Here is a 230,686-nt window from a genome sequence, read left to right as displayed (position 1 = left end):
GCGGCGGCGCTTACGCACACGGTCCCAACGACACCGCGATCGGCGGCAACGCGCAGGTGCACGCCGACGGCAGCACCGCGCTGGGTGCGAATACGTCGATCTCGGCGAATGCGACCAATGCGGTGGCCGTGGGCGAAGGCGCTTCGGTGTCCGCGGCCTCGGGAACGGCGATCGGGCAGGGCGCATCGGTGACCGCGGAGAACGCGGTCGCACTGGGCCAGGGCGCGGTGGCCGATCGTGCGAACACGGTGTCGGTGGGCAGCGCAGGCAATACGCGCCAGATCACCAACGTCGCCGCCGGTACGGCATCCACCGATGCGGCCAACGTCGCGCAGGTGCAGGCCAGTGTCGCCGAGTCGCGCACCTACACCGACACCACGGCGACGAAGACGCTGTCGTCGGCGAACGCCTATACGGACCAGCGCTTCGCGGCGTGGAACGAGGATTTCAGCGCCTATCGCGGCGATGTCGAACGTCGCTTCAGCGATGTCGACCGCCGCATGGACAAGCAGGGCGCGATGAGCGCGGCGATGCTCAACATGGCCACGAACGCGGCCGGCACGCAGAGCCCACGCGGGCGCGTGGCAGTGGGTGCCGGCTTCCAGAGCGGCGAGCGCGCGCTGTCGCTGGGCTACGCACGCAAGGTCGGCGAGCGCGCGTCGATCAGCCTCGGCGGCGCTTTCAGCGGTGACGAGAGTTCGGCCGGCATCGGCTTCGGCATCGACCTGTGATTCCGCGCCGGCGCATCGATGCGCCGGCGTTCCCCGCATTCCGATCTTCCACCTCCACGGTCCGCGCCAGTGCGCGGGCCGCTCCCTGACCGCATCGAGGACATCAACATGAAGAAGACCACCATCAGCCTCGCGCTGACCGCCGCGCTCGTCAGCGCCCTGGGCATGCAGTTCGCCGACGCCGCGTCCACGCGCGCCAAGATCGTCCAGCGCATCGGCGCGCCCGCACCGGCCGATGCACCCTCGGATCGCCTCGTCATCCGCTACGCCGCCACGCGCATCGCGTCCGGTGACGCGACCGGCAAGCTGCAGATCGCGACCTCCGCGATCCGCCGCGCCGGCGTCGAGCGTCCGGTCGTCTCTGGACGCGCCGCGAAGGCGCTGCCCGCGCTGCAGGTCGCGCACCTGCGCACGACCGCCGTCGGCTTCGACGTGCTGCGCCTGTCGCGCAGCCTGTCGGCGCGCGATCTCGACGCGCTGGTGACCGAGCTAGCCGCCGATCCCGCGGTCGCCTCCGTGCACGTCGAGCGCCGCGTGCAGGCGACCGGCGTCGCCAAGGCACCGGTGACTCCGCAGTTCACCCCCAACGATGAATTCTTCGGCAGCCACCAGTGGCATCTGAGCGGGTCGGCCGGTGCGATCAACGTCACCAATGCCTGGGACAGCTCGACCGGCGCGGGCGTGGTCGTGGCCGTGCTCGACACCGGCATCCTGCCCGACCATCCGGACTTCGCCGACAACCTGCTGCCGGGCTACGACTTCATCACCGACCGCTTCGTCTCGCGCCGCGACAGTGATGCGCGCGTGGCCGGTGCACTCGATCTGGGCGACTGGAATCCGGTCGCCGGCGAGTGCTACGCGGGCTCGCCGCAGATTCCGAGTTCGTGGCATGGCACCCACGTCGCGGGCACGGTCGCAGAGGCCACGCACAACGGCATCGGCGGCGCGGGTGTCGCGTTCGACGCGCAGGTGTTGCCGGTGCGCGTGCTCGGCCGCTGCGGCGGTTATCCGTCCGATATCGCCGACGCGATCGTCTGGGCCTCGGGTGGTGAAGTGGACGGCGTGCCGCGCAACGAGACGCCTGCCGAAGTCATCAACCTGAGCCTCGGCGGCCTGGGCGCGTGCGATGCGCAGACCCAGTTGGCGATCGACGGCGCGGTCTCGCGCGGCAGCACGGTCGTCGTCGCAGCCGGCAACGCCAACGACAATGCGCAGAACTATTCGCCGGCCAACTGCGACAACGTGGTGACCGTCGGCGCGAACCGTATCAATGGTGGTCGCGCGTTCTATTCGAACTTCGGGCCGCGCGTGGATGTGTCCGGTCCCGGCGGCGGTGGCGACTTCGATCCCGGCAACGGCGGCTGGAACGGCTATGTGCTGCAGGCCGGATACGACGGCCTGACGACCCCGACTTCCGGCGAATACCTGTACGTGGGACTGGCCGGAACCTCGATGGCGTCGCCGCACGTCGCCGGCACCGTGGCACTGGTACAGAGCGCACTCGCTGGACAGGACCGCGATCCGCTGACGCCGGCGCAGATCGAGGCACTGCTCAAGGACACCGCGCGTCCGTTCAACGTTGCACCGCCGGCGAGCACGCCGATCGGCGTCGGCATCGTCGACGCGACGCGCGCGCTGGCCAAGGCGCTTGAAGTGCCCTGCGACCCGGACACCGAAACCTGCGTGGTCGGTACCGAGCTGATCAACGGTGTGAACGTCACCAGCCTCTCGTCGAACGGCCAGGGCGCGCTGTACCGCTTCGAGGCACAGGCCGGTCGCGTGCTGAGCTTCATGACGCTCGGCGGCAGTGGCGATGTGACCCTCCATGCGCGCCATGGCGAAGTGCCGACGTCGGCGGCTTACGAGTTCCGTTCCGCGCGTGCGGGCAACATCGAGACCATCCGCATCACCGCACCCAAGGCCGGCACGTACTACCTGCAGCTGAGTGGCAGCTACAGCGGCTTGACGCTGGTCGCGCGACAGTAATCAGCGTCCGCGGCGTCCGTCGCCTGCCTGCGGCCGTCGGACCGGACACCCAGGCGCCAGCGTTCCGTACGTGGGACGCTGGCGTCCCGGTGCCGGCATCGCCAGCATGGATGGCGTCACGTATCGTCGCCTGTTGATGTCGCGGACAACCCTCGAATGAATGCTCTGGCCTGGTGGTTCCGGATTCCGTTCTGGCAGCGGGTGCTGGGCGCGTTCGTGCTCGGTGCGCTGGTCGGCTGGCTGATGGGGCCGGCGGCCGGCACGTGGCTGCAGCCGCTCGGCACGCTGTACGTGAATCTGATCCGCATGATCGCGGTGCCGCTGGTGTTCTTCGCGGTGATCAACGCGGTTGCCGCGTTGCACGGACAGCAGTCGATCGCCGCGCTCGGTGGGCGCACCTTCGGCTGGTTCGCCGCCACTGCGGTGCTCGCGGTCGGCGTGGGCTTCGCGGTTGCCTACACCTTCAATCCGGGTCTGAGCATCGAGGCGGGTTCGCTGACCGCGGCCGCGGATTACACGGTGCGCGAAGTGCCGACGCCGGTCGAGGTGCTGCTCAACGTGGTGCCGACCAATCCGTTCGCGGCGTTGTCGGAAGGCAAGATCCTGCAGGTGATCTTCTTCGCCGGTCTGCTCGGTTTCGCGCTGGTGAAGCTGGGCGAGCGAGTCGCGGCATTGCGCGCGCTGGTCGGCCAGGCGTCCGACGCGATGATCCAGGTCACGCGTTTCGTTCTGGAGCTCACGCCGATCGGCACCTTCGGCCTGATCGCTGCGCTCGTCGGCACCTACGGCTTCGAACGGCTGCTGCCGCTGGGCAGCTTCGTCATCGCGCTGTACGTCGCCTGCGCGGTGCATATCGTCGTCGTCTACGGCGGCCTGCTGCTCACGCACGGCCTCAATCCGCTGAAGTTCTTCCGCGGCGCGGCGCCGGGTATGCAGGTCGCATTCGTCAGCTCGTCGAGCCTGGCGTCGATGCCGGTCGCGATCCGCGCGGTCACCCACAACCTCGGCGTCAACCGCGACTACGCCGCGTTCGCGGTGCCGCTGGGCGCGACGATCAAGATGGACGGCTGCGGCGCGATCTATCCGACGCTCGCGTCGGTGTTCATCGCGCAGTACTTCGGCATCGAACTGAGCTTCGCCCAGTACGCGGCGATCCTGCTGGCCTCGGTGCTCGGCAGCTTCGGTACCGCGGGCGTGCCCGGCACGGCGGTGGTCATGGCAACGGTGGTGCTGTCGGCGGCCGGGTTGCCGCTGGAAGGCCTGGGCCTGCTGCTGGCGATCGACCGCATCCTCGACATGATGCGCACCATGACCAACGTCACCGGGCAGATGCTGGTGCCGGTGCTGGTCGCACGCGAGACCGGGCTGCTGGACCGCGAGATCTACGAGTCGGCCCGCAGCAATGTCGGACTCGACGATCCGGAAGCGGAAGTCGACGCACGGAAGTAACACCGCGCGCACACACGCCAGCGTGCTCCGGCAGCGCTGCGGTCGACGCGGCCGGACCCGCCCGACCGCCTGCACCCACGAGCACGGCCTCGCGACTTATAGTCGGGGTTCGTGCCCCGGGGAGCGGGGCGGACAGGGAACCGACCATGAAACGACTCGCAGGACTGGGTGGCACATGCGTGCTGCTCGCGATGCTGGCCGCGCCCGCGGCCGCGCGACAGGCCGACTGGCGTCTGCCGATCGAAACCAAACGCCTCGACAACGGCCTGACCGTCGTCGTGTCCGAAGACCGCAGCTCGCCGACCGTCGGCGTCAGCGTGGTCTATCACGTGGGCATGCGCCTCGAACCCGAGAACCGCACCGGATTCGCGCACCTGTTCGAACACCTGATGTTTCAGGGCACGCCGGTCGCGCCCAAGGGTACGTTCGATCGCGTGATCCAGGGCGGCGGTGGCCGGCTCAACGGCTCCACCCGTCCCGACTACACCAACTACATCGAGACCGCACCGGTCTCCGCGCTCGCGCCGATCCTGTGGCTCGAAGCGGACCGCATGAAGACGCTGGACTTCTCGCCCGAGAACCTCAAGAACCAGCAGGACGTGGTCAAGGAAGAGATCCGCGTCAACGTACAGAACCAGCCCTACGGCCTGTTCTTCGTGTTCGACATCAACCGTCTGGCGTTCTCCAAGTGGGCCAACGCGCACGACGGCTACGGCAGCTTCAAGGATCTCGAGGGCGCGACGCTCGCCGATGTCGAGTCGTTCCACCGCGATTACTACGGCCCGAACAATGCGGTCATCGGCATTGCCGGTGACATCTCGGCCGAAGAGGCCTTCGCACTGGTCGAGGAATACTTCGGCGACATCCCGTCGCGTGCGACGCCGGCACGTCCGGACGTGTCCGAACCGTTGAACACCGAAGGCAGGCGCGAAGCACAAGGCGATGCGCTGGCACAGGTGCCGGCGCTCGCGGTGGGCTGGAAGATGCCTGCGCGCGGCCACGCCGATCACGCCCCGATGGCGGTGCTGTCGCAGCTGCTGGCCGGCGGTGACGCTTCGCGTCTCTACCAGGGACTGGTCAAGGGTCGCGAGCAGCTGCTCAATATCGACGGCGGCCTCGGTTGGCCGCTGGGTCACGCCTGGGACTACGACGGTCCGACGCTGCTGACGCTGTTCGCGCTGTACAAGCCCAATGTCGAGCCGGACGCGGTGCTGGGCGCGGTCAACGAGGAAGTCGCGCGCATCGTGGCCGAGGGCGTGCCGGCCGAGACGCTGGCCGCCGCCAAGACCAAGCTGCTCGCCGATTACGTCAACGGTCTCGAGCCCTTCATCTCGCGCGCCGACGAGCTCGCCAAGGCGCAGCTGCTGTGGGGCGATGCGGAGACGCTCAACAAGGTGCCCGAGTGGGTGCAGACGGTGACCGTCGCCGACGTGCAGCGCGTGGCGAAGACCTATCTGACCGATGCCAACCGCACCGTCATCGACCGCGTGCCCGCCGCGATGGCGCCTGCACGCGGCATCGCCCCGCCGGCTGCGCCGGCGCCCGCTGCCGCCCCGGCGCAGGACTGAGGAGATCGACATGGACAAGCACCACATTCCGACCCGCGGCCTGCGTCCGCTTGCATTGGCGCTCGGCGCCTGCCTGTTCGCCAGCGCGACCTACGCGCAGCAGCCGGCCGCAGCCGGCGCACCGCCCGCCACCGCGCCGCCGACCGAATTGCCCGCGGGTCTGCCCGATTACGGCGCAGACAAGCCGCTGCCCGAACTCGGCCTCGTCGAACACACGCTCGACAACGGGCTGACCGTCTGGGTGCTGCCGCGCCAGGGCGGCCTGCCGCGTGTCGACTATGTGCTGGCCGTACGCGGCGGTCTCGCCAGCGATCCGGCGCAGCTGCCGGGCATGTCGAACCTGCTCGCCGGCCTGCTGCGCGAAGGCACGGCCACACGCAGCTCGGTGCAGATCGCCGAGGAACTCGACCGCCTCGGCGGCTCGATCGGCGCGACCGCGAGCAACGACGGCCTGTTCGTCAGCGCGTCGGGCCTGTCGTCGTCGGCGCAGCCGTTGGCGAAGCTGTTCGCCGACGTGGTGCGCAACCCGGCGTTCCCGGCCAACGAAGTGCAGCTGGCGAAGACCAATGCACTGCAGGGCCTCAAGGCCATGCAGGCGCAGCCGAGCTACCAGGCCAACCGTGCGATGGGGCGCGTGCTGTTCGGCGAACATCCCTACGGCAACACACTGCCCACCGAAGCCGCGATCAACGGCACCGACATCGCCGGCCTGCAGGCCGCGCATGCCGGCCGCTTCCGACCCGACCACGCACTGCTGGTGATCGCAGGACCGGTGACGCCGGACGCGGCCAAGGCGCTGGCCGAGTCGATGTTCGGCAACTGGCAGGGCAGCGGCGATCCGATCGCCGATGTCGCCGCGCCGGCGTATCCGACGGGTCCCCAGTTCGTGCTCGTGCCGCGCCAGAACAGCGTGCAGTCGGCGGTACGCATCGGCCGTCCGGCCTTCGATGCGGACGACGACCGCGCGATTCCCGCAGCGCTGGCCAACACGATTCTCGGCGGCGGCTTCGACAGCCGGCTGATGCGCAACCTGCGCGAGGACAAGGGCTATACCTATGGCGCCGGCAGCAGCTTCGGTCTGCGCGCGGAGGGCGGATCGTTTCAGGCCCAGGCCGATGTGCGCAACGAAGTGACCGGAGCCGCGATCGGCGAATTCCTCAAGGAGTTCGAGCAGATGCGCGCGCAGACGGTCCCGGCCGACGAACTGCAGCGCGCCAAGCGCTTCACCGCCGGTACTTACCTGTTCCAGAACCAGCTGCAGTACGCGGTCGCGTCCGCGCTCGCCGGCAACTGGCTGCTCGGACGGCCGGCCAACTACCTCAGCACGTACGTCGACAAGGTCAACAACGTGACCGCGGCGCAGGTGCAGTCGGTCGCGCGCGAGTTCTTCGACCCGAAGCAGCAGAGCATCGTCGTGGTCGGCGACGCGGCCGTGGCGGAACAGTTGAAGACCTACGGCGAGTTCAAGCAGGACTGAGCAGGCACGTTCGTGCGGCAGATCTTCGCAGCAGGGCTCTCTGGACGCGAGCGCGTCCAGAGAGTCGCATCAGCGTCACCGTGCTGAAGGCACCTTGTCAGCAGACGCTGTCCTCCGGTGAACTGCCCCGCGTTTGAGGGTGAATGCCACCTCGCGCAGATTCGAGACATCCTGCAGCGGATCAGCTTTCAGGAAGACGAGATTTGCGAGTTTTCCGGGCTCCACCGTGCCCTGGGTATCGGAAGCGTTCATGGCGGCAGCAGCTACCGAGGTGGCTGCAAGCAGTACATCCATCGGCGCCATGCCCACGGGCCCCGCAAGAATTTCCAACTCGTCGTGCAGCGAGGGCCAAGGAGCTTCCGGTGGATTATCGCCATCAGTGCCGCTGGCGATACGGACACCCTGCAGGTAGGCGGCCCGGGTGAGTTGATAGGTCAACATCGCGCTGCAGCGCGGCGGTCGACCCTCCGCACGAGCGGCGTACGCCGCTTCGTGACGGGCGTACACCAGGTTTGTGGCGTCCAGAATGATGCCCTGCGCCGCCATCCGGGCGAACAGTTCGATCATGGCCGGTGGGATGCCGTCCTGGAACTGACGGGCATCCACCGGCATCGGATCCTGATAGCTGACGGGTGTGGATGACGACACCTGATACGCAAGCGGGCAGCTGTGCGAAATCACATCGACGCCGGCCAGAATGTTGTCTACCGGGAGCGCGGGAAACACCGCGGCATGTGCCCATACCGGTATGCCCTGCCGATGGGCTTCGGCTGTAATGCGCACAATCGCCTCCGCTTCAAGATTCGCGTACAGCTTGATGCCGCTCGCCGACGTACCACGTGCGATTGCCACCGCCGCTGCGATATCCGTCTCTGCATCAATCGCCTGCATCCATGGCGTGTGCCCGGGCACATGACCACGCGTGACGGCAATCGTTCTCGGGTCGTCGAAGAAGCTGGGGCCGGCCATCAGGGCAGCGAAATGGATATCAGGCGCGGGAATTTCGCCGGTCAGTGCCTGGCGCGCGAGCTCGGCGACTGATCGCACATCGTCCGCCATGCTGCGCACGCCTGTGATCCCGGACTGGACCTGGCGGCGCAACAGCGTGCGGCTCCGATCCGCGTCAGGCGGCGTGGCAAGATGCACGTGGGTATCGATGAGGCCGGGAATTGCATAGAGCCCATCCGCAGACACGCGAGTCGCATCGAGCTCAGTCGCGTCGCTGTCGGGCATGACCGACTCGATCACTCCGTCCGACACCAGAATGCTCATGGCGGGCCTTGGCACTGCACCGGTCCCGTCGATCAATGTCGCACCGTGATACAGCGTGCGCTCCGAAGCCGCGAGCGGAAGTGCAACGGACGCAGCCAGACAGGTAATGAGAACTGGAATACGCAAGGGATACTTCTCCATCGGGCACGTGCCCGTTCGCTGTTTCTGGGACGCGGCGCCGATCCCCAGCCGATCTACTGTGTGGGCTGGGCTTGCTCAGCCAGTTTCGCATCGAAGGACCGCTCGGCAACGTCCGCATACGCCGCGCACGTCAGCGCCTTCGCGCCCGCCGTATCGCCGGCCGCGTAATTCCAGTTGCTCGCACCGGGATGCGGCGTCAGCAGCAGATCGCAGGGCAGGCCGCGGACCACCTCGAACGAGCGCTGGTAGTCCTCGATCAGGCGCGGGTAGCGAGGATTTCCCTGCAGCCGGTATCCCGGCGCACTGAGGCTGTCGACATACGCGATACGCACCCGACGGCCATCGCGGGTATCGGTCCAGGTCCACGCGACGCTGCCGGGCGTGTGACCGGGTGTGAAATGCACGGTGAAGTCGGTGCCACCCTGTGACACGACTTCGTGATCCATGACGATTCGGTCGGTCTGCACCGGCGGATACGTGATTTCGTCGCCGAAGTGCAGGTCGTCGCTACCGCCACGCGCGAACAACGCAGCCGATTCGGCATTGGCGACGAGGTGCGCACCAGTGCGGCGCTTGAGCGCGGCGAACGGACCGGCGTGGTCGGCATGCGCGTGGCTCGACAGCAGCAGGCGCAGATCTGCCGGCGCGATCTTCAGCCGTTCCATGTTCGCCAGCAGCGCATCCGCAGCCTGCGGCATGCCGCCATCGATCAGCACGGCGCCCGCGTCCGTCATCACCAGAAGTGCGGTCAGCCCTTCGGTACCGATCTGCCAGGTGCGGTCGGCGATGCGGACAGGCGCGATCGGCTGCCGCCATGACGCATCGACCGTGTAGGCCTCGAGTTGCGGCAGCGGCGGCTCCGCGGCGCTGGCGGACAGCGCCGCCGACAGCAGACAGGTGACGAGCGAACAGGCGGGCAGGGACGGGCGCATCGGACTTCCAGCGACAGGCGGACGCACAGTCTGCCGCCTGCGCAGCGTCCTGTAACCGCTCAGGCAGCTGCGTTCGCGTCGCGCGCGCCCGGCCGGTTGAGCCAAGCGGCGAATGCGGCGGCGGTGAAGAACATCAGCAGGCTGTAGACCGCGGCCGGCGCCGACATCGTCGCGTTGCCGAGCACACTGAGGGCGATGAAGATCGCCAGCGTGCCGTTGTGGATGCCGATCTCCATCGCGATCGCAATCGCCTGTCGCCGCGGCAGTTTCAACGCCCGCGGCGCCGCGTAGCCGGCGCCCATGCTGACCAGATTGAACAGCAGGCAGGCGATGCCAACCGCGGCGAAGTAGGCCAGCAGCGTGTCCCAGGTGCCGGCAACGGCCGCAATGATCAGCAGAACAAGCACGATCACCGACAGCAACCGGATCGGCTTTTCCATGCGCGAGGCGAATCCGCTGGCGAACGCGCGCACCAGCATGCCGATGCTGACCGGCAGCAGGATGATCAGCGCGACCTCGACGATCTTGCGCGTCGGCGGCGGCACGTACTGGCCGGCGCCGAGGAAGAATTCCAGCGACAGATTGAGGATGACCGGCAGCGTGACCAGGCACAGCACGCTGTTGACCGCGGTCAGAGTGATGTTGAGCGCGACGTCGCCACGCGCGATGTGGCTGTAGATATTGGCGGTCGCGCCGCCCGGCGATGCGGCCAGCAGCATCAGGCCGACGGCGAGTTCGGGCGGCAGCCGGAACAGCAGCGCGAGCCCGAGCGCTGCCCACGGCAACACGCCGATCTGCAGTGCGAGCCCGATCAGCACCGCGCGCGGATAGAGTGCGACGCGGCGGAAATCGTCGAGCGTCAGGCCGAGGCCGAGGCCGAACATGATCACGCCGAGCGCAAGCGGCAACAGCAGTGTGGTCAGCAGTGATGCCTGCATGGAACGTCCTTCGTCTTAAGCGGGCGCGTCGGCGCGATCACGCCGCAGTGCAAGCCGGCCACCGCACCAGGCGAGCGGGATCGGCCCGATCACGCCGAGCAGGGTCATCCACAGCGGATGCGGCAGCATCCAGGCATTGCCGATCACGCCCAGCACGATCAGCACACCGACCGCGATCGCAGCACTCATGCGGCGCACGCGTGCCAGCCGCGCCGCGCCCCAGCCCCCGCAGACCGCGGCGAGCAGCCAGCCGCACAGCACCCAGACGAGCTTGCCGGTCGGTGCATTGGCGACGATCTGCGCGAGGTCGGCCTCGTTGGCGAGTTGCCCGGCGGGCATCGGAAACATCCACGAACCGAAGAACTCCAGCCCGAGCATCACCATCATGGCGACGACCATGCCGAGCATCACCGAGAACATCGTGCGGATCATGGCGCCTCCCCAGCGCGAACCGGCGTGCAGCATCGCGCGGTGGGTGGAGGAGGGCAAGCGGCGGTGCGGCAGGGGCGCACCTTGCGCGTCGCGGCGTTCGGAGTGACCGATCACTGTTGGCAAGTCGAAGTCGCTGGATCCCAACGTGCGCCGGGATGACGACATCCACTACTCCGTCATCCCGGCGGAAGCCGGGATCCAGCGACTTGTGCGCATAAGCAGAGCGAAGTCCGGCTGTTCCAAACGATGGAGAGGCGAACGGCAATCCAATCGGCGCCTTCAGCGTGGAAGGCCTCTACGCGCGATCCACTGTCGCCCCAGCGAACGCTGGGGCCCATTTTGATCTGAGGCATTACCGCGAAAATGGATCCCAGCGTTCGCTGGGATGACGGGCTTCGAAGTATTGCGAGGTCTCTCAGCGATCGCTCCGGTCCGCCCGCCGAAAATCCAGCTCTACGACTCCACGTCAGCAGGCGCCGCCGTCACCGGCTGCGCATCCACACGCCCCTTCCGCTCCGCGATCCACGCGTCGATCTTCGCCTCCAAGAGCGGCAACGGCAGCGCACCATCCTTCAGCACTTCGGCGTGGAATTCCCGGATGTCGAACGCCTCGCCGAGCGCGGCCTCGCTGCGCTTGCGCAATTCCTGGATCTTGAGTTCGCCGATCTTGTACGCCAGCGCCTGGCCGGGCCATGCGATGTAGCGCTCGGCTTCGGCGACCGCGTCCGGTTCGCTGACCGAAGAGTTCTCGAACATGTAGTCGAGCACCTGCTGACGCGTCCAGCCCTTGCTATGCAGGCCGGTGTCGACGACCAGACGCACTGCGCGCCACAGCTCGCCCTGCAGACGGCCGAAGTAGTCGTAGGGATCGCTGTAGAGGCCGAGTTCCTTGCCCAGGCTCTCAGCGTAAAGGCCCCAGCCTTCGATGTACGCGGTCTCGCCGCCGAAGCGGCGGAAGGCGGGCAGGTCGGTGAGTTCCTGCTGCAGCGCGAGCTGGAAATGGTGGCCGGGAATCGCCTCGTGCAGGAACAGGTCCTCGGCATCCCAGCGCTTGCGTGTCGGCAGGTCGAAAGTGTTGACGTAGAAGATGCCCGGGCGGCTGCCGTCCTCGCTGGGGCTCATGTATTCGCCACCCGCGGCCGACGCGGCGCGGAAGGCCTCGATGGGGCGGATCTCGAAGGCGGCCTTGGGCGTCAGCGAGAACAGCTCGGGCACCTTCGCTTCGATCTTCTGCTCGATCGCGCGGTAATGCGCGAGCAGCTGTTCCTCGGAGCGGAACTGGAAGCGGCGATCGGTCTGCATGAAGCGGAAGAAATCCTGCAGCGATCCCTCGAACTTCGTCTCCGCCATCACCCCGCGGATTTGCTCGTGGATGCGCGCGACTTCATCGAGGCCGATCTGGTGGATCGCCTCGGGTGTCAGGTCGGACGTGGTCTGCTGCCTGGCCGAAAACGTATACCAGGCCATGCCGTCGGGCAGCGCATCGAGGCCGACGCTGTCGCGCGTATGCGGCATGTAGTCGTTGGCGATGAAGTCGCGCTGGCGCTGGATCGCGGGATTGAGCTGGTCAGTGATCAGCGTGCGGAACGCAGCGGTCAGGCGCTCGCGATCGGCCTCGGACATGCCGTCCGGGAATTTCGTGACCGGACCCCAGAACGGGCTCTTCTCCACGTCGTCGACGAGGATCGTGTCGAACTGCGGCAGCACCTTCTCCATCACCACGCGCGGCTGCACGACATTGGCGTCGATACCGGCGCGCATGTTCGCGATCTCGGTATCGAGCAGCACGGGGATGCGCGCGGCGCGGCGCAGCCAGGCGTCGTAGTCTTCAACGGTCGCGAACGGCTGCGCGTTCGTGCCCGAGCCAAGCAGCACCGAGTAACTGACGATGCTGCCCATCTGGTTGACCGGCATCATCCAGTCGGGAAACCGCTCACCGTCGAGCGTATTGCGGCGCTCGTCGACGAAGATGCGATAGCTCAGCAGATCCTGCCCCTGCAGGCCTTCGCTGCCGACCGCCTCGATGGTCTTGAGCCAGCGCTCGTTGAAACTGCGCACCTGCTCGCGATACTCGGCGCTGCCGAAATCCGGCAGCTGATCGTTGTAGCGCGCATCGCCCTGGAAGGTCGCCTGCACCGGGTTGAGCTTGAGCACCTCTTCCCAGTACTCGGCATACAGCGTGGTCAGTCGCGCAGCGCGCGCTGCGGCATCTTCGACCGGCGCCTCGGCGACAGCAGTGGCCGCCGTCTGCGCGGGCGCATCCCGATTGCAGCCGGCGAGTCCGCCGCCGGCGGCGATGGCGATGGCAATGGCGAGAACGAGCGGCTGTTGCATGTCGGGCTCCAAAGGCGATTCGGGTCGATGCTGTCGAACGCGATGCACGGCCGGCAAGGGCCGGAGGTCACGGACTCAGGGCAGGGGCGGTGTGTCCGCGGTCGCAGCAGGCGGCGTTTTGGGCGGATCGAATGGAATCGTGTCCGGCGCGACCGCGCCACCGGAAATGATGAAGCTCATCGCCTGATCGACGGTCCAGTCGGTCGGCGTGATCTTCTCCAGTGGCACGATTTCCAGGTAACCGGACGTCGGATTCGGCGTAGTCGGTACGTAGACGGCAGCGAGTTCGCGGCCGGTACCCTGCTCGCGGATGACGCGGGTGACGAAGCCGACCGATTTCATTTCCGCGTGCGGAAAGTCGATCAGCACGACGCGCTGGGTGCCGTCGGGTTTGGTCTGCAGGATGTCGAGCAGCTTGCGCGCGCTGGAATAGATCACGTTCGCCAGCGGAATGCGGCGCACCAGCGCATCGACCCAGGACAGCATGCGCTGGCCGATGACGCGGCGCGCGAGCCAGCCCACGCCGAGGATCAGCGCGATGGTGGCGAGCATCGCGATCGTGGCCTGCACCGAGACCGCATTGATCCAGCCCATCGAATTCGGAAAGCCGGCGGCGATCCGGTGTGCCAGTGGCGCGACCCACGGCGTGCTGATGTTGGACAGCAGCACGAAGACGAACTTGACGACGATCCAGGTCAGCCAGATCGGCAGCAGGGTCAGCAGGCCGGTGAGGAACAGACGCTGCAGGCGTCCGCCCAGGGTGTGGGCACTCATTGGAATCCGCGGGTGGGGTAGGGGACGCAACATGATGCGCCCCGTGACTGAACCGCGGAAGCGTGGCGCGCGGCCGCAGTCGATCGACCGCTTGAATCAGGGCAGATGCGCGAGCCGGAAGCCGACGTCGTCGTAACCGCGACGCGGATCCAGTGCGCGGCTGGTGAGCTCGTCACGCTGGCTGCGGCCGGCGGCGATGCGGTCCTTGCACGCGGCCGCGCAGTCGCTGCGCCATTCGGCCGGACCGACCGCGCGCGTGGCGACGCTGGCGCCCTGCGCGGTGGACGCGACGACGATGCTGCGGCCCTCGCGCTCGCTGCGCCAGCGGGCGTAATCCACTGCGTCGTGCCACGACACGCAGACCACCGGATCGGACGCCGACTGTTCGAAGCCGGGGTCTTCCCAGTTTTTCGGCGAAAGCGCACGCAGCATCGAACCGCGCGCGCGGCACGCGGCGGACTTGTGGCCGGTCGCCGACACGAAGGCGGCGTAATCCGCGCGGCTGACGGGCGCGTTGGAAATCGCGTACACGCCATCGCTGCTGCGGATCACGCGGGCACCGCCGGCGACGCTGGCGGCCAACGCGGCGACATCGGGAATGGTCATGGCCTGGCGACGCAGGCGGGATGTCGCGGCGGCGTCGAGGCCCACCGCTTCGGCCGAGGCCAGACTTGCGACCGCTTCGCTGCGATCCACATCGGTGACTGCCTGGCCGAGGCGCGCTTCGAGCGCGTCGTCGACGCGGGTGCGCAGGCGGCGCATTGCATCGCTGTCGGCTTGTCCGGTCGAGGACGCATGCTGGCGCGCGGCGGCGAGGATCGCGCTCGCATCGTCGTGGTCGCCCTTGGCGATCAACGCGGTGGCGCGCGCGCCGGCCGCATCGAATGCGCGGCCCGAAAGCGGCGCGAACCGCAGGTGCTCGCGATCGGCCTGCCAGGCGCGGGTCAGTGATTCGAAGGCGTTCGCGCCTGCGGGTGCTGCGAGCTGGCCGTTGCGCAACTGGCGCTCGGCATCGCCGAGGTGCCGATCTGACGTCGAGACCGGCGCTGCCTTCGGCGCCGCGGACTCGTCCGCTGCGACCGCGGCAGCCGGTATGCGTGCGTCGTCGTGGGCGAGGCCCTCGGCATCGACGGGCGCGGCTGCGTTGCCGGCGGCGACTGCAAGGCCGGGCGCTGGCGAATCGATGTCCGGTACGCCGGATGGCCGCAGCAGAAAACCAATCCCGGCCGCGACCACCAGCACCGCTGGAATCCACAACATCGGTGACACATGCCGCGCGCCGTCCCCGATGCGGCGTGCGCCCTCGCCGATGCGCCGGAACGCCCCGGTGACGACCGGCTCGCGCTTCCCATCGCGCTGCGGCACCTGTGCCAGCGCCTGCAGCATCTGGTTGGCATCGGCGAAGCGGCGGCCGGGCGATTTGGCCAGAGCGCGGTCGATGAAGCGCTGCCAATGACGCAGCGGCGGCGACAGCCGCGGAATCGGATTCTGGGTATGCGCGATCGCCATCGACAGCGCGTCTTCGCCCTGGTACGGCAGGCTGCCGTTGAGCATCTCCCAGGCCAGCACGCCGACGCTGTAGAGATCGGCCCGGAAGTCGACCTGCTGGCCGCGCGCCTGCTCGGGCGCCATGTAAGCGGTGCTGCCGACGGCCAGCCCGACCATCGTGACGCGCGTGCCGTAGCCGCGGCGCAGGGCGATGCCGAAATCCGCCAGCAGCGGCCGGTCGGCTTCGTCGAACAGTACGTTCTCGGCCTTGACGTCGCGATGGATCACACCCCGCGCATGCGCGTACGCCAGTGCCGACAACAGGGCGCGTAGCACTTCGCGCACGCGTGCGTGGTCGCCGGTGAGATTGCGGCTACCCAGATGGCCGTGCGGCAGATACGGCATCGCGTACCACGGCAGTCCGGCCTCGGTACGACCGACCTCGTGGATGCCGACGATGTTGGGATGCTCGAGCCGGGCGATCGTGCGCGCTTCGTTCTCGAAGCGGCGCCGGCTCACTTCATCTGCCAGCGCCTCGGGCAGCATGACCTTGATCGCGACGTCGCGGCCCAGCGACAGCTGCGTGCCGAGATAGACCGTCGCCATGCCGCCGTGCCCGACGATGCGCACGAGGCGATAACCGGCGATGTCCGGAAAGACCGTCGAATCGGGCCCGGCTGGCGTGTACGGCATGGTTCCCCCTGTGCGTCGCACAGCATACCGAGGGCGCGCCGGAAAACGGTGTGATGCGTTGCCGGGTCCGACACGTGCGTGGGTCCCGCAGTGCGAGGCGCGTGGATTCAGGCTGCGCGTGCGTGCCCGGCCGCGACCATCGCCATCGCCACCGACTCGGCGGCCTTGATGCCGTCCACGCCTGCGGACAGGATGCCGCCGGCGTAACCCGCACCTTCGCCGGCCGGAAACAAGCCGCGCGTGTTCAAGCTCTGGCCGTCGGCGTGACGGGTGATACGCAGCGGCGATGACGTGCGCGTCTCCACGCCGGTCAGCAGCGCGTCATGCATCGCGAAGCCGCGCAGCTGGCGATCGAAGGCTGGCAGCGCCTCGCGGATCGCGGTGATCGCGTATTCGGGCAGTGCACCCGACAAGTCACCCAGACGCACGCCAGGCGTATACGACGGCACCACGCTGCCGAACGCACTCGACGCGCGCCCGGCGAGCAGATCGCCGACCAGCTGTCCCGGTGCTTCGTATTCGCCGCCGCCGAGCGCGAACGCGTTCGACTCCCAGTGCCGCTGCAGCGCGATGCCGGCCAGCGGTCCGCCTTCGGGCGCGTAGGGCAGGTAATCCTCGGGGGTGATGCCGACGACGATCGCCGCATTCGCGTTGCGTTCGTTGCGCGAGTACTGGCTCATGCCGTTCGTCACCACACGGCCCGGCTCGCTTGCAGCGGCGACCACAGTGCCGCCCGGGCACATGCAGAAGCTGTAGACCGAGCGGCCGTTGCGCGCGTGGTGTACCAGCTTGTAGTCGGCGGCGCCGAGCAGCGGATGACCGGTCTGCGGTCCGAAGCGCGCGGCGTCGACCAGCGATTGCGGGTGCTCAATGCGGAAACCGATCGAGAAGGGCTTCGCTTCGAGAAACACGCCGCGCGTGTGCAGCATCGCGAAGGTGTCGCGCGCGCTGTGACCCAGCGCCATCACCACGTGATCGCTGCGAATCGCCTCGCCGTCGGCCAGTGTCACCCCGCGCACATGGCGCACGCCATCGGCATCGGATTCGACCAGTAGATCGTCGACGCGACTGGAGAACCGGATCTCGCCGCCCAGCGATTCGATGGTCGCGCGCATGTGTTCGACCATCGACACCAGCCGGAACGTGCCGATGTGTGGCTTGCTGACGTAGAGGATCTCGTCTGGCGCACCGGCGGCGACGAACTCGGTCAGCACTTTGCGGCCGTGGTGACGCTTGTCGGAGATCTGGCTGTAGAGCTTTCCGTCGGAGAACGTGCCGGCGCCGCCTTCACCGAACTGCACGTTGGATTCGGGATTCAGCACCTTCTTGCGCCACAGCCCGAAGGTGTCGACGGTGCGTTCGCGCACGGCCTTGCCGCGCTCGAGCACGATCGGCCGAAAGCCCATCTGCGCGAGTACGAGCGCTGCAAACAGGCCGCAGGGGCCGGTGCCGATCACCAGCGGGCGCAGCGGCATCGCATCGCTGGCATGGGCGACGAAGCGGTACGAGGTATCCGGCGACGCGCCGACCTTGCCGTTGCCACTGGCCACCGCGCCATCGCCCTGTTCGCCTGCCGCCGCGTCTTCGGGATCGAGTTCCAGACGCTGCAGGATGTCGGCCTCGCGCGGCGTCTCCACGTCGACCGAATAGATCAGCACGATCGCCCCGCGCCGGCGCGCGTCGTAGCTGCGCTTGGCGACGGTAAAGCTAGTGAGTTCGTCGGCATGGATGCCCAGGCGCTCGATGATCGCCGCAGGCAGCGCGGCATCGTCGTGGTCGAGGGGCAGTTTGAGGTCGGTGAGTCGGAGCATCGGGGATTCGGGGCGTTGGAGGCGTGCGTGGGTCCGCTGGCGTGCAGGCGATCGGGTGCGTCGTGCATCCCGCACAGGGTCTGGCGCGGCGCACAGGATACCTCCCGCGCCTCCGGGCACGACGCTGGCGTGCCAGAAGGGCCGTCGCAGACAGGCCTGCTGCGATGGCAGACTGCCGGTCCGCAGGACGCGGATCGGGAGAAAGGGTATGCGCTGGTTGAAACGGTTGGGCTTGGGGTTACTGGTCGTGGTGCTCGTGCTGGCGGCGCTGTGGACGTGGTCTCGGTTGAATGGACCGACGCCGGAACAGCGCGCGGCGCTGGCGGTGCTCGAAGCACCCAATGCGTTCGAAGGGCGCAACGCCTTCGATGCGGTCTGGCTACTGCGCTACGACGTGCCGGAAGCGGAGATCGCTTCGGTAGCGGATGCCGACATGGCGGCACTTTCCTCGGCGCCGGCGTTGCGGTCGTTGGAACCTCAAAGCATTGCGAATATGCGCTATGCCGACCTGCAACCCGACAGGAGCACTCCGCTCACGCATTGTCAGATCGCGGGTGAGCCGTGTCTGGCGCTTGTGCGTAGCGACACTGACGGCTACGCAGCGCTGGTGGAGGCCAACCGCAAGTTGATCGCGCGGGTGGAAGCGCTCGCGCAATACGACCATCTTGCATCGCGCTTGCCTGTCCGCGTGGATGGGCCGATTCCGCCCTTTTCACTGTTGGCGTGGCCGCTGACCGCACATGCTGTGGCATTCACCCAAGGGGATCGACTGGCAGCGGTCGATGCGACCTGCAGGGCTTTGTCCACGACGCGACGGCTCGGCGCGAACAGCGATCTCCTGATTTCCCGCGTGCACTTCACCCGGCTCGTGACCGAAGGCTACGGACGCTTGCTCGCCGACATGCTTGTAGAACTGCCTGCGGACATTGCGCTGCCCGACAGCTGCGCGGCTGCGGTGTCCGCACCAACAGAAATCGAAGCAAGCGTCTGCCCGGCATTGCGCGGAGAGTTCGCCTTGGGACAGCGTGTGGCGCAGCAGATGGCGTCTGACGAAGTCGGCGAGTGGTTGGTGTTCGACCAGCACGGCTATGCAGCAATGGCCGCGGACCGCGTCGGTCAGGGATGCACGGATGCCGCGGCTGAGGCGCTGCGTCTCGACCGGCGTTTCGTGTCGGAAGACGCGCGTCCGTTCTTCAGCCGTTTCGAATGCATCGCCAACAGCGCGGGCTGCATTCTGAGCGATATCGCTGGGCCGGCGTACGACGGTTACGTTCGTGCGGGCCAAGACCATTATGCCCGTCTGCAGCTGGTCGGAACGCTCGCCTGGTTGCGCGCGCAGCCTGCAGAGGGTGCACTTTCCGAACGGCTCGCGCGTCGACCGGATGGGCTGCGAAGCGCCGCTCGCGACATCACCGTCTCCGCGGACGGTCGCGCATTGCAGATCGCCCAGTACGACACCCGTCAACAGGAGAACTGGTCGCTGCCGTTGCCGGCCTATCTTGTCGAATCGACCGCGGCCGCGGACTGACCGCTGCGCCGCTTGCGCCGCACGTAGACCTGTTTGCGCACTCGGGCGACCAGTTCGCCCGAGGCATCAACCACGTCGGTGGTGAACCAGTGCAGATGCTTGCTGCCGTCGGCGGTGACGGCGCGGATCGCCTCGACCGTCGCGTCGTCGAGATCGAAGGCCGCGGATACGGTGCCGCGGCCCGGGCGGATGAACTCGATCTCGCCGGCCTTGTCCCAGACCACATGGTCTTTACCGAGCGCGCGCAGCGTCATGATCATCCAGAACGGATCGGTCATCGCGAACAGGCTGCCGCCGAAGTGCGTGCCGACGTAGTTGCGGTTGAACCAGCGCTGGCGCAGTTCGACGCGCGCATGCCGGAAGCCGTCGTCGATCCGGGTCACGCGGATGCCCGAGAACAGGAACGGCGGCCACAGGTTCATCAGCAGGCGGAAGCGGCGTGGCGTCATGGTCGGGCGATCGGCGAGGGGACGCCGATCTTGCCATACGCCGCTGTACGGAAGAGCCCGAAGGCGCTGGATCAGAACAGCAGCGACGCCATCTTGCGGCGGTAACGGCCGACAAGTTCGGCGTCCTCGATGATACGGAACGCATCGATCAGCGCCTTGCGCGGCAGGCCGTCGTCGAAATCGCGGTCGCGGCGCAGCAGTTCGATGAACTGTTCGAGGCCGGCTTCAGTGTTGCCGGCCACGATGTGCTGCACGCCGAGCAGGTGGCGCGCGCGCAGATCACCTTCGTCGGCCGCGATCGCCGCCTGGAGCGCATCGGTCGACGGCGCGCCGGCCAGCACGGTGGCGAAGCCCAGACGCGCGCGCGCTTTCACTGCGCGGTCGTCGGTGGAGAGGTTTGCCGGCAGGCCGTCGAGCAGTGTTTCGGCTTCCTGCGTCGCGCCGGTCTGGAGCAGGGCGAGCGCGAGGTCGAGCTTGAGTTCGGACTTGTCCGGTTCGGCGACGACCGCGTCGCGCAGGCGTGCGATTTCGGCGACCGGGTCCAGCGGCGCGGCTTCGGTCGCCTCGACAGCGTCGCCCTCGGCCGGCTCGATGCCGTGCTTCTTCAGGAATTCGCGGATCTCGCCTTCGGGCAGTGCGCCCGGGAAGCCGTCGACCGGCTGGCCGCCGATCAGCAGGAACACCGTCGGCACCGAGCGGATCTGGAACGCGGCCGCGATCTGCTGTTCCTTGTCGACATCGACCTTGGCCAGCACGAACGCGCCGTTGTACTCGCCCGCCAGCTTTTCCAGCACCGGACCCAGCGACTTGCAGGGGCCGCACCATTCGGCCCAGAAATCGATCAGGACCGGGGTCTGCAACGACGCCTGCAACACCTCGGTCTCGAAGGTCGCGGTGGTCGCGTCGAAGACGTGGGGCAGGGCGGCGGGAGCGGGGGCGTTGCCGTCGAGAAGCATGCGGGAGTCCATTGAAGAGGGAATGCGCCGAGCGCGATCCCGAAGGATGGCGACGGATCCGCAGGATACAACTATGTCAAAAATAGTTGACATTGCTGCCGGTGAATGTAAGTTTCGTTTTACTTCTGGTCTGGTTGAGAAGACATCATGGACACGCGGCACGCGCTCCCCTCTGCTGGCAGCGAACCCCGGCAAAGCCGTTGGACGTCGATCTGGATGTCGATCGGTCCTGCGATGTTTTTCGTGGGATTCGGAATGCTCTTTGTGTCCAAGGATCCCGGAGTCCGCATCTGGACACTTGGACCGGTTCTGCTGCTGCTTGTCTGCATCGCGTGGCTGGCCTCGCGCAGCGTCAAATCGTCCACAGACGGTGCGGGTCCGTCGCCGGGAGAAATGGACGCGTGGAGCGCGGCGCAACTTTATCTGGTCACGGTGATCTTCCTGCAGATGATCGCGTTCGGGCGATTCGGCGCCGGGTGGTTGTCCTACCTGCTGCTCTTCCTGTACGGAGGCATCGTTCTGATCATGCCGGTGTTTCGCAACCGTAAGCTTGCGCAGCGCGCCGCTGATCTGGGCTTGGCCGAAGATGAAAGGGATACAGCGATGCAGGCCGCAGCCTGCCGCTGGTCCAAACGTGCGATGGAATCACTGATCGTGCTGGGCGCGGCGGCTTACGCCTTTCAGGTGGAAGGCATCGGTAGTCCGCTGGATGTGCGGGCCACGGTGGCCGCGATCTTCTCGTTCCTGTTCATTGCCAACGCAATCGGCCAATGGCGCGCGGCGATGCTGTATTGGCGCGACCGTCGATGAGCCGCGTCCCATGACCGGCACGCCCATCGCCAACGAGATCCGCCGTCTGCGCTTCGAGCACGGCGAGATGACCCAGCAGGCGCTGGCCGATGCCTGCCAGGTCACGCGGCAGACGATCATCGCGTTGGAAGCGGGACGCTATGCGCCTTCGTTGGAACTTGCGTTCCGCATCGCGCGGACGTTCGGCACTGGTGTCGAAGGCGTGTTCCGGTGGGCGGCGTGAGCGGCGTGCGGTTGCGGCCGCTCGTCGCCGGCGCGCATGCCTGCACCTTGCTGACGCTGCTGGCGTTCGCAGTGCTGACCGGTGTGCCCGCGGGTGCGCCGCTGGCCTGGTCGGGCGCGCGCGGGATGCCGCTGGCGTGGCTGTTCAATGTGTTTGCGTGGATCGCGCCGGGTCTCGTCGTTGCGTTCGCGGCATTGCGACTGCGAGCAACGCTGCCGGACGCGGGGCTCGCCGCCGGCATCGCACTGCGCCTGTTGCTGCTGGCCGCGTTGGCATTCACGGCGCAGGGCGTCTGGACGCTGGACCCGAACGAACTCGATGCCGGCGCCAGCCGCTGGCATGCCACGGCGTGGATGGTCTGGAACTTGGCGTTCGGTGCGGGTGCGCTGATGGCCGGCATCGCGCTGCGGACGGTGCGCTGGCCGTCGCTGGTGATCTGTGCGCTGGTGGCGCTGTGCCTGCTGCTGCCGTCGCTGTTCGGCGATCAGCTCGGCGCGCGCGTGGTGCTGGTGTGCTGGTGGAGCTGGACGCTGCTGCTGGCGTGGCAGCTGCCGCGCCCGCACTGAGGCGGGCGCTGACAGAAAACGTCAGTCGATGACGGGCGGCGCGACGTCCGGGCTGCGATGCACGCGGCCCGCCGTCATGACGAAGTCGACGCCCAACACCGCATTGATGTCGGCGACCGGATCGCCCGGCATCGCGATGATGTCGGCGCGCTTGCCGGGTTCGATGACGCCCTGGTCGTCGACGCCGAGCACGGTCGCTGCATGCAGCGTGGCCGACTGCAGCGCGTACGCCGCCGGAATGCCGGCCTCGACCATGTAGAGGAATTCGCGCGCGTTGTCGCCATGCGGACCGACGCCCTGGTCGGTCCCGAAGGCGATCGGCACGCCGGCGCGATACGCGCGCGCCGCGGTGTCCTGGATCTGCGCACCGATCGTCGCCGCCTTCGGCCGTACGACTTCCGGGAAATAGCCGGGCTCCTTCGCCTTGTCGGCGACGAAACGGCCGGCGTAGATCGTCGGCACGTACCAGGTGCCGCGCTGCTTCATCAGCCGCATGACCTCCTCACTCATGTGCGTGCCGTGCTCGATGCTGGTCACCCCGGCGAGCACCGCGCGCTTCATGCCCTCGGTGCCATGCGCATGCGCGGCGACGCGGTAGCCATAGTCCTTCGCGGTGTCGACGATGGCCTGCACTTCGTCGACGGTGAACTGCGGCGCGTCTCCGCTGCGCGCATAGCTCAGAACGCCGCCGGTCGCGGTGATCTTGATGACGTCGCTACCTTCCTTGTAGCGCTGGCGCACGGCCTGGCGCGCGTCGTCGATCGAATTGATGACGCCCTCGGTCGGGCCGGGCGGGCCGATCAGATGGGAGAGCATCGAGTTGTAGCCGTTGCTCGGGTCCGCATGGCCGCCGGTGGTCGCGATCGACTTGCCGGCGGCGAAGATGCGCGGTCCCGGCACCAGGCCCTGGTTGATCGCGTCGCGCAGATGCGGACTGACTTCACCGCCGAGATCGCGCACGGTGGTGAAACCGGCCGACAGGGTTTTCTCGGCGTAGCCGACGGCGCGGAACGCGTAGTCAACCGGATCGAGGCGGAAGCCTTCCGAATAGCTCGCCGGGCTCGACTGCGAGCCCAGGTGCACGTGCAGATCGGTCCAGCCGGGCGAGCAGGTGCGGTCGCCGAGCACGATCGATTCCACGCCGTCCTGCAGTTTCGCGCGGCCTGGAATCACTTCGCGGATCGTGCCGTTCTCGATCAGGATCGTGTGCTCGCCGAGCACGCGGCCGCTGCGCGCATCGAACAGGCGCTCGCAATGCACGGCGGTCTGCGTCGCGGCGCTCGCGGCGGCGGGCAACAGCAATGCGGTCGCGAGCAGGCCCAGCGACGGCAGGACGAACGGGCGGGCGAGGGGACGACGGGCCATGCGGAACTCCGGAGCGGTGGCGGTCCCGGATTGAAGCACGCGGACGCGCCGCGCGGGCGGACTCAATCGTCGTAGGAGACGTGCAGCACGCGGTTGCGGCCTTCGGCCTTGGCGCGATACAGCGTGGCATCGGCCAGCTGCAGCAGCACCTCGGGCGTCAGCCCGTCGCCGGGGAAGGTCGAGATGCCGATCGACATCGTCACGGGACCGAGCTGCTGGCCCAGATGCTGCACGGTCGCGATCTCGACCGCGCGGCGGATCTGTTCGGCACGCACGAGGGCGCCGGCCGCGTCGAGCTCGGGCAGCACCACGGTGAATTCCTCACCACCGTAACGGCACGCGATGTCTTCGGCGCGCACACCGGCCTGGATCTGGCGGCCGACCTGTCCCAGCAGCGCATCGCCGGCGGCGTGGCCATGGGTGTCGTTGAAGCGCTTGAAGTGGTCGACGTCGAGCATCAGCACCGACAGCGGCAGATTGCGGCGCTCGCAACGCTGCAGTTCGCGGGCGAGGCTTTCTTCGAGATAGCGGCGATTGAACAGCCCTGTCAGCGGATCGCGCAGCGATTGCGTGCGCAGCGTTTCGCGCAATTGCAGGTTGGCAATCGCCAGGCCCAGTTGCTCGGCGAGCTGACCGATGAGCTCGTCGACCGCCGAGCCGTGGTCCATCGCATCGGTGGCCGCACTGACGTGGAGCAGGCCGATCGACGTGCCCTGCGCACTGAGCGGCAGACACAGCGATGTGATGCCCGGCGCCGGCGTGCCGGTATCCAGATGCGCGCAGCTCAGCTGGCGCGCTTCTTCGCCGGAAACCATGTGCGCCTGCCCGCGACGCAGCGCCCAGCAGTCGGCTGGCATCAGCGAATCGGGGCTGCTGATCAGGTGATCGCCGAAACTGGCGACGCTGTCGTGGAAATTCTGCGAGGCGCGGATCAGATAGAACCGGCCGCTGGCGTCTGGCACCAGACGGCGGATGGTGTCGATCGACAGCTGCACGATCTCGTCCAGCGTCTGGCAGCTCTGCAGCAGGCCGGAATAGCGGGCGAGCTCATGCCGCTGCTTCGACAGTTCGCCGACCTGCGCCATGCTCAGCGCCATCTCGTGCGCCGCGCCGCGCGCTTCGAGTTCGAGTCGGCGCGCACGCTTGTTCTCGCGCGTCACGCTGACCATCAGCGAGATCATCAGTCCGCCCGACAGCAGCATGCCCAGCACGACGATGGCGCTCAGCAAGGTTGCGGACCGGTCGCTGCGTGCCTTGCGCTGGTCGAGCAGGCGCAGTTCTTCGCGCCGCATTTCCGAAGCCGCGGTGTCGAATTCGTTCCATTGCCGCAAGGTCAATGTCGAATTCGTCGCCTGGCGGGCGGCTTCGGCGCCCTGCAGCTCCTGCAGATCGAACAGCCGGCGCAGTTCGACCAGATGCGCCTGCGCTGCCTCGCGCATCCGCTTCACCCGTGCATGCTGGGCGGGGTTGTCGCGGATCGCGGACGCCAGCGCCTCGTGGGCGGTGTCCACCTGGTGGGTCGCGATCAGGTACTGGCTGCGGAATTCGGGATGGCCGGTCAGCCGGTAGGCGCGGGCGTTGGCCTCGGTACTGCGGATCGCGCGCTCGGCGACTTCGATCCGGTTGATCACCTCGTAGGTGTGCCCGATCCACTCGTTGCTCGTGCGCAGGCTCGACACCCCCCAGACGCTGGCGATCCCGACGCCCAACAGCAGCAGCAGCGCCAACGCGAACGCGGGCAGGCGGTAGGACGACAACCGGGAGGACGATGCAGGCAAGGCGGGGAACCTGACGGCGTTGGCGCGATTCTATCCGCAGTGACGTGCATCACGTCCGCGGCGCGGCGGCGGGCGCAGTCCGAATGGCGGCGGCATCGGCGCTGCGGTAGGCTTCCCGGCCGTTTCCGCAGCAAGCAGCGTCCCGTGTCCAGCGAACCCGTCGTCGTCGATCCCAACGCCTATCAGCCCACTCCGGTGGAATCCGATGCCCAGACCTTCTGGACGTCGACCCGCGCGTTCGAGGTCACGGAACGGGCCGACAAGCCCAAGTACTACTGCCTGTCGATGCTGCCGTATCCGTCCGGCGCGCTGCACATGGGTCATGTGCGCAACTACACGCTGAGCGACGTCATCAGCCGCTACCAGCGGATGATCGGCAAGAACGTGCTGCAGCCGATGGGATGGGATGCATTCGGCCTGCCGGCCGAGAACGCCGCGATCAAGAACGCGACCGCGCCCGCCAAGTGGACCTACGCCAACATCGCGCACATGCGCAGCCAGCTGCAGTCGCTGGGCTACGCGATCGACTGGAGCCGCGAGTTCGCGACCTGCGCGCCGGACTACTACGTCCACGAGCAGCGCATGTTCGTGCGGCTGATGAAGAAGGGCCTGGCGTACCGCCGCAACTCGGTCGTCAACTGGGATCCGGTCGACCAGACCGTGCTCGCCAACGAGCAGGTCATCGACGGCCGCGGCTGGCGCTCGGGCGCGCTGGTGGAGAAACGCGAGATTCCGCAGTGGTTCCTCAAGATCACCGCCTACGCGCAGGAACTGCTCGACGGGCTGGACACGCTGGGTGGCTGGCCGGACTCGGTCAAGACCATGCAGCGCAACTGGATCGGTCGCAGCGAAGGCCTGGAGTTCGCGTTCGACGTGGCTGGCAGCGACGAGAAGCTCGCCGTCTACACCACGCGCCCCGACACGCTGATGGGCGTGACCTTCGTGTCCGTCGCCGCCGAGCATCCGCTGGCCATGCGCGCGGCCGAAAGCAATCCGGACCTCGCCGAGTTCATCGCCGACCTGCGCCAGGGCGGCGTGTCCGAGGCCGAGCTGGAGACACAGGTCAAGCGCGGCATGGACACGGGCCTGCGTGCGATCCACCCGCTCACCGGCGAAGAGATCCCGGTCTGGGTCGCCAACTTCGTGCTGATGGGCTACGGCACCGGCGCGGTCATGGCCGTGCCCGGCCACGACCAGCGCGACTGGGAATTTGCCAAGGCCTATGGCCTGCCGATCCGGATGGTCGTCGTGCCGACCGACGTGCGCGATGCGCTCGAGGAAATCGGCCGCGACCGCGCCACGCACACCGATCCGATGCAGTCCGCGCTCGGCGGCGGCGCGTCGCTGGACGTCTACGACACCGGCGCGGCCGTGCAGGTCGTCGAGTCATTCGAGCGCCGGATCGCCGAAGAGGGGGCGTATACCGATCGCGGCTGGCTGGTGAATTCCGGCGCGCTCGACGGTCTCGATTTCCAGCAGGCGCTCGATGCACTGGCGTCGCGCTTCGAGGCGGAAAGCCGTGGCGCGCGCAAGGTCAACTTCCGTCTGCGCGACTGGGGCGTCAGCCGCCAGCGCTACTGGGGTTGCCCGATTCCGGTGATCTACTGCGACGCTTGCGGCGCAGTGCCGGTGCCCGAAGACCAGCTGCCCGTGCTGCTGCCCGTGGACGTCGAAAACGCCTTCGCCAATCCGGGCGTCGTGCAGTCGCCGATCAAGTCCAACCCCGAGTGGCGCAAGACGACGTGTCCGACCTGCTTTGGTCCGGCCGAACGCGAGACCGACACGTTCGACACCTTCATGGAGTCGAGCTGGTACACCGCGCGCTACACCTCGCCCGGCGCGGCCGACATGGTCGACGCGCGCGCCGACTACTGGACGCCGGTCGACCAGTACATCGGCGGCATCGAGCATGCGATCCTGCATCTGCTGTATTTCCGCTTCTATCACCGCCTGATGCGTGACGAAGGCCTGGTGCGCAGCGACGAGCCGGTGATCAACCTGCTGACCCAGGGCATGGTCATTGCCGATACGTTCTATCGGGACCTCGACAACGGCGGCAAGGACTGGATCAATCCGGCCGATGTCGAGATCGTCCGCGACGACAAGGGCCGGATCACCGGCGCGACCTCGAAGCTCGATGGCCAGCCGGTCTCGATCGGCGGCACCGAGAAGATGTCCAAGTCGAAGAACAACGGCGTGGATCCGCAGTCGATGATCGGCAAGTACGGCGCTGACACCGTGCGCCTGTTCTCGATGTTCGCGGCCCCGCCCGAGCAGTCGCTGGAGTGGAACGAGGCCGGCGTCGAAGGCATGTCGCGCTTCCTGCGTCGCCTGTGGAACCAGGTGCAGAAGCACGTGCAGGGCGGGGAGGCCGGTGTGTTCGATGTCGCTGCCGCCACGTCCGCCCAGAAGACCCTGCGTCGCCAGCTGCACGAGGCGATCCAGAAAGTCGGCGACGACTACGGCCGCCGCCACAGTTTCAACACCGCGATCGCCGCGGTGATGGAACTGCTGAACCACGTCGGCAAGTTCGACGAGGCGGATGCGAACGCGCGCGCGCTGCGTCAGGAGACCTTCGAAACCATCGTGCTGCTGCTCAATCCGATCACCCCGCACATCGCGCACACGCTGTGGCAGGTGCTGGGCCACGCCGAGACGCTGCTCGAAGACCAGACCTTCCCGCAGGCCGATCCCGCCGCGCTGGAACGCGATGCGCTGACGCTCGCGGTGCAGGTCAACGGCAAGCTGCGCGGCACGATCGAAGTCGCGGTCGATCTGCCCAAGGATGCGATCGAGGCGATGGCGCTGGCCGAGCCCAATGTCGTCAAGTTCCTGGACGGGCTCACGGTGCGCAAGGTCATCGTCGTGCCGGGCAAGATCGTCAACATCGTCGCCGGCTGAACCCGGCGTCGCTGCGCTTCGCGCGCGGCGCTTGCCGGCCCTGTCCCCCTCGTCCAGACTCCGCCCATGCGCATCCTCCGACCGGTTTTCCTGCCTCTGGCCCTCGTCGCCCTCGTGCTGACGCTGTCGGCCTGCGGCTTCCATCTGCGCAATGCGCTGACGCTGCCGCCGAATCTCGGCCCGGTCGACATCGTGTCCAGCGATCCCTACAGCCGTCTGGCCCGCTCGGTCGAGCGCGCGCTGGCCGCGGCCGGTGCGGAGATCGCCGAGCCCCGCGCCACCGATGTCGCGACGCTCAACATCCAGTCCGAACGCTGGGCGGCGCTGCCGGCCAGTCTCGACGCGCAGGGCCGCGCGCAGGAATACACGCTGCGCTACGCGGTGGTGTTCTCGATGCGCGATGCCGACGGCCGCGACATCGTGCCGCAGCAGGCGATCGAACTCGCCCGCGACTACCTCGCGCCGCCGACCGATTCGATCGGTGCCGATTCCGAGCGCGAGCTGCTGTCGCGCGAACTCGAGCGCGAGATGACCGCCTCGATCATCCGTCGCATCGACGCGGTGTTCCGCAATCCCCAGGAACGCATCCGCGAGTGAGCCCGTCCGTGCACGGTCTGCGCCCGTTGTGGAGCTGACGCCCGAACGCCTGCCCGCGCAGCTCGCGCGCGAGCCGCTGCGTCCGGCCTATCTGATCGCCGGCCCCGAACCGCTGCGCGTGCTCGAAGCTGCTGATGCGGTGCGCGCCGCCGCGCGCGAGCAGGGCGTCGCCGAGCGCGAAGTGTTCGAACCCGAAGGCCGCGACATCGACTGGAACGCGGTCGAAGCCACGTTCCGCGCGCCGAGCCTGTTCGCATCAAGGCGTCTGGTCGAGATCCGTCTGCCGACGACCAAGCCCGGCAAGGACGGCGCTGCGGTCATCAGCGGCTTCTGCGCCGACCCGCCGTCCGACGTCACCCTGCTGGTCACCGGCGGCGAGTGGAGCCGCCAGCACGGGGGCAAGTGGAGCGAGGCGATCACCGGCATCGGCCATCTCGTCGTCGCCTGGCAGGTCAAGCCGCACGAACTCGAAAGCTGGATCGAGGCGCGCCTGCGCAGCCGCAACGTGCTGGCCGACCGCGCCGCCGTGCAGCAGCTGGCTGAACGCGTCGACGGCAATCTGCTCGCCGCCGCGCAGGAAGTTGACAAGCTCGCACTGCTGGCCGACGGCAGCACGCTCGACGGTCCGCGTATGCAGGCGCTGGTCGCCGATGCCGCGCGCTTCGACGTCTTCCGCCTGCTCGACGCCACGCTCAACGGCCAGCCGGCGCAGGTCGTGCGCATGCTCGCTGGCCTGCGCGCCGAGGGTGCGGCGATTCCGGCGCTGATGGGCATGGTGGTCATGGAACTCGCGCGTGCCGCGCAGCTGGCGCAGGTGCAGGCCCGCGGCGGCAACATGGCCAACGAATTCAAGGCGCAGCGCATCTGGGACGCCCGCCAGGCGGGGTACCGGCGCGCGCTGCAGCGCCATCCCGAAGCGCGCTGGGTGCGTTTCGTCGCCGAGGCCGGGCGTGTCGATCGAATCGCCAAAGGCCGCGGCCGCTGGGGCGTGGATCCCGTCGACGGCTGGCTCGCGCTGGAGCGTCTGCTGGTCGCCGTGGCCGACGCGCGCGCGGGCGCCTTGCTGGCCGCCTGACCGGCTGCGATGGCGCTGCACCTCGTCTACGGCGGCACTTTCGATCCGATCCACAACGGGCATCTGGCGATCGCCTGCGCCGCGCGCGATGCGCTGGCGTGCACAGTCCATCTGATGCCGACAGGCGATCCGCCGCATCGCGCGCCCCCCGGCGCCGACGGCGCGACGCGCGCGACGATGGTCGCGCTGGCGATCGACGGCGTGCCGGGCCTTGTGCTCGATCGCCGCGAACTGGAGCGTCAGGGCCGCAGTTACACCGTCGACACACTCGCCGAGCTGCGCAGCGAAATCGGCCCGTCGACGCCGCTGGCCTGGCTGGTCGGCGCCGACAGCCTGCTCGGTCTGCCAGGCTGGCACCGCTGGCGCGATCTGTTCGGACTCGCGCATCTGGTGATCGCCGAACGGCCGGGCAGTGCGCTCGACGCGGAATTGCCGGCCGAGCTCGCCGCTGCGCTGCAGAATCGCTGGACCCGCGAGGCCGCGGATCTGCAATCGCAGCCTGCAGGACGGGTGCTACGGCTGCACCAGCCGCTGTCCCACGTCTCGGCAACCGCGATCCGCGCCCAGCTCTCGGCAGGCGTCCCAACGGGTGGTCAGCTGCCCCCCGCGGTGGCCGCATTCATCCACGAGAAGGGGTTGTACGGGGCGGCGGCCCGCGCTCCGCTATAATTTCCGCCGCACTTTCCGAGCCAGACCTTTGTCCAATCCCGCACACGTCATCAAGACCCGCCTGCCCGAGCCGCCGCCGTCCCCGGATGCGCTGCTCGAAGTGGCCCGCGCGGCCGTCGCAGAAATCAAGGCCGTCGACGTCATCGACATCGACGTGCGTGGCCGCAGCAGCGTCTGCGATTTCATGGTCATCGCGTCAGGCACGTCCAGCCGCCACGTCAAGTCGATCGCCGACGAAGTCGTCAAGCACGCCAAGAAGCTGGGTTGCCAGCCGCTCGGCGTCGAAGGCGAGCGCGAAGCCGAGTGGGTGCTCGTCGACCTGGGCGACGTCGTCGTCCACGTCATGCTGCCGCGCGTGCGCGAGTTCTATGCGCTCGAGCGTCTGTGGACCGTCGGCGACCAGCCACCGGAAGACGAGCGCGGTCCGCGTCGCGATGCCTGATCGCGGCGTCCCGGCAAATTCGCCGGGGCGCAGTGTGTGATGAGCCGGGCGACATGAAAGCGAAACTGATCGCCGTCGGCGAACGCGCCCCCGCCTGGGTGGCCGAAGGGTTCGCCGAGTACCGCAAGCGGCTGTCGCACTGGCTGCCGCTGGATCTGATCGAAATCGAGCCCGGCCTGCGCGGCAAGGGCCGCGATACCATGCGCGCGATGTCCGATGAAGGCACGCGCGTACTTGCCGCCATACCGCGCGACGCGCTGGTGGTGGCGCTTGATGGCCGCGGCCGTCTGCATTCCTCGGAAGACCTTGCGCATCGTCTCGAACACTGGCGCATGCAGGGGCGCGATCTCGCGTTTCTGATCGGTGGGCCGGAAGGCCACGCCCCGGATGTTCTCGCGCGTGCCGACGAGCGCTGGTCACTCGGCCCGCTGACGCTGCCGCACATGCTGGTGCGCCTGGTGCTGGCCGAGCAGGTGTATCGCGCTGCGGCGATGCTGGCGAATCATCCGTATCACCGGGCCTGAGGCCACGCTGGACCGAGCTGGCTCCAGTCGCAGCCGATCGACTTCCGATGCGACAGCGGCCTGCACGCAATCACGGTGAGGCCTGAAAGGCCGCGTCCGGGCCCTCTGGCCGCGCGACTGCCGGCGCAGCCCGTCACCCCAACCTGCGAGTGACGGGACAGCCTCCGCTTCACCCCCGCGACAGATTGAACGCGATCGGCACCAGCCCGATCGCCTCCACCGGCACGCCGTCACGCATCGCCGGCTGGAAGGTCCACATCCGCTGCACGTGGCGAAGGGCGGCACGATCGAGGTCGCGGTTGCCGCTGCTGTGGTGGATGCGCACGTCCATCGGGCGACCGTCGATGCCGACGTGGACTTCCAGCAACACCACGCCCTCGGCACCCGCCGTCAGCGCCGCACGCGGATAGTCGGGCGCGGGAGCGCTCGCGTACTGCAGGGCGATGCCGGACATCGGCGTGGTGTCGATCACGGTCGGCGCGACGTCGACTGGCGGGCCTTCGAATGCCGGCAGCGCGGGCAGGGTGCCCGAATCGACGACGACTGCGGCATCGGCCGGCGCGATCCGCGGCAGCGTCCGTTGCGGCACGACCGGCGATGGCGTGCTGCGCGGTTGCACCACCTCGACACGTTCGGGCGGCAGTTCGGGTTTCGGCGCGGGCGGGGTGATCCACTCGAACTCCTGCTTGCGCTCCGGCAAAGCGTAGTCGAGCGCATCGCGACTGGCCGGCACCAGCAGGACCATGAACAGCATCGCGTTGAGGGCGAGGGTGCCGCTGAGTCCGACGATGCGCACGGCATCGGGACGCGACGGTTCGTGGACGGGTCCGCGCATGCGGGGACCAATGGGCTGCAGCACCATGCACCACCTCCTGTGTGCGGGCCGGACGGCCCGTGGAAGCGTCAACGTGGCAGCGGTGGCCATGGGGTCGAAGGCCAGCCGCGCCGTCGCATCGTTCGCTTCGAACCTGCGCCGATTGCGGCATCTCGACAAGACCTGCCCGACGAACGGAGGCGTGCGCGGGATTGGCGGTGCGTTTGAGCTGTGATCACAGGTGATGGGTTTTGCGGCGCCCATCCCTCTTTGTGGGTTCACGTCGCGCCACATCGCTTGGCGACGCGGTCATTGCGTAATCCGATCGGCGATCCGCATCCGGACACGACAGGGCCCGCACATGGCGGGCCCTGTCGGTGCAGTCGATTGCGGAGATTCAGTCCTCCGGCATGCTCTCCGGCTCGCGGTCGAGGCCGCCTTCGTCCGGATTGTGCTCGCCGGTATCGGCCGGCTGCTGGGCGTCGCCCTTGTCGGTCGGGTTCTTCTCCGAGTAGCCGGGATTCTGGCCGGGCTTGACCGGCGGTTCGGGGGTGGTCCTGTTCTGGCTCATGTCAGCGTCCCAGTTCGAAAACGACGTCGAGATTGGCGGACAGCGTGGTTTCGCCGGGTGAAACCGACGTGGCCGGCGCGCTGTCGGCCATGGCGCGCATCGCCATCATCGGGCGCGGCGGCTGGAATCCGCCGCCTTCGCTGATGCTGACGATGCGGCGCACGCGCATGCCCAGCGACGCCGCGTAGACCTCGGCGCGGGCCTGCGCCTTCTTCAGCGCGTCGGCGCGTGCCAGATCCTGCACGCCTTCGGCGTCCTCGATCTCGAACGTCGGACCGTTGATCTGGTTGGCGCCGCTGGCGACAAGCGCGTCGAGCACCTGGCCGAGCTTGCCGATGTCGCGGACCTTGAGGTTGACCGTGTTGCTGGCCTGGTAGCCGGTGATCACCGGCGGCTGGTTCTCGGCGTAGCGGTACTGCGGGCTGAGGTTGATGCCCGAGGTCTGCACGTCGCGCTCGGCGATGCCGGCGGTCTTGATCGCGCCCATCAGCTTGGACATCTGCTCGGCGTTGGCGCGCATCGCGGCGTTGGCGTCTGCGGCCTGGGTCACGACGCCGGTCGAAAGCGTGGCGATATCTGGCGCGCGGCTCGCTTCGGCCTGCGCGGAAATCGACAGCAGCGTGCCGTCACTCGGCGCGGCGTGGTGCGTGGCGGGCTGGGCGCTGGCGGTCATCGTCAGGGTTCCGAGGGCGAGGCCGCAGGCGAGCAGCAGGGGGCGGGGGATCAGGTGCATTCGAGGCTCCGTTGAGATGAACAAGGGTCGTCACGCACCGGTGAACGGCCCGTGAGCCGGCCCGGGGTTACGCAGATTCAGCCGGCGGTCGGACACCGCTCGCACGGTATCCTTTCCGGATGCTGCATCTGGCTTCGCAATCCCCCCGCCGCCGCGATCTTCTGGCCCGTCTCGGACTGCCCTTCGGGCGGGTCGATGTCGATGTGCCCGAGGTCCAGGATCCCGGCGAATCCGCTGCCGATTACGTGCTGCGCGTGGCCGCCGACAAGGCGAGCGCCGGGCTGCAGGCGCTCGCCGAATCCGGCGAACCGGGCGACGCCATCGTGCTCGGCGCCGACACCGAAGTCGTGCTCGACGGCGTGGTGTTCGGCAAGCCGCGCGACGACGCCGACGCGATCCGCATGCTGCAGGCGCTGTCGGGCTGCACGCACCAGGTGATCTCGGCCGTCGTGCTGGCCGCTGCCGGCCGGCAGGCCGAGGCGACCGTCGTCACCGAAGTCACCTTCGACGCGCTCGACGCCGACACCATCGCGGCCTACGTCGCCAGCGGCGAGCCGCACGGCAAGGCCGGCGCGTATGCGATCCAGGGCGGCGCGGAACTGTTCGTCGTACGCATGGCCGGCAGCCACTCGGGCGTGATCGGACTGCCGCTGCAACAGACCGCGGCGCTGCTGCGGATCTTCGGACTGCAACCGCAGCCCTTCGCCATCCACGACCACAAGGCGTGACACGGACATGTCCGAAGAGATCCTGATCAACGTGACCCCGCGCGAGACCCGCGTGGCGGTGGTCGAAAACGGCATGCTGCAGGAGCTGCACATCGAACGCGGCTGGCGTCGCGGCGTGGTTGGCAACATCTACAAGGGCAAGGTGCAGCGGGTCATGCCGGGCATGCAGGCGGCCTTCGTCGACATCGGCCTGGAGCGTGCGGCGTTCCTGCACGCCAACGACGTGATGCGGCCGCCGCAGACCGGCAACGATGGCGACGGCGGCGGCGACAGCCTGTTCCCGTCGACCGCGCCGACGTTGCCGGTCACCGAACTGCTGCGCGACGGGCAGGACATCGTGGTGCAGGTGGTCAAGGATCCGATCGGCACCAAGGGTGCGCGCCTGACCATGCAGATCAGCATTCCCTCGCGCTACCTCGTGCTGCTGCCGCAATCGCGCGTGGTCGGTGTGTCGGCGCGGATCGAGGACGACGTCGAACGCACGCGTTTGAAGACGCTGGTCTCCGAACTCGCCGCGGCGACCGGCGGCCACGGTTACATCGTGCGCACGAATGCCGAAGGCCAGAGCGCCGAGGCGCTGGCCGAAGACATCGCCTACCTGCAGCGCGCCTGGGCGCTGATCGCACACACCACCGGCGATTCGCGTGTGGGCGCGCGGGTCTACGAGGATCTGACGCTGCCGATGCGCGCGGTCCGCGACCTGATGCGCCGCGACGTCGACAAGGTCAAGGTCGATTCGCGCGATACCTACGAGAAACTCTGCATCTTCGCCGCGCAGTACCTGCCGGCGCCGGGTCCGGCCGAGCAGGCGCGTCTGGTCGACCGCATCGAGTGCTACACCGGCACACGGCCGATCTTCGATCTGTATGGCGTGGAAGACGAAATCCAGCGCGCGCTGAAGAAGGACGTGCCGCTGAAATCCGGCGGCTATCTGGTGATCGACCAGACCGAGGCGATGACCACGGTCGACGTCAACACCGGCTCGTTCCTGGGCCAGCGCAATCTCGAGGAAACGGTGTTCCGCACCAATCTCGAGGCGGCGCAGGCCGTCGCGCGCCAGCTGCGGCTGCGCAATCTGGGCGGCATCATCGTCATTGACTTCATCGACATGGTGGACGCGGAACACAAGCGCCAGGTGTTGCGCACGCTGGAGAAGTCGCTGTCCAAGGATCACGCCAAGACGACGGTCTACGACTTCTCGCCGCTGGGTCTGGTGGAGATGACGCGCAAGCGCACGGTTGAGAGTCTTGAGCGCCAGCTCGGTGAGGCCTGTACGGCGTGCAACGGCCGCGGCATCGTCAAGACGATCGAGACCGTGACCTACGAAATCTTCCGCGAGATCGTGCGCGCGGTGCGCCAGTTCGAGGCCGATCGCCTGCTGGTGATCGCCTCGCCCAAGGTCGTGTCGACGATCACTGACGAAGAGTCGGCGGCGGTCGTCGAGCTGGAGGAATTTCTCGGCAAGTCGATCCGCTTCCAGTCCGACGATCAGTACCTGCAGGAACAGTTCGACGTTGTGCTGCTCTGAGATCCACCGCAGGCGGACCGCGCATCCCGCGCACGCCGGATGGGCACGCGCGTGACCGCGGCCTGGGCAACGCGCCTGCACCGCGTGCGGCGCAGCGCGTGGTATCTCGTCGCCGCGGTGCTGGTGACGATGGCGCTGGTCGCGGTGGTCGCCGCGCAGGTCGCGCTGCCGTGGCTGGAGCGCAATCCGCAGACGGTGGCGTCGTGGCTCAGCGAGCGCGCCGGGCGTCCGGTCGCGTTCGACACGCTCGATGCGACGTGGACGCGCCGCGGTCCGCTGCTGCGTGTGACCGGCCTGCGCATCGGCGATCCCGCTGCCGCGGTGCCGATTGGCACCGCCGAAATCCAGGTCGCGCAGTATTCGGGTCTGCTGCCCGGTCGCTCGCTGACCGAACTGCGGCTGCACGGCATCGAGCTGACGCTGCAGCGCAATGACGACGGCAGCTGGCAGGTGCGCGGCCTGCCGGGCGCCGCCCACGCCGAAGACGACCCGCTCGACGCGCTGCAGGGTCTGGGCGAGCTGCAGGTCGTCGATGCACGGCTGACGATCGACGCGCCGTCGCTGTCGATCGCACACACGCTGCCGCGCGTGGATCTGCGCATGCAGGTCGATCGCCGCCACGTGCGCGCTGCAGCGCGTGCTTGGGTCGATACCGGCGCGGCGCCGCTGGATCTGCGCCTCGAACTGCTGCGCGCGCAGGGCGACGGCCGCGCCTACGTCGCGATGCCGCGCAACGATCTGCAGCTGTGGTCGCCGTTGCTCGCGCCCAGCGGCGTGGCGATCCGCGAAGGCCATGGCCGCGTGACCGCCTGGATCGATCTGCGCGCGCGCAAGGTCGAGGCGATCACCGGCGACGTGGCACTCGACACGCTGACGCTGCAACGCGCCGGCGATGTGGCGCGCGCTGCCGGCGATGCGCCGACGGTCGTCTTCGAAGGTGCGAACGCGCGTTTGCACTGGACGCATGCGGACGGCGACTGGCGTCTCGATGCGCCGACGCTGCGGGTGACCCAGCAGAGTAGCGAGCAGGTGCTCGACGGTCTGGTGCTCGCCGGCGGACAGCACTGGGCCATGCACGCAGGCCGCGTCGAGGTGGCGCCGCTGATCGCGCTGGCCGCGCTCGGCGATGGCGTGACGCCGTCACTGCGCGCCTGGCTGCAGGCCGCGGCGCCACATGCGGTGCTGTCGGATGTCGACTTCGCTGCGCGCGCGGGCGGGCCGGTACGGGTGTCGGCGCGGATCGAGGATTTCGGATTCTCACCGGTGGCGGATCGCCCGGGTCTGCATGGCCTCGGCGGCACGCTGCTCGGTGACGGGCAGGGCGTGGTGTTCCGCCCCGATCCCGATGCGCGCCTGGTGTTCGATTGGCCGTCCGGTTTCGGCGTGCCGCATCCGTTGCGGCTAGATGGCGAGATCGCCGGCTGGCGCGATGGCGGCGCGTGGCGCGTCCAGACGCCGGGCCTGCGCGTCGAAGGCGAGGGCTACGCCGCCGATGCGCGCGGCGGTCTGTCGTTCGAAGGCGACGGCACGCGCCCCCGGCTCGATCTGGCAGCGGATGTCGACGCCGCGCAGATTCCGGTCGCGAAGAAATTCTGGGTGCGCCACACGATGCCGGTCGCCGCGCGCGAATGGCTGGACATGGCGCTGGTCGCCGGCACCGTGCGCAACGGCCGTGGCATCGTCGCCGGCGATCTCGACGATTGGCCGTTCGGCGTCGAGGACGGCAAGGACCGCCGCGGCGTGTTCTTCGCCGAGGGCGACATCGCCGACGCGACGATCCGCTTCCAGGACGAATGGCCGGCGATGACGAAGCTCGGCGGCCATGTGCGTTTCATCAACGACGGCTTCCGGCTCGAACCCTCGACCGGCGAGCTGGTCGGCGTGCCGCTGCGCGATGTGGTCGCTGGCATCCGCAACTACGGCCAGACGCCGGTCGAAGTCGCCGCGACGGCGCAGGCCGATGCGAAGCAGCTGCTCGCGCTGCTGCGGCAGAGTCCGTTCCAGGCTGCGCATGCGGAAACGCTCGACGCGCTCGATGTCGTGGGGCCTGCGCATGTGGCGGTATCGGTCGCAGCGGGGCATGGCGAACCGATGCGGCTCGACGGCGAAGTGAAGCTCGAAGGCGTCGCGATGCGCGAATCGCGCTTCGACCTCGCGTTCGAACACGTGCGCGGCGCGGTGGCGTTCGACCAGACGGGGTTCCATGCCGACGCGCTGGAGGCGCACCAGGACGGCCAGGCCGGCACGCTCGCGTTGCGCGCCGGCGTTGGGCATGTACGCCAGCGCAGCAACGCGTTCGAAGGCGAACTCGACATGCCGCTCGATGCGAACGCGCTGCTGGCCCGCGCGCCCGATCTCGCGTGGCTGCGCCCGCATGTCGGTGGCCGCGCGCCGTGGCAGGTGCAGGTTGCGGTGCCCAACGCGCCCGCGGGCGAGGGCGTGCCTGCCGCGCAGCTGCTGCTGCGGTCCGATCTCGTCGGCACGACGCTGCGACTGCCGGCGCCGCTCGACAAACCGGCCGGACGCGCGCTGCGCACGACCATCGAAGCGCCGCTGCCGTTCGGCACCGGCGATGTGCTGGTTGGCTTCGGCAATCAGCTGGCGCTGCGTGCGCGCACCAGCGGTGCACGTGCCGGCATCCGTGTTGATATGGGGCGGGCGCGCGTCGAGGCTGCGGCGCCCGCAGCGGGCATCGTCGTCTTCGGCCGCACGCCTGTGGTCGACGTGTTCGACTGGATTGGCCTGAAGGGCGCGGGCGGCGATGGCGATGGTCTGGCGTTGCAGCAGGTCGATGTGACCACAGCCGATTTGCGACTCGCCGGTGGCCGTCTCGGCCAGACCCGCATCACCGCCGCGCGTCGCGATGCCGGCACCGATCTGCGCCTCGACGGCGCCGCGCTGGCCGGCGACGTGCGCATTCCCGATACCGACGGCGCGCCGGTCGCGATCGCGCTGCAACGCCTGCACTGGCCGGCGCCTGCGTCGAAGCCGGACGCCGTGGCGATCGCTGCGCCGAACGCGCCGGTGATCGCGCGGGTGCCGGCGTCGACGCCGGTCGACGACACGCTCGATCCCGCATCGGTGCCGCCGATCCAGCTCGTAATCGACGACCTGCGCTACGGCGCCGTGGTGCTCGGCAGCGTGGATGCGGCCTCGCGCCGCATTCCGGGCGGTCTCGCAGTCGATCGCCTGCAGGTGCGCGCGCCGGACCACCGCATCGACGTGACGGGTCGCTGGACAGGCCGCGGCACGGCCGCGCGCACTGCATTCCAGGCCGACGTGGAAAGCGAGAACTTCGGCCGGCTCGCGTCGGGTCTCGGCTTCGCCGGCAGCATCGTCGGCGGCCAGGGGCGTGTGGATTTCGACGCCGCCTGGCCGGGTGCGCCGAACGCGTTCCAGGTCGCGCGGCTCGAAGGCGCGATGAAGATCGCGCTGCGCGACGGGCAGCTGGTCGAAGTGGAGCCGGGCGCGGGTCGCGTGCTGGGCCTGCTCAGCGTGGCCGAGCTGCCGCGCCGGCTGATGCTCGATTTCCGCGATTTCTTCAGCAAGGGCTTCGGCTTCAATCGCATCGCCGGCGACATCCGCTTCGGCAACGGCACCGCGCGCGGCGACAACCTCGTCATCGACGGGCCGGCGGCGGAAATCCGCATCCGCGGCAGCGCCGATCTCGCTGCGCGCACGCACGACCAGGACATCGAAGTGCTGCCCAAGACCGGCAACCTGCTGCCGGCGGTCGGTGCGCTGACGCTCGGCCCTGTGGGCGCCGCAGTCGGCGCGGTCGCGAACGCGGTGCTGCGCAAGCCGCTGGCCGAGATGGGCGCGCGCAACTATCACGTCAGCGGTCCCTGGCAGGACCCGAAGGTGGACGTGGTCGAACGTCGCGACGCGGCGCAACCGGCGACCCCGCCGTCGACTCGGCCGCAATCGGCGAACTGAGGCGTTTTCGCCGGCGATTGCGGGCCTGCAGGTTCAGTTTCGGCTTGCCATCGACGGCTTTGCCCCCACACTTGGCGGATGTCCGAATCTCCCGTTTCCTCCGGCGGCGCGCTTGCGCTGGCCGAATCCCGCCTGCTGTTGCCCGCCGGTCTCGATACCTCCGGCCTCGACCGCGCGTTCTCCGCCTTGCTTGGTCCCGGCATCGATTTCGGTGACCTGTATTTCCAGCACTCGCGTCGCGAGAGCTGGGCAGTCGAGGACGGCATCGTCAAGAGTGGCTCGCATGCGATCGAGCAGGGCGTCGGCGTGCGCGCGATCAGCGGCGAGAAGACCGGCTTCGCCTATTCCGACGACATCGATGCGGTCGCGCTACTGGGCGCGGCGCAGTCGGCGCGTGCGATCGCTCGCGATGGCCGCGCGCATGCGCCGCTCGCGCTGGCGCGCACCCGCGCCCACGATCTGTATCCCGCGCAGGACCCGATCGACGCGCTCGGCAGCGAGGCGAAGGTCGAAGCGCTGCGCCGCGTCGATCGCATGCTGCGTGCAGCCGATCCGCGCGTGCAGCAGGTGATGGTCAGCCTGTCGGGCGGCGTCGACACGGTACTGGTGGCACGCAGCGATGGTGTGCTCGCCGGCGACGTGCGTCCGCTGGTGCGGCTCAACATCCAGGTGCTGGTGGAACACAACGGCCGCCGCGAATCCGGCTACTCGGGCTACGGCGGCCGTTACTCGTACGAAGAACTGCTGGGTGACGGCAAGCCGGAACGCTTCGCGCGCGAGGCACTGCGCCAGGCGCTGGTGAACCTCGAAGCGATCGATGCGCCGGCCGGCACCATGCCGGTCGTGCTCGGCGCGGGCTGGCCGGGCGTGCTGCTGCATGAAGCGGTCGGCCACGGCCTCGAAGGCGACTTCGCGCGCAAGGGCACCAGCACGTATGCCGGTCGTATCGGCCAGCGTGTGGCGTCGAAGGGCGTGACGATCGTCGACGACGGCACGCTCGCCGGCCGCCGCGGTTCGCTCAACATCGACGACGAAGGCACGCCGACGCACTGCACGACGCTGATCGAGGACGGCGTGCTGACCGGCTACATGCAGGACACGCTCAACGCGCGTCTGATGGGCGTCGCGCCGACCGGCAACGGCCGTCGCGAGTCCTTCGCGCACCTGGTGATGCCGCGCATGACCAACACCTACATGCTGGCGGGTCAGGACGATCCGCAGGACATGATCCGCTCGGTCAAGAAGGGCCTGTACGCGGTGAACTTCGGCGGCGGCCAGGTCGACATCACCAACGGCAAGTACGTGTTTTCGGCGACCGAGGCCTATCTGATCGAGGACGGGAAGATCACCGCGCCGGTCAAGGGCGCGACGCTGATCGGCAACGGTCCGGAGACGATGCAGCGCGTGCGCATGATCGGCCACGACATGGCGCTCGACGAAGGTGTCGGCGTCTGCGGCAAGGACGGCCAGAGTGTCCCGGTCGGCGTGGGCCAGCCGCATCTGCTGATCGACCAGCTGACCGTCGGCGGCACGCAGGCTTGAGAGCCGGCATGCGGGATCGGGATTTCGGGAGTCGGAGCGGCCTGAGGCTGTGCCCTGACAGTGCCGTCAGTCCCGCGCAGGCGGGAATGACGGCAGATCAAACTCAGGGTGCGTCGTCGCCGTCGCCGTCGCCGTTGCCGGGTTCGTCGGCTTCGTCTTCCAGACGCGCTTCCTCGGCCGCAGCGTCTTCGCCCGCCGCCAGCGACGCGGCCGCGAACACGCCGCGCAGCTCGCGGAACAGTTCGCGGAATGCGGCCGGCGGCTTGTTCTTCGCGCGTTCGGCGAGCGCATTGCGCACCAGCTGGCGCAGGCGCTGGCGATCGGCTTCCGGATATGCGTCGAGCAGTTCGGCCAGTGCCGCGTCGCCGTCGTCGAGCAGGCGCGTGCGCCAGGCTTCGGCGCGATGCAGCTGGGCGGTCTCGACGCGTGCGGCGGTGCCGCCTGCATCCATCGCGTCGCGGATCGCTTCCAGCGTCTCGTCGCTCTCGCGGCGCATCTGCTTGGCGAGGAACGCCAGCTGTCGCTTGCGCGCGATGTGCGAGGTGATACGCCGCGCATCGGCGATGTGCGTCAGCAGGCCTTCGGGAATGGGCAGTTTGCCCAGCTGGTTTTCGGACAGTGCAGCCAGGTCGTCGGCCAGCGACAGCACTTCCAGCGCTTCGCGCCGGTTCTGCTTGCGGCTGGGGCCCAGGTACTCGCCCGAATCTTCGTTTATGCCTCTCATTGCAACAGGATAAGTCATTGCCCATGTCCCACGCCTTGATCGACGTTCATTCGGCCGATGATTCGGCCGTCCGCCTCGACGCATTGGCCGCGCTGTCGCAGCGCCTGCTCGACCGTTGCCGGGCCGCCGGCGCCACCCAGGCCGAGGTGTCGTGCTCGGAAGACGCGGGTCTGAGCGTCAATGTGCGCATGGGCGAGGTCGAAACCGTCGAGTCCACGCGCGACCGCGGGATCGGCGTCACCGTCTATTTCGGCAAGCGCAAAGGCACCGCCAGCACGGCCGATCTGCGCGAAGAGAGCCTCGCCGCGACGGTCGACCAGGCCTGCGCGATCGCGCGTTTCACCGAAGACGACGATGCGTCGGGCCTCGCCGATGCCGACCTGATGGCGCGCCCCGGTGCCGATGGCCGCTTTGACGAATACGACGCCTGGCATCCCTGGGCGCTGGACGCGGACGCCGCGGTGGATCTCGCGCTGGCCTGCGAGGCCGCCGGCCGCGATGCCGACCCGCGTATCGCCAATTCTGATGGCGCCTCGGTCAGCACGTCGAAGGGCCTGAGCGTCTACGCCAACAGCCACGGCTTCGTCGGCGCCGAGCGTGGGAGCCACCACAGCATCGGCTGCGCGTTGATTGCGGGCGAGGGCGAGCACATGCAGCGCGAGGGCTGGTACAGCGTGGCGCTTGCCGAGTCCGATCTCGATGCACCGGCTTCGATCGGCCGACGCGCCGCCGAGCGCACGCTCGCGCGGCTGGACCCGCGACCGCTCGCGACCGGCAGCTATCCGGTGCTGTTCCAGGCCGAGGTCGCGCGCTCGCTGATCGGTCATCTGCTGGGCGCGGTGTCCGGAGGCGCGCTGTACCGCCGCGCGAGCTTCCTGCTCGACAGCGTCGGCACGCCGCTGTTTCCCGACTGGTTCAACATCTTCGAGCGCCCGTTCCTCGAGCGCGGGTTCCAGTCATCGGCCTACGACGCCGAAGGCGTGGCCACGCGCGAATCGTCGTTGATCGAAGGCGGGGTACTGCAGCGCTATGTGCTCGGCAGCTACTCGGCGCGCAAGCTGGGCCTGCAGACCACCGGCAATGCCGGCGGCGTGCACAACCTCGAGATTCCCGCCAACGCCGGCGGTCTGCAGGATCTGCTGCGCGGCATGGATCGCGGCCTGCTGGTCACCGGCCTGATGGGGCAGGGTGTCAACGCGGTCACCGGCGACTATTCGCGCGGCGCATCGGGCTTCTGGGTCGAAAGGGGCGAGATCCGCCACGCGGTCGACGGCATCACCATCGCCGGCAATCTGAAACAGATGTTCGCCACCATCGAAGCCGTGGGCAGCGACATCGACCCGCGTTCGCATGTGCGGACGGGCTCGATCCTGCTTGGCCGCATGACCGTTGCCGGCGGCGAGTGACGTTGGCGCACTTGACGGCTGTCCTGCATCCCTGAACAGTGCGCCGCAAGGCTGCGACCTGTAATCCTTTTCATCCAACCCGAGGCGTCCCGCATGAGCGAGTTCGACAAGTACACCACTGCACCGCCTCCCCCCGCCGGCGTTGCGTCCGCGGAAGAACGCCAGTGGGGCCTGTTCGGCCATCTGGCAGCGCTGACCGGTCTGTTCACCGGCGGCATCGGCAACATCGTCGGTCCGCTGGTGATCTGGCTGATCAAGAAGGACACCATGCCCTTCGCTGCCGACCAGGCGCGCGAGGCGCTGAACTTCAACATCACCCTGCTGATTGTCGGCGTCGTGCTGTTGCTGATCACCTTGGTGACCTTCGGCCTGGGCGTGGTGCTGACCATGCCGATCGGCCTGCTGCTCGGTATTGCCTGGCTGGTAATGACCATCGTCGGCGCGATGAAGGCGAACGATGGGGTGGCTTATCGCTATCCCTTTGCGCTGCGTCTGATCAAGTAAGCAATCAAGCCGGCTGCACCGCACAGGCTCCGGCGTCCGCGCCGGGGCCTGTTGCGTTGAGGGGGTGCCGGAAGTCCGGGTGACGTCCGCGTCTGGCGCGGCGTCCAGCGAACGCACAGGCTGCATGCACGATCCACGACCGGAGGTGTCCCATGCAGACCGCATCCTTTCCGCAGACCCTGCCTGCCAGCGACAGCCGCCACTGGGCGGCGGCGATGCAGCGCACTGGTGCTCGCGCTGCTGACGAGCTGGATGTCGGGCATCGCCGGCGCGCTCGTGGCCGGTGTGGTCTACCTGGCCAAGCGCGACGACGACGCCTTCGTCGCCGCGCATGCTCGCGACGCGCTGAACTTCCACCTGAGCATGTGCCTCTACGCCTGCGCGATCTTCGTCGCGGCCATCGGCCTGCTCGGTGCCACCGTGCTGACGCTCGGCATCGGCGCGATCGTGACGCTGCCTGCCGGTCTGATGCTGGTGGCAGCGGCGTGTGGCCTCGGGATGCTGTGGCTGATCAGCAGTATCGTCGCCGCGGTGCGTGCCTTGAACGGCGAGCACTACCAGCATCCGCTGACGATCCGGTTCTTCGGCAGCTGAGTCTGATGAGGCGCGGGCGCGAGCGCGCCCCGGCTTCAGTAATCGCGTTCGATCGCACGGCGGCCGAGCGCGGCCAGCGGAGCGGTGGTCTCGCTGAACGGAACCAGCGCGTCCTGCATGCGCATCGCGAGAGCATCGAGGCGCGCGCGCGAAGCCTCGGCACCGATCAACGCGGGGAACGTCGCCTTGTCCTGCGCGACGTCCTTGCCGGCGGTCTTGCCGAGCGTTGCGCTGTCGCCTTCGATGTCGAGCAGGTCGTCGCGGATCTGGAAGGCCAGGCCCAGCGCATCGGCGAAATCATCCAGGCGCGCGCGCGTGCCTGCATCCACGCCTGCAGCGAGTGCGCCCAGCGCGACTGCGGCCCGCAGCAACGCACCGGTCTTCATCGCATGCAGGCGTTCGAGTGCGTCCACGCCGATCGAGCTACCGTCACCGGTCGCCGCCATATCGAGCGCCTGGCCGCCGCACATGCCGTTCGCGCCGGACGCGCGCGCGAGCGTCGCGACCATTGCCAGACGGATCTCGGCAGCGAGCGGCGCTTCGGCAAGCAACGAGAACGCGAGCGTCTGCAGTGCATCGCCGGCGAGGATCGCGGTCGCTTCATCGAAGGCGACGTGCACGGTCGGTTGGCCGCGACGCAGGGCGTCATCGTCCATCGCCGGGAGATCGTCGTGTACCAGCGAATACGCGTGCACCAGTTCGACCGCCGCGGCCGCAGCATCGGCCGCGCCCGCGGGCGCACCGAATGCGTAGGCGGTGGCGTGCACCAGCAGCGGACGCATGCGCTTGCCGCCCAGCAGCACCGCATGGCCCATCGCGGCATGCAGACGCGGCTCGCCGTCGGCGACGGTGTCGAGTGCCTGCTGCAGCTTGGCGTCGGTGCGTGCGCGCCAGGTCTCGATCAGCGCCGCGGTGTCGCGCGCCGCGTCAGGCATCGGAATCGTCGACCGCGGCGTCGCCGAAGGGCTGCGCGCGTTCGGGCGAGGCGGGATCACTGAGCAGCTTCACGCGCAGCTCGGCGTCTTCGAGGGCCTGCTGGCAGCGGCGGTACAGACCGACGCCGCGCTCGTAGGCGCCCAACGATTCTTCGAGACTCAGCTCGCCACCCTCCATGCGCTCGACCAGCGTTTCGAGCTGGGTCAGGGCGTTTTCGAAGTCGGCGACGGGACTGGTTTCGGCGGCAGCGGGTTTCTTCGGCATCCGGGGATTTTAAGCGATCGGCGCGTCGAGGACCGTGTGCATGTCGCCCGGTGGCGACCAGTACAGCCGGCGGTCGCCGTCTCGCAGCCAGGCGTCGAAGCCGGCGTCGAAGGCGAGATCGCCGGCGGCCAGCACGCGGCCCTCGCCATCGACCAGCACCGGCAGCTGCGCGCGGATCCAGGGCGGCACGCCGAGCGACTGCAGCACGTGCTTGAGCGCGTGCGTGTGGGCGCGGCCGGGCAGGCAGATGCGCTCGCCACCCTCTCTGGCCCGGACGGTCCACATGCGGTCATCCGTCGCGCCGTCCAGCCACAGTCGGCCACCATCGGGCAGCTGAAGTGGCGCGGCGCCATTCCATTGCGCAGTGAAGTCGGCATCCAGCGGCGCCCGGATCGGCGCGGCCTGCAGCAGCCCACGCCAGCGTTGCAGGCGATGGCCGGCCCAGTCGAAGCAGGGCGCGCGATCCGCGCGGCCGGTGTCGAGATCGGCATTGCACCAGTCGATGGCGCGCGCCGGAAGTGGTGGCAATTCAAGTTCCGCGATCCAACGGCGCAGGACGCGTGTGCGTCGCGCGACCGGGAGCGCGCGCAACGCGTCGAGTCGCAACACGGACGGATCACGTGTCCGCGCCGTCGCCAGCGCCATATCGTCGCCGGCAGCGAGCAGGCCGCTTGTTTCGGCCTGCAATGCCGCGACCGTCGACAGTGCGACGTCCGCGTGCGGCCAGCGCGTGCGTAGCAGCGGCATCACGCGATTGCGCAGGAAGTTGCGGTCCGCATCGTCCACCGCATTGCTCGGATCCTCGATCCATTCAAGACCGTGTGCCTGCGCGTAGGCCAACAGTTGCGCACGCGGCAGCGCGAGCAACGGCCGCCACAGCCACCCGCTCGCGAACGGGCGCAGCGGTCGCATCGCTGACAGCCCATCGGGCCCCGACGCACGCAGCGCACGCAGCAGCACGGTTTCGGCCTGGTCGTCGCGATGGTGGGCGAGGGCGAGGACATCGCCCGGCTCCAGTTGCGCGGCGAACGCGGCATGCCGCGCGGCACGTGCAGCCGCTTCTGGACCTTCGCCGCTGTCACGCGCCACGTTGACCCGGACCACGCTGCACGGCACCTCGAGACGTTCGCAGGTCGCCACGCAGTGCCCGGCCCAATCGTCCGCGCCAGCCTGCAGACCGTGGTGCACATGCACCGCATGCAGCCCGCGCGCGCGCAGCGCCGGTGTGTGCGCGAACACGTGCAGCAGCACGCTGGAATCAAGACCGCCGCTGTAGCCGACGACGAGGCGGCCACGTGCATCGGGCGGCAGGTCGGGCAGCGGCATGTCAATCGGCATGCGGCCATGGTAGCGAGACGGGCCTGTGTCGCGCTTTTTCCGGGCAGCCATGGCGATCGCGCACGCACGCGATGCAGCGATCCGGTGGTGCGGTCGTCCCGCAGCACGACGCAGCCTACAGTCGCGGATCGCATCCGCAGGAAGTCCCCGCATGTCCGCCCTGTTCACTCCGTTCCGCCAGCGCGATCTGACGCTGCGCAACCGCATCGCGGTCTCGCCGATGTGCCAGTACGCGTCCGTCGATGGCCTGCCCGACGACTGGCACCGGGTGCATCTGGGCAGCCGCGCGGTCGGCGGTGCGGGACTGGTGATGACCGAAGCCTGCGCGGTGTCGCCCGACGGCCGGATCTCGCCGCAGGACGCCGGCATCTGGAACGATGCGCAGGTGCAGGCCTGGGCGCCGATCGCGCACTTCATCCGCGCGCAGGGCGCGGCGCCGGCGATCCAGCTCGCGCATGCCGGGCGCAAGGCCAGCACGTTCGCGCCGTGGCGCGGGCGCAGCGCGGTGCCGGTCACCGATGGTGGCTGGCAGGTCGTGGCGCCGTCGGCGCTGGCCTACAACGCGGAGTACCCGGCGCCGCGGGCGCTCGACGCTGCCGGCATCGCGCAAGTCGTCGACGATTTCCGCACGAGTGCTTTGCGCGCACTGGACGCGGGCTTCGAGGTCGCCGAACTCCATGCTGCGCACGGCTATCTGCTGCACCAGTTCCTGTCGCCGCTGTCGAACGTGCGCGACGACGCCTGGGGCGGCAGTTTCGACAATCGCGTGCGCGTGGTGCTCGACGTCGTCGATGTGGTACGCGGCGTTTGGCCCGAACGCCTGCCGCTGTGGGTGCGCATCTCGGCGAGCGACTGGGTCGAAGGTGGCTGGGATATCGAGCAGAGCGTCGAACTCGCGCGCCTGCTGAAAGCGCGCGGCGTGGATCTGGTCGACACCTCCAGCGGTGGCCTGTCGCCGCTGCAGTCGATCGAGGCGGTGCCGGACTACCAGGTGCCGTTCGCACGGCGCATTCGCGATGAAGTCGGCATCGCAACCGGCGCGGTCGGACTGATCACGACGCCGGCGCAGGCCGAGCGCATCGTCGCCGAAGGCGATGCCGACATCGTGCTGCTGGCCCGCGAACTGCTGCGCGATCCCTACTTCCCGCGTCGCGCGGCGCGGGAACTGGGCGTCGAGATCGAGACGCCGGACCAGTACCTGCGCGCGTGGTGAGGCGTCAGGCGCGCGATTCGCGCTTGGCGATGTCGACCCACTCGCGCTGCTCGCGGCGGTAGTACGCAGGCGCCAGATCCACGCGGCGCAGCGTGTCGGCATACAGCGCCCTGGCCCTGTCCGTCTGCCCGTGACGTTGCAGCAGGCCCGCGTAGCGGACGCGGGCTTCTTCGCCGGGGTAATCCTGGATCAGCGCTTCGTACTCTTCGACGGCCGCGGTGAAATCGTCGCCGGCCTCGACCGCGCGGGCGTAAAGCAGATGGCCGTCGTGCGAACGGAAGTCCGGGTTCGCGGCGATCAGCGCGTCGAGTGTCTCGCGCGCAGCGGACGGTTCGCCACGATGGAACTGCGCCTGCGCCAGCCCGAGCATCAGCGTCGGGTCCGTCGCGTACAGGCCGCGCAGGGCCTCGCGATACAGGGTCTCGGCGCCGGCATAGTCGCCATCATCAAGCTTGCGCTCGGCGAGCCGGCGGCGGTTGTCGAGCGTGTCGGCGATCTCCAGATCGCGGCTGGCCGCACGCGTATGGCGCGTGGGATCGATCCGGTCGCGCACGCGTCCCAGCGCACGGTTCGCGCCGCGGTTGCTGCGCAGTTCTGGCAACACTTCGGCGAGCAGATACACCAGCACGCCGATGTAGGAGCCGATCAGCAGGATGAAGATCCAGTACAGCGGCCGGCCGGTGCGGACCACGCGCACGCCGCAGCCGATCTGCAGCAGGATCGAGAGCAGCAGGATCGGCCCCATCGTGTCGCTCCCTCAGGCCGCCTCGTACGCCCCGTAGCTGCGCAGGCGCTCATAACGGCGCTGCAGCAGCGTCTCGACCGGCAGCTGTTCGAGCTGGTCGAGCTCGTTCATCAGCACGGCCTTGAGGCGCGTCGCGGTCTGGCGCGGGTTGCGGTGCGCGCCGCCGATCGGCTCGCGTACCACCTTGTCGACCAGGCCCAGCGACTTGAGCCGCTTGGCCGTGAGGCCGAGCTGCTCGGCGGCGTCGCGCGCCTTGCCCGCGTCCTTCCACAGGATCGACGCGCAACCTTCGGGCGAGATCACCGAGTAAGTGCTGTATTCGAGCATCAGCGTGCGGTCGCCGACGCCGATCGCCAGCGCGCCGCCCGAGCCGCCTTCGCCGATCACGGTGCAGATGATCGGCGTCTTGAGTTCGGCCATTTCCAGCAGGTTGCGGGCGATGGCTTCCGACTGGCCGCGTTCTTCCGCGCCGATGCCGGGGTAGGCGCCGGGCGTGTCGATGAAAGTCAGCAGCGGCAGCTTGAAGCGCTCGGCCATCTTCATCAGGCGCAGCGCCTTGCGGTAGCCCTCGGGGCGCGGCATGCCGAAATTACGACGCACCTTGGTCTTGGTGTCGCGGCCCTTCTGGTGGCCGATGATCACCACGCTGCGGCCGTCGATGCGGCCCAGACCACCGACGATCGCGGCATCGTCGGCATAGGCGCGGTCGCCGGCCAGTTCCTCGAACTCGTCGCAGATGCTGCGGATGTAGTCGTTGGTATACGGACGCTGCGGATGGCGGGCGAGCTGCGAGACCTGCCACGGCGTGAGGTCGCGGAAGATGTGCGCGGTGCGCTTGCGCAGCTTGTCGCGCAGCGTGGCGAGTTCGGCGTCGATGTTGACCGCCGGTCCGTCGCTGGCCTGGCGCAGTTCCTGGATCTTCGCTTCGAGATCGGCGATGGGCTGTTCGAAGTCGAGGTAGTTCGGATTCATTCGGGAGAGCCGTCCGTTGGGAGGCGACCGCGGTGCGGACCCGGGCGCGGTGCGCCACACGGGCCCGGCCGGAGCCGGAAAGGGCGACAGTCTAGCGGAGAGCGCCCATTGGGGCCGTACGAGGGCGTCTGGATCGCAGATCGCCGCATGTTGGCGGATGTTGCGGAGCCGGATATGGCGCCGTTCGCGCGCGAAGAACCTGTTCAAGGTCCGTTGCGAGCGCAGCCAGATGGTGTGAGGCGGCGCGCAGGAAGCGCAGCGTACACACGGTACGTGAGCATTCCGAGCACCGCACGCGCGCGAGCCGGCAAGCGCAGCAGGACATTGAGCAGGTTCTCAGTTGGCCCAGGGCTTGGCGATATCGAGCCTTGCGATGCGCACGCCGGCCTGGGCGCGCAGGGTGCCGGGCAGTTCGGCGTCCACGCGCACGGAATGGGTGCCGTTGACGTCCAAGGTGCCGGCGCTGCCGGCCTCCAGCAGCAGGTCCAGACGCAGCGGGGTCTTGCCGGGGCGATGCTGGGCCAGCACCTGTTCCACGCGTGCCAGCGTGCCGGGCACGCGCAGATCCAGGCGCAGCGACAGCCGGCGCGCGTGCTCCGGGCAGACGGTGTGGAAATCCCAGCAACGCTTCACCCGCAGCGCGAAGCCGCCACTGAACTCGTCCTCGCGCAGGCCGCCTTCGACGATCAGGATGCGGTCGCGCGTCAGCAGATGCGCGTACTCGCTGCTGGCATCGGCGAAGAAGCCGCACTCGAGCCGGCCGCGGCCGTCTTCCAGCAGCACGAAGGCCTGCGAGTCACCGCGCTTGCGCATCGCGCCGACCTGGCCCGCGATGATGACCTGGGTTTCCGGGCGCCAGCTGTTGCCGCCGCCCTTCTGGTCGCGCGCCGCCCACAGGCTGTCGAGCTGGCCCAGATCGGTGCCCACCAGTGCCTGTAGTTCGTCGCGGTAGGGATCGAGCGGATGGCCGCTGAGGTAATGGCCCAGCGTGTCGCGTTCGCCGTCGAGCTTCTGCTTGAGCGGCCATTCCTCGCACTCGGGCAGATCGATGTGCAGCGCATCGCTGTCGCCGACGCTGCTGCCGAACATGTCGACGATGCCGGCGCTGCGGTTGCGCGCGAGCTGGTCGGTCGCTTTCAGCGCCTCGGGCAACTGCAGCATCAGCGAGGCGCGGTTCTTGCCGAGCGCGTCGAGCGCACCGGCATTGATCAGCGCTTCGAGCGTGCGCTTGTTGAGACGCGAGGAATCGACGCGGCGGCAGAAATCCAGCAGGTCGGGGAACACGCCCGCATGCACACGTGCCTCGACGATGTTCTCGCAGGCCCCACGGCCGACGCCCTTCACCGCGCCGAGTCCGTAACGGATGGTCTGCGGATCGATCGCCTCGAACATGTAGGCCGACGCGTTGACGTCCGGCGGCAGCACGTCCAAGCCCATCGTCCGCGCTTCGGTCAGGAAGCCGGTCACCTTGTCGGTATTGTCCATGTCCGACGACAGCACCGCGGCCATGAATTCGGCCGGGTAATGCACCTTCAGCCACGCCGTCTGGTAGGCGACCAGCGCATAGGCGGCCGAGTGCGACTTGTTGAAGCCGTACTCGGCAAACTTCTCCATCAGGTCGAAGATCTGCGTGGCCTGGACCGGGTCCACCGCGTTCGCCGCCGCGCCGGCTTCGAACTTGGCGCGCTCCTTGGCCATCTCCTCGGGCTTCTTCTTGCCCATCGCGCGGCGCAGCATGTCCGCGCCGCCCAGCGAATAGCCGGCCAGGACCTGGGCGATCTGCATCACCTGTTCCTGGTAGACGATGACGCCGTAGGTCGGTGACAGCACCGGCTCCAGCGACGGATGCGGGTAGCTCACGTCGGTGCGGCCGTGCTTGCGGTCGACCCATTCCTTGTCCATCCCCGAACCCAGCGGGCCGGGACGGAACAGCGCGGCGAGCGCGATGATGTCCTCGAACGTATCGGGCTGCGCGCGCTTGAGCAGCTCGCGCATGCCGCGCGATTCGAACTGGAACACCGCCACCGTGTCGCCGCGCGCGAACAGCTTGTAGCTTTCGATGTCGTCGAGCGGCAGCGCGGCGATGTCGAGCGGCGCTTCGTCCGCGGTGGCGCGGCGCGCGTTGATCGCCTTCACCGCCCAGTCGATGATCGTCAGCGTACGCAGGCCGAGGAAGTCGAACTTCACCAGGCCGATCGTCTCGACGTCGTCCTTGTCGAACTGGGTGACCGGATTGCGGCCGCGGCCGCCTTCGTCGTGTTCGGCGAACAGCGGGCAGAAATCGCTGAGCGGCGACGGCGCGATCACCACGCCGCCGGCGTGCTTGCCGGCGTTGCGGGTCAGATCCTCGAGCTGCAGGGCGAGATCGAGCAGATCGTGGACGTCGTCCTCGTCGTTGTAGCGCGCGATCAGTTCGTCGGAGCGCCAGGCATCATCGCTGCGCGACTTGTCGGTGCGTCCGAGTGCGTCCTCCAGACCGATGCCCAGCGTCGGCGGCACCAACTTGGAGATGCCGTCGACCATGCCGTAGGGATAGCCGAGCACGCGGCCGGTATCGCGCACCACGGCCTTCGCAGCCATGGTGCCGTAGGTGATGATCTGGCTGACGCGGTCGCGGCCGTATTTCGCGGCGACGTAGTCGATGACCTCGTCGCGGCGGTCCATGCAGAAGTCGATGTCGAAGTCGGGCATCGACACGCGTTCGGGATTGAGGAAGCGCTCGAACAGCAGGTCGTAGGGCAGCGGATCGATGTCGGTGATCTTCAGCGCCCATGCGACCAGCGAGCCGGCGCCGGAACCACGGCCCGGGCCGACGGGGATGTCGTGTTCCTTGGCCCACTTGATGAAGTCCGAGACGATCAGGAAGTAGCCCGGGAACCCCATCTTGCAGATGACGTCGAGTTCGACATCGAGACGTTCGATGTAGCTCTCGCGCGTGTGGCCGGCCGCGACCGGATACTTCTCCAGGCGCTCGACCAGACCGTCGTGCGACTGCGAGCGGATCCAGGTGTCGAGCGTGTGCGCGTCCGGTACCGGATATGCAGGCAGGTAGTAGGTGCCCAGGCGCAGTTCGAGATTGCAGCGCTGCGAGAGCGCCAGCGTGTTGTCGATCGCATCGGGCACATCGGAAAACAGCGCGGCCATCTCGTCGGCCGACTTCAGATATTGCTCGCGCGTGTAGAGCTTCGGACGACGCGGATCGTCGAGCACGCGGCCGGTCGAGATGCACACGCGCGCTTCGTGCGCATCGAAGCCTTCCGCGTCGAGGAAGCGCACGTCGTTGCCGGCGATCACCGGCAGCGAGAGATCGGACGACACCTGCAGCGCGAGCGCGTTGTGCACGGCTTCGTCGTCGAAACCGCAGCGGGTGAGCTGCAGGAACAGGCGATCGTCGAAGACCTCGCGCCACTGCGCGTACCACTGCCTGGCGAGATCGTCGCGGCCACCGGCCAGCAGCTTCGCCGCCGGGCCATGACGACCGGCGATCGCGAACAGGCCAGTGTTCGCCTCGCGCAGCCACTCCGGGCGCACGACGACACCATCGGTGCGATGGCCTTCCATCCACGCGCGCGTGAGCAGGCGCGACAGCGACAGATAGCCGTCGTGGTCGCGGCACAGCAGGGTCAGCGTCGAGGCCGGTTCGTCGCCTTCGGCCAGCGAGATGTCGGCGCCCATCACCGGCTTGATGCCGGCGCTCTCGGCGGCCTTGTAGAACTTCACCAGCGCGAACAGGTTGTTGCGGTCGGTCAGCGCGACCGACGGCTGGTCGAGCGCGGCGCAGCGTTTCACCAGCTCCTTGATCCGGATCGTCGAATCGGAGAGCGAGTATTCGCTGTGGACGTGGAGGTGGGCGAAGCGCGCGGACATTGCAGGGGCGTGGCAACCGGAGGGTCAGGTTAGGGCCGGGGCGGGGGCCGGACAAGGCTTGACAGGAAACGGGTCGCGCTCTGGCGCGGCGGCTGCGTGCCGGCCCACCGGGAACGGTTCAGTCGTGGGCGTCCGGCGCGCGCAGATCAGGCCGGCAACGGCTCGGCGAACAGGTCAGCGGTCGTGGGTTCGGCGATGACATCCGACACGGCTTCGGGCAGCAGACGCGACACCGGCGCAAAGCTGCGGCGGTGATGCACGCAGGGGCCGTGCGCGAGCAGCGCGGCGAGATGCGTCGGCGCGCTGTAGCCCTTGTGCCGGTCGAACCCGTAATCCGGAAACTGCGCATGCAGCTCGACCATCGCGCGATCGCGCGCGACCTTGGCGAGGATCGAGGCCGCCATGATCGACTGCTCGATCGCGTCGCCGCCGACGATCGCGCGTGCGGGGCAGGGCAGGCCGCGCGGCAGGCGGTTGCCGTCGATCAGCACGCGCTCGGCGGCAGGCGCCAATGCCTGCACCGCACGCGCCATGCCGACCATCGTCGCCTGGAAGATGTTGATGCGGTCGATCTCGTCGACATCGACGAACTCGACCCGCCACGCCAGCGCCCGTTCGACGATCTGTGGATACAGCGCCTCGCGGCGTTTCTCGGTCAACTTCTTCGAATCGTCGAGGCCGTCGATCGGGCGCTTCGGATGCAGGATCACCGCCGCGACCACCACCGGTCCTGCCAGCGGACCAAGCCCGGCCTCGTCGACACCTGCGATGCGCAGGCGGCGGGTCATGGTGTCCGCGCCGGTGCGGGCAAGGCGGGCACTGCGAGACGCGCGACCGCATCGGCTGCGGTGGCCGACGCGCCCTGGCGCAGCTGCAGATGCAGATCGCGATAGACCGGCTGCAGCGCATCGGCCGCGGCCGGATCGCGGAACCAGTGCAGCACCGCGGCCGCGAGATTCTCGGGCGTGCAGTCTTCCTGCATGAACTCCGGCGCGATCGTGCGACCGGCGAGCACGTTCGGCAGCGAGAAGCGATCGACCTTCATCAGTTTGAAGAGGCGCACGAGAAACGCGGTACTCGGCGCGATGCGGTAGCCGACCACCATCGGGCGCTTGGCCAGCAGCGCTTCCAGCGTCGCGGTGCCCGAGGCGAGCAGCACGACATCGCTGGCGACCATCGCGGCGCGCGCCTGGCCGTCGAACACGCGCACATCGAGCGTGGAAAAACGGGGATGTGCGAGCAGTGCATCGATCGCGGCGCGGCAGCCGACGTTCGCGGCCGGCACGACGATCTGCAGGCCGGGCAGGGCAACGGCGACACGTGCGGCGGCATCAAGAAACACCTCGCCGAGTCGGCCGATCTCGCCCAGACGCGAGCCAGGCAACACCGCGAGCACGGGCGCGTCCTGCGGCAGCCCGAGCGCATCGCGCGCGGCGGCGCGATCGGGCTCCAGCGCCACCATCTCCGCCAGCGGATGGCCGACGAAGCGCGCATCGACGCCATGCGTCGCATAGATCGGCGGCTCCATCGGAAACAGGCACAGCACGAGATCCGCGCTGCGACCGATCTTCGCCGCACGCCCCTGCCGCCAGGCCCAGATCGAGGGGCTGACGTAATGCACGGTGCGGATGCCGCGGTCCTTGAGCGTGCGCTCCAGTCCGAGATTGAAATCCGGCGCATCGATGCCGATGAAGACATCCGGGCGCCAGTCGAGCAGACGCGCGCGCAGTGTCTTGCGCAGCTTGAGCAGGCGCGGCAGATGACGCAGCACTTCCGACAGCCCCATGACCGCGAGTTCGGACGCGTCGTGCCAGGTCTCCATGCCGGCCGCGCGCATCGCATCGCCGCCGACGCCTGCGAATGTTGCCTGCGGATAGCGCGCGCGCAGCTGTTCGATCAGTCCGGCGCCGAGCAGGTCGCCGGACGCTTCGCCCGCGACGAGCGCAATGCGCAGCGGCGCACCGGACGTGCGGTCGTCAATCAGGGACACGGAAGCGGGCGCGGGACTGGACACGGCGTCATTGTGCGACATCGACGGATCGTCGTGCCGCGGAAACGGTCAACGCAGCAGCGGACGATCGCCTGCCTCGATGAAATCGAGAAACGCGCGCACGTCTTCGCTGCCCTGCGCCATCTCTTCCAGACGCACGCGCGCATCGGCCAGCGAATCGCCCGACACGTACAGGGCGCGGTAGGCGCGCTTGATCGCCGAAGTGCGCGCGCTGTCGAAGCCGCGGCGCTTCAGGCCTTCGGCGTTGATGCCGCGCGGCCGGCCGTAGCCGTCCTGCGCCACCATCACGAACGGCGGCACGTCGCCGTTGACGAACGCGCCCATGCCGATGAACGCATGCGCGCCGATCCGGCAGAACTGGTGGATGCCGACGAAGCCGCTGAGGATCACGTGGTCGCCAACGGTGACGTGGCCCGCCAGCGTGGCGTTGTTCGAGAACACGCAGCGGTTGCCGACCACGCAGTCATGGGCGACGTGCGTGTAGGCAAGGAACCAGTTGTCGTCGCCGACGCGGGTGATGCCGCCACCGTCGCCGGTGCCGCGGTTGATCGTGACGAATTCGCGGATCGTGTTGCGGTCACCAATCACCAGTTCCGCGCGTTCGCCGGCGAACTTCTTGTCCTGCGGCTCGCCGCCGATCGCGGCGTGGCCGTGGATGTGGTTCTCGCGGCCGATACGCGTCGGCCCGTGGATACTGGAGTGCGGGCCGACGATGGTGCCGGCGCCGATCTCGACGTCCGGGCCGATCAGCGTGAACGCACCGATGCGCACGTCGTCGCCCAGCGTCGCGCCGGGATCGACGACCGCGCTGGGATGGACCTGCGCAGCGCCCATGTCAGCGCGGGACCTCGGCGCAGAGGATCTCCGCGCATGCCGCCTGTTCGCCGTCCACACGCGCGATGCCGCTGTACATAGTCATGTTGCGGATCTCGCGCTTGATCGTGACCTCGAGCTCGAGACGATCACCCGGCACCACCATGCGCGAGAACTTCGCGGCGTCGACCTTGACCAGATACGACAGATTGCCTTCGCAATCCTTGCCCTTGGTCAGATGGGTCAGGATGCCGCCGGCCTGCGCCATCGCCTCGACGACGAGCACGCCCGGCATCACCGGCTGACCTGGGAAGTGGCCTTGGAAGAACTCCTCGTTGGCCGAGACGTTCTTGTAGCAGAGCACGCGCTTGCCGTGCTCGAACTCGACGACGCGGTCGACGAGCAGGAACGGATAGCGGTGCGGCAGCAGCTTGTGGATGCCGTCGATGAGGATCGGCAGCGTGATCTGTTCGGTCATGGTTCCCCCTTCCCGAGCGCCGTGACGCGACGCGCGAGCGAATCGAGCTGGCGGATCCGGACGGCATTCTTCCGCCACTCCCGCGTGGGCTGGGCGGGAATGCCGGCGGAATATTCGCCAGGCTCGGTGATGGATGCGGACACCATCGTCATCGCGTGGACGACGACCTTGTCGCAGATTTCGAGATGGCCGGCGACGCCGACCTTGCCTGCCAGCAGGCAGTAACTGCCGATCTTCGTGCTGCCGGCGATGCCGACGCAGCCCGCGATCGCGGTGTGTGCACCGATGCGCACGTTGTGTCCGATCTGGATCAGGTTGTCGAGGCGCACGCCTTCGGCGAGCGTCGTGTCTTCGAGCGCGCCGCGGTCGATCGTCGTATTGGCGCCGATGTCGCAATCGTCGCCGACGACCACACCACCGAGTTGCGGCACATTGATCCAGCGTCCGGCATCCATCGCCAGGCCGAAGCCTTCCGAGCCCAGTACCGCGCCCGGATGGATGGTGACGCGGGCACCCAGACGCACGCGCTTGACCAGGGTCACGCGGGCGATCAGGCGGCTGCCGTCACCGACGACACAGTCCTCGCCGATCACGCAGCCGGCGCCCATGGTCGCGCCCGCGCCGATCACGCTGCGCGCGCCGATGCTGACGTGCGGGCCGATCGAAGCCGACGCATCGACCTGCGCGCTCGCATCCACGACCGCGGAGGGATGGATGCCCACGGGCGCATCGCTGACCGGATCGAACAGCGCGGCGATCTTCGCGTAGGCGACGTAGGGATCCTTCGCGATCAGCGCGGTGCCGGGGTAGCCGTCCGCATCCGCCTCGCGCAGCACCACGATGCCGGCCGTGGTGTCGGCCAGCTGCGGTCGGTAGCGCGGATTGGACAGGAACGCGAGCTGGCCACGGGTTGCAGTGGCGAGCGTCGCGACGCCGGACACCGAGGTCTCCGGCGCGCCGTGGACAACGAGACCGAAGCGCTGCGCGAGCGCTTCGGCGGTATGGCGGGTCTGCGTGTCGGTCATCGGTCGCGCTGGATCAGAACGCGCCGCCGAAGGTGAACTGCAGACGCTCGACTTCGTCACCCTGCTTGATCAGGTCGCCGGCGCCACCGCGCACTTCCTTCTGCTGACGCAGCGGGTACGAGTAGCTGATCGAGATCGGGCCGACCGGCGCGCGCCACATCAGCGCCACACCTGCCGACGCGCGCAGTTCCTTCGCGTCCCAGCTGTCGACGTCCTTGTAGACGTTGCCGAAGTCGACGAAGGCCGAGATGCGTGCGGCAGGCGACTTGATCAGCTGCGGGAAGAACATTTCCACCGAACCGATGGTCTTCACCGCGCCGCCGATCGGCTGCAGGAACGAGCTGTTGAGCGCGGTCTCGCGCGGACCCAGCGTGTTGTCGCGGAAGCCGCGCACCGAGCGAGGGCCACCGGCGTAGAAGTTCTCGTAGAACGGCAAACCGCTGGCGGTGAGCGTGCGGATGTAATCGGGCGAGCCCGGATCACACGGGTCGCTGGGCGCAGCGCCCGGCACCTGCGTGTCGACCACGCCGTCGCCGTTGCTGTCCACGAACGTCGGTGCGGTGAAGCAGACGTTGCGTACGACGTCGTCGCCGTAGCTGTCGCCGTAGCCGAGTTCGGCGCGGGTGTTGAGAATCAGGTGACGGTTGATCGGCCAGTACTTCGAGATTTCGTAGTTGAGCTTGAAGTACTCGGCGGTCGAGCCGGGCAGGGTGCTCTCGAGCGACACGCGCTGCATCATGCCGCGGGTCGGCTGCAGATAGTCGTTGCGGGTGTCGCGCGCCCAGGCCAGCTCGCTGCGCCACGCGTGGAACGTACGCGTACCGAACGCATCGACGTAGTCGACGATCGATTCCGGCGACGAGCCACGGAAGGTGAAGATCTGGTTGCGGTCGACGCCGAGCAGCAGCGAGATCGAGTCGTTCTCCGTCAACGGGATACCGAGGACCGTCTGCGCCGCCGCACTCGTGGACGAGTACTGCGCGGTGTTGAACTCGGAGTTGTCGAACTCGCGCCACCACAGGTTGTAGCCCAGCGACATGCCGCCGTCGGTGAAGTACGGATTCATGAAGGAGAACGAGTAGCGCTGCAGATACACGTTGCGCTGCGCTTCCACCGACACGCGGTTACCGCTGCCGAGGAAGTTGTTCTGCGACAGCTGCACCGACGTGGTCACGCCGGCGAGCTGCGAGTAGCCGAGGCCGAACACGAAGCTGCCCGACGTCGTCTCGGTGACGCTGAACACCACATCGACTTCATCGTTGCTGCCGGGCACCGGCTGGCTTTCGACGTTGACGCTGCCGGACTCGAAGTAACCCAGGCGCTGCAGACGGACCTTGGAGCGGTCGACCGCGGCCTGCGAATACCAGGCGCCTTCGAACTGGCGCATCTCGCGGCGCATCACTTCATCTGACGTGCGGCTGTTGCCCTTGAACTGGACGCGGCGCACCTGGACACGCGGACCCGGCACGACCTGCAGGTTGATCGCGACCGTGCGGTTCTCGCGGTCGACTTCCGGAATCGGATTCACCTGCGCGAACGCGTAGCCGATGTTGCCGAGTGTCGCGATGATCGCGTCCGAGCTCAGCTCCAGCAGTGCGCGCGAGAACACCTGGTCCTTCTGCACGAACACGCGGCTGCGGATTTCCTCTTCGGGCAGCACCAGGTTGCCGGTGATCTGCACGTCCGACACCTTGTAAATCTCGCCTTCGGTGACGCCGGCGGTGATGAACATGTCGGCCTTGTCGGGGCTGATCGAGACCTGGACGCTGTCTTCGCTGAAGTCGATGTAGCCGCGGTCGAGGTAGAAGTTGTGCAGCTTCTCGCGGTCGCCCTCGAGCTTTTCGCGCGAGTACTGGTCGTCACGGCGGTACCAGCTGAGCCAGTTCGACTCGCCCGATTCCCAGTTGTCAGTCAGCGTGTCGAGATCGTAGGTCTCGTTGCCGATGATGTTGATGTGGCGGATCTTCGCCGCCTTGCCTTCCTCGACATTGATCGCGATGTCGACGCGGTTGCGGTCGAGGCGCGAAACGGTCGGGGTGATCTTGACGTTGTACTTGCCGCGGTTGTTGTACTGGCGCACCAGTTCCTGGGTCACGCGGTCGAGGTCGAGGCGGTCGAAGGTCTCGCCTTCGGACAGGCCGATCTCGGTCAGGCCCTTGGTCAGGTCCTCGGTCTTGATGTCCTTGTTGCCGGTCAGCGTCAGGCGGTTGATCGCCGGGCGCTCGCTCACCGTGAACACGAGGATGTCGCCCTGGCGCGCGACTTGGATGTCCTCGAAGAATCCGGTGCGGTACAGCGCGCGCACCGCGTCGCTGATGCGCGTCGAGTTGACGGCGTCGCCACGCTCGACCGGCAGATAGGTGAACACGGTGCCGGCGCCGATGCGCTGCAGACCGTCGACACGGATGTCGCTGACCGTGAAGCTGCTGGCGCTCGAGGGTGCCAACGGGGGCAGGGCAACGGGCGCAGGCGCGGCAACAGGTGCGTTCGCGGCCGTCTGGGCCCAGGCCGGCGCGGCGATCACCGTGGCGAGGGCGAGGGCAAGCAGTCGGCGGTCAGGCATTCGCGTCATCTTTGAATCCGGGTAGGGGAGTGGTTCCGGCGCGGTGTGTGCGGCGGAATCCGGGTCGAGGCAGGTGTCAGCGCACGAGTTGGAGGATGTCGTTGTAGAACGCCAGGCCCATCAGGCTGGCCAGCAGGGCCAGGCCAACGTATTGCCCGGCCACCATCGCGCGCTCGCTGACCGGGCTGCCTTTGACCAACTCGATAAGGTAATACAAGAGGTGTCCCCCATCCAGCAGCGGGATGGGGAGGAGGTTCAGGATCGCCAGGCTGAGCGACAGCAACGCGAGGATCGTCAGATACCACGCAGGCCCTTGACCGGCATAGGTATTGGCCGCACGCGCGATCGTGATCGGGCCTGCAACGGTGTTCTCGATCGCCACCCGGCCGCTGAAGGCGCGACCGATCATGCCGACCAGCTGGCCGGTCAGATGACCGACTTCATGGAACGCTGCCGGCACCGACGCGAGCACGCCGTACTGCTGGATCGCGTCCTTCGCCGGCATCGGCAGGTCGCGGGGCGGCGCGATGCCGAAGGCCCAGTACTCGCCGCGCCCGTCGGGGAGTTCCATGCGCTTGGGGGCCATTTCCAGTGCGAGGCGGTCGCCGCCACGATCGACCTCCACCATCGCCTGGCCGCCGCGATCGCCGAGCGCCTGTACCAGCGGGCCGATGTCCTCGAACACGCGCACCGGGCTGCCGTCGATCGCGGTCAGACGGTCGCCTTCGGCCAGCACGCCCCAGGCCGCGGACTCGGGCTCGACGCGGCCCACGACCGCCGGCAGCAGCAGATGCCGCGGCCACAGGCCGATCGCCGGCGTGATGCGGCGCTGATCGAAATCTTCGGGCAGCTGCGACAGGCGCAGTTCGCGGACCACTGCGCGGTCGCGCTCGTCGGTCACCCGCAGTGCGATGTCCTTTCGATCCAGCGCGGCCGGCAGCAGTGCGAGCTGCACCTCCATCCACGTCGGCGTCTCGCGGTCACCGACCGCATCGATGTGATCGCCCGCGCGCAGCCCCGACGTCTCGGCAATGCCGCTGGACTGGCCGACGACGGGCGCGTAATCGGGACGGCCGATGACGAACATCGCCCACAACAGCACGACGCACAGGATCAGATTGGCGATCGGCCCGGCGGCGACGATGGCGATGCGCTTCCAGACAGATGCGCGGTTGAAGGCTTCGTGCGCTTCGGCTTCCGGCACCGGGCTTTCGCGCTCGTCGAGCATCTTGACGTAGCCGCCCAGCGGGATCATCGCGATCTGGTAGACCGTGCCGTCCTTGCCGCGGCGCGACCACAATGCGCGGCCGAAACCGACCGAGAACCGCAGCACGCGCACACCGCAGCGGCGCGCGACCCAGTAGTGGCCGAACTCGTGGAAGGTGACCAGCACGCCGAGGCTGACAATCAGCCACCACACCGAGCCGAAGAATTCAGACATCACGCTTGCTCAATGGACAGCACCGGTTTCGATCGCCTGCGTGGCAACGTGGCGCGCGCGCGCATCGGCATCGCGCAGCACGGCCAGCGACGCCGCGTGAGCGGCAGGAAGCGTGCCGAGCACGTGCTCGACCAGCGTGGGAATGGCTAGAAAACGCAGGTGCCCCTGAAGAAACGCTGAAACCGCCACTTCGTTCGCCGCGTTCAGCAGCGCAGGCGCCGTGCCGCCGGCAGCCAATGCGCCGCGGGCGAGGGCCAGGCACGGGAATGCGTCGGTATCCGGCGCTTCGAAATCGAGGCGCCCGTGTTGCAGCAGGTCCAGGCCCGTCACGCCGGAGGCGATGCGATCCGGATAGCCCAGGCCGACGGCGAGCGCGGTGCGCATGTCGGGCAATCCCAGCTGGGCGAGCGTGGAACCGTCGATGAACTCGACGAAGGAGTGCACCAGGCTCTGCGGATGCACCAGCACATCGAGCCGCTCGACCGGCATCGCGAACAGGTGATGCGCCTCGATCAGCTCCAGGCCCTTGTTCATCAGCGTGGCCGAGTCGACCGAGATCTTCGGGCCCATCGACCACTTGGGATGCGCGACCGCTTGGGCCGGTGTCACGTCGGCGAGTGATAAGCGACTGCGCCCGCGGAACGGGCCGCCGGATGCGGTCAGGATGATGCGCGCAACGCCGCTGCAATCGCCGTCTGCAGGCAGGCACTGGTGGATCGCGTTGTGTTCGCTGTCGATCGGCACGATGGTCGCGCCCGCGTCGTGCGCGGCCTGCATCATCAGCGCGCCGGCCAGCACCAGCGATTCCTTGTTGGCCAGCAGGACGCGTTTGCCGGCGCGCAGCGCGGCCAGCGTGGAATCGAGTCCTGCGGCGCCGACGATCGCGGCGACGACCGTGTCGCAGGCAGCCGCATCTCTGGCGAGTGCATCGAGTGCGGGCATGCCGGCGTGCGGCGTGGTGTCCAGGCTGGCATCGCGCAGCGCCGACGCCAGTGCGTCGAGCAACGCAGCATCGGCGATCACTGCATGATCCGGTCGGTGCGTGACGCACAGCGCGACCAGTGCGGCCACGTTGCTGCCCGCCGCCAGCACGCTGGCGCGCAGGCGATCGGGATGCCTGGCGATGACATCCAGCGCCGAGGTGCCGATCGAACCGGTGGCACCGAAGACCGCGACCTTGCGGATCATGCGCGGCACATCCGGCCGCGGCACGCGAATACGGATTGCATCGTCAGAAGCCGAGCCAGATCTGGCCGAACGCGAACACCGGCAGTGCTGCCAGCACACTGTCGAGGCGATCGAGCACGCCGCCGTGGCCGGGAATCAGCGTGCCCGAGTCCTTGGCGCCGACGTGCCTCTTGAGCAGGCTTTCGAACAGATCGCCGACCACCGATGCCAGCACGGTCAGCACCGCGACCAGCGCGACCAGCGGCAACTGCGCGACGGTGGCGCCGGCCAGTGGCGCGAATGCCACCGCGACGACCACACCCGCGACGACGCCACCGGCCAGACCTTCGACGGTCTTGTTCGGGCTGATGCGCGGCGCAAGTTTGTGCTTGCCGAACTTGCGGCCGGCGAAGTAGGCGCCGGTGTCGGTGGCCCAGACGATCGCCAGCGCCAGCAGCAGCCAACGGTTGCCATGGCCGCCGTTCTCGCCGGCGTGGATCACGCACAGCGCGGCCCAGGCCGGAATCACCGCCAGCGTGCCGGCAGCGAGCTTGAACACGCGCGCCTTGGTGTCGTGGTCGGAGGCGAAGTCGTAGTGACGCAGCCACAGTGTCGCCAGCAGCCACCAGACGACGCCGATCATCGCCAGGATCTTCAGCAGCACCAGCGAGCCACCGCCGGTCGCCGAGGCCCAGACCACGGCCACCATCAGCAGCAGGTTCAGCGCCAGCAGCGCGGTGCGCGCGAGGGTGTCGTCGATGTCGGTCAGCCGCAGCCATTCCCACAGCGCGGCGAGGAAGATGATCGCCGAGACGGCGGCCATCCACGGCGTATTGAGCAGCAGCACGGCGGCGATGGCGACGGGCGCCATCAGCAGGGCCGCGAGGATGCGGGTCGATGTCATGGGTGGCCCTCCCCGGGCGCGTCCTGTGCGGTGGCGATCTGTTCGCCCGTCAGCCCGAAGCGTCGCTCGCGCGAGGCATAGACCTGTAACGCCTGCTCGAGTTCCTGCGCGCCGAATTCGGGCCACAGGGTCTCGGTGAACCACAGCTCGGTGTAGGCCAGCTGCCACAACAGGAAATTGCTGACGCGCAGATCCCCGCCGGTCCGGATGAAGAGATCCGGTTCCGGCAGGTCGGCCAGCGCGACGCGTGCGCCGAGCGCGGCTTCGTCGATCTGGTCGGGACGCAGCCGGCCGGCCGCGACATCCTCGGCGAGCGAACGCGCCGCCGATGCGATGTCCTGGCGTCCGCCATAACTGGCGGCCACCGCCAATGTGAGGCGCGTGTTGCCGGCGGTCAGCGTTTCCGCCGCCGCCATGCGACCGCGGATGCCGTCGCTGAAGCGGCTGCGCTCGCCGATGAAACGCAGGCGCACGCCGCGGCGATGCAGTTCGCCGACTTCACGGTCGAGCGCGCCGAGGAACAGCTTCATCAGCGCGCCGACTTCCTCGTCGGGGCGGCCCCAGTTTTCGCTGGAGAACGCGAACAGGGTGAGCGCGCCGACGCCGCGTTCGAGGCAGAAATCGATGCAGAGGTTGACGGTGCGCGCGCCGGCACGGTGGCCGATCGCGCGCGGACGCTTGCGACGCGCCGCCCAGCGCCCGTTGCCGTCCATGATGACGGCGATGTGGCGCGGGACGGGCCCGGTCGGAATTGGCGCGTTCATGCGGACTGCGGCCAGGCCGTCAGACCGACATCAGTTCCTGTTCCTTGGCCTTGACGACCTCGTCGACATCCTTGATCGCCGAATCGGTGATCTTCTGGATCTCGTCCTCGCTGCGGCGCTCGTCGTCTTCGGAGATCAGCTTCTCCTTGAGGAGTTCCTTGATCTGCTGGTTGGCATCGCGGCGGATGTTGCGGATGGCGACCTTGCTGTCCTCGCCTTCGCTGTGCACGACCTTCGACAGGTCACGGCGGCGCTCTTCGGTCAGCGCGGGCAGGTTGAGGCGGATCGTCGTGCCGGCGGTGTTCGGGGTCAGGCCGAGGTCGGAGCCGAGAATCGCCTTCTCGATCGCACCGACGATCTGCTTTTCCCACGGCGTGATCATCAGCGAGCGGGCATCGGACACCACCACGCTGGCGACCTGGTTCAGCGGCATGTCCGAACCGTGGTAGTTGACCTTGATGTTGTCGACCAGTGCGGTCGACGCGCGGCCGGTGCGCACCTTGACCAGCGTGTGCTTGAGCGCTTCGACGCTCTTGGCCATGCGGGTCTGGGTGTCTTTCTTGATGTCGTTGAGCATGGGCAGCCCCGGTCCGTGTGCGAATCGGACGATTATAAGCGTCCGGGGCCGACGACGGGGCCGGGTGATGCCGCAGCGCAGCGCGAGGCCGCGCGGAACGGGCTCAGCTGCGGCCCTGCACCAGCGTGCCGATCGGCTCGCCACGCAGGATGCGCAGCAGCACGCCGGCCTGGCTCATGTCGAAGATGCGCAGCGGCAGATCGGAATCGCGCGCGAGCGCGAATGCCGCGGTGTCCATGACTTCGAGGCCCTGGCGCAGCACTTCGTCATAGGTCAGGCGGTCGTAACGCTTGGCATCGGGCACCTTCTTCGGGTCGGCGTCGTACACGCCATCGACCTTGGTCGCCTTGAGCAGCAGATCCGCGCCGATCTCGATGCCACGCAGCGCGGCGCCCGAATCGGTGGTGAAGAACGGGCTGCCGACGCCGGCGGCGAAGATCGCGATGCGGCCCTTTTCCAGATGGCGGATCGCACGACGGCGGATGTAGTCCTCGCAGACGTCGTTGATCTTGATCGCACTCATGACGCGGGCACGCGCGCCGCGCTTCTCCAGCGCATCCTGCATCGCCAGCGCATTGATGACGGTGGCGAGCATGCCCATCTGGTCGCCGGTGACGCGGTCCATGCCGGCCGCAGCCAGGCCAGCGCCGCGGAAGATGTTGCCGCCGCCGATGACCAGACCGACCTCGGCGCCGGCCTTCTGCGCCTCGATCACTTCATCGGCCAGACGACCGATGACCTTGGGATCGATGCCGTAATCCTCGTCGCCCATCAGGGCCTCGCCGGACAACTTGAGCAGGACGCGGCGGTAGGCGAGAGGGGCAGACGACATACGGTGACTCCGGGGGCGAGGACGGTGCGGATTCTAGGGGATCGACGCTGGCCGTGCGCGAACCGGATGTCAGGTTTTCGTTGTGAGCGTGTGCGAATGCCTTCGCTCCACACCGGATCGATCGGCATTTGGAGCCGAAAGCGTGCGAAAGGCGGATGCGCAGTGGCCAATCTGCGGACGCGCGGGCCATGACGACGGTTTGGCTGCAGGTCTGTGCGCGCACGTGTGCGCACGTTTCAAACGGACAACCCGAAAACGCGAGTTCGCACGCACGGCGCCGGCCAGTGCGCGACGCCCGCTGCAGATCAGGCGTCTTCCGACGTGCCGTCCCTGGACGCGTTCGATGCCTTCGACTCCGCCTCGTCATCGGCCCCGGTCGTCGGTGGCGGGACCTCTTCGACGCTGCCATCAGCATGGACGCGACGTTCGAATGACGGGCCGGAGGTCAACGAGGCATCGTTGCCTTCGGCGGAACGGTTGTTGTCGTGCGCGTAATCGTCGCCGCGTGATGCCTTGCGGTCATTGACTGCCACGTGATCGGCCTGCTGCGCCTGATCGGGATTGGTTGCGGACTTGGACGACTTCGACGTCATGGCGGGCATCTCCGGATTGGGTCTACCAACCGTGAGGCACAGCCTGAGCATGCGCTGTGAATCAGGGCGGTACGTGCGCGCAGGGGCCGTCGTCTTCGCGCCAACGGCCGTTCTAGAAGACCTTTCAGATTTTTCTCAAGGACGCATTCAATGCCTTTCGCGGCATCCTTGAAGCTTCAAAAGGGAGTGCGAGCCAGACTGTCGCTGCACGCAGACAGGTCCGAGATGGAGACCGACGCCGACAACAAGCAGCAACGACGATTGCGGTCCGTCCGGGCGATGCGCAATACCGGCATCTGGCTCGGGATCGTGCTCACCGTCGGTCTGTGCGCACTGGTGCTGCTCGATCGACAGGCGCGTCTGGATGCGGCGTCCCGTCAGAGCATGGCGCTTGCCACCGGTGTCGATCGTCTGCTGCATTACGAGCTGCGCAACATCCAGCGCGCGATGCACGGCATCGCGGCCGGACAGGCAGCCGACGCGACACTGCCGGCGCCCGAAGCGGCCGCCCGTCTCGACGCCCGGGTCCATGGCGTCGTGAACCGTCATCAGGAACTCGAGGCCGTCCTGCGTTTCGATGCGAACGGCAATGCCACGCCGCTCGCCGATCCCCGGCTCAGCAAATGGGTCCGGTCCCTGAAGCCGGATGACGTCTCACTGGCCGCAGGCCCGCTACTGCCGTTGTCCAAAGGCTGGTTGCTGCCGCTTGCGGTGCCCACGCGTGATGGCACCTGGATGGTGGCCATGTTCCGTACCGGCGAACTGGAGAACATGGTCAACGCGCTGGATATCGGACGCGAAGGCAGCGCGACGATCTACACCCAGACCGGCGTCGTCGTGGCGCGTTTCGGACATCTGGGCACGCATGTCGGCAAGCGGATCGATCTGCCGGCCGGTGCGCGCGGCGAGGGCGCGCGCCTCAGCGAACACATGGTCAGCCAGCTCGATGGCGTCAAGCGTGCGGTGACCTTCAGCAATACCAGCGATTATCCGTTCGTCGTCAGCGCCGGTATCGGCTTGCACGAAGCCCTCGCGCAGTGGCGGATCTACGCGACTTCGGCGCTGGTGCTGGCGCTGCTCTACTGGGGCGTGTTCGGTCTGGTACTCCGACGCGCGCGGCGTGACGAGAACGCGCGCAAAGGGCTGGCTGCAGAAGTCGCAGAACAGGCTGACTGGCTGCAGCAGGCCCAGCTCGCATCCGGTACCGGCGTCTGGCGCCTCTATCCCACCCAGGGCTATGTGCGCGCCACCGACGAGATGGTCGCGCTCTACGGATTGGCGCGACGCGGTGGTCGGGTACCGGTGAACGATTTCTTCGAGCGTATCCACGAGGACGACCGCACACGCATCCATGGCGAACTGTCGGCATCGCAGATCGACCGGCAACCCTTCGTGCAGGAATACAGGGTGCGACTCGACGACGGCCGCGTGCGCTGGCTCAAGGCCCGTGGCGCGACGGTCTGCGACGAGGGCGAGCCGGTGATGACCGGCACCGTCATCGATGTGACCGAACGCCGCGATTCACAGCAGCGGATGGAGCGCGCCGAACTGCAGTTCCGGCACATCTTCGAGCGCAATCCACTGCCGGCCTGGGTCTACGATCTGGAAGACCTGCATTTTCTTGCGGTCAACGAGGCGGCGGTCGAGACCTACGGCTACAGCCGCGAAGATCTGTTGCACATGGCGATCACCGATCTGCTCGCACCGGAAGACCAGGCCGCCGGTCGTGAAGCGTTGATGCCCGGCGGTGGCGAGGACGCGCAGGACCGGCTGTGGATGCTGATGACCCGCGACGCGCGGCACATCGAGGTACGCGTGCACGCGCGCACGATCGAACTCGACGGGCGGGCGGCGCGCCTCGTGCTGGCCGAGGACGTCAGCGTGCGCATGGGGTACGAACGGGATCTGGCCTGGCGCGCGAACCACGATCCGACCACTGGCATGCTGACCCTCGCTGCGCTCGCCGAGCAGCTCGACTCCCACTGTTCGGCCGATGGCGAAGCCGGGTTCGCCATCGCCTACGTGCAGCTGCGCGACCTCGAGCTGATCGCGCCGACGCTCGGCCGCCGCGCCGGCGAGAACATCCTGTGCGAAGCCGCTGCGCGCATCAGCGACGTCGCCGAGCGTTACGGCGCCTGCGGCTACATGCCGTCCGAGACCTTCGTCGTCGCCGCGCTCGACCCCCGCGAGCTGGGCGCGATGGTCACCGCTTTGCTGGACGTGATCGGCATGCCGGTCGAGGCCGAAGGCGGCACCTTCCCGCTGGAAGCCTGGATCGGACTGGCGAGTGGCCCATGCGAGGACGCCAGCGCAGAAAAGGTGATCGGACATGCGGCGCTGGCGTCACTGCATGCGCGGCGCGAGAACCAGCAGGTCGTGCACTACAGCGCGGCGATGGCCGAACAGGCGTCGAGCCGTCTGGCAATGGTGCGACAGCTGCGCCAGGCGCACGAGCGCGGCGAGTTCGAACTGCATTTCCAGCCGATCCATCGACTGCACGATGGCAGCCTCGCCGCGATCGAAGCCCTGCTGCGCTGGCGCCAGCCCGACGGCAGCTATGTCTCGCCGGCGCAGTTCATTCCGCTGTGCGAGGAATCCGGCCTGATCGTGCCGATCGGCAGCTGGGTGCTGGAGGAATCCGCGCGCATGCACGCGCGTCTGGTTGCTGCCGGGCACGACGAAGTGGCGATCGCGGTGAACGTCTCGGCGGTGCAGTTCGAAGCCGACATGACGCCGGAATCGATCCGGAAGCTGTTCGAACGCCACGCATTGCCGCCGCGCGCGCTGCATCTGGAACTGACCGAGAGCGTGCTGCTGCGGCATCCCGACGATGCGCGATCGCTGATGGGCACGCTGCGCAACGAAGGCCTGTGCCTGTCGATCGACGACTTCGGCACCGGCTTCTCGAGCATGGCGTATCTGCGCGAACTGCCGCTCGACCATCTGAAGATCGATCGCGCCTTCGTGCGTGACGTGACGGAGGATCCGCGCAGCGCCGCGATCTGTCGCGCGCTGATCGCGCTCGGCCATGGCCTGGGGCTCGCGATCATCGCCGAGGGCGTCGAGGAACCCGAACAGCTCGAATGGCTGCGCGCGCATGGTTGCGACCAGGCGCAGGGCTACCACCTCGGCCGTCCGATGCCGATCGATGCGCTGCTGGAAAGCCTGGCCGAAGAGACCAGCGATATCGTCTGACACGACGCGCCCGCGCCTCCGGGACCGGAAGACGGCGGACGTTTCGTCAGTGGATGGACCGCCGGGCGCTCGAGGTCAGACGAATCCGGTATTGGGTCAGAGCCGCGGGCCGATCGCCGCGGCGTCGCCGGGCATGCCGAAATGGAAGCCCTGCAACGAGGTGCAGCCAAGCTCCGTCAGCAACCGCTGCTGCGCTTCGGTCTCGACGCCTTCGGCGATCACGGACAGGTTCAAGGTGCGACCAAGCGCGATGATCGCCGAGACGATCGCGGCGTCCTCGCTGCCAGCGACCAGATCCTTGACGAAGGCGCGGTCGATCTTGAGTTCGCTGGCCGGCAGGCGCTTGAGATACAGCAGGCTGGAATAGCCGGTGCCGAAGTCGTCGATCGAGATCTGCACGCCCAGTGCCGACAGTCGCTGCAGGATCGCCAGACTCGCTTCCGGGTCGTGCATCGCGGTCGATTCGGTGATCTCGAGTACGAGCGACGACGGCGGCATGCCATGGCGCGCGAGCGCTTCCTTGATCTTGCCGAGCAGGCCGGGATGACCCAGCGGCCGATCTCGAGAATCAGGCCGGTCTTCTCGGCCAGCGGAATGAAGGTGGCCGGCATGACCAGGCCGCGCTCGGGATGGTGCCAGCGCAGTAGTGCCTCGACACCGATCAGCGGCCCGTCCGGTGCACGCACCTTCTGCTGATAGTTCAGGGTGAACTGACCCAGTGCGAGCGCCCGTCGCAGATCCTGGATCAGCGCGAGCTCGGCGTGCGCGCCGCGGTTCATCGACGGCTCGAAGAAGCAGTAGGCATTGCGGCCCTGGTCCTTGGCCGAATACATCGCCGCATCGGCGTTCGCCATCAGTTCGCGCGCATTGGTGCCATCGGCGCCGAAGATCGCGATGCCGATGCTGCCGGTTACGTTGAGTTCGCCGGCTTCGATCTGCACCGGCATCGCGACGGTCTGCAGTAGTTTGTCTGCGAGCGTCGCCGCATCGCTGGGATCCTTGATGTCGGCGAGCACGACGAACTCGTCGCCGCCCAGCCGCGCCAGCGTGTCTTCAGCGCGGATTTCCGCGGTGAGATGACGTGCGACCTGCAGCAACAGGCGGTCGCCGATCGGATGGCCATAGGCATCGTTGACCGCCTTGAATCCGTCGAGATCGACGAAAAGCAGCGCGAAGCGGTTGCCGTTGCGCACCGCGCGGCGGATCGCGTGTTCGAGGCGATCCTCCAGCAGCAGACGGTTCGGCAGCTTGGTGAGGTTGTCGTGCAGAGCGAGATAGGTCAGCTCCTGGTTCGCCTTCTTCAGCGAATCGCTGAGCAGGGTGGTGCGCTCCTGCAGGCGGCGGTCGAGGATCGAGGTCGTCAGTGCCATGCCGAGGATCGCGAACGTCGTCGCGCCGACCAGGCTCGCGAGCCACTGCGGCGAGATACCACCGGCGATCGCGGCGCCGCAGATGCTGCCTTCGGGAAAGCCGGCCGCGGCCATGCCGGTGTAGTGCATGCCGACGATCGCTACGCCCATCACCAGCGCCGCCAGGCTGCGCGCGCGCACCACACCGGCGCCTTCGCGGCGCAGCGAGAACGCGATCCACAGCGCCGCGCCGGCGGCGACGATCGCGATCACGATCGACAGCGCGAACCAGCCCGGGTGGTAGTCGATGCCCGGCTGCACGTGCATGGCTTCCATGCCGACGTAATGCATGGCCGCGATGCCGGCGCCGAGAATCAAAGCCGCAACACCGAGCTTGCGCGCGGGCAGGTCGCGTCCGGAGATCACGTGCAGGGCGTAGGCCGAGCTGCAGATCGCGATCAGCAGCGAATACAGCGTCACCGCGAGGTCGTAGCCCTGCGGGATCGGCAGCTCGAACGCGAGCATGCCGAGGAAGTGCATCGACCAGATGCCGAAGCCCATCGCGACCGCGCCGCCGATCAGCCAGCTGCGCGAGGCCCAGCCGTCACTCGCGGCGATCCGGCCGGCCATGTCGAGGGCGACATAGGACGCGAATGCCGCGACCACGTACGAGATGGCGACGAGCAGCGGGTTGTAGGTGCCGACGAGCATGGGACTGGACCGGAGCGGGGGAGGCTGAGCCTCTGTAGCAACCCGCGTGCCAATGTTCAGAAATGGTGAAGCCCGCCGCGACGCGGTGGGGTTCCGTGCCTACGGCGGAGACAACAGACCCGACCGTACGGTCGGGTCAGGTTGTGACGCAATTCGCAGATCGACCGGGGCGTCGCCGGCTGATCCGCATCCTCGGATCAGACGACGTCGGGTTCGCTGAAGGCTTCCGGCTCGTCTTCGGCCGAACCGACCGGGATGCAGCTGCAGAACACGTTCTTGTCGCCGTGCACGTTGTCGACGCGCGCGACCGGCGGCCAGTACTTCGTGTGGCGCAGCGTCGCCAGCGGGAACGCGGCCAGTTCGCGCGGATAGGCGTGGGTCCACTCGCTGGCGGTGACCTGCATCGCGGTGTGCGGCGCGTGCTTGAGCGGATTGTCCTCGCGATCCAGACGGCCGTCCTCGATCGCGTGGATCTCGTCGCGGATCTGGATCATCGCGTCGATGAAGCGGTCGAGTTCGTGCAACGATTCGCTCTCGGTCGGTTCCACCATCAGTGTGCCGGTGACCGGAAAACTCAGCGTCGGCGCGTGGAAACCGAAGTCGATCAGGCGCTTGGCGACGTCCTCAGCGCTGATGCCGGTCGCATCCTTGATCGGGCGCAGATCGAGGATGCATTCGTGCGCGACGAGGTCGTTGCGGCCGGTGTAAAGCGTGGGGTAGTGCGGCGCCAGACGCTTGGCGACGTAGTTGGCATTGAGCAGCGCGACCTGGGTGGCGCGACGCAGACCGTCGGCGCCCATCATCGCGATGTACATCCAGCTGATCGGCAGGATCGAAGCGGAGCCATGCGTCGCCGCCGAGACCATGCCCACCTCGCCGTCGCCGCCAAGCGCGCGCGGCAGATACGGCGCGAGATGCGACTTGACCGCGCACGGGCCGACGCCCGGGCCGCCTCCGCCGTGCGGAATGCAGAAGGTCTTGTGCAGGTTCAGATGGCTGACGTCCGAGCCCCACTTGCCCGGCCTGGCCACGCCGACGAGGGCATTCATGTTGGCGCCGTCGGTATACACCTGGCCGCCATGCTGGTGGACGATGTCGCAGATCGCGACCACATCTTCCTCGAACACGCCGTGCGTGGACGGGTAGGTGATCATGATCGCGGCCAGACGGTCGGAATATTTCTCCGCCTTGGCACGGATGTCGTCGACGTCGACGTTGCCGTCCTTGTCGCAGCGGGTCACGACGACGGTCATGCCGACCATCTGCGCGGACGCCGGATTGGTGCCGTGCGCGGATTCTGGAATCAGGCAGATGTCGCGATGGCCCTGGCCCTGCGCCTGCTGGTAGGCGCGGATCGCCAGCAGGCCGGCGAACTCGCCCTGCGCGCCCGAATTCGGCTGGAAACTCACCGCGTCGTAGCCGGTGATCTCGACCAGCATCGCTTCCAGGCCGTCGATCAGTTCGGTGTAACCCACGGTCTGGTCGGCCGGCGCCAGCGGGTGGATGTTGCCGAACTCGGGCCACGTCACCGGAATCATCTCGGCGGTCGCGTTGAGCTTCATCGTGCACGAGCCCAGCGGGATCATCGTGCGGTCCATCGCCAGATCGCGATCGGCCAGCGTGCGCATGTAGCGCAGCAGCTCGTGTTCGCTGTGGTGCGTGTTGAACACCGGGTGGGTCAGGAACTTCGTGTCGCGCGCGAGCGTTTTCGGCAGCGCGTCGGTGGTCGCGGTGTCGAGTGCTTCGATGTCGATCTCGGCGCCGAAGAGCTTGGCCAGCGCGACGACTTCGTCGCGGGTCGTGGTCTCGTCGAGGCTGATGCCGACCGACGACGCGTCGATCACGCGCAGGTTGAAACCGGCATCGCGCGCCTTGCCATGCAACGCGTCGGCATCGACGCCGGTCACGTGCAGCGTGTCGAAGAACGCATCGCCGACGGGGACGCCGGCCTGGCCCAGCGCGGCGGCCAGGATCGAGGCGAAGCGGTGCGTGCGACGGGCGATGCGGGTCAGGCCGTCGGGGCCGTGGTAGACGGCGTACATCGACGCCATCACCGCCAGCAGCACCTGCGCGGTACAGATGTTCGACGTCGCCTTCTCGCGGCGGATGTGCTGCTCGCGGGTCTGCAGCGTCAGGCGGTAGGCCTGGTTGCCGGCCGCATCGACCGACACGCCGATCAGGCGGCCCGGCATCGAGCGCTTGTAGGCATCGCGGCAGGCCATGAAGCCGGCGTGCGGGCCACCGAAACCGAACGGCACACCGAAGCGCTGCGAGTTGCCGACGACGATGTCGGCGCCCCAGCGGCCCGGCGCCTGGATCAGGGTCAGTGCCAGCAGATCGGTCGCGACCGCGACGATGCCGCCGCGCGCGTGCACGGCATCGGCGACTTCGGCGTGATCGCCGATGCGGCCGAAGGTGTTCGGGTACTGCAGCAGCACGCCGTAGGTGTCGGCGTCCTTGGCGCCCGCAGCGGGGCCGATCAGCAGTTCGATGCCGAGGCCATCGGCGCGCGTGCGCAGCACGTCGAGGGTCTGCGGATGCACATCGTCGGCGACGAAGAACACATTGGACTTCGACTTCGCCGAACGCTTGGCCAGCGTCATCGCTTCGGCGGCAGCGGTCGCCTCGTCGAGCAGCGAGGCGTTCGCGATGTCCATGCCGGTCAGGTCGGTGACCATCGTCTGGAAGTTGATCAACGCTTCCATGCGGCCCTGCGAGATCTCCGCCTGGTAGGGCGTGTAGGCCGTGTACCAGGCCGGGTTCTCGAGGATGTTGCGCAGGATGACGTTCGGCGTGTGCGTGCCGTAGTAGCCCTGGCCGATGACGCTGCGCAGCACGGTGTTCTGCTGGGCGACCTTGCGGATCTTCGCCAGCGCGTCGACTTCGGTCATCGCGTCGGGCAGGGCCAGCGGCGCGCGGGACGCGATCTTGCCCGGCACGATCGCATCGGTCATCGCGTCGAGCGAATCGTGGCCGACCACGCCGAGCATGTGGGCGATCTCGGCGTCGTTCGGGCCGATATGGCGTTCGACGAAGGCCGAGTGGTGTTCGAGGTCGCGCAGGGTCGAAGCGGTCATGGCGGGCATCCGAAAAAAGGCGGGGCTCAGGAATGCCGGCGTCCGCCTGCGTCGATCCGCTCGGGTCGACGCAGGCGCAAGACCACCGGTCTTCCGCGTGCCCCTCTGTCCTTTTGCCTGAGAGTTTGGAAGCGGTGCGCTTCGTGCCCCTTCGGCGCCGGATGCGCCCTTGACGGGCCCCCGGTCTCTCCAGAGTGTTGCCGCTGCAGCGGTACTGGGCCTGAGCGATTCCGGGCGGTTGCGCCTACGGCAGGGACGCTCACGAGGAGCGCCCGCTTCTCCCACTGCATACGCGGCGCAGTATACCGGCCACGTTGCGCGCTCGCGCGTGTCGCGGGGGCGCGGCGGAACGCGCCGTTGCCGGGGCGTCGGCATCGACCGGCCTATGATGTCGCGCTTCCAGGCGGCCGCCGCGCCGCGCCCGGTCCGTGAATGCGGACGTCTGCCGGTGTCCCAATGTCCGAATCCTGTTGCCCTGCCGCCTCCAGCGCGTCGGCGCCTTCCCATGCATTCACTTCACGCGCGCGGCAGGTGTCCGCGTGAGACAGCCACGCATGCCGTCGATCCGCGCGCTGGCCCTGCTGCTGGCGGGCCTGGCGATGTTCGGCCCGTTCTCGATCGACACGATCTTCCCGGCGTTCCCGGCGATGGGCAGCGATCTGGATGCCGATCCGGCGGCGATGCAGCAAACCATCGCGGTGTATCTGATCGCCTACGCGCTGATGAGCATCGTCCACGGGCCGCTGTCGGATGCGATCGGCCGGCGCGCGGTGATCCTCGGCGGGCTGGCGATCTTCGTGGTGGCGTCGGTGGGCTGCGCGCTGTCGACCGATCTGACCACACTCTTATCGTTCCGCGCGCTGCAGGGGCTGTCTGCCGGCGTGGGCCTGATCGTCGGGCGCGCGGTGATCCGTGACGTGCTGCAGGGCGATGACGCCCAGCGCCTGATGAGCCAGGTCATGATGATCTTCAGCATCGCGCCGGCGATCGCGCCGATCATCGGCGGCTGGCTGCTGGGCTGGGGCCGCTGGCCGCTGATCTTCTGGTTCCTGGTCGCGTTCTCGCTGGTGCTGCTGGTCGTGGTCTGGCTGTGGCTGCCGGAAACCCATCCGCGCGAACACCGCATCTCGCTCGCGCCGAAGCGCCTGCTGCGCGACTACATGTCGATCGTCGCGAACAGCCGCTTCCAGCGCATCGCCGCGGCCGGCGCGTTCAATTTCTCGGCGCTGTTCCTGTACATCGCCTCCACGCCGGTGTTCGTGGTCGATGTGCTGGGCCTCAACGAACGCCAGTTCGGCTGGTTCTTCGTGCCGATGATCAGCGGCATGATGATCGGCTCCTGGGTCTCGGGCCGCGCAGCGGGACGCATCACCGGCACGCGTCTGGCGAACATCGGCTTCGCCTGCAGCGGCGTCGCGGTGGCGCTCAACGTCGCCTACAACCTGCTGGTCGACCAGCCCGCGATTCCGTGGGCGGTGATGCCGGCGATGCTCAATTCGTTCGGCATCGCGCTGACATTCCCGATCCTGACGCTCGCGATCCTCGACATGTACCCGCGCCAGCGCGGCTCGGCGTCGTCGCTGCAGGCCTTCACCGGTCTGGTGCTCAACGCCGCGGTCGCCGGCCTGCTGTCGCCGCTGGTCAGCCATAAGCCGCTGCTGCTGGCGGTGACGTCGGCAGCCTTCATGCTGGTCGGCTGGATGTTCTGGCGTTGGGAACTCTCGCGCGGCACGCGACCGCCGGGATGTCCGCGCGATCCCGCATCCCTGGAGCCGACAGACCAGATGTGAGTCTGGTGGTCCGCTGAAACGAAGAAGGGCCGGCAAATGCCGGCCCTTCTTCGAGTCCACGCGATGTGGGATCAGCCCTGCGTCGGCGCCGGTGCAGCCGGCTGCGCGGCCGGTGCAGGTGCGGGGGACTGCGCGGTGGCCGACGCGGTCCAGCCGCAGGTCTTGCCTTCGTTCTGCTGGGTGAGCCACGTCTGCAGCGGTGCGAAGTATTCGAGCACCGGCGCGGCGTCCATCTGCTCGCCGCCGGTCAGTTCCTTCAGCGTCTGCTGCCACGGCTGGCTGTTGCCCTTCTCCAGCATCGCCCAGAACTTCTCGCCGGCCGCCTTGTTGCCGTAGAAGCTGCACTCGTTCAACGGGCCGGTGTGGCCGGACGCATCGCACAGCGCCTTGTAGAACTGGAACTGCAGCACGTGCGACAGGAAGTAACGCGTGTAGGGCGTGTTGCCCGGCACGTGGTACTTGGCACCGGCGTCGAAGAACTCTTCGCCGCGTGCGGTGGCCGGGGCGACGCCCTGGTACTGCGCCTTCAACGACCACCACGCGCTGTTGTAGTTCTCCGGCGTGATCGAGCCGTCGAACACGCCCCAGCGCCAGCGGTCGATCATCAGGCCGAACGGCAGGAACGACACCTTCGCCAGTGCCATGCGCATCTGCGAATTGACCAGCGATTCCTGCGTCTGCTGCTGCTCGCCGACCAGACCGATCGACTGCAGATACTGCGGCGTCATCGACAGCACGATGGTGTCGCCGATCGCCTCGTGGAAACCATCGTGCGCACCGTTCTGGAACAGCGGCGGACGCCCGTTGTAGGCGAGGTAGTAATAGACGTGGCCGAGCTCGTGGTAGATCGTTGTGAAGTCTTCCTCGTTCGGCTTGGTGCACATCTTGGTGCGCACGTCCGGCTGAGCATCAGAACCCTCACCGATCTTGACGCCCATGTCCCAGGCGCTGGCGTGGCAGACCACGTCGCGGTCGCGCGGCTTGATGAACTGCGTCTTCGTCCAGAAGCTCGCGGGCAGCGCGGGCATGCCGAGCGAGGTGTAGAAATCCTGCGCGCGCTCGTTCATCTGCCTGGCGTTGTCGATCTGCGCGGCGTGGGCGATGTCGGCGCGACGATCCGAATCGATCAGCGCGTTCTCCTTGACCATCCGCTCGTTGAGCTGCGCCTGATAGTTCTTCTCCAGCGCACCGGTGATGTCGAGATCGCCGGCGTTGGGGTAGGGCTGCAGCACGTCCCACAGGTTGCCCCAGTCCTGCTGCCACATGTTGCCCATCAGATGTGCGGGCAGCAGGCCGCCGTCGACAGTGCCGCGGCCGGGATAGCGCGCTTCAAGACGCGTACGCGTGTAGCAGTGCAGCTGCTCGTAGAGCGGCTTGACCTGGTTCCACAGGCGATCGGTCTCGGCGGCGAGTTCGGCGGGTGGCATGTCGTAACCCGAGCGCCAGGCCTCGCCTGCATCGGCGAAGCCGAGGTCGCGCGAGCCTTCGTTGACGAGTTCGACGAAGCGCGTGTAGTCGGCGCGCATCGGCTGGGCGATCGTGTGCCAGCCCTGCCAGGCGTCGAGCTGCGCGTCGTAGTCGCGGCTGCTGCGCAGCACGTCTTCGAGCTGACCCAGCTGGCGGCAGCTGCGTGCTTCGCCTTCGCCGGTGCAGTACTGGCCGGTGCCGTAGGTGCGTTCCATCTTCGACGCAATCTTCGTCAGTTCGGCGAGGTGTTCGGGATTGCGCGGCGGCGGCATCGACGCGCCGAGCTTGAGCAGATTGATCGCGCGTGCGGTTTCGGGCGACATCTGCTGGCCTTCGAACGTGCGTGCCTGCTCGATCCAGCTGTTGAGCTGGGCGAGATAGCGCTCGTTGTACTTGGCGGCCAGCAACCCGCTGTCATCGTTGATGTAGGTCGCCGACAGCCACTGCGAGGCGGTCAGCTCGGGCATCAACGTGCGCACTTCTTCGTTGACACGGGCGATGAACTGGTCGGCAGTCTCGCCGGCGGGGGTCGCGGCAGTACCGGCCGGCGTCGCGGCATCGGGGGATTCGGAGCGGTTGCAGCCGGCGAGCGTCAGGCTCGCGGCCACGGCGAGGGCGAGCAGGGCGTGGCGTTGTTTCACGGACAGCTTCCGGTCATCTAGGGAACGGGGAGGCTAGTGCGCCGCCCACGGAGCTGCAAGTGTCGATGTGCCGATGCGACTGCGCGCGCTTGCGCACGCGAGTTCTCCGCCTCGCGCGTCTACAGCGCGACAGCGTCCAGGCGGTCCACCGCGGGCAACAGATCGCGCGCGATCAGCCAGCTGCGCGCGTCTTCGGCATCCTGCTCGAACCAGGCGCGCGCCGAGCCGAGGCGGAAGGTGTAGCCCCAGGTGTCCATGTCCGCCATCAGGCGTTCGCGGCCGACACCGGGCAGGGCATCGGCGAGCACGATCTGCAGATAGCAGGTCGCGTCCTCTTCCTCGACCGAATCGGTCGCATCGGTATGCACTGCGGCGCGGCGCTCGGGCGGGAGCACGATCAGATGGCCGGCTTCGTGCAGCAGCGAATGCACCGGCGTGTCGCCACGCGCGTGCACATCCACGCCGATGATGCCGGCCTCCGGCGCGCCCCAGTAACTGCCCGGAATCGGCGCGCCGTCGGGCACGTGATGCAGGGTCAGCCCGTAACGGGCGAGCAGGGCGGCGGGCGCGTCGAACCCGATGTCGGCCAGACACAGCACGTGTCCGGCCGCGTCGGCCGTCTCGATGTCGCGAGGCGCATCCACCCGTACGACTCAGGCGGTGGCCTGACGCTCTTCGGGCAGCGCGACCGAGATGTCGAGGACGTCGTGGTCGCCGTCCTTGACCAGATCCACCTTCACCGCTTCGACGTCGATGCTGACGTATTTGCGGATCACTTCCAGCAGCTCGCGCTGCAGCAACGGAAGGTAATCGGGGGCACCGCGATTGGTCCGCTCCTGCGCGACGATGATGCGCAACCGGTCCTTCGCGATCGAGGCGGTGTTCTTCTTCGGCTTGAGGAAATCGAACATACCCATGATCAGCCTCCGAACAGCTTGCTGAAGAAGCCCTTCTTGTCGGTGGTCGTGAAGCGCATCGGGCGCTCCTGGCCGAGCAGGCGTGCAACCGCATCGTCGTAGGCCTGACCGGCGTTCGACTCGGCCGACAGGATCACCGGCTCGCCCTTGTTGGACGCATTGAGCACGTCGCCCGACTCCGGGATCACGCCGATCGTCTTCAGGCCCAGCACTTCCTCGACGTCGGTGATCGACAGCATTTCGCCGGTCTCCACGCGCGCCGGGCTGTAGCGGGTCAGCAGCAGGTGCTCCTGCACGCGCTCGCCGTTCTCGGCGCGGCGGGTCTTGGACTGCAGCAGGCCGATGACGCGGTCGGAGTCGCGCACCGACGACACTTCCGGGTTCACGACCACAACGGCGCGATCGGCGAAGTACATCGCCAGGAACGCGCCCTTCTCGATGCCGGCCGGCGAATCACAGACGATGTATTCGAAGCCGTCGTCGGCGAGTTCCTTGAGCACGCGTTCCACGCCTTCGGTGGTCAGCGCGTCCTTGTCGCGAGTCTGCGACGCGGCCAGCACGTACAGATTGTCGAACCGCTTGTCCTTGATCAGCGCCTGCTTGAGCGAGGCTTCGCCCTGCACCACGTTGACCAGGTCGTACACCACGCGGCGCTCGCAGCCCATGATCAGGTCGAGGTTGCGCAGACCCACGTCGAAGTCCACGACCGCCGTGCGCTTGCCCTGACGGGCGAGGCCGATGGCGATGCTCGCGCTGCTGGTGGTCTTGCCGACGCCGCCCTTGCCCGAGGTGACTACGATGATTTCAGCCAAAACACATCTCCTGGTGTGTCGCCGTCACTCGAGTGCGGCGATCTTCAATTCGTCATGCTCCAGCCAGACCTGGACGGCCTTGCCATGGAGTTCGCGGGGAATATCGTCCAACACCTTGTAGTGGCCCGCTACTGCGACCAGCTCGGCGTGGAAACTGCGGCAGAAGATACGCGCAGTCGCGCTGCCCTGTGCGCCTGCCAGTGCACGGCCGCGCAACGGGCCGTAAATATGGATAGAACCGTCGGCAATGACTTCGGCGCCGGCGCCGACCGAGGACAGCACGGTCAGGTCGCGATTCTGGGCGTAGAGCTGCTGGCCCGAACGCACCGAACCCGCCTGCACCAGACCCGGCTCGACCGCTGCGGCGGCAGGGGCGGCCTTCGCGGCCGGCGGCGGCGCGGCCGGCTCCGGCGCCGCGCGCGAGGGCGCAGGCGCGGGTACCGCGTCGGCGTTCTCGTACTGGGCGCGGAACTTGGACAGCACCGGCAGGTCCAGCGATTCGGCGAGTGAGGCATTGGCCGGGCTGCCCCAGGCCAGTGCGACCGGCAGCGCGCCGGCGTCACGCAGCGCGTCGATCAGCGCCTGCGCCGTGGTCGTGTCGGGCAGTTCGGCCAGACCGCCGAAATCCAGGATCACCGCGGCGCGGTCGAAGAGCTTGGGCGCGCGCGTCACTCGGCTGCGCATTTCCTCGGCCAGACGCGCGACGTCGAGCGTGCGCACACGCAGGTTGGCAATGCCGACCTGGCCGATCTTCAGTTCGCCGGCCGGTTCGAAATCGGCGGCGGGGGCGGGGCGGGACGCCATCAGGCTTTCGTCTCCTCGGTGTTGCGGGCAGGCACGCGGGGGCGGCCCAGCCAGGGTTCGTCGGGCAGGGTGCCGCCGTAGGTCTCGCGCACCCAGGCATAGCTGCACAGGTCCTTGACCAGCATCGACGCGCGGATGTCGGTGCCCGGCATCACGTGCTGGCCCACCTCGCGGAACCCGAAGCTGCCGTGGAACAGGCGCACCGGATCGTTGTCGTGTTCGAGGAACACTTCGCAGGTCAGCAGCGGGTGGCGCACCTCGGAATAGCTCTGCACATCGGCGTAGAACGCGCGGCCGACACCGCCGCCGCGACGGCGGCTGGCGACCACGACGCGATCGATATAGAAGAAATCGGGGTAGTGCGATTCGAACCAGCGGAAATTGCTGCTGTCGTGACCGCTGCCGGCGCCGAAGCCGATCAGGAAACCGACCATCGCCCCGTCGCGCTCGGCGACCCGGAAATACTCCGCGGTGTCGTGCAGATGGCGAAGACGGGCCGCATCCAGCGGCAGGATCGAGGGACCGGCGGCATTGTTGAGTTCGAGGATGGAATCCAGCTCGTGCGCATGCACGTCGCGGACGACGATCGACATTCCAGACTCCAGAGACTACCGATGGACGCGCGAAACGACCGGTCTGCGGCGCTCCTGCCGCTGCGCGTCGCACAAGGCCGGATTATTGCATGCCGGGGACCACCGGGCGACCGGCGGCGACACCGGCGGCATGACTTCAGGCCCGTCCGGACGCGCCAACATGCGCCTAACATGCCGGCATGCTCCGTGATCTGAACCACAATCGTCTGCTCCGCATCGCCGGCCTGTTTACCTGGGCGGTGATCGGCCTGCCGTTGCTGATGCTGTCGCTGGCGCCGGTGGAGCAGTTGACCGACGGCGGTGTGCGCGTGGCGCTCGACAGCTGGCCGAGCTGGGCGGCGTGGGCGGTGTTCGGACTGAGCTATGCCTGGCTCACCCGCGGGCTCGGCGAGCGCCGTGTCCGCGCATTCGACCAGCTGCTGGTGCTGCTGCTGGCCGGCAGTGCGATCGCGATCAGTTATTACAGCCAGAGCGGCCTGGGCAGCATCCTGCTGATGATCGTGGCCTGCGTGCTGCCGTGGCTGCTGCCGCTGTGGGTGGGGGTGGCGCTGCTGGTGGCCTGCGAGTTCGTCATCGTGCCGGTCTACGTGCGCGGCTTCGATTTCACCTGGCCCGAGGCGGTGCTGCAGGCAGCGCTGTATGTCGGCTTCACCGGCTTCGCCTTCGTCACCGGCTTCGTCGCCCACCAGCAGGCGCAAGCGCGCGAGAACCAGCGTCGGCTCAACGCCGAGCTGCGCGCGACCCGCGCATTGCTGGCCGAAAGCGTGCGCGTCAACGAACGCACGCGCATCTCGCGCGAACTGCACGATCTGCTCGGCCACCATCTCACCGCGCTGAGCCTCAACCTCGAAATCGCCAGCCATCTCGCCAGCGGCCAGGCGCAGGAACACGTGGGGCAGGCGCAGACGCTGGCCAAGCTGCTGCTCAGCGATGTGCGCGAGGCGGTGAGCCAGTTGCGCGACGACGATGCGATCGACATGCGCGCGACCCTGCTGCCGCTGGCCGAGCACGTGCCCAGCCTGCAGGTCGACATGCAGTTGCCGGTGCAGTTCGTCGTCGACGATCCCGAGCGCGCGCACGTGCTGCTGCGCTGTACGCAGGAAATCATCACCAATGCCGTGCGCCATTCCGGCGCCAGCCTCCTGCGCCTGCGCTACAGCCAGGACCGCGACACGATCCGCGTCGACGCGCGCGACGACGGTCGCGGCGCGGAGGCGGCGCGCATCGGCAACGGCCTGACCGGCATGCGCGAGCGGCTGGCGGCCTACGGCGGCACCTTGCATGTGGAAACCGCGCCCGATCGCGGTTTCGTACTCAAACTGGAACTGCCGCTGGCGGATGCGACCGGGCTGCGCGATGCTGCGCGGCGGGGCGAAGCGCAGTCGCCGGCATGAATCCGCAATGGGAGGCACCATGATCCGAGTCTGCCTGGTCGACGACCAGACCCTGGTGCGCCAGGGCATCCGCTCGTTGCTCGCGCTCGATGGCGGCATCGAAGTGATCGCCGAGGCCTCCGACGGCCGTCAAGCGGTCGAGACGATTCCCGAGTGCAAGCCCGATGTCGTGCTGATGGACATGCGCATGCCGGCGATGTCCGGACTCGAAGCCATCCAGGCCCTGTCGCGCGCGGGCACGCTGCCGCCGACGATCATCCTGACCACCTTCGACGACGACCAGCTGGTGCTGGCCGGACTCAAGGCCGGCGCCAAGGGCTATCTGCTCAAGGATGTGTCGCTGGACCAGCTGGTCGGCGCGATCCGCACCGTCGCCGGTGGCGGTTCGCTGGTGCAGCCGGCGGTGACCCAACGCCTGCTGACGGGCCTGGAGCAGATGCGCAACGAGTTCGTCAGTCTCGACAAGCCGGACCCGCTGACCGATCGCGAGACCGAGATCCTGCGCCTGATGGCCGGCGGCTTCTCCAACAAGGAAATCGCCAATTCGCTGGGCGTGGCCGAAGGCACGATCAAGAATCACGTGTCGAACATCCTGTCCAAGCTCGGCGTGCGCGACCGCACACGCGCCGTGCTCAAGGCGTTCGAACTGCAACTGGTCTGACGGCAGGATGTCCGGCCCGCCGCAGCACGGCGGGCGTTCGCGTGGCCAGCGAGGCAATGCCTCGCAAGCGGGGCCTGCTCACCCTGTCCAAGCTCGGCGTGCGCGACCGCACCCGCGCCGTGCTCAAGGCCTTCGAAATGCAACTGGTCTGACGGCAGGATGTCCGGCCCGCCGCTGCACGGCGGGCGTTCGCGTGGCCCGCGAGGCAGTGCCTCGCAAGCGGGCCCTGCTCACCCTGTCCAAGCTCGGCGTGCGCGACCGTACACGCGCCGTGCTCAAGGCCTTCGAACTGCAACTGGTCTGACGGCAGGATGTCCGGCCCGCCGTTGCACGGCGGGCGTTTGCGTGGCCCGCGAGGCGATGCCTCGCAAGCGGGCCCTGCTCACCCTGTCAAGCTCGGCGTGCGCGACCGCACCCGCGCTGTGCTTTAGGCCTTCGAACTGCAACTGGTCTGAGTGACCCCGCGCGCCCTTGGAAGGGCGCGTGGCAGTGCTGGCACCGAGCCCCGTTCGCAGCGGAACATCCGCGGTCGCCACGCCGCATCACGCGGCCGCTTCACCGGGCGCCGACATCGACTTGCTGAATGTGCCGTCGCCCTGCGTGGTGAGCGGTTCGCGGGCGCGCATCGCGCCGGTCGGGCCGACTCGCGCTTTGATGCTTGATTGGACTCGCCCGGTAACACGCAACTTGATACGATTGCCGGTCTGTGCCGCCTCAGGCCGGATTTGGTCCTGGAGAACTCTGAATGACCCGTCTGCTCGAACTGCTGATTTCATGCGTCATCGTCGCCGTGCTGTTTCTCGTGGTGGCCGTCCTGCTTCCCTCCAGCCGCACCCTGACCGAATCAGCGGAAACCAACCGCCGCCAGACGATCGTGTTCGACACGCTCAACAGCGTGCTCCGCTTCAAGGACTGGTCGCCGGTCACCGCGTATGACCCGAACGCAACGCTGAAGGTCTCCGGTCCCGAAGCCGGCGTCGGTGCCCGCATCGACTACAGCTCGTCCCTCAAGCGCGTCGGCGACGGCAGCTGGGAAATCACCGAATCCGAGCCGGGCGCCCGCGTGGTCTACGCGGTCGAGAACCCGACCCGCGGCAACAACAAGACGACCACCTTCACGTTGAAGCCGACCGGTCGCAACAACCGCAACATCGAAATCACCCAGACCTACAGCGTCGATTACGGCTGGGATCTGCTGGGCCGTTTCGCCGGCCTGTACGTCAGCCGCAACATCGGTGACGGCATCAAGCTGGGCCTGGGTCGTCTGACCAACATGCTGGCCGCGGTGCCGAACGTCGACTACCGCGCCGAAGGCAGCACGCTGGCAAACCTGGCCGCCGCCGACCGTCCGGCCGAGAACCTGCTGGTCGTCGCCGCCGGCGCCGTCGAGCGCAACAACCAGATCATCCAGGACTCGATGAAGGCCAACGTGGAGTGGATCAACCGCACCATGGCCGCGAACAACCTCGAGGCCGCCGGTCCGCTGCGCATCATCACCACCGAGCTGGGTCGCGAGACCTACACGTTCGACATCGCGCTGCCGGTCCGCAAGCGCGGTGCCGGTCCGGCCACGCCTGCTGCACCGGCTGCTGCCGATGGCGAGGGTGAAGAGACCGCTGCCGCCGCGCCGCCGGTTGCCGCACCGACCACCGACGCCGTCGAACTGACCGGTCTGGAACTGCTGGGTCCGGTGAAATCCGTGTTCCTGCCGCGCGCCCGCGTCGCCAAGGCGAACTACAAGGGCTTCATGGCCGAGCTGGACAACGTCCGCAACGCCGTCCGCGCCTGGGCACTGACGCAGGGTTACGAAGTCACCGACCGTCCGTACGAGAACTACGTCAACGGCATCGATACCGCGTTCACCGAGAACGGCGAGTTCGAGGTGTTCTGGACGCTGCGTGATCCGAATGCTGCACCCGCCGCCGCTGCACCGGCGGCAGCGCCGGCTCCGGCTGAAGCCCCGGCGCCGGCCGAGGCGGCCGAGGCACCTGCGGCGGCTCCGGCCGAGTAAGCAGGCGCACTCGCGCAGCTTGTGCATCGCACGCCGCATCCTCCGGGATGCGGCGTGTGTCGTTTCAGGGCCGCTGTTTTCCTGCGCGCGGTCCGCATCGCGCCGCAAACGTGGCAACGGAGCAGGCAATGGGAATCGGATCCGGACGCAATGCGCGGCACATGGGCGGACTGGTCGCGGCCGGCGCGCTGCTGGCGGGTGTGTCCGTCGGACTGTCGGCCTACGCCGCACACGCCGTCGACGGCGATGCGCGCACCGCGCTGCAGACCGCGGCGGTATTCGCCTTCGGCCACGGCATCGCGCTCGTGCTGCTGGGTCGCGCGGTGCGCGGCACGATCGAGCTGGCCTCTCTCGTCGCGTTGCTGATCGGTACGCTGCTGTTCGCCGGCGCGCTGGTGTCGCGGCACCTGTTCGGCGGACCGTCGTTCTTCGCGCCCTGGGGCGGCATGCTGACGATGCTCGGCTGGCTGCTGCAGGCTGTGGCCGCACTGCGGCGCTGATCGCGGCGCAGCAGTCGCTCAGTCGGCGGCGGACCGGTACCGCCAGTGCCAGGGTTCGTAGACGATGCCGTGCGGGTTGTCGCGCGGATAGCTCATCGTGAAACCATGGTCGGCGGCGTGGCGCGTGAGCCACTCGAATGCCGCCGTGCTCTCGAAAGATTCTTCGGCAGACGGCTCACCCGGCGCACTGATATCCAGCGCGCTGCCGGCGTGGTGTTCGCTGTAACCGGGTGCCGCATTGACGGCGAGGATCGCGTCGAGCGACAGGCCGCGCGCGCGTTTGCGATCGAAGATGCCCAGCTGGTAATCGTGGCTGCGATAGCCGGAGACCGCATCCAGCGCGACGCCCTCACGTGCGGCTGCTGCATGCAGCGCGTGCCAGGCGCGCGCTGTGTTCGACTCCAGCCACAAGGGCCGGCGATAGCGGTCGACACCGGCGAACGCCAGCCAGGCAGGCTCGGCGACGAGCTCGAGTCCGGTGCGCGCGGCGTAGTCGTCGGCGTCCAGACCCAATGCTTCGAGCCGGGCCTCGACCTGCGACAGCGGCAGATCGGGCGTCGCCGCGTGCGTCGCATGCGACGTACTCGCATCGATCAGGTCCAGCGCATCATCGATGCCGGCCTCGCGTTGCCAGCGCGGCATCAGCCCGATCACGCCTTCAGGCAGCACCGCTGCGAGATACGCGCCATCACGTTTGCGCCGCAGCACCTGCGTCGCACGCGACAGCACCCGCGCATCACGATTGCTGCGCGCCCGCAGCAGGCGCGCGGGCCAGAGTTCCATGGCGAGTGTGTTGAGCAGGAGGCGGGACGATGGATGGGGATGCATGCGTCCAGCTTAGCGATGCCGGTGCGCGCCGTCAGGAAAGCCGTAGGTGGGTGACTAGAGCACGCCCTGCGGCAGCAGCAGCGGCACAAGTGCATGCAGCACCAGATCGGCGGCGAAATGCGAGAGCACGGCCATTTCGAAACCGCGCTTCCAGTACAGCCAGCCGAACACGACGCCACCGATGCCGTTGAGCAACAGCGTGCGCACGACGACGCCCGCGTCGAGGCCCCAGACCATCGATGCCGCCGGCAGATGGCCGAGTCCGAACAGCAGCGCGGCGATCAGGATCGCGGCCCATGCGACGCGCGGCGACAGCGTGCCGTCGAAGCCGGCGCGCCTGCGCAGCAACCATGTTGCGGCCCACGCGATCAGCGTCATCAGGAACAGGCGCAGCTGCAGTTCTTCGACGATGCCGCCATAGAACGATCCCATCAGACCGTACAGCGCACTGCGCGCGCCTGCGATGTCGGTCATCCGGATCTCCGTCGTCGGCAACAGCAGCGGATCGAACACGCGCGACAGCACGAGGATCGCGATCGCGACCGCAACGCCCAGGCCGATCGTCTGCCACGGCTTGCGATCGCGGATCCGCGCGTCGCCATGCCGGCTGACCCAGTGCTGCAGCAATGGCGCGCCGAGTCCGACGCGGTGCCCCATGCGCAGACCGCTCCACGCGAGCAGCGCGCACAGGATGAACATCGACATCGCCTGGATCGCGATCAGCGCCGGCAGCGCGATCGCGCCGCCGCCGGTCATGCGCGCAGGATCCATCTGCAGCAGGTAGGGAATGACCGCGAGCGTGGCGACTGCAGCGGCAGCGGCGAGCAGGACCGCGATGCGCAGGTCCTGCCGCGGACGCGGCGTGGCGAGGGCTGCGCTCATGCGCGTCGCTTGAGAAACAGCAGGGTAGGGCCGACCGGTGCGGCGTACACGGCGTTGACCAGTTCCCAGCCCTGCAGTCCCAGCGACTGCAGGCGCGCCTCGATGTCCGTCGGCTTGATCCCGCCCAGCAGGCTCACCTTGATTTCCTCGACCTTGTACTGCCAGCGCTCACTCATGACCTGTGTCCTTCGAAACTTCGGATTCGGATGCCGGCGCGATACGGCCCGCGCGTCGCAGCGCATCGCGCAGCAGGAATTCGATCTGCGCGTTCGCACTGCGCAGATCGTCGTCGGCCCAGCGCTGCACGGCCGCGAGGATCGCGGCATTGATGCGCAGTGGATAGGCCTTCTTGTCGCTCACCCGCGACCGCCTCGCACGCGGCGCTTGGCGCTGGCGACGGTGAAGATGCACGCGGCCGCGAGGCCGTTGACTGCGAGAAACATCACCACGATCAACGCGAGCAGGCGCCGTTCCTGATCGCCCCACAGCGCGAGGCCGAGCGCCGTGGCCAGCATCGCCAGTCCGATCATGCGCAGCAGCCGTGCGAGTTTGTTGTCCAGGACGGCCTTGTCGCGCACCGTCATGCCGCCGCTGCCGTTCGACAGCGGGAGGCGGCCCTGCACCAGCCAGCGCGCGGACACGAAGGCTGGCACCGCCATCAGCGCGAACACGATCGCGGCGAGGTGATGCGGCGCCATCAGTACAGCGAGCCCGTGTTGATGATCGGCTGGGTGCCGCGATCGCCGCACAACACGACCAGCAGGTTGCTGACCATCGCCGCCTTGCGCTCTTCGTCCAGCGTGACGACGCCGCTCTTCTGCAACTCCATCAGCGCCATTTCGACCATGCCGACCGCGCCAGCGACGATGCGCGTACGCGCGGCGATGACTGCGTTCGCCTGCTGGCGCTGCAGCATCGCGTGGGCGATTTCCGGTGCGTAGGCGAGATGGCTGATGCGCGCGTCGAGCACGTCGACGCCAGCCGCGGTCAAGCGCTCGTCGAGGTGTTCCTTGAGGCGATCGGAAATCTCGGTGGGATGGCTGCGCAGCGAGATCTGGTCGTCCTCGTGCTGGTCGTAGGGATAGCTCGTCGCCATCGCGCGCAGCGCCGCTTCGGACTGGATGTGCACGAAGCTCTCGTAATCGTCGACGTTGAACACGGCCTCGGCCGAATCGACGACGCGCCAGACGATGACCGCGGCGATTTCGATCGGGCTGCCTTCGAGTTCGTTGACCTTGAGCCGGCCGCTCTCGAAGTTGCGCACGCGCAGCGAGACTTTCTTCTTGGTGAAGAACGGGTTGTTCCAGCGCAGGCCGGCGTCCTTGACCGTGCCGACGTACTTGCCGAACAGGCTCAGCACAGCCGCCTGGTTTGGCTCGATCATGTAGTGGCCGATCAGGGTGAACGCGGTCGCCAGGGCGACGACGATCGCGACGACCGGCAGCACCCCGCCGGTGCCCGTCAGCGTCCACGCGCACAGGGCGAGGACCACCAGCTGGACCAGCAGGACCGGGATGCCGGGCAGGGAGCGGATCGGGTTCTCTTGCATCGCGGCGTCCTCGAATGGGTTTCGAGTTTGATATCTAATTGATATCTTCGTGTCAATACTCACGCAGCTGCATGGGCCATCCCGGCACCATCGCCCGACGCCATTCCCCTGGAGCCCTGATGTCCCGACCCCGCCACTTCTCGATGCTCCGCGACTTCCAGCTGGCCGACTGGTTCACGCTGGGAAACGCCTTCTGCGGTACCGGCGCGGTGTTCGCGGCGATGCGCTATCTGCAGGACGGGAGCGTGCGCGATCTGCTGGTCGGCATGGCGCTGATCCCGTTGGCTTTCATCTTCGATGCGCTCGATGGCCGCATCGCGCGCTGGCGCAAGGTCGCGTCCACGCTGGGCCGGGAGCTCGATTCGCTGGCCGACGTTATCTCCTTCGGTGTGGCGCCGGCCGCGCTGGCCTACGCCTGCGGCATGCAGGGCGGCTGGGATGTGCTCGTGCTCGCCGGCTTCGTCTGCTGCGGCGTCAGCCGCCTCGCGCGCTACAACGTGACCGCCGAGACCCTGTCGCAGGGCAGTGACAAGGTGAAGTTCTTCGAGGGCACGCCGATTCCGTCGAGCCTGCTGCTGGTGGTTCTGCTCGCGGTCGCCGCCTGGCAGGGCAGCATCGGCGAGGCGCTGTGGCTGGGCGAAGTGCGTCTCGGACCGTGGCTGCTGCATCCGCTGGTGCTGGTGTTCGCCGCGTCCGGCGCGATGATGGTGAGCAAGACGCTGCGCATTCCCAAGTTCTGACCCGTCGGCGCCGCGCGGCGTTGCTATGATCGAACGCGGTTCGCAGGAGTCGACGATGTTCAACATGGGACAGGGACCGGACGCGCAGGTCGCGGATCTGGAGCGCCTCGCGCGCCGCTACTGGGATGCGTGGCGCGACGCCTTGCAGCGCACGATGCCGGGCAATGACTGGAATCCGATGGGTGCCGCGCCAGCGGGCGCAGGTGCGCCGCCGTGGGGCGATCCGTCGCAGTGGTTCAAGGGCGCCGCACAGCCGTCCGATGCCGGCACCGATGCACTGCGTCACCTGCAGTCGATGGCGGGGCCTTGGCTCGAACAGGTGCAGCGCGTCGCTGCGGGATTCGTGGGCCGCGAGGCATCGCCCGAGGCGATCACCGCCGCCTGGCGCGAAGCGATGGGCGGCAATCCGGTCGGCAAGATGTTCGGCAGTCTGCAAGGGCCGGGCATCGAAGGTTGGGATACGTGGCTGCAGCGGCTCAAGCCCTGGCTCGACGCGGCAGGCGCAAGCCAGGTGATGGGCGGCGGTGGACGCGATGCGTTCTCGCTGCCGACATTCGGCCTGACGCGCGAACACCAGGAACGCTGGCAGCAGCTCGGCCGTGCGTTCGCCGACCACCAGCGCAGCCAGCAGGATTACCAGACGCTGTTGACGCAGGCCTCGACGGCCGCGTTCGGTATCTTCGAACGCAAGCTCGCTGCGCGTGATCCGGCGACGCCGATCGAAACGCCGCGCGCGCTGTTCGATCTGTGGATCGACGCCGCTGAAGAGGCGTATGCCGACGTTGCGCTGTCGCCGGCGTTCCGCAAGGCCTATGCCGACATGGTCGGCGGCCAGATGCGTCTGCGTCAGGCTGTGCAGCGCGAAGTCGAACAGGCCTGCCGCGTGCTCGACCTGCCGACGCGCACCGAGCTCGATGGCGCGCATCGCAAGATCGCCGATCTCGAACGCGCGCTGCGCCGCGTGCGGGATCGCCTCGATGCTGTCGATGGCGCGGGTGCGCATGCAACCGCCACCTCGACCGCATCGCCGCGTCGTCCCGCTGGGGCGACGCGTGTCGTGACGTCGACGCCCGATCCGGGTTCGTCCAAGCCACGTGTTGCGGCAGAGGACGCAGCGCCGGCGCAACCGGCTGCGAAGCGGGCTGTCACGAAACGGGCGCCTGCGAAGAAGTCTGCGGTGAAGAAGGTTGCGGTCAAGAAGACCGCAGTTAAAAAAGTCGCCGCGAAGAAGGCCACGGCCAAGCGCGCCGTCACGAAAGCACCTGCGAAGAAAGTCGCGCCGGCGAAGAAGGCTGTCGCAAAGAAAACACCTGCGAAGACGGCCGTCTCGAAGCCCGCGCCGGCAGCGAAGTCGCGTTCGGCAGCCAACACCCGCGGTCGCAGTCCTGCCGCGGCCACGAAAAAATCCGCGCGCAGCACGCGATCCGCCCGTCGCACGACGCCGGCACCTGCCACGCCGGCGCGCGCGTCGCGCAAGACGGCGCGGTCGCCGACACGCGTCGCCAGCCTGCCCAACCTCGGCTTCATCTCGCCGATTCCAATCGCGCCCGAGCCGTTGCAGGGCAAGGGCGGCAAGCCGCGTAAAGGGAAGCGCTGACCATGGCCGGACCACTGCACATCACGCCCGATCGCATCGCCGACGAAGCCGCACGCGTCCAGCAGAAGCTGGGCGCTGGTCTGCGCACGCTGCGCGAGGTCGGCGACTTTGATTACGGCGCGACGACCAAGCAGGAAGTCTGGCGCGACGGCAAGGTCGTGCTGTACCGCTTCATCGGCGAGAAGGCGCCGACCGCGCGCGTGCCGCTGCTGATCGCCTACGCGCTGGTCAACCGGCCGTATATGGTCGATCTGCAGCACAACCGTTCGATCGTGAAGGGTCTGCTGGAGCGCGGCGAGGATGTCTACATCCTCGACTGGGGCTACCCGGACCGCTCCGATCGCTTCCTGATGCTCGAGGACTACATCGAACGGTTCCTCGGTGGCGCTGTGGATCATCTGCGTCGCAGCGCCGGACTCGATGCCATCAACCTGCTGGGCATCTGCCAGGGCGGCACCTTCGCGCTGAGCTACGCCGCGCTGCATCCCGAGCGTGTGCGCAATCTGATCACGATGGTCACGCCGGTGGATTTCCACACCGACGACAACATGCTCGCGCACTGGACGCGCGATCTCGATGTCGATCTGTTCGTCGACACGCTCGGCAACGTGCCGGCCGACATGATGAACGCGTGCTACCTCACGCTGAAGCCGTGGCGCCTGCTGGTGCAGAAGTACGTGGGTGTGGTCGACATCCTCGACGATGCGCCGGCGCTGGAAGATTTCCTGCGCATGGAAAAGTGGATCTTCGATTCGCCCGACCAGGCCGGCGAGACCTTCCGCCAGTACATCAAGCAGTTCTACCAGGGCAACGGATTCGTCAACGGCGGCATCGTCATCGGCGATCGCGAAGTGCATCTGGGGCTGGTCGAGATGCCGGTGCTCAATATCTTCGCCGAGCAGGACCATCTGGTGCCGCCGGACGCGTCGCGTGCGCTGCACGGGCTCGTCGGCACGCAGGACTATTCGGAACTGTCGTTCCGTGGCGGGCATATCGGCATCTACGTGTCGGGCCGCGCGCAGACGCAGGTGCCGTCGGCGATCCACGACTGGCTGGCGCAGCGCGCATGACGCGCCTGCGTTCCGGGTGTGCGCGCTGATGGCGACGTCGCCCACCTTGAGCCGCACGCGCGAGGATCGCGTGCTCGCCGGCGTCGTCGGCGGCATCGCCCGGCGATTCGACTGGAACCCGACCGTGGTACGCGCGCTGTTCGTCATCATCTCGGTGGTGTCGGCCGCATTCCCCGGTCTGTTCGTCTACCTGCTGCTGTGGATGCTGATGCCGGAAGGCGAGGGCTGAGCGTGCATCCGGCCGTGCGCGTCGCGGCACTGGTGCTCGGCGCGACGTGGACGGTGCCCAACACGCTGATCGGACTGGTCGGCGGTATTGCGGGGCTGCCGTTCGGTGCGCACTGCCGCTGGCGTCGCGACGACCTCGCACTGGTGTTCGACCGCTGGCCCTGGGGGCCGGGCGGGGCGATCACGTTCGGCAACGTGATCCTGCACACCGGCGATTCGCTGGACGTGCGCTGCACGACCTACGCGCACCGCGCCGCGTGGTGCGAAGACGCGCCGATCCAGCTGGCCGACCACGAACGCGCACACGTGTACCAGTACATGGTGCTCGGGCCATTGTTCCTGCCGATGTATCTGCTGTTCGGCGGGGTCAGCGTACGCAACCGATTCGAGCGTGCCGCCGATCGCTATGCCCTGACCGGGCGTGGCTGGTGGCCGTGGCCACGTCCCTGAGTCTGCCGATGGACGATTGCCGGTTTTGACGGCTCGCTAACGGTTCCGGCACTAGCTTCCAGGCGTCGAAGCAGATCCGGAAGGCGCAAGGCCAACCGCAGACGCTCCGGCACTGGAAGGCCCGGCCGGCCGGCAAAATCCGGCAGACTGGGCCTTTCGCATATCCGGCGTTCCGAGATGCCGGTGTGTCCACGAGGTCACTGGAGCCGTCGATGCGCTACGACCGTGATGCCGTATCCCCCTGGGCCTTCTTCCTGCCGATCGCGCTCGCCGTGCTGGTCGGCAGCCTCGTCGCCGATGCGATCGGCGGCATGCTGCGCGACCGCTTCGACGACGCACCGCCAGCGGTTGTCGAACAGGCGCCCGCGCCGGCCGACACGACACCCATCGAGACCGCTACACCGGTCGAACCGGCGCCTGCCGCGTATGCGCCCGTCGCGCAGCCAGAGCCGGTGATCGAAGCGCCGAATCCAGACGCCGCACAGCTCGCGCAACCCGACAGTGCGGGCGCGCCGCTGCCAGCTGCGACGCCGGCGAATGATGGTGCACGACGACTGTCGGGACCGATGACTGCACGTCAGGCCGGCGAGAGCGAGAGCTGCATCAACAACACCGTCGCCACGCGCAATCCGAACGGCTGGGAACAGGCGCTGGAAAACGATGCGCCGGTGCGATGTGAGGCGACCTCGAACTGAGTGATCGGTGCCACCGCGGTCGATGACATCCTGATCCGCGCGAATGGACGCAGGCGCTAGCGCGTTCGCGATGCCAACCGCTGCCGCGACGTTTCGATCGCCTCGCCATCCGGATTGAAACGCCGCTCGCAGAGCACTATGCCCTCCCGGTCCACCAGCACCACGCTGCTGCACCGCGTCCCGTACTGCGGATCTTCGATAAAAGCAGGCGACAGCCGCCGCTCAAGCGCGAGCCCGACACCGGTCTCCGGCAAGCTTGCATCCGGTGCCGTGCGCGTATCGCGCAGCCCGGCGAACAGGGGTTCTAACGATGCATCGTCGATCGGCGCAAGCGGCGAAGCGGGTGCAGTCGTCGCCAGCCAGTCCGCCAGCGTCCGCGTCGCCGCGGTGCTCTTCGGCCACGGCGCATCGAAGGCGCCGTTCGACATCGCATGCAGGCCCGGCGCGACCGGCGCGGCATCGAAGCGCGGATGGTTGCTGGCGAACCACAGCGCGTCGCCATCCCAGACCAGCAGATTGAAGCGACCGTAGTCCTGCGCCGTCTCCGAGAGGCTCCGTGCGAAGTCGGCCGCCGATGCGTCGCCCTGCACGAAATCGCGCACCAGCCAGCCACGCGACAGCGCAGCCGCTTCGGGCGCGACGCCGGCGCGCACATTGGTCACCGCGGCGAGCCGGCGTCGCGACGAGGCCAGCAGCCAGCTGCCGCCCTGCACGAGATCGCGGCCGCCGTAGACTTCCGGATGCTGCGGATCGAACGCAGCGGCTGCGGTCGGGCGCGCATGGAATTCGTCGCGGTTGGCGATCAACGCGAGCGGCAGGTCGGGACGGGTGTTCCAGGCGATGGCGATCAGGCACATGCCGGCATGCTAGCCGAGCGAACCGGTGCGCGATGCGAGGATCGACGCGGAAAAAGGAGCTCGCGACAGGCCCTGAAACGGCAACGGCCCGCATGCGCGGGCCATCGACTGGTACCGGAGGCGGGACTCGAACCCGCACGCTTTTAAGGGCGGCGGATTTTGAGTCCGCTGCGTCTACCATTCCGCCACTCCGGCACGGACGCGGGAGTATAGCGGAAGCGCGGCGCGGCCTGAATCCCGGCGTCTTTGCGTTCTTCAAACATGTGGGCCGGCATCATGCGCGTGCCGGCGCAGGGCCGGGAGCCCGGGAGGGGACATGCACGATCGAATGAAGCCGCAAGGGATGGCGGCCTGGATGCTTGCACGACCGCGTCTGTCGGCTGCGCGTGCGCGCCGTATGCGGATCCTGTTCGCGGTCCTGCTGCCGTTGACGGCCGCGGCCTGCGCGAGCCAGCCGGCCCAGCGCGTCGTCGACGCCGAGCCGGTCGCCGAGCGCGAGATCGCACTGCCTGCGGGCACCCACACCGTGCCCTCGCAGCCGAACGGCCAGGTGCGTCTCGCCGAAGGCGTGTTCCGCGTGCACCTGAGCAATATCCGCTGCGTGCGCGCGCCGTGTCCGAACGGCTACATGGTCTCGAACGTCGAAGGCCGGCCGGCTGCCTTGCGTCCCGATGTGCCGCAGCCGGTGTCGCGCATGCCCGAACAGGTGCGCTTCGATGCGGCGTCGGGTGGCGCCGTCGAGGACGGTCTGGTGGAGAAAGCGCATGTCGGCGACGGCATCGTCGTCGACGGCCGTGCCTGGTTGATCGAAGGTGGCCGCACGCTGCGGGTCGAGGTCAAGCAGCTGCTGTCCGAGTGACCGCGGCGCTGGCTCAGCCGGCGCCGCCTTCGTCCTCGATCTTCGACGCGGCGATCCACGCATCGACTGCGCGCGACACCACATCCAGCGGCAGCGCGCCGTTCTCCAGCAGCACACCGTGAAACGCGCGCAGGTCGAACCGCTTCTTCAGTGACTGGCGCGCATGGCCGCGCAGCGCGAGCAGAGTGTGCAGGCCGACCGTGTGTGCGCACGCGCGACCCGGGCGCACCAGTTGACGCTGCGCCTCGCTGCGCGCCTGCGCTTCGCTCATGCCGGCAACGTCGCGCAGATAGGTCTGCGCCTGCGCGAGCGTCCAGCGTTCGGAATGCAGGCCGGTATCGACGACCAGTCGCGCAGCGTGCACCAGTTCTGCGCGCAGGCGGCCCAGATCACCCTGCGGATCGTCGTCGTAGACACCCATCTCGACCGCGAGACGTTCGGCATACATCGCCCAGCCTTCGGTGAACGCGGTCGGCGCCAGACTGCGCCGCAGCCGCGGCAACGCGACCTGCGCCTGGGCGAGGCCGACTTGCAGATGATGGCCGGGCAGTCCGTTGTGATAGACCAGCGTCGGCAGTCCGCCTTCGGGCAGGGCGCGCACCTGCGCGACATCGAGCACCAGGGCGCCGGGTCGGACATCGCCGCCGGGCGGCACGTAATAGACCGCGGCATTGCCGGTCGCATCGGGCGGCGCCAGCTGGACTTCGAGCGGCTGTGTCGGCAGCGCGTTGAAGTAGCCGGGCAGTGCGTCCTCGATCGCATCCAGGCGTGTCTGGACCGATGCACGCAAGGCCTCGCGATCCGCGTCGGACACGCTCGCAACAACGGTTTCGGTCGCAGTGTCGACGCTGTCTGAAGCGGGGGTCGTCTCGACCTCGGCCAGCGGCAGGCGGTCGCGCACGATCGCCGCCATCTCGCCGCGGATGCGGCTGACTTCGTCATGGCCAAGCGCATGCAACTGGGCCGCGTCGATGCCGACGCCGGTGTTCCAGCGCAACGCGGCCGCGTAGTAGTCGTCGCCGTCGGGCAGGGCCCAGACGCCGTTGTCGGCATTCTGCGTGGCGATGGCGGCTTCAATGCGCGCGAGCAGGCGCGCGTAGGCCGGCAGCGTCGCGTCCTCGATCGCCGTGCGCGCATCGCGCAGCAACTCTTCGCGCAGTGCGGCATCGATGCCCTGTGCGCCATCGAGCTTGCGTGCGAAGGCCTGCACGAACGGGCTGCTGTCGACGCCGACGCGCACCAGATCGCGGATCTGCAGGGCGGCGCCTTCGAGTGCGATACGTGGCGGCACCACGCCGTGACTCGCCTGCAGGTCGAGGTTGTCGCCCACCTGGTCGAGCTTGGTCGCCACCGCGTGCAGTCGCGCGACGTAATTGCGTGCTTCGGCCGCGCCAGTCACCGGCTGTGCGCTTTCGAAGAACCCCGGCAGCGACATCGGAATGCTCGACAGCTGGTCGACGGCGTAGAGATTCGTGCCCAGTGGCAACCACGCGGGTGACCAGTCGAAGCCGAGCAGATCGGCCTGGCTGCGGTAGAACCAGCGCGCCATTTCCAGCGTGCGCTGCTGCTGCGGCGCGAACGCGTCGTCGTCGATGTCGTCGAGCGCGGCCAGATTGGCGGCCAGCGTGTCGCGCAACTCGGCGCGGTGCACCAGCGATGCGTCGGTCAGACGGCCAGCGGCAACGCGCGAATCCGGACTGTCGATGCCGAGCACGGTCATCGCTTCGGGATCGTTGGCGAGAAATGCATCGAATTGCGCGTCGACCAGCGCATCGACGGCGCGGCCATCGGCATCGGGCACGGTGGAGGACTGGCCGCAGGCGGCAAGCAACATCGCCAAGGAGGCGGTCAGCAGCGATCGGGTCATCGGCCTCGACAGAGAGCGGCGGGGGGAGCCGGCTCACTGTAGCGGCTGGGGTCGTGGGATGCGCCCCCCTGTTCACGTTCGAGCGGAAGCGTCGCGCGCGGCTCAGTCGACGGTGTCGACGACCAGCGAGGCGTCGTAGCGCAGATACCAGTCGTCCGCCTCGGGGCGGAAGCGCGCGCAATGCACGATCGGCGCCTGGTAGACGTGCAGCGACACGGCGACGGAATCCGGGCTCGCGTTGCGGATCGTGTGGTATTCGTGCGGCGGAATCAGACTGCCGGCGCTGCCGACGCCGGCCTGCATGCCCGAGGCCGCGCGGAAGCGGAACCGCTCGCCCTCGGATTCGAGCAATTCGTACTGGGCGATTTCCAGCGTGCCGCGCCAGATGCCTTCGACGCACCACAGGCCGTCGTGATCGTGGATCGGCGTGCCCTGGCCGGGCGCCCAGGTCATCGCGACCACGCTGTAACCATGCGCGAGGCTGCGATACAGCTCGCGGCGGGCGTAGTGGCCGTCGACCGGGAGTTGCGTGCAGGCCGGCAGTTCGACCGCGGGATCGCGGATCAGCGCGCACATGGCACCGCGCAGCGCGCTGGTGACGGCGTGGTGGTCACCGGCTGCGATGGCCGTATCGATCGCCGCGATCAACCGGTCGCGGCCCTGGAAGGCGATGTCGGGTGACTCGGCGGCGGTGGACTCGAAACGCATCGCCGCAGTCTAGCCCGCGGCCGGCGCGGTTGCAGGCGGCAGCGCAGCAAGAAAGTCCGCAACCGCCGGCCCGAAACGCGCGATGTCGACGAGAAACGCGTCATGCCCCTGCGGTGATTCCAGCGGCAGGAACGTCGCGTCGATGCCGCCGGCGCGCAGGCCGTCGGCGATCTGCTGCTGCTGCTGCAGCGGGAACAGGATGTCGGTGTGTACGCCGATCGCGAGCGCGCGTTCGACACGCAGTTTCGCCAGGCCGTCGTCGGTGCTGCCGCCACAGCTTTCGCCGATGTCGAACCAATCCATCGAGCGGCTGAGGTAGAGATAGCAGTTGGGATCGAAGCGGCGCACGAAACGGCGGGCGTGACCTTCGAGATAACTCTCGACTTCGAACTCGAGGCCGAACGGCTCCTCGTCCTCGCGGCGATCGGATTCGAGTCGCACGCGGCCGAAGCGGCCATCCCACTCCAGTGCGGAGCGATACGTGATCACGCCGAGCTTGCGCGCCATGCGCATGCCGCTCTCGGGGTACGCGGTATCGGTGTAGGCGCCGTTCTGCCACATCGGATCCAGACGGATCGCCTCGCGCTGCAGCGAGCGGATCGCGATCGAGAACGGCAATGCGCGCGCGGCGCCGCAGATGTTGATGTGCGTACGCGCGAGTCCCGGGAAGCGCGCGAGCAACGCGAGCGCGGTCATGCCGCCCATCGAATTGCCGATCACGCAGGCCAGGCGTTCGATGCCGAGCGCAGCGACGACATGCGCGGCGGCGTCGGCGCCGTCTTCGACCGACAGTTCCGGAAACGCGAGCCGGTACGGTGCGCCGGTGTCGGGATTGTTCGACGCGGGGCCGGTGGAGCCCTTGCAGCTGCCGAGCGAGTTCACGCAGATCACGAACCAGCGGTCGGTATCGATCGGCTTGCCGGGGCCGAGCATCGGCTCCCACCAGCCGGGTGTGTCGTCGTTGGCGTGGCTGGCAGCGTGCGCGTCGGGCGACAGGCCGGTGACGATCAGGATCGCGTTGCCGCGTTCGGCGTCGAGCGTGCCCCAGGTCTCGTAGGCCATGCGGGCGCCACGGAGCGCGCGGCCGCGCTTCATCGGGAACGGCGAGGGCAGGTCGATGAAGCGGCTGCCCGGCGGGATGAATTCGGTCATCGCGCCAGTGTAGCGACTCGGTGCGTGGCGACGGTCAGGGCGTCGCGGCGGCGGGTAAGACGAGTTCGACCGGATCGCGCGCCGGCAGCGTCACCCGCACCGGTGCGGATTCGAGGTCGCCGTCGCTGCGCGATGCGTCGCCACTGCGCGAGATGCGCGCGATGATCTCGACCGAATCGAGCGCCGACAGCGGCTGGGTCGGCATGGGGCTGTCGCCGTCGCCCAGCACGATGTCGAGCGGCAGCGCCGAGACCGGATGGCGCTGCACCGCGACCGGCATCGGCGGACCGCCGGGCCGGCGGGCGATGACGAAGACCGTCGCGTCGCCGGGCAGCGTGGCGCCGGCAGGATCGAGTCGTACGCGGACGCGTAACGCATGCGTGCCGGGCGTGGGGACTGCAGTAGTCGCCGATGCGTCGTCCGCGGGCATGCCGGCGGCAGTGCGCGCGACGGCGATCTGGGTGCGCAGTGCGTCGCCGGCGGCGCCATCGAGCAGCGGCAGCAAAGGCGTCCACGTCGCGACCGCGCCGGCATCGTCGCCCGCCTGACGCTGGGCGATGCCCAGATACCAGCGTGCGTGCTGATGGTCGGGATTGCGCGCGAGGACATTGCGCAACGTCTGCACCGCAGCTGCATCGAAGCGCCGGTCCGGCGCTGCGCGCGCGCTGGCCTGCGCAGCTTCGACCTGCACCGCGTCGTCCTCGGGCAGCAGCTTCGCCGCGCGCGCGATCGCGTCGCGCGCGTCGGCGTGCCGCTCCAGTCCCGCATAAGCGCGGCCCAGCAGCAGCCAGCCTTCGGGCTGTCGCGGATCGCGCTGCAGATCGGTTTCCAGACGCGCGATCGCGTCGTCCAGCGAATCGGGCGCGGCGAGTTCTTCGGGATCGAGCGCCTGCGGCGTGCCGACCAGCATGTACATGCCGGCCACGAGCACTGGCACCAGCAGCGTGACCGCGATCGCGACCCGCGACGCACCACGACGCAGCCCCCAGGTCAGGACGACGACGGTCGCCAGCGTCAGCACGATCGCGAGCACGACGAACAGCAGCATCACCAGGTCTCCGTGTCGTCGGGCGGCAGCGGCGCGGCTTGCTTGCGCGAGGCGACGACGCGCCAGATCACCACGCCGCCGGCGCCGAGCAGCAGCAGCGGGCCGAACCACAGCAGCCACGTCGACGGGCCGACCTGCGGGCTATACAGCACGAACTCGCCATAGCGCGCGACCAGATGCGCCTTGATCGCCGGGTCGTCCAGTCCTTCGCGCATCAGCGTCAGCACTTCGCGGCGCAGGTCATGGGCGATCTGCGCATTGGAATCGGCCAGCGACTGGTTCTGGCACATCACGCAGCGCAGCTCGGCGACGAGGCTGTGGAAACGGCGTTCTTCGGCGGTGTCCTCGAAGCGCAGCGGCGCGGCGTCGACGGCGACCTGCGCGCGCGCGGCCTGCGGCCACGTCAGGCACAACAGCAATGCGAGCAACGCGGTGCGGATCACGGCGCCTCCAGCCGTTCGACGAGGGGCATCAATTGCTCACGGATCGTCGCATCGGTCATCGGGCCGACGTGCTTCCACAGGATCGTGCCGCCGCCATCGACGAGGAAGGTTTCCGGCGCGCCGTAGATGCCCCATTCGATCGCAGCCTTGCCGTCGTAGTCGGCGAGCACAAGGTCGTAGGGATTGCCGAACTGCGCGAGCCAGCGCGTCGCGTCTTCGGGCTCGTCCTTCCAGTTGAAGCCGATCACGCGTACGCGGCCGGTCTTGGCGAACGCATTGACCACCGCGTGCTCCTCGCGGCAACCCGGGCACCAGCTGCCCCAGACGTTGAGCAGATACGGCGTGCCGCGCAGATCGGTCTGCGTGACCAGACGTTCCGGTGCGCCGAGCACCGGCAGCTGGAACGCCGGCGCCGGTTTGCCGATCAACGGCGAGGGCAGGGCGTCGCGATCCGGACTGCGGCTCAGCCACACGCCTGCAGCCAGCAGCGCGAGGATCACGCCGAACACGGCCAGCGGCAGCCAGCGGGCGCGCGAGGCACTCATGCGGCCTTCTCGCGACGCGGCCGGCGGAAGCGGCGATCGGCCGCGGTGACGAAACCGCCCAGCGCCATCAGGAACGCGCCCGCCCAGACCCAGCGCACGAAAGGTTTGATGTGTACGCGCAGCGCCCAGGCGCCGCCGCCCAGCGGTTCACCGAGCGCGACGTAGACATCGCGCGTCACGCCGGGACGGATCGCGGTTTCGGTCATCACCTGGCCGCCGCTGGCGTAGGTGCGCTTTTCGGGATGCAGCGTGGTCACCAGCCGGTCGTCGCGCAGCATGCGTACCGTGCCGCGATCGGATTCGTAATTCGGACCGACGTGATGGGCGACGCTGTCGAGCACGAAGGCATCGCGTCCGATCTCCAGTGACTGGCCCGGCAGCAACGCCACTTCGCGCTGCACGTTGAGGCCCTCGACCAGCAGCGCGCCGATCAGGAACACCGAAATCCCCAGATGGCCGAGCACCATGCCGGTCATCTCCGCGCCCATGCGACCGCCGGGCGCGCGCAGGCGGGTCCATACGAATCGCGCCGTGCCGCCGGCCACCCACACCGCGCCTGCCACACCCATCGCAACCTTCCAAGGGCCCTGCGGCGCGGTGAAGAACGCGAGCGTCGCCGCGATCAGCGCGAGGGCCGCCCACGGCAGCAGCATGCGCAGCGGCTTGGACATGTCCTCGTTCTGCCATCGCGTCAGCGGACCGAACGGCAACAGCAGCACCAGCGGCGTCATCAGCAGCAGGAACAACAGCCCGAAGTAGGGCGGTCCGACCGAAATCTTGCCGAGATTCAATGCATCGGCCAGCAGCGGATACAGCGTGCCCAGCAGCACCATCGCGCAGGCCGCGACCAGCAGCAGATTGTTCGCGAGCAGCAGCGTTTCGCGCGAGGTCGCCGCGAACGGTTTGCCATCGCGGCCGTCCGGCGCGCGTAACGCGTAGAGCAGCAGCGAGCCACCGACGACGAGGCCGAGGAACACGAGAATGAAGAGCCCGCGCGTCGGATCGGCGGCGAAACTGTGCACGCTGGTCAGCACGCCGGAGCGTACGAGGAATGCGCCGAGCAGCGACAGCGAGAACGTCGCGATCGCCAGCAGCAGCGTCCAGCCGTGGAAACTGCCGCGCTTCTCGGTGACCGCTTGCGAGTGGATCAGCGCCGCGCCGGCCAGCCACGGCATGAAGCTCGCATTCTCGACCGGATCCCAGAACCACCAGCCGCCCCAGCCGAGTTCGTAATACGCCCACCACGAACCGAGCGCAATGCCGATCGTCAGGAACGCCCACGACACATTGGTCCACGGCCGCGTCCAGCGCAGCCAGTGCGCGTCGACCTTGCCGTCGAGCAGCGCGGCGATCGCGAACGCGAACGGCACCATGAAACCCGAGTAGCCGATGTAGAGCATCGGCGGGTGCACGATCATGCCCGGATCCTGCAGCAGCGGATTCAGATCGCGCCCTTCGAGCGGCATCGGCAGGATGCGTTCGAACGGGTTGCTGGTGAAGATCAGGAACGCGAGAAAGCCCAGGCAGACCGCGCCCATGATCGCGAGCACGCGCGCCAGCACCACGTCCGGCAACGAGCGCGAGAACCACGCCACCGCCGCGTTCCAGCATGCGAGCACGAACACCCACAGCAACAGCGAGCCTTCGTGTCCACCCCAGACCGCGGTGAAGCGATAGACCATCGGCAGCAGCGAGTTCGAATTCTCGGCGACGTAGCGCACCGAGAAATCCTGTTGCACGAACGCGGCCGTCAGCGCCGCCCACGCGAGAAACGTCAGCGCCCATTGCGCGTACGCGGCCGGACGCGCGGTCGCCATCCACGGCGCAAGACCGCGCTGCGCACCGAGCAGCGGCAGCACCGTCTGCAGCGTCGCGGCGACCAGCGCCAGCAACAACGCGATCTGGCCGAGCTCAGGCAGCATCGACAACTCCGGTATGTGCGCCACGCACCACTTCGATCACTGCGCGGCGTCCGCGTCGGCCGGCGTCACGATGCCGTGCTTGTCGTGCGCGAGGCCCATCTTGTCGGCAACTTCTTTCGGCACGTAGGTCTCGTCGTGGCGCGCGAGCACCTGCTCGGCGACGAAGGTGTCGCCGTCCATGCGTCCGGTCGCGATCACCGCCTGGTGTTCGCGGAAGAGATCGGGCAGCAGCCCGGTGTAACGCACCGGCAGTTCGGCATCGCCATCGGTGACCCGGAAGCGCGCTTCCATCGAGCCCTCGGCACGCGAGAACGAACCGCCGGCGACCATGCCGCCGAGCCGGAACCGCGCTTCGCCCGACGACACCGCGGCGCCGGCGATCCCGCCCAGCACTTCGTGCGGCGTATACAGATAGGAGACGTTGCGTTGCAGGGCGAACGCGATCAGCGTCATCGACAGCGCGCTGGCCGCGACGATCGCGACGACGAACAGCAGACGGCGGCGGCGGACCGGATTCATCGGGTCAGCTCCGCGGTGTCATCTGCGGCCACAATCGTCGCCGCAGCGCGGCGCGATGCCAGCAGACGCACCGCGCGCAGCAGCTGCGCAGTGCGGATACGCGGCGCGACGAAATCCCAGGCCAGCACGGCGGCGAACACCGCGTAGGCGGCGACGACGTACTCGATATAGGTCATGCGCGATCTCCGGTCGGCGCGGCCAGCGCCCGCACCCAGTCCTTGCCGACTTCGCGGCGCAGGTTGTCGGCGCGTGCGCGCGCCAGCAGCGAGCCGACGAACCAGAACTTGGTGCCGACCACCATCCACAGCAGCGGCCACAGCATGCTGCCGTCGATGCTCGACTCGCCGAACACGCGGATCGTCTGGCCCTGGTGCAGCGAATCCCACCACACCACCGAATAGCGGATCACCGGCAGCAGCACGACGCCGACGATCGCCAGCAGACCGGCCGCGCGCGCGGCGGTGCGGCGGTCTTCGATCGCGTGGTAGAGACCGATCACGCCCAGATACAGGAACAGCAGGATCAGCTCGGTGGTCAGGCGCGGATCCCAGTCCCACCAGGTGCCCCACATCGGCCGACCCCAGATCGAACCCGTCGCGAGCGTGATCACCGTGAACGCGGCGCCGATCGGCGCGCAGGCCATCGCCAGGATCTCGCAGAGCTTGATCCGCCAGACGAGTGCGATCGCGGCGTAGATCGCCATTGCCGCGAACACGGCCAGGCTCATCCACGCGCTCGGCACATGGATGTAGAGGATGCGGAAGCTGTCGCCCTGCTGGTAATCGGCGGGCACCACGTACAGCGCGCCGTACAGGCCGACCGCCATCGTCAACAGGCCGAGGCCGAAGCCCCACGGCGCCCAGCGCCGCGCGAAGCGGTCGAAGGTGGGGGGCGAACCGAGTTGATGGAACCAGAGGAGGACAGAGTTCATTTAGGCGTGCGGGTCGCTGGCTTGCGGTCTCGGAGCGCGCATGGCGGGCATGCGGTCGCGGGCGTGGCGCGGCGTTGCGGAACGGATTGCACGTCGGCGACGGGACCCTCCAGACCCGTCGCGGGGCCAGTCAATTGAGTGCGATGCGGATGGCGGTCGCCGCAGCGACCGGTGCCAGCACGAGCGCGGCGGCAAGGCCCGCGGCGAGCAGCAACAGCCCGCCGGATGGATCATGCCCCTGCGCCGCGATCGCGACGCTGCCGGCACCGAACACCAGCACCGGAACGTACAGGGGCAGGGCAAGCAGTGCCAGCAGGATACCGGAACGGCGCATGCCGATGGTCAGCGCGGCGACCACCGCGCCGAGCAGGCTCAGCAGCGGCGTGCCGAGTGCGAGACCGGCCAGCAGAACAGGCAGCTGGTCGCGCGGCAGGCCCAGCAGTTCGGCCAGCAATGGCGTTGCGACCAGCAGCGGCAGGGTCGTCGTCGCCCAGTGCACCGCGGTGCGTACCAGCACCAGCCAGGCCAGCGGCACGGGGCTGAGCATCCATTGTTCGAGCGAGCCGTCTTCTGCATCGCCGCGGAACAGCGTGTCGAGCGCGAGCAGGCCGGCCAGCACCGCCGCGACCCACAGCACGCCGGGCGCCACGGCGCGCAGCGTCCCGGGTTCGTTGCCCAGCGCCAGCGCGAACAGCACGACGACCAGTAATGCGAACAGCGCCGGCTGCAGGGCATCGCCGCGGCGCCGCCACAGCAGGCGCAGGTCGCGGGCGATCAGCGCTCTTGCGCTGCCGGGCAGGGTCGGATGTGCACTCATGCGACTGCGTCCAGCACCAGTTCTCGGGTACGCACCGGCGGCGCGGCATAGGCGCCGTGCGTGGTTACCAGCGCCGCGCCGCCGTCTTCGAGCTGGGCGCGGACCATGCGGTTGACCAGTTCGATGCCCTGCAGATCGAGATTGGCGTAGGGCTCGTCGAGCAGCCACAGCGGCGCCGGCGACATCCACAGCCGCGCCAGCGAGAGTCGTTTCTTCTGCCCGGCCGACATCTGCCGCACCAGCAGATGCGCATGCGAGGCCAGTCCGACCAGAGCGAGCGCGCGTTCGGCTGTCTGGCTCGCGCGGCAGCCCTGCAGGCGCGCGAGGAACTCGAGGTTTTCGATCGCGTCGAGATCGGCCTTCAGGCCCGGCAGATGGCCCAGATACGCCATCGTGCCGGCGCGCATCGCGCGAGCGACCGGCGCGCCGTCGACTTCGACCGTACCGCCGTCGGCTTCCAGCAGACCGGCCAGCACGCGCAACAGCGTGGTCTTGCCCGCACCGTTGCCGCCCTGCACCAGCAGAGCCTCGCCGGCAGCGACGTCGAAATCGAGCGGTCCGAACACCGGGCGCGCGTCGCGCAGGAAGCACAGACCGCGGGCGGCGAGCAGCGGCGGGACGGAAGCGGACTCGGACATGCGGCGGCGATGGGCCCACGGGCGCGACCCGGTCGGTCGCGCGGCCATCGTATCCGCAGCGACGCGGTTTGCGTCAGCGCAGCCAGTCGACGTGCTGGTCGCCTTCGAGTCCGCTGGGACGCTTGGCGTACATGCGCAGGCGCACCGGCGTCTCGCGCGGCCACCACAGCGTGCCCAGCTGGCCGTAGCGTCGTGCCAGCGCATCGAACGCGTCGACGTCCATGCCGAACACGATCCAGCTCGGCTCGCGCCAGCTGCGGTCGGCGGCGCTGGCGAAGGCGGGCATGTGCGGCAGCCCGAGCGCGGTGAGCTCGGCCTCCAGCGCCTTGTCGGAGCGCCGGTTCTCGGTCGGCGGACGCAGTTCCGACATCGGATTCCACGCCGAGATGCAGCCGTAGCCGGCGGCGTCGGGATAACGCAGATCCAGGCCCGGCGTGGGCAACCCGATGACGATGTCGTGCCAGTCGTCGCGGTGCTGCCAGCGGTAGCGGGCATCCAGATAGGCGTGCAGCAGCGCGACCAGGCGGGTGTCGTCGATGGGATGCTGGTTGTTCATGGCGGCGGTTTATCCCCGTGGTCCGCGTCCGTACACTCGTGGCCCCTCAGATCCCCAACGGCATGCAGGCGATGATCCGGACCAAGCTTCCCAAGGTCGGCACCACGATCTTCACCGTGATGTCCCAGCTGGCGGCCGAACACGGCGCCGTCAACCTCGGGCAGGGCTTTCCCGATTTCGACGTGCCGCAACGCCTGGTCGACGCACTCGCCACGGCGATGCGCGCCGGCCACAACCAGTATGCGCCGATGACGGGGATCCCGGCGCTGCGGCAGGCCATCGCGGAGAAGACCGAACGCGTCTACGGGCATCTGCCCGACGCCGATGCGGAGATCACTGTCACCAGCGGCGCCACCGAAGCCCTCTTCAACGCGATCCACGCAGTGGTGCGCGCAGGCGAGGAGGTCATCGTCCTCGACCCCGCCTACGACAGCTACGAGCCGGCGATCGAACTGGCCGGCGCGGTGGCCGTGCACGTGCCGCTGGATCCCGCGACGTTCGCGCCCGACTGGCAGCGCGTGCGCGACGCGGTCACATCGAAGACGCGGATGCTGATCGTCAACAGCCCGCACAACCCGTCCGGCGCGATGTTCGGCGCGGGGGACATGCAGGCGATCGCCGAGCTGCTGCGCGACACCGGCATCTATCTGCTGTCGGACGAGGTCTACGAGCACATCGTGTTCGACGGCGCGCGCCACGAATCTGCGCTGCGCTGGCCGGAACTGCGCGAACGCAGCTTCGTCGTGTCGAGCTTCGGCAAGACCTACCACTGCACCGGCTGGAAGCTCGGCTACTGCATCGCGCCGCCCGCGCTGAGCGCGGAGTTCCGCAAGGTTCACCAGTACAACGTGTTCTGCACCTTCGCGCCGGCGCAGCATGCGTTCGCGGAGATGCTGCGCGAAGAACCGGAACACTACGAGCAGCTCGGCGCCTTCTACCAGGCCAAGCGCGACGCGTTCGCTGCGCAGCTCGCCAGCACGCGGCTGCGATGCCTGCCGGTGCCGGGCGGTTATTTCCAGCTGGTCGACTATTCGGCGGTCAGCGATCTCGACGACGCCGAATTCTGTCGCTGGCTGACGATCGAGAAGGGCGTTGCAGCGATTCCGCTGTCGCCGTTCTATGCGGCGCCGCCTGCCGGTCAGCGCCTGGCGCGGCTGTGTTTCGCCAAGAACGACGCGACGCTGGACGCGGCGATCCAGCGCCTGCGCAAGCTCTGAGCGCGCGCTGCGACGATCGGTCGCGGCGGACCTTCAGCGATGCGTCGCTAGACTTGGGTTCTGCGCATTCCGCGCCGTGCCTTCGACCGACTGCCGACCGTGCTTCTTCGTCTCGCCGCCATCGCCGTCTCCACGATGCTGCTCGCAAGCTGCAGCGCGCCGCCGGCCGGGCCGTACACGGGCACCGATCTGAGGGGCGTGTCCTACGGCCGCAGCCTCGATCTCGAGGACACGCAGGGCCAGCCGCGTGGTCTCGGCGATTTCCGCGGGCGCTACGTGCTGCTGTCGTTCGGCTACACGCATTGCCCCGAAGTCTGTCCGACCAGCCTGCTGAAGGCCTCGCAGATCCGCCGCGCGCTTGGCGCTGACGGTGAGCGCCTGCAGATCGTGTTCGTCACCGTCGATCCAAAGCGCGACACCGGCGAGATCCTCGCGCAGTACGTCGGCGCATTCGGTGGTGACATCGTCGCGCTGCGCGGCGACGACATGCAGACGCGACTCGCTGCGCAGTCGTTCCGCGTGACCTATCGCGAAGTGCCGACGAGTTCGTCGTACGCGATGGATCACACGATGGTGAACTACCTCATCGGTCCCGACGGCCGTTTGCGCCTTGCATTCCAGTACGACCAGCCCGTCGATGCGATGGTCGACGACATCCGTTTGATGATGACGCCTGCGCAGGCAGCGGGCTGACCACGCAGTCAGCATTTCCCGACTTGCGATTCATCTCACGCGCAGCGTAGCCTCGGACGCCGGGGTGGGACGGGAATGGAGAGACAGGGATGACGATTCGCGTGTTCATGGTCGACGACCATGCACTCGTCCGCACAGGGCTGCGCATGATCCTGTCGAGCGAGGCGGATATCGAAGTGGTCGGCGAAGCCGAAAGCGGAGAGGAAGCCTTGCCGCTGATCCGCAGACTCAAGCCGGACATCGTGCTGTGCGACCTGCATCTGCCGGGCGTCAGCGGGCTGGAAGTGACCGAGCGTGTGGTGCGCGGACAGCCGGAAACGCGGGTGATCGTGGTGTCGATCCTCGAAGACGGGCCGATGCCGCGTCGGATGATCGAAGCCGGTGCGTCCGGTTATGTCGGCAAGGGTGGCGATGCCGCGGAACTCGTGCGCGCGGTGCGTGATGTCGCGCGTGGACGACGCTATCTCGCCAGCAACATCGCGCAGAATCTCGCGCTGTCGGGCATCGGCGGCAACGAAACGCCGTTCGACGCGTTGTCGCCGCGCGAGATGGAAGTGGCGATGCTGCTCCTGCAGGGCCTGCGCCAGGAAGACATCGCGCGACGTCTGAGCCTCAGTGCCAAGACGGTCAACACGCACAAATCGCGGCTGTTCGAGAAGCTGCAGATCCAGGATTCGATCGCGCTCGCGCGTCTGGCAAGCCAGTACGGCGTCGCGCCGGTGGAGCTCGCGATCTGACGCAGGTTTTATGTCGCCGCGATGCCTGCATTGCGCAGGCATGCGTCCGCAGCGATGGAACGATGACCCAAGAAAAAACCCCGGCCGAAGCCGGGGTTTTTCGTTGTCACAAGAGCCGGAATGACTCAAGCGTCGTTCGGACGTGACCGCAGGCGCGGATCGGTACGGTAGTCCGACTCGGGCTCATCGTCGCTGTCTGCGTCGTCGGATTCGACCGACGCTGCATCCGCGACCGCGGGCTCGACCGGCGTCGTGACCTCTTCATCCGTCAGCGCCGCATCGCCCGGCGCAACGCCGGTCGTCTCGGGCTCGAAGGACGGCGACTCGACAGGCTGCGTTGCAGCCGGTGCAGGCGCGTCGAACAGGCCCTGGGCCACCGGTGCACGCGGCGCGGCCGGCGTCTCGTCGAACGGTGCCGGTGCGCTGGCCGTGTCGATCGACGGCGTGGCGTCGATCTGCGGTGCGGCAGCAACCGGTGCTTCGTCGCTGACGTTCGGCTCGGCCTGCGGCGCAGGATCAAAGCTGCGCGCCGGCTCCACCGGCGCCACGGAACGGGCCGCATTCGCGACGTCGTCTGCGGCGATCTTGGCAGGCGCGGTGTCCTGCGCCGGCGTCACGTCTGCGACGACCGGCGACTCGACCACCGGCGGCAGCACGGGTGCATCGGCCACAGGTGCTGCGCGTTCGACCGGGGTCTGCGGCGCCTCGGCTTCGACCGGAGCAGGCGTCGCGGTCCAGGTGTCGACCGGCTGCGCAGGCGCAGGCGTTTCGACTGCCGGCTCGCTCGGCTGCACCACGGCGCTCGCGGCGACCGCAGCCGCCGCGACGGCCGGACGCGTGTCCTGCTGCGCAGGAGCGCGCGGTTCGCTCGTCGCCTGCGCCGCAGGTGCGGGCAGATCGTCGAAGTCGAACTCGGGCTGGCCATGACCGGTGGCCACGGCGGTGTCGTCGTCGCCTGCGTCATCGCTGTCCAGCGAGGTCTCGTCGCCAGCCGTGCCGTCACCGGCCTTGCCACGACGACGACGACGGCCACCACGACGACCGCGACGTCGACGGCCGTTGCTGCCGTCATCGTCACCGGACTCGCTGTTGCCATCGGCATCGGACGCGCTCGTATCGTCGCTGTCGTCCGCATCCGTATCGGTGTGCACTGGTGCGGTTTCAGGGCGCGGCGTTGCGTGCGTGGCGACGGCAGCAGGTGCGCTGTCGATCGCCGTTGCCGGCGCGGTCTGCTCGATGTCGGGCTGGGTTGCGCGGGGCGCGTCGATCGATGCGGCTGCAACCGGCGCGGCGACGGCGATCGCCGCCTGGGCCTCGGTCACGTCGCCTTCGGTCTTCTGGCGCGGGCCGCGCTGCTTCTGGCGCTGGCGACGTTCCTGCTGACGCTCCTTGCGGGCGCCGGCATCGGCAACGGCCGCGGGCTCGCGACGCGCTTCACGCTGTGTGTCGTCGCGGGCCTGCTGCGCGGGCGCCGCCTGCTTGGCTTCGTTCGCGACAGGCGACGGGTTCGATCCGCCCTGTCCCTGACGTCCACCGCGACGGTCGCGGCGCTGGCCGTTGCGGCCACGATCGTTGCGATCGCCGCGGTTCTCGCCGCGCGGACCGCCATCGGCACGCGGCGCGCGCTCGGTCTGCGCGGGTGCGGCGGGCTTGGCCGGGGCAGGGGGTGCGAACAGCGTCTTGAGCCAGCCCATGACGCCGCCGGTGGCGACCCGTTCGACCGGTGCGGGTGCGGGCTGCGGCACGGGCGCCGGTGCGGGCGCAACGGCTTCCGGCTTCGGCTCGCGAACCGGCGCGGGCTGCGTCGGACGCACATTGGTGACGGCCGGCGGCGGCACGTTGAGGTTGTTCTTGCTCAGCGCGATCGTCGCGACGCGACGCGGCGTGCCGCGCTGGTAGCTCGGACGCGCGGTTTCCTCACCGAGTTCGTTCTCGCGGATGCGCGAGACCTCGTAGTGCGGCGTGTGCAACTGCTCGTCGGCGACGATGATGATCGGCGCGGCGTGGCGCTTTTCGATTTCCTCAAGCGCGCTGCGCTTCTCGTTGAGCAGGTAGTTCGCAATCTCGACCGGGGCCTGCACCAGCACCTGTCCGGTGTTGTCCTTCATCGCGTGCTCTTCGGCGACGCGGATGATCGACAGCGACAGCGATTCGATGCTGCGCATGCGGCCATGGCCTTCGCAGCGCGGGCAGACGATCTGGCTCGACTCGCCCAGCGACGCGCGCAGGCGCTGACGGCTCATCTCCAGCAGACCGAACTTCGAGATCTTGTTCTGCTGCACGCGGGCGCGGTCGTACTTGAGCGCGTTCTGCAGCTTGTTCTCGACGTCGCGCTGGTGCTTGTTCGACGACATGTCGATGAAGTCGATGACCACCAGGCCGCCGAGATCGCGCAGGCGCAGCTGGCGGGCCACTTCCTCGGCTGCTTCCAGGTTGGTGTTGAACGCGGTCTCTTCGATGTCGCCGCCCTTGGTGGCGCGGGCGGAGTTCACGTCGATCGCAGTCAGGGCTTCGGTCTGGTCGATGACCAGCGCGCCGCCGGACGGCAGACGCACGGTGCGCTCGTAGGCGCTCTCGATCTGCGACTCGATCTGATAGCGGTTGAACAGCGGCACATCGTCGGTGTAATGCTTGAGCTTGCGCAGGTTGTGCGGCATCACCTGCTCGACGAATTCCTTCGCCTCGGCGTACATCTCCGGCGTATCGACGAGGATTTCGGCGATATCGGCGCGCATGTAGTCGCGCAGCGCACGGGTGATCAGACGCGATTCCTGGTAGATCAGGAACGGCGAGGGCTTGCTCAGCGCGGCTTCGGCGATCGCGCGCCAGATGCTCAGCAGGTAGTCGAGATCCCACTGCAGCTCTTCGGCGTCACGGCCGACACCGGCGGTGCGGATGATCACGCCCATCTCGTCGGGGATGTCGAGCGCGTCCATCGCCTTCTTCAGCTCGGCGCGGTCTTCGCCTTCGATCCGGCGCGACACGCCACCGGCGGTCGGCGAATTGGGCATCAGCACCATGTAGCGGCCGGCCAGCGAGATGAACGTGGTCAGGGCAGCGCCCTTGTTGCCGCGCTCTTCCTTGTCGACCTGGACCACGACTTCCTGGCCTTCGCGCAGGAGTTCCTTGATGACGCCCTTGTTCGGGTCGGCACCGGCCTGGAAGTAATCGCGGGAGACTTCCTTCAGCGGCAGGAAGCCGTGGCGGGCGGCGCCGTACTCGACGAACGCGGCTTCGAGCGACGGCTCGATGCGGGTGATACGACCCTTGTAGATGTTGGACTTCTTCTGTTCCCTGGACGGCTGTTCGATGTCGATGTCGTACAGGGACTGACCATCAACGATGGCGACGCGCAGTTCTTCTGCCTGCGTCGCGTTGATCAGCATGCGCTTCATGGTTGCGTTTCCTTGCGCGCTCTCACGCGCGGAACGCCGGGGCGTTTCGCCTGGATGAAGCCTGAAGCCGCCGCGCACGCGCAGCGACGAACCGGATTGTCCAGCGCTACGACACCACGGCGGGCCGCGGGAGCGCTCTGTTTGTGTCTGGGTAGTGCAGGCCGCGGACCGCTTGCGACCGGTGTTTGGCGGTCGCGAACGTCACGCGGGACGTGTTCAGCGCCGATGCCAGGCATCGGGCGATGGTCGGTACTGCCGTACAGCCGCTAACATGGCCGCCCCTGGGGCGGTGGCCGCGCACTGTCCGGAAGCCTTTGAAAGGCAGGCTTTTGGCCCGTGTTCTTTCAAAGAAATCAGCACCTTAGATCGCGGCCCGAGTGTACCAGATAAACAGGCGACGATGACTGACAACGGTTCCGGCTCCGCCGGCGGCGGTGGCGTTCGACTGGTCCGGGTTCCGGACGATCGTGACGGCCAACGCCTCGACAATTTCCTGCTCGGCCAGCTCAAGGGCGCGCCGAGATCGATCATCTACAAGATCGTGCGCAGTGGGCAGGTCCGCGTGAATGGGGGCCGCGCCAAGCCCGAGCGCAAGCTCGACGCTGGCGACGAGGTGCGCATTCCGCCCGTCCGGCTGGAGGCGCCGGGCGAGGCCGGCACGCCCTCGAAGGGCTTGCTGGCAGCGATGGACGCCAGCATCGTGTTCGAGGACGCCCGGCTGCTGGCGATCAGCAAGCCCAGCGGCATCGCCAGCCATGGCGGCAGCGGCATCAGTTTCGGGGTCATCGAGACTCTGCGCGCGCTGCGGCCAACCCAGTCGCTCGAGCTGGTCCACCGGCTCGACCGCGACACCTCCGGCCTGATGGTGCTGGCCAAGAAGCGCTCGGCCCTGACCCAGCTGCAGGCGTTGCTGCGCGAGGACCACGGCGCCGGCATCCGCAAGCGCTACCTCACGCTGCTGGCCGGCCGCATGCCCGACGGCACGATGAGCGTCGATGCGCCGCTGCACGTCGGCCTGCGCCAGGGCGGCGAGCGCCACGTGCAGGTGAACCCGGCCGGCAAGGAATCGCTGAGCCACTTCGGTGCGCTCGAGCGGCGCGGTGGGCAGTCTTACTGCGAGGTGCGGATCGAAACCGGCCGCACCCACCAGATCCGCGTCCACGCCCAACACATCGGCCATCCGGTCGCTGGCGACGACAAGTACGGCGATGTCGAGGTCAACAAGCGCATGCGCGACCAGATCGGCCTGCGCCGTCTGTTCCTGCACGCTGCGTCGCTGGAATTCACCCTCGACGACGGCGAGGCCTACCTCCTCAACGCACCGCTGGCCGACGATCTGCGCGAGGCACTCGACCGGCTGCGGTGAGCCGGGCGGTCCGGGTCTTCGAGAGCCAGGACGCGTCGCGACTGCAGTGCGTCCTGGTCCGGCACTGCTCAGGCGATCAGCTGGTCGGCCCGGGCCGCGCAGATGAAGTCGTTCTCGCTCAAGCCGCCGACATCGTGGGTCGAGTAGCGGACTTCGACGCGGTCGTAGTGCACGCCGAGATCGGGATGGTGGTCCTCGCGGTGGGCGATGAAGGCCAGCGCGTTCACGAAGGCCATCGTGCGGTAGTAGTCGTCGAAGCGGAACGTGCGGGTCAGCGCCTGACCGTCTTCGGCCAGCGTCCAACTGGCCACCTGTGGCAGCAGTTCGCTGACGCGGGCTTCGGGCAGACGATGCGCGTCGCCGCGGCGCGGAACGCAGTGGGCATCGCTGAGTGGAATGAGGTCGGACATCGTGGAATCTCCTGTCGAGGGCCGTTCATGCGGCAGACGGCGACCGGCGTGTGCACGGGCGCGGGGCCGCTAGAATACGCGGCATGATCAACATCTCCGAAACCGCGCAGACGCATTTCCGCAAGCTGATCGAGCGCGAGACGCTGCCGGGTCTGGGCGTGCGGCTGTCGGCCGTGCATGCGGGCACCCCGCGTGCGGACGTGCGCCTGGAGTTCGCCGGCAGCGATGACCTGCAGGGCGACGAGTGGGCGATCGATTGCGACGGCTTCACGCTGTGGCTCGATGCGCCGAGCGTGCCCTACCTCGATGGCGCCGAGATCGATTACGAAAGCCGCGCCACCGGCGGTCAGTTGCAGATCCGCGCGCCGAAGATCAAGGGCGAGGCACCGCCGGAAGCCGCCTCGCTGGTCGAGCGCGTGCGCTGGGTGGTCGAGCAGGAGGTCAATCCGCAGCTCGCCCAGCACCGCGGCCACGTCAGCGTGCAGGAAGTGACGGCCGAAGGCGTCGTCGTGCTGCGCTTCGGCGGCGGCTGCCACGGCTGCGGCCTCGTCGACGTCACGCTGAAGCAGGGCATCGAAAAGACGCTGATGGAAAAGGCGCCGGGTGTGACGGCGGTTCGCGACGCGACCGATCACGACACCGGCGACGCGCCGTACATGCCGCGCGACGCGGCCTGATTCTTCCGCAACCGGCGGCCGCCACCGGATGTTCACTGCTGCCGACCTGATCGACGTGCTGCGCCGCCGCCGGCGCCGTTCGATCCGGCAGGAAGATGCGCCCGAAGGATTTCCCGCAGGCTGGACCCGCTGGTTCGACACGATGCGTGCGCGGGTCGGCGCGGTGACCGGCGCCACCGCCGACGCGATCGTCGCAGTGCTGGTCGCGCGGCCCGCACCGCCGCGGCGCAAAGGTCACGTGCCGAAGAACGCGCTGGCCGCCTGGATCAGCCTGCTGCATCCGCGCTGGGAGCCGGAGCCCCGTGAGCATCGCGGACCGAAGCGCGCGTCGATGGCGCTCGCGCTGCTGGCGCAGCTGCTCTGGGTCAGCGGTCTGTTGCTGCTCACCCAGGCCCATTTCGCATCGCCGGCGCCTGACGCGCAGGGCGAAGAACACGTGGTGCAGGCCGTCTTCATCGGTGACGGCACGCCTGAGGATGCGGGTGCCGGCGAGCCAGGCGAGCCGGTTCCGGTCATGGTGGTGCCGCCGCCGCCCGCGCCGACGGCGACGCCCGCACCATCGGACACGCAGCCGGCGCCGACCGCGCCGCAGGACACATCGACCGCGCAGGACGCCGTGGTCGCAACCGAGCCCGTCGAGCCGACCGAACAGGTGCTGCAGGTCACGCAGACGCCGGTGCCGGATATCGACTTCACCCTGCCGCCGCCGCGTCCCGGCGCCGCGCCCGAGGTCGTCGTGCGCGATCGCCAGGTGCCCGAGGCGCAGCTGCAGGCTGTCGAGATCCCCGCATTGCGCACGCCCGCGCCGCTGGCCGAAGTCACCGCGCAGCAGCGCGAGGTCGAGGTCGAAGTCCGCGATCGCAGCGTGCCGCAGCCGACCGAGACCTTGCGCCTGCCGACGCGCGAGGCGCCATCGGTCGTGGTCGATGCGCCCGAGGTGCCGACGCGACAGGTCGCTGACGTCGTCGCACGCGAACGCGCGGTACCGATGCGCGAAGCGCCCGCGCCCACGCCGGCACCCGAGTCGCCAGCACCCACCGCGCCTGTTGCCGCTACACCATCGCCGCGCCCACCGACGCCTGCGCCACCGGGAACGCGCACGCCTGCGTCGAATCCGACAGCGGGCGCCGGTACGCGCACGGGCATGCCGCCGGGCGCCGCCCCGTCGACACGCGCTGCCGACGACTGGGGCGACGGCGCCACCGCGCGCGAAGGCGGCCAGCCTGGCAGTCCATCCGGCCTGCTCGGCGCCGACGGTCGCCCACGTCTCGCGGGTGACGGGCGCGTCGGCGGCGGCCTGCCGCCTGGCACCGTCACCGAGGATTTCGCCCGCATCGACCGCGAAGGCACCTGGCTCAAGCGCCCGCCGACCGACTACGAGCCGACGAGCTTCGACCGCTTCTGGACGCCCAGCGAAACCCTGCTGCAGGAATGGGTACGCCGGAGCGTCAAGACCGTGCTGATCCCGATTCCCGGCACCAGCAAGACCGTGCAGTGCAACGTCGCGCTGCTGATGTTCGGCGGCGCCTGCGGCATCACCGATCCGAACATGCAGGACGTGGAGACCGACGGTCGGCCGCCGCCGGATGTGCCGTGGAAGCCGGAGCTGCAGGAAGATCAGGACAGCCTGGGCGGCTGATCGAGGTGCGCTCAGCGCCTGAGCGCCATCGCTTCTTCTCGTTGTTCTGATGCCGTCACTCCCGCGCAGGCGGGAGTCCATGACGTTGCTCGCTTTCGCTTCTGCTTTAGCTGCGGCTTTGGCTTTAGCTTTGGCTTTGCTTTCAGCTTTTGATTTCACTCGAGCCGTAAAGCGAGCCGAGCATCGCAGGGCGGCGGGGTCGAAGAGCAGCCCATGTCTGAGCGAAGCGAGTTTGGGCTGCGTGCCCCGTCGACCGAGAAGCGCAGGGAACCGGCACGGTGCAGCCGTGTCGGATCGCGTCCGGCGAAGGGACCTTTTGGTTCCTTTTGGGTCCATCCAAAAGGGACTCGCACGCGCAGCGGGCGAAAGCTCTGTACTTGCTTGCTTGCGCTTCGTCGCTCGGCGCTTTGCGACCTTGATGTTCGAAGCAGAAGAATCAATCGCAGAAGCGAAGATCAAAGACAGAGCTTCCGCGCTGTCGCGCGGCTTACTTTTGTCTTAGCAAAAGTAAGCAAAACCGTCTTCGCCGGACGCGAGCCGACGCGATGAAACCGCATCGGTCCCCTGTGCTCCTCGTCTGACGCGGCACGCAGCCCAAACTCGCTGCGCTCAGACATGGGCTGCTCTTCGGCCACGCCAGACTCCGGTGCTCGGCTCGCTTTACGGCTCGATTCAAGTCAAAGGCTGAAAGCCAAAGCCAAAGCCAAAGCCAAAGCCAAAGCCAAAGCCAAAGCCAAAGCCAAAGCCAAAGCCAAAGCCAGAGCCAGAGCTGAGCCAGAGCACGAAGACACAGGCACGCCTCGGAACCAGGCTGAGACCTGGTCAGATCAAATCAAGGAACGCCCCGTCGGGGCGCGACTGACGCATGCCCGCCGAAACGGACACACGACATCAAACGGCGCGAAGACGGCGCCGCCGAAGCGGACTCAGCGGTCGTGCGCCCCGCGCAGATCGCGCAGCTGGCTCGGCTGGGCCGCAAAGTACGCGGCGAGATCGGCGATCTGCTGATCGCTCAAGCCGGTGGCCTGCTGCGACATCAGCGCGTGTTCGCGATCGCCATCGCGGTAGGCCTGCAGCGAGTGGGCAAGGTAGTCGCGGAACTGGCCGCCGATCTTCGGGTAGGTCGGATCGATCGGTGCGTTGCCGCCGGCGCCGTGGCAGTCGATGCAGGTCTGGCCGGTGGCCGCGCTCTTGACGTTGGCGGCCTGTTCGCCGGCGTCGGCGGTGCCCGACGGCAGGCCGGCGGACGAGCTGCGTGCCGGCTGCGCTTCGGGATCGTGGGACTGGCCACCGCATGCGGCCAGCAGGCTGGCGAGCAGGAGGACGGGCAGGGCGCGGGCCGGACGGATCATGGCGCCGCTCACTTGGTCAGCTCCGAAAGGAAGGCGGCGATGTCGGCGATGTCCTGGTCGGTGAAGCTCTGCGCCTGCGCCTGCATCGTCGGGTGACGACGGGTGCCGCGCTTGTATTCGTGCAGGGCGTTGACCAGGTACTCGGGCGACTGGCCGCCGATCTTCGGCACGTGATAGTGCGGATAGACGTTGCGGTAGCCGTCGACGCCGTGGCAGCCCTGGCAGGTATAGGTGAGCTGGCGACCGGTCTCGGCATTGCCGACCAGCGGCACATTGGCCGCCGGCGCTGCGGCCGCGGGTGCGGTCGGGGCGGCGGTTGCAGCGGCGTCCTGCGCGGATGCGCTCAAGACGGGCGAAGCAAGAACGAAGCAGGCGGCGAGCATCAGCAGTCGCGTCATCGGGTTATCCGCAATCCTGAATGGCTGAAAGTGCTGTCTGGGAAGCGATGCGATTGCGACCGGCAGGCGTTTTCTGCATGAACCGGTGCACAACCGGGCCAGTATAGCCACGGCCGCGTCGCAAACCCAATGCGCTGCAACATCGGCGCCGCCTTCGGACCGGAGGTCACCATGACCTATGGCGCATTCGGTGTCATGCACTGGTGATATACCTTGCTACAACACCGTAGGGGTCACATTGAATCCACATGTCCACACCGCATGCCTTCGCGTCCACGGGACGCGTCCTGACTGGCGTCATTCTCCTGTCCGCCGCCCTTGGCCTTTCCGCGTGCAAGGGAGGTGGCGATGCCCAGGCCAAGCCTGCCGACACCGCCGCGGCGCCAGTCCCGGTGGAGACGGAGATGGTCGCGCGCCGCAGTGTGGCTGCCAGCTACGTGGGCACGGCCTCGCTGGAAGTGCCGCGCGGCGCCGACGTGGTCGCCAAGACCTCGGGCATCGCGCTCGAAGTGCTGGTGGAAGAGGGCGACACGGTGCGCGCCGGCCAGCCTCTGGTCCGGCTCGATCCCGACCGTGCACGTCTGGCCGTGCTGCAGAGCCGCGCCACGATGGGCAAGCTGGAGAACAGCTACCGCCGCGCGCAGCAGCTGGTGGGCCAGCAGATGATCAGCGCCAACGATCTGGACCAGATCAAGTTCGACCTCGACACCGCGCGCGCGCAGCACGAGATGGCGCAGCTCGAACTGTCCTACACCGCGGTGACCGCGCCGATCTCGGGTGTGATCTCGCAGCGAATGATCCGCACCGGCAACTTCGTGCAGATCAACACGCCGATCTTCAGCATCGTCGACAACGCACGCATCGAAGCCACGCTCAACGTGCCCGAGCGCGAACTGCGCGTGCTCAAGCGCGGCCAGCCGGTACGTCTGCAGGTCGATGCGCTGCCGGGCGAAAGCTTCGAAGGCGTCGTCGAGCGCGTCGCGCCGATCGTCGAATCGCGCAGCGGCACCTTCCGCGTGGTCACCGCATTCGCCGGCAACGAGATGCTGCGCGCCGGCATGTTCGGCCGCATCCACATCGATTACGACCAGCGCGCCGATGCACTGGTGATTCCGCGCAGCGCGCTGCTCGACGAAGGCGACGAAACCGCGGTCTACACCGTGCGCGACGGCAAGGCGGTACGTGTGCCGGTGGAACTGGGTTACATCGACGGCAACCTGATCGAAGTCCGCAGCGGTCTCGAAGATGGCGACCCGGTGGTCACGGCCGGCAAGGTCGCGCTGCGCGAAGGCAGCACGGTGCAGGTGATCGGTGAAGCACCGGTCGCTGCAGCGCCTGCCGCCGTCGACGCCAAGAGCGACGCGAAGTAATGGCTGGCGCGCCGCACGACGGCCCCGCCGGCGACGGCCCGGCCGCGGATCCGCACGCCGCGCCGCCGGGACGTTTCGATCTCGTCGAGTTCTCCACACGTCGCCGGGTGACGGTGTGGATGGTCGCGATCAGCATGATGCTGTTCGGTCTGATCGCGCTGACCAACCTCAAGGTCAACCTGCTGCCCGACCTCAGCTATCCGACGCTGACCGTGCGCACCGAGTACACCGGCGCGGCGCCGTCGGAGATCGAAACGCTGGTCAGCGAACCGGTCGAAGAAGCCGTCGGCGTGGTCAAGGGCGTGCGCAAGCTGCGTTCGATCTCGCGCACCGGCCAGAGCGACGTGGTGCTGGAGTTCGCCTGGGGCACCGACATGGACCAGGCGAGTCTGGAGGTGCGCGACAAGCTCGAAACCCTGCAGTTGCCGCTGGAAGTCACGCCGCCGGTGCTGCTGCGCTTCAATCCCTCGACCGAGCCGATCCTGCGCCTCGCGCTGACCGCCGGCGAAAAAGGCGATGCGGTCGACGAACTCACGCGCATGCGTCGCTACGCCGACGATGACCTGAAGAAGAAGATCGAGCCCGTCGTCGGTGTGGCCGCAGTCAAGGTCGGCGGTGGTTTCGAAGACGAAGTGCAGGTCGAGCTCGACCTGCAGCAGATGGCGCGCATCGGTCTGCCGATCGAGAACGTGATCCAGCGCCTGCAGCAGGAGAACATCAACCTGTCCGGCGGCCGGCTCGACCAGGGCACGCAGCGGTATCTGGTGCGCACGGTCAACCAGTTCTCGAGTGTCGAGCAGATCGGCGAGATGCTGGTCGCCACGCAATCGGGCGGCGACAACAGCGCCGCGAACGCCGCGCAGCAGATGGCGGCGATCGCCGCGGCCAGCGGCTCGCAGGCAGTGCTCGCGGCAGCGGCGTCGGTGCAGAGCGCGTCGGGCGCAGGCAGCACGACGATCGCCGGCGGACGCGCGATCCGTCTGCGCGACATCGCCACCGTGCGCCAGGGCTTCAAGGAACGCGAAAGCATCATCCGGCTCGGCGGCGCCGAAGCGGTGGAGCTTGCGATCTACAAGGAAGGCGACGCGAACACGGTGTCGACCGCCGATGCGGTGCAGGCGCGGCTGGATGTCATCCGCAAGGAACTGCCGCCGGACATGACGCTGACCGTTGTCGACGACCAGTCGAAGTTCGTGCGCGCCGCGATCCACGATGTGCGCACCGACGCGCTGATCGGCGGCACTCTGGCCGTGCTGATCATCTTCCTGTTCCTGCGCAGCGGCTGGAGCACGCTGGTGGTGAGCCTGTCGCTGCCGATCTCGATCATCACGACGTTCTTCTTCATGGATCAGCTGGGCCTGAGCCTCAATGTCATGTCGCTCGGCGGTCTGGCACTGGCGACGGGACTGGTCATCGACGATTCCATCGTCGTGCTCGAGAGCATCGCCAAGGCGCGCGAGCGCGGGCTGGGTGTTCTGGAGGCCGCGATCACCGGTACGCGCGAAGTCGGCATGGCGGTCGTCGCGTCGACGCTGACGATCATCGCGGTGTTTCTGCCGCTGGTGTTCGTCGAAGGTATCGCCGGTCAGCTGTTCCGCGACCAGGCGTTGACGATCGCGATCGCGGTCGGCGTGTCGCTGCTGGTCGCGTTGACGCTGATTCCGATGATGGCGTCGCTCAAGGGCCGTCCGCCGATGGCATTCCCGGAGGAAGCGCCGCATCCGCAGTGGCATCCGGACAGCCGTTGGCAGAAGCCGCTCGCGGCGACCGGGCGCGGCATCGGCGCCGGGTTCCGCGGTGTGCTGTTCGGCATCGCCTGGGCGGTGGTGCGCGTGTGGCGCTTCATGTCGGGCGGCACCGGCCGGTTCATGGGCCGCGCCAGCGATCTGGCGATGGCGCCCTACAACCGCGCCGAGCGCAGCTATCTGAAGATGCTGCCGGCCGCGCTGTCGCGTCCGTGGCTGGTGCTGGGCGCTTCGACTGCGGTGTTCCTGGTCAGCCTGCTGGCGGTGCCGCTGCTCGGCACCGACCTGATTCCGCAGCTGGCGCAGGACCGCTTCGAGATGACCGCCAAGCTGCCGCCGGGCACGCCGCTGCGCGAAACCGACCGCATCATGCGCGAGGTGCAGCAGGCGCACACCGGCGAGGACGGCGTCGAACTGCTGTTCGGCGTCAGCGGCAGCGGTACGCGACTCGATGCCAATCCGACCGAGAGCGGCGAGAACATCGGCAAGTTGAGCATCGTGATGAGCGGTGGCGGCAGTCGCGAGTTCGAAGCGCAGCAGACCGAGCGCCTGCGCGAGACGATGCAGAAGTACCCGGGCGTCGCGGTCGATTTCGCACGCCCGCAGATCTTCAGCTTCTCCACGCCGCTGGAGATCGAGCTACGCGGGCAGGATCTCGAGGGTCTGGCCAAGGCCGGCCAGCGCATGTCGGAACTGCTGCGCGCCAATCCGCACTACGCCGACGTCAAGAGCACGGTGGAGCAGGGCTTTCCGGAGATCCAGATCGTGTTCGATCAGGAACGCGCCGGCGCTTTCGGCCTGACCACGCGTCAGATCGCCGATGCGGTGGTGCGCGCGGTGCGCGGCGAGGTGGCCACGCGCTACAACTTCCGTGATCGCAAGATCGACGTGCTGGTGCGTGCGCAGGAGAACGAACGCGATTCGGTCGACCGCATCCGCAATCTGATCGTCAATCCGGGCAGCGCGTCGCCGGTGCGTCTCGATTCGGTGGCCGATGTGATCGCGACGGTCGGGCCGAGCGAAATCCACCGCGCCTACCAGGTCCGCGTGGCGGTCATCTCGGCGAATCTGCGCGGCATCGATCTGGGCGCGGCGGTGAGCGAAGTACGGCAGATGGTGGCCGAGAATCCGCTCGGTCCCGAGGTCGGCATGCATATCGGTGGTCAGGGCGAAGAGCTCGCCGAATCGATGCGCTCGCTGCTGATGGCGTTCGCGCTGGCGATCTTCCTGGTCTATCTGGTGATGGCCTCGCAGTTCGAATCGCTGCTGCATCCGTTCGTCATCCTGTTCACCATCCCGCTGGCGATGGTCGGCGCGATCGGCGGCCTGCTGCTGACGGGCAATACGATCTCGGTGGTCGCCTTCATCGGGCTGATCCTGATGGTCGGTCTGGTGGTGAAGAACGCGATCATCCTGATCGACAAGGTCAACCAGTTGCGCGAGGCCGGCGTGGCCAAACGCGAGGCGCTGGTCGACGGTGCACGCTCGCGTCTGCGGCCGATCATCATGACCACGCTGTCGACACTGTTCGGTTTCCTGCCGCTGGCACTGGCCTTTGGTGACGGCGCCGAAGTGCGCTCGCCGATGGCGATCGTGGTGATGGGCGGTCTGGCGGTGTCGACCATACTGACCCTGCTGGTGATCCCGGTGGTCTACGACCTGCTGGATCGCAAGTCCGACGCGTACTACGCCGAACGCGGCCGTCGCGCACGTCTGGGCGCCGCCGCCGATCGTCCCGACGCGGAGGCCAGCGCGACATGAGCATCGCCGAGCTGAGCCTGCGGCGCCCGGTCACCACCATCATGTGTTTCATCTCGATGGTGGTGATCGGCCTGATCGCGTCGGTGCGCCTGCCGCTGGAAGCGCTGCCGGACATCTCCGCGCCGTTCCTGGTCGTGCAGCTGCCGTATACCGGCTCGACGCCGTCCGAGGCGGAGCAGAATCTGCTGCGCCCGGCTGAAGAGACGCTGGCCACGATGAGCGGCATCAAGCGCCTGCGTGGTCAGGCGACGTCGGACGGCGCATTCGTGGTGCTCGAGTTCAGCGACTGGGACCGCAACATCGCGATCAGCGCGTCGGAAGCCCGCGAGCGCATCGATGCGATCCGCAGCGATCTGCCCGATGATTTCCGCCGATATACGGTAGAGAAGTTCTCCACGAGCGATCAGCCGGTGCTTCGGATGCGCCTGGCGGCGAACGTCGATCTGTCCGGCAGCTACGAGCTCATCGACCGCCAGCTCAAGCGCAGGCTCGAACGTGTGCCCGGTGTGGCGCGCGTGGAGATCAACGGCGCGGCGCCGAACGAAGTCGAGATCGCGGTCGACCCTGACCGTCTGACCGCGCACGACATCGAACTCAATGCATTGGCGACGCGGTTGCGCGCGTTGAACTTCTCGGTCTCCGCCGGGCAGATCCTCGACGGCGGCCAGCGCCTGCGCGTGCAGCCGCTCGGCGAGATCCAGGATCTGCAACAGCTGCGCGACCTCGTCATCAACCAGCAGGGCCTGCGTCTGTCGGATGTCGCCGACGTGCGCATGAAGCCGCAGCGCATGGATTACGGCCGCCGTCTGGACGGCCGTGCCGCGGTGGGTCTGGAGATCTACAAAGAACGCGACGCGAATCTCGTCGAGGTGTCACGCAACGTGCTGGCCGAAGTTGACGCAGCGCGCGGTGAGCCGGGGCTCGAAGGCATCGACGTCAAGGTCATCCAGAACATGGGCGACGAGGTCACGTCCTCGCTGATGGAGCTGGTCGAAGCTGGCGCGATCGGTCTGCTGTTGTCGATCATCGTGCTGTACTTCTTCCTGCGCCACTGGCCGTCGACGCTGATGGTCACGCTGGCGATTCCGATCTGTTTCATCATCACCCTCGGCTTCATGCACTTCTTCGACGTCACGCTCAACGTGCTGTCGCTGATGGGCCTGCTGCTCGCGGTCGGCATGCTGGTCGACAACGCCGTGGTGGTGGTGGAGAGCATCTACCAGGAACGCGAACGCATGCCCGACCAGCCGTGGCTGGCGTCGGTGCTGGGCACGCGCCACGTTGCGATCGCATTGTCGGCCGGCACGCTGTGCCACTGCATCGTGTTCGTGCCGAACATGCTGGGCGAGACCAACCAGATCAGCATCTTCATGAATCAGCTGGCGATCACCATCTCGGTGTCGCTGCTGGCCTCGTGGCTGGTCGCGGTGAGCCTGATTCCGATGATGTCGGCGCGCATGAAGACGCCGCCTGCCGTCGCAAGCCCGAACGGCTTGATCGCACGCATGCAGCGTCGCTATGCGCGCATCCTGCGCTGGTCGCTGGAGCATCGCGGCGTGACCGTGCTCTCCATCCTGCTGGTGGTCGCGGTGAGTCTGGTGCCGATGACCAAAACCAAGTTCGACATGTTCGGCGACAGCGGCGGCGGCAAGGAAATCCAGATCTACTACCAGTGGAAGGGCAGCTACAACCTGCAGCAGCGCTCCGACGAAGTCCTGCGTTTCGAGACGTTCCTCGACGAGAACCGCGAGACCTACCGGATCAAGCAGATCTATTCCTGGTTCGGCGAGGGCAATGACTCGGGCACGGTCGTGACGTTCAATGACGATGTCGGCGACACACGCGCCTTGTCGGAAGCGATCAGCCAGGCATTGCCGAAGTCGGCGCGTGCCGAGGTCGGCGTGGGTGGCGGGCAGGGCGGTGGCGGTGGTGGCGGACAAGGCGGGCAGGGCGTGCAGGTGCAGCTGGTCGGTGACTCGACCCAGGTGCTGCGCGAACTCGCCGATGGCGTGATTCCGATGCTGTCCGCCAACCCCGCACTGCGCGATGTGCGCGTGGAAGCGGGCGACCTCAACCAGGAACTCACCATCCGCGTCGATCGCGACCGCGCGGCCGCGTTCGGATTCAGTGCCGATCAGGTCTCCAGCTTCATCGGCCTGGCGCTGCGCGGCAGCCAGTTGCGCGAGTTCCGTCGCGGCGAGGACGAAGTGCCGGTGTGGGTGCGCTTCGCCGGTGCCGAGGAGTTCAACCAGGCCGACATCGCCAGCTTCATGGTGCGCTCGCCCGATGGTCGCAGCGTGCCGCTGACGAGTCTGGTGGAGATGCGTGTCGAGCCGTCCGCCAGCCGCATCAGCCGCAACGATCGCCAGACCTCCCTGACCCTGCAGGCCAATCTTGCCGGCGAGACCACGATGCCGGACGCCCGCAAGGCGCTGGAGCAGGTGCTCGACACCGTCGCGTTCCCGGCCGGCTACGGCTACAGCTTCTCAGGCAGCGGCTTCGAGGACGACGCGGCGGCGAGCCAGCAGATGATGTTCAACCTGCTGATCGCGGTAATCATGATCTACGTGGTGATGGCGGCGGTGTTCGAATCGCTGCTGTTTCCGGCCGCGATCATGAGCTGCGTGGTGTTCTCGGTGTTCGGGGTGTTCTGGCTGTTCTGGCTCACGGGCACGTCGTTCACGGTGATGGCCTTCATCGGCATCCTCGTGTTGATGGGCGTCGTAGTGAACAACGGCATCATCATGGTCGAGCACATCAACAATCTCAGGCGCCGCGGCATGTCGCGGATCGATGCGCTGGTGGAAGGCAGCCGCGAGCGTCTGCGCCCGATCCTGATGACGATGGGCACCGCGATCCTGGCGATGATCCCGATCTCGCTCAGCGACACCGTCGTGCTCGGCGGTCTGGCGTACTCGCCGATGGCGCGCGCGGTGGCTGGTGGTCTGGCGTTCTCGACGGTGGTCAGCCTGCTGTTCCTGCCGACGATCTACGCGATTCTCGACGACATGCGGCATGGGAGTGTGCGGTTGATCCGGCGGGCGCGGGGTGTGCACGCCGAGCCTGCTGCTGCGGCAGGCTGATAAGCCTTCCAATATCCGGTGCCCTTGGGGCGCCGGATGTTCTGGCTTTGGCTTTCGATTTCAATCGAGCTGTAAAGCGAGCCGAGCATCGCAGGGCGACGGGGTCGAAGAGCAGCCCATGTCTGAGCGCAGCGAGTTTGGGCTGCGTGCCCCGTCGACCGAGAAGCGCAGGGGACCGCCGCGGCCGTATCGCGGAGGATCGCGTCCGGCGAAGACGGTTTTGCTTACTTTTGCCAAGACAAAAGTAAGCCGCGCGACAGCGCGGAAGCCCTGTCCTTGATCTTCGCGCACCGCGCGTTTTCGCTTCAGAACGCGCATCGCCGATGCAGAAGCCAAGGCTGGGATCAAAGAGCAGATCAATTGCACAGCTTTCGCCCGCTGCGCGTGCGAGTCCCTTTTGGATGGACCCAAAAGGAACCAAAAGGTCCCTTCGCCGGACGCGAGCCGATGCGATGAAGCCGCATCGGTGCCCTGTGCTCCTCGCCTGACGCGGCACGCAGCCCAAACTCGCTGCGCTCAGACATGGGCTGCTCTACGGCCACGCAAGGCTCCGGTGCTCGGCTCGCTCTACGGCTCGATTTCCAGGTCAAGAGCCAAGCGCAAAGCAACAGCAACAGCAACAGCAACAGCAACAGCAAAGCCTCAAGCCACACGCGAGAAGCGAGAAGCGAGAAGCGAGAAGCAAAGAACTACAGCAGAGCCAAAAAGCAGAAGCGCCCAAGCGTCTGGCGTGAACAGAAGGCGAAACTTTGCGCCCTAATTCGCGCGCCAAACGCACGCGTCAGCTGAGCACCTTGCCGGCAATCCGCAAACCCGCCACCCATACCCCGATACTCGAACCGACATTGGCGAGCAGGAAGCTCAGCAACGTGCGCGAGACGCGGTTGCGGTACCAGCCGCGGACCGTGCCGGCGTCGTCGCGCAATGACATGAAGTCGCTGTAGGCGGGTTTGCGCAGGTAAGCCTCGACCAGACCACTGAACAGACCGGGTGAGATACCCGGCGGACGGATAGGTTTCAGCGGTGCTGCGATCGCGGCGGCGAGGATGCCGAGCGGATGCGACAGCGCCGCCAACGCGCCGAGCGCGGCGAAACCGGCGGTGATCACAATCCATTCCTTGACCAGCTGGCGACCGAGTTCGGCGCCGCCCTGGTAGTAGCCCCAGCCGATCATCGCCAGGATCGCCAGCGTGATCGCGGTCATGACCCAACGGACGCTCGTGCCCTTGGGCGCGTGTTCGAGTTCGGCGGTCGTCGCGGCCGGCGCTTGCGCATCATCTGCGAGATGGCGCGCCAGACCGGCGAGATGTCCGGCGCCGACCACTGCCAGCACTTCGCGTGCAGTGCCGGCCTGCTCGCGCAGCTTCGCGGCCATGTAGCGGTCGCGCTCGGCGATGATTGCCTCGTAGAGTTCCGGGCTGCTCTTGGCGAATTCGCCGAAGCTCGATTCGAGCATGTCGCCCTGCTTGAGCTTCTCGATTTCCTCTTCGCCGAGTTCGTCGGAGGCCATCAGTCCGCCGAGCAGACTCCCGACCAGTTTCATGCGGCCGAAGAAGCCGAGCTTCTTCGACGCGCGCTTGAACGTCAGGCCGACATCGCGGTCGATCAGCGCGACCGGCAGATCGCGTTCGTTGGCCAGCGCGACCGCACGCTTGAGTTCGGCGCCGGGCTCGATACCGAGCTGCTCGGCGAGGCGACGCTGGTAGGCGGCGAGTGCGAGATTGGCGGCGAACAGTGCGACGCGACCCTTGCGGATCACATCGACGAGGTTGAGTTTGGCCAGCGCGTCGGGATCGCTGATCGCCTGCAGACGCTGCGCGTCGAGTTCGACCGCGACTGCATCGAACGCGCCACTACTGATCGCGTTCTCGACCGCTTCCACGCTGACCCGCGACACATGCGCGGTGCCGAGCAGGGTGTAGCGCACGCCGTCGCGTTCGACGATCGCGTGCGGCTGCGATTGCCAGGACGTGGCGCCATCGGGCGTCAGCGCGCCGGTCATCGGTTCGGTCATCGGGTCATTCGTCTTCAGGAGGAGTGGCGGCGCCGTCGCCGAGGGCGCGCTGCATCAGGATGGTGTCGAGCCAGCGCCCGTGCTTGCGGCCGGAGCCGGGGAGCACGCCGACGGTCTCGAAGCCGAGGCGCTGGTGGAACTGCACGGATGGCCCGTCGAGCGGCGGGCCGATCACCGCCATCATCTGCCGGTAGCCACGCTGCGTGCAGAGCTCGATCAACCGCTCCATCAGCACGCGTCCGATGCCGTGGCCATGCTGCGCGTGTTCGACGTAAACCGAGCTCTCGACGGTGAAGCGGTAGCCGATGCGCGTACGGAATCCGCCGGCGTAGGCGTAGCCTGCGAACACGCCGTCGCGGATCGCGACGATGTACGGATAACCGGCCGACGTGATCGTCGACCAGCGCCGCCGCATCTCGCCGACGTCGGGCGCGTCGTATTCGTAGGTCGCCACGCCGTCCGCGACTTCGCGACTGTAGAGCGCGGTGATGGCGTCGAAGTCGGCCTCGACGGCGTCGCGGAGTTCGAGGGTCATCGGGATCAGTCGATATATCGCTTGAGCAGGTCGCCGTAGGCGTCGATGCGACGATCGCGCAGGAACGGCCAGATGCGGCGCACGTGTTCGCTGCGGCCCAGATCCACTTCGCAGCTCAGCACGGTCGGCTCGGTCCCCGCTTCGGCGAGAAACTCGCCCTGCGGACCGAGTACGTGGCTGTTGCCCCAGAAGTCGATTCCGGACGCGCCGATCGGCGACGGCTCGTGGCCGACGCGATTGCACGACAGCACAGGCAGGCCGTTCGCGACTGCATGGCCGCGATGGCTGAGGATCCAAGCATCGCGCTGGCGCTTCTTCTCGTCGTCGACGTCGGTCGGATCCCAGCCGATCGCAGTCGGATACAGCAGCAGGTCCGCACCCGCAAGCGCCATCAGTCGCGCGGCTTCCGGGTACCACTGGTCCCAGCACACGAGCAGGCCGAGCCGGCCGACCGAGGTGTCGATCGGCTTGAAGCCGATGTCGCCCGGAGTGAAGTAGAACTTCTCGTAGAAGCCCGGATCGTCGGGGATGTGCATCTTGCGGTACTTGCCCGCCGTGCTGCCGTCCGCGTCGAAGACCACGCCGGTGTTGTGGTACAGCCCCGCAGCGCGGCGCTCGAACAGGGAGCTGACCAGCACGACCTTGTGCTGCTTCGCCAATGCCGCAAGACGCTCGGTGCTCGGGCCGGGAATCGGCTCCGCGAGATCGAATTCGTCGACCGACTCGTGCTGGCAGAAATACGCGCCGTTGTGCAGTTCCTGCAACAGCACAAGCTTCGCGCCCTGTTTCGCGGCTTCGGCGACGCGCGCTTCGATGATCGACAGGTTGGCGTCGGCGTTGCCGGTGCCCTGGTCGATGACGGCGCGCTCCTGGATCAGCGCGACAGGCAACGTGGTCTTGCGGGACATGGATTCGAATCCTCGGGGGATGGCGACAATGCTAACGCGACGCGATGTGCGGGCAGATAAACGCGTCGCCGCGCGCGGCGTCGCATGCAGGATCCATTACGTGCGACGCCTGCCCCTGATCGGACGCGACCCGCGTCAGGCGCGCGTATGGAGATCGGATGAGCGGGGCCGGCCTGAAGTCCGCATTACGGACTTCGGGCGTCTGTCCCGTATCAGCCGGGGAGGTCGTCCCGCAGCAGGCCGACCGGCAACTGCATCGTGATGCAGTGCAGGCTGCCGTTCTGCCAGATCAACGGGCGACACGGCACCTGCACGATCTCGCGGCCGGGATGCGCCTGCGCGAGCACGGCCGCCGCGGCGTCATCCGCCGGATCGCCGTAAGCCGGCATCAGCACCGCGCCATTGAGGATCAGGTAGTTCGCGTAGCTCGCAGCAAGACGGCGGCCGTTGTCGAGCACCGGCTGCGCCCACGGCAGCGGAAACAGGCGATACGGCGCGCCATCGCGCGTGCGCAGCGCGGCGATCTCGTCGGCCATCGCCTGCAATTCTGCGTGGTGCGGATCGGTGACGTCATCGCAGGCCTGGAACACGATCGCGTCGTCCGGTGCGAAGCGGGCGAGGGTGTCGATATGGGCGTCGGTGTCGTCGCCTTCGAGGTAGCCGTGATCGAGCCACAGAACGCGATCCTGCGCCAGCCAGTCCGAGAGCTTCGCCGTCAACGACTCACGCGATGCATCGGGATGGCGTTCGTGCAGGCAGCGCCAGGTCGTCAGCAGCGTGCCGGCGCCGTCGGTTTCGATCGCGCCGCCCTCGAGTGCGAAGTCGATCTCGCGCCGCTGCGCATCGCCGGCGAACACGCCGGCGCTGTGCAGATGACCGACCAGCAGATCGTCCTGGATCGCTTCGAACTTGCCGCCCCAGCCGGTGAAGCGGAAATCGTTGAGCAGGAACGCGTCATCGCCACGGCGCAGCGAGATCGGGCCCGAGTCGCGCAACCAGGTGTCGTCGTACGCCGCTTCGACGAAACGCACGCGCGTCATGTCGATGCGGTTCGACGCCAGACGCACGTAGGCGTAGCTCTGGATGTCTTCATCGGGCACGCAGATCACGACGGGCTGGAAGCGGGTGATCGCCGCGACCAGCGCGATGTACGTGTCTTCGACTTCGCCCAGGCGGGCGGCCCAGTCGGTGTCTTCGTTCGGCCAGGCGATCAGGATCGCGGACTGGGGTTCCCACTCCGCGGGGAAGCGCAATGCGTGTTCGGTCATGGACTCAACGGATGGCGGGCTTGGGGCCGATCTCCGACGCCGTGGCACGGTTGGCGACGGTATCGATGACCCGGTTCCGCTCGAAATAGACGGTGAAAGTGGGATAGACCCAGCGGTTGATCGTCGGCCACTGGCGCTTCTGGCCGCCGCGTGGATCCATGCGCTCGCTGGGCACGCCGAAGCGGGCTTCGACATCGGCCATCGACATGCCGCGCGTCGGCACGCCGGCGCCGGTGGCCTGCTTGGTGCGGTCGACGAGCAGCGTGTCTGCAGAGGCGGGCAGGCTGGCGAGCAGCGCGCAGCTCAGCGCGGTGCCTGCGAGGATCGAAGCGAAGGAACGCGACATGGCGGTGACTCCTGGGCAGGACAGCGATGGGATGGCGAAAGCGCCGCAATGGCGCACGCGCCTGTTTAGCAGAATTCGCGCGACGGTGATGCCGACGCGGGGCAATGGGCGCCCCAAACGAAGAAAGGCCGCATCGCTGCGGCCTTTCTCGCGTGCACACCGCTTGCGCGGCGGCAACGCGTCTTAGCGCTGACGCGCCTTGAAACGCGGGTTGGACTTGCAGATCACGAAGACCTTGCCGCGGCGACGCACTACCTTGCAATCGCGGTGGCGGGTCTTCGCCGACTTCAGGGACGACAGGACCTTCATGGTGAACCTCTGGGATGGGATACAAACAGCAAGCCGGCTATTCTAGCGGCTCTTTCCCCCACGATTCAAGCGCTTGGGTGTTCGCCCGCGGACATGGCCCCGGCGCAGGAGATGCAGATGACGGCGACGGTGCCGGTTTTGACGATCGACGGGCCTTCGGGTTCCGGCAAGGGCACCATCAGCCGCGCGGTCGCGCAGCAGTTGGGTTGGCATTATCTCGATTCGGGCGCGCTGTATCGCGCGGTCGGCGTGGCGGCGGGCTGGGCCGATCTGGACCTCGACGACGGCGGCGCGCTCGTGCGCTGCACCTTCGATACCACCATCGGCTTCGATGAAGGCGGCGACGAGCTGCGGGTGCTGGTCAACGGCCACGACGCCACCGACGAGCTGCGGACCGAAACCGCAGGGGCCGCCGCCTCGGCGATTGCCGCGATTCCCGAGGTCCGCGCCGCGCTCAAGGACCGCCAACGTGCATTCAGAGTGGCGCCGGGCCTGGTGGCCGACGGCCGCGACATGGGCACGGTGATCTTCCCCGATGCGGGCTGGAAGGTGTTCCTGACGGCGAGCGCCGAGGAGCGGGCGGACCGGCGCTATAAGCAGTTGAAGAACAAGGGGGTTTCGGTGACAATGGACGGTCTGCTGCGCGAGATCCTCGCCCGCGACGCCCGCGATGCCAACCGTGCGGTGGCGCCGTTGCGGCCGGCCGAAGACGCCGTCCGGATCGACACCACCGGCCAGGGCATCGAAGCCGTCGTCGAACGGGTGCTCGCGTTGCTCCCCGCACGCAACGTCTGACCGGATCCAGGGTCGGGCGTCTGCTGCAGGCTGGGGTGGTCCGTTCGGGACCGCTTCGGCGTTGTTGAAAGTGTCATGTGCCACCGCTGCATCGCTGCACCCATGTCGGCGTCCGGACTCGTTCCGGTCGCCGGTCCATTCACCTCAACACTCACGGCCCTGCAATCCCGCGATGGCCGACCAACGGGTGGACTGCCGGCACTCCGCGCTGACAAGGCGCCGCCACGCAGTCTGAGTCAACCAGGTATCTACCAATGACCGAATCATTCGCAGAACTGTTCGAAGCTAGCCAGACCAATCTGGCCAAGCTCAAGCCGGGCTCCATCGTCACCGGCATCGTCGTGCAGGTCCGCACCGACGTTGTCGTGATCAACGCCGGCCTGAAGTCGGAAGGCATCGTGCCGATCGAACAGTTCCGTAACGACGCAGGCGAGATCGACGTCGCGGAAGGCGACACCGTCAAGGTGGCGCTGGACTCGCTCGAGAACGGCTTCGGCGAGACCGTGCTGTCGCGCGAGAAGGCCAAGCGCGCCATGGTGTGGGACGAGCTCGAGGAAGCGCTCGAGAAGAACGAAACCATCACCGGCCGCATCAGCGGCAAGGTCAAGGGCGGCTTCACCGTCGACATCAAGGACGTCCGCGCATTCCTGCCGGGCTCGCTGGTCGACGTGCGTCCGGTCCGTGACCCGGTCTACCTCGAGGGCAAGGAACTCGAGTTCAAGCTGATCAAGCTGGACCGCAAGCGCAACAACGTCGTCGTCTCGCGCCGCGCGGTTGTCGAGAGCGAGCACTCGGAAGAGCGCGAGCAGCTGATGGAGAAGCTGGTCGAGGGCGCGGTGCTCAAGGGCGTCGTCAAGAACCTGACCGATTACGGCGCGTTCGTGGACCTCGGCGGCATCGACGGCCTGCTGCACATCACCGACATGGCCTGGAAGCGCGTGCGCCATCCGTCTGAAGTCGTGGAAGTGGGCGCAGAGCTCGACGTCCGCGTGCTGAAGTACGACCGCGAGCGCAACCGCGTCAGCCTCGGCCTGAAGCAGCTGGGCGAGGATCCGTGGGACAACATCGCCCGCCGTTACCCGTCCAACACCCGCGTGTTCGGCAAGGTCTCCAACGTCACCGATTACGGCGCATTCGTCGAGATCGAGCCGGGCGTCGAAGGTCTGGTGCACGTGTCCGAGATGGACTGGACCAACAAGAACGTCAACCCGTCCAAGGTGGTGCAGGTCGGTGACGAACTCGAGGTCATGGTGCTCGACGTCGACGAAGAGCGTCGCCGCATCTCGCTCGGCATCAAGCAGGTCACCTCGAATCCGTGGGAGACCTTCGCGGCCATCCACAAGAAGGGCGACAAGGTCGACGGCCAGATCAAGTCGATCACCGACTTCGGCATCTTCATCGGCCTGGACGGCGGTATCGACGGCTTGATCCACCTGTCCGACATCGCGTGGAACTCCACCGGCGAAGACGTGGCACGCGCGTTCAAGAAGGGCGACACCGTCGAAGCCGTCGTGCTGGCGGTCGATCCGGAGCGCGAGCGCATCTCGCTGGGCGTCAAGCAGCTCGAGCAGGACCCGATGGGTCAGTTCATGGCGACCACGCCGCGCGGTTCGAAGGTCACCGGCACCGTCAAGGAAGTCGATGCCAAGGGCGCCGTCGTTGATCTGGGTGAAGGCGTGGAAGGGTATGTGCAGGCGCGCGACATCAGCGACCAGCGCATCGACGATGCCAGCCAGCACCTGAAGGTCGGTCAGGAAATCGAGGCCAAGTACTTCGGCGTCGATCGCAAGACCCGCGTCCTGCAGCTGTCGATCAAGGCGAAGGACGAGGCGGAAACCGCCGAGACCCTGGCCGAGTACAACAAGCAGGCTTCGGAAGCGTCGAGCGGCACCACCAAGCTGGGCGCGCTGCTGCGCGAGCAGCTGGGCAACAAGGGCGAGTAAGCCTATTCGGCGCCGACCCGGGCAACCCCCGGGTCGGCGCTGTCGCATCTGCAAGAACGAGACATGACGAAGTCGGAACTCATCGAACTGCTGACCCAGCGTCAGGCGCATCTCAAGGGCGAGGACGTCGACCTTGCGGTCAAGGCCATGCTCGAAATGATGGGCGGCGCACTGGCGGCCGGCGATCGGATCGAGGTCCGTGGTTTCGGCAGCTTCTCGCTGCATTTCCGTCCGCCGCGCACCGGACGCAACCCGAAGACCGGCGATGCCGTCGCGCTTCCGGGCAAGCATGTGCCGCATTTCAAGCCGGGCAAGGAACTGCGCGATCGCGTCAGCGACGTACAGCCGATGCCGGCCGAAGACTGACCGCCACACGGCGGTCCCATTTTCTTTTCCACGCACCTGCGGATCGCCGCATGGTTGGCGTGCAGGATCGGCAAGCGGGTAGGATCGTCGACGCACCGTCGGCGGGGGCGCGCATTGCGCTTTGATGTCCATCGCCGGCCCGGGTCGCGCGTTCGCGGCCGATCCATCGATGGAGCGTGATCCATGGCGTTTGTGACCGAGTGGTTCTGGTTCTTCCTGTTGCTGCCGATCGCGGCCCTCAGTGGCTGGGTGATCGGCCGCCGCGGCGGCGAGCGCCACAGCGATACCCAGGTCAGCCGTCTGTCGACGACGTATTTCCGCGGCCTCAACTATCTGCTCAACGAGCAGCCGGACAAGGCAATCGAACTGTTCCTGCATATCGCGGAACTCGACAAGGACACCTTCGAAACCCAGGTTGCGCTCGGGCATCTGTTCCGGCGGCGCGGCGAAGTCGATCGCGCGATCCGCCTGCATCAGGGGCTGGTGCAGCGGCCCGATCTCAACGACCAGCAGAAGGTCCAGGCATTGCTCGCGCTGGGCGAGGACTACATGAAGTCCGGTCTGCTCGATCGCGCGGAGACGGTGTTCACCGATCTGGCGCGGATCGATCAGCGCGCGCCGCAGGCGCTGCGCCATCTGATCGGTATCTACCAGTCCGAGCGCGACTGGCCGAAGGCGATCGAAAACGCCACGCGTTACGAGACCGCGACGGGCGAGCCGATGGGCAAGCTGATCGCGCAGTTCGAATGCGAGCTCGCCGATCGCCTGCGTTCCGCTGGCGACACCGATGCGGCGCGCAACGCGGTTCAACGCGCATACGCGGCGGACTCGGGCTCGGTGCGCGCCGGCATTCTCGAAGGCCGCATCGAAATCGATGCCGGCAACGACCCCGCCGCGATCCGCGCGTTCGAGCGTGCGGCGCGCCACGATGCAGACTTCCTGCCCGAAGTCCTGCCGCCGTTGCTGGCGGCGTACGAGCGTGTCGGTGACGTGCCGGGCGCGCGTAATTTCCTGTCGCAGATGACCGAGCACTACAAGGGCGTCGCGCCAGTGCTGGCGCTGACGCGGCTGGTCGAGCAGGAAGAAGGCGTGCACGCGGCGCGCACTTATCTCGCGCGCCAGCTCAAGGATCGCCCCTCGGTGCGCGGCGAAGCGGCGCTGATCGATCTGACGCTGGCTGATGGCGTCGACCATGTCGGCACGCTGCAGGAGCTGCGCCTGATCACCGAACAGCTGCTGGTGCGCAATCCCAGCTACCGCTGCAAGCAGTGCGGCTTCGGCGCGCGCAGCCACCATTGGCAATGCCCCAGTTGCAAGGAGTGGGGCACGATCAAGCCGCTGCTCAACTACGCCGTGGTCTGAGTGCCGGCATCTCTGTTTCTCATCGCGACGCTGTGCGTCGGCGCGTGTCTGGCCGCATTCGCGTTCACTGCGCTTGCGCGACGCTATGCGCTGGCCCGGCACCTGGTTGATGCGCCCGGCGAACGCCGCAGCCACACTGTAGTGACACCGCGCGGTGGCGGCGTCGCGATCGTGGCGGTCGTACTGCCGGCGATGATCTGGCTCGGAATCGCGGGGCAGAGCCTCTCGCCTGTGTTCCTGTTCGGCACCTGTGGCCTCGCGCTGGTGGCCACGATCGGCTGGATCGACGATCACCGTCCACTGTCGCCCTGGGAGCGGTTGGCGGTGCATATCCTCTCGGCCGCGCTGCTCGCGATCGGCGTCGCGTTGTCAGGCCAGCCCGTGTGGTGGGCGATCATCGTCATGGCGCTCGCCTTGGGGTTGATCAACGTCTGGAACTTCATGGACGGGATCAACGGCCTGGCGTCGACGCAGATGATCCTCGTGGCGCTCGGGTACCTGCTGCTAGGCCTCGTAGGCGAGGGCACACTTCTAGCCTGTATCGTCGCGGCGGCCTGCGCAGGCTTCCTGCCCCTCAACTTTCCTAGGGCGCGGATCTTTCTCGGCGACGTCGGCAGCGGCGCGCTGGGGTTTCTGGCCGCCTGTCTGATCGCGCTTGCGCCTGCACCTGATCCTGCCGCGTCCTTGCTTTGGCTGCTGCCCATCAGCGCCTTCCTGATTGACGCGGCTTTGACATTGCTGTCGCGCATCATCCGCGGCGAACGGTGGTGGACGCCGCACGTACAACATATGTACCAGCGGTGTGTGCAGGCGGGCCACGCCCATGCCGTCGTGACAGGTGGTTATGCCGCCTGGACGCTGCTGTCGATCCTGGTCGCCATCTGGATGGCAGGCGCGCCGCAACCCGTTATCATCGGAGCCTTCGCCACGTGGTATCTCCTCGGTGTCACCATCTGGCTCACTTTCCGTATCCGGCATGTACGTCGGACGCGCCTGTCGTAAGGAAGCGGCTGGATGATTGACCTCAAGGCCAGGATTGGCGTCCTGGGGCCGCGCGTGGCCGTCGTGCTGCACGACCTGAGCATGGTGTGGCTGTGCTGGATCGGCCTGCACCAGTTCCGTCACTCGGTGATGGAGAGCTCCCCGACATTCGCATTCTGGTCGCCCGAGATCGCGTTGATCCTGCTCGCGCAGGGCCTGATCTTCTGGCGTGTCGGTCTGTATCGCGGTGTCTGGCGCTTCGCCAGCGTTCCCGATCTGATGAATATCGTGAAGGCCTCGGTGCTGGGTCTGCTCACGATCATGCTGGTGCTGTTCGTCTACAACCGGCTGAATCTGGTTCCGCGCACCGTCCTGATCACGTATCCCTTGCTGCTCGCGGCCCTGCTGGGCATGCCGCGACTGCTGTATCGCGCGTGGAAGGATCACGGCATGACGCGGACCAGCCAGTCCGCGGTGCGTGTGCTGATCCTGGGCGCCGGGCAGGCAGGCGAAACACTCGTGCGCGATCTGCGACGCACGGGTGCCTACGACCCTGTGGGCTTTCTCGATGACGCGCCCAAGCTGCGCGGCAGCCAGTTGCAGGGTGTGCCGGTGCTGGGTCGTATCAGTGATGTCGAGCAGGTGGCGCCGGAGACGGCCGCCAAGCTGCTGGTCATCGCGATGCCATCGGCGGATGCGGCAGCGATGCGCAAAGTGGTCGAGGCGTGCGAGCGCACCAATCTCCCCTTCCGCACCGTACCCAAACTCGACGATCTGCTCGAAGGTCGATCGCTTCCCGGCGAACTCAAGGAAGTCGCAATCGAGGATCTGCTCGGTCGCAAACCTGTCATGCCCGACTGGAAGGCGATTCGCGCGTGGCTGCGTGGTCGCAGCGTGCTGGTCACGGGCGCAGGTGGATCGATCGGTTCCGAGCTGTGTCGCCAGTGCGCGCGCAATGGCACCGCGCAGATTGCGCTGGTCGAGATGGACGAGCTCGCGCTAACCCGGATCGAGGGCGAGCTGCGTCGGGATTTCCCGCGGATCACGCTGGTGCCGGTGCTCGGCGATTGCGGCGATACGGCGGTGATCGAACACGCCATGCGGCTGTCTGCGCCGGACGCGGTGTTCCACGCCGCAGCCTACAAGCAGGTGCCGGTGCTGGAGGCACAGCTGCGCGAGGGTGTGCGCAACAACGTGCTCTCGACGCGCGCGGTCGCGAATGCAGCGATTGCGCACCAGGTCGGCACCTTCGTGTTGATTTCCACCGACAAGGCGGTCGATCCGGTCAACGTGCTCGGTGCGACCAAGCGTCTGGCCGAAATGGTCTGTCAGGACCTCGCAGGCGATTCGTCTACAGATTTCATCACCGTACGATTCGGCAACGTGCTCGATTCGGCTGGTAGTGTGGTGCCGTTGTTCCGCGAGCAGATCCGTCGCGGTGGTCCGGTGACCGTGACCGATCCGGAAGTCACCCGTTACTTCATGACGATTCCCGAGGCCTGCCAGCTGATCATGCAGTCGGTAGCGATCGGCTCGGCGCAGGCGGTGTATACGCTCGACATGGGCGAGCCGGTCTCGATCCGCTTGCTGGCCGAGCAGATGATCCGCCTCGCGGGCAAGCATCCCAACCAGGACGTCGCGATCGTCTATTCCGGGCTGCGTCCGGGCGAGAAGCTGCACGAAACCCTGTTCCACGCTGACGAACGGTATCGTCCCACCACGCATCCGAAGATTCTGCTTGCCGAAGCCCGTACCGTGCATGCGGAGCGGCTCGCGGCCGCGCTGGTGAAGCTGACGGATGGTGTCGCGCGCTACGACCTGGAGCTGCTCGCCACGTCGTTGCGCGAGGCTGTGCCCGAGTTCGCGCCGCTGCAATCGCGGTCCACGCATAATGAAGGTGCGACGATCGTCGCGTTCCCCCCACGACACGCGAGACATACATGACGCAGAGGATCCGCAAGGCGGTGTTTCCCGTTGCAGGACTCGGGACACGCTTCCTGCCGGCGACCAAGACGGTACCCAAGGAAATGCTGCCGATCGTCGATCGGCCCCTGATCCAGTACGCGGTGGACGAAGCCATCGAAGCGGGCTGCGACACGCTGGTGTTCGTCACCAACCGCTACAAGCACGCGATCGGTGACTACTTCGACAAGGCCTATGAGCTCGAGGATCGTCTCGAAGCGGCAGGCAAGCATGAGCTTCTGGAGAAGGTCCGGCGTCCGCTGCCCGACGGTGTGCAGGCGATCTTCGTAACCCAGCCCGAGGCGCGTGGTCTCGGTCACGCCGTCCTGTGCGCACGTGCGGTCATCGGTAACGAGCCCTTCGCGGTGATGCTGCCGGACGATCTGCTGTGGAACCGCAACGGCGACGGTGCGCTGCGTCAGATGGCGGACGCGCACGAGGCGACCGGCGCGAGCATGATCGCCGTGCAGGACGTGGCGCGTGAGCAGACCGCCAGCTACGGCATCGTGGCGACAGATGCGTTCGAAGGTCGCCATGGCCGTATCAACGCGATGGTCGAGAAGCCCAAGCCCGAAGATGCGCCCAGCACGCTGGCCGTCGTCGGTCGGTATGTGCTCGACGGTCGCATCTTCGAGCTGCTCGAGAACACGAAGCCGGGCGCAGGTGGCGAGATCCAGCTGACCGACGCGATTGCGGCGCTGCTCGCCGAGCAGCCCGTGCACGCCTACCGGTTCAAGGGTGTCCGCTTCGACTGCGGCACGCATCTGGGCTTGATCGAGGCGACGATCCGCTACGCGCTCGACAACGAGAAGCTCAGTGAGCCTGCGGCCGTGCTGATGCGCAATGCACTCCAGGAGCTCGGCGTCCGCGAGCTGGAGTGATGCGCGCTGTCACGAGGTGATGGAAACGCCCGGTTTTGCCGGGCGTTTCCGTATCTGCGTTCTTCGCCGGTGCCAGTTGCCGGCCCAACTCGAAGCATGCGGAAAGAAAGCATGCCCTGTCTTTCAATGGCAGGGATCGGCGGCAGAATTCGTTCCAACGTCCGAGCGTCGCGGAATCTGGGTTGCGGTTCGCTGACGAACATCGATAGGCAAATGCATCCGCGCGTAGTCCACCCACGCCGCTTTACAAGAGCGCCTGTCGCTTTGCTTCTGAAGACGCACAAAAAGAAACGCGCCCTTGCGGACGCGTTTTTTCGATCGGACCACACAGTCGACGCCGCAGCGTCGACCGGTGCGAGACGAATCAGGCCAGGCCGGCCTGCTTCATCACTTCGGCGGCGTAATCTTCGACCACCTTCTCGATGCCTTCGCCGACGGCCAGGCGCTGGAAGCCGATGACTTCGGCGCCGGCAGCCTTCAGCACGGCTTCGACGGTTTTGTCGGTGTCGAGCACGTACGGCTGGCCGTACAGCGTGACCTCGTTGACGATCTTGTTGATCTTGCCGCTGATGATCTTCTCGAGGATGTCGGCCGGCTTGCTCTTGTCCTTCTCGGACATCTTGGCCAACTCGATTTCCTTTTCCTTCTCGACGAATTCGGTCGGGACGTCGCTCGTCTTGTTGTACGGCGGGTTCATCGCGGCGACATGCATCGCCAGACCACGTGCCAGTTCGACATCGCCGCCCTTGAGCTCGACCAGCACGCCGATACGGCCGCCGTGGACGTAGGCCGCCACGTTGTTCGTGCTCTCGACGCGCACCAGGCGACGGATCTGCAGGTTCTCGCCGACCTTGGCGATCACTGCGGCGCGGATCTCTTCGATCGTCTCGCCAGACTCGACCTTGGCAGCCTTCAGCGCGTCGGCATCGGCAGCGCCGGAGGCCAGCGCGGTCTGGGCGACGACATCGGTGAAGCGCAGGAAGTTGTCATCCTTGGCGACAAAGTCGGTCTCGGAGTTGATCTCGACCAGCACGGCGACGCTGTCGTTCTGCGCAGCCGCGATGCGGCCTTCGGCGGCGATGCGGTCAGCCTTCTTGTCGGCCTTGGCCAGACCCGACTTGCGCAGCGCTTCGGCGGCGGCGTCGATGTTGCCTGCGGTTTCGCTGAGTGCCTTCTTGCACTCCATCATGCCGGCGCCGGTGCGCTCGCGCAGTTCCTTGACCAGGGATGCGGTGATTTCCATTGGAGACCTCTGAATTCGGGGGTTGTCGTGCGGGCCGGGCCCGCTTCACGGAATCGACGCCGAAGGCGCGAATATCCGCGCACGGCGCGATGCGCATGTCGCGGCGGTTACTCGGCCGCAGGTGCTGCCGGTGCGGCGTCCGCTGCAGGCGCAGCGTCTTCGGCCTTCTTGCCGCGCGGGGCGCGGGCCGGCTTCTCGCCACCTTCGACGAACTCTTCCTCGCGCACGGTCGCCGCGCTCGGGGTCGCTGCCTTGCCTTCCAGCACGGCGTCGGCCGCGGCGTTCGCGTACAGCTGCACGGCGCGGATGGCGTCGTCGTTGCCCGGGATCGCGTAGTCGACCAGGGCCGGATCGTAGTTCGTGTCGACGACCGCGATCACCGGGATGCCGAGCTTCTTGGCTTCCTTGATGGCGATGTCTTCATGGCCGATGTCGATGACGAACAGGGCGTCGGGCAGACGGTTCATGTCCTTGATGCCGCCCAGCGAGGCTTCCAGCTTGTCGCGCTCGCGGCGCAGGCCCAGCACTTCGTGCTTGACCAGCTTTTCGAACGTGCCGTCGGTTTCAGCTGCTTCCAGCTCCTTCAGGCGCGACACCGACTTCTTCACCGTGGCGAAGTTGGTCAGCGTGCCGCCGAGCCAGCGCTGGGTCATGAACGGCATGCCGCAACGCTCGGCTTCTTCCTTGATCGCTTCGCGCGCGCTGCGCTTGGTGCCGATGAACAGGATCATGCCGCGCTTCTGCGCGATACCCGAGATGAAGTTCATCGCGTCGTTGAACAGCGGAACGGTCTTCTCGAGGTTGATGATGTGGATCTTGCCGCGGGCACCGAAGATGTACGGACCCATCTTCGGGTTCCAGTAACGGGTCTGGTGACCGAAGTGGACGCCGGCTTCGAGCATCTGGCGCATGGTGATCTGGGGCATGGTGGAACTCCTGACAGTGGAACCGGCCGCCACGGGTAGGTATGGGCGGTTGCGCCGCGCGGGGCGGGGCAGTGGTTCCGGGGTTGAGCCTCCCTGTCGCCTCCGTGACCGAACCTCTTGCGAGGCACCCCGGCACGGGCTGTTGCGGCAGGTGTGGATTTGCCGGTGACGCCCGGCATTGGCGACCCGGTACTCCGGGCAGCCGCCGATGATACGCCGCCGGCCTGCGGGAGGCAATCGAGGCGCTCGCCGGCGCGGGTCGCGCTTCTCAGTAGGTGATCGTGACCGTGACGGTATCGGCGTAGGTGCCTGCGGGCACCATCTGCCCGGCTGGCACACGGCCTTGGACCGTGACCGTCTGCGCGCCGCCGCTACCTGTGCCCGATGCGGTGTCAGTGCCGGCTGTCGTACCCCAGCGCTGGCTGTGCCCGGCATCGCGATACAGCTCGTAGCGGACATAGTTGGCGCTCGTGCCCAGACGCATGCGTCGCGTCGTGCCCGCAGCATGGATGCCATTGTCGAGGCCGACGTTCCAGGCTGTCCGCCCTGTGCAGGTGAAGGTCACCGCCGAGGTCTGGTCGCGATTGGTTGCAATCGCACCGGGCACATTGCCGAAGTCGAGATCCGTCGCGGTCGAGATTGTGCAACGGCTGGCGACCGGGGCGCTGGCGGTGAACGGGAATCCGGTGCTCGCGCCGCCGTTGCCGCCTGCCAGGCAGCTTGTCGGCCACGGGGGCGTCGCCAGCAACGCCTCGCTGTAGCGATAGGTGAGCACCGCATTCGCAGCGGCGAAGCTGTTGGTGAACGTACCCGCGGCCAGGCCGCTCTGGGCGGGGACCCGTCCGTAGATCGTCGTCGTCGCGGTGCCCGCGCCGCCGAGTACGGGCACGCCGTATTCCAGATCGATCTGCACAGCGGCAGGGACGCCAGGCGCCGCGCTGCCGCCCCAGATCACGGTATGGGCCGGGTTGCTGTACAGCTGGAAGTTCAATGGATCGCCGAAGCTGTTCTGCATCCGCCTGGGCACGATCTGCGCGGGTGCGACGCTGCCGCCATCGAGGTTCAGACACATGCGCACACGGGCAGTCGCCAGCAACGACAGTCCGAAGGTATTGCAGGTCACCGTGACCACGGCATTGCTGTCGACCTGGGTGGGGCCTGCCTGCGGGAAGATCATCGGCGTGCTGGTCGCCGTGCAGACAGTTGCGGCCTTGGCGGTCGGCGTCACCCAGAAAGCGGCGAGCAACAGCAGGCACAGGCCAAGGTGACGGATCATTGCGCCTCCGGGGCCGGCAGGCAGCGCAGTGCGCCGATGCGGGGAATGGTCGCGGTTGCCGCGCCGGGCATGCGGAAGTCGACCACACAGTCGCCTGCATCGGTGCGGACACGCAGGCGGTTGTCCTCGGTGAGGCCCTCCACGTAGGCCTCGCCGTCGTAGCCGACGATCGCGCTGACGCCGTCGACATCCGCGTGACCGGTGACCGTTGCGCCCATCGGCAGAGGCGCATCGTGGCTGTCGTGCAGCACCAGCAAAGCGGCCCGGACGCGACGCAACTGGAAGCCGACCGTGGTGCCGGCGCGATCGCTCGGTGTGGCGCTCAGGGACACGTCGTCGATGCGCACGTCGGCTGGCAATGTCATCGGGTCGAGCCCGAGCTGGTTGCGCTGCCACGCGCGCAATGGCGTAACCAGCAGCCGGCCGCGCGCATCCGTGCGACCGATCGTGCGGTTTTCGAGCCGCACTGGGACGTCGGCGAATCCATCCGTAGTGACGACGGCGAATGCATCGTCGACGCGGCGCGACGGAAACAGGCCGCCGCCCATCCACACGAGTGCGCCGTCGGCCTGGGCATAGGTCTGGCGCCGATCCCCGAAACGACCGGCGCCCAGCAGCAGACGACCATGCTCCCGGAGCCAGCCGACTTCGGCCAGTCCGCCGCCGCCATCGCCCGCGCGACCTTGCACCCGCCAGCCGAAACCGCCGTCGCCGGGGATCGGGCGCGACACATCCATCAGCAGGTCCTGTCCTTCGGGCTGGCGTTGCGCGGCGACGCTGAGCTGACGATCGCGACCCAGCGGCACCAGTACGCCCACAGAAAGACTGCGGTCCGCGCCCGCGTCGAGATTCTGGTTGAGGCTGACGCTCGCGGACCAGCCGCGTTCGAAGGTGCGGCTCCAGAACGCACCGGCGTACCGGGCGGGCGCGACGTCGGGGTCGGCCTGGTCCAGGCGCAGGTAGCTGAGGTTGAAACTGCCGGCGCTCTGGCTGAGATAGCCGACTAACGCGCGATCTGTGCGCAGAGGCGGCAGCGGGCCATACAGCGATGCGACATCACGGTAGTCGCCATGCGTACGCTGGCTGTCGAGCGACAGGTTCAGAGGGCGGGGCTGCCAGCTGTAGGCGAAAGTGGTCTGCCCACCGGCGCGATCGCCCAACTGGCTACGGACGTGAGAACCGCTGAGCACGCCGGCCATGCCCAGCAGCCAGGCGCCGCCAATACCCGCATTGCGCAGCCCGCCGCCGCCTTCAGCGTGTGCTTCCAGGGTGAGGCGGTCGTTGGCGCCGTAGCGCAGATTCGCGCTGGCCACGGTATCCGGGTAATAGGCGAACGAGCGCAGGCCGTAGTCCTGGCGCACGCGGCCGGCCGCCAGTGACCAGTCCGACAGTCCTGCGGCCAGCAGCCGCTGGGTTGCATAGAACGGAAAATCGAGCGTGCGACTGCGTCCGAACGCATCGGTGATCACGACCTGGGCAGTGCCGGCGCCGCTGATGCCGGGCAGTGTCGTCATTTCGAACGGGCCGGTCGGCAACTGGCCCTGGTACTGGCGCAGGCCGTTGACGTAGAGCTCGACGGCCGACGGGACCGCGACTTCGCCGAGAAAAGCGGGCGTTGGCGTCGTGATGCGATAGGGCTGCAGCGCGAAGTTGCGTCCGATCTGCAGGCCGCCGATGCGCACGGGCCGGCTCCAGTCGAGAAAGCCGGTCAGCGTGTCGCCCACCGTGACCGAAACCGCCGAGGCGGGAAACGCGAAGTCCCAACGCGTGTCCAGTCGGACGCTGTCGCGCTGCCAGCGGCTGTTTTGATCTTCGTCAGGGCTGCGCGCCTGCCAGGTGCGCAGCAGCGCCGTGTTGCTGAGTACGCCAGTTCCGATGCCGAACACGCGCAGCTCGGTGCCGGCGCTGAGTTGCGAGCCATCGCGGGCATCGCTGGCGTAGACGTCGTAGTTGAGCAGGACGCCCGGGCTGCTGTCCGCGGCGACGGGTCCGGGATCGTCGGATGGTTGGCCGATCCGCGTCGTGTCGAGCGTGAGTTGCGAAAGCGGCGCGTCGATCGACACGTGCTGCGTGGCGCTGTCGTAACGCACCTGCGCGCCGGGGATCGCGTCGAGCGGCAGCAGACCCGTCGTATTCGACGCTGCCAGCGAGAAGCCCATCGCCCGCAGCGTCCCGGCATCGGCGTGCAGACGTCCGGCGCGCGACACGAACGGGAGCAATCGCGATTGCGGTGTCTGGTTGAGCGTCACGGCGAGCCGCAGTGCAATGTCTGCATCAGGCTGGATGGCGGACGGGCGATCCAGCGCATGCGCGGGCAACGCGGCGAGTCCGCCGTTTGCCCACGCCGGCGTCGCGATCACGCCCAGCAGCAGCACATCAGCGATCCGGTGCCAGCGCACGCGCCTGCGGCTCGCCATTGAGCTTCGCCTTGATGCGACCTTCGGCCGTCGCGCCGCGCGGCAGCGGCCACTGTCGCTGCTGACCTGGCAACACGTAACCCGCGAGTCCCTGCGCCACGACGTGTCGACGGCCGCGCGGGTCGATCACCACCAGATCCGCGAACTGCGCACTGCCGGATCCGGTGTTGCGGATTTCGATCGCCGCGCCGGAGGCGCTTTCAACGAAGCGTGTCTGCAGCTGCGGCGCCGGCGGCGCCTCTGCAGATTCGAGGATGAAGACGGGGATCGAGTAGCGCAGCGCGAACCGCAAGCCCGGGCCACGGGGCCCCGCACTGTCGACCGGCAGTTCGTCGACGACGACGCGATAGGTTTTCTCGCCGCCCGCGGGTGGTGGCGAGCCGGTATGCACGATACGGATCAGCTGCTCGGCCCCCGTGCCCAACTGCAGCATCGGGGGGCTGACGACCAGATCCTCTGCCGGCTCCAGCATGTCTTCCCCGTTCTCCTGCCACCAGCGGAACGCGCGCACCTGCACGTGCACGATCTCGGTGCCACTGTTGCTGAGCGTGAGTCCTTCGGCGCCGCGTTCGACCTCGATCGTGATTCGCGTCGGCGCGACCTGCAGGCTGGCGGCTGACGCGATCGAAGACGCGCCCAGCAGCAATCCCAGCACCAGCAGCCATGCGTGGACGCGACGTGCGTCGCGGAGCCCGATCATCGGGCTCAATAGACGACCGTGGCGGTCACGATGTCGAGGTAGCTGCCGGCGGGCTGGTTCGCGCTGAGTACGCGTCCGTAGACCGGGATCGTCTGCGCTGTACCCGTGCCGGTGTTGGCGACGGTATTCGTGCCGACCGTGTCGCCCCAGATGAGCAAACGGCCCGCATCGCGGAACAGCTGATAGGGCACGAGCGCGGCGGTGCCATTGCTCATGTTGCGGGCCTCGATGCCGCCGGCGCCGGGGCTCTGGCCTGCATCGAGCGCGATGTTGTAGGCGGTGCCGGGCGTGCAGGTGACCGTGAGTGCGCCATCGGCGTCGACATTGAGCGCCGTCGAGGGCTGCGCGCCGAAATCCACGTCCGTCGCGCCGGGCGCGGTGAACGCACAGACGCTGCTGATCGAGATCCGTACCTGGAACGTCGTACTCGTGGACTGCGCGGCGGCGGGCAGCGCAAGGCAGGAAGCGGCGAGCAGGGCAAGAGAAGCGAGCAAGCGGTGCGGGGTCATCAGGCGTCTCCGGGCGATGTTGGCGAGTCCGGGCTCCGCATGCATGAAAAGTGCGTGCGATGCAGTACCGGAGCAGCGGCTGGTCGAATGACCATGTCCGACAGTGTGGAGACACGCCCGGAACCACGTCTGTGAAGCGACCTGTGAATACGGCGCTTTCAGATAATTCTCAGAACGCGTCGTTTCGTTTTTTGAAGTCGGCGATTCCGGCGCCGGCGTGGGAGATGGCCGCCGTTTGCCCGCCGATCATTCCGTCCAGAACGAATTCGGCGATAATGCCGGCATGAGTATCCACACCAAGACGCCCGAAGAAATCGAGAAGATGCGCGCGGCCGGCCGGCTGGCCGCCGAGGTGCTGCAGATCGTCGCCCCGCATGTGAAGCCGGGCGTGACGACCGAGGAACTGGACCGCATCTGCTACGACCACATCATCCGGGTGCAGGGCGCGATTCCGGCCAACGTCGGCTACAAGGGCTATCCCAAGACGACGTGCATCTCGGCCAACAACGTCATCTGCCACGGCATTCCCAACGACGCCAAGGTCCTCAAGGAAGGCGACATCATCAATATCGATGTCACCGTCATCAAGGACGGCTGGCACGGCGATACCAGCCGCATGTATTTCGTCGGTACGCCGTCGGTGATGGCGCGGCGTCTGGTCGAGGTGACGCGCGAGGCGATGTGGCGCGGCATCCGTGAAGTGAAGCCGGGCGCGACGCTCGGCGATGTCGGTCACGCGATCCAGAAGTACGCCGAGGCCGAACGTTTCAGCGTGGTGCGCGAGTACTGCGGCCACGGCATCGGCAAGGTCTATCACGACGAACCGCAGGTGCTGCATTACGGCACGCCGGGCGCCGGCGTCGTGCTCAAGGAAGGCATGACCTTCACGATCGAGCCGATGATCAACGAGGGCACGCGCTTCACCAAGGTGCTGCCCGATGGCTGGACCGTGGTCACCAAGGACCGGAAGCTGTCCGCGCAGTGGGAGCACACGGTCGCGGTCACCGCCGACGGCGTGGACGTGCTGACCCGCATCCCGGGCGACGACAACGACCCGTTTCTCGACAACGCGCCTCTCTGACGTGGGCGAGCGCACCGCCCCCCAGGTCCCCGGCGCCGACAGCGACGACATGGCATGGGTGGCGGAGGCGCGTGCCGCGCTTGCCGCCCACGATGCGCGTCTGGCGCAGGGCTTCGACGCCGGCCAGCACATCGACCGTCTGCTCGCCGCGCGTGCCAACGCCGTCGATGGCTGGGTGCGCAAGGCCTGGGCGCGCTGCATTCCCGGCGACGCACCGCTGGCGCTGTTCGCGGTCGGCGGGTACGGCCGCGGCGAACTGTTTCCGCATTCCGATATCGATCTGCTGGTCATCGCCACGTCCGACGCGCAGGCCGAACATGCCGAAGCACTGGGCCGCATGCTCGCGCTGCTGTGGGACTTCGGATTGCCGGTCGGTCACGCGGTGCGCAGTTTCGAAGAGTGCACGCGCGCCGCCGACGATGTGACTGTGTTGACCGCGCTGTTGGAAGCGCGCCCGCTGCTGGCCAACATCGGCGAGGTGCGCGCGCTGATGGACGCGATCGCCGATACGAAGGTCTGGCCGGCGGATGATTTCTTCCACGCCAAGCGCCGTGAACTCGAGATGCGCCACGCGCGCTTCGGCGATACCGCCGATAACCTCGAACCCAACATCAAGGACGGCCCCGGCGGCCTGCGCGACGTGCACAACCTGCGCTGGATGGCGCGGCGCGTGCTGGGCGTCTACGGCACCGAGGAACTGATCGCGCTGGGCCAGCTCGGCGTGGACGAACACGCGACGCTCGAGCGCGAACGCCGCACGCTGTCGCGGCTGCGCTTCGGCCTGCATCTGGTGGCCGGCAAGGCCGAAGAACGTCTGCGTTTCGACTACCAGAAGGCGCTGGCCGCGCGGCTGCATCATGTAGAGGCCGCGGACAATCCGCTTGTCGAGAAGATGATGCAGGAGTTCTACCGCAGCGCCTCGGTGGTGCAGCGGATCAGCGAACGCATGCTGCAGCGATTCGAGGAACAGATCGAAGGCGAGGGCACGCTGCAGCCGCTCGATGCCGAGTTCGGCAGCCAGCGCGGCTATCTGGTCGCACGCGACGACGTGTGGCCTGGCGGTGACATCGCCCGCGTGTTCGACCTGTTCGCGATGTGGGCCGATCACCAGGAACTGCGCGGCCTGCACTCGCAGACCGCGCGCGCGCTGGCCGAATCGCTGCATGCGCTGCCGTCGTGGCGCAACGCATCGACCGGATTGCGCGAGCAGTTTCTCGGCCTGCTGCGCGGTCCGATTCCGGTGCGCACGCTCGAGCGCATGGCGCGTCTGGGCGTACTGGGTGTGTGGATTCCCGAGTTCGCGAACGTGACCGGGCGCATGCAGTTCGACCTGTTCCACGTCTACACGGTCGACCAGCACACGCTCGCGGTGCTGCGCAATATCGCCAGCTTCGCGTCCGAGGCGCCGGACGAGCGTTTCTCCAGCGCGCACGAAGTCTGGCCGCAACTGCGCAAGCCGGAACTGCTGTTGATCGCCGGCCTGTTCCACGACATCGCCAAGGGCCGCGGCGGTGACCATTCCGAACTCGGCGCAGTCGATGCGCGCGAGTTCTGCGAAGGCCACGGCCTCGGCGAGCCGGACACCGCGCTCGTCGAATGGCTGGTCAAGCGGCACCTGCTGATGTCGACCAGCGCGCAGAAGCTCGACATTTCCGATCCGGCGGTGATCCACAAGTTCGCCACCGAGGTCGCCGATCGTGAGCGCCTCGACTACCTCTACCTGCTGACCTGCGCCGACATTGCCGGCACCTCGCCCAAGCTGTGGAACGCATGGAAGGATCGGTTGCTGACCGACCTGCGCAGCGCGACGCGGCTGGCGTTGCGGCGTGGTCTCGAGAATCCGGTGGCCGCCGTCGAGCGCATCGCCGAAGCGCGCGATCGCGCGCGCGGTCTGCTTTCGGCGCACGGCGTCAATGATACTGAAGCCGATGCGCTGTTCACCCGCATTCCGCAGGAGAGTTTCCTGCGCGGTCGCGCCGACCAGGTGGTCTGGCAGGCGCTGGGCCTGCGTGACACCGTCGACGGCGATGTCGTGGTGCGCGTGCGCCGGCTTGCCGCAGGCGCCCAGGCGCTGGAAGTTTTCGTGCATTCGCCCGATCGCGATGGGCTGTTCTCGGCCATCGTCATCACCCTCGACCGGCTGGGTCTGGTGATCCAGCAGGCGCGCGCGCTGGACGGGCCGGGCGGCACGATCTTCGACGTGTTCCAGGTGCTGCCGGCGGACACGCGGCAGAGCCTCGAGCTTGCCTCGATCGAACGCAAGCTCACCACGGTGCTGACCGGTTCGCTGGATCTGCGCCCGGCACGTCGCGCGCAGCCACGGCACCTTCGGCATTTCCGCGTGCCACCGCGCATCGAATTCAATACCAGCGCCGATGGCAGGCACACGGTCTTCAGTCTCGTCTGCACCGATCGTCCCGGCCTGCTGGCCGATGTCGCCCACGAGCTGCGGCAGCACGGCGTGCGCGTGCACGATGCACGCGTGGCGACGTTCGGCGAACGCGTCGAGGACGTGTTCCGGCTGAGCGACAGCGCCGGTCGCCTGCTCGACGACGACGCGCAGGACGCCTTGCGCCTCGCGCTGCTCGCCTCGATCGATGGCGACGTGGCACGATAACGTCCCGTTTTTCCCCCACGAAGTCCCGTCATGACCCAAGCCCTGCAGAGCACCATCGAAGATGCGTTCGCGCGTCGCGCCGAATTGTCCGCCGCCGAGATCGGCGATGCCGTCAAACCGGCTATCGAGCAGGCGATGCAGGGCCTGGAATCGGGTGAGCTGCGCGTCGCCCAGCCCGATGGCAACGGCGGCTGGCAGGTCAACGAGTGGTTGAAGAAGGCGGTGCTGCTGTATTTCCGCACCAACGACATGGCCGTCGTCGACGCGCAGCCTGCGCCGTTCTGGGACAAGGTGGAGCCGCGTTTCGCCGGCTACGACGAAGCCAAGTTCAAGGCCGCCGGCGTGCGCGTAGTGCCGGGTGCGGCCGTGCGCCGTGGCACCTATTTCGGCCGCGACGTCGTGCTGATGCCGAGCTTCGTCAACATCGGCGCGTACGTCGGTGAAGGCACGATGGTCGATACCTGGGCGACCGTCGGCTCCTGCGCGCAGATCGGCAAGCACGTGCATCTGTCGGGCGGCGCCGGTATCGGCGGCGTGCTGGAACCGCTGCAGGCCAGTCCGACGATCATCGAAGACCACTGCTTCATCGGCGCGCGTTCGGAAGTCGTCGAAGGCGTCGTCGTCGGCCACCGCAGCGTCATCGGCATGGGCGTGTTCCTCGGCCAGTCGACCCGTATCTACAACCGCGCGACCGGCGAAGTCAGCTACGGCTACGTACCGCCGGGCAGCGTCGTCGTCTCCGGCCAGCTGCCGGCCCAGGACGGTTCGCATTCGCTGTACTGCGCGGTGATCGTCAAGCAGGTCGACGAGAAGACCCGCAGCAAGACCAGCGTTAACGATCTGCTGCGTGGTCTGGCGGACTGAGCGCATGACCACCACCGTCTACGGCCTCAAGAACTGCGACACCTGCAGGAAGGCGACCAAGTGGCTCGACCGCTTCGGCGTCGCGCACACCTTCGTCGATTACCGGGATACGAAGCCGACGCCGGAGACGCTGGTCGAGTGGGCCGGCAAGCTGGGCGGCTTCGAGGCGATGGTCAACAAGTCCTCGACGACCTGGCGGCAGCTGCCGGATAACCGCAAGGCCGCGGCCAGCGATGCGGAATGGAAGCTGCTGCTGCGCGAGTATCCGCAGCTGATAAGGCGCCCGCTGGTGGTGACCGATGACGGTGAGATCAGCCAGGGTTTCAGCGACAACGGCTTCAAGAAGCGCTTCAACATCGACTGAGCGCGCGCGGTGCCCGTTACGATGGCGGGCATCGTAGCTTCCGGAGCACTGTCGTCATGAGCGACGTCCTCGACCTCACCCGTGACCTGATCGCACGCAAGTCGGTCACGCCCGATGATGCCGGCTGCCAGGCGCTGATCGCCGCGCGGCTGCAGGCCGCGGGTTTTTCGATCGAATCGATGCGCCACGGCGATGTCGACAATCTCTGGGCCACACACGGGCAGGGCGCACCGGTGCTGGTGTTGCTGGGCCACACCGATGTCGTGCCGAGCGGGCCGGTCGAGGCGTGGACGTCGGATCCCTTCAAACCGGAGATCCGCGACGGTGTGCTGTACGGCCGCGGCGCGGCGGACATGAAGGGCGGTGTCGCGGCGTTCGTCGTCGCAGCGGAGCGCTTCGTCGCCGCGCATCCCGAGCACACCGGCACGCTCGCGTTGCTGCAGACGTCGGACGAAGAAGGCGATGCGATCGACGGCGTGCGCCGCGTCGCGCGGACGTTCGAAGAGCGCGGTACGCACATCGACTGGTGCATCACCGGTGAGCCTTCGTCGACATCGACGCTCGGCGATCTGCTGCGCGTCGGCCGGCGCGGCAGCCTGTCGGCCACGTTGACCGTACGCGGCGTGCAGGGACATGTGGCTTATCCAGACAAGGCGCGCAATCCGATCCACGACGCGGCACCGGCGCTGGCCGAACTCGTCGCGCGGCGCTGGGACGACGGCTTCGAATCCTTTCCGCCGACCAGCCTGCAGATCAGCAACATCGCCGCCGGCACCGGCGCGACCAATGTGATTCCCGGCACCGCCACCGTGCAGTTCAACCTGCGCTACACGCCGCACTGGGATGCGCCGAAGCTGGAAGCGGAGATCGCGGTTTTGCTGGATCGCCATGCACTCGACTACACGTTGGCCTGGCATCGCAGCGGCGAACCGTTCTACACGCCCGAAGGCCCGCTTCGCGCGGCCGCGCGCGAGGTGCTGACGACGTTCGCCGGCGCACCGCCCGAGGAAAGCACCGGCGGGGGCACCTCGGATGCGCGCTTCATCGCGCCACTCGGCGCGCAGTGCATCGAGATCGGGCCGGTCAACGCCAGCATCCACCAGGTCAACGAACACATCCGCGTCGCGGATCTCGATGCGCTGCCCGATCTCTACGAAGCGCTCATCTCGCGGCTGCTGCCTGACGCGGACTGACATCTTGCCCGCGTGTCGACGCGCGTGCGTGCACGCTGCGCAGGAAGGGAGAACACCATGACCGATTCCGCCATCGTCGCCTGTCCGCAATGCCACATCCGCAACCGCGTGCCGTATGCGCGGCTGGCGGATGCGCCGACCTGCGGCAAGTGCCAGTCCGTCCTGCTGCCGGCGCACCCGATCACCTTGACCGCGGGCACTTTCGACGCGCATGCACTGCAGTCGGATCTGCCGCTTCTGGTCGACTTCTGGGCGCCGTGGTGTGGGCCGTGCCTGTCGATGGCGCCTGCGTTCGAGCAGGCAGCCGCGCAGCTCGCGCCGCGGATCGTGCTGGCCAAGGTCGATACCGAAGCCGAGCCGGTACTCGGCGGCCGCTTCCATATCCGGAGCATCCCGACGCTGGTGCTGTTCGCCGGTGGTCGCGAGGTTGCGCGCCAATCCGGCGCACTGCCGTTGCAGGCAATCCTGCAGTTCGCGCGTCAGCAGCGCTGACGCGGGCCTTCAGACCCAGCCCGTCGCGTAGAACAGGCCGATGATCACGAACACCGCGAGTGTCTTGATCAGGGTGATCGCGAAGATGTCCTTGTAGGCCTGGCGATGGGTCAGGCCGGTCACGGCGAGCAGGGTGATCACTGCGCCGTTGTGCGGCAGCGTGTCCATGCCGCCAGAGGCCATCGATGCGACGCGATGCAGGACTTCCATCGGAATGCCGGCCGCGTTCGCATTGGCGATGAAGGTCTCCGACATCGCGGCGAGCGCGATGCCCATGCCGCCCGAGGCCGAGCCGGTGATGCCGGCAAGCGCGGTCACGGTGACGGCTTCGTTGACCAGCGGGTCGGAGATCGTGCCCAGGCCGCGCGTCACCAGCAGGAAGCCCGGCAGCGCGGCGATGACCGCGCCAAAGCCGTACTCGGACGCGGTGTTCATGGAGGCCAGCAAAGCGCCGTTGATCGCGGTCTTGGTGCCCTCGGCGAAGCTCGTCAGCACCGGCTTCCATGCGAACGCCAACACGGTGAGAATGCCGACCAGCAGCGCGCCCTGGACGGCCCAGATCGCGGCGATCCGCGAGACTTCCTGCACAACCGGCGCCGGGTCGCCGAGCACGCTCGGCAGGAAACTATGAGTCTCGCCGTAGAAGGTCGGAATCCAGCGGGTGAACACGATGTTGCTCACGCCGACCAGCACCAGCGGCAGCAGCGCGATCAGCGGATTGGCGAGCGCTCCGCCGGCGAACGGCGCGGGTTCGTTGAGCAGCGTCGCGGGATCGCCGTAGCCTTCGCCGGCACGCAGCGCCGCGCGGCGGCGCCACTCCAGATACGTCATGCCGACGGCGAGAATGAAGACGCCGCCGATCGTGCCCAGCACCGGCGCCGCCCAGGCATCGGTGCCGAAGAACGAGGTCGGGATGATGTTCTGGATCTGCGGCGTGCCGGGCAGGGCGTCCATGGTGAAGGTGAACGCGCCGAGCGCGATCGTGCCCGGGATCAGGCGCTTGGGAATGTCGCTCTGGCGGAACAGCTCGGAGGCGAACGGGTACACCGCGAACACCACGACGAACAGCGACACGCCGCCGTAGGTCAGCAGCGCGCAGACCACGACGATCGACAGCATTGCCTGCTTCGGCCCGAACAGCCGGATGGTCGCGGCGACGATGGATTTCGAGAAGCCCGACAGCTCGATGACCTTGCCGAACACCGCGCCGAGCAGGAACACCGGGAAATACAGCTTCAGGAAGCCGACCATCTTGTCCATGAAGAGTCCGGTGAACATCGGCGCGACGAGCGTCGGGTCAGTCAGCAACACAGCGCCGAGTGCGGCGATCGGCGCGAACAGGATCACGCTGTAGCCGCGATAGGCGACCACCATCAGGAACACCAGCGCGCCCAGTACGATCAGAAAGTCCATGTCGCCCCACACCACCCGCGGCCCGCGGGCCAGATGGGGCGCAGTGTCGGCGTCGCCGCGCATCGGCGGCCATTGTCCGAAGGTACGATGCCGCGCGCCGCCGTCACTCCCTAGTCTTGCGTTCGGGCGGCACCGTGCCGCACGAATGCGACCCGTGGGAGGGGACACAATGAAGCGCAACACCATCCGGCATACCGCCCTGAGTCTGGCCGTGGGTCTGGGACTTTCCGTGCCCGCCGTCCATGCGCAGCAGGCCGCCGAACCGGCGCCGCAGACGCAGACCGGCAGCTCCGCCACCACGCTCGATGCGATCACCGTCACCGCGCGTCGCCGCAGCGAATCGATCCAGGACGTGCCGGTCGCGGTCAGTGCCTTCGGCGAGGAACAGCTCAAAGACCTGCAGGCCAACAACATCGACGGCCTGCAGGGCGCCGTGCCCAACCTCAACATCGTGCAGGGCCGCGGTTCGGCCAACAGCGTCAACGCCTTCATCCGCGGCATCGGCCAGCCGGACGCGCTGCAGACCTTCGATCCGGGCGTGGGCCTGTACGTCGACGATGTCTACTACTCGCGCATCAACGGCGCGCTGTTCTCGCTGTTCGACGTACAGCAGGTCGAAGTGCTGCGCGGCCCGCAGGGCACGCTGTACGGCAAGAACTCGACCGGCGGCGCGATCAAGGTCACGACCAAGAATCCCTTCGACGACAGCGGTGGCGCGGTCGAACTGACCGGCGGCGACCACGGCCGTGCCGAAGGCCGTTTCTACGTCTCCGGCAAGCTCAGCGAGACCGTGGCGGCGAGCTTCGCCGGCGCGTGGCTCAACCACGACGGCTTCATCCGCGACCGCGTCAGCGGCAAGCACTACAACGACGACGACACGCGCGCGCTCCGCGCCAAGATCGCGTTCCAGCCGACCGACGATTTCCGCGCGACGCTGTCGATCGATCACACGAAGCAGGACGCCGCGCTCTCGCTTGGCCAGCCAACCGCGCCACTGCGCCGCACCGATCTCGTGCTCGGTCCAGTCACGCTGCTGCCTGCACCGACCGGCGAGTTCGATTTCACCGCGCGCACCTCGTTCCGCCCCGACCAGGGTCAGGAGCTGAAGCATTCGGGCGTATCGCTGGCGGCCGAGTGGGATCTGAGTGATGCGCTGCTGTTCAAGAGCATCACCTCGTACCGCGAGTTGGAGACGCATTCCTTCATCGACATCGACGCGTCCGAGTTCGAACTCGGCGACGTGCTGGTCGCGCTGGACCAGAACCAGTTCAGCCAGGAATTCCAGCTGCAGTACGACAACGGGAGCAACCTGCAGACCACGTTCGGCGCGTACTACATGAAGGAAGACGTGCCGTCCTACCAGGAAGCCTATGCCGACGATCTGTTCTCGTTCGCCGGCACGCGCGTGCCGTTCCTGCGCACGATCGCCGACGATCTGAGCACCGAGAGCATCGCCGCGTTCGCGCATGCGAACTGGGAGTTCGTGCCGACCTGGAAGCTCGCCGCCGGCCTGCGCTGGACCAGCGACACCAAGGACTACGACCGCAGCACCAGCACGTTCTGGGGTGCACCGCTGAGCGCGCTCAACGAGACCGTCGCCTTCAGCGCGAAGAAGAGCTGGACCGCGTGGACGCCGTCGGTGAGCCTGCAGAAGGCGTTCTCCGACAATCTGATGGGCTACGTGTCGGCGAACCGCGGCTTCAAGTCGGGCGGCTTCAACGGCCGCGCCAATACGCGCACTGACGCGGCGGCGCCGGACTTCGATCCGGAGTTCGTCTGGACCTACGAAGTGGGCGTGAAGGGCAATTCGTCCGACAACCGCCTGCGCGGCAGCGTCGCGGCGTTCTGGAGCGAGTACAAGGATTTCCAGGCCCGCGTGTCGCAGGACGTCGGCACGTTCCCCGTGCTCAACGCCGCGGAGCTCGAGATCAAGGGCATCGAGTTCGAGGGCAGCGCGCTGCTGGGTGAGACCACGACGCTGAGCGCACAGGTCGGTTATCTCGACGCGCAGTACAAGTCCTTCGAGGATTTCCGTCTCGACCCGTCGTATCCGGGCTTCGATCCGAACGTCAATCACGACCACGTGCCGTTCTCGCCGGAATGGACCGCGCGCGTGGCCCTGCAGCACGGCTTCCCGCTCGCCAACGGCGGTCAGGTTAGCGTCGGCGCCGACGTGTCGTATCGCAGCGACACCTGGCTGTCGGTCGACAACCGCGTCAACCTCAGCCAGGACGCCTACACCCTGGTCGGCGCCTACGGCGTGTGGGATTCGCCGCAGTACGTGTGGCAGGTGCGCGCCGGTGTGCGCAACCTGACCGACAAGACCTACAAGGTCGAAGGCCAGGAGTTCGCCAGCGTCGGCAACATCCAGACCGCGTACTACGGCTGGCCGCGCAACTGGTATGTGTCGGTGCGCTACAACTTCTGACGCGTCGCGGTTCTGACGTGATTGATGGAAGCGGAGGCCGCCTGCGGGCGGCCTTCGTGCGTCCGGGCCAGGGCTCGCGCTGCGCTATGCTCGCCGGCGGATCGAGGGGACGCCACGCCGTGATTGCGGCATCGACAACGCGCATCAGGAACACGGCATGTTGAGTGTCGGCGTCGTCGTCGCCGCGGTCGGCCTGTGGCTGGCCGCGATGTTCGCCGCTGCGGTCTATGGCGAGCGGCACCCCGATGCGCTCGGTGCGCGCTGGCGGCATATCTACGTGCTGTCGCTCGCGGTGCACTGCACCTCGTGGACCTTCTACGGCACGGTCACGCAGGCTGCGCGTTACGGCTGGCCACTGCCGCCGACGTTTCTCGGCGCGATCCTGTTCCATCTGCTGGCGTGGCCGGTGCTGCTGCGTCTGGTGCGGCTGGCGCGCGACAGCAATGCGACATCCCTGGCCGATCTGATCGCCTCGCGGCTCGGGCGCGATGCCTGGCTCGCGGCGACGGTCACGCTGGTCGTCGCCCTGGGTCTGGTGCCCTACATCGCACTGCAGCTCAAAGCGGTGGCGATGAGCTACGCGACGCTGCTCGGCCATCCGCAGGCGCAGGCCGGCGCAGTCGCGCCGTGGCAGGACAGCGCGCTCTACGTCGCGCTGGCGATGGCGCTGTTCACGATGCTGTTCGGCACGCGCCGCGCGAGCGCCGCGGGGCACAACCGAGGCCTTGTGCTGGCGATGGCGTTCGAGTCGGTGTTCAAGCTCGCGGCGATGCTCGCGCTGGGCCTGTTCGTCTGGTTCGGATTGCGGGGTCTGCCAGAACTTGCATCGTCCGCGGTCGTGACGCCGGTGGTCGGTAGCGCCAGCGGTTTCGTGCCTTTGGTGCTGCTGGGCGCAGCAGCGATGTTCATCATGCCGCACCAGTTCCATGTCGGTGTCGTCGAGTGTCGCGACGAATCGCACGTGCGCGCGGCGCGCTGGCGTTTCCCGCTTTACCTGCTGCTGATCGCCCTGCCGATGCTGCCGCTCGCACGCGCGGGCAGTGCCCTGCTCGGCGATTCGGTGTCGTCGGACATGTACGCGCTCGCGCTGCCGCTGGCGATGGGGCAGGAGGGGCTCGCGCTGGTGGTGTTTCTCGGCGGCCTGAGCGCGGCGACCGGAATGGTCATCGTCAGCACGCTGACGCTGAGCCTGATGATCGGCAACCACTGGTTCGCGCCGGGCCTGCTGCGCGGCGCGTGGTCGCGCGGCGACGGCGACGATCATCGGGGCGCGCTGCTGATGCTGCGGCGTGGGGTGATCGTCGCGATCATGCTGCTGGGCTGGATCTACAGCCGCATGGTCAGCGGCAACGACGCGCTCGCCGATGTCGGCGCGGTCTCGTTCTCGGCGCTGGCCACGCTGGTGCCCGCGCTCGGCTTCGCGGTGCTGCGCCCGCAGACGCCGCCGCTCGCCGCGCTGGTCGGCGTACTCGCCGCGTTCGCCGCGTGGGCTTGGGTGATGCTGGTGCCGATGCTCGCGGGCGACGCGCCGACGTGGCTGCAGGCCTGGCCGGCCGCGCTCGCGTGGTTGTCGCCCGATGGCCTGTTCGGGCTGACCGGCTGGAGCCGTCTGGGTCGCGCGGTGGGCGCGAGCCTGTTCGTCGGCGTGGCGCTGACCCTGCTGCTGTCGCTGCGCCATTCGCCTGACGACGCGGCCGCGCGGCGGCGGCGTCCCGGTGCGAGTCGGCAGACCCTGGCGAGCGCCGGCCGGCGCTTCCTGTCGAGCGCGCGCGTCGACGAACTGCTGCAGGACGCGCCGGCGCAGGGACCCGTCCCGCGGCGCGTACAGGCGCGGATGGAACGCGAACTGTCGGCGGTGCTCGGCGCAGCATCCGCGCGTCTGTTGCTCGACGCCGCGCGTCGAGATGCCGGCCCTGATTTCGACACAGTCGCGGCGATCGTCGGCGAGGCCTCGCAGGACCTGCGCTTCAACCAGCGCGTGCTCGAAGCGGCGCTGGAGAACATGACGCAGGGCATCAGCGTCGTCGACGACAAGCTGCGGCTGGTCGCTTGGAACGCGCGCTACGCCGAACTGTTCGGCTATCCGGCATCGCTGCTGCGCGTGGGCGTCGAAGTCGCGGCGCTGGTGCGGCACAACGTCGGCAGTGGCCTGATCGGCGCGGTCGATGTCGAAGCCGAGGTCGACAAGCGCCTGCGGCACATGCGCGCCGGCACGCCCTATGTTGCCGAGCGCCGGCTGGCAGGCGGCCAGGTCATCGAGATCCGGGGCAACACGATGCCGGGCGGCGGCTTCGTCGCGACGTTCACCGACGTCACAGCGTTTCGCCGGACCGAACATGCATTGCGGCTGTCGAACGAGACATTGGAGCAGCGCGTCGCCGAACGCACCGACAGTCTCGACCAGGCGCGTCGCGAGGCTGAGCGCGCGAACCTCGCCAAGACCCGCTTCCTGACCGCCGTCGGTCACGATCTGATGCAGCCGCTGCATGCCGCGCAGCTGTTCACCGATGCGCTGTCGCAGCAACTGCCCGGCGACGTGGAACCCCGCCTGCGGCAGATCCGCGGCGCGCTGGATTCGACCAGCGATCTGCTGACCGGCCTGTTCGACATGTCGCGGCTAGAGGCCGGCGGTCTGGTGCCGCAGCCGCGCGCATTTCCGCTGGCCGAGGTGCTCGAACCGCTGGCTTCCGAATTCGCCGCGCTCGCGGCCGCGCGCGGGCTGACCTTCCGCTACGTGCGCAGCCGTGCTTGGGTCGACAGTGATCCGCAGCTGTTGCGCCGCGTGCTGCAGAACTTCCTCGGCAATGCAGTGCGCTACACGCAGCGCGGCGGCGTGCTGATCGGCGTACGGCGCGTAGATGGACACGTGCGTATCGAAGTGCACGACACAGGGCCCGGCATTCCGGACGCGCAGCAGGCGGTGATCTTCGAGGAGTTCCGGCGCGGCGAAGGCGCAGCGGGGCAGGGACTCGGGCTGGGCCTGGCGATCGCGGACCGCATCGCGCATCTGCTGCAGGCGCCGATCGCGCTGCGCAGCCGCATCGGGCATGGCACGGCGTTCTCGATCGCGGTCGCCGGTGCGCATGCCGATCGCGCCGCGCCGCTGCCGATCCGCGCGGGACTCGCCGGCGCGCGCGTGCTGGTCGTCGACAACGATCCCGCAGCGCTGGCGGCACTGGCGACGCTGTTGCGGGGCTGGGGCTGCAGTGTCGACGCGGTCGCCGATGGCGATGCGGCCGGGCATGCGCTGACGCAGATGCCGGCCGACCTGTGGGTGTTCGATTACCACCTCGACGATGGCGACACGGGCATTGCGCTGCACACACGACTCGCCGCGCGCTTCGGCGAGCGCCCGACGCTGATCGTCAGCGCCGACGACACCGGCGCGGTGCGCAGCGATGCGCTTGCCACCGGTCTGTCACTCCTGCCCAAGCCGGTGCGGCCGCTGGCGCTGAAGTCGGTGCTGGATCGCATGCGCGCGATGCGCGGCTGACGCATCTTCCGTCCCGTCATATCGCAAACGGATGCCGTCATCCGGCGAACGCCGGGATCCATTTCTTGCCGTGTCCTCCAGCAAGGGGGAAAGCAAGATGGGTCCCCGCGTGCGCCGGGACGAACAGGCAGGGGATCTGCGACAGCCACCGGGATCTGATCGCCGCCTCGTTACAATCGCCGGCTTCCGCAATCTTCGACGCCGTTTCTCATGCCCTACACCCCGATCGTCGCCACCCTCGGCTACGTGCTTTCGCCCGACCGCCGCCAGGTGCTGATGATCCATCGCAATGCGCGGCCCGGCGATCATCACCTCGGCAAGTACAACGGCCTCGGCGGCAAGGTCGAACCGGATGAGGACGTCGTCGCCGGCATGCGCCGCGAGATCATGGAAGAGGCCGGCATCACCTGCGAGGCGATGACGCTACGCGGCACGATCAGCTGGCCCGGCTTCGGCAAGCATGGCGAGGACTGGCTGGGCTTCCTGTTCGTCATCGAGGCGTTCGAGGGCACGCCGATGACCTCGAATCCGGAAGGCACGCTGGAGTGGGTCGACGTCGACCGCATCCTCGATCTGCCGCTGTGGGAAGGCGACCGCCAGTTCCTGCCGCTGGTGTTCGACACCGACCCGCGCGCGTTCCACGGCGTGATGCCCTACCGCGACGGGCGCATGCAGTCCTGGTCGTTCTCGCGGCTTTGAACCAAGTCCAGTCGCGCCTGTCTTTCAGCTCGCGTCGAATGCGACGTCGTAGCGCACGATCGCTTCGGGCATCGCGTCGCTGAACGACAGACTCTGGAAGTATTCCGGCGGCACCCCCGGAAATGCGAGCCGCGCATCCGCGATGAAGCCGAAGTGGCCGTAGTAGGCGGGATCACCGAGCACCACACAGCCGGCAGCGTCTTCGGCACGCAGACGCGCCAGCGCCGCGTCCATCAGTGCGACGCCGATACCCTGTCCCTGCAGGGTCGGCTCGACTGCGATCGGTCCAAGCCCGTGCCAGCCGGTCGTGCCGTCGGACAGGGTCACCGGTGACGTCAACACGCAGCCGACCACCACACCAGCACGCAGGGCGAGCAGAGAGACCGACGCCATGCCGCGGGAATCCAGTGCCGCAGCAATCGCGGCCTCCGTCCCATTGGAGTGCGGCGCGTCAAGAAACGCGCGGGTGATCAGGGCATCGCGGGCCACGGTATCGGCCGCATTGCAATCGCGGATCGTCAGGTCTTCGGAAATCGTGTGCATCGCACGAGTCTAGTGGGCCGCGGACTGGGCTGACAGCGACGCCGTCCACGCGCCGCAGGTGTATGCTCCGCCGCCATCGTGCCCCGCAATCGTGTGAGGGCGCTGGCGAGGTGTTCGCATGGCGTTGTCGTCCCGGCGTTCGCTGCAGGCACTGGTCGCGCGCGTGCTCGCGCATGCCGATGCCCTGCGTCGGATCGCGATCGTCGTCGGCGTACTCGCGATCGGCACCCTTCTGGTGTTCGCGCTGCGCGGCTTCTGGCACGAACTGCGCTATGACGACATCGTCGCCGCGATCGAGGCCACGCCCGGCACGCGGATCGCGCTCGCGGTGCTCGCAACTGCGGTGAGCTTCGCCGCGCTGGTCGGTTACGACGCCAGTGCGCTGCGCTACGTCGGCGCCCGCGTGCCGCCGCGCACCATCGCCAAGACCGCCTTCGTCGCCTATGCGCTGAGCAACACCATCGGACTGGGCGTGTTCACCGGCGGCGCGGTGCGGATGCGGCTCTATGGCGCCGCCGGTGTGGAGCCTGCCGATGTCTCGCGGGCGATCGTCTTCAATGCGCTGGTGTTCGGGCTCGGTGCCTGCGCGGTCGGCGGCGCCGGTCTGTGGTGGGACGCCGCCGCGCTTGCGCCGCTGCTGCGTCTGCCGGCTTGGGCGGTCGCCGTCTGCGGCGCGTCCGCGTTGGCCGCGGTGCTGCTGGTGCTGGCGCTGTGCCACGTGCGCGATCGCATCGGCCGCGTGCGGTTGCCTTCGCCGCGACTCGCCTGGACGCAGCTGGCGCTGTCGGTGCTCGACATCACCGCGGCGGCTGCGGTGCTGTGGCTGTTGCTGCCCGAAGGTGCGGTTGGATTCGCGACCTTCCTCGGGTTCTATGCGGCGGCCGTCGTCATCGGTGTCATCAGCCATGTGCCCGGCGGGCTGGGCGTGTTCGAGGCGGTGATGCTGGTCGCGCTCGGCAGCAGCGTGCCGGCCGGCGAACTCGCGGGCGCGTTGGTCCTGTATCGCCTCGTCTATTACGTGTTGCCGCTGCTGATCGCGCTGGGCGTGCTGATCGTTCACGAGACCGGCCAGCTGGCGACGCCGGCGCGGCGGTTCCTGTCCGGGCTGGCGCCGCGTGTCCTCGCCGCCGCCACGCTGGTCGCGGCGGTGATGTTGCTGGTCTCCGGCGCGACGCCGGCGACCGGCCGCGCGTTGCAGACCCTGCAGGTGCTGCCGCTGCCGCTGGTCGAGGCGGCGCATTTCCTCAGTTCGATCATCGGCGTGCTGCTGCTGTTCGTCGCGCGCGCCTTGCTGCGCCGACTCGATGCTGCGTGGTGGGCGGCCGTCCTGCTGGTGGCCCTCGCGCTGCTGTTCGCCTTGCCCAAGGGACTGGCGCTGACCGAAGCGGTCGTGCTGTCGGCGCTGCTGGTCGCGCTGCTCGCGTCGCGGCGCTCGTTCAAGCGCCGGGCCTCGCTGCTGGCGGTCCCGTTCACCGGCGGCTGGCTGCTGGCGATGGCGGTGATCTGCATCGTGGTGACCGGTCTGCTGTTTTTCGCCTATCGCGATGTCGCCTATGGCCATCAGCTGTGGTGGCAGTTCGCGGTGTCGGGGGAGGCGCCGCGTTCGCTGCGCGCGATGGTCGCGGTCGCGGTGGTCGCGCTGGTGCTGGCGCTGCGCCAGCTTGTGCGGCCGGGCATGCCGGCGCCGCCGCTGCCGGATGCCGCGCAACTCGCGCAGGCGCAGGCGATCCTGCGCACGCAGTCGCAGGCCGATGCAGGCCTGGTGCTGACCGGCGACAAGCATCTGCTGTTCTCGGAGGCCGGTGACGCCTTCTTGATGTATGGCCGGCAGGGCCGCTCGTGGATCGCGCTGTTCGATCCGGTGGGCCCGCGCGAATCCTGGCCGGAACTGGTCTGGCGCTTTCTCGAACACGCCCGCGACGCGGGTGCGCGCGGCTGTTTCTACCAGGTCGGGCAGAACGCGCTGCCGCTGTATCTCGATGCAGGCCTGCGACTGTTCAAGCTCGGCGAGTACGCGAGCGTTCCGCTGGCCGGTTTCTCGCTGCAGGGCAAACGCCGCGGCAATCTGCGCACTGCAGTCAATCGCGCCGAGCGCGAAGGGCTGACCTTCGCGATCATCGATGCCGCCGACGTATTTGCCGCGGTGCCGGCCTTGCGCGCGGTGTCCGACGCCTGGCTCGGCGAGCATCGCGCTGCAGAGAAACGCTTCTCGATCGGCGCGTTCGATCCCGGTTACATCGCGCGCAATCCGGTCGCGGTGGTGCGCGGTGGCGAGCGGATCGTCGCGTTCGCGAGCCTGCTCGTCGCCGGTGAGCCTGCGAGCGGCGAGGCGGAAGCCAGCATCGATCTGATGCGGCATCTGCCAGATGCGCCGCCCGGCACGATGGATTTCCTGTTCGCGCGTCTGCTGCAGCATCTCTCCGATGCGGGCTATGTGCGATTCGGTCTCGGCATGGCGCCGCTGTCGGGCATGGCCGCGCATGCGCTCGCGCCGAACTGGCATCGCATGGGCCGGCTGCTGTTCGCGCGCGGGGAGCAGTTCTACAACTTCCGCGGCCTGCGCGCGTTCAAGGACAAGTTCGATCCGCAGTGGAGTGCGCGCTATCTGGCCACGCCCGGCGGCGTTGCGCCGTTGCTGGTGCTGGCCGACGCCGCGGCGTTGATCGCAGGTGGCTATCGTGGAGTACTGTCGAAATGAGACTGCTGTGGATCTGCGTGTTCACACTGGTGTGCGCGTTGCCTGCGGCCGCGCAGGAGCGCGTGAGCCACGGCTTCTTTCATGACGTGGCGCTGACGCGTCCGGCGCAGCCGGCCACGCACACCGTGCTGCTGCTGGGACCGGGCGACGACACTGCGACCGCGGCCGCGCTCGCGCGCGACGGTGCGCTGGTCGCCGCGATCAACGTCACGCGTCTGCAGGCCGCATTCGCGAAGGATGCCGGTCCCTGCGCCTTCCCCGATGGCGATCTCGAAAATCTTTCGCACTGGCTGCAGGGCTATGCGCGGCTGCCGGATTATCGGCCCCCGGTGCTGGTCGGGCAGGGCGATGGCGCTGCGATCGTCTATGCAATGGCTGCGCAGGCGAATCGCGGTGTGTTCGCCGGTGTGATCACGCGCGGCGCGCTGCCGCCGCTCGCGCTCGGCAAGCCGCCGTGCAAGGGCGCGGGCACGTTGTTCAAGGCGTCGACGCCGGTGCCGAAGACGGTGGCGCTGCAGGCGGTGCAGAAGTTGGCGACGCCATGGCTCGCGTTCGGCGATGCGCGCGAACTGCCGGAATTGCAGGCGTTCGCTGCCCCCATCAACGGCGCCGCGATGCGTGCGCACGGCAACGCACTGCCGCCGCTCGTCTCTGCCGTCCGCGCATTCGCCACGGCCTCGGCACGCACGCAGCCTGCGCCACCGCCGGCCGACGTGCGTGATCTGCCGCTGGTCGAGGTGCCCGCAACCGGCACCGCGCAGCCGGTGTTCGCCGTACTGCTCAGCGGCGACGGGGGCTGGGCAGGCCTCGATGCCGAAGTCGCTACCGCGCTCGCCGCGCGCGGCATTCCGGTCGTCGGCTTCGATTCGCTGCGCTATTTCTGGTCCGCGCGGACACCCGATTGGCTCGCCCGCGATCTGGACCGCGTGGTGCGTGCGTATGCCGCGCGCTGGCAGCGCCCGCAGGTGCTGCTCATCGGCTACTCGCAGGGCGCCGACGTGCTGCCGTTCGCGGTCAATCGTCTGCCGGCCTCGACGCGCGCGACCGTCGCGCACACGGTGCTGATGGGGCTTGGCAAGCGCGCGTCGTTCGAGTTCCACGTCGGCAACTGGCTGTCGGCCGGCGACGACGATGCACTGGACATCGCACCGGAAGTGCTGCGTCTGTCGGCCGAGCACACGCTGTGCATCGAAGGCGAGGGCGACAGCGACGCGACCTGCGCGGCGTTGCCGCCGGGCCACGTCACCGTGCGCACGCTGCCCGGTGGTCACCACTTCGGCGGCGACTACACGCGGCTTACTGATCTGATTCTGTCCAGCACGGGCAACGCACCGCGCTGAACGATCAGACCTGGCGGTGCATCACCGCGCCGCCTGCGACGGCGCCAGCGCGATCAGCAGTCCACGCGCCGCCTGGATGCGCGTCTCGGCGTCCGGCAGCTCGAGGGTGATGCGCAGTTTGTCAGGGCCATCCATCTTGTAGTGCTTCGGCTGTCCCTGGATCAGGCGGATCACCGCCATCGGATCGACCTTCGGCTTCTCGATGAACTGCACACGGCCGCCCTTGTCGCCGAGATCCAGCTTGCGCAGGCCGAGCGCGGTCGCCTGCAGCTTCAGGTCGGCGATCTGGAACAGATGCTTCGCGGGATCGGGCAGCAGACCGAAGCGGTCGATCATCTCGACCTGCAGCTCGCGCAACTTGTCGATGTCGCGCGCACTGCTGATGCGCTTGTAGAGCATCAGGCGCGTGTGTACGTCGGGCAGGTAGTCCTCGGGAATCAGCGCGGGCACGTGCAGTTCGATATCGGCGCCGCGCGCGTCCACGTCATCTGCATCCGGAAGCTTGCCCTGCTTGACGCTGCGCACCGCGCGTTCCAGCAGCTCGGTGTAGAGGCTGAACCCGACCTCGGCCATCTGTCCGCTCTGGCCCTCGCCCAGCAGCTCGCCGGCGCCACGGATTTCCAGATCGTGGGTCGACAGGGTGAAGCCCGCGCCGAGTTCGTCCATCGAGGCGATCGCTTCCAAACGCTTCTTCGCATCGCTGCTGATCGAACGCTGGTCGGGAATCACCAGATACGCATAGGCGCGATGGTGCGAGCGACCGACGCGGCCACGCAGCTGGTGCAGCTGGGCGAGGCCGAACTTGTCGGCCCGATTGATGATGATCGTGTTGGCGTTGGGGATGTCGATGCCCGACTCGATGATCGTCGAGCACAGCAGCACGTTGAAGCGCTGCTTGTTGAAATCCAGCATCACCTTTTCGAGCTCGCGCTCGGGCATCTGGCCGTGGGCGATGCCGATGCGCGCCTCGGGCACGAGTTCTTCCAGCTCGCGCTGCATGCGGCCGATGCTCTCGACATCGTTGTGCAGGAAATACACCTGGCCGCCGCGGCTGAGTTCGCGCTGGAAGGCTTCGCGCAGCTGCGCGTCATCCCACGGCACGACGAAGGTCTGCACCGCGAGGCGATGCGCCGGCGGGGTGGCGATGATCGACAGATCGCGCAGACCGGCCATCGCCATGTTGAGCGTGCGCGGGATCGGCGTGGCGGTGAGGGTGAGCAGATGCACGTTCGCGCGCAGCGCCTTGAGCGCTTCCTTCTGGCGCACGCCGAAACGCTGTTCCTCGTCGACGATCACCAGACCCAGATCCTTGAACTTCACGTCCGGCTGCAGCAGCCGGTGCGTGCCGACGATGACGTCGAGCGTGCCGTCGGTGATCTTGCCGATCTCGGTCTTGATCTCTTTGGTGCTCTTGAAACGCGACAGCACTTCGACGCGGATCGGCCAGTCTGCGAAACGGTCGGCCATCGTGCGGTAGTGCTGCTCGGCGAGCAGCGTGGTCGGTACCAGCACCGCGACCTGCTTGCCGGCCGCGGCCGCGACGAAGGCCGCGCGCACCGCGACTTCGGTCTTGCCGAAACCCACGTCGCCGCAGACCACGCGGTCCATCGGTTGGCTGGAGCCGAGATCGCGGATCATCGCTTCGATTGCTGCATGCTGGTCGGGCGTTTCCTCGAACGGGAACGCGGCCGCAAACGGCTCGTACATCGTACGGTCGACTTCCAGCGCAAGTCCGGCGCGCGCCTGCCGTTTGGCCTGGATTTCCAGCAGTTCGGCAGCGACATCGCGGACCTTGTCGGCGGCTTTCTTGCGCGCCTTGGTCCAGGCCTCGCCACCGAGCGAATGCAGCGGCGCGGTTTCCGGCGACGCGCCCGAATAGCGGTTGACCAGATGCAGCTGCGACACCGGCACGTAGAGGCGATCGCCCTTGGCGTATTCGATGTCGAGGTATTCGCCCGGCTGACCACCGGCCTCGAGCACGACGAGCCCGCGATAGCGGCCGACGCCGTGATCCTCGTGGACGATCGGCGAACCTTCGCTCAGTTCGCCGAGGTCGCGGATGATGCTTTCAGGATCGCGCGCAGCCCGCTTGCGGCGACGCGGCTGCGCGGCGCGTTCGGGGAACAGCTGGCGCTCGGTCAGCACCGTCAGCTGCGGCGCATCGAGGGCGAAGCCGTTGTCGAGTGGCGCGATCGCGACGGCGAACTTCGTGTCCGTATCCGCGATGAAGCCCGGGAAGTCCTGCAGTACCGAAGGCCGCAGCTTGCCCGCGTGCAGGATTTCCAGCAGTGCTTCGCGGCGACCGGCCGAATCGGCGGCGATCAGCACGCGTCCCGGATAGCTGCCGAGGAAGGTCACCAGCGCATCGGCCGGCGTATGGTCGCGCGCGGCCAGCGGCAGATCGGGGGCCGGCTGGTCGCCGAGCGCTGACGCCTGCGCGTGGCGCGGATGTTTGGCGTCGCAGACCTCGACGCGCGCGCCCTGGTTGAGCCGCTCGCGCAGCGCGTCCGGCGTCAACCAGAGTTCGGCCGGCGGCAGCAGCGGACGTTCGATGTCGTGACGCAGCTGGTCGTAGCGGTGCAGCACCTGCTGCGTCCAGAAATGATCGCTCGCCGGCGACGCGCCGTTGTCGATCACCGGCAGCGTATTTGCCGGCAGGTAATCGAACAGCGTCGCCGTCGACAGCGGCGCCTCGCCCTTGTCGAGCAGGGTGCGTCGCGGTGCTTCGAAGAACAGCGGCAGGTAGTACTCGATGCCGGCCGGCGCGGCGCCGGCCTTGAGGTCTTGGTAAAGCCCGCTTCGCCGCGTGTCGATGTCGAAACGCTCGCGCAGCATGTCCATCGCGCGCGCCGTCGCGGCATCGTCGAGCGGGACTTCGCGGCCGGGCAGCATGCGCAGCGCAGCGATCTTGTCGAGCGAGCGCTGCGATTCGGGATCGAACGCGCGGATGGTTTCGATCGCGTCGTCGAACAGCTCGATGCGATAGGGCTGGTCGGCGCCCATCGGGTAGACATCGAGCAGGCCGCCGCGCACGGCGAAGTCGCCCGGATCATGGACCTGCGGCACGTGCGCGTAGCCCGCGCTTTCGAGCCGGCGCTTTTCGGCGTCGAGATCGAGCTTCTGGCCGACATCCAGATCGAAGCTCGCGCCGGACACATGCAGGACTGGTGCCAGCCGCTGCATCAGCGTCTGCACCGGCACCACGACGATGCCGCGCTTCAGTGACGGCAGCCGGTGCAGGGCCGCGAGGCGCTGGGACACGATGTCCGGATGCGGGCTGAATCGGTCGTAGGGCAGGGTTTCCCAGTCCGGGAACGGCACCACCGGCAGGTCGTGATCATCGCCGCCCAGCGTGCGCAGATCGTGTTCGAGCTGCTGCGCGCCGTGGTTGTCGCGGGCGACCAGCAGCAGCGGGCCGTCGTGCGTCCGCGCCGCCTGCAGCACTGCCCACGCCAGAGCGCTGCGACTGGCAGGCGCACGCCACCAGGCGCGTGCATGACCGGCGGTGGGCAGGGGAGGCGAAACGGTGACGGCGTGCGGCATGGGAGATCCGGATGGCGGAACACAAAACAACGGCAGCGCCGAAAGCCAAAGGGCCGGCGCGAATCAGGGGGTGAAGTCTAGACGAGCGCGTCGCAGGAACTGCGACTGTGCAAGCGGAACCGCGCCGGCGAGCGGCGCGGTGGGGTCAGCCGGTCAGCCCAGACGCACGTTCGGCGTCGTGTCGACGACTTGCCGCTTGAGTTCGAGCGACACCCGGACCATGCCCGGCGCCTCTACCGCCTGCTGCTGGAAGCTCAACGACTTGGCCAGCGCAAGCATCGGCTCGTTCTCCTCCAGCACGTCGCCGAAGATCCGCTCCAGGCGCTTGCCCTTGGCCCAGCGCACCAGGCGCCGAAGCATGTGCCGGCCCAGACCCATACCGGCGACATAATGGCTCACCAGAATATGGAATTCGGCCTGACGCGTGCCCGGCAATACCGCTGCGCGAGCCACCGCACCCACCAGCGCATCGCCCGGCGTGTAGGGCTCTGCGGCGACCAGCACGAATTCCGACTTCGGATTCGGCTGGGTCAGACGGTTCGCCGTTTCGGGCGAGAGTTCCGCTTTCGCGTATAGGAATCGCTGCCGGACCTCATCGGGCTCGAGCAGCGCGAACGATGCACGGAGCGGCTCGGCGTCGGCCGGACGGATCGGGCGGATCAGCACCTGGCGACCATTGGCGAGGCGGATCTCCTCGTGCCAAGGGGGAAGTCGGTTACGTGCGGTCATCGAAAGTCGTGTGTGAACGGATTTGCCTGACCTTACCCGGACCGTCTATTCACGAACCGTGAAGGGGCCGCGCCGGTTGTGCGAAGTTTCCCCATTCATCCGATATGTCGACGTGCGGCGTTCAGGCCGGCTCGCGCAACCAGTGCAAGCGCGTGTCAGCGCCGGCTTCGCCGATCGCGCCCTTCAATGCATCGAGCGCGGGGGCGAGCGCGGTCGCCAGTTGCCACGGCGGATCGAGGATGAGCAGGCCACTGCCGTTCATGCGCAGCGGCGAGTCGTCGGCGCGCACCAGCAGTTCGACCAGCAGCGAGGATTTCGTCTGCAGCTTGGCGGCCGAACGCAGGAAGGGCGTCAGCGTGCGACGCTGCTTGATCGGATACCACAGCATCTGGATGCCCTGCGGCCAGCGCGTCAGCCCCTCGCGCATCGCCTTGAGCGCGATCTCGAACTCCGCCGCCTGCGCCTCGTAGGGTGGGTCGACCAGCACGAGACCGCGATTGAAGCGCTGGTCGCCGATCTTCGGCGGCAGCAGCGATTTGAATGCCGAGTAGCCGTCGCCCGAATGGATCGCGACGCGCGGATCGGCGCCCAGCGCCCGACGCAGGGCGCCTGCTGCCGCCGGTTCGGTCTCGAAGCAGGCGATGCGATCCTGCTCGCGCAAGGCATGCGCCAGCAGCCAAGGGGACCCGGGGTAGGCATCGGCGCCGTGCTCGGCCCGGCAGGCGTTGACCGCTGCCAGATAGCGCGCGATCAACGGCTGCTTCGGCGCAGTGGCCAGCAACAGGCTGATGCCGTCGTCGGCCTCGCCGGTGCGCCGGGCGCGCTCCTCGCGCAGGCGATAGACGCCCCCGCCCGCGTGGGTGTCGAGCGCGAAACAGGGCGCGGGTTTGGCGGTCAGCGCATCGCAGATCGCGAGCACCACGAGGTGCTTGAGGACGTCGGCGTGGTTGCCGGCGTGGAAGGCGTGTTGGTAATTCATCGCGACAGCGTACCCGGGACCGCAAGCGGACTGACTTTTCGTTGCGAAAGCGCCGGCTGCGCAGCGATGCGATGGCCTACATCGAGGTGTGGAACCCGGTGACGTTGCGAACGAGGCCGCAAGGCTACGGTTCGAACGGGCGGTGGATCGGCCCGCCAATAATTCAAGCGCGCATGCGCTGTACCCGAGCATGGCAAGCCAAGGAGGACGCAATGAAATGGACCGCGATGGGAATCGCCTGCGCACTGGGGGATCGGACTGGGCAGTGTCGCCAGTGCGCAGTCGGTGGCGGACGTGGACACGCGCTCGCATAAAGCGGGGTCCGGTGCGCAGCCGCCCGTGATCTCCGCCTCGGACACGCCAGGCGACATCGGTGCGTGCAAGCACATCAAGCCCCGCTTTCTCAGAGTGCCGCTGCTCCGAAGCAACCGTCCGCGCACGACGAACGACATCATGCAGTCTTACGTCGGTGATCCGGCTCCGATCATCGTGAGCCGGTGGGGGGCGCCGACGACGAGCTATGACAACCGGGACGGCTCGCGGATCCTCACGTGGCGGAACGAGTGGTCGGGCTGCACACAGACGGTGCTGATCGATCCACAGGACATCATTTCGCGCTGGCGCTACTCGGGATGCGACTGCTTGCGTGGCCGCGACGGGCCGCCCAAAGGGACGCCTATCCCACCTATGACGCTGTAAGGCGTTACGGGCCGGACAAGCCCGCGCGCGAGCCCGACACGCGTCGGCGCCTCGCGTGACAGGCCCGCAGGTTAGGATTCGCCGACTTCCGACGTCGTGGATTCCATGAGCGCCATCCTGCTGGTCGAGGACGAAATCGCGATCGCCGAGACCGTGGTCTATGCGCTGCAGGCCGACGGCCACACGGTGCGGCATTGTCTCGACGGGCAGCAGGCGCGGGCGGCCGTCGCTGAGGCCGCATTCGATCTGGCGATTCTCGATGTCGGCCTGCCCGATATCAGCGGCTTCGCGCTGTGCGGCGAACTGCGCCGCAAAGCGCCGCTGCCGGTAATCTTCCTGACCGCGCAGGCGGCGGAATCGGAGCGCGTGCTCGGCTTCGATCTCGGGGCTGACGATTACATCGCCAAACCGTTTTCGCTGCGCGAGCTGGTGGCGCGCGTGCGCGTGGTCCTGCGTCGCGGCGTGCCCGACACCGCGAAAGGCGAGGCGACGCGCAGCGGTGCATTCGAGCACGACGCCGAAGGCCGGCGCATCCGCTATCACGGCCATGCGCTCGATCTCACCCGCTACGAATACGGGCTACTGGCCGCGCTGCTGGCGCGGCCGGGCGCGGTGCTGTCGCGTATGCAACTGATGGATCGGGTCTGGGGCAATGCGCTCGACAGCGGGGACCGCACCGTCGACACCCACGTGAAAACCCTGCGCGGCAAGCTGCGCGCGATCGCGCCCGAAGTGGATCCGCTGCGCACGCATCGCGGCATCGGGTACTCGCTGGATCTCGACTGACATGCGCATCGGTCTGCGCATCCTGCTGGGCTATTTCCTGATCGTCGCGCTTGCGGCATTTCTGCTGATGCGCGTGTTCACCCAGGAGATCAAACCGGGCGTGCGGCAGGCGATGGAAGACACGCTGGCCGACACCGCCAATGTGCTCGCGGAGCTGGCGACGGACGACTTTCTCGCCGGGCGCATCGACGACGGCCGCTTCGCCACCCGCGTGCGCGCGCTGCGCGAGCGCGACATCGGCGGCAACATCTGGGGTTTCCGCAAGACCCAAGCCGAGTACCGCGTCTACGTGACCAACGCCGACGGCATCGTGGTGTTCGATTCGGCCGGCCGTGATCTCGGCCGCGACTACTCGCGCTGGAACGACGTGCTGCTGACCCTGCGCGGCCAATACGGCGCGCGCTCCACGCGCACCAACCCGGCTGACGACAGCACGTCGGTGATGCACGTCGCCGCGCCGATCCGCGACGGCAACCGTGTCGTCGGCGTGCTGACGGTGGCCAAGCCCAACAGCGCGATCGCGCCCTTCATCGCCCGCAGCGAACGCACGATCCTGCGCTGGGGGTTCCTGCTGCTCGGCACCGCGCTGGCAGTCGGCCTGCTCGCGGCGTGGTGGCTGTCGCGCCAGCTCGGCGGTCTGCGCCGGTATGCCGACAAGGTCACCGCCGGCGAGCGCGCGACGCTGCCCGATTCGGCCGGCGAGTTCGCTGACCTTGGCCGCGCGCTGGAAACCATGCGCGAGCGGCTGGAGGGCAAGCAGTACGTCGAGCGCTACGTGCATGCGCTGACCCACGAACTGAAAGCGCCGCTGGCGGCCGTGCGCGGCGCGTCCGAGCTGCTCGAATCACCGTTGCCCGACGCCGACCGCGCGCGCTTCGCGACCAGCGTGCGCGAACAGAGCGAGCGCATGGCGCAGATGATCGACAAGCTCCTTGCGCTGGCCGCGGTCGAGCATCGTCAGCGGATCGAGCAGCCGACCGATATCGACGTGCGCACCCTGATCGATGCGGCCGTCGCACCGTTTGCGGATGGCGGCGTGCAGGTGCGGATGGACATCGGAGACGCGTTGGAGCTGCGCATCCGCGGCGATGCCTTCCTGTTGCGGCAACTGCTGTCCAATCTCGTGGACAACGCCTGCGACTTTTCGCCGGCCGATGGCGTGGTCGACGTCACGGCTCGCAGCGACGGCGCGCTGCTGAAAATCGTCGTAGCCGATCGCGGCCCCGGTGTGCCGGAGTACGCACTGCCGCGGGTCTTCGAGCGTTTCTTCTCCCTACCGCGGCCCGGCGGGCGCAGCCGCAGCAGTGGTCTGGGGCTGGCCTTCGCGGCCGAGGTCGCGACGTTGCACGGCGGCATCGTGCGGCTGGAACACCGCGAGGGCGGCGGCACGCGCGCAATCGTCGAGTTGCCGCTGCCGGCCACCGGCTGAGACTTCTTCTTCGCTTCACACCGCCGCCCGCGTGCCCCCACGCACGCGGCGCAGTCTGCGCGCATCCCAACACGGAGCGTCGCGATGCGACTCATGCTGAAAATCCTGATCATCGCCGGGCTGAGCCTGGCGATCCTGATACCGCTGGTGCTGATTCGCGTCGTGATCCAGGACCGCGAACAGCACCGCGCCGCCGCGGTCGCGCGTATCGCGTCTAGCGAGGCGGGCGCCCAGACCCTGAGCGCGCCGGTGCTCGTTGTGCCCTATACCGAGCGCGTCGAAGTCGAGCAGACCGATGACCAGGGCCGATCGACCGGCCGCGTCTGGCGCGATCGCACCGGCGCATGGACGTTCTTTCCCAAGACGATGGAGATGACCGGCACGATGTCGCCGTATCTGCGCCAGCTCGGCCTGCACGATGTGCGCATGTATGCACTCGGCGGTCAGCTGTCCGCGGACTTCGACGTGCGGATACCCGAGGACGCCGAGGGCGTGCCGCCCCGGAAGATCGGCACGCCGTGGATCGGCTACACCGTCGCCGATGTGCGCGGCCTGCGCGGTACGCCGCAGTTGCGTGTGGACGGTGCTGGCATCGCGCTGCACCAGGGTGCGGGCGGCGATGGCGGCACCGGTGTGCATGGTCTGTTGACGCGCCCCGCACTCGCCGGCGCGCCCTTGCGGCTGCGCACAGTGCTGGACTTCGAGCTCACCGGCGCCGAGACGCTGGCCGTCGTGCCACTGGCCGACGAGAACCGCGTCACGCTGGATTCCGCATGGCCGCATCCACAGTTCAACGGCCGCTTCCTGCCGCGCGCCCGTGAGGTCGGCAACAATGGCTTCCACGCGGAATGGGCGGTGTCCTCGCTGGCCAGCGACGCGCAGCTGCAGTACCGCAACGGCACGCGAGCCGATGCTGATACCGCATCGCTGCTGCGCGGACACGGCGACGCCGGCGTCGACGTACTCGGCATCTCGCTGGTCGACCCGGTGGATGCCTACACGCGCGCTGACCGCGCCAGCAAGTACGGCATCGTGTTCGTGCTGCTGACGTTCACCGCGTTCTTCATGTTCGAGATGCTGCGCGGCTTGCGCATCCACCCGATCCAGTACGGCCTGGTCGGTCTGGCGCTGGCCATCTTCTTCCTGCTGCTGCTCGGTCTGTCGGAGCACATCGCCTTCGACTGGGCTTACCTCGCAGCGAGTGGCGCCTGCATCGGCCTGATCGGCGTGTACCTGAGCGCGGTGCTGCGCAGCCGCGTGCGCGGGCTGGGTTTCGCGGCCGGACTGGGGCTGCTGTATGCCGCTCTGTACGGATTGCTGGTGTCGGAGGACAACGCGCTGGTGCTGGGCGCCGGCCTGCTGTTCGCGATCCTCGCTGCGATCATGCTGGTGACGCGCCGGGTCGACTGGTACCAGATCGCCGCCACGCCGACGGCGACACCGCCGCCTTTGCCGCCGCGCTGATCCATAGCGTGCTGATCCATAGAAGGTGAACATGTGGCCGCAGGCATGCCTGCGGCCACGCTGCGTTCCACGGCGCATACGAAGCGCCCACCGCACGCATGCCAGACTTCGCGCATGACGTCTTCAGCTCCCACCGTGCGCACGCTGTCGGGCGATGCGATGCACCCCTGGATCGCTGCGGTCGCGCAGCTGCGCATGACCGTGTTCCACGACTGGCCGTATCTCTACGCTGGCGATGCCGACTACGAACGCGACTATCTGGCCGCGTATGCGCGCTCGCCGCGCAGCGTGTTCGTGCTCGCGTTCGACGGTGACACTGTCGTCGGCGCGTCGACCGGTCTGCCGCTGGCCGATGACACGACCGAGTTCCAGGCGCCGTTCGTCGATCAGGATGTCGCTGTCGACCGCGTGTTCTATTTCGGCGAGTCGGTGCTGCTGCCGCAGTGGCGTGGACACGGCATCGGCCATCAATTCTTCGATCTGCGCGAAGCCCACGCACGCGACCTCGGCGGTTTCGACATGACCGCATTCGCCGCCGTCGATCGCGCCGAGGACGATCCGCGCCGGCCCGCCGATCACCACGACAACGAGGTGTTCTGGCACAAGCGCGGCTACGTGCGGCAGCCGGGCATGACCATGCTGCTGCGCTGGGACGAGCGTGATGTCGGCGACGTGGCACATCCGATGACGTTCTGGACCCGACCACTGGAGGCCAGCGCATGAGGGTGGCCGCCGCACGCTACGCCATCGGCATGCCGCCAGATTTCGACGCCTTCGCCGCGCATCAGCGACGCCTGCTCGGCGACGCCGCCGCGCAGGGCGCACAGGTCGCGGTGTTGCCCGAATACCTCGCACTGGAACTGGCCGCGACCTTCGACGACAGCGTGCGCAGCAACACGCGCGCTTCGCTGGCCGCCGTCCAGCGCTACCGCGACGACTGGCTCACCCTGTTCGCCGGCCTCGCGCGTGACACCGGCATGCACATCGTCGCCGGCTCCTTCCTCGTCGACATCGGCGGCGGCCGTTACCGCAACCGCAGCGATCTGTTCTCGCCCGACGGTGGACACGCCTGGCAGGACAAGCTGCAGCTGACCGGCTTCGAGAAGAAAACCGGCGTGATTGAACCGGGCGACACGCTCAAAGTCTTCGACCTCGGCGGCGCGCGCGCCGGCATCGCCATCTGCTACGACATCGAGTTCCCGCTGCTGGCCCGCACGCAGTGGGAGGCGGGCGCACGCCTGCTGCTGGTGCCCAGCTGCACCGACACCGCGGCGGGCGCGACGCGCGTGCGTGTGGGCTGCCTCGCCCGCGCGCTGGAGAATCGCTGCTTCGTCGCCCAGTCGGTGACGGCGGGTGAAGCGCCGTGGACCCCGATCCTCGACGTCAACACCGGCAGCGCCGGTCTGTTCGCACCGATGGATGTGGGGTTTCCGGCGGACGGGGTGCTGGTCGAGACCAACGACGCGGATGTCTGGGCGATCGCCGATCTCGATGTGGACGCGTTGGAAGCGGCGCGCGTGGATGCGCAGGTCGACAATGATCGGGATTGGGTGGGGCAGGCGCGGCCTGCGTTGGTGAGAGCGGTGTTGTCGTCGTTTGATTCGCCCGCTTAGTGTTCGCACCCGCGCCAGTCGCGCGCGAGGCCTGCTTCTGATCTTCGATCAGGCGACGCCACGACTTGAACACCCGTAGGGCGCCGCACATGGATGTGCGGCGTTTTTCGACCGAGCCAGGATGGCGAGTCGGAAAATGCCGGAACGAGTGAATCGCCGGGTGAGCTTCGTCGGGGCTGGCCGTTTTCTTTGGTTCCGTTTCTTTTGGGCCAGCAAAAGAAATGAACCCGCTCGCCGCAAGGCGAGTGGAAGCGTTTGATGTTGCTTCTCCCGCCGCGGGCAAACGCACAGGCGTAGATCAAACGCTTTCGTCCGCTGGCGCGGCCGAGTTCATTTCTTTTGGTGGACGCCTACGCGCGCAGCGCGAACGGCGAAGCCGGCCCCGAAGGGGCGAGCATTGGAGATGCGAGTCAAAGAAACGGAACCAAAGAAAAACGTCTCCCCGACACGTCCACAGCCCTCGGCATCATTTGCACCGGGATTTTCCGACTCGGCATCCTGCCTCGGTCGGAAAACGCCGCCCATCCATGGGCGGCGCCCTACGGGTCGGCAAGCTTTACTGCAGCGTCCTGCGTCATGGTGAAGCGACAGCCGGCAAGCCGGACGTCAGGCGCCAAATCAGATGACGCCCGCGCACCATAGCGAAGCAGTGCCCAAAACAATGCCGATCGCCGTCGCCGCCAGCACATCACTCGGATAGTGCAGGCCCAGCACCACCCGCGACACCGCCACACTCGCCGCAAACGGCACCAGCACACCGGCGAGCATCGGATACCACGCCACCGCGACGATCGAGAACGACACCGCGTGCAGCGTGTGCCCGGACGGGAAACTGAACTCGTCGAGCGGGGCAACCCAGGCGCGGATGCGGCCGTCGGCGGCGAAGGGGCGGGGACGCTTGGTCCAGCGCTTGAGGGATTTGTAGAGCAGCAGCGCGACGGCGCCGGTGGCGGCCATGTGCGTCGCGGCGACCAGGCCGTCGAAGCCGTCGATCAGCACCAGCGCGGCCATCAGCAGGTACCAGAACACGCCGTCGCCCAGACGGCTGACGGTGGAGAAGTAGCGGCGGATCCACAGCCGGGTGCAGGCGCGGTTGGCGCGCAGGCACCAGCCGGTGTCGTGGTGGAGCAGTCGGCTACGCGGCGGCGCGTGCATCGGCATCCTCGGCATCGGTCGGAGTCGGAAGCGGTGTGCGCGCGTCGGGCGCGCCGCCGCGCAGGCCGGACAGCAGCGCATCGAGATCGTCGGCGACGTGCGCGGGCGTCAGCCGGCGCATGGCTTCGCGACCGGCCAGACCCATCGCACGGCGCGTCGACGGGTCCTGCGCCAGCGCGACCGCGGCGGCGACGAACGCATCTTCATCGTCACCGGCGATCCGCGCGCCCTGGAAGCCGTCGCACAGGTGTTCGGTCGCCGCGCCATGGTCGAAGGCGACCTGCGGCACGCCGCAGGCCATCGATTCGAGCACCACGTTGCCGAAGGTCTCGCTGCGGCTGGGGAACAGGAACAGGTCGGCGCTGGCGAAGTGCCGGCCGAGATCGTCGCCGCGCTGTGAGCCGCTGAAGATGAAATCCGGATTCGCGGCTTGAAGCGCGTAGCGCTCCGGACCGTCGCCGACGAACACCATGCGCGCGTCCGGTCGCTCCGCCTGAAGGGCGCGGAACGCGCGCACCGCGAGACCCAAGTTCTTCTCGGCGGCGATACGGCCGACGTGGATCGCGACGAGGCCGTCCTCGTCGACGCCCCAATGCGTGCGCAAGTCCGCATCGCGCCGCGCCGGATCGAATTGCGCGCAGTCGACCGCGCGCGACAGCACGACCGGATGGCCGATGCCGGCGCCGCGCAGTTCGATGGCGAGTGCCTGCGTGGCGACGAGCGTGGCATCGGCGCGGGCGTGGAAGCGGCGCATCCACGACAGCGCGGCGGGCTGCAGCCACGGCACGCCATACGCGCCCATGTAGATGTCGAAGCGGGTGTGCAATGCGGTGACGACCGGAACGTCCAGCGCCTGCGCGGCATTGAGCGCCGACCAGCCCAACGGGCCTTCGGTGGCGACGTAGATCGCGTCGGGCCGCGCAGCGCGCCAGCGGGCGCGCAGGCGTTGTCCGGCAGGCAGTGCGAGGCGCAGCCCCGGATAGCGCGGCACGCGCAGGCTACGGATGCGCAAGGACTGTGCATCGGCACCAGGCGGTTCGCCGGCACGGGCCGGGCGGATCACCTCGACCGCGTGTCCGCGTGCGCGCAGACCGCGGACGTAGGATTGCAGCGTCAGGGCCACCCCGTTGATATCGGGCGTGTACGTATCGGTGACGATCGCGTAGCGCATCGTTCGGTCCGGTCGCTGGTTGTGCGCAGCTTGCGGACGGACGATGCCGCTTCGATGACCGGGGTTTGACGCTTCGGTGACAGCGTGACCGGATGCCGGTCACGCACTGTCGGAGCCGGCGAACTCAGTCCGCCGTGAGCGCCAGGGTGATGCCGAGCGCGGCCATGTCGTCGGGTTCACCCTCCAGATCCGTGCGCAGCAGCGGCCGCGCATCGAGCCACTGGCGCGGCAGGCTCAGGCGCAGCAGCGGACCGTCGGCAGTCGCCTGCAGGCGCGGAATCTCGTCGGCCTCGTGGCTGCGATGCAGCAGCACTGCGATCCGCAGCAGCGCGGCGGCGCGCCGCGCCTGCTGCAGCAGACGATCGGGCAGGGCCTCGAACGTGGACTTGCCGACCTTGCGGCGCTGGCAGCGCACGAGCGTCGCCAGGAACAGCTGTTCCTGGCGCGAGAAGCCGGCGATGTCGGAGTGTTCGAGCACGTAAGCGCCGTGCACGTGGTACTGGCTATGCGCGATCACCAAGCCCAGCTCGTGCACGCGCGCGGCCCAGGCCAGCATGCGCAGATCGTCGCCGTCGAGGCTCCAGCTGCGCGCGACCTGGTCGAACAGACGCAGTGCCGTCGTCTCCACGCGCGTCGCCTGCGCCTGGTCGATGCCGTAGCGCTGTTCCAGCGCGGCGATCGAGCTTTCGCGCGGATCGTCGCTGCCGCCGCGGCCGAGCATGTCGCGCAGCACGCCTTCGCGCATCGCGGCCTTGCTGACCTGCATGCGATCGATGCCGAGCACCTGGAACGCCGCTTCGAGTACCAGCACGCCACCAGCGATGATCGGCCGGCGATCATCCGACAGACCGGGCAGGTTGATCGCGTCGATATTGCCGGCCTGCAGCAGCGTGTCGCGCACGATCGGCAGCGCCTGCGCGGTCACGGCGCCCTTGGTCAGCTTCATCGCTGCGCAGATCTCTCCGATGGCCTTGTTGGTGCCGGACGCGCCGACGACTTCCTGCCAGCCGAGCGTGCGATAGGTGCTGGCGAACTGCTGGAACTCCGCCGAGACTTCCGCCAGCGCCTCGCGCCAGCGCTTCTTCGACAGCTTGCCGCCTGGAAAGAACCGTCGCGTGCTGGCGACGCAACCGATCTGCAGGCTTTCGCGCTCCAGCGCGTCGAAGCCGCTACCGATGATGCATTCGGTCGAGCCGCCACCGATGTCGATCACCAGCCGGCGCTGGCCGGGCTTGGGAGGTTGCGCGTGCGAGACGCCGAGATAGATCAGACGCGCTTCCTCTCGGCCCGAGATCACTTCGATCGCATGGCCCAGCGCGGTTTCTGCCGGCACCAGAAACGCCTGCGGCGCAGACAGCCGGCGCACGGTGTTGGTGGCCAGTGCGCGCACGCGCTGCGGTGGGATGTCACGGATGCGCTGCCCGAAACGCGACAGGCATTGCAGCGCACGCTGGCGCACATCGGGCGTGAGACCGCCGCGGCTATCGAGGCCCTCGGCCATGCGCACGGTCTCGCGCAGGCGATCGACGACGCGCAACTGGCCCAGCGTGTAGCGGGCCACGACCATATGGAAACTGTTGGAGCCCAGGTCGATCGCGGCGAGCATCTCGCCGTCTTCGAGCGGTACCGTCAGTGCCTCGGCGAGCGCGAGCGTGTCTTGACCGGTCATGGCATTCCTGGATGCCGGGGCGCAGGACGCGACCGCGGCGTTGGGGGAGCGGGCATGTTAATGCATGCCGCGCCACCCGCTCAGCCGCACAGATGTGCGAGCAACCAGCCCTGCGCCGAATGCGGCATCGTGTCGCCGTCCGGCACGATCTTGTCGTAGGTGCCGTCCTCGCGCAGTTCCCAGGCGTTGAGGTTATCGGCCAGGTAGTTGTCGAGCGATTCGCTGCGCACGCGCACCGCGATCTCCGGATCGAGGATCGGAAAGCCCGTCTCCACACGTCGCAGGAGATTGCGTTCCAGCCAGTCGGCGCTGGCGCAGAACAGGTCCGGCTCGCCGTCGTTGGCGAACCAGTACACGCGGTGATGCTCGAGGAAGCGACCGACGATCGAACGCACGCGGATGTTCTCCGACACGCCGGGCACGCCGGGACGCAGCGCGCAGGCGCCGCGGATGATCAGATCGATCTGCACGCCGGCTTGAGATGCGACATACAGCGCACGCATCACCTGCGGCTCGTTGAGAGCGTTCATCTTGGCGACGATGCGCGCCGGACGTCCCGCCTTCGCATGCGCGGTTTCGCGCTCGATACGTGCGATGACGCCGGCATGCAGGGTGAAAGGCGATTGCAGCAGGCGCTTGAGCCCGATCGCTGGCGCCAGGCCCGACATCTGCTGGAACAGCAGGTGCACATCGTTGGCGATGTCGGGATCGGTCGTCAGCAGACCGAAGTCGGTGTACACGCGCGCGGTGCCGGCGTGGTAATTGCCGGTGCCCAGATGTACATAGCGGCGCAGCTTGCGGCCTTCGCGGCGCACGACGAGCAGCATCTTGGCGTGGGTCTTGTAGCCGACCACGCCGTAGACCACCTGCACGCCGGCTTCCTGCAAGCGATCCGCGAGGCCGAGATTGGCTTCCTCGTCGAAACGCGCGCGCAGTTCGACGACGACGGTCACGTCCTTGCCGTTGCGCGCCGCCTGGATCAGGTGCTCGACGATGCCCGAGTCCTTGCCCGTCCGGTACAGCGTCTGCTTGATCGCCAGCACGTTCGGGTCTTCGGCCGCCTGCTTGATCAGCTCCAGCACCGGCGCGAACGAATCGAAGGGATGGTGCAGCAGGATGTCGCCGTCGGCGATCAGCTCGAACATCGCATCGGTGCCCTTGGGCAGCCGCTGCTGGAAGGGCGGGAACTTGAGGTCGGGCCGCTGCACGAGATCGAAGATCTGGCTGATGCGGTTGAGGTTCACCGGGCCGTCGATGCGGTAGACCGCGTTCTCGGGCAGATCGAAATTCTGCAGCAGCGTGCGCACGATCGGCTTCGGACACTTGGCCGAAATCTCGAGACGCATCGCGCGCAGGTAGCCGCGGCCGGCGAGCTCGTCGCGCAGCGCGAGGGCGAGATTCTCGACTTCCTCGTCGTCGACGATCAGTTCGGAATTGCGGGTCACGCGGAACTGGTAGGCGCCCTTGACGTCCATGCCGGGGAAGAGCTCGTGCACGAACTCCGACAGCACCGATGACAGGAACACGAAGTCGTACTCGCCGCCGGAGATGCTCTCGGGCAGCTGGATGATGCGTGGCAGCGAGCGCGGCGCGCGCACGATGGCGAGATTGCCCACGCGGCCGAACGCGTCCTTGCCCTTGAGCACGACGACGATGTTGAGCGACTTGTTGAGGATCTTCGGGAACGGATGCGCCGGATCGAGGCCCAGCGGCGACAGCACCGGCATCACCTCGTCGCGGAAGTAGGCGCGCAGCCAGCGCGTCTGGCGCGCGGTCCACTGCTCGCGGCCCAGCACGCGCACGCCGGCTTCCGACATCGCCGGGCGCAGCACCTGGTTCCAGCACGAGTACTGCGCCTCGACCAGCTGCGCGGTGCGCTCGTGGATCCGCTTGAGCACGGTGGCAGGCGTCAACCCGTCGGGCGGCAACGGCACGCCGAAATCCTGCGCGTGATGCATCGTCGCGGCGCGGATCTCGAAGAACTCGTCGAGGTTGGTGCAGGCGATGCACAGATATTTCAGACGTTCGAGCAGCGGTACCGACTCGTCCTGCGCCTGTGCCAGCACGCGGAAGTTGAAATCCAGCTGCGACAGTTCGCGATTGAGATACAGCGCCGGGTCACGCAGCGGATCGACCGGCTCGTTCGACCCGTCGATGGGCTCAGGACCACGGGCGGATTTCGCGGCTTTCTGCACACGGGGACGTGTGGCACTCATGCGGTGGCTCCGAAATACTGGTTGTCGCGAGCGCGGACGCGCTCAGCGGTGAAATGACAGGCGAAGCGACTGCCGGCGCCGACTTCACTCTCGATCTCGAGGCGCGCCTGGTGCAGATGCAGCACGTGCTTGACGATGGCGAGGCCGAGACCGGTGCCGCCGGATTCGCGCGAGCGACTGGTCGACACGCGATAGAAGCGTTCGGTGATGCGCGGCAGGTGCGCGGCCGGAATGCCGTAGCCGGTGTCTTCGACCGACAGCGCCACGCCGCCACTCGCCAGCGGTGCGTAGCGGATCGTGATGCGGCCGCCGGCCGGCGTATAGCGCACCGCATTGCTGACGAGGTTGGAGAACGCGCTATGCAGTTCGCGCGTCGAACCGACGAGGTCGGTCGGCGAGCTGTCCTCGACCGCGATCGTGTGCCGGCCCTGGCTCAGTACTTCGAGTTCGCGCCGCAACGTGGCCAGCATCGAGGCCATCGACACGCTCTCGTCGCCGATCCCCTCCTGCGCTTCCAGACGCGACAGGGTCAGCAGATCCTCGACGAGCTGGGTCATGCGCTGCGACTGGTTCTGCATCTCGGACAGCATCGGCGCCCATTCGGGGTGATCGGTCGGGTCGAGCATGTCGAGATAGCCGTGCACCACGGTCAGCGGCGTGCGCAGCTCGTGCGAAACATTGGCGACGAAATCGCGACGCATCTGCTCGAGCTTCATGATCCGGGTGACGTCGCGGGCAAGCAGCAGCCACAGATCGTCGGAGTAGGGGATCAACCGCAATTCGAGGCGCGTGCCCGAGGAATGCGGCGAAGGCACGTCGAGCATCGGCTCCGCGCGGCGTCCCTGCGCCAGCCAGTGCGCGACCGGCAACGGCTGCAACGTATCGCCGACCGGCTTGCCGACATCGCGCGGCATCTGCAGCCCCAGCAGGCTGGTCGCCGCGCGGTTGAACCACTGGATGCGCTGGCTGTTGCGGTCGACGACGATCACCGCATCCGGCAGCGCCGCCGCCACCGCGCGATACGCGCGCAGCATCGCAATCAAACGCCGCTTGCGCGCGCGCATGTCCTGTTGTCCCCGGTGCAGCATGCGATCCGTCTCCTGCCACACGCCATCTCCCTGTGGCGGCGGCACACGGCTGCGCGAGGTCAGGCGCGTCAGCAGGTCGTAAAGTTTCCAGTAGTGCCAGGCCAGCACACCCAGCGCCGCAACCGCCAGCGCCATCCAGATATGGCCGGCCAGCGCGCCCAGCACGGCCGCCACGCCGAGCACGGCAACAAGCTGCAACAGCGTGCGGGTCCAGGCGGCATGGATGCGGGGTGGCATGTCGTTGAGTCTAGGCAATGTCAGGTGACAGGTTGGCGTAAGAAATCAGGATGTCGAGGGTGCTTCTGGTTTTGTTGTTGCTGTTGCTCTTGCTGTGCCAGGAACCAAACGTCTCGCACCCGATGCAGACCCGGAGGGCGCCGCCCATGGATGGGCGGCGTTTTCCGACAGAGGCAGGATGCCGAGTCGGGAAATCCCGGTAAGCGCGACGCCGCGGGCTGTGGACGTGTCGGGGAGACGCTTTTCTTTGGTTCCGTTTCTTTGACTCGCATCTTCGATGCTCGCCCCTCCGGGGCCGGCTTCGCCGTTCGCGCTGCGCGCGTGGGCGTCAACCAAAAGAAATGAACTCGGCCGCGCCAGCGGACGAAAGCGTCTGACGTTGCTCTTCGTTCTTCGCCAACGGCGATACAAGAAAGATCAAACGCTTCCACTCGCCTCGCGGCGAGCGGGTTCATTTCTTTTGCTGGCCCCACGCACGTAGTGCGAACGGCGCAGCCGGGCCCGAAGGGGCGAGCATTGAAGATGCGAGTCAAAGAAACGGAACCAAAGAAAAAGGCCAGCCCCGACGGAGCGAACCCGGCCAGTCGTTCGTTCCGGCATTTTCCGACTCGCCATCGTGGCTCGGTCGGAAAACGGCGGGCATCCATGCCCGCCGCCCTCCGGGTGTTCGATGCGCAGTGCGGCGTCGCGAAGATCAAAAGCAGGGCGCGGCGCGCGTCGCGTCAGACCGACGCCGAGAACCGGTAGCCCGACCCCCGCACCGTCTGCACCATCCCATCCAGCGCACTCGGCTCGAGGGTCTTGCGCAAACGGCGGATATGCACGTCGACCGTGCGCTCCTCGACGTAGACGCTGCCGCCCCAGACGTGGTCGAGCAGCTGCGAGCGGCTGTAGACGCGTTCGGGATGAGTCATAAAAAAATGCAGCAGGCGGTATTCGGTCGGGCCGATCGTGACCGGTGCGTCGCTGGCGAACACGCGATGCGCGGCGCCGTCGATGCGCAGGGCGCCGACGGTGACGCTGCCGTCCTCGTCGTCGTCGCGGGCGCGGCGCATGACCGCGCGGATGCGGGCCAGCAATTCGCGCGCCGAGAACGGCTTGACCACGTAATCGTCGACGCCGGCTTCGAGGCCGCCAACGCGATCGTTCTCCTCGCCGCGGGCGGTGAGCATGATGATCGGGATGTCGCGGGTCAGCGCGTCCTTGCGCCAGCGGCGCGCCAGTTCCAGACCGCTGGTGCCGGGTAGCATCCAGTCGAGCAGGATCAGGTCCGGCACGCGGTCGACGATCGCCGACTGCGCCTCACGCGCGTCGCCGGCGTGCATCGGCTCGAACTCGCCCTTGCGGAGCGCGAAGGCGACCATGTCGCGGATCGCCGGTTCGTCATCGACGATGAGGATGCGTTTCTGCATGGATCGGTCCATAGCGCCGGTGGGATGGCGCCATTACACGACAGTTTTGTGACGGTTTGGCGACAGGCGCGGCCCGGTGTCATGAGGCGCGGTCAGCAGACGTCGCGGCACGCGAGCACCTTTCCTTCCGGGAGAGAGCCCCGAATCTGATCCGGGACCAATGCGCATTCCGCGTCGGGTGAGGGCAGGCCGTGAATCAGTCGTGCCGAACGCTGCACAGCCCTCGACTCAACGTCGCCGCAGATCCTCATCCCGGATGCCCTGGCGCCGCAGCTCCAGCACCGTGGGGGTGATCGACGCGATCCGCGCGTCGATGCGGGTGCGCGCGTAATAGTCCAGATCCTCGCGCTTCTTCAGCGTATTGAGCTGGATCAGCGCCTGCTCCGGCCGGCCGCCGAGCACCGCCGCTTCCGCCCAGGCCTCGCCGGCGCGGACCGGATCGCCAGCCGTCTCGCTGGCCCGGGCAAGGGCGCGCTGGAACGCCGGATCGCCGCCGGAGGAATTCAGCAGCGGCCGCAGGATCGCCTGCGCGCGCAGCCCGGCTTCGGGCGTATTGCGCTCGGCCAGTGCGGCGGCATAGGTCAGCACCACCGCCGGATGGCGCGGCATGCGGTCGATCAGGGTCTCGAAGCGCTGGTCGGCGGCTGCGATCCGGCCGGCGCGCGCGTCGGTCTCGGCCACGCCCAGCGTCAGCCAGACATCGCCCGGATATTCGGCCAGCAGTTCGCCAAAGGTCTTGCCCGCGGCGTCGAGTTCATTGAGCCGCTGGCGGGCGACGGCGAGGCCGTAGCGCTGCGCATCGGTCAACCTGCCGTTGCGGCGCATCGCCTCGTACTCGCGCACCGCCTGCGCGGGCGTGTTGGCGCTGAGCACCCGCAGACGTTCGCGGGCCCAGCCGAATGCCGTGCCGTCGATACCCGACAGCGCATTCGCCGGCAGACGCAGATCCACCGGCAACATCGGATTGCCGAATCCACGCGCAGGCGCCTCGGCGCCGGGGCTCACCGGCACGCGTTCGGTACGTGTGCCTTCCGGTGTCGACGTGGTCACCTGCACGGTGTCGCGGTCCATGCGTTCGGCGCGGTCGCGCGCCTCGCTGATGCGCGTGGTGGTGACCGGGTGCGTGCGCAGGTAATCGGGCACCCGCTCGCGATCGCCACCCTGGTTGGTGCGCGACACCGCCTGCATGCGCTCGAACATCGAGGCCATGCTTTCGGGGTCGTAACCGGCGCGCGACAGCGTGCGGATGCCGAGCCGGTCGGCTTCGGATTCGTTCGAACGTGTGTAGTCGATCTGCCGCTGTATCGCGAGGCCCTGCGCGCCGGCGATGACCGCCATCGCGGCATCATCGGAGGAATTGCTGCCGCTCTGCGAGGCGACCGCGATCGCGCCGAGCATCGCCAGCAGCATCGGCATCTGGTCGCGTTGCGCGCGCTCGACGCCGCGCAGCACGTGGGACTGGGTGACGTGCGCGACCTCATGCGCAAGCACTGCGGCGACTTCGTCCTCGGTCTCGGCCGCGAGTACCAGGCCGGCGTTCATGCCGATGTAGCCGCCCAACGTCGCGAATGCGTTGATGCTGCGGTCGCGCATCATGAAGAACGTGAAAGGTTGCTGCGGCTGGTCGCTCGACGAGGCGAGGCGATTGCCGGTGCCGCGCAGCCAGCCATCGACCAGCGGATCTTCCAGCACGTAGTTGTAGTGACGCAGCTGCGCCAGCAGCATCTGGCCGTATTCGGATTGCTTCCCAGGACTGAGCACGTTGCCGGCGGACGAACCGATATCCGGCAAGCGCGTGTCCTGCGCTGGCGCGCACACCGCGGCCGTCGCCAGCACCAGTGCCGTGATCGGCGGCAGCAGGGCGAAGCGGGCAGGGCGGTGGGGCGTCTGGGTTCGGCGCATCGGCTCGTTCGGGTCAGGCGGCGAAGGTGCAGCATGCCGGTGGCATGCGCGGAGGGCATGAATGCCATGTTAAGGCGGCGGTGCGCGGCGTCGCATGGAAAACACGGCGCCGCACCCCCATCTGACCGACAATCGCCCGACAAGTTTCCGGAGACTGCCGTGACCCTCGATTCCCCCACTTCCGCATCGTCCGGCGCCGCGCCGGAGATCGTGATGTACACCAGTGCGATCTGCGGCTACTGCGTCGCCGCCAAGACCTTCCTCAAGAGTCAGGGTCTGGACTGGCGTGAGGTCCGCATCGATCTCGACGTCGCCGAGCGCGAACGCATGGTCGCGCTCGCGCGTCGCACCAGCGTGCCGCAGATCTTCGTCGGCGAGACCCATGTGGGTGGCTACGACGACATGATGGCGCTGCACCGCAAGGGCGGATTCCTGCCGCTGATCCAGGGCGCGGGCGCATGAGCGGCGAGAGCGAGAACGACCGCGTCGCCGAGTTCAGCGCATACCGCAAGCGCATGAACGAGCGCATTCTGGCCGAGCCCAACCAGGTCGTGCGCCGTTTCTTCGCGCTCGACACGCAGACCTACCAGGCCGGCGCGCTCGATCTCAAGACCAAGGAACTGCTCGGTCTGGTCGCGTCGATGGTGCTGCGTTGCGACGACTGCATCAGCTATCACGTGGCGCAGTGCAAGGACGCCGGCGCGACGCGCGAGGAGCTGTTCGAAACCTTCTCCGTGGGCCTCGTCGTCGGCGGCAGCATCGTGATCCCGCACATGCGTCGCGCGGTCGATTTCCTCGATCGACTGGAGCAGGGTGACGCCGGTACTCCGGCAGCCCACACGCACGACTGAGTGCGTCTGCGAGGCGCGCCGGATGCGTCGCTCACGATGCCGCGATCGCGCTCCGGTGTGCCTGCGTTTGGGTCGGGGCGGGCGCCTCGGGCATAATGGGCGGGTTTCCCCTTCACCCGACGTCGCGCATTGCGCGTCGTCCCTGCGCACGGAATCCCACCCCACATGACGCACACGATTACGGTCATCCGCGGCGACGGCATCGGCCCGGAGATCATGGACGCGACGCTGCACGTGCTCGACGCGATGCAGCTCGGCCTCACCTACGAAGACGCGGACGCGGGCCTGATGGCGCTCGAAAAGCACGGCGAACTGCTGCCGGCCGCGACGCTCGAATCGATCCGCCGCAACAAGATCGCGCTCAAGAGCCCGCTGACCACGCCGGTCGGTGGCGGCTTCAGCTCGATCAACGTCGAACTGCGTCGCCAGTTCGACCTCTACGCCAACGTGCGTCCGGCGACCTCGTTCCCGAATACGCGCTCGCGTTTCGCCGATGGCGTGAATCTCATCACGATCCGTGAGAACACCGAAGGTTCGTACATCAGCGAAGGCCAGGAAACCTCGGCCGACGGCGAGACCGCGGTGTCGATCACGCGCATCACCCGCAAGGGTTCGGACCGCATCGTGCGCTACGCGTTCGAGCTGGCGCGCAAGACCGGTCGCAAGAAGGTCACGATCGTCCACAAGGCCAACATCCTCAAGAGCACCTCGGGCCTGTTCCTGAAGGTCGCGCGCGAAGTGGCCGCCGAGTATCCGGACATCGAAGCCAACGAGATGATCGTCGACAACACCTGCATGCAGCTGGTGATGCGTCCCGAGCAGTTCGACATCATCGTGACGACGAACCTGTTCGGCGACATCATTTCCGACCTGTGCGCCGGTCTCGTCGGCGGTCTGGGTCTGGCCCCGGGCGCGAACATCGGCACGGACGCGGCGATCTTCGAAGCCGTGCACGGCTCGGCGCCGGACATCGCCGGCAAGGGCGTCGCCAACCCCTGCGCGCTGCTGCTCGCTGCCGCGCAGATGCTCGACCATCTGGCGCTGCCGGAGCAGGCCGAGCGCCTGCGCAAGGCGATCGTCGCCACGCTCGAAGCCAAGGACGGCGTGACGCCGGACCTCGGCGGCACCGGCAACACCATGGCTTTCGCCAAGGCGATCGCGGCATGCCTGTAAGGCAGGCCGCAATCCACGCGCGCCGCACGCCGGCGACGCGGCAACGGAAACGGGACGCTTCGGCGTCCCGTTTTTCGTTGCAGGCCATCCTGCCGGTCGTCATGACGGGCCGACGCGTCCTGCGCACAATGCGCACACGCATCGCCCCTCCCGGAATCCACCCGCATGACCGTCCGTCCCAGCGCACTCGCGCTGACGCCGCTGCTGCTGTTCCTCGCGCTGTTCTTCGGCGCCGGGCTGTATTTCACCGCGCAGGGCGAGGCGATGGGGTTCTACCAGCTGCGCGCGCCGGTCGCGATCCTGCCCGCGCTGGCGCTCGCCGCCTGGATCGCGCATCGCCGCGGCCTGCAGGCCGGCGACATCCTGCTGCGCGGCATGGGTGATCCCAACATCGTGCTGATGTGCCTGATCTTTCTGCTGGCGGGCGCGTTCGCGTACGTGTCGAGCGCGATCGGTGCGGTGGATGCGGTGGTGTCGATCGGCCTGTCGGCGATTCCCGCGCCGCTGATCCTGCCGGGTCTGTTCGTGCTGTCGGCGCTGATCTCGCTGGCGATCGGCACGTCGATGGGCACGATCGCCGCCGTCGTGCCGATCGCGCTCGGCGTTGCCGAGGCCTCCGGCCTGGATCGTGCGCTGGTGGTCGGCGCGGTGATCGGTGGCGCGATGTTCGGCGACAACCTGTCGATGATCTCCGACACCACGATCGCCGCGACCCGCACCCAGGGCGCGCAGATGCGCGACAAGTTCCGCGAAAATTTCAAGATCGCGACGCCGGCAGCGCTGGCCACTGTCGTGCTGCTCGGCGTGATGGGCGGCGCCTCGCCGATCGAATCGGAAAGCAGCGCGTCCGCGTGGCTGATGCTGCCGTACGTGATCGTGCTGGCGCTCGCCCTGGCCGGCGTCGACGTGCTGATCGTGCTGGGCCTGGGCATCGTGCTGGCCGGCGGATTCGGCCTGGTGTTCGCCGATGACTACGGCGTGGTGCCGTTCGTGGGCGATATCTGGACCGGCTTCGAAGGCATGGTCGAAATCCTGCTGCTTTCGCTGCTGATCGGCGGTCTGGGCGCTTTGACCAAGGCCAGCGGCGGCCTCGACTGGCTGGCGCAGCTGATCGGGAAGTTCGCGCGCGGGCGTCGTAGCCGGCGCTCGGGGGAGTTCAGCATTGCCGCGTTGTCGACCGCGGCCGACGTGTTCACCGCCAATAACACCGTCGCGATTCTGGTCAGCGGCAGCGTCGCCCGCGATATCGCGGAGAAGCACGGCATCAGCCCCAGGCGCGCGGCCAGCGTGCTCGACATCTTCGCCTGCGTTGCGCAGGGCGTGCTGCCGTATGGCGCGCAGATCCTGCTGGCCGCATCACTCGCATCGGTCTCGCCACTCGCGCTCGCCGGCAGCGTGCACTACTGCTGGCTGCTTGCCGTCGTGACCATCGGTTTCATGCTCTGGCCGGGCCGCAAGAACACTGGCGCTGTCGAGGTGCCCACGACGCGGAGCTGATTTCGCGGATAAGCACCACGCACAAAAAAGGCGCCCGATCCGGGCGCCTTCTTCGTTGTGGAGCAGGGTGGCTCAGCGCTGCTGCAGCTTCGACAGCAGGCGCAGGAACTCGATGTACAGCCACACCAGCGTGACCATCAGGCCGAACGCGCCGTACCACTCCATGTACTTCGGCGCGCCCTGTTCGACGCCGGTTTCGATGAAGTCGAAGTCCAGCACCAGATTCAGCGCGGCAATGACGATCACGAACAGGCTGAAGCCGATGCCGACCAGGCCCGATTCGTGGATCAGCGGGATCGATACGCCGAAGAAGCCCAGCGCGATGGTCGCCAGATACACCAGCGCAATGCCGCCGGTCGCGGCCACGACACCGAGCTTGAAGTTCTCCGTCGCCTTGATCAGGCCGGTGCGGTAGGCGAACAGCAGCGCGAACAGCGTGCCGAAGGTCAGCATCACCGCCTGCAGCACGATGCCTTCGTACATGAAGTTGTATATCGCCGAGATCGCACCGAGGAAGAAGCCCTCGACCAGCGCATAGGCCGGCGCGGTGACCGGCGCCCATTCCTTCTTGAACACCGTGACCATCGCCAGAATGACGCCGCCGATCGCGCCGCCCCACATGTAGATGCCGAAGCCCGGTTGCGGACGGCCGTCGGCGCCGAACTCGACCTGCGACCACGCGAACGCGGCAGTGATGATCGTCAGCAGCAGCAGAAAGCCGGTTTTGTTGACGGTGCCGTTGAGGGTCATCGCCTCGCCGTCGCGTGACACGACGCTGCCGCTGGCGAGATCGAGGAAGGTGGATTCCTTCAGTGCCGGATTGCCGCTGCGCATGAGTTTCGCCCCTGTCTGTCCATGGATTCGGATCGGAAGGGAGGATACACGTGCATCCGTATGCTGCACTGCATTGACAGCACGCGCGGCGGTCGTACAATTGCGCCCTTCGTACGGCCCTGGCCGTGTCGGGTCAGGTTCGACCGCTTGTTCCGGCGGGGTATAGCGCAGTCTGGTAGCGCGCCTGCTTTGGGAGCAGGATGTCGGGGGTTCGAATCCCTCTACCCCGACCATCGGGTACCAGCCGCGTTTATCATTCGACGCACTGGCGCCCGTAGCTCAACCGGATAGAGCACCGACCTTCTAAGTCGGGGGTTACAGGTTCGATTCCTGTCGGGCGCGCCACGACCCAAGGTACGAGACAAGTTTTCTGTGGTGGATGTAGCTCAGTTGGTTAGAGCACCGGATTGTGATTCCGGGGGTCGCGGGTTCAAATCCCGTCTTCCACCCCATTGCTTCACCGGGTAACACACGAAAAGTGTTGCCCAAGCGCGCAAAGTTTTTTACAATGCGCGCCCGCTTCATCGGGCCGTTAGCTCAGTTGGTAGAGCAGTTGACTCTTAATCAATAGGTCCAAGGTTCGAATCCTTGACGGCCCACCAGTTACACGAAAACGCCCGGCATTGCCGGGCGTTTTTCGTTTCAGGCGTTCGAGGTGGATTCGAATCTGCGGTTCGCCTGCTGCGCAGGTCCGGCCATGCGTAGCGCGCATGGCGTTCGCAAGGGCGCGAACCAGCGGTTCGCTGCTGCCGGTGCTCGCCCTTTACGGCCCACCATTCACCCGAAAGCGCCCGGCACTGCCAAGCGGCTTTCGTTTGACTGCTGCCAAAACAGCGGGGTGATGGACTAACATGCCGCGGCTCGCCAGCGGCGGGCACGAAGCGAAAGTGGCGGAATTGGTAGACGCCCTGGTTTTAGGTACCAGTGCCGCAAGGCGTGGGGGTTCGAGTCCCCCCTTTCGCACCATCCCGGACCCGGCGGGTCGCTGCGGGCGCACGGGGCAGGCGGCGGGTTGCGCGCCGACGTCCGCTGATTGCGGCGCCGAGTGTGTCAGGGCGGTCTCCGATCCATGCCTGGAGGCCCTCGCCGGGGATATCGCGCTTCGGGTCCTGGCGCCCGCACTGGTGGCGGCCACGTCCCGAATCCGCCAAACTAGTCCGTTCCGTCGCCGCCTCCCTGGAATGGGCGGCCGGCAGAGTTCAGAACCAATTCCCAACAGTCAGATGTCATGCGGCACTGTCCGCAAGCGCAGGAGTGGATATGCAAGTTTCGGTCGAATCGCTGGGTAGCCTGGAACGCAAGATGACGTTCCGCGTGCCGTCCGAACGCCTGGATACCCAGGTCGGTGGCCGTCTGCGCGAAATCGCGCGGACCACCCGTCTCAAGGGTTTCCGTCCCGGCAAGGTGCCGGCCAAGGTCGTCGAACAGCGCTTCGGCGAGCAGGTCCGCGCCGAAGAGCTCGACCGTCTGCTGCGCGAAGGTTTCGACCAGGCCATCCGCGAGAATGAGCTGCAGATCGCCGGCCAGCCGCGCATTGCGCCGGAAGGCGAGGCGGGCGAAGGCGAACTCGCGTTCACCGCGACCTTCGAGATCGTGCCGGACTTCGGCTCCATCGAACTCGAGAACCTGGAAGTCGTGCGTCACACCGCCGAAGTGGCGGAAGACGACATCGACCGCATGATCGAGAACCTGCGCCTGCAGCGCCGCAGCTGGAGCGCGGTCACGCGTGGCGCGCAGAAGGGAGATGCGGTCGATGTCGAGACCTGGTCGCAGATCGGCGACGACCGTCTGCCGGCCGAAGGCGCCGAGCGTGGCGTCACCGTGCTCGGTTCGGGCGCGATGTACCCGGAGATCGAGGACGCACTGATCGGTCTGGCCAAGGGCGAAGAGAAGGCGATCGAGGTCAGCTTCCCGGCCGACTGGCGCGTGCCGCAGCTGGCCGGCAAGCAGGCCACCGTGCACGTCAAGGTCGAGCAGGTCTCCGAGCAGCAGCTGCCGGAAGTCGATCAGGCCTTCATCCGCAGCTTCGGCGTCAAGAGCGGCGAGATGGCGCAGTTCCGCACCGAGATCCGCAGCAACCTGGAGCGCGAGCTCAAGGGCGCGCTGATGAACCGTCTGCGTCGCGAAGTCGGCGAGCAGCTGGTCGCAGCCTTCGCGCACGTCGAACTGCCGCCGAAGCTGGTCGAGTCCGAGGCGAAGTCGCTGCTGCGCCAGACCGTCGAGCAGGCCCGTCGCAACGGCCAGAACCCGACCGTCGCCGACGACGCGCACAACGAGTTCCTTGAGCCGGCGCGCAAGCGCGTGCTCGTCGGCCTGCTGGTCGGCGAAGTCGCCCGTCGCAACCAGCTCAAGCTCGACCCCAAGCGCGTGAACGAAACGATGCGCCTGATCGCCTCGACCTACGAAGAGCCGCAGCAGGTCATTGAGATGTACCGCAACGACCCCCAGCTGATGTCGGGACTGCAGAACCGTGTGATGGAAGAGCAGGTGATCGACTGGATCGCCGAGCGCGCCAAGCACACGGAGCAGTCGCTGAGCTTCCAGGACGCGATCGGCCCGCAGGGCTGAGCCACGCGCACCCCGTCCGGTCCATGTGGGCCGGACGCTCCACCGACGGGAATTGATTGATGAGCATCGAGACGAAAGCCCTCAACCTGGTGCCGATGGTGGTCGAGCAGACCAGCCGCGGCGAGCGCGCGTACGACATCTACTCGCGCCTGTTGAAGGAGCGCGTGATCTTCCTCGTCGGCGGCATCGACGACCACATGGCGAACGTGATCGTCGCCCAGCTGTTGTTCCTTGAGGCGGAAAACCCCGAGAAGGACATCAACCTGTACATCAACTCGCCCGGCGGCATCGTCACGGCGGGCATGGCGATCTACGACACCATGCAGTTCATCAAGCCGGACGTCAGCACGATCTGCATCGGCCAGGCGGCCAGCATGGGCGCGCTGCTGCTGTCGGCGGGCGCTGCGGGCAAGCGTTACGCGCTGCCGAACTCGCGCGTGATGATTCATCAGCCGCTCGGCGGCTTCCAGGGCCAGGCGACGGATATCGATATCCACGCCCGGGAAATCCTGTCGATGAAGCAGCGTCTGAACGAGATCATGGCGCATCACACCGGCCAGCCGCTTGAGACGATCACGCATGACACCGAGCGTGACAACTTCAAGAGCGCGCAGGCTGCGCGCGACTATGGTCTGGTCGACCAGGTGCTCGAGCGTCGTCCCGAAGACTCGATCACCGCCGCCTGACGCTGCTAAACGCTTGATTCACCATGCATATGCGTGACGGCGCGCTCCCGGTGGAGGCGCCGGACGCTGTGCTATTCTCGAAACGAAACCGCAATACAGATTTGGCCAAGGCATGAGCGAAGACCGTCAGGGTCGTTCCGGCGACAGCAACAAAATCCTCTACTGCTCTTTCTGTGGAAAGAGCCAGCATGAGGTGCGCAAGCTGATTGCGGGTCCCAGCGTGTTCATCTGCGACGAATGTGTCGAGCTGTGCAACGACATCATCCGCGAGGAACTCGAGGAGAAGGCGCAGTCGGCGCGCAGCTCGCTGCCCAAGCCGCGCGAAATTCTCGAAGTGCTCGACCAGTACGTCATCGGCCAGCGACGGGCCAAGAAGACGCTGGCGGTGGCGGTGTACAACCACTACAAGCGCATCGAGAGCCGCAGCAAGAACGACGAAGTCGAGCTTGCGAAGTCGAACATCCTGCTGATCGGACCGACCGGTTCGGGCAAGACGCTGCTGGCTGAAACGCTGGCGCGCCTGCTCAATGTGCCGTTCACGATGGCTGACGCCACGACGCTGACCGAAGCCGGTTATGTCGGCGAGGACGTCGAGAACATCATCCAGAAGCTGTTGCAGAAGTGCGACTACGACGCCGAGAAGGCGCAGCAGGGCATCGTCTACATCGACGAGATCGACAAGATTTCGCGCAAGAGCGAAAATCCGTCGATCACGCGTGACGTGTCGGGCGAAGGCGTGCAGCAGGCGCTGCTCAAGCTGATCGAAGGCACGGTCGCCAGCGTGCCGCCGCAGGGCGGTCGCAAGCACCCGCAGCAGGAGTTCCTGCAGGTCGACACCAAGAACATCCTGTTCATCGTCGGCGGCGCGTTCGCGGGCCTCGACAAGGTGATCCAGGCGCGCAGCACTGACGCCAGCGGCATCGGCTTCGGCGCCAAGCTCAAGAGTTCGGAGCGCAAGGCGGAAGTCGGCAAGGTGCTGGCAGACGTCGAGCCGGAAGATCTGATCAAGTTCGGCCTGATCCCCGAGTTCGTCGGCCGTCTGCCGGTCGTGGCAACGCTCGAGGAACTCGACGAGGCCGCGCTGATCCAGATCCTGACCGAGCCCAAGAACGCGATCAGCAAGCAGTTCAAGAAGCTGTTCGAGATGGAAGGCGTGGAACTGGAGTTCCGTCAGGACGCGCTCTCGGCGATCGCCAAGAAGGCGATCAAGCGCAAGACCGGTGCTCGTGGTCTGCGGACGATCGTCGAATCGGTGCTGCTCGACACGATGTACGATCTGCCGTCGCTGGAGAACGTCAGCAAGGTGGTCGTGGACGAGTCGGTGATCGAGCACAAGTCCGAGCCGTACCTGATCTACGAGACCCCTGCTACCGAGCAGAAGGTCGCGTCCGGCGACTGAGTCGACTGCCGGAACGAAACGTTCCGGCGACGCACCAGAGCCGCGGTTTTCCGACCCAGACCGCTTCACGACGCGCCGCGTGCCTCCGGGCCCGCGGCGCTTTCGTATATGGCGATTCAAACGCGCTTGCATCCCGGACGGGCGCGCCCCATAAACGGGGGCAGGGCGACCGTACGGCCGCCAGGGCCGTCCCGCCGGACGGTGCCACACCGAGGAACGACGATGCCCCCACGCAGTACTCCCGAAACCCACGAGCTGCCGGTTCTGCCGCTGCGCGACGTCGTGGTGTTCCCGCACATGGTCATCCCGCTGTTCGTCGGCCGCGACAAGTCGATCCGTGCGCTCGATCTGGCGATGGAAGCCGACAAGCGCATCCTCCTGGTGGCACAGAAGTCCGCCGAAACCGACGACCCGAATGCGGGCGATCTCTACGAGGTCGGCACGCTGGCGACGGTGCTGCAGCTGCTCAAGTTGCCCGACGGCACCATCAAGGTGCTGGTCGAAGGTACCGAGCGCGTCAGGCTGCGCGACATCCGCGAGAACGAAGGCGCGCTGGCCGGCAGTGGCGTGGCGATCCCGCCGCTCGAATCGCGCGAGCCGCGTGAGGTCGAGGCGATCGCGCGGTCGCTGATGAGCCTGTTCGAGCAGTACGTCAAGACCAACCGCAAGCTGCCGCCGGAGCTGCTGCAGACGCTGGCCGGCATCGACGATTCCGCGCGCCTGGCCGATACGATCGCCGCGCACCTGGGCGTGCGTCTGGCCGACAAGCAGCGTCTGCTCGAAGCGACAGACACGGCCGACCGTCTGGAACTGCTGGTCGGTTTCGTCGACGGCGAGATCGACGTGCAGCAGATGGAGAAGCGCATCCGCGGCCGCGTGAAGTCGCAGATGGAGAAGTCGCAGCGCGAGTACTACCTCAACGAACAGATGAAGGCGATCCAGAAAGAGCTGGGCGAGATCGACGACGCGCCGAGCGACATCGATGAGATCGCGCGCAAGATCGCCGAGGCCGGCATGCCGAAGGCGGTCGAAACCAAGGCCAAGGCCGAGTTCAACAAGCTCAAGCAGATGCCGCCGATGTCGGCCGAAGCCTCGGTCGTGCGCAACTACCTCGACTGGCTGCTGGGCGTGCCGTGGAAGAAGCGCAGCAAGGTGCGCAAAGACCTGAAGTCCGCGCAGGACGTGCTCGACGCCGATCACTACGGTCTGGAGAAGGTCAAGGAACGCATCCTCGAGTACCTCGCGGTGCAAACGCGGGTGAAGCAGATGAAGGGTGCGATCCTCTGTCTCGTCGGTCCGCCCGGCGTGGGCAAGACTTCGCTCGGCCAGTCGATCGCGAAAGCGACGAACCGCAAGTTCACGCGCATGGCGCTGGGCGGCGTGCGCGACGAAGCCGAGATCCGCGGGCATCGCCGCACCTACGTCGGTTCGATGCCGGGTCGCATCGTGCAGAGCATGAACAAGATCGGCACCAAGAATCCGCTGTTCCTGCTCGACGAGATCGACAAGATGTCGATGGACTTCCGCGGCGATCCGGCATCGGCGCTGCTGGAAGTGCTCGATCCCGAGCAGAACCACACCTTCAACGATCACTACCTCGAGGTCGATCTCGACCTGTCGGAAGTGATGTTCGTCGCGACGTCGAACTCGCTCAACATCCCCGGTCCGTTGCTCGACCGCATGGAAGTGATCCGGATCCCGGGTTACACCGAGGAAGAGAAGCTCAACATCGCCACGCGTTATCTGCTGCCCAAGCAACTGAAGGCGAATGGTCTGAAAGCCGAAGAGCTGACCGTGTCCGAAGGTGCGGTGCGCGACATCGTGCGCTACTACACGCGCGAATCGGGCGTGCGCAACCTCGAGCGCGAGATCGCCAAGATCTGCCGCAAGGTGGTCAAGGAGATCGCGTTGGCCGGTCCGGTTGCCGTTGGCAAGGGCAAGGCGAAGGGCATCAAGGCGGTCAAGGTCACCGAGAAGAATCTCGACAAGTACCTGGGCGTGCAGCGCTTCGATTTCGGTCGCGCCGAGCAGGACAACGAGGTCGGTCTGGTCACCGGTCTGGCGTGGACGGAAGTCGGTGGCGATCTGCTGCAGATCGAAGCGACGCAGGTGCCGGGCAAGGGTCAGCTCATCCTCACCGGTCAGTTGGGTGACGTGATGAAAGAGTCGGCGTCTGCGGCGATGTCGGTCGTGCGTTCGCGTGCCGAGCGTCTGGGCGTCGAACTCGAAGTGCTGCAGAAGCACGACATCCACGTACACGTGCCGGATGGCGCGACGCCGAAGGATGGTCCGAGTGCGGGTATCGCGATGGCGACGACGCTGGTGTCGCTGCTGACGAAGATTCCGGTGCGCGCGGACGTGGCGATGACCGGCGAGATCACCTTGCGTGGTCGCGTCACGGCGATCGGTGGACTCAAGGAAAAGCTGCTGGCCGCGCTGCGCGGTGGCATCAAGACCGTGATCATCCCCGAGGAGAACCGCAAGGATCTGGCCGACATCCCGAAGAACGTCACCGACGGCATGAAGATCATGCCGGTGAAGTACATCGACGAGGTGCTGGATCTGGCGCTGGAGCGTCCGCTGCCGCCGCCGCCCGGTCAGAAGGTCGAGCGCAAGACCACGCGCAAGGTCGTGCCGCGTGCCGAAGGTGCCAAGCGGACGCGCGTGAAGCACTGAATCGCGCATACCTGTTGAAACCCGACGGCCGTCGCTGCGTTCGCAGCGGCGGCCGTTTTCTCATTGCGGGACTGGATGGCGCGCATGTCCGTGTAGCGCGCAGATCATCGAAGCGGCGTGCCTGTGGTCATGCAGCAGCTGGAAGTCTCAGGCCTTCGATCACGATGCTCGCGACGACGTAGACGCCGAGCAGCGCCACGATGCAGGCTGGCGTCGCGATCACGGCAAAGCCGATGCGTCGCGCGCGCGGACGCATGCGTGCAGCGCGATCGGCGCGATGCCACAGCCAGGCGCCGAGCGTCGACAGCACGCATGCAGGCAGCAGTGAGCCGAACGTCATGACCATCCACAGCAGACCCAGCGACGGCGCGCCGGACGAATAGCGTAGCCGCATCCACAGCTGGGCGAGTGCCGGAATCAACCATGCGACGACGCCGAGCGCGATCGCGAGGACTTTGATGCGGGACGCGCCGCTTTGGGCCACGCGTGACGCGCTCAGCGCTGCCGCGGCCGCAGCAACACCAGCACCGCGCCGGCGCCGCCCTGGCCACCAGGTGCGCTGTGGAACGCGAGCACGTCGGCACGTTGTCGCAGCAGGCGGTCGACGAGGTTCTTGAGGATCGGTGCATCCGGCGACGAGTTCAGACCCTTGCCGTGGATCACGCGCACGCAGCCCACGCCGGCGTCGATCGCATCGCGCAGGAACAGGCGCAGCAGTGCGCTCGCCTGGTTCGCATCGCTGTGATGCAGGTCCAGTTCTTCCTGCGCGGCGTATTCGCCGCGGCCGAGACGCTTCAGCACGCGCGGCGAAATCTCGTCGCGGCGGTATTGCATCGTGTCGCCGCCGCCCAGCAGCGGGCCATCCAGCAATTGCCTGAATTCGCTGCGCGCTTCCGCGTCGTCGCGTTCGGCCATGCGCGTCGACGGGCGCGGTTTCGGCGCCTGCGGCGGCAATGGCGCGGCCGGCAGTTCGCGCACCGGGCCGATCGCACTGCGGAACAGCGCCGCATCATCGTTGTCATCCGACGGCGCTGCAGGCGGATCGGGGCGGTGGCGTCCTCGTTGCATGCCGCTAGCGTAGCGGCGTGCGCGTCCGCGTGCAGTCTTCCGCGCCATCGGAACTGGGGTGGGGGAGATGCATCCGGTATCATGGCCGCCTTGTCCGACGGCTCGGGGCCTCTAGAACGATCCATGCGCGTACTGGTCAGCAACGACGACGGCGTCGACGCCCCCGGCATCCGGATTCTCGCCCAGGGTCTGCGTGATGCCGGCCACGAGGTGCTCGTCGTCGCACCCGATCGCGATCGTTCCGGCGCGAGCAATTCGCTCACGCTCGACATGCCGCTGCGCACCGTGCAGGTCGATGCCTGCACCTGGCGCGTGCATGGGACGCCGACCGATTGCGTGCATGTCGCGATCACCGGTCTGCTGAAACTCGAGCCGGACATCGTGGTGTCGGGCATCAACAACACCGCGAATCTCGGCGACGACGTGATCTATTCCGGCACCGTCGCCGCGGCGATGGAAGGGCGCTTTCTCGGTCTGCCCGCGGTGGCGATGTCGCTGGTCACGCGCAACCATGACGGCAAGCATTACGAGACCGCCGCGCGCGCCGCGGTCGAGATCGTCGCGCGCCTGAAGGCCGATCCGCTGCCTGCCGACACGATTCTCAACGTCAACGTGCCGGATGTGCCGTGGGACGAACTCGCCGGCTTCGAGGTCACGCGGCTGGGCAACCGCCATCGTGCCGAGCCGTGCACGTCGATCGACGATCCGCGCGGCCGCACCTGGTGGTGGATCGGCGCTGCAGGTCCCGAACAGGACGCCGGCCCCGGCACCGATTTCCACGCCGTGCGCACGCAGCACATCGCGATCACGCCGATCCATGTCGACCTCACGCGCTACCAGGCGCTCGAGCACGTCGCCAGCTGGGTCGGCGGTCTCGAAGCGGACCTCAAGGCGACCCAGGCGTGACGGCGCGGATGCGCCTGCAGCCCGAAGCGGTCGGCGTCGGGATGACCTCGCAACGCGTGCGTGACCGGCTGATCGAACGTCTGCGCGATGGCGCGCATCCCGGTTGTGGCATCAGCGACGAACGCGTGCTCAACGCGATCCGCACCGTACCGCGGCATCTGTTCGTCGACGAGGCACTGGCGACGCGTGCCTACGAAGACACCGCGCTCCCGATCGGTCACGGGCAGACGATTTCGCAGCCCTGGGTGGTCGCGCGCATGACCGAAGCGCTGCTCGCGAACGGCATGCCGGGCAGGGTGCTCGAAGTGGGCACCGGCTCCGGTTACCAGGCGACGATCCTCGCCGCGCTCGGCATCGAAGTGCACACCGTCGAGCGCATCGGCGAACTGCTGCGCATCGCGCGCAAGCGTTTCCGCTCGCTGGGCCTCAACGTGCGCAGCAAGCACGACGACGGCCGTATCGGCTGGCCGGAGAACGGGCCGTTCGACGGCATCATCGTCACCGCGGCCGGCCCTGCGCTGGTCGAAGCATTGACCGAGCAGCTCGCCGCGGGCGGCACGCTGGTCGCACCGGTCGGCGCACCGGGCTCGCAACGTCTGCTGGTGCTGCGCAAGCACGCCGACGGACAGATCGAACAGCAGGATGTCGCCGCCGTCGCGTTTGTACCTTTGTTGTCTGGATACGTGGACTGATGCAGTTGTTTGCAAGGATGTACGACACCACGCTCGCGTGGGCCCGCCACCGTCACGCACCGCGTTACCTCACCCTGATGAGCGCCGCCGAATCGGTGGTCTTCCCGATTCCGCCCGACGTCATGCTCGCGCCGATGTCGCTGGCCAAGCCGAAGTCGTGGTGGCGCTATGCGCTGCTGTGCACACTGGGCTCGGTCGCCGGCGGCCTGCTGGGATACATGATCGGTCACTTCGCGCTGGATTTGGTGTGGCCGTGGATCGTGCGCATGGGCTGGCAGCCGGCGTTCGAGAACATCCAGGCGCTGTTCCTCGAGCACGGTCTGCTGTTCGTGTTCATCGCGGCATTCACCCCGATTCCGTACAAGGTATTCACGATCGCGTCGGGTTCGCTCGGGGTCGGCCTGCTACCGTTCGTCGTCGGCTCGGTGCTCGGACGCGGCGCCCGGTTCTTCCTCGTCGCCGGTCTGATGGCGTGGGGCGGCCCGAAGTTCGAGCCGATGCTCAAGCGCTACATCGAATGGCTCGGCTGGTTGATGGTGGGTCTGGTGATCGTTGGACTGGTCTGGTTGGAGATGCGTGGATGAGGAAGCTGGCGGTGTTGCTCGCAGTGGGACTGTTGTCGGCCTGCGGCACCAGTACGGTGGTCCGCGAGGGCGGCAGCAGTGCGCCGACCTCGACGCCCCGTCCCGGCCAGGCGGTCACTGTGCAGCGTGGCGACACCCTCTACCGGCTGGCGACCAGCAACGGCATCAGCGCGCTCGATCTGGCGACCTGGAACAACATCCGCGCCCCTTACACGATCTATCCCGGCCAGCGCCTGCGTCTGTATCCCGGCAGCGGCAGTGCGCCGCTGGCACGCCCCGCGAGTTCGGGCAGCGCGACTGCACAGCGTCCGTCCGTGCGACCCACACAGACCACGCCCCAGGCGCCCGCCGCTGCGCCCGTGCGCAGCCCGTTCCGCTGGCAGTGGCCGACCGAGGGCCAGATCGTCGGCCGCTACGTCGGCAATGATCCGACGAAGCAGGGCGTCGACATCGCCGGCACCTCCGGCCAGGCGGTCAACGCGGCCGCCGACGGTGTGGTGGTGTATTCCGGCGCGGGCCTGGTGGGCTACGGCGAACTCATCATCGTCAAGCACGACGAACAGTGGCTGACCGCCTACGGCCACAACCGCAGCCGCAAGGTCAACGAAGGCGAGCGCGTCCGCGCCGGCCAGCAGATCGCCGAACTGGGTCGTACGGGCGCCGCCCGCGACATGCTGCACTTCGAGATCCGATACAACGGCAAGCCTGTGGATCCGCTGACGTATCTGCCGGCACGCTGATCTCGACCGCGGTGTGTGCGGGCAGATCGTCCGCCGGGAGCGCGAGCAGTTCAATCCAAAAATCGCGCCTGTGGGACGCGTCCGTCTACCGGCGCCAATGACAGATCCTCGCTGCGTTTTCCGACACGCGCTATAGCCCCGGTGCAATGGCCAAGTCCCAGCGCATCGCTGCATGCTGGTGATCCCGATTGCATCGCAGGTGCAGGCCGTTGACTGGATATCTCCTGGCGCTGGTCGCCGCACTGTCGATCCACGTCGACGGACCGCCCGTTTCTACATCGCCTGATGCCGATGTCGCAGGCATCGCTGGAAGCTGGCAGGTATGCGGTGCGATGCGCCTCGACCTCAGAGACACGAATCCGCGTGGCGTGGAAAACGCCAAGCTCGTGTTCCACCCGGATGGCGTACTCGAATGGCGCCCGGCGGAGGCGACCGGACCAGAGCGATCGGAGCATGGCCGCTTCGAATCCGGTGACGGCGGCATCCGTCTGCTCGACCGTACCGGTCGCCAGCTCGGAGTGCTCGCGCACCGTGGCCCCGACGAGCGGGTGTTGAGCCGCGATGGCCGCGACGGAATGCTGCTCTGCAGGCTAGGTGATATCGCGGCGGCCGATCGCATATTGCAGCCGCGCTCGGTCGCGTTCTTCAGATCGGCGGCGTTCGATGATGACGGCATCGCGCGCAATGCTGAAACGCGACAGCCGCCGGCGGATTCCCTGCTCGGTACGTGGGAAATGGCGCGTGTGGTGGTGCGTGATCCGGCGCACGCTTGGTTCGGGTCCAGTCCGTATGGCTGGGGCAGTCTCCGGATCGCCTTCGACGGTCGTCAGATGTGCTTCGCAACCTTGCAACCGCAGGCGAGTGACGTGGATCGCGGTTGTGTGCCGGCGCAGGTGCGCGGTCTGCGGGTGCAGGCCGACGACGATGCGCGCGGCATGCTCGCGCCCTGGCTGGCAGGCGATGTCCGCATCACACCGGATGGCGTCATGCGCGTGCCCCGGCGTGTCTACGAGGAAGAATACGTGTGGCTGGCCCCCGGTGATCTGACCCGGGAACCGCTCGAAGGCCGCATCACGCTGGTCACGTTTTCCGAGGAGAGCGACTAGCTCCAGTCAGCCCGACGCGGCGTCGTCAAGCAGCACGAATGCCGCCACCACCCGACGCCCTTCACCGGCCAGCACATTGAACGTGCGCGCCGCAGCGGCGTTGGTCATGGCTTCGAGGCCGATGCCGCGCGACAGGCATGCGGCCATGGTCGCGGGCGGCGGAAAGCCCTGGGTCTCACCGGTGCCGAGCAGGACGACTTCCGGCTCCAGTGCCAGTACCGGGGCGAGGGCGTCGATGTCGAGCGAGCGGACATCGGTCACCGGCCAGTCCTCGACGAGGGTGCGTGGGGCGACGATGAAGCTGCGGGTCAGGCGGCGGTCGTTGACCAGCGCCAGGCGCCCGTCGGCGCCGCGCAGAACGTAATCGAAATCAGGCGATTCGAGATTGAGCTGCATGCCGCGCCCGTCGTGCGGTCAGGACCGCGGCAGGACGATCTGGCGGCGGTCCTTGCTCTGGCGGTACAGGATGGCCACGTGGCCGATTCGCTGGACGAGTTCGGACGCGGTGCGGCCAGCCAGGTCGGCGATCATCGCATCGCGTTCGTCGCGGTCCGACGCACCCACCTTGACCTTGATCAGTTCGTGATGCTCGAGCGCCGCATCGATTTCGGCGATCAGGGCATCGGTGATGCCTTTGCCGCCTACCTGCAACATGGCTTTGATGCCATGGGCCTGGCCGCGCAGAAAACGGGTCTGGGCAGCGGTCAGGGCATTACTCATGGATGAACCGATCGGGGAAATGAAAGCGACCGGCAGGATATCATGGCCACCGGACGCACCTGTCCCGCACTCGAGCCGTTGATGGCCTCCCGCAGCAAAAGCAGCCAGCGCTGGCTGAAAGAACATTTCTCCGATCCCTTCGTGAAGAAGGCCCAGAAGGACGGCCTGCGTTCGCGCGCCGCCTACAAGCTCGAGGAGCTGGTCGAACGCGACCGCCTGCTCAAGCCGGGCATGGTCGTCGTCGATCTGGGCGCCGCGCCCGGTGGCTGGTCGCAGTGGGTGCGCCAGGCGCTGGGTGACTCCGGCCGGGTGATCGCGCTCGACATCCTCGACATGCCGACACTGGCCGGCGTGGAGTTCCTTCACGGAGATTTTCGTGAGGATGCGGTCCTCTCGTCGCTCGAATCCACGCTGGGCGGGCAACAGGTGGACCTTGTGTTGTCCGACATGGCCCCCAACAAGAGTGGAATCGATGCGGTTGATCAGCCGCGCGCGATGCACTTGGCGGAACTGGCGATGGATTTCGCGGACAACCACCTGCGCACCGGCGGCACGTTCCTGATCAAGCTCTTTCAGGGCACCGAGTTCGACGATTACGTGCGCGATCTGCGGCGGCGCTACACCAAGCTGTCGATCCGCAAGCCGGCTGCATCGCGGCAGCGTTCGCCGGAAGTCTATGCGCTGGCGCAGGGCAAGCTGGCGACGATGAAGTAGCATGACCCCGATTCAAACGCTCCACCGAACTCTTCACGAGAACCCCGAAACATGAACGATCTGGTCAAGAATCTGCTGCTCTGGGTGGTCGTCGCCGTCGTACTGATGGTGATCTTCCAGAGCTTCAGCCCCAGAACCGGCGCAGGCGGGCAGGACGTCCAGTACTCGCAGTTCATGGAGCAGGTCCGTCGTGATCAGATCGGCTCGGTGAAGATCGCCGAGGACGAGCGCACGATCACGTTCCAGAGCAAGGGCGGCCAGAGCGGCACGGTCATCGCCCCGCGTCGCGACGATCGCATGATCGACGACCTGATGAACCACAACGTCGCGATCGAGCAGGCGCCGCCGTCGAGCGGCATTTCGCTGGGTTACATCCTGATCCAGCTGTTGCCGGTCGCGCTGATCATCGGCTTCTGGTTCTTCATGATGCGGCAGATGCAGCAGGGCGGCGGCAAGGGCGCGATGTCCTTCGGCAAGTCCCGCGCGAAGCTGCTCAATGAAGAGCAGACCAAGATCACCTTCGCCGATGTCGCCGGTTGCGACGAAGCCAAGGAAGAAGTGTCGGAGCTGGTCGAGTTCCTGCGCGATCCGTCGCGCTTCCAGAAGCTCGGCGGCAAGATTCCGCGCGGCGTACTGATGGTCGGCCCGCCCGGTACCGGCAAGACGCTGCTCGCCAAGGCGATCGCCGGCGAGGCCAAGGTGCCGTTCTTCTCGATCTCCGGTTCGGACTTCGTCGAGATGTTCGTCGGCGTCGGCGCAAGCCGCGTGCGCGACATGTTCGAGCAGGCCAAGAAGCAGGCGCCGTGCATCATCTTCATCGACGAAATCGATGCGGTCGGCCGTCATCGCGGCGCCGGTCTCGGCGGCGGCCATGACGAGCGCGAGCAGACGCTCAACCAGTTGCTGGTCGAGATGGACGGCTTCGAGGGTGGCGAGGGCGTGATCGTCGTCGCCGCGACCAACCGTCCCGACGTGCTCGATCCCGCGCTGCTGCGTCCGGGCCGTTTTGACCGCCAGGTCGTCGTGGGCCTGCCGGACGTCAAGGGCCGCGAGCAGATCCTGAAAGTGCACATGCGCAAGGTGCCGCTGGACGAAGATGTGCAGCCGCTCGTCGTCGCCCGGGGTACGCCCGGCTTCTCGGGTGCGGATCTGGCGAACCTCGTCAACGAGGCGGCGCTGTTCGCTGCGCGCGAGAACGGCAAGGAAGTCCGCATGGACCACTTCGACCGCGCCCGCGACAAGATCCTGATGGGCGCCGAGCGCCGTTCGATGGCGATGAGCGAGGACGAGAAGACGCTGACCGCCTATCACGAGGCCGGCCACGCCATCGTCGGTCGTCTCGTGCCCGAGCATGATCCGGTCTACAAGGTCACGATCATTCCGCGCGGTCGCGCCCTCGGCGTCACGATGTATCTGCCAGAAGGCGACCGCTACTCGATGAACCGCGTGGCGATCGAATCGCAGCTGTGCTCGTTGTACGGCGGTCGCGTTGCCGAGGAGCTGATCTTCGGCGTCGACAAGGTCACCACCGGCGCATCGAACGACATCGAGCGTGCCACCAAGATGGCCCGCAACATGGTCACCAAGTGGGGCCTGTCGGACGAGCTCGGCCCGATCGCCTATGGCGAAGAGGACGACGAGGTGTTCCTCGGCCGTTCGGTCACGCAGCACAAGTCGGTCTCCGACGACACCGCGCGCCGCATCGACGAGGTCGTGCGCACGATCCTCGACAAGGCCTACGAGCGGACGACCGAGCTGCTGACGGCGAACATCGACAAGTTGCACGCGATGTCCAAGCTGCTGCTCGAGTACGAAACCATCGACGTCCCGCAGATCGACGCGATCATGGAAGGCCGTGATCCGCCGCCGCCGATGGGTTGGGCCAAGTCGAACGCGAACAAGAACGACGACAGCGGCGACAAGGGCGGCAACCGTCCGCTGCAGCCGCCGATCGGTGGTCCGGCCGAACAGGCCTGATCGAGTCGCAGGTGTCACCAGAAGGCCGGGCGCAAGTCCGGCCTTCTGCGTTTCCGGCTTCGCGACTTCGCCGTAGGATGGGTCGAGCCCAGCGATACCCATCACCGTCGACCGGGCTCACAACGCGCGCACGCAACCGTTCGAGGACTGCGCCATGACAGACGACACAGTGAAAGGTCCCGCGTCCTACTTCCCGTCGATCGAGAAGGCCTACGGCAAGCCGGTTGCGCACTGGTTCGCGCTGCTCGACGGCGTGGCGGATCGGATCGCAAACATATGGAACAGGTCGCGTTCCTCAAGACCGGACACGGCATCGGGCACGGCCACGCGAATGCGCTCGTGGCGTTCCATCGCGCACGCGCGCAGGACTGATGGCGCCGTCACGCTTGCGATGCCGGTGACGAATCGCCAGAGTCTGCGCTGACGTATCGCCACCTGGAGCCGACGATGTCCGAACCGAAATCGACAACCCGCTATCCCCTGTTGCCCATCGGCGTCGGTGCCGGCGTGGCGATCGGCGTCGCCATCGGCTCGGCGTTCGACAATCTCGGTCTGGGCATCGCGATCGGTGTCGCGCTGGGCGTGGCGTTCGGCATGAGCCGCCGTGTGGTGACGACTGAACAGAGCGACCGCAAGGACAAACGCTGATGTTCGACACCGCGCCGCAGCTCGATTGCAATGGCCGCGTGCTTCGGCTCGACCGTCCGCGCGTGATGGGCATCGTCAACGTGACGCCGGATTCGTTCTCCGATGGCGGCGCGCACGACACCACCGACGCGGCGATCGCGCATGGCGTGCGGCTCGCGGAGGCGGGCGCCGACATGCTCGATATCGGCGGCGAATCCACGCGGCCCGGTGCGGACGCGGTCTCGGTCGACGAAGAACTGCGCCGCGTGGTGCCGGTGATCGAAGGGCTGATCGCGCGGACGACGCTGCCGATCAGTATCGACACGTCCAAGCCCGAGGTCATGCGCGTCGCCGTCGCCGCGGGCGCGGGCTTGATCAACGACGTCTACGGCCTGCGACGCGAGGGCGCCTTAGAAGCGGCGGCATCGCTCGGCGTGCCGGTGGTGCTGATGCACATGCTCGGCGAGCCTGGCGGCATGCAGGATGCGCCGGATTACGACGACGTCGTCGGCGACGTGCATCGTTTTCTCGCCGAGCGCATCTTCTCCGCCGAGATGGCGGGCCTCGCGCGCAAGCACATCGTCGTCGATCCGGGCTTCGGGTTCGGCAAGACCACGACGCACAACATGACGCTGCTGGCGCAGCTCGCGCGCTTCGTCGAACTCGGCGTGCCGGTGCTGGCCGGCCTGTCGCGCAAGCGCAGCATCGGCGAGCTGACCGGTCGTGATGTTCCGGCCGAACGTATGGCCGGTTCCGTGGCCGCGCATCTCATTGCCGCACAGAACGGCGCACGCATCCTGCGCGTGCACGATGTCGCCGAGACGGTCGACGCGCTGAAGATCTGGGCTGCAGTCGATGCGGTGCCGACACCGCGCGCGGCCACGCCGAAGCCCACGATCAGCTGGCCCGACGACGCCTGAGCGAACACGCTGCGCGCCGGATACACCGCGCTCGCAATGCGTCCTGGCACCGTCTGATCCATTGGTACTTCGTCCGGAAATCCGGATCACAGCGTCCGTTTGACCCTTCACGCGCGCCCGCGATCTTCGATGCCCTAGAGCGCAATCTCTGCGGTGTTTTCCACGCGCCGGGACCGGCGGCACCGGCGTGCGCGCCAGCCCCAAATCTCGGTCTGCGTTAGGCTGTTACACCGCCGCGGCCGTTTTCCGCGGCGTTTTTCCGCATCGCGCCGTAACCAAGGAGGCCCCGTGCTCAGATCCAATACGCCGACCATCGTGATGTTCCTCGTCTATCTGGCGGTGATGGTCGTGATCGGATTCGTGGCCTGGCGCCGGACCAAGAGTTTCGACGACTACATCATCGGCGGGCGCAGTCTCGGCCCCGGCGTAACCGCGTTGTCGGCCGGTGCGTCCGACATGAGTGGCTGGCTGATGATGGGCCTGCCGGGTGCGATCTTCCTCAGCGGCGTGTCGGAGGCGTGGATCGCCGTCGGCCTGTTGCTGGGCGCGTATCTCAACTGGCGTTTCGTCGCCGGTCCCCTGCGCGTCTACACCGAGCGCACCGGCAACGCGCTGACGCTGCCGGACTTTCTGACCAACCGCTTCGATGACCGCAGCCGCATCCTGCGCGTGTTCACGGCGGTGGTGATCCTGGTGTTCTTCGCGATCTATTGCGCGTCGGGTGTCGTCGCTGGCGCGCGTCTGTTCGAGAGCGTGTTCGGCTTGACCTACGGCCAGGCGATCTGGCTCGGCGCGTCGGTCACGGTGCTCTACACGCTGGTCGGCGGCTTCCTCGCGGTCAGTTGGACCGACGTGGCGCAGGGCATGATGATGCTGTTCGCGCTTCTGCTCGCGCCGATCCTGGTCTTCATGCACACCGGCGGTTTCGACGCCAGCATCGATCTGATCCGCGCCAACGATCCGCTGCAGCTCGACTGGTTCCGCGGCGGCAATCTGGGCTTCGTCGGCATCATTTCGCTGCTCGCCTGGGCGCTGGGTTACTTCGGCCAGCCGCACATCCTGGTGCGTTTCATGGCGGCGCAGAGCGTGCACACGATTCCCACCGCGCGCCGCATCGGCATGAGCTGGATGTTGTTGTGCATGATCGGCGCGATGTCGGTCGGTTTCTTCGGCATCGCCTACTTCGAAACCAATGCATCGCTGGCCGCGCCGGTACTCGAAAATCCCGAGCGCGTCTTCATTACCCTGGTCGAACTGCTGTTCAACCCGTGGGTCGCCGGCATCATCCTCGCCGCGATTCTTGCCGCGGTGATGAGCACGCTGTCGAGCCAGCTGCTGGTGTGCTCCAGCGTGCTGTCGGAGGATCTGTATCGCGGCTTCTTCCGCAAGCAGGCGTCGCAGGGCGAACTGGTGTGGGTGGGGCGCGCGAGCGTGCTGGCGGTCTCGATCCTCGCGATCTGGATGGCGCGCGATCCGGACAGCCGTGTGCTCGGTCTGGTGTCATACGCATGGGCCGGTTTCGGTTCTGCCTTCGGCCCGGTGCTGCTGCTGGCGCTGTTCTGGAAGCGCATGACCCGCAACGGCGCGATCGCCGGCATGCTGACCGGCGCAATGATGGTGATCTTCTGGAAGGAGGTCATGGTCAACCGCATGGGCTCGGAGCTGTACGAAATGATTCCCGGCTTCCTGTCTGCGACCGCAGCGATCATCGGAGTCAGCCTGCTGGGCCGCGCGCCGTCGGCGGACGTGCAGGCCACGCACGAGCAGGTGCAGTTGTCGTTGAAGGAAACGGGATACTGATTCCGTGTCCGGACCGTCACCCATGCTGACGGTCCGGACCGGGACACCGGCATGAGCAAGCGACGTCAAGCGTGATGGACAGCATTCCACCGAAGCCCCGTGCCATTGCCCTGATGGGGCCGACCGCGTCGGGCAAGACCGCGCTCGCGCTCGACTGGGCGCAGCGGCTCGGCGGTGAGATCGTCAGTGTCGATTCGGCGCTGGTGTATCGCGGCCTCGAGATCGGAGCGGCGAAGCCCAATGCCGCGGAACGCGCGCGGGTGCCGCATCACATGCTCGATCTGCGCGATCCGTGGCAGACGTATTCCGCGGCCGAGTTCGCGACCGACGCACGCGCCGCGGTCGAGGACATCCTGTCGCGTGGCCGCGTGCCGATTCTCGCCGGCGGCACTGGCCTGTATTTCGCGGCCCTGCTCGACGGCCTGTCGCCCATGCCGGAGGCCGATACCGACGCGCGCGCCGCGATCACTGCTGAAGCCGGGGCAATCGGTTGGCCCGCACTGCATGCGCGTCTGGCGACGCTTGATCCGGAAGCCGCTGCGCGCATCAAGCCCGGCGATGCGCAGCGCATCCAGCGTGCGCTCGAAGTGCATCGCCTGACCGGGGTTCCGATCAGCGCGTGGCAGAAGCGCCCGTCCGAATCGCCGCCATTTCCCGCGCAGGTGCTGGCGCTCGCGATCGCGCCGCCCGAGCGCGCCGCCCTGCATGCGCGTATCGCCACCCGGTTCGACGCGATGCTCGCCGCGGGCTTCCTCGACGAGGTGCGTGCACTGCGTGCGTTGCCGCAGTTGCAGGCGCACCCGACGCCGCTGGAGCTGCCGGCGATCCGCGCCGTCGGGTATCGCCAGGCCTGGGAGTTCCTGGACGGGCAGGGCACGGCCGAGGATTTCCGCGAGCGCGGAATCGCCGCGACCCGGCAGCTGGCGAAGCGGCAGTTCACCTGGTTGCGCGGTCGGGGCGGGGCACGCTGGTTCGATCCGGCGGCGCAGCGTGATGCGCTGGATGCGGAGGTCGCTGCGTTTCTGGAATGAGCAGGCGCGTTGGCTCAAGTTCGCCCCCGCTCGCGGGAAAGGTTTCACGGCTTTGACGCCAGGCGCCGCATCACCACCGCCGTCACGAATCCCCGATTCCGCACAGCATCCCACCCCTGCGATCCCGCACGGACAGCATCGCGGTTGTGTAACATCGGCCGGTCGTCATCCGGGGAGCGGGTGGCGACCCGGCCAACAGGTCATCAGAACAACAACTACGCTGGGGAAACACCATGTCCAAGGGGCAATCCTTGCAGGATCCTTTCCTGAACGCACTGCGCCGCGAGCGCGTGCCCGTCTCGATTTACCTCGTCAATGGCATCAAACTGCAGGGCACGATCGAATCGTTCGACCAGTTCGTGGTGCTGCTGCGCAACACCGTGAGCCAGATGGTCTACAAGCACGCGATCTCGACCGTGGTGCCGGCCCGCAACGTGCGCGTGGCGCCGGGTGGCGGGTTCGTCCAGTCCGGTGAGGGCGAGGGCGAAGACGAGACGCCCGAAACGACCGACTGACCCGAGGTGTGAACCCACTTGTTCGAACGCTCCCGCAAGGGTGAAAACGCGCTGCTGATCCAGCCGCATTCGCATGGCCCGGCCGATGAAGGCGCGCTGGAAGAATTTTCGGAACTCGCCCGCTCGGCCGGTGCCCGCGTCGCCGCGGTCATCCCGGCGCGTATCGACAAGCCCAATGCCGCCACGCTGTTCGGCAGCGGCAAGCTCGACGAGGTCAAGGCTGCGGCCGACGCGACCGGCGCCGATCTGGTGCTGGTCAACCATCGGCTCACGCCGGGCCAGGAACGCAACCTCGAGAAATTCCTCGAGCGCCGCGTCGTCGATCGCACCGGCCTGATCCTCGACATCTTCGCCCAGCGCGCGCGCAGCCACGAAGGCAAGCTGCAGGTCGAGCTGGCGCAGCTGCGGCACATGGCCACGCGCCTGGTCCGCGGCTGGACCCATCTGGAACGTCAGCGCGGTGGTTCGATCGGCCTGCGCGGCCCGGGTGAAACCCAGCTCGAAACCGACCGGCGTCTGTTGCAGAAGCGGCTCGAACAGCTGCAGGCGCGGCTCGACAAGGTGGAAGTGCAGCGCACCCAGATGCGCCGGGCGCGCGTGCGCAGCGAGCTGCCGCGCGTGGCGCTGGTCGGCTATACGAATGCCGGCAAGTCCACGCTGTTCAACACGCTGACCGGCGCCGATGCCTACGCGGCCGACCAGCTGTTCGCCACGCTCGATCCCACCGTGCGCCGCGTCGACCTGTCCGGCGGCAGCATCGTGCTCGCCGATACCGTCGGCTTCGTCCGCGATCTGCCGCATGAGCTCGTCGCCGCGTTCCGCTCCACGCTGAGCGAAGCGCGCGAGGCCGACCTGCTGCTGCACATCATCGATGCGGCCGATCCGCTGCGGAACGAGCGCATCGCCCAGGTCGATGCCGTGCTGGGTGAGATCGGCGCCGGCGATCTGCCGCAGTTGCTGGTGTTCAACAAGATCGACCGCATCGAAGGCGCGACGCCGCGCTACGACCAGGACCCGAACGCGCTGGCCGATGACGCCGTGCGCGAGAGCGTGTGGATTTCGGCGCGCGATGGGCTCGGTCTCGATCTGCTGTCGCAGGCGCTCGCGCGTCGGCTCGGCATCCGTCGGGTGACCGGCGAAGTGCGTCTGCCGCCCGAGTCCGGTCGCCTGCACGCCCGCCTGCATGCGCTGGAAGGCGTGCGCGAGGAAACCGTCGACGAGTCCGGCTGGCTGCTGCAGGTGGACCTCGCCCATGCGGACGCTGCGCGTCTGGCGTCGCAGCCCGATGGTGAACCCTTGCGCGCGCTCTTGCCTCCGGACGAGGACGACACCATCTGATAGGTCCGGTGGGTGCGTATCTGCCCGCGATTCGGCTTCCAGTGGACGCCATCTCGCGATCAGGGCCGCGGCCACGGGAATCCCGGCATGACCTCCGGTGCGTGGCCTGCGACAGGCGCGAGCCGGTTAGACTATGCGACCCCCGCGCCGCCGCCGACGCAGGCTGCGCGCCCAGAACTGGAGCAGGCATGGCCTGGAACATTCCCGGCAACAACAAGGACAACGATTCTCCTGGCCGCAAGGATTCCGGAGACAAGGGCGAGCGCAATCCGTGGCCGCCACGCCGTACCGGCGGTGGTGGTCGTGGCGGACGCGGCGGTGGTGGCGGTGGTTTCGACCGCATCCTCGACCAGTTCCGCGGGCTCTTCGGCGGTGGATTCGGTGGCGGCAATCCGCTGCGCTGGATCGCGGTCGTCGTGGTCATCGTGCTGTTGCTCAACTGTTTCGTGCTGGTGGGTGAAACCCAGCGCGGCGTGGTCCTCCGCTTCGGCCAGGTGGCCCGCGTCATGCAGCCGGGTCCGAACTTCAAGCTGCCGTGGCCCGTCGAGCGCGTGACCAAGGTCGACGCGACCACGGTGCAGTCCTTCAGCAACACTGTGCCGGTGCTGACCCGCGACGAGAACATCGTCATCGTGTCGTTCAACGTGCAGTACCGCGTCGGCGATGCCACGCAGTATCTGTTCGGCACCCGCAACGCTCGCGAGATGCTGGAGCAGACCGCGCTCAGTGCGGTCCGCGAGCAGATCGGTCGCGTGAATCTGGACGCCGCGCTCAACGCGCGTGGTCCGATCTCGACCGCTGCCCAGACCTCGCTGCAGGCCTCGCTCGACAGCTACCGCACCGGCCTGTTCGTCAATGAACTCAACCTGCAGGACGCGCGTCCGCCGGAAGAGGTCAAGGACGCGTTCGACGCCGTCAACAGCGCGCAGCAGATGAACGAGCAGCTGGTCAAGGAAGCCGGCGCTTACGCGGCGAAGATCGTGCCCGAGGCGCGCGGTGAATCCGAGCGTGTCCGCTCGCAGGCGGAAGGCTACAAGACCGCCGAGATCGCCCGCGCCACCGGTGACGCGACCCGCTTCTCGCTGCTGGTCGATGCCTACGCCGGTGCGCAGGACGTGACCCGCAAGCGTCTGTGGCTGGAAACCGTGCAGAGCGTGCTGGCCGAGAACCGCGTGGTCGTGGGTGGCGATGGCCGCCAGCTGATCTACGTGCCGATGGCCGGTCAGGGCGCAGGCGGACAGGCCGCTCCCTCGCTGATTCCGCCCGAGGTCCTGTCGCCGGCCGTCGAGGCCACGCGCAACAGCGGCAACAGCAACAGCAACGCGACCCCGGCGGCGCCCGCGCGCACCCTGCCGCGCCCGTCGCGTGAAGGAGCCACCCGATGAGACTGAACTTCGTCATTCCGCTGATCATCATCGTGCTGCTCGGCCTGATGGGCTCGGTGTACGTGGTCCGCGAAGGCCAGGTGGCCCTGGTGCTCAATCTCGGCCGCGTGGCGCGTACCGACATCGGTCCGGGCCTGCACTTCAAAGTGCCGCTGATCGAATCGGCGCGTGTGTTCGACCGCCGCTTCAACGCCAGCGCGTTCTCGCCCGAGCGCTCGCTGACCTCAGAGCGCAAGGACGTCAGCGTGGACTTCGTCGCCATCGTCGCCATCAGCGACGTCGCAGCGTTCTACCGCGCCACGTCCGGCAACGAGTCCGATGCCAACCTGCGCCTCGAGCCGATCATCAAGAACTCGCTGCGTAACGAGATCAACGCCAGCACGCTCACGGAACTGGTCTCGGGCAACCGCTCGGAGTTTGTCGAGCGTCAGCTGCCGGGCATCAACGAAGCCGCGAAGTCGCTGGGCATGCGCATCATCGACATCCGTCTGAAGCAGATCGATCTGCCGACCGACAGCCAGGTGATCCAGCAGGTCTACAACCGCATGCGTGCCGAGCGTCAGGAAGTGGCCACGCGATTGCGCGCCGAAGGTGAGGAGCGCGCTCGCGCGATCCGCGGCCAGGCCGATCGCGAGCAGACCGTGATCCTCGCCGAAGCCGAGCGCGACGCGCAGACCCTGCGCGGTGAAGGCGATGCTGAAGCGGCCCGCATCTATGGCAACGCCGCGAACCGCGATCCAGCGTTCTACGCGTTCCAGCGCAGTCTCGAGGCCTATCGCGCCGCGTTCGAAAAGGGCGACAGTGTGATCGTGCTCGAGCGCAACGACCCGTTCCTGCAGTACATGCGCAGCGATCGTTGATGGCTCGCGCCTGATGTCGGATCTGTGGGCGGCGTTGTGCCTGGTGTTCGTACTCGAAGGCCTGATCCTGTTCGCGGTCCCCGGCTTCTGGCGGCGCAATGCCGAGCAGATGCTCACGATGCCGACCCAAACCCTGCGCCGCATCGGCGCAGGGGTGTTGGCGGCGGGATTGATCGCGCTGTATTTCGTGCGGGGTTGATGGGAGCGGATTCGTTGCGCGGCGATTGAGGTTGGCAGGAACAGTTTGTTGGCTGGTGATGCAGTTGCTCTGAGTGCCACTTTTTCGAGCGGCGTCTGCGCACTGATCGTTATCACGGCAGAGACTGGGAGCCGGGATCCAGCGCCTCTCCCTCCGGGAGAGGCCGACGCGCGGAGCGCGGCGGGTGAGGGCAGGAGCTTTCTCCTGAAATCAGGTCGGCAGATGAATGACGCCCATCGCTGCCTTGTCTGATGCGCGCTCGACATCAGACTTCGCTGCGAGCGTCAGCCCTCACCCCAACCCCTCTCCCGTTGGGAGAGGGGCTCAAAAGCGCGATTGCGCGGCTTCGCCCTCAATCATTGCGAGCCGGCCGTCGAGACCGCCACGCACGTGTCGACCCAGCGCCTCTCCCTCTGGGAGAGGCCGACGCGCAACGCGCGTCGGGTGAGGGCCGGGGCGCTTCCATGAACACCCCGATCCCCCATGAACACGTCCCACAAACAGGTGGCCCCCGTCACCCGTTATCCGGATAATGCGGAAAAGCCGGACGGGCCATCTCGCATGAGTGGACTGCCGGCTTTTTCCGTGTCCGGCCCTGTGCGGCGGTCGTCTCCCCGATGGAGCGGCCAATCACCGAACGAGGCTGGCCGGTCCCTTTCTGCGGCCCCGATGGCCGCAACGCAATCCAGGAGTCATCAAGATGGGTCAGTCAGTGGTGGTGATCGGCGCCCAGTGGGGCGACGAGGGCAAGGGCAAGATCGTCGACCTGCTCACGCAGGACATCGGCGCCGTCGTGCGCTTCCAGGGCGGCCATAACGCCGGCCATACGCTGGTGATCGGCGGCAAGAAGACCGTCCTCCACCTCATTCCCTCGGGCATTCTGCGCGACGACGCGCTGTGCCTGATCGGCAACGGCGTCGTGCTCAGCCCGGCGGCTTTGATCAAGGAAATCGGGGAGCTCGAAGCCGCCGGTGTCGAAGTGCGTTCGCGCCTGAAGATCAGCCCGGCCACGCCGCTGATCATGCCGTACCACATCGCCCTCGATCAGGCCCGCGAGAAGGCGGCCGGCGGCAAGGCCATCGGCACCACCGGCCGCGGTATCGGCCCGGCATACGAAGACAAGGTGGCGCGTCGCGGCATCCGCGTCGCCGACCTGCATTACCCCAAGCAGCTCGAAGAACTCCTGCGCACCGCGCTCGACTATCACAACTTCGTGCTGACCAAGTATCTCGGCGTCGAAGCCGTCGATTTCCAGAAGACCTACGACGAAGCACTGGCCTTCGGCGATTACGTAGAGCCGATGAAGTCCGACGTGGCCGGCATCCTTCACGACCTGCGCAAGCAGGGTAAGCGCGTGCTGTTCGAAGGCGCGCAGGGCGCACTGCTCGACATCGACCACGGCACCTACCCCTACGTCACCAGCTCCAACACCACCGTCGGTGGTGCACTGGCCGGCACCGGCGTGGGCGCGGACGCGATCGACTATGTGCTCGGCATCGCCAAGGCCTACGCCACGCGCGTCGGCGGTGGTCCGTTCCCGACCGAACTCGACGACGAGATCGGCCAGGGTATCCGCGACCGCGGCCAGGAATACGGCGCCTCCACGGGTCGTCCGCGTCGCTGCGGATGGATGGACATCGTCGCGCTCAAGCGCGCCGTCGCGATCAATGGCATCTCCGGCCTGTGCATCACCAAGCTCGACGTGCTCGACGGGATGAAGACGCTGAAGATCTGCATCGCGTACGAGTACCGCGGCAAGCGCACCGAGTACGCGCCGCTCGACGCCGCCGGCTGGGACGAGTGCACGCCCGTCTACCTCGAGTTCCCGGGCTGGGAAGAAACGACCCACGGCATCACCGAGTGGGACAAGCTGCCCGCCGCCGCACGTGCCTACCTGCGTGCGTTGGAAGAACTGGCCGGCTGCCCGATCAGCATCGTCAGCACCGGCCCGGACCGTGCGCACACGATGGTGCTGCAGGATCCGTTTGCCTGATCACGCGCGTGGCGTAGTCCACGCAAGTGCTCAAAAAAGCCCCGCGGATGCGGGGCTTTTTTTTGTGCGTCGGCTGCCTGGTCATTTCGCGGATTTGCGTTGCCGAATTAATCCTTTCCCTCTTTGCGCAGGTAGATCGCCCAGTACGCGAGTCCGATTCCGCCACCGCCGATGATGTTCCCGAGCGTCGACCACAACAGGTTGGCGCCCGCCGCGCCCCACGACAGTCCTGCCGGCAGTTCCGCACCCGTCGCCGCTTGCGCCATCAGGCCCAGTGGCAGCAGCGACATGTTAGCGATCGAATGCTCCAGGCCCAGTGCGACGAAGGCCGCGACAGGCGGCACGATCACCGCGACCTTGTCGACCGCGGATTTCGCGCCGGCGGCCATCCACACGGCCAGGCAGACCAGCACGTTGGCGAGGATGCCGCTGGCGACGATGCTGCCGGCGGACTTCGACGTTTTGTCGGCCGCGAGTTCGATTGCGGAGATGGCGAATGCGCCTTCACCTGCGAGATGCAGGCCGGCGCCGATGGCGAGCAGGACGAGCAGCAGAGCGCCGACGAGGTTGGCGATCCACACGAGGCTCCATGCGCGCAGCAGTTGCCCGGCGCCGATGCGGCGTTGTGCGAGCGGCAACGTCATCAGCGTATTGCCGGTGAACAGTTCGGCGCCGGCGAGCAGCACGAGGATCAGGCCGAGTGCGAAGCCGATGCCGACGGCGATCTGGGTCAGGCCATAAGGCAGGTCGCCAGCACCTGCGCCGATGAGCACGGCGACGAGACTGCCGAAGCCGATGTAGGCACCGGCGAGCATGCCGAGGCCGATCATCCTGCCGGCGGGCAGGGCAGCTTTCTCGACGCAGGTGTCGGATATCGCACTCGCGATGTCTTCGGGCGGGGCGATGGCAGGAGAGGCGTCGGCCATGTGGGCGCATCCGTTCGGGAGAGCGTCCAGCTATACGCAGACGGCGGTGAAGCAGGCGGCCACGGCGCGGAATCGATCTGGTGATGTCCTGCTGCGTGGTATCGCGTCAGGCGACTGCAGCGCGTGTATCCGCGACGGGCGGGCGGCCGAACATGCGGCCGTATTCGCGGGTGAACTGCGGCACGCTCTCGTAGCCCACGGCGTACGCGGCGCTGCTCGCGGCCATGCCCTGCGACTGCATCAGCCGGCGCGCTTCGATCAGGCGCAGGCGCTTCTGGAACTGCAGCGGCGACAGCGAGGTGATCGATTTGAAATGGCGATGGAAGGCGGACGCGCTCATGCCGGCTTCGGTCGCGAGCGCGTCGACAGGCAGCGGCAGGCTGTAGTCGCGCCGCAGCAGTTTCACCGCGCGGGCGATGCGTTGCACGTGGCCATCGGGCCAGCCGAGGCGGCGGATCGCGTGTCCATGCTGGCCGGCGAGCAGCCAGTAATGCAGCTCGCGGATGCGTTGGGCCTGCAGCACGGGCAGGGCGTCCGGCTGCTCGAGCAACTGCAACAGGCGCAGCGCGGCATCGGCCACTTCGGGTTCTGTGGGGTGCACACGCACGGGACCGGGATCGTCCGGCGGCTGCGGGCCCATCTGCGCGACGAGATCGGCGATCACAGCAGGATCGAGTGCCAGTACCAGCGAGTAGTACGGCGACGCGGCGCTGGCGTGGGTGATCTGGCTGACGGTGGGAATGTCGGCGGTGATCAGCAACGAGTGGCCAGCCGTGAACTCGAACGCGCGGGTGCCGTAGGTGACGCGCTTGCCGCCCTGCTGGACCAGGCACACCAGCGGGCGCTGCACGTCGTGCATAAGATCGCTGGGCGCGAACGCGCGCACAGCCATCAGGCCGGGGATCGGCAAGAGCGCGATCCCATCGGCGCCAGCATGGGCATCGGCGTGGCGACGGACAGCTTCGGGCAACGTGGACATGGCTCAATCGTAGCGCCCGCGTGCGTAGCGTGGGCAGCGCGCGGCAGGAATGGGCAAAGGTCGTGGAGGTTCCGGCAACGCGCCGGGCGGGGCCGGGCGCAGTCTGTGCATCGACCTTCCAACGATTCCAGAGGAGTTCCCATGACCCGGATTGCCCTGATCACCGGCGCCAGCCGCGGCCTCGGCCGCAATACCGCACTTGCGGTCGCCCGCGGCGGCGGCGATGTCGTACTGACCTACCGCAGCAATGCCGAAGAAGCGCATGCGGTCGTCGCCGAAATCGAAGCGCTGGGCCGCAAGGCGGTGGCGCTGCAGCTCGATACCGGCGATGTCGAGGCGTTTCCGGCGTTCGTCGATCAGCTGCGTGCCGTGCTGCGCGCAAGCTGGCAGCGCAACACCTTCGATGACCTCGTCAACAACGCTGGCCACGGCGACACCGCACCGATCGCGGAGACCACCGTCGCCCAGTTCGACCGGCTGGTGGATGTGCACTTCAAGGGCGTGTTCTTCCTGACCCAGGCACTGCTGCCGCTGATCAATGACGGCGGGCGCATCGTCAACATCTCGACCGGACTCACGCGCTTCGCGTATCCGGGCTACGCGGCGTATGCGGCAACGAAGGCGGCGGTAGAGACATTGAGCCTCTACATGGCCAAGGAGTTCGGCGCGCGCGGCATTGCAGTGAACACGGTGGCGCCGGGTGCGATCGAAACGGATTTCGGCGGCGGCGCGGTGCGCGACAACGCGCAGATCAATGCACATTTGGCGGGCATCACCGCGCTGGGACGCGTGGGCGTCGCGGATGACATCGGGCCGATGATCGCGGCGCTGCTGGGCGATGCGAACCGGTGGGTCAATGCGCAGCGGATCGAGGTGTCGGGCGGGCAGGCGATCTGAGGGGCGTCGAGTTACTGCGGTGCCTGTTTCGGACATCGGCGCGAGGGGCTGCCCTCTCCCCAACCCCTCTCCCGGAGGGAGAGGGGCTAGACGCGGGGTGCTGCGCTCTGATTGTTCGTTGATGTCCGGTGGACTGGGAAGCGCTGCACCCTGGTTGCGCGCACGTCGTCGAGAGCCCCTCTCCCTCCGGGAGAGGGGTTGGGGTGAGGGCAGCGTTTCGCCTGCACGTGGCGCAGCGAAGAAAAAGCGCAGAGCGCTCATCGACACGCAGGGGTTGATCTCCAGACGCTAAACGTCTGCCCTACCTGAGCCTGCTAGGCGCAATCCAACGCCCTGCCGCACTTCAACCCAACGCATTCACTACGCCTTGCGCCCGAATGTACGAATGTCTCCGGCGCACCGTGGATCGCCTGGCGTGACGCGGCCCCGCCGACGATGAGACTTCCCATGCAGACACCCCCCGTACTCGTGACGCAGCCGTACCGGCCGCTGAACCCGTTGCACCTGTTGCTGGTCAGCAGTGCATTCCCTCTTTTCCTTGGCGCCTTGCTCGCCGATATCGCGTACGCGCGGTCCTATGAGATCCAGTGGACCAACTTCGCGTCCTGGCTGCTGGTCGGTGCGATGGTGTTTGCAGTCATCGCGCTCGTCTGGGCGCTGGTGTCGCTGATCACGCCGACGGCGCGCACGCGTACCCGTTTCATCTATGTGGGCCTGCTGGCGCTGACCTGTGTGCTCGGTTTCCTCAATTCGCTGATCCACGCCATGGACGCCTGGCAGAAGATGCCGCAGGCGCTGGTGTGGTCGGTGCTGTGCGTGCTGTCGATCGGCGCGAGCCTGTGGTTCGCGCTCGGCGGCACCTTGCGTCGCCGGGAGGTGCTGCCATGAACCGTCTTCACTCGAAGCGCTCGAAGTCCGCGCTGCTGACGCGCGCCCTGGTGCCTGCGCTGGCGCTCGCGCTCGTGGCCTGCGGCGGTACGCCGGAAGAAACCTATGTCGGTCCGTCGCCGGAGCTGCCGAAGCCGCAGCGCGGTCTGTTCCCGACGCTGAAGATCTCGCTGCCGTCCGAGTGGGGCGATCAGCTGCCGACGGTGCCGGAGGGTTACGAAATCGCGCCGATCGCCGACAACCTGCTGATCCCGCGTCAGATGCTGGTACTGCCCAACGGCGACATCCTCGTCGCCGAAGGCCGCGGCGGCCGTGCGCCGAAGCTCACCCCGAAGGACATCATCGCCGGCATGATCAAGGCCCGCGGCAACACGCAGGTCGACAGCGGCAACCGTCTGACCCTGCTGCGCGACACCGATGGCGACGGCACCTACGAGAACCGTTCGGTGTTCGCCGACAATCTCGATGCGCCTTATGGTCTGGCGTTCGGCAACGACTCGATCTACGTCGCTACGCAGGACGCGCTGCTGCGTTTCCCGTACACGGCGGGCGCGGTCAACGCGGCCGGTGCGCCGGAAGAGATCACCAAGCTGCCGGCGGCGATCAATCACCACTGGACCAAGGCGCTGACGATCAGTGCCGACGGTCGTTATCTGTTCGTCGGCATCGGCTCGGACAGCAACATCACCGAGCGCGGTCTGGCGGTCGAAGAAAACCGCGCGATGGTCTGGCAGGTGGAAGCGGCAACCGGCTTCCATCGCGTGTTCGCGACCGGTCTGCGCAACCCGACCGCCCTAGCGATGCAGCCTGGCATGGACCAGCTGTGGGCCGTGGTCAACGAGCGCGACGAAATCGGCGGCGAGCTGGTGCCCGATTACCTGACCAGCGTGCGTCCGGGCGGCTTCTACGGCTGGCCCTACAGCTACTGGGGCCAGAACGTCGACGAGCGCGTGCGTCCGCAGAACCCGGAAAAGGTCGCCTCGGCGATTGCACCGGACTTTGCGCTGGGCTCGCACGTCGCCGCGCTCGGCGTCGCGTTCTCCACGCCGACGATGGGCGCGCAGTTCGCCAACGGCGTGTTCGTCGGTCAGCACGGCAGTTGGAACCGCAATCCGCCGGTGGGCTACAAGGTCTCGTTCGTGCCGTTCCGCGACGGCAAGCCGTCGGGCGAAGCGATCGACTTTGCCACCGGCTTCCTCGGCGAAGACGGCAAGGCACGTGGCCGTCCGGTCGGCGTGACCGTCGACCCGCGTGGCGCGCTGCTGGTGGCGGACGATCTGGCTAACACCATCTGGCGCATTACGCCGACGGGTGGCGCGCCGGGTGCACCGGCTGCTCTGGCACAGCCGGCTACGACACCGGACGCTGCGGCCGCACCTGCAGCGGTACCGGCGACGACGGGAACGACGCCGCCTGCGGGTTGAGTGTTTCCAGAGTGGCGTACATGACAAAGGGCCCGAAAGGGCCCTTTGTTTTTTCGACTTTCGACGTGCCGCGGAAGACGCATTGCGCATGCCCTTCATCCCGGCTTTCGCCAGGACCGGCGAAATGAGCGATGACTACCTCGGTCATGCCTCCGGCCTATCAAATCCATCAGCCAGCAGCACCATCCGGCAACTTCGCAATCACCTTGATCTCGAAGTCGAAGCCCGCCAGCCAGGTCACGCCCACCACCGTCGCGGTCGGAAACGGCGCCTCGCCCCAGTACTCGGGCACGATCTCCCAGGCCCGTTCGAAGCGGTTCGCGGGATCGACGACGAAGAACGTCACGTCGACGACATCGTCGAACGTGGCGCCGGCGGCGGCGAGCACGGCGTTGAGGTTCTCGAACGCGCGGCGCACCTGCTGCTCGAACTCCGGTTCGGGCGAACCGTCTTCGCGGCTGCCGACCTGGCCGGCGACGAACAGAAAGCCGTCGGAACGGATGGCCGGCGAATAGCGGTGCTTGTCGTACAGCGCATGGCGGCCGGCGGGAAAGACAGCGTCACGAGTTGCCATGGGATTCTCCTGTGAGTGCGATGCCCCCAGTCTGCGGACGCAGGCCCGCGCGATAAACACGCAGCGCTACCCAGCACTGTTCGTAGAATCCGAACAATCTCCGCGGCTGGACTACCGATGGACCGATTCGATGCGATGCAGGCATTCGCGCGTGTGGTGGAGACCGGCAGTTTCACCAAGGCGGCCGCCACCCTGCACATGAGCCGGACCACGGTGACGCAGCTGGTGCAGCAGTTGGAGGCGCGGCTGCGGGTAAAGCTGCTCAACCGCACGACGCGGCAGGTCAACGTGACCGCCGATGGCGCGGCGTACTACGAGCGCGTGGTGCGTCTGCTGGCCGACATGGACGATGCCGAGACCAGCCTGTCGAACGCGTCGACTGCGCCGCGTGGACGTCTGCGTGTCGATGTACCCAGTCCGTTCGCGCGGATGATCCTGGCGCCGGCGTTGCCGGACTTCCATCGGCGTTATCCGGAGATCCAGCTCGATCTCGGCGTCAGCGACCGGCGCGTGGATCTGATCGGTGAGAACGTGGACTGCGTGGTGCGCGGCGGCACCATCACCGACCAGTCGCTGATCGCGCGGCATGTCGGCGATCTTCAGCTCGGCGTGCACGCATCGCCCGCGTATCTGCAGCGCTTGGGCGCGCCCGCGCATCCGCGCGAGCTGGAGGATTCGCACCACCGCATCGTCGGTTTCCTGTGGGCGCGCACTGGCAAGCCGCTGCCGTATGCCATGCGTCGCGGCGACGAGCGCGTGCAGGCGCAGGGGCGTTACGTGGTGGCGCTGGACGACGGCAACGCCTATCTCGCGGCTGGTCTCGCCGGCATGGGCGTGCTGTGGCTGCCGGCGTACATGGCCGGGCCGTATGTGGCGAGCGGCGAGCTGGTGACGCTGTTCGAAGACTGGACGCTCGATCCGATGCCGATGCACGTCGCGTTTCCGCCGAACCGGCACGTCAGCGCGAAGCTGCGGGTGTTCATCGACTGGATCGTCGAACTGATGGACGTACATGCGCCGGTGATCCTGCCGCCTCCCGGGTAGACACGCCCGTGCGACGCGCTGCCGCATTGCGGGTGCATGATGCAGGCACCTCTCACGGACACCGCCCATGGCGCTTGCCGACGACCGCCGTCACCAGATGTTCCCGGTGCTGGATGCCGCCCAGATCGCGACCGCGCGCCGCTTCGCCAGCGGTCCGCCGCGGACCTGCATGGCCGGCGAAGTGCTGTTCGATGTCGGCGATTGCGACGCACCGGTGTGGCTGGTACTCGAAGGCGCGATCAATGTCGTGCGTCGCGACGGGCTGGGCCACGAGAAGCCGATCACCACGCAGGGTGCGGGGCAGTTCACCGGCGAGGTGAGCCAGCTCGCCGGACGCGCATCGCTGGCGGCGGGGCAGGCCGCGGACAGCGGCTGCACGGTCGTGCCGATCGATGCCGCGCATCTGCGCGCGCTGGTGGTGGGCGCAGCGGAACTCGGCGAAATCGTCATGCGTGCCTTGATCCTGCGCCGCGTCGGCCTGATCGAAGGCGATGCCTCGGGTTCGGTGCTGGTCGGCCTGACGGGCGACGCGCATCTGACAGCGTTGCAGAGTTTCCTCACCCGCAACGGCTATCCGAACACGCTGATGGATGCCGACAGCGACGAAGGCCGGGAGATCGTCGAACGGCTCGGCATCCAGCCCGGCGATCTGCCGCTGATGATCTGCCCGAACGGCACGGTACTCAAACGCCCCGGCAACGCGGAGGCTGCGACGTGTCTGGGCATGACGCCAGAACTCGATCCCGATGCGCTGCACGACGTCGCGATCGTCGGCGCGGGACCTGCGGGTCTTGCCGCGGCGGTGTACGCGGCGTCCGAAGGACTGTCGGTGATCGTGCTCGACCAGCGTGCGATCGGCGGTCAGGCCGGCGCGTCTGCGCGGATCGAAAACTATCTCGGCTTTCCGACCGGCATCTCCGGCCAAGCGCTCGCTGGGCGCGCCTACAACCAGGCCTTGAAGTTCGGCGCCGAACTCGCGATTCCGCTGGAGGTCGCGACACTGGCCTGCGGCGGTGATGCCGAAGTGGAAAACGGACTGGCGCCGCATGCCCTGCATCTGACATCGGGCGAAGTCGTGCGCGCACGTACCGTCGTCATCGCTTCGGGCGCGCGCTACCGGAGGCCGGACATCGAGAACCTGTCGCTGTTCGAAGGCGGCGGCGTGTCTTACTGGGCGTCACCGGTCGAAGCGCGGCTGTGCGAGGGCGAGGAAGTCGCGCTGATCGGCGGCAGCAATTCCGCCGGCCAGGCGGTGGTGTTCCTCGCGCCGAAAGTGAAGACGCTGCACCTCGTCGTACGCGGCGCCGGACTCGAAGCATCGATGTCGCGCTATCTGATCGACCGCATCAAGGCATTGCCGAACGTGGTGCTGCACACGCGCACCGAACTGGTCACGCTGGAAGGCGACACGGAACGTGGACTGGTCGGCGCGACGTATCGCGAGCGCGACTCCGGCGAGACCCATCACTGCGATTTGCGTCATGTGTTCCTGTTCGTCGGCGCCGATCCCAACACCGGCTGGCTGACCGATTGCATCGCACTGGACCATGCGGGCTTCGTGACTACTGGCGCCGAGGGCGCAGGGCCGGGACGCTCGACCTCGCTGCAGACCGATCGCCCCGGCGTGTTCGCGATCGGCGACGTGCGTGCGGGATCGGTGAAGCGTGTCGCGGCGGCGGTGGGCGAGGGCGCCGCCGTGGTCTCGCAGATCCACCAGTACCTGGCCGCGGCCGACGAGGCCGCACGTTCCGACACCCAAGAGAAGGCGACCGCCTGATGGCCGACACCTGCACCCACCTCGACACCATCACCACCGTCGTGGCCAGCGCACGCGGCTGCGAAGACTGCCTCGCGATCGACAGCCCCTGGGTGCATCTGCGCCTGTGCCGCACCTGTGGGCACGTCGGCTGCTGCGACGATTCGCCCAATCGCCATGCCACTGCGCACTACCACGCGACCGGCCACCCGATCATCGAAGGCTACGACCCGCCCGAAGGCTGGGGCTGGTGTTTCGTGGATGAGTTGGAAGTGGATCTGCCGGACCAGACGCCACAGCGTGGGCCGATTCCGCGGTATGTCTGAGGGTGGGGCGGCGCGTCCTCAGGGACGTGCGCCCGACGAGCGCGATGTCCGACCTGACACGCGCATCCCGTTTTCACGAGGTCGCACGTACGGTCTTTTTCCCATCAACGAGGACACTGGAATGACGCCGCAGGAAGACGTGTTGCAGCATGACGCCCCGCAGAACCCGGACTCGCCACCGCGCGACCCGACGCCGAATCCGAAGGCAGGCATCGCCAGCGAGGTCGATGCATTCGACGATCCGGATTCGCATGACGAGGATGCGTTGCCGGGGCATGCGGGTGGTGGATTGGCGGGCGCGTGATTCCGGGGTGAACGCGATTGCTTCAGGAGTGCGCGTTGCGCATCGTGATTCCCGATCTTGCGTTGTTCGAGGCTGCTGATTCGGTCTTCGCAGAAACCTGAGCACTTCTCCCTCCGGGAGAGGTCGACGCGAGAAGCGCGTCGGATGAGGGCAGAGGTGTTCGCTGCGAGCCTCGCCCTCACCCCAACCCCTCTCCCAGAGGGAGAGGGGCTCGGAATCTGCGCAGATGAGTGGAGCCTGGAGTCGACACTTTCTCGAGGGCAGCTGATTCACATCTCTGCAGAAACCTGAGCACCTCTCCCTCTGGGAGAGGTCGACGCGCGGAGCGCGTCGGGTGAGGGCAAAGGTGTTCGCTGCGCGCCTCGCCCTCACCCCAACCCCTCTCCCTAAGGGAGAGGGGCTCAGAATCTGCGCAGATGAGAGGCGCCTGGAGTCGGCACTTCCTCGAGGGCAGCTGATTCACATCTCCCCGTAAACCTGAGCACCTCTCCCT

Annotated in this window: 199 protein-coding genes, 6 tRNA genes, 5 pseudogenes and 1 riboswitch (1 of these 211 running past the window's edge); of the genes and pseudogenes, 109 read left to right on the top strand and 101 right to left on the bottom strand. The window is 67.6% G+C overall.

Going from position 1 to position 230,686, the window contains the following annotated elements:
• From LU699_RS18385 to LU699_RS02245, 5 genes and pseudogenes are all read left to right on the top strand, one after another.
• Positions 1-731, top strand: a pseudogene (locus tag LU699_RS18385) (YadA family autotransporter adhesin); its annotated part reaches 97 nt to the left of the window's first position; the annotation flags it as partial.
• A gap of 108 nt (positions 732-839) precedes the next feature.
• Positions 840-2,717: a S8 family peptidase gene (locus tag LU699_RS02260; protein ID WP_232137774.1), complete on the top strand. Its 1,878-nt coding sequence runs from the start codon at positions 840-842 to the stop codon at positions 2,715-2,717.
• Between the two features lie 156 nt (positions 2,718-2,873).
• Entirely contained in the window at positions 2,874-4,166 is a 1,293-nt protein-coding gene (locus tag LU699_RS02255; RefSeq protein ID WP_232137773.1) for a dicarboxylate/amino acid:cation symporter, read from the top strand.
• Between the two features lie 146 nt (positions 4,167-4,312).
• Positions 4,313-5,734, top strand: a complete 1,422-nt coding sequence (locus LU699_RS02250; protein WP_232137772.1) for a M16 family metallopeptidase — start codon at positions 4,313-4,315, stop codon at positions 5,732-5,734.
• 10 nt (positions 5,735-5,744) lie between these two features.
• On the top strand, positions 5,745-7,211 hold the full coding sequence (locus LU699_RS02245; protein ID WP_232137771.1) for a M16 family metallopeptidase: 1,467 nt from the start codon (positions 5,745-5,747) through the stop codon (positions 7,209-7,211).
• Between the two features lie 75 nt (positions 7,212-7,286).
• On the opposite strand, the gene LU699_RS02240 is transcribed toward LU699_RS02245, so the two are convergent.
• The 8 genes from LU699_RS02240 to LU699_RS02205 form a co-directional block, all read right to left on the bottom strand.
• Positions 7,287-8,624 carry an amidohydrolase family protein gene (locus LU699_RS02240; protein WP_232137770.1) on the bottom strand — a complete coding sequence of 446 codons (1,338 nt, stop codon included), beginning with the start codon at positions 8,622-8,624 and terminating at the stop codon, positions 7,287-7,289.
• A 53-nt stretch (positions 8,625-8,677) separates the two neighbouring features.
• Positions 8,678-9,556 carry a subclass B3 metallo-beta-lactamase gene (gene bla / locus LU699_RS02235; protein ID WP_232137769.1) on the bottom strand — a complete coding sequence of 293 codons (879 nt, stop codon included), beginning with the start codon at positions 9,554-9,556 and terminating at the stop codon, positions 8,678-8,680.
• A 59-nt stretch (positions 9,557-9,615) separates the two neighbouring features.
• Positions 9,616-10,494: a bile acid:sodium symporter family protein gene (locus tag LU699_RS02230; protein WP_232137768.1), complete on the bottom strand. Its 879-nt coding sequence runs from the start codon at positions 10,492-10,494 to the stop codon at positions 9,616-9,618.
• Positions 10,495-10,509: 15 nt separating this feature from the next.
• The gene (locus tag LU699_RS02225) at positions 10,510-10,926 is read right to left on the bottom strand and encodes a hypothetical protein (RefSeq protein ID WP_232137766.1); all 417 of its coding nucleotides are present in this window, start codon (positions 10,924-10,926) and stop codon (positions 10,510-10,512) included.
• Between the two features lie 453 nt (positions 10,927-11,379).
• A complete protein-coding gene (locus LU699_RS02220; RefSeq protein WP_232137764.1) occupies positions 11,380-13,260 on the bottom strand; it encodes a DUF885 domain-containing protein in 1,881 nt (626 codons plus the stop codon).
• A 75-nt stretch (positions 13,261-13,335) separates the two neighbouring features.
• Complete coding sequence (locus tag LU699_RS02215) at positions 13,336-14,067, bottom strand: DUF502 domain-containing protein (RefSeq protein WP_425491137.1); 732 nt, start codon at positions 14,065-14,067, stop codon at positions 13,336-13,338.
• 63 nt (positions 14,068-14,130) lie between these two features.
• The gene (locus LU699_RS02210; protein ID WP_232137762.1) at positions 14,131-16,215 is read right to left on the bottom strand and encodes a bifunctional serine/threonine-protein kinase/formylglycine-generating enzyme family protein; all 2,085 of its coding nucleotides are present in this window, start codon (positions 16,213-16,215) and stop codon (positions 14,131-14,133) included.
• Positions 16,216-16,322: 107 nt separating this feature from the next.
• Positions 16,323-18,026 (bottom strand): NAD(P)/FAD-dependent oxidoreductase, encoded by a 1,704-nt coding sequence (locus LU699_RS02205; RefSeq protein ID WP_232137761.1) that lies wholly within the window; start codon positions 18,024-18,026, stop codon positions 16,323-16,325.
• Positions 18,027-18,234: 208 nt separating this feature from the next.
• On the opposite strand from LU699_RS02205, the gene LU699_RS02200 reads away from it, so the two are divergent.
• Positions 18,235-19,554 carry a hypothetical protein gene (locus tag LU699_RS02200; RefSeq protein ID WP_232137760.1) on the top strand — a complete coding sequence of 440 codons (1,320 nt, stop codon included), beginning with the start codon at positions 18,235-18,237 and terminating at the stop codon, positions 19,552-19,554.
• On the opposite strand, the gene LU699_RS02195 is transcribed toward LU699_RS02200, so the two are convergent.
• Positions 19,521-20,003: a DUF4442 domain-containing protein gene (locus LU699_RS02195; protein WP_232137759.1), complete on the bottom strand. Its 483-nt coding sequence runs from the start codon at positions 20,001-20,003 to the stop codon at positions 19,521-19,523. The two genes, LU699_RS02200 and LU699_RS02195, sit on opposite strands and share 34 nt — an antisense overlap.
• Positions 20,004-20,074: 71 nt before the next feature.
• A complete protein-coding gene (gene trxA, locus LU699_RS02190) occupies positions 20,075-20,959 on the bottom strand; it encodes a thioredoxin (RefSeq protein WP_232137758.1) in 885 nt (294 codons plus the stop codon).
• Positions 20,960-21,106: 147 nt separating this feature from the next.
• Here trxA and LU699_RS02185 point away from each other — a divergent pair, with 147 nt between their 5' ends.
• From LU699_RS02185 to LU699_RS02175, 3 genes are read left to right on the top strand one after another with little or no spacing between them, the layout of a single operon-like run.
• A complete protein-coding gene (locus LU699_RS02185; RefSeq protein ID WP_232137757.1) occupies positions 21,107-21,769 on the top strand; it encodes a hypothetical protein in 663 nt (220 codons plus the stop codon).
• Between the two features lie 10 nt (positions 21,770-21,779).
• Complete coding sequence (locus LU699_RS02180) at positions 21,780-21,992, top strand: helix-turn-helix transcriptional regulator (protein ID WP_232137756.1); 213 nt, start codon at positions 21,780-21,782, stop codon at positions 21,990-21,992.
• Positions 21,980-22,558 (top strand): hypothetical protein, encoded by a 579-nt coding sequence (locus LU699_RS02175; RefSeq protein WP_232580465.1) that lies wholly within the window; start codon positions 21,980-21,982, stop codon positions 22,556-22,558. Before LU699_RS02180 ends, LU699_RS02175 begins: the two co-directional genes overlap by 13 nt.
• Before the next feature lie 21 nt (positions 22,559-22,579).
• Here the strand turns inward: LU699_RS02175 and LU699_RS02170 are convergent, their stop codons facing one another.
• Together LU699_RS02170 and LU699_RS02165 are read right to left on the bottom strand one after the other, a co-directional pair.
• Positions 22,580-23,923 (bottom strand): metal-dependent hydrolase family protein, encoded by a 1,344-nt coding sequence (locus tag LU699_RS02170; RefSeq protein WP_232137754.1) that lies wholly within the window; start codon positions 23,921-23,923, stop codon positions 22,580-22,582.
• Positions 23,924-23,985: 62 nt separating this feature from the next.
• Positions 23,986-25,701, bottom strand: a complete 1,716-nt coding sequence (locus LU699_RS02165; RefSeq protein WP_232137753.1) for a sensor domain-containing diguanylate cyclase — start codon at positions 25,699-25,701, stop codon at positions 23,986-23,988.
• 144 nt (positions 25,702-25,845) lie between these two features.
• Here LU699_RS02165 and leuS point away from each other — a divergent pair, with 144 nt between their 5' ends.
• The 6 genes from leuS (at position 25,846) to rlmH (ending at position 31,909) form a co-directional block, all read left to right on the top strand.
• Positions 25,846-28,602, top strand: a complete 2,757-nt coding sequence (leuS, locus tag LU699_RS02160) for a leucine--tRNA ligase (RefSeq protein ID WP_232137752.1) — start codon at positions 25,846-25,848, stop codon at positions 28,600-28,602.
• A 66-nt stretch (positions 28,603-28,668) separates the two neighbouring features.
• The gene (locus tag LU699_RS02155; RefSeq protein WP_232137751.1) at positions 28,669-29,199 is read left to right on the top strand and encodes an LPS-assembly lipoprotein LptE; all 531 of its coding nucleotides are present in this window, start codon (positions 28,669-28,671) and stop codon (positions 29,197-29,199) included.
• Positions 29,200-29,227: 28 nt separating this feature from the next.
• Complete coding sequence (holA, locus tag LU699_RS02150; protein WP_232137750.1) at positions 29,228-30,274, top strand: DNA polymerase III subunit delta; 1,047 nt, start codon at positions 29,228-29,230, stop codon at positions 30,272-30,274.
• Positions 30,275-30,283: 9 nt separating this feature from the next.
• On the top strand, positions 30,284-30,943 hold the full coding sequence (gene nadD, locus LU699_RS02145) for a nicotinate-nucleotide adenylyltransferase (protein ID WP_232137748.1): 660 nt from the start codon (positions 30,284-30,286) through the stop codon (positions 30,941-30,943).
• A 28-nt stretch (positions 30,944-30,971) separates the two neighbouring features.
• Positions 30,972-31,385: a ribosome silencing factor gene (gene rsfS, locus LU699_RS02140; protein WP_232137746.1), complete on the top strand. Its 414-nt coding sequence runs from the start codon at positions 30,972-30,974 to the stop codon at positions 31,383-31,385.
• A gap of 53 nt (positions 31,386-31,438) precedes the next feature.
• Entirely contained in the window at positions 31,439-31,909 is a 471-nt protein-coding gene (gene rlmH, locus LU699_RS02135; protein WP_232137745.1) for a 23S rRNA (pseudouridine(1915)-N(3))-methyltransferase RlmH, read from the top strand.
• A gap of 169 nt (positions 31,910-32,078) precedes the next feature.
• Here rlmH and LU699_RS02130 read toward each other — a convergent pair whose 3' ends face one another.
• Entirely contained in the window at positions 32,079-32,744 is a 666-nt protein-coding gene (locus LU699_RS02130; RefSeq protein WP_232137743.1) for an energy transducer TonB, read from the bottom strand.
• Between the two features lie 25 nt (positions 32,745-32,769).
• Between LU699_RS02130 and LU699_RS02125 the strand changes: the two genes are divergently transcribed.
• Entirely contained in the window at positions 32,770-32,958 is a 189-nt protein-coding gene (locus LU699_RS02125) for a hypothetical protein (RefSeq protein WP_232137741.1), read from the top strand.
• 162 nt (positions 32,959-33,120) lie between these two features.
• On the opposite strand, the gene LU699_RS02120 is transcribed toward LU699_RS02125, so the two are convergent.
• Both LU699_RS02120 and LU699_RS02115 read right to left on the bottom strand, forming a co-directional pair.
• Complete coding sequence (locus tag LU699_RS02120; RefSeq protein WP_232137739.1) at positions 33,121-33,294, bottom strand: hypothetical protein; 174 nt, start codon at positions 33,292-33,294, stop codon at positions 33,121-33,123.
• 1 nt (position 33,295) lies between these two features.
• On the bottom strand, positions 33,296-34,027 hold the full coding sequence (locus tag LU699_RS02115; RefSeq protein WP_232137738.1) for an SIMPL domain-containing protein: 732 nt from the start codon (positions 34,025-34,027) through the stop codon (positions 33,296-33,298).
• 119 nt (positions 34,028-34,146) lie between these two features.
• Between LU699_RS02115 and LU699_RS02110 the strand changes: the two genes are divergently transcribed.
• The 4 genes from LU699_RS02110 to tldD all read left to right on the top strand — a co-directional run bounded on the left by LU699_RS02110 (position 34,147) and on the right by tldD (position 41,761).
• Complete coding sequence (locus LU699_RS02110) at positions 34,147-34,755, top strand: Maf family protein (protein WP_232137737.1); 609 nt, start codon at positions 34,147-34,149, stop codon at positions 34,753-34,755.
• A gap of 7 nt (positions 34,756-34,762) precedes the next feature.
• Positions 34,763-36,283, top strand: a complete 1,521-nt coding sequence (rng, locus tag LU699_RS02105; protein WP_232137736.1) for a ribonuclease G — start codon at positions 34,763-34,765, stop codon at positions 36,281-36,283.
• 39 nt (positions 36,284-36,322) lie between these two features.
• The gene (locus LU699_RS02100) at positions 36,323-40,219 is read left to right on the top strand and encodes a YhdP family protein (protein ID WP_232137735.1); all 3,897 of its coding nucleotides are present in this window, start codon (positions 36,323-36,325) and stop codon (positions 40,217-40,219) included.
• 78 nt (positions 40,220-40,297) lie between these two features.
• Positions 40,298-41,761 (top strand): metalloprotease TldD, encoded by a 1,464-nt coding sequence (gene tldD, locus LU699_RS02095; protein WP_232137734.1) that lies wholly within the window; start codon positions 40,298-40,300, stop codon positions 41,759-41,761.
• A gap of 103 nt (positions 41,762-41,864) precedes the next feature.
• On the opposite strand, the gene yjgA is transcribed toward tldD, so the two are convergent.
• A complete protein-coding gene (gene yjgA, locus LU699_RS02090) occupies positions 41,865-42,485 on the bottom strand; it encodes a ribosome biogenesis factor YjgA (protein WP_232137733.1) in 621 nt (206 codons plus the stop codon).
• A gap of 23 nt (positions 42,486-42,508) precedes the next feature.
• Here yjgA and pmbA point away from each other — a divergent pair, with 23 nt between their 5' ends.
• The 3 genes from pmbA to LU699_RS02075 all read left to right on the top strand — a co-directional run bounded on the left by pmbA (position 42,509) and on the right by LU699_RS02075 (position 44,989).
• The gene (gene pmbA / locus LU699_RS02085; protein WP_232137732.1) at positions 42,509-43,891 is read left to right on the top strand and encodes a metalloprotease PmbA; all 1,383 of its coding nucleotides are present in this window, start codon (positions 42,509-42,511) and stop codon (positions 43,889-43,891) included.
• Positions 43,892-43,984: 93 nt separating this feature from the next.
• Entirely contained in the window at positions 43,985-44,395 is a 411-nt protein-coding gene (locus LU699_RS02080; protein WP_232137731.1) for a DUF4870 domain-containing protein, read from the top strand.
• A gap of 228 nt (positions 44,396-44,623) precedes the next feature.
• On the top strand, positions 44,624-44,989 hold the full coding sequence (locus tag LU699_RS02075) for a DUF4870 domain-containing protein (RefSeq protein WP_232137729.1): 366 nt from the start codon (positions 44,624-44,626) through the stop codon (positions 44,987-44,989).
• Between the two features lie 35 nt (positions 44,990-45,024).
• Here LU699_RS02075 and LU699_RS02070 read toward each other — a convergent pair whose 3' ends face one another.
• The 3 genes from LU699_RS02070 to tilS are packed head-to-tail and all read right to left on the bottom strand — an operon-like array spanning position 45,025 to position 47,527.
• Positions 45,025-45,924 carry a farnesyl diphosphate synthase gene (locus LU699_RS02070; protein ID WP_232137727.1) on the bottom strand — a complete coding sequence of 300 codons (900 nt, stop codon included), beginning with the start codon at positions 45,922-45,924 and terminating at the stop codon, positions 45,025-45,027.
• Positions 45,917-46,189 carry an exodeoxyribonuclease VII small subunit gene (locus tag LU699_RS02065; protein WP_232137725.1) on the bottom strand — a complete coding sequence of 91 codons (273 nt, stop codon included), beginning with the start codon at positions 46,187-46,189 and terminating at the stop codon, positions 45,917-45,919. Before LU699_RS02065 ends, LU699_RS02070 begins: the two co-directional genes overlap by 8 nt.
• A gap of 9 nt (positions 46,190-46,198) precedes the next feature.
• Entirely contained in the window at positions 46,199-47,527 is a 1,329-nt protein-coding gene (gene tilS, locus LU699_RS02060; protein ID WP_232137723.1) for a tRNA lysidine(34) synthetase TilS, read from the bottom strand.
• 151 nt (positions 47,528-47,678) lie between these two features.
• Between tilS and LU699_RS02055 the strand changes: the two genes are divergently transcribed.
• Positions 47,679-48,740, top strand: a complete 1,062-nt coding sequence (locus LU699_RS02055; protein ID WP_232137722.1) for an NADH:flavin oxidoreductase/NADH oxidase — start codon at positions 47,679-47,681, stop codon at positions 48,738-48,740.
• Between the two features lie 4 nt (positions 48,741-48,744).
• Here LU699_RS02055 and LU699_RS02050 read toward each other — a convergent pair whose 3' ends face one another.
• From LU699_RS02050 to LU699_RS01975, 16 genes are all read right to left on the bottom strand, one after another.
• Complete coding sequence (locus LU699_RS02050) at positions 48,745-49,485, bottom strand: tetratricopeptide repeat protein (protein ID WP_232137720.1); 741 nt, start codon at positions 49,483-49,485, stop codon at positions 48,745-48,747.
• Positions 49,486-49,497: 12 nt separating this feature from the next.
• Positions 49,498-50,457 (bottom strand): acetyl-CoA carboxylase carboxyltransferase subunit alpha, encoded by a 960-nt coding sequence (locus LU699_RS02045; protein WP_232137718.1) that lies wholly within the window; start codon positions 50,455-50,457, stop codon positions 49,498-49,500.
• 336 nt (positions 50,458-50,793) lie between these two features.
• The gene (gene dnaE / locus LU699_RS02040) at positions 50,794-54,324 is read right to left on the bottom strand and encodes a DNA polymerase III subunit alpha (RefSeq protein WP_232137716.1); all 3,531 of its coding nucleotides are present in this window, start codon (positions 54,322-54,324) and stop codon (positions 50,794-50,796) included.
• A 146-nt stretch (positions 54,325-54,470) separates the two neighbouring features.
• Positions 54,471-55,112, bottom strand: coding sequence for a ribonuclease HII (gene rnhB, locus LU699_RS02035; protein ID WP_232580464.1), 642 nt, complete (start codon positions 55,110-55,112; stop codon positions 54,471-54,473).
• Positions 55,109-56,356, bottom strand: a complete 1,248-nt coding sequence (gene lpxB / locus LU699_RS02030) for a lipid-A-disaccharide synthase (protein ID WP_232137714.1) — start codon at positions 56,354-56,356, stop codon at positions 55,109-55,111. The genes rnhB and lpxB overlap by 4 nt, the downstream gene beginning before the upstream one ends.
• A gap of 27 nt (positions 56,357-56,383) precedes the next feature.
• Positions 56,384-57,169, bottom strand: a complete 786-nt coding sequence (gene lpxA / locus LU699_RS02025; protein ID WP_232137713.1) for an acyl-ACP--UDP-N-acetylglucosamine O-acyltransferase — start codon at positions 57,167-57,169, stop codon at positions 56,384-56,386.
• A gap of 1 nt (position 57,170) precedes the next feature.
• Positions 57,171-57,626, bottom strand: coding sequence for a 3-hydroxyacyl-ACP dehydratase FabZ (gene fabZ, locus LU699_RS02020; protein WP_232137712.1), 456 nt, complete (start codon positions 57,624-57,626; stop codon positions 57,171-57,173).
• Positions 57,623-58,651 carry a UDP-3-O-(3-hydroxymyristoyl)glucosamine N-acyltransferase gene (lpxD, locus tag LU699_RS02015; RefSeq protein ID WP_232137711.1) on the bottom strand — a complete coding sequence of 343 codons (1,029 nt, stop codon included), beginning with the start codon at positions 58,649-58,651 and terminating at the stop codon, positions 57,623-57,625. Before lpxD ends, fabZ begins: the two co-directional genes overlap by 4 nt.
• A gap of 13 nt (positions 58,652-58,664) precedes the next feature.
• The gene (bamA, locus tag LU699_RS02010) at positions 58,665-61,223 is read right to left on the bottom strand and encodes an outer membrane protein assembly factor BamA (protein ID WP_232137710.1); all 2,559 of its coding nucleotides are present in this window, start codon (positions 61,221-61,223) and stop codon (positions 58,665-58,667) included.
• 67 nt (positions 61,224-61,290) lie between these two features.
• A complete protein-coding gene (gene rseP / locus LU699_RS02005; RefSeq protein ID WP_232137709.1) occupies positions 61,291-62,655 on the bottom strand; it encodes an RIP metalloprotease RseP in 1,365 nt (454 codons plus the stop codon).
• Positions 62,656-62,664: 9 nt separating this feature from the next.
• Positions 62,665-63,843 carry a 1-deoxy-D-xylulose-5-phosphate reductoisomerase gene (dxr, locus tag LU699_RS02000; RefSeq protein WP_232137708.1) on the bottom strand — a complete coding sequence of 393 codons (1,179 nt, stop codon included), beginning with the start codon at positions 63,841-63,843 and terminating at the stop codon, positions 62,665-62,667.
• 43 nt (positions 63,844-63,886) lie between these two features.
• Positions 63,887-64,726 carry a phosphatidate cytidylyltransferase gene (locus tag LU699_RS01995; protein ID WP_232137706.1) on the bottom strand — a complete coding sequence of 280 codons (840 nt, stop codon included), beginning with the start codon at positions 64,724-64,726 and terminating at the stop codon, positions 63,887-63,889.
• Positions 64,723-65,490 (bottom strand): polyprenyl diphosphate synthase, encoded by a 768-nt coding sequence (gene uppS, locus LU699_RS01990; RefSeq protein WP_232137704.1) that lies wholly within the window; start codon positions 65,488-65,490, stop codon positions 64,723-64,725. Before uppS ends, LU699_RS01995 begins: the two co-directional genes overlap by 4 nt.
• A 19-nt stretch (positions 65,491-65,509) precedes the next feature.
• Positions 65,510-66,067 carry a ribosome recycling factor gene (gene frr, locus LU699_RS01985; protein ID WP_232137703.1) on the bottom strand — a complete coding sequence of 186 codons (558 nt, stop codon included), beginning with the start codon at positions 66,065-66,067 and terminating at the stop codon, positions 65,510-65,512.
• A 103-nt stretch (positions 66,068-66,170) separates the two neighbouring features.
• Complete coding sequence (pyrH, locus tag LU699_RS01980) at positions 66,171-66,899, bottom strand: UMP kinase (protein WP_232137702.1); 729 nt, start codon at positions 66,897-66,899, stop codon at positions 66,171-66,173.
• Between the two features lie 305 nt (positions 66,900-67,204).
• Complete coding sequence (locus LU699_RS01975) at positions 67,205-67,543, bottom strand: hypothetical protein (protein WP_232580463.1); 339 nt, start codon at positions 67,541-67,543, stop codon at positions 67,205-67,207.
• A gap of 174 nt (positions 67,544-67,717) precedes the next feature.
• Here LU699_RS01975 and LU699_RS01970 point away from each other — a divergent pair, with 174 nt between their 5' ends.
• Positions 67,718-70,687, top strand: coding sequence for a bifunctional diguanylate cyclase/phosphodiesterase (locus tag LU699_RS01970; protein ID WP_232137700.1), 2,970 nt, complete (start codon positions 67,718-67,720; stop codon positions 70,685-70,687).
• Positions 70,688-70,783: 96 nt separating this feature from the next.
• Here the strand turns inward: LU699_RS01970 and LU699_RS01965 are convergent.
• Both LU699_RS01965 and gcvP read right to left on the bottom strand, forming a co-directional pair.
• Positions 70,784-72,561, bottom strand: a pseudogene (locus tag LU699_RS01965) (putative bifunctional diguanylate cyclase/phosphodiesterase).
• 383 nt (positions 72,562-72,944) lie between these two features.
• Entirely contained in the window at positions 72,945-75,833 is a 2,889-nt protein-coding gene (gcvP, locus tag LU699_RS01960; protein WP_232137699.1) for an aminomethyl-transferring glycine dehydrogenase, read from the bottom strand.
• 86 nt (positions 75,834-75,919) lie between these two features.
• Positions 75,920-76,027, bottom strand: a riboswitch (glycine riboswitch).
• Positions 76,028-76,378: 351 nt separating this feature from the next.
• Between gcvP and LU699_RS01955 the strand changes: the two genes are divergently transcribed.
• On the top strand, positions 76,379-77,614 hold the full coding sequence (locus LU699_RS01955; protein WP_232137861.1) for a multidrug effflux MFS transporter: 1,236 nt from the start codon (positions 76,379-76,381) through the stop codon (positions 77,612-77,614).
• 71 nt (positions 77,615-77,685) lie between these two features.
• Here the strand turns inward: LU699_RS01955 and LU699_RS01950 are convergent, their stop codons facing one another.
• The 6 genes from LU699_RS01950 to LU699_RS01925 form a co-directional block, all read right to left on the bottom strand.
• Positions 77,686-79,722 carry a M2 family metallopeptidase gene (locus LU699_RS01950; RefSeq protein ID WP_232137698.1) on the bottom strand — a complete coding sequence of 679 codons (2,037 nt, stop codon included), beginning with the start codon at positions 79,720-79,722 and terminating at the stop codon, positions 77,686-77,688.
• Between the two features lie 119 nt (positions 79,723-79,841).
• On the bottom strand, positions 79,842-80,348 hold the full coding sequence (locus LU699_RS01945) for a hypothetical protein (RefSeq protein WP_232137860.1): 507 nt from the start codon (positions 80,346-80,348) through the stop codon (positions 79,842-79,844).
• Between the two features lie 27 nt (positions 80,349-80,375).
• Positions 80,376-80,639 carry a cell division topological specificity factor MinE gene (gene minE, locus LU699_RS01940; RefSeq protein ID WP_055248846.1) on the bottom strand — a complete coding sequence of 88 codons (264 nt, stop codon included), beginning with the start codon at positions 80,637-80,639 and terminating at the stop codon, positions 80,376-80,378.
• A 2-nt stretch (positions 80,640-80,641) separates the two neighbouring features.
• Positions 80,642-81,451 (bottom strand): septum site-determining protein MinD, encoded by an 810-nt coding sequence (gene minD, locus LU699_RS01935; RefSeq protein WP_232137697.1) that lies wholly within the window; start codon positions 81,449-81,451, stop codon positions 80,642-80,644.
• A 24-nt stretch (positions 81,452-81,475) separates the two neighbouring features.
• Entirely contained in the window at positions 81,476-82,255 is a 780-nt protein-coding gene (gene minC / locus LU699_RS01930) for a septum site-determining protein MinC (RefSeq protein WP_232137696.1), read from the bottom strand.
• Positions 82,255-82,848 carry a GNAT family N-acetyltransferase gene (locus LU699_RS01925; protein WP_232137695.1) on the bottom strand — a complete coding sequence of 198 codons (594 nt, stop codon included), beginning with the start codon at positions 82,846-82,848 and terminating at the stop codon, positions 82,255-82,257. The genes minC and LU699_RS01925 overlap by 1 nt, the downstream gene beginning before the upstream one ends.
• A gap of 179 nt (positions 82,849-83,027) precedes the next feature.
• On the opposite strand from LU699_RS01925, the gene LU699_RS01920 reads away from it, so the two are divergent.
• The 5 genes and pseudogenes from LU699_RS01920 (at position 83,028) to LU699_RS01895 (ending at position 87,414) form a co-directional block, all read left to right on the top strand.
• Positions 83,028-84,242, top strand: a complete 1,215-nt coding sequence (locus LU699_RS01920) for a sensor histidine kinase (RefSeq protein ID WP_232137693.1) — start codon at positions 83,028-83,030, stop codon at positions 84,240-84,242.
• A 19-nt stretch (positions 84,243-84,261) separates the two neighbouring features.
• Positions 84,262-84,903 carry a response regulator gene (locus LU699_RS01915; protein ID WP_232137691.1) on the top strand — a complete coding sequence of 214 codons (642 nt, stop codon included), beginning with the start codon at positions 84,262-84,264 and terminating at the stop codon, positions 84,901-84,903.
• Positions 84,904-84,986: 83 nt separating this feature from the next.
• Positions 84,987-85,055 (top strand): annotated as a pseudogene (locus LU699_RS01910) (DNA-binding response regulator); the annotation flags it as partial.
• Positions 85,056-85,648: 593 nt separating this feature from the next.
• A pseudogene (locus tag LU699_RS01900) lies at positions 85,649-86,803 on the top strand (polyketide cyclase); the annotation flags it as partial.
• A 239-nt stretch (positions 86,804-87,042) separates the two neighbouring features.
• Positions 87,043-87,414, top strand: a complete 372-nt coding sequence (locus LU699_RS01895) for a DUF423 domain-containing protein (protein ID WP_232137689.1) — start codon at positions 87,043-87,045, stop codon at positions 87,412-87,414.
• Between the two features lie 18 nt (positions 87,415-87,432).
• Here LU699_RS01895 and LU699_RS01890 read toward each other — a convergent pair whose 3' ends face one another.
• From LU699_RS01890 to LU699_RS01865, 6 genes are read right to left on the bottom strand one after another with little or no spacing between them, the layout of a single operon-like run.
• Positions 87,433-88,242 carry a M15 family metallopeptidase gene (locus LU699_RS01890; protein ID WP_232137688.1) on the bottom strand — a complete coding sequence of 270 codons (810 nt, stop codon included), beginning with the start codon at positions 88,240-88,242 and terminating at the stop codon, positions 87,433-87,435.
• Positions 88,243-88,296: 54 nt separating this feature from the next.
• Positions 88,297-89,124: a CPBP family glutamic-type intramembrane protease gene (locus tag LU699_RS01885; RefSeq protein ID WP_232137687.1), complete on the bottom strand. Its 828-nt coding sequence runs from the start codon at positions 89,122-89,124 to the stop codon at positions 88,297-88,299.
• Entirely contained in the window at positions 89,121-89,300 is a 180-nt protein-coding gene (locus LU699_RS01880; RefSeq protein ID WP_232137686.1) for a DUF4177 domain-containing protein, read from the bottom strand. Before LU699_RS01880 ends, LU699_RS01885 begins: the two co-directional genes overlap by 4 nt.
• Complete coding sequence (locus LU699_RS01875; protein WP_232137685.1) at positions 89,293-89,484, bottom strand: type II toxin-antitoxin system antitoxin; 192 nt, start codon at positions 89,482-89,484, stop codon at positions 89,293-89,295. Before LU699_RS01875 ends, LU699_RS01880 begins: the two co-directional genes overlap by 8 nt.
• The gene (locus tag LU699_RS01870; protein WP_232137684.1) at positions 89,481-89,822 is read right to left on the bottom strand and encodes a hypothetical protein; all 342 of its coding nucleotides are present in this window, start codon (positions 89,820-89,822) and stop codon (positions 89,481-89,483) included. The genes LU699_RS01875 and LU699_RS01870 overlap by 4 nt, the downstream gene beginning before the upstream one ends.
• Positions 89,822-90,673, bottom strand: coding sequence for an SPFH domain-containing protein (locus LU699_RS01865; protein WP_232137682.1), 852 nt, complete (start codon positions 90,671-90,673; stop codon positions 89,822-89,824). Before LU699_RS01865 ends, LU699_RS01870 begins: the two co-directional genes overlap by 1 nt.
• A 119-nt stretch (positions 90,674-90,792) precedes the next feature.
• Here LU699_RS01865 and LU699_RS01860 point away from each other — a divergent pair, with 119 nt between their 5' ends.
• The 6 genes from LU699_RS01860 (at position 90,793) to LU699_RS01835 (ending at position 95,453) form a co-directional block, all read left to right on the top strand.
• A complete protein-coding gene (locus LU699_RS01860; RefSeq protein ID WP_232137681.1) occupies positions 90,793-91,413 on the top strand; it encodes a CDP-alcohol phosphatidyltransferase family protein in 621 nt (206 codons plus the stop codon).
• Positions 91,414-91,468: 55 nt separating this feature from the next.
• Positions 91,469-93,010, top strand: coding sequence for a class III poly(R)-hydroxyalkanoic acid synthase subunit PhaE (gene phaE / locus LU699_RS01855; protein ID WP_232137680.1), 1,542 nt, complete (start codon positions 91,469-91,471; stop codon positions 93,008-93,010).
• Positions 93,011-93,012: 2 nt separating this feature from the next.
• On the top strand, positions 93,013-94,080 hold the full coding sequence (gene phaC / locus LU699_RS01850) for a class III poly(R)-hydroxyalkanoic acid synthase subunit PhaC (protein ID WP_232137679.1): 1,068 nt from the start codon (positions 93,013-93,015) through the stop codon (positions 94,078-94,080).
• 28 nt (positions 94,081-94,108) lie between these two features.
• Entirely contained in the window at positions 94,109-94,309 is a 201-nt protein-coding gene (locus tag LU699_RS01845; protein WP_232137678.1) for a PspC domain-containing protein, read from the top strand.
• 2 nt (positions 94,310-94,311) lie between these two features.
• Positions 94,312-94,758 (top strand): hypothetical protein, encoded by a 447-nt coding sequence (locus tag LU699_RS01840; protein ID WP_232137677.1) that lies wholly within the window; start codon positions 94,312-94,314, stop codon positions 94,756-94,758.
• A gap of 212 nt (positions 94,759-94,970) precedes the next feature.
• Complete coding sequence (locus LU699_RS01835; RefSeq protein WP_232137676.1) at positions 94,971-95,453, top strand: hypothetical protein; 483 nt, start codon at positions 94,971-94,973, stop codon at positions 95,451-95,453.
• 56 nt (positions 95,454-95,509) lie between these two features.
• On the opposite strand, the gene LU699_RS01830 is transcribed toward LU699_RS01835, so the two are convergent.
• Both LU699_RS01830 and LU699_RS01825 read right to left on the bottom strand, forming a co-directional pair.
• Complete coding sequence (locus tag LU699_RS01830; protein ID WP_232137675.1) at positions 95,510-96,310, bottom strand: NRDE family protein; 801 nt, start codon at positions 96,308-96,310, stop codon at positions 95,510-95,512.
• Positions 96,311-96,419: 109 nt separating this feature from the next.
• Positions 96,420-96,505, bottom strand: a tRNA-Leu gene (locus LU699_RS01825).
• Between the two features lie 160 nt (positions 96,506-96,665).
• On the opposite strand from LU699_RS01825, the gene LU699_RS01820 reads away from it, so the two are divergent.
• Positions 96,666-97,169, top strand: coding sequence for a hypothetical protein (locus LU699_RS01820; protein ID WP_232137674.1), 504 nt, complete (start codon positions 96,666-96,668; stop codon positions 97,167-97,169).
• Positions 97,170-97,182: 13 nt separating this feature from the next.
• Here LU699_RS01820 and LU699_RS01815 read toward each other — a convergent pair whose 3' ends face one another.
• The 13 genes from LU699_RS01815 to LU699_RS01755 all read right to left on the bottom strand — a co-directional run bounded on the left by LU699_RS01815 (position 97,183) and on the right by LU699_RS01755 (position 108,315).
• Positions 97,183-99,036: a DUF885 domain-containing protein gene (locus LU699_RS01815; protein ID WP_232137673.1), complete on the bottom strand. Its 1,854-nt coding sequence runs from the start codon at positions 99,034-99,036 to the stop codon at positions 97,183-97,185.
• Positions 99,037-99,138: 102 nt separating this feature from the next.
• On the bottom strand, positions 99,139-99,744 hold the full coding sequence (locus LU699_RS01810; protein ID WP_232137671.1) for a cysteine dioxygenase family protein: 606 nt from the start codon (positions 99,742-99,744) through the stop codon (positions 99,139-99,141).
• Positions 99,745-99,753: 9 nt separating this feature from the next.
• On the bottom strand, positions 99,754-100,896 hold the full coding sequence (gene metX, locus LU699_RS01805) for a homoserine O-acetyltransferase MetX (RefSeq protein WP_232137670.1): 1,143 nt from the start codon (positions 100,894-100,896) through the stop codon (positions 99,754-99,756).
• Positions 100,897-100,930: 34 nt separating this feature from the next.
• Entirely contained in the window at positions 100,931-101,944 is a 1,014-nt protein-coding gene (locus LU699_RS01800) for a tetratricopeptide repeat protein (protein ID WP_232137669.1), read from the bottom strand.
• A complete protein-coding gene (locus LU699_RS01795) occupies positions 101,944-102,387 on the bottom strand; it encodes a cytochrome c-type biogenesis protein (protein WP_425491231.1) in 444 nt (147 codons plus the stop codon). The genes LU699_RS01800 and LU699_RS01795 overlap by 1 nt, the downstream gene beginning before the upstream one ends.
• Positions 102,384-102,932 carry a DsbE family thiol:disulfide interchange protein gene (locus LU699_RS01790; protein WP_232137668.1) on the bottom strand — a complete coding sequence of 183 codons (549 nt, stop codon included), beginning with the start codon at positions 102,930-102,932 and terminating at the stop codon, positions 102,384-102,386. The genes LU699_RS01795 and LU699_RS01790 overlap by 4 nt, the downstream gene beginning before the upstream one ends.
• Entirely contained in the window at positions 102,929-104,854 is a 1,926-nt protein-coding gene (locus LU699_RS01785; protein ID WP_232137667.1) for a heme lyase CcmF/NrfE family subunit, read from the bottom strand. Before LU699_RS01785 ends, LU699_RS01790 begins: the two co-directional genes overlap by 4 nt.
• Positions 104,855-104,890: 36 nt before the next feature.
• Positions 104,891-105,373: a cytochrome c maturation protein CcmE gene (gene ccmE / locus LU699_RS01780; RefSeq protein WP_232137666.1), complete on the bottom strand. Its 483-nt coding sequence runs from the start codon at positions 105,371-105,373 to the stop codon at positions 104,891-104,893.
• Positions 105,370-105,549 (bottom strand): heme exporter protein CcmD, encoded by a 180-nt coding sequence (gene ccmD / locus LU699_RS01775; protein WP_232137665.1) that lies wholly within the window; start codon positions 105,547-105,549, stop codon positions 105,370-105,372. Before ccmD ends, ccmE begins: the two co-directional genes overlap by 4 nt.
• Positions 105,546-106,304, bottom strand: coding sequence for a heme ABC transporter permease (locus tag LU699_RS01770; RefSeq protein ID WP_232137664.1), 759 nt, complete (start codon positions 106,302-106,304; stop codon positions 105,546-105,548). The genes ccmD and LU699_RS01770 overlap by 4 nt, the downstream gene beginning before the upstream one ends.
• Positions 106,305-106,434: 130 nt before the next feature.
• Positions 106,435-107,121 carry a heme exporter protein CcmB gene (ccmB, locus tag LU699_RS01765; protein WP_232137663.1) on the bottom strand — a complete coding sequence of 229 codons (687 nt, stop codon included), beginning with the start codon at positions 107,119-107,121 and terminating at the stop codon, positions 106,435-106,437.
• The gene (gene ccmA, locus LU699_RS01760; RefSeq protein ID WP_232150274.1) at positions 107,118-107,759 is read right to left on the bottom strand and encodes a heme ABC exporter ATP-binding protein CcmA; all 642 of its coding nucleotides are present in this window, start codon (positions 107,757-107,759) and stop codon (positions 107,118-107,120) included. The genes ccmB and ccmA overlap by 4 nt, the downstream gene beginning before the upstream one ends.
• A 73-nt stretch (positions 107,760-107,832) precedes the next feature.
• On the bottom strand, positions 107,833-108,315 hold the full coding sequence (locus LU699_RS01755) for a DUF3293 domain-containing protein (protein WP_232137661.1): 483 nt from the start codon (positions 108,313-108,315) through the stop codon (positions 107,833-107,835).
• A 71-nt stretch (positions 108,316-108,386) separates the two neighbouring features.
• Here LU699_RS01755 and LU699_RS01750 point away from each other — a divergent pair, with 71 nt between their 5' ends.
• The 3 genes from LU699_RS01750 to LU699_RS01740 all read left to right on the top strand — a co-directional run bounded on the left by LU699_RS01750 (position 108,387) and on the right by LU699_RS01740 (position 110,962).
• The gene (locus tag LU699_RS01750) at positions 108,387-109,532 is read left to right on the top strand and encodes a pyridoxal phosphate-dependent aminotransferase (protein WP_232137858.1); all 1,146 of its coding nucleotides are present in this window, start codon (positions 108,387-108,389) and stop codon (positions 109,530-109,532) included.
• Between the two features lie 99 nt (positions 109,533-109,631).
• Entirely contained in the window at positions 109,632-110,225 is a 594-nt protein-coding gene (locus tag LU699_RS01745) for an SCO family protein (RefSeq protein WP_232137660.1), read from the top strand.
• Positions 110,226-110,314: 89 nt separating this feature from the next.
• Positions 110,315-110,962: a response regulator gene (locus LU699_RS01740; protein WP_232137659.1), complete on the top strand. Its 648-nt coding sequence runs from the start codon at positions 110,315-110,317 to the stop codon at positions 110,960-110,962.
• Positions 110,963-111,087: 125 nt separating this feature from the next.
• Here LU699_RS01740 and LU699_RS01735 read toward each other — a convergent pair whose 3' ends face one another.
• Positions 111,088-114,357 carry an Rne/Rng family ribonuclease gene (locus LU699_RS01735; protein WP_232137658.1) on the bottom strand — a complete coding sequence of 1,090 codons (3,270 nt, stop codon included), beginning with the start codon at positions 114,355-114,357 and terminating at the stop codon, positions 111,088-111,090.
• A 400-nt stretch (positions 114,358-114,757) separates the two neighbouring features.
• Here LU699_RS01735 and LU699_RS01730 point away from each other — a divergent pair, with 400 nt between their 5' ends.
• Positions 114,758-115,723, top strand: coding sequence for an RluA family pseudouridine synthase (locus LU699_RS01730; RefSeq protein ID WP_232137657.1), 966 nt, complete (start codon positions 114,758-114,760; stop codon positions 115,721-115,723).
• Between the two features lie 68 nt (positions 115,724-115,791).
• Here LU699_RS01730 and LU699_RS01725 read toward each other — a convergent pair whose 3' ends face one another.
• Positions 115,792-116,133 carry a 4a-hydroxytetrahydrobiopterin dehydratase gene (locus LU699_RS01725; RefSeq protein WP_232137656.1) on the bottom strand — a complete coding sequence of 114 codons (342 nt, stop codon included), beginning with the start codon at positions 116,131-116,133 and terminating at the stop codon, positions 115,792-115,794.
• 83 nt (positions 116,134-116,216) lie between these two features.
• Between LU699_RS01725 and LU699_RS01720 the strand changes: the two genes are divergently transcribed.
• Positions 116,217-116,810 (top strand): NfuA family Fe-S biogenesis protein, encoded by a 594-nt coding sequence (locus tag LU699_RS01720; RefSeq protein ID WP_232115153.1) that lies wholly within the window; start codon positions 116,217-116,219, stop codon positions 116,808-116,810.
• Positions 116,811-116,838: 28 nt separating this feature from the next.
• On the top strand, positions 116,839-118,449 hold the full coding sequence (locus tag LU699_RS01715) for a hypothetical protein (RefSeq protein WP_232137655.1): 1,611 nt from the start codon (positions 116,839-116,841) through the stop codon (positions 118,447-118,449).
• Positions 118,450-119,375: 926 nt separating this feature from the next.
• Here LU699_RS01715 and LU699_RS01710 read toward each other — a convergent pair.
• Positions 119,376-119,801, bottom strand: a complete 426-nt coding sequence (locus LU699_RS01710) for a c-type cytochrome (RefSeq protein WP_232137654.1) — start codon at positions 119,799-119,801, stop codon at positions 119,376-119,378.
• An 8-nt stretch (positions 119,802-119,809) separates the two neighbouring features.
• Positions 119,810-120,199 carry a c-type cytochrome gene (locus tag LU699_RS01705; protein WP_425491136.1) on the bottom strand — a complete coding sequence of 130 codons (390 nt, stop codon included), beginning with the start codon at positions 120,197-120,199 and terminating at the stop codon, positions 119,810-119,812.
• 248 nt (positions 120,200-120,447) lie between these two features.
• Here LU699_RS01705 and LU699_RS01700 point away from each other — a divergent pair, with 248 nt between their 5' ends.
• The 3 genes from LU699_RS01700 to LU699_RS01690 are packed head-to-tail and all read left to right on the top strand — an operon-like array spanning position 120,448 to position 128,158.
• Entirely contained in the window at positions 120,448-121,569 is a 1,122-nt protein-coding gene (locus LU699_RS01700; RefSeq protein ID WP_232137652.1) for an efflux RND transporter periplasmic adaptor subunit, read from the top strand.
• Complete coding sequence (locus tag LU699_RS01695) at positions 121,569-125,075, top strand: efflux RND transporter permease subunit (protein ID WP_232580462.1); 3,507 nt, start codon at positions 121,569-121,571, stop codon at positions 125,073-125,075. The genes LU699_RS01700 and LU699_RS01695 overlap by 1 nt, the downstream gene beginning before the upstream one ends.
• Positions 125,072-128,158 carry an efflux RND transporter permease subunit gene (locus tag LU699_RS01690; protein ID WP_232137649.1) on the top strand — a complete coding sequence of 1,029 codons (3,087 nt, stop codon included), beginning with the start codon at positions 125,072-125,074 and terminating at the stop codon, positions 128,156-128,158. Before LU699_RS01695 ends, LU699_RS01690 begins: the two co-directional genes overlap by 4 nt.
• A 781-nt stretch (positions 128,159-128,939) precedes the next feature.
• Here LU699_RS01690 and LU699_RS01685 read toward each other — a convergent pair.
• The 6 genes from LU699_RS01685 to ykgO form a co-directional block, all read right to left on the bottom strand.
• Positions 128,940-130,172: a TraB/GumN family protein gene (locus LU699_RS01685; RefSeq protein WP_232138212.1), complete on the bottom strand. Its 1,233-nt coding sequence runs from the start codon at positions 130,170-130,172 to the stop codon at positions 128,940-128,942.
• Positions 130,173-130,176: 4 nt separating this feature from the next.
• Positions 130,177-130,707 carry a GNAT family N-acetyltransferase gene (locus tag LU699_RS01680; protein WP_232138211.1) on the bottom strand — a complete coding sequence of 177 codons (531 nt, stop codon included), beginning with the start codon at positions 130,705-130,707 and terminating at the stop codon, positions 130,177-130,179.
• Between the two features lie 5 nt (positions 130,708-130,712).
• Positions 130,713-131,615 (bottom strand): carbon-nitrogen hydrolase, encoded by a 903-nt coding sequence (locus tag LU699_RS01675; protein ID WP_232138210.1) that lies wholly within the window; start codon positions 131,613-131,615, stop codon positions 130,713-130,715.
• Between the two features lie 212 nt (positions 131,616-131,827).
• Complete coding sequence (locus tag LU699_RS01670; RefSeq protein ID WP_232138209.1) at positions 131,828-132,883, bottom strand: agmatine deiminase family protein; 1,056 nt, start codon at positions 132,881-132,883, stop codon at positions 131,828-131,830.
• 4 nt (positions 132,884-132,887) lie between these two features.
• Positions 132,888-133,229 (bottom strand): hypothetical protein, encoded by a 342-nt coding sequence (locus LU699_RS01665; protein ID WP_232138208.1) that lies wholly within the window; start codon positions 133,227-133,229, stop codon positions 132,888-132,890.
• 183 nt (positions 133,230-133,412) lie between these two features.
• Entirely contained in the window at positions 133,413-133,538 is a 126-nt protein-coding gene (gene ykgO / locus LU699_RS01660; protein ID WP_005913193.1) for a type B 50S ribosomal protein L36, read from the bottom strand.
• Positions 133,539-133,655: 117 nt separating this feature from the next.
• On the opposite strand from ykgO, the gene cmk reads away from it, so the two are divergent.
• The 7 genes from cmk to galU all read left to right on the top strand — a co-directional run bounded on the left by cmk (position 133,656) and on the right by galU (position 141,828).
• A complete protein-coding gene (cmk, locus tag LU699_RS01655) occupies positions 133,656-134,333 on the top strand; it encodes a (d)CMP kinase (protein ID WP_232138207.1) in 678 nt (225 codons plus the stop codon).
• Between the two features lie 254 nt (positions 134,334-134,587).
• On the top strand, positions 134,588-136,276 hold the full coding sequence (gene rpsA / locus LU699_RS01650; protein ID WP_232138206.1) for a 30S ribosomal protein S1: 1,689 nt from the start codon (positions 134,588-134,590) through the stop codon (positions 136,274-136,276).
• A gap of 63 nt (positions 136,277-136,339) precedes the next feature.
• Complete coding sequence (locus LU699_RS01645; protein ID WP_096009334.1) at positions 136,340-136,642, top strand: integration host factor subunit beta; 303 nt, start codon at positions 136,340-136,342, stop codon at positions 136,640-136,642.
• Between the two features lie 183 nt (positions 136,643-136,825).
• Entirely contained in the window at positions 136,826-138,004 is a 1,179-nt protein-coding gene (gene lapB, locus LU699_RS01640; protein ID WP_232138205.1) for a lipopolysaccharide assembly protein LapB, read from the top strand.
• Positions 138,005-139,006: an MraY family glycosyltransferase gene (locus tag LU699_RS01635; RefSeq protein WP_232138203.1), complete on the top strand. Its 1,002-nt coding sequence runs from the start codon at positions 138,005-138,007 to the stop codon at positions 139,004-139,006. It begins immediately after the preceding gene.
• A 12-nt stretch (positions 139,007-139,018) separates the two neighbouring features.
• The gene (locus tag LU699_RS01630; RefSeq protein ID WP_232138202.1) at positions 139,019-140,929 is read left to right on the top strand and encodes a polysaccharide biosynthesis protein; all 1,911 of its coding nucleotides are present in this window, start codon (positions 139,019-139,021) and stop codon (positions 140,927-140,929) included.
• A complete protein-coding gene (gene galU / locus LU699_RS01625; protein WP_232138201.1) occupies positions 140,926-141,828 on the top strand; it encodes a UTP--glucose-1-phosphate uridylyltransferase GalU in 903 nt (300 codons plus the stop codon). The genes LU699_RS01630 and galU overlap by 4 nt, the downstream gene beginning before the upstream one ends.
• 364 nt (positions 141,829-142,192) lie before the next feature.
• Here the strand turns inward: galU and tsf are convergent, their stop codons facing one another.
• The 7 genes from tsf to LU699_RS18295 form a co-directional block, all read right to left on the bottom strand.
• Positions 142,193-143,071, bottom strand: coding sequence for a translation elongation factor Ts (tsf, locus tag LU699_RS01620; protein WP_232138200.1), 879 nt, complete (start codon positions 143,069-143,071; stop codon positions 142,193-142,195).
• Positions 143,072-143,178: 107 nt separating this feature from the next.
• Positions 143,179-143,997 (bottom strand): 30S ribosomal protein S2, encoded by an 819-nt coding sequence (gene rpsB, locus LU699_RS01615; RefSeq protein ID WP_232138199.1) that lies wholly within the window; start codon positions 143,995-143,997, stop codon positions 143,179-143,181.
• Between the two features lie 268 nt (positions 143,998-144,265).
• Positions 144,266-145,273: a Csu type fimbrial protein gene (locus tag LU699_RS01610; RefSeq protein ID WP_232138198.1), complete on the bottom strand. Its 1,008-nt coding sequence runs from the start codon at positions 145,271-145,273 to the stop codon at positions 144,266-144,268.
• Positions 145,270-147,648 carry a fimbria/pilus outer membrane usher protein gene (locus LU699_RS01605; protein ID WP_425491654.1) on the bottom strand — a complete coding sequence of 793 codons (2,379 nt, stop codon included), beginning with the start codon at positions 147,646-147,648 and terminating at the stop codon, positions 145,270-145,272. Before LU699_RS01605 ends, LU699_RS01610 begins: the two co-directional genes overlap by 4 nt.
• Position 147,649: 1 nt before the next feature.
• Complete coding sequence (locus tag LU699_RS01600; RefSeq protein ID WP_232138196.1) at positions 147,650-148,390, bottom strand: fimbrial biogenesis chaperone; 741 nt, start codon at positions 148,388-148,390, stop codon at positions 147,650-147,652.
• A 5-nt stretch (positions 148,391-148,395) separates the two neighbouring features.
• A complete protein-coding gene (locus LU699_RS01595; RefSeq protein ID WP_232138195.1) occupies positions 148,396-148,899 on the bottom strand; it encodes a Csu type fimbrial protein in 504 nt (167 codons plus the stop codon).
• Between the two features lie 169 nt (positions 148,900-149,068).
• A complete protein-coding gene (locus tag LU699_RS18295) occupies positions 149,069-149,194 on the bottom strand; it encodes a hypothetical protein (RefSeq protein ID WP_268738835.1) in 126 nt (41 codons plus the stop codon).
• Here LU699_RS18295 and map point away from each other — a divergent pair.
• From map to trxC, 6 genes are read left to right on the top strand one after another with little or no spacing between them, the layout of a single operon-like run.
• Positions 149,183-149,980 carry a type I methionyl aminopeptidase gene (map, locus tag LU699_RS01590; RefSeq protein ID WP_232580460.1) on the top strand — a complete coding sequence of 266 codons (798 nt, stop codon included), beginning with the start codon at positions 149,183-149,185 and terminating at the stop codon, positions 149,978-149,980. The two genes, LU699_RS18295 and map, sit on opposite strands and share 12 nt — an antisense overlap.
• 49 nt (positions 149,981-150,029) lie before the next feature.
• Positions 150,030-152,597: a [protein-PII] uridylyltransferase gene (glnD, locus tag LU699_RS01585; protein WP_232138193.1), complete on the top strand. Its 2,568-nt coding sequence runs from the start codon at positions 150,030-150,032 to the stop codon at positions 152,595-152,597.
• A 30-nt stretch (positions 152,598-152,627) separates the two neighbouring features.
• Positions 152,628-153,461, top strand: coding sequence for a 2,3,4,5-tetrahydropyridine-2,6-dicarboxylate N-succinyltransferase (gene dapD, locus LU699_RS01580; protein WP_232580459.1), 834 nt, complete (start codon positions 152,628-152,630; stop codon positions 153,459-153,461).
• 4 nt (positions 153,462-153,465) lie between these two features.
• Complete coding sequence (locus LU699_RS01575; RefSeq protein ID WP_232138190.1) at positions 153,466-153,825, top strand: Spx/MgsR family RNA polymerase-binding regulatory protein; 360 nt, start codon at positions 153,466-153,468, stop codon at positions 153,823-153,825.
• Between the two features lie 56 nt (positions 153,826-153,881).
• The gene (dapE, locus tag LU699_RS01570; protein ID WP_232138189.1) at positions 153,882-155,018 is read left to right on the top strand and encodes a succinyl-diaminopimelate desuccinylase; all 1,137 of its coding nucleotides are present in this window, start codon (positions 153,882-153,884) and stop codon (positions 155,016-155,018) included.
• A 57-nt stretch (positions 155,019-155,075) separates the two neighbouring features.
• On the top strand, positions 155,076-155,510 hold the full coding sequence (trxC, locus tag LU699_RS01565) for a thioredoxin TrxC (RefSeq protein ID WP_232138188.1): 435 nt from the start codon (positions 155,076-155,078) through the stop codon (positions 155,508-155,510).
• Between the two features lie 9 nt (positions 155,511-155,519).
• Here trxC and LU699_RS01560 read toward each other — a convergent pair whose 3' ends face one another.
• Entirely contained in the window at positions 155,520-156,986 is a 1,467-nt protein-coding gene (locus LU699_RS01560) for a GntP family permease (protein WP_232580458.1), read from the bottom strand.
• A gap of 106 nt (positions 156,987-157,092) precedes the next feature.
• On the opposite strand from LU699_RS01560, the gene LU699_RS01555 reads away from it, so the two are divergent.
• The 3 genes from LU699_RS01555 to LU699_RS01545 all read left to right on the top strand — a co-directional run bounded on the left by LU699_RS01555 (position 157,093) and on the right by LU699_RS01545 (position 163,543).
• Positions 157,093-159,351 (top strand): TonB-dependent receptor, encoded by a 2,259-nt coding sequence (locus LU699_RS01555; protein WP_232138186.1) that lies wholly within the window; start codon positions 157,093-157,095, stop codon positions 159,349-159,351.
• 157 nt (positions 159,352-159,508) lie between these two features.
• The gene (locus LU699_RS01550) at positions 159,509-162,844 is read left to right on the top strand and encodes a hybrid sensor histidine kinase/response regulator (RefSeq protein WP_232138185.1); all 3,336 of its coding nucleotides are present in this window, start codon (positions 159,509-159,511) and stop codon (positions 162,842-162,844) included.
• Between the two features lie 210 nt (positions 162,845-163,054).
• Positions 163,055-163,543, top strand: coding sequence for an NUDIX hydrolase (locus tag LU699_RS01545; protein ID WP_232138184.1), 489 nt, complete (start codon positions 163,055-163,057; stop codon positions 163,541-163,543).
• 24 nt (positions 163,544-163,567) lie between these two features.
• On the opposite strand, the gene LU699_RS01540 is transcribed toward LU699_RS01545, so the two are convergent.
• Positions 163,568-164,086: a GNAT family N-acetyltransferase gene (locus tag LU699_RS01540; RefSeq protein WP_232138183.1), complete on the bottom strand. Its 519-nt coding sequence runs from the start codon at positions 164,084-164,086 to the stop codon at positions 163,568-163,570.
• 118 nt (positions 164,087-164,204) lie between these two features.
• Here LU699_RS01540 and mprF point away from each other — a divergent pair, with 118 nt between their 5' ends.
• Both mprF and LU699_RS01530 read left to right on the top strand, forming a co-directional pair.
• Complete coding sequence (gene mprF / locus LU699_RS01535; RefSeq protein ID WP_232138182.1) at positions 164,205-166,784, top strand: bifunctional lysylphosphatidylglycerol flippase/synthetase MprF; 2,580 nt, start codon at positions 164,205-164,207, stop codon at positions 166,782-166,784.
• Positions 166,781-168,124: a virulence factor family protein gene (locus LU699_RS01530; protein ID WP_232138181.1), complete on the top strand. Its 1,344-nt coding sequence runs from the start codon at positions 166,781-166,783 to the stop codon at positions 168,122-168,124. The genes mprF and LU699_RS01530 overlap by 4 nt, the downstream gene beginning before the upstream one ends.
• Before the next feature lie 21 nt (positions 168,125-168,145).
• Here the strand turns inward: LU699_RS01530 and mfd are convergent, their stop codons facing one another.
• The 3 genes from mfd to LU699_RS01515 form a co-directional block, all read right to left on the bottom strand.
• On the bottom strand, positions 168,146-171,667 hold the full coding sequence (gene mfd, locus LU699_RS01525; protein WP_232150557.1) for a transcription-repair coupling factor: 3,522 nt from the start codon (positions 171,665-171,667) through the stop codon (positions 168,146-168,148).
• Between the two features lie 153 nt (positions 171,668-171,820).
• Positions 171,821-172,396, bottom strand: a complete 576-nt coding sequence (locus LU699_RS01520; protein WP_232138179.1) for a GNAT family N-acetyltransferase — start codon at positions 172,394-172,396, stop codon at positions 171,821-171,823.
• 121 nt (positions 172,397-172,517) lie between these two features.
• Positions 172,518-173,375 (bottom strand): 23S rRNA (adenine(2030)-N(6))-methyltransferase RlmJ, encoded by an 858-nt coding sequence (locus LU699_RS01515; protein WP_232138178.1) that lies wholly within the window; start codon positions 173,373-173,375, stop codon positions 172,518-172,520.
• 294 nt (positions 173,376-173,669) lie between these two features.
• On the opposite strand from LU699_RS01515, the gene LU699_RS01510 reads away from it, so the two are divergent.
• The 6 genes from LU699_RS01510 to LU699_RS01485 all read left to right on the top strand — a co-directional run bounded on the left by LU699_RS01510 (position 173,670) and on the right by LU699_RS01485 (position 179,366).
• Positions 173,670-174,074, top strand: a complete 405-nt coding sequence (locus LU699_RS01510; protein ID WP_232138177.1) for a hypothetical protein — start codon at positions 173,670-173,672, stop codon at positions 174,072-174,074.
• Positions 174,075-174,179: 105 nt separating this feature from the next.
• A complete protein-coding gene (gene creB, locus LU699_RS01505; RefSeq protein WP_232138176.1) occupies positions 174,180-174,860 on the top strand; it encodes a two-component system response regulator CreB in 681 nt (226 codons plus the stop codon).
• 1 nt (position 174,861) lies between these two features.
• On the top strand, positions 174,862-176,289 hold the full coding sequence (creC, locus tag LU699_RS01500; RefSeq protein WP_232138175.1) for a two-component system sensor histidine kinase CreC: 1,428 nt from the start codon (positions 174,862-174,864) through the stop codon (positions 176,287-176,289).
• 84 nt (positions 176,290-176,373) lie between these two features.
• Complete coding sequence (gene creD, locus LU699_RS01495) at positions 176,374-177,753, top strand: cell envelope integrity protein CreD (protein WP_232138174.1); 1,380 nt, start codon at positions 176,374-176,376, stop codon at positions 177,751-177,753.
• A 114-nt stretch (positions 177,754-177,867) separates the two neighbouring features.
• Entirely contained in the window at positions 177,868-178,476 is a 609-nt protein-coding gene (locus LU699_RS01490) for a GNAT family N-acetyltransferase (RefSeq protein ID WP_232138173.1), read from the top strand.
• Positions 178,473-179,366, top strand: a complete 894-nt coding sequence (locus tag LU699_RS01485) for a carbon-nitrogen hydrolase family protein (protein WP_232138172.1) — start codon at positions 178,473-178,475, stop codon at positions 179,364-179,366. The genes LU699_RS01490 and LU699_RS01485 overlap by 4 nt, the downstream gene beginning before the upstream one ends.
• A 618-nt stretch (positions 179,367-179,984) precedes the next feature.
• Here LU699_RS01485 and LU699_RS01480 read toward each other — a convergent pair.
• From LU699_RS01480 to LU699_RS01450, 7 genes are all read right to left on the bottom strand, one after another.
• Entirely contained in the window at positions 179,985-180,521 is a 537-nt protein-coding gene (locus LU699_RS01480) for a phosphatase PAP2 family protein (RefSeq protein ID WP_232138171.1), read from the bottom strand.
• Positions 180,502-181,692, bottom strand: coding sequence for a glycosyltransferase family 4 protein (locus LU699_RS01475; RefSeq protein WP_232138170.1), 1,191 nt, complete (start codon positions 181,690-181,692; stop codon positions 180,502-180,504). The genes LU699_RS01480 and LU699_RS01475 overlap by 20 nt, the downstream gene beginning before the upstream one ends.
• 124 nt (positions 181,693-181,816) lie before the next feature.
• A complete protein-coding gene (gene ppx / locus LU699_RS01470; RefSeq protein ID WP_232138169.1) occupies positions 181,817-183,361 on the bottom strand; it encodes an exopolyphosphatase in 1,545 nt (514 codons plus the stop codon).
• Between the two features lie 80 nt (positions 183,362-183,441).
• Positions 183,442-185,577, bottom strand: coding sequence for a polyphosphate kinase 1 (gene ppk1, locus LU699_RS01465; protein WP_232138168.1), 2,136 nt, complete (start codon positions 185,575-185,577; stop codon positions 183,442-183,444).
• Positions 185,574-186,902 carry a phosphate regulon sensor histidine kinase PhoR gene (gene phoR / locus LU699_RS01460; RefSeq protein ID WP_232138167.1) on the bottom strand — a complete coding sequence of 443 codons (1,329 nt, stop codon included), beginning with the start codon at positions 186,900-186,902 and terminating at the stop codon, positions 185,574-185,576. Before phoR ends, ppk1 begins: the two co-directional genes overlap by 4 nt.
• A gap of 722 nt (positions 186,903-187,624) precedes the next feature.
• Complete coding sequence (gene phoB / locus LU699_RS01455) at positions 187,625-188,314, bottom strand: phosphate regulon transcriptional regulator PhoB (RefSeq protein WP_232138165.1); 690 nt, start codon at positions 188,312-188,314, stop codon at positions 187,625-187,627.
• Positions 188,315-188,542: 228 nt separating this feature from the next.
• Complete coding sequence (locus LU699_RS01450; protein ID WP_232580457.1) at positions 188,543-190,216, bottom strand: M48 family metalloprotease; 1,674 nt, start codon at positions 190,214-190,216, stop codon at positions 188,543-188,545.
• Between the two features lie 213 nt (positions 190,217-190,429).
• Between LU699_RS01450 and grxC the strand changes: the two genes are divergently transcribed.
• From grxC to LU699_RS01430, 4 genes are all read left to right on the top strand, one after another.
• Complete coding sequence (gene grxC / locus LU699_RS01445) at positions 190,430-190,678, top strand: glutaredoxin 3 (RefSeq protein ID WP_232150586.1); 249 nt, start codon at positions 190,430-190,432, stop codon at positions 190,676-190,678.
• Positions 190,675-191,067, top strand: coding sequence for a carboxymuconolactone decarboxylase family protein (locus LU699_RS01440; protein ID WP_232138161.1), 393 nt, complete (start codon positions 190,675-190,677; stop codon positions 191,065-191,067). The genes grxC and LU699_RS01440 overlap by 4 nt, the downstream gene beginning before the upstream one ends.
• A 165-nt stretch (positions 191,068-191,232) precedes the next feature.
• Positions 191,233-192,240, top strand: a complete 1,008-nt coding sequence (locus LU699_RS01435) for an isocitrate dehydrogenase (RefSeq protein WP_232580456.1) — start codon at positions 191,233-191,235, stop codon at positions 192,238-192,240.
• A gap of 165 nt (positions 192,241-192,405) precedes the next feature.
• A complete protein-coding gene (locus LU699_RS01430; protein WP_232138159.1) occupies positions 192,406-193,737 on the top strand; it encodes a Na+/H+ antiporter NhaC family protein in 1,332 nt (443 codons plus the stop codon).
• A gap of 72 nt (positions 193,738-193,809) precedes the next feature.
• On the opposite strand, the gene LU699_RS01425 is transcribed toward LU699_RS01430, so the two are convergent.
• Positions 193,810-194,571: a Bax inhibitor-1/YccA family protein gene (locus LU699_RS01425; RefSeq protein ID WP_232150571.1), complete on the bottom strand. Its 762-nt coding sequence runs from the start codon at positions 194,569-194,571 to the stop codon at positions 193,810-193,812.
• Positions 194,572-194,727: 156 nt separating this feature from the next.
• Here LU699_RS01425 and LU699_RS01420 point away from each other — a divergent pair.
• From LU699_RS01420 to lon, 9 genes are all read left to right on the top strand, one after another.
• Positions 194,728-194,804: transfer RNA gene (locus tag LU699_RS01420), tRNA-Pro, on the top strand.
• Between the two features lie 35 nt (positions 194,805-194,839).
• A tRNA-Arg gene (locus LU699_RS01415) sits at positions 194,840-194,916 on the top strand.
• Positions 194,917-194,946: 30 nt separating this feature from the next.
• Positions 194,947-195,023 (top strand) — tRNA-His (locus LU699_RS01410).
• Positions 195,024-195,097: 74 nt separating this feature from the next.
• Positions 195,098-195,173, top strand: a tRNA-Lys gene (locus tag LU699_RS01405).
• 279 nt (positions 195,174-195,452) lie between these two features.
• Positions 195,453-195,537 (top strand) — tRNA-Leu (locus LU699_RS01400).
• Positions 195,538-195,831: 294 nt separating this feature from the next.
• Positions 195,832-197,139 carry a trigger factor gene (gene tig, locus LU699_RS01395; protein WP_232138157.1) on the top strand — a complete coding sequence of 436 codons (1,308 nt, stop codon included), beginning with the start codon at positions 195,832-195,834 and terminating at the stop codon, positions 197,137-197,139.
• Between the two features lie 59 nt (positions 197,140-197,198).
• Positions 197,199-197,825, top strand: coding sequence for an ATP-dependent Clp endopeptidase proteolytic subunit ClpP (gene clpP, locus LU699_RS01390; protein ID WP_232138156.1), 627 nt, complete (start codon positions 197,199-197,201; stop codon positions 197,823-197,825).
• Between the two features lie 112 nt (positions 197,826-197,937).
• Entirely contained in the window at positions 197,938-199,224 is a 1,287-nt protein-coding gene (clpX, locus tag LU699_RS01385; RefSeq protein ID WP_232150575.1) for an ATP-dependent Clp protease ATP-binding subunit ClpX, read from the top strand.
• Positions 199,225-199,446: 222 nt separating this feature from the next.
• Positions 199,447-201,900, top strand: coding sequence for an endopeptidase La (lon, locus tag LU699_RS01380; protein WP_232138154.1), 2,454 nt, complete (start codon positions 199,447-199,449; stop codon positions 201,898-201,900).
• Between the two features lie 127 nt (positions 201,901-202,027).
• Here lon and LU699_RS01375 read toward each other — a convergent pair whose 3' ends face one another.
• Both LU699_RS01375 and LU699_RS01370 read right to left on the bottom strand, forming a co-directional pair.
• Entirely contained in the window at positions 202,028-202,384 is a 357-nt protein-coding gene (locus tag LU699_RS01375; RefSeq protein ID WP_232138152.1) for a hypothetical protein, read from the bottom strand.
• Positions 202,385-202,395: 11 nt separating this feature from the next.
• Positions 202,396-202,968, bottom strand: coding sequence for a Smr/MutS family protein (locus LU699_RS01370; protein WP_232138150.1), 573 nt, complete (start codon positions 202,966-202,968; stop codon positions 202,396-202,398).
• 123 nt (positions 202,969-203,091) lie between these two features.
• Here LU699_RS01370 and surE point away from each other — a divergent pair, with 123 nt between their 5' ends.
• From surE to LU699_RS01345, 5 genes are all read left to right on the top strand, one after another.
• Entirely contained in the window at positions 203,092-203,874 is a 783-nt protein-coding gene (surE, locus tag LU699_RS01365; protein ID WP_232138220.1) for a 5'/3'-nucleotidase SurE, read from the top strand.
• The gene (locus LU699_RS01360) at positions 203,871-204,566 is read left to right on the top strand and encodes a protein-L-isoaspartate(D-aspartate) O-methyltransferase (protein WP_232138147.1); all 696 of its coding nucleotides are present in this window, start codon (positions 203,871-203,873) and stop codon (positions 204,564-204,566) included. Before surE ends, LU699_RS01360 begins: the two co-directional genes overlap by 4 nt.
• On the top strand, positions 204,566-205,150 hold the full coding sequence (locus LU699_RS01355; protein WP_232138145.1) for a YqaA family protein: 585 nt from the start codon (positions 204,566-204,568) through the stop codon (positions 205,148-205,150). The genes LU699_RS01360 and LU699_RS01355 overlap by 1 nt, the downstream gene beginning before the upstream one ends.
• Entirely contained in the window at positions 205,147-205,890 is a 744-nt protein-coding gene (locus LU699_RS01350) for a peptidoglycan DD-metalloendopeptidase family protein (protein ID WP_232138143.1), read from the top strand. Before LU699_RS01355 ends, LU699_RS01350 begins: the two co-directional genes overlap by 4 nt.
• A gap of 209 nt (positions 205,891-206,099) precedes the next feature.
• Complete coding sequence (locus LU699_RS01345; protein WP_232138142.1) at positions 206,100-206,996, top strand: hypothetical protein; 897 nt, start codon at positions 206,100-206,102, stop codon at positions 206,994-206,996.
• Positions 206,997-207,002: 6 nt separating this feature from the next.
• On the opposite strand, the gene LU699_RS01340 is transcribed toward LU699_RS01345, so the two are convergent.
• Together LU699_RS01340 and yhbY are read right to left on the bottom strand one after the other, a co-directional pair.
• Complete coding sequence (locus LU699_RS01340) at positions 207,003-207,392, bottom strand: Mth938-like domain-containing protein (RefSeq protein WP_232138140.1); 390 nt, start codon at positions 207,390-207,392, stop codon at positions 207,003-207,005.
• A gap of 18 nt (positions 207,393-207,410) precedes the next feature.
• Positions 207,411-207,716, bottom strand: coding sequence for a ribosome assembly RNA-binding protein YhbY (gene yhbY, locus LU699_RS01335; RefSeq protein ID WP_232138138.1), 306 nt, complete (start codon positions 207,714-207,716; stop codon positions 207,411-207,413).
• An 81-nt stretch (positions 207,717-207,797) separates the two neighbouring features.
• Between yhbY and rlmE the strand changes: the two genes are divergently transcribed.
• The 13 genes and pseudogenes from rlmE to LU699_RS01270 all read left to right on the top strand — a co-directional run bounded on the left by rlmE (position 207,798) and on the right by LU699_RS01270 (position 221,075).
• Positions 207,798-208,430, top strand: a complete 633-nt coding sequence (gene rlmE / locus LU699_RS01330; RefSeq protein ID WP_232138219.1) for a 23S rRNA (uridine(2552)-2'-O)-methyltransferase RlmE — start codon at positions 207,798-207,800, stop codon at positions 208,428-208,430.
• A gap of 51 nt (positions 208,431-208,481) precedes the next feature.
• Positions 208,482-210,407 (top strand): ATP-dependent zinc metalloprotease FtsH, encoded by a 1,926-nt coding sequence (ftsH, locus tag LU699_RS01325; RefSeq protein WP_232150577.1) that lies wholly within the window; start codon positions 208,482-208,484, stop codon positions 210,405-210,407.
• A 154-nt stretch (positions 210,408-210,561) separates the two neighbouring features.
• A pseudogene (locus LU699_RS01320) lies at positions 210,562-210,779 on the top strand (DUF4287 domain-containing protein).
• Between the two features lie 75 nt (positions 210,780-210,854).
• Positions 210,855-211,055: a glycine zipper domain-containing protein gene (locus LU699_RS01315; protein WP_232138135.1), complete on the top strand. Its 201-nt coding sequence runs from the start codon at positions 210,855-210,857 to the stop codon at positions 211,053-211,055.
• Complete coding sequence (gene folP, locus LU699_RS01310; protein ID WP_232138134.1) at positions 211,055-211,954, top strand: dihydropteroate synthase; 900 nt, start codon at positions 211,055-211,057, stop codon at positions 211,952-211,954. The genes LU699_RS01315 and folP overlap by 1 nt, the downstream gene beginning before the upstream one ends.
• A gap of 288 nt (positions 211,955-212,242) precedes the next feature.
• A complete protein-coding gene (gene putP, locus LU699_RS01305) occupies positions 212,243-213,754 on the top strand; it encodes a sodium/proline symporter PutP (RefSeq protein WP_232138133.1) in 1,512 nt (503 codons plus the stop codon).
• Positions 213,755-213,867: 113 nt separating this feature from the next.
• A complete protein-coding gene (gene miaA / locus LU699_RS01300; RefSeq protein WP_232580455.1) occupies positions 213,868-214,785 on the top strand; it encodes a tRNA (adenosine(37)-N6)-dimethylallyltransferase MiaA in 918 nt (305 codons plus the stop codon).
• Positions 214,786-215,018: 233 nt separating this feature from the next.
• A complete protein-coding gene (gene hfq / locus LU699_RS01295; RefSeq protein WP_232138131.1) occupies positions 215,019-215,300 on the top strand; it encodes an RNA chaperone Hfq in 282 nt (93 codons plus the stop codon).
• 18 nt (positions 215,301-215,318) lie between these two features.
• A complete protein-coding gene (hflX, locus tag LU699_RS01290; protein ID WP_232138130.1) occupies positions 215,319-216,638 on the top strand; it encodes a ribosome rescue GTPase HflX in 1,320 nt (439 codons plus the stop codon).
• A gap of 188 nt (positions 216,639-216,826) precedes the next feature.
• A complete protein-coding gene (gene hflK, locus LU699_RS01285) occupies positions 216,827-218,023 on the top strand; it encodes an FtsH protease activity modulator HflK (protein ID WP_232138128.1) in 1,197 nt (398 codons plus the stop codon).
• Positions 218,020-218,883 (top strand): protease modulator HflC, encoded by an 864-nt coding sequence (hflC, locus tag LU699_RS01280; RefSeq protein WP_232138126.1) that lies wholly within the window; start codon positions 218,020-218,022, stop codon positions 218,881-218,883. The genes hflK and hflC overlap by 4 nt, the downstream gene beginning before the upstream one ends.
• Before the next feature lie 13 nt (positions 218,884-218,896).
• The gene (locus tag LU699_RS01275) at positions 218,897-219,082 is read left to right on the top strand and encodes a DUF2065 domain-containing protein (protein ID WP_232138125.1); all 186 of its coding nucleotides are present in this window, start codon (positions 218,897-218,899) and stop codon (positions 219,080-219,082) included.
• 700 nt (positions 219,083-219,782) lie between these two features.
• A complete protein-coding gene (locus tag LU699_RS01270; RefSeq protein WP_232138123.1) occupies positions 219,783-221,075 on the top strand; it encodes an adenylosuccinate synthase in 1,293 nt (430 codons plus the stop codon).
• A gap of 107 nt (positions 221,076-221,182) precedes the next feature.
• Here LU699_RS01270 and LU699_RS01265 read toward each other — a convergent pair whose 3' ends face one another.
• Positions 221,183-222,001, bottom strand: a complete 819-nt coding sequence (locus LU699_RS01265; protein WP_232138121.1) for a formate/nitrite transporter family protein — start codon at positions 221,999-222,001, stop codon at positions 221,183-221,185.
• Between the two features lie 106 nt (positions 222,002-222,107).
• On the bottom strand, positions 222,108-222,980 hold the full coding sequence (locus tag LU699_RS01260; RefSeq protein ID WP_232138119.1) for an AraC family transcriptional regulator: 873 nt from the start codon (positions 222,978-222,980) through the stop codon (positions 222,108-222,110).
• Positions 222,981-223,121: 141 nt separating this feature from the next.
• Between LU699_RS01260 and LU699_RS01255 the strand changes: the two genes are divergently transcribed.
• The 3 genes from LU699_RS01255 (at position 223,122) to LU699_RS01245 (ending at position 226,189) form a co-directional block, all read left to right on the top strand.
• Positions 223,122-223,877 carry an SDR family NAD(P)-dependent oxidoreductase gene (locus LU699_RS01255; protein WP_232138118.1) on the top strand — a complete coding sequence of 252 codons (756 nt, stop codon included), beginning with the start codon at positions 223,122-223,124 and terminating at the stop codon, positions 223,875-223,877.
• 447 nt (positions 223,878-224,324) lie between these two features.
• On the top strand, positions 224,325-224,765 hold the full coding sequence (locus LU699_RS01250) for a DUF2231 domain-containing protein (protein ID WP_232138117.1): 441 nt from the start codon (positions 224,325-224,327) through the stop codon (positions 224,763-224,765).
• The gene (locus LU699_RS01245) at positions 224,762-226,189 is read left to right on the top strand and encodes a PQQ-dependent sugar dehydrogenase (RefSeq protein WP_232138116.1); all 1,428 of its coding nucleotides are present in this window, start codon (positions 224,762-224,764) and stop codon (positions 226,187-226,189) included. The genes LU699_RS01250 and LU699_RS01245 overlap by 4 nt, the downstream gene beginning before the upstream one ends.
• A 169-nt stretch (positions 226,190-226,358) precedes the next feature.
• Here the strand turns inward: LU699_RS01245 and LU699_RS01240 are convergent, their stop codons facing one another.
• The gene (locus tag LU699_RS01240) at positions 226,359-226,763 is read right to left on the bottom strand and encodes a Rid family hydrolase (protein WP_232138115.1); all 405 of its coding nucleotides are present in this window, start codon (positions 226,761-226,763) and stop codon (positions 226,359-226,361) included.
• A 117-nt stretch (positions 226,764-226,880) separates the two neighbouring features.
• Here LU699_RS01240 and LU699_RS01235 point away from each other — a divergent pair, with 117 nt between their 5' ends.
• From LU699_RS01235 to LU699_RS01220, 4 genes are all read left to right on the top strand, one after another.
• Positions 226,881-227,807 carry a LysR family transcriptional regulator gene (locus tag LU699_RS01235; protein ID WP_232138114.1) on the top strand — a complete coding sequence of 309 codons (927 nt, stop codon included), beginning with the start codon at positions 226,881-226,883 and terminating at the stop codon, positions 227,805-227,807.
• 67 nt (positions 227,808-227,874) lie between these two features.
• A complete protein-coding gene (locus LU699_RS01230; protein WP_336246136.1) occupies positions 227,875-229,584 on the top strand; it encodes an FAD-dependent oxidoreductase in 1,710 nt (569 codons plus the stop codon).
• Positions 229,584-229,889, top strand: a complete 306-nt coding sequence (locus LU699_RS01225; protein WP_232138113.1) for a UBP-type zinc finger domain-containing protein — start codon at positions 229,584-229,586, stop codon at positions 229,887-229,889. The genes LU699_RS01230 and LU699_RS01225 overlap by 1 nt, the downstream gene beginning before the upstream one ends.
• A 121-nt stretch (positions 229,890-230,010) precedes the next feature.
• Positions 230,011-230,193 carry a hypothetical protein gene (locus LU699_RS01220; RefSeq protein WP_232138112.1) on the top strand — a complete coding sequence of 61 codons (183 nt, stop codon included), beginning with the start codon at positions 230,011-230,013 and terminating at the stop codon, positions 230,191-230,193.
• The last annotated feature ends 493 nt before the right edge of the window (positions 230,194-230,686 follow it).

The organism is Luteimonas fraxinea (assembly GCF_021233355.1).
Lineage (GTDB): Bacteria > Pseudomonadota > Gammaproteobacteria > Xanthomonadales > Xanthomonadaceae > Luteimonas > Luteimonas fraxinea.
This window is presented reverse-complemented; position numbering and strand designations above follow the sequence as displayed.

Coding starts and splice junctions, on each gene's coding strand:
- phaE (WP_232137680.1), top strand. CDS start 91,469: ATGTTCAACATGGGACAGGGACCGGACGCGCAGGTCGCGGATCTGGAG.
- LU699_RS02260 (WP_232137774.1), top strand. CDS start 840: ATGAAGAAGACCACCATCAGCCTCGCGCTGACCGCCGCGCTCGTCAGC.
- LU699_RS02120 (WP_232137739.1), bottom strand. CDS start 33,294: ATGAGCCAGAACAGGACCACCCCCGAACCGCCGGTCAAGCCCGGCCAG.
- LU699_RS02180 (WP_232137756.1), top strand. CDS start 21,780: ATGACCGGCACGCCCATCGCCAACGAGATCCGCCGTCTGCGCTTCGAG.
- glnD (WP_232138193.1), top strand. CDS start 150,030: ATGGCATGGGTGGCGGAGGCGCGTGCCGCGCTTGCCGCCCACGATGCG.
- LU699_RS01555 (WP_232138186.1), top strand. CDS start 157,093: ATGAAGCGCAACACCATCCGGCATACCGCCCTGAGTCTGGCCGTGGGT.
- LU699_RS02195 (WP_232137759.1), bottom strand. CDS start 20,003: ATGACGCCACGCCGCTTCCGCCTGCTGATGAACCTGTGGCCGCCGTTC.
- phaC (WP_232137679.1), top strand. CDS start 93,013: ATGGCCGGACCACTGCACATCACGCCCGATCGCATCGCCGACGAAGCC.
- LU699_RS01835 (WP_232137676.1), top strand. CDS start 94,971: ATGCGCTACGACCGTGATGCCGTATCCCCCTGGGCCTTCTTCCTGCCG.
- LU699_RS02110 (WP_232137737.1), top strand. CDS start 34,147: ATGCTGCATCTGGCTTCGCAATCCCCCCGCCGCCGCGATCTTCTGGCC.
- LU699_RS01800 (WP_232137669.1), bottom strand. CDS start 101,944: ATGCTGCTGTTCGTCGTGCTCGCGATCGTGCTGACGCTGGCGACCGTC.
- bla (WP_232137769.1), bottom strand. CDS start 9,556: ATGCGCCCGTCCCTGCCCGCCTGTTCGCTCGTCACCTGTCTGCTGTCG.
- LU699_RS01630 (WP_232138202.1), top strand. CDS start 139,019: ATGATTGACCTCAAGGCCAGGATTGGCGTCCTGGGGCCGCGCGTGGCC.
- LU699_RS02240 (WP_232137770.1), bottom strand. CDS start 8,624: ATGGAGAAGTATCCCTTGCGTATTCCAGTTCTCATTACCTGTCTGGCT.
- LU699_RS01610 (WP_232138198.1), bottom strand. CDS start 145,273: ATGATCCGTCACCTTGGCCTGTGCCTGCTGTTGCTCGCCGCTTTCTGG.
- ppx (WP_232138169.1), bottom strand. CDS start 183,361: ATGACCGGTCAAGACACGCTCGCGCTCGCCGAGGCACTGACGGTACCG.
- LU699_RS01870 (WP_232137684.1), bottom strand. CDS start 89,822: ATGGCGCCGCATCACCTCGCCGCGATCGTGTTCGCGCTGATGGCGGTG.
- LU699_RS01690 (WP_232137649.1), top strand. CDS start 125,072: ATGAGCATCGCCGAGCTGAGCCTGCGGCGCCCGGTCACCACCATCATG.
- LU699_RS02115 (WP_232137738.1), bottom strand. CDS start 34,027: ATGCACCTGATCCCCCGCCCCCTGCTGCTCGCCTGCGGCCTCGCCCTC.
- LU699_RS01315 (WP_232138135.1), top strand. CDS start 210,855: ATGTCCGAACCGAAATCGACAACCCGCTATCCCCTGTTGCCCATCGGC.
- LU699_RS02220 (WP_232137764.1), bottom strand. CDS start 13,260: ATGCAACAGCCGCTCGTTCTCGCCATTGCCATCGCCATCGCCGCCGGC.
- LU699_RS01695 (WP_232580462.1), top strand. CDS start 121,569: ATGGCTGGCGCGCCGCACGACGGCCCCGCCGGCGACGGCCCGGCCGCG.
- yhbY (WP_232138138.1), bottom strand. CDS start 207,716: ATGAGTAATGCCCTGACCGCTGCCCAGACCCGTTTTCTGCGCGGCCAG.
- LU699_RS01560 (WP_232580458.1), bottom strand. CDS start 156,986: ATGCGCGGCGACGCCGACACTGCGCCCCATCTGGCCCGCGGGCCGCGG.
- LU699_RS01770 (WP_232137664.1), bottom strand. CDS start 106,304: ATGAACTCTGTCCTCCTCTGGTTCCATCAACTCGGTTCGCCCCCCACC.
- LU699_RS01250 (WP_232138117.1), top strand. CDS start 224,325: ATGCAGACACCCCCCGTACTCGTGACGCAGCCGTACCGGCCGCTGAAC.
- LU699_RS01915 (WP_232137691.1), top strand. CDS start 84,262: ATGATCCGAGTCTGCCTGGTCGACGACCAGACCCTGGTGCGCCAGGGC.
- folP (WP_232138134.1), top strand. CDS start 211,055: ATGTTCGACACCGCGCCGCAGCTCGATTGCAATGGCCGCGTGCTTCGG.
- LU699_RS01845 (WP_232137678.1), top strand. CDS start 94,109: ATGGCGACGTCGCCCACCTTGAGCCGCACGCGCGAGGATCGCGTGCTC.
- LU699_RS01540 (WP_232138183.1), bottom strand. CDS start 164,086: ATGCACACGATTTCCGAAGACCTGACGATCCGCGATTGCAATGCGGCC.
- LU699_RS01920 (WP_232137693.1), top strand. CDS start 83,028: ATGCTCCGTGATCTGAACCACAATCGTCTGCTCCGCATCGCCGGCCTG.
- LU699_RS01265 (WP_232138121.1), bottom strand. CDS start 222,001: ATGGCCGACGCCTCTCCTGCCATCGCCCCGCCCGAAGACATCGCGAGT.
- rpsA (WP_232138206.1), top strand. CDS start 134,588: ATGACCGAATCATTCGCAGAACTGTTCGAAGCTAGCCAGACCAATCTG.
- miaA (WP_232580455.1), top strand. CDS start 213,868: ATGGGGCCGACCGCGTCGGGCAAGACCGCGCTCGCGCTCGACTGGGCG.
- LU699_RS01450 (WP_232580457.1), bottom strand. CDS start 190,216: ATGCGCCGAACCCAGACGCCCCACCGCCCTGCCCGCTTCGCCCTGCTG.
- LU699_RS01220 (WP_232138112.1), top strand. CDS start 230,011: ATGACGCCGCAGGAAGACGTGTTGCAGCATGACGCCCCGCAGAACCCG.
- LU699_RS01675 (WP_232138210.1), bottom strand. CDS start 131,615: ATGTCCCGCAAGACCACGTTGCCTGTCGCGCTGATCCAGGAGCGCGCC.
- LU699_RS02070 (WP_232137727.1), bottom strand. CDS start 45,924: ATGCCTGACGCGGCGCGCGACACCGCGGCGCTGATCGAGACCTGGCGC.
- dapE (WP_232138189.1), top strand. CDS start 153,882: ATGAGCGACGTCCTCGACCTCACCCGTGACCTGATCGCACGCAAGTCG.
- LU699_RS01955 (WP_232137861.1), top strand. CDS start 76,379: ATGCCGTCGATCCGCGCGCTGGCCCTGCTGCTGGCGGGCCTGGCGATG.
- surE (WP_232138220.1), top strand. CDS start 203,092: ATGCGCGTACTGGTCAGCAACGACGACGGCGTCGACGCCCCCGGCATC.
- dnaE (WP_232137716.1), bottom strand. CDS start 54,324: ATGTCCGCGCGCTTCGCCCACCTCCACGTCCACAGCGAATACTCGCTC.
- LU699_RS01725 (WP_232137656.1), bottom strand. CDS start 116,133: ATGTCCGACCTCATTCCACTCAGCGATGCCCACTGCGTTCCGCGCCGC.
- LU699_RS01230 (WP_336246136.1), top strand. CDS start 227,875: ATGGCGCTTGCCGACGACCGCCGTCACCAGATGTTCCCGGTGCTGGAT.
- LU699_RS01255 (WP_232138118.1), top strand. CDS start 223,122: ATGACCCGGATTGCCCTGATCACCGGCGCCAGCCGCGGCCTCGGCCGC.
- LU699_RS02100 (WP_232137735.1), top strand. CDS start 36,323: ATGGGCACGCGCGTGACCGCGGCCTGGGCAACGCGCCTGCACCGCGTG.
- ppk1 (WP_232138168.1), bottom strand. CDS start 185,577: ATGAGTGCCACACGTCCCCGTGTGCAGAAAGCCGCGAAATCCGCCCGT.
- LU699_RS01790 (WP_232137668.1), bottom strand. CDS start 102,932: ATGAGTGCCTCGCGCGCCCGCTGGCTGCCGCTGGCCGTGTTCGGCGTG.
- trxC (WP_232138188.1), top strand. CDS start 155,076: ATGACCGATTCCGCCATCGTCGCCTGTCCGCAATGCCACATCCGCAAC.
- LU699_RS01895 (WP_232137689.1), top strand. CDS start 87,043: ATGGGAATCGGATCCGGACGCAATGCGCGGCACATGGGCGGACTGGTC.
- LU699_RS02200 (WP_232137760.1), top strand. CDS start 18,235: ATGCGCTGGTTGAAACGGTTGGGCTTGGGGTTACTGGTCGTGGTGCTC.
- LU699_RS01720 (WP_232115153.1), top strand. CDS start 116,217: ATGATCAACATCTCCGAAACCGCGCAGACGCATTTCCGCAAGCTGATC.
- LU699_RS01815 (WP_232137673.1), bottom strand. CDS start 99,036: ATGACCCGATCGCTGCTGACCGCCTCCTTGGCGATGTTGCTTGCCGCC.
- LU699_RS02080 (WP_232137731.1), top strand. CDS start 43,985: ATGAGCGAGTTCGACAAGTACACCACTGCACCGCCTCCCCCCGCCGGC.
- LU699_RS01730 (WP_232137657.1), top strand. CDS start 114,758: ATGACTGACAACGGTTCCGGCTCCGCCGGCGGCGGTGGCGTTCGACTG.
- LU699_RS01260 (WP_232138119.1), bottom strand. CDS start 222,980: ATGTCCACGTTGCCCGAAGCTGTCCGTCGCCACGCCGATGCCCATGCT.
- LU699_RS01480 (WP_232138171.1), bottom strand. CDS start 180,521: ATGCACGCGCCGCCGCGTAGCCGACTGCTCCACCACGACACCGGCTGG.
- metX (WP_232137670.1), bottom strand. CDS start 100,896: ATGACCGAATTCATCCCGCCGGGCAGCCGCTTCATCGACCTGCCCTCG.
- creC (WP_232138175.1), top strand. CDS start 174,862: ATGCGCATCGGTCTGCGCATCCTGCTGGGCTATTTCCTGATCGTCGCG.
- frr (WP_232137703.1), bottom strand. CDS start 66,067: ATGCTCAACGACATCAAGAAAGACACCCAGACCCGCATGGCCAAGAGC.
- lpxB (WP_232137714.1), bottom strand. CDS start 56,356: ATGTCGCACAATGACGCCGTGTCCAGTCCCGCGCCCGCTTCCGTGTCC.
- LU699_RS01890 (WP_232137688.1), bottom strand. CDS start 88,242: ATGCATCCCCATCCATCGTCCCGCCTCCTGCTCAACACACTCGCCATG.
- LU699_RS01740 (WP_232137659.1), top strand. CDS start 110,315: ATGACGATTCGCGTGTTCATGGTCGACGACCATGCACTCGTCCGCACA.
- rpsB (WP_232138199.1), bottom strand. CDS start 143,997: ATGCCCCAGATCACCATGCGCCAGATGCTCGAAGCCGGCGTCCACTTC.
- LU699_RS01600 (WP_232138196.1), bottom strand. CDS start 148,390: ATGATCGGGCTCCGCGACGCACGTCGCGTCCACGCATGGCTGCTGGTG.
- LU699_RS02205 (WP_232137761.1), bottom strand. CDS start 18,026: ATGCTCCGACTCACCGACCTCAAACTGCCCCTCGACCACGACGATGCC.
- yjgA (WP_232137733.1), bottom strand. CDS start 42,485: ATGAGAGGCATAAACGAAGATTCGGGCGAGTACCTGGGCCCCAGCCGC.
- hfq (WP_232138131.1), top strand. CDS start 215,019: ATGTCCAAGGGGCAATCCTTGCAGGATCCTTTCCTGAACGCACTGCGC.
- LU699_RS01430 (WP_232138159.1), top strand. CDS start 192,406: ATGACCGTCCGTCCCAGCGCACTCGCGCTGACGCCGCTGCTGCTGTTC.
- LU699_RS01355 (WP_232138145.1), top strand. CDS start 204,566: ATGCAGTTGTTTGCAAGGATGTACGACACCACGCTCGCGTGGGCCCGC.
- rnhB (WP_232580464.1), bottom strand. CDS start 55,112: ATGACCCGCCGCCTGCGCATCGCAGGTGTCGACGAGGCCGGGCTTGGT.
- LU699_RS01710 (WP_232137654.1), bottom strand. CDS start 119,801: ATGATCCGTCCGGCCCGCGCCCTGCCCGTCCTCCTGCTCGCCAGCCTG.
- LU699_RS01515 (WP_232138178.1), bottom strand. CDS start 173,375: ATGAATTACCAACACGCCTTCCACGCCGGCAACCACGCCGACGTCCTC.
- LU699_RS01425 (WP_232150571.1), bottom strand. CDS start 194,571: ATGCGCAGCGGCAATCCGGCACTGAAGGAATCCACCTTCCTCGATCTC.
- map (WP_232580460.1), top strand. CDS start 149,183: ATGAGTATCCACACCAAGACGCCCGAAGAAATCGAGAAGATGCGCGCG.
- lpxD (WP_232137711.1), bottom strand. CDS start 58,651: ATGACCGACACGCAGACCCGCCATACCGCCGAAGCGCTCGCGCAGCGC.
- LU699_RS01715 (WP_232137655.1), top strand. CDS start 116,839: ATGTTCACTGCTGCCGACCTGATCGACGTGCTGCGCCGCCGCCGGCGC.
- LU699_RS01595 (WP_232138195.1), bottom strand. CDS start 148,899: ATGACCCCGCACCGCTTGCTCGCTTCTCTTGCCCTGCTCGCCGCTTCC.
- grxC (WP_232150586.1), top strand. CDS start 190,430: ATGTACACCAGTGCGATCTGCGGCTACTGCGTCGCCGCCAAGACCTTC.
- pyrH (WP_232137702.1), bottom strand. CDS start 66,899: ATGTCGTCTGCCCCTCTCGCCTACCGCCGCGTCCTGCTCAAGTTGTCC.
- rseP (WP_232137709.1), bottom strand. CDS start 62,655: ATGTCTGAATTCTTCGGCTCGGTGTGGTGGCTGATTGTCAGCCTCGGC.
- LU699_RS02255 (WP_232137773.1), top strand. CDS start 2,874: ATGAATGCTCTGGCCTGGTGGTTCCGGATTCCGTTCTGGCAGCGGGTG.
- LU699_RS01270 (WP_232138123.1), top strand. CDS start 219,783: ATGGGTCAGTCAGTGGTGGTGATCGGCGCCCAGTGGGGCGACGAGGGC.
- LU699_RS01820 (WP_232137674.1), top strand. CDS start 96,666: ATGCTTGCACGACCGCGTCTGTCGGCTGCGCGTGCGCGCCGTATGCGG.
- LU699_RS01245 (WP_232138116.1), top strand. CDS start 224,762: ATGAACCGTCTTCACTCGAAGCGCTCGAAGTCCGCGCTGCTGACGCGC.
- dxr (WP_232137708.1), bottom strand. CDS start 63,843: ATGATCCGCAAGGTCGCGGTCTTCGGTGCCACCGGTTCGATCGGCACC.
- creD (WP_232138174.1), top strand. CDS start 176,374: ATGCGACTCATGCTGAAAATCCTGATCATCGCCGGGCTGAGCCTGGCG.
- LU699_RS01440 (WP_232138161.1), top strand. CDS start 190,675: ATGAGCGGCGAGAGCGAGAACGACCGCGTCGCCGAGTTCAGCGCATAC.
- LU699_RS02230 (WP_232137768.1), bottom strand. CDS start 10,494: ATGCAGGCATCACTGCTGACCACACTGCTGTTGCCGCTTGCGCTCGGC.
- lapB (WP_232138205.1), top strand. CDS start 136,826: ATGGCGTTTGTGACCGAGTGGTTCTGGTTCTTCCTGTTGCTGCCGATC.
- LU699_RS01865 (WP_232137682.1), bottom strand. CDS start 90,673: ATGCAAGAGAACCCGATCCGCTCCCTGCCCGGCATCCCGGTCCTGCTG.
- LU699_RS01645 (WP_096009334.1), top strand. CDS start 136,340: ATGACGAAGTCGGAACTCATCGAACTGCTGACCCAGCGTCAGGCGCAT.
- LU699_RS02215 (WP_425491137.1), bottom strand. CDS start 14,067: ATGTTGCGTCCCCTACCCCACCCGCGGATTCCAATGAGTGCCCACACC.
- ftsH (WP_232150577.1), top strand. CDS start 208,482: ATGAACGATCTGGTCAAGAATCTGCTGCTCTGGGTGGTCGTCGCCGTC.
- LU699_RS01530 (WP_232138181.1), top strand. CDS start 166,781: ATGAGACTGCTGTGGATCTGCGTGTTCACACTGGTGTGCGCGTTGCCT.
- rlmE (WP_232138219.1), top strand. CDS start 207,798: ATGGCCTCCCGCAGCAAAAGCAGCCAGCGCTGGCTGAAAGAACATTTC.
- LU699_RS01370 (WP_232138150.1), bottom strand. CDS start 202,968: ATGCAACGAGGACGCCACCGCCCCGATCCGCCTGCAGCGCCGTCGGAT.
- trxA (WP_232137758.1), bottom strand. CDS start 20,959: ATGCTTCTCGACGGCAACGCCCCCGCTCCCGCCGCCCTGCCCCACGTC.
- LU699_RS01340 (WP_232138140.1), bottom strand. CDS start 207,392: ATGCAGCTCAATCTCGAATCGCCTGATTTCGATTACGTTCTGCGCGGC.
- LU699_RS01665 (WP_232138208.1), bottom strand. CDS start 133,229: ATGTCGCGTTCCTTCGCTTCGATCCTCGCAGGCACCGCGCTGAGCTGC.
- nadD (WP_232137748.1), top strand. CDS start 30,284: ATGGCGCTGCACCTCGTCTACGGCGGCACTTTCGATCCGATCCACAAC.
- tilS (WP_232137723.1), bottom strand. CDS start 47,527: ATGCCGATTGACATGCCGCTGCCCGACCTGCCGCCCGATGCACGTGGC.
- LU699_RS01810 (WP_232137671.1), bottom strand. CDS start 99,744: ATGCGTTTCGAGTCCACCGCCGCCGAGTCACCCGACATCGCCTTCCAG.
- tldD (WP_232137734.1), top strand. CDS start 40,298: ATGTCCGAATCTCCCGTTTCCTCCGGCGGCGCGCTTGCGCTGGCCGAA.
- LU699_RS02170 (WP_232137754.1), bottom strand. CDS start 23,923: ATGGCCCGTCGTCCCCTCGCCCGCCCGTTCGTCCTGCCGTCGCTGGGC.
- LU699_RS01545 (WP_232138184.1), top strand. CDS start 163,055: ATGCCCTACACCCCGATCGTCGCCACCCTCGGCTACGTGCTTTCGCCC.
- ccmE (WP_232137666.1), bottom strand. CDS start 105,373: ATGAATCCGGTCCGCCGCCGCCGTCTGCTGTTCGTCGTCGCGATCGTC.
- LU699_RS01670 (WP_232138209.1), bottom strand. CDS start 132,883: ATGACCGAACACGCATTGCGCTTCCCCGCGGAGTGGGAACCCCAGTCC.
- mprF (WP_232138182.1), top strand. CDS start 164,205: ATGGCGTTGTCGTCCCGGCGTTCGCTGCAGGCACTGGTCGCGCGCGTG.
- LU699_RS02125 (WP_232137741.1), top strand. CDS start 32,770: ATGCACCACCTCCTGTGTGCGGGCCGGACGGCCCGTGGAAGCGTCAAC.
- creB (WP_232138176.1), top strand. CDS start 174,180: ATGAGCGCCATCCTGCTGGTCGAGGACGAAATCGCGATCGCCGAGACC.
- tig (WP_232138157.1), top strand. CDS start 195,832: ATGCAAGTTTCGGTCGAATCGCTGGGTAGCCTGGAACGCAAGATGACG.
- ykgO (WP_005913193.1), bottom strand. CDS start 133,538: ATGAAGGTCCTGTCGTCCCTGAAGTCGGCGAAGACCCGCCACCGCGAT.
- hflC (WP_232138126.1), top strand. CDS start 218,020: ATGAGACTGAACTTCGTCATTCCGCTGATCATCATCGTGCTGCTCGGC.
- LU699_RS02130 (WP_232137743.1), bottom strand. CDS start 32,744: ATGCGCGGACCCGTCCACGAACCGTCGCGTCCCGATGCCGTGCGCATC.
- LU699_RS01520 (WP_232138179.1), bottom strand. CDS start 172,396: ATGACCGCACGTAACCGACTTCCCCCTTGGCACGAGGAGATCCGCCTC.
- LU699_RS01785 (WP_232137667.1), bottom strand. CDS start 104,854: ATGCTGCCTGAGCTCGGCCAGATCGCGTTGTTGCTGGCGCTGGTCGCC.
- LU699_RS01575 (WP_232138190.1), top strand. CDS start 153,466: ATGACCACCACCGTCTACGGCCTCAAGAACTGCGACACCTGCAGGAAG.
- LU699_RS01485 (WP_232138172.1), top strand. CDS start 178,473: ATGAGGGTGGCCGCCGCACGCTACGCCATCGGCATGCCGCCAGATTTC.
- LU699_RS01550 (WP_232138185.1), top strand. CDS start 159,509: ATGTTGAGTGTCGGCGTCGTCGTCGCCGCGGTCGGCCTGTGGCTGGCC.
- gcvP (WP_232137699.1), bottom strand. CDS start 75,833: ATGCCCGCCATGACCGCTTCGACCCTGCGCGACCTCGAACACCACTCG.
- LU699_RS01700 (WP_232137652.1), top strand. CDS start 120,448: ATGTCCACACCGCATGCCTTCGCGTCCACGGGACGCGTCCTGACTGGC.
- LU699_RS01475 (WP_232138170.1), bottom strand. CDS start 181,692: ATGCGCTACGCGATCGTCACCGATACGTACACGCCCGATATCAACGGG.
- LU699_RS01685 (WP_232138212.1), bottom strand. CDS start 130,172: ATGACCGAACCGATGACCGGCGCGCTGACGCCCGATGGCGCCACGTCC.
- hflK (WP_232138128.1), top strand. CDS start 216,827: ATGGCCTGGAACATTCCCGGCAACAACAAGGACAACGATTCTCCTGGC.
- phoB (WP_232138165.1), bottom strand. CDS start 188,314: ATGCAGAAACGCATCCTCATCGTCGATGACGAACCGGCGATCCGCGAC.
- LU699_RS02055 (WP_232137722.1), top strand. CDS start 47,679: ATGTCCGCCCTGTTCACTCCGTTCCGCCAGCGCGATCTGACGCTGCGC.
- LU699_RS01350 (WP_232138143.1), top strand. CDS start 205,147: ATGAGGAAGCTGGCGGTGTTGCTCGCAGTGGGACTGTTGTCGGCCTGC.
- LU699_RS01490 (WP_232138173.1), top strand. CDS start 177,868: ATGACGTCTTCAGCTCCCACCGTGCGCACGCTGTCGGGCGATGCGATG.
- LU699_RS01750 (WP_232137858.1), top strand. CDS start 108,387: ATGATCCGGACCAAGCTTCCCAAGGTCGGCACCACGATCTTCACCGTG.
- clpX (WP_232150575.1), top strand. CDS start 197,938: ATGAGCGAAGACCGTCAGGGTCGTTCCGGCGACAGCAACAAAATCCTC.
- LU699_RS02250 (WP_232137772.1), top strand. CDS start 4,313: ATGAAACGACTCGCAGGACTGGGTGGCACATGCGTGCTGCTCGCGATG.
- LU699_RS01880 (WP_232137686.1), bottom strand. CDS start 89,300: ATGAGTGAGCGCTGGCAGTACAAGGTCGAGGAAATCAAGGTGAGCCTG.
- mfd (WP_232150557.1), bottom strand. CDS start 171,667: ATGCCGCACGCCGTCACCGTTTCGCCTCCCCTGCCCACCGCCGGTCAT.
- LU699_RS01885 (WP_232137687.1), bottom strand. CDS start 89,124: ATGAGCGCAGCCCTCGCCACGCCGCGTCCGCGGCAGGACCTGCGCATC.
- LU699_RS01755 (WP_232137661.1), bottom strand. CDS start 108,315: ATGAACAACCAGCATCCCATCGACGACACCCGCCTGGTCGCGCTGCTG.
- phoR (WP_232138167.1), bottom strand. CDS start 186,902: ATGCCACCCCGCATCCATGCCGCCTGGACCCGCACGCTGTTGCAGCTT.
- galU (WP_232138201.1), top strand. CDS start 140,926: ATGACGCAGAGGATCCGCAAGGCGGTGTTTCCCGTTGCAGGACTCGGG.
- LU699_RS01970 (WP_232137700.1), top strand. CDS start 67,718: ATGGAGACCGACGCCGACAACAAGCAGCAACGACGATTGCGGTCCGTC.
- cmk (WP_232138207.1), top strand. CDS start 133,656: ATGACGGCGACGGTGCCGGTTTTGACGATCGACGGGCCTTCGGGTTCC.
- lpxA (WP_232137713.1), bottom strand. CDS start 57,169: ATGGGCGCTGCGCAGGTCCATCCCAGCGCGGTCGTCGATCCCGGCGCG.
- pmbA (WP_232137732.1), top strand. CDS start 42,509: ATGTCCCACGCCTTGATCGACGTTCATTCGGCCGATGATTCGGCCGTC.
- LU699_RS01735 (WP_232137658.1), bottom strand. CDS start 114,357: ATGAAGCGCATGCTGATCAACGCGACGCAGGCAGAAGAACTGCGCGTC.
- LU699_RS01975 (WP_232580463.1), bottom strand. CDS start 67,543: ATGCTCAGGCTGTGCCTCACGGTTGGTAGACCCAATCCGGAGATGCCC.
- LU699_RS02155 (WP_232137751.1), top strand. CDS start 28,669: ATGCGCATCCTCCGACCGGTTTTCCTGCCTCTGGCCCTCGTCGCCCTC.
- LU699_RS01240 (WP_232138115.1), bottom strand. CDS start 226,763: ATGGCAACTCGTGACGCTGTCTTTCCCGCCGGCCGCCATGCGCTGTAC.
- LU699_RS02210 (WP_232137762.1), bottom strand. CDS start 16,215: ATGCCGTACACGCCAGCCGGGCCCGATTCGACGGTCTTTCCGGACATC.
- LU699_RS01925 (WP_232137695.1), bottom strand. CDS start 82,848: ATGTCGATCGTCGTCCGCGACGTGCATGCGCACGAGCTGGATTCCATC.
- ccmB (WP_232137663.1), bottom strand. CDS start 107,121: ATGAGTGCACATCCGACCCTGCCCGGCAGCGCAAGAGCGCTGATCGCC.
- LU699_RS01830 (WP_232137675.1), bottom strand. CDS start 96,310: ATGTGCCTGATCGCCATCGCCTGGAACACCCGTCCCGACCTGCCGCTC.
- uppS (WP_232137704.1), bottom strand. CDS start 65,490: ATGAACGCGCCAATTCCGACCGGGCCCGTCCCGCGCCACATCGCCGTC.
- rng (WP_232137736.1), top strand. CDS start 34,763: ATGTCCGAAGAGATCCTGATCAACGTGACCCCGCGCGAGACCCGCGTG.
- minC (WP_232137696.1), bottom strand. CDS start 82,255: ATGGCGTCCCGCCCCGCCCCCGCCGCCGATTTCGAACCGGCCGGCGAA.
- LU699_RS01705 (WP_425491136.1), bottom strand. CDS start 120,199: ATGACGCGACTGCTGATGCTCGCCGCCTGCTTCGTTCTTGCTTCGCCC.
- LU699_RS02245 (WP_232137771.1), top strand. CDS start 5,745: ATGGACAAGCACCACATTCCGACCCGCGGCCTGCGTCCGCTTGCATTG.
- ccmA (WP_232150274.1), bottom strand. CDS start 107,759: ATGTCCGAGTCCGCTTCCGTCCCGCCGCTGCTCGCCGCCCGCGGTCTG.
- LU699_RS02185 (WP_232137757.1), top strand. CDS start 21,107: ATGGACACGCGGCACGCGCTCCCCTCTGCTGGCAGCGAACCCCGGCAA.
- bamA (WP_232137710.1), bottom strand. CDS start 61,223: ATGACGCGAATGCCTGACCGCCGACTGCTTGCCCTCGCCCTCGCCACG.
- ccmD (WP_232137665.1), bottom strand. CDS start 105,549: ATGACCTATATCGAGTACGTCGTCGCCGCCTACGCGGTGTTCGCCGCC.
- LU699_RS01860 (WP_232137681.1), top strand. CDS start 90,793: ATGTCCCGACCCCGCCACTTCTCGATGCTCCGCGACTTCCAGCTGGCC.
- clpP (WP_232138156.1), top strand. CDS start 197,199: ATGAGCATCGAGACGAAAGCCCTCAACCTGGTGCCGATGGTGGTCGAG.
- LU699_RS01680 (WP_232138211.1), bottom strand. CDS start 130,707: ATGACCCTCGAACTCCGCGACGCCGTCGAGGCCGACTTCGACGCCATC.
- LU699_RS02225 (WP_232137766.1), bottom strand. CDS start 10,926: ATGATCCGCACGATGTTCTCGGTGATGCTCGGCATGGTCGTCGCCATG.
- LU699_RS02050 (WP_232137720.1), bottom strand. CDS start 49,485: ATGGGGCCGATCCTGCTGCTCTCGATCCTGCTGCAGATCGGCTGCGGC.
- LU699_RS02045 (WP_232137718.1), bottom strand. CDS start 50,457: ATGAATCCGAACTACCTCGACTTCGAACAGCCCATCGCCGATCTCGAA.
- LU699_RS01225 (WP_232138113.1), top strand. CDS start 229,584: ATGGCCGACACCTGCACCCACCTCGACACCATCACCACCGTCGTGGCC.
- lon (WP_232138154.1), top strand. CDS start 199,447: ATGCCCCCACGCAGTACTCCCGAAACCCACGAGCTGCCGGTTCTGCCG.
- LU699_RS01275 (WP_232138125.1), top strand. CDS start 218,897: ATGTCGGATCTGTGGGCGGCGTTGTGCCTGGTGTTCGTACTCGAAGGC.
- dapD (WP_232580459.1), top strand. CDS start 152,628: ATGACCCAAGCCCTGCAGAGCACCATCGAAGATGCGTTCGCGCGTCGC.
- LU699_RS01995 (WP_232137706.1), bottom strand. CDS start 64,726: ATGACATCGACCCGCATCCTCGCGGCCCTGCTGATGGCGCCCGTCGCC.
- LU699_RS01235 (WP_232138114.1), top strand. CDS start 226,881: ATGGACCGATTCGATGCGATGCAGGCATTCGCGCGTGTGGTGGAGACC.
- LU699_RS01435 (WP_232580456.1), top strand. CDS start 191,233: ATGACGCACACGATTACGGTCATCCGCGGCGACGGCATCGGCCCGGAG.
- LU699_RS02065 (WP_232137725.1), bottom strand. CDS start 46,189: ATGCCGAAGAAACCCGCTGCCGCCGAAACCAGTCCCGTCGCCGACTTC.
- rlmH (WP_232137745.1), top strand. CDS start 31,439: ATGAAAGCGAAACTGATCGCCGTCGGCGAACGCGCCCCCGCCTGGGTG.
- minE (WP_055248846.1), bottom strand. CDS start 80,639: ATGGGTATGTTCGATTTCCTCAAGCCGAAGAAGAACACCGCCTCGATC.
- tsf (WP_232138200.1), bottom strand. CDS start 143,071: ATGGAAATCACCGCATCCCTGGTCAAGGAACTGCGCGAGCGCACCGGC.
- fabZ (WP_232137712.1), bottom strand. CDS start 57,626: ATGACCGAACAGATCACGCTGCCGATCCTCATCGACGGCATCCACAAG.